The following is a 225,279-nucleotide window of genomic DNA, read 5'->3' as shown; positions in this document are numbered from 1 at the left end:
GGTTGCCCACCCAGGCCGCGGATCTTTGTCTTAAGTTCCGCCGCCCCCTCGTCGCATCTCGTGGCCGCCGTCTCAAAAACGGCCTTAAGCGCCGTGCTTCTGACGTTCTGCGCGCAGGTGCGAAATCCCTCCTCACCGTCTTTCGTCGTTTGAAGCAGAGCGTTCAACGTCGAGATTACCTCGTCCTTGTCGATGTCCATAAGAAACTCCTTGGCGTTTAGCGTGACTGGGAGCGCAGTTTCCCCGACCAGGCGGGGCTAAGAGCGGAGAAGTTGAAAGGTTCCCTTGCGCGTTTGCTTTTAAGGCGCGACCTACTAAGCTTGGCGCGCGCTCGCACCCGCTCAGCAAAAAAGCTCAGCGCACTGATTGCTGCTTGGCTACCATCGAGAGCGTCTCAAATAGCTTCGCCGCGTTCCCGCTCTCTTCTAGACAAACGCATCTCATCAATCGGTTGACGATCCTGACGGACAGCGGCTTGCGGCCCTCGACCAGACCGTGTCGTTAACGGCCCTTAGCGTAAGGCGGAAGCGCAGATATGAATCCGACCCGGCCGCAACCCTGGATGGTTGTCGCGGGACTTCTCAAAAGATTGATCAGGGCGATGCCGAAATCGCGTATTTGGAGAGATGCGTCGAAGGCCCCTCCGGCGTTGCAAATCCGAGTGGCGCGGAGCCATCGATGAAGCTGATCGAGCCGCCGTCTGGGACCGCGATGGGTCGCATCAACTCTATTCCACGCGTGGAAAGGGTGCTATGGATGCCGTGGATTCGTCAGGCAATTGTTTGAAGTAAGTCAGAGAGGAGGAACTCTGCCATGCCGCAAGCGAAACGCAATTTAAAGTTGAAGCGCCCAAGCAAGGTTGCATCTGTGCTCGGAATCGCGGGGGCGTCTTTGGCGGCGTCGGCCAGCGGGTCGGCAGCCGAGATGCCGCAGGTGAATATGGCGCCGTTTCAGGTCCTCAATTTCGGTGAGGAAGAGATTTCCGACGTCAGCCTCGCGACGTTCCACCTCTTTGACAAGGAACAACTCGGAGCGCAGTCAGGGATACAACTCGCTCGAGGCGGCTGCGGTTGCCACGGCGGCGGCTGTGGTGGACGCGGCTGCGGCGGACGTGGCTGCGGCGGCGGCTTTAGAGGCTGCGGCGGCTGCGGGCATGGCGGCTGCAGGGGTTGCGGCAGAGGCTGTGGCTTTGGAGGCTGCGGCGGTTGCGGCTGTGGCGGCGGATGGGGCTGGGGCGGCGGCTGCTGCTTGTCCTGGGGAGGGTGCTTCGTGTGCTGACTGGAGCGCCGTCCGATTGCATTGACGCAGGTCGAGAGAGCCAAGTTTGACCACGCTCGAGTCGGTGACGACGGCTTGTTCGCGCCGCCCCGGCGGTGCGCGCTTGAGGCGCATGCACGCGGATCGATTGGGCGGCGAACCTTATCGAGAGACTCCAGATTTAGAAATGCTAGTGCGCGAGTTGGATTGCGAAGCCCAGGCGAGCAGCGAATGCGTCTGGGGCCGGCGTCCGGAGCCGTGGCGAAGGTGCGCGTACTGACCTCATGACAGGTTATCAGGGAAACGACTTTATCCAGCAAAACAGCAAGGACGTTCCGCAGTTCGCGCCGAACTTCTCCGTCTATGTGCTGCCGCCTGATGTCGTGTGCCTCTATTCCGAGGACCGGAAGTTTTTGCTTCACGGCGAACTCTATTGTGCGCTCGCCGCCGCGATAGCGAAGGGTGGAAGGAGCTTTCAGGAGCTCGTTCGCGAGTTGGAGCATGAATTTCCGTCGGAGCAAATTCGCGAAGCCTTAACGCGGTTGCTCGATCGGCGTTATGTCATCCCGGCGTCGAGCTCTTCGAATGGCGCCGCGGCCGCTTATTGGGCGAGCCTTGGCCTGCCGCCGGAGATCGCGGAGAGAAATCTCCAGAAATGTCGTGTGCGCATCCAATCAATCGACGTGCAGGGGGCGACGGAACTCGGCGCCGCCCTAAGCGAGCTTGGCGTTCGCGTCGTCAAGCGCTCCGCCGATCTGACGGTCACCTTGGTGAACGATTATCTCGACCCGCGATTGGCCGAACTGAACCAGCACCATTTGGCGGACGGCGCCCCCTGGTTGCTCGTCCAACCCTCCGGCATTTTCCCGTTGGTGGGGCCGGTGTTCAGACCAGGCAAGGGCGCCTGCTGGAGCTGTCTTGACGAGCGGATGAAAAGGAACCGGGAGATCAAGGCGCTTCTCGACCGGAGAGAGGCCCGCTGCATCGCCGTTTCGCCGCTGGCCAAGGAGACGTTCGGACAGAGCGCCATCCATTTTGCGGCTGTTGAGATTGCGAAAGCGATCGCCAGCGATTTTCGCACGCAATTGAGCGATCACATCGTAAGCCTAGACCTGCTCGGCTCGACCATCGTGAAGCATTACGTCGCGGCGCGCCCGCAATGTCCGAGCTGTGGCCGCAAGAAGCTGCGTGATCCCCGCCGCGCGCCAGAGCCGATCGAGCTTGTCGCCGCCGACAAGCTGGTCATGACCAGCGGCGGATACCGCAGCGTTTCGCCGTCGGCCACGGTTGCGCGTTTCCGCAAGCATGTAAGTCCGCTCACCGGCGTCGTCTCGCGTCTCGAGCGGATCCAAGCCGACCTGCCCTTGAACACCAACTACCATGCCGCGCATAATTTTTCAGGGCGCCCCGAGACGGTCAATGAGCTCAGGGTGGGGCTCAGCAGCGGCAGCTTCGGGAAAGGCAGCACAGCCGAGCAAGGCGAAGCCAGCGCGCTCATGGAGGCGATCGAACGCTATTCCGGGATTTTTCAGGGCGACGAGATCAGAGCGAAGCGGCGGTTTACCGATTTCCCGAAAAATGAGGTCATTTCTCCGAACAAAGTGCTGCTGTTCAGCGAGGCGCAGCTGCGGCGGAGCCGCACTCCGACGTTCGGCCCGGACGATCTCGGAGCGACCCCCGCGTTATTCGATCGATCGGCCGAGATGGAATGGTCGCCGGTTTGGTCTCTGCGCGACAAACGCTTCAAATATCTTCCGACCAGCCTGTTGTATTTTTTTTACAGAGGTCCTGTCGCCTTTGCAGCGGATTCCAACGGTTGCGCGGCCGGCAACACGCTAGAGGAAGCAATCGTCCAGGGCTTCCTCGAGTTGGTGGAAAGGGATGCATACGCGATCTGGTGGTACAATCGATTGCAGCGGCCGGAATTAGACCTCGGCCGGTTCGACGATTCCTATATCCGCGATCTGCGAAAGCAGTTGGCCGAAACTGGCCGCCGGCTTTGGGTGCTCGACGTCACTAGCGATCTTGGGATTCCGACCTTTGTCGCGGTGACGCACTGGATGCAAGATGGGCGAGAAAATATTGAGTTCGGGTCCGGCGCGCACTTTGATGCGCGAATCGCTTTGTTGCGCGCGCTGACAGAACTAAATCAATTCCTGTCGCTCGGTCTGATGGGCGGCGGGACCGGGGAGAAATCGAGCCTTGATGGCGTCAATCCATTGCGCCTCGAGGACCATCGCTTCTTGACGCCGAGCGGGAATCCGTTGGTCCAAGCCGACTTCAGTTCGAAGTTCGGCAATCTCCACACGAGCGAGCAGGTGACCGCCTGCGTGGACCTCGCCAAGCAAGCGGGCCTCGATTTCCTCGTTCTCAATCAAACGCGCCCCGACATCGAGGTGCCGGTCGTCAGAGTGATCGTTCCGGGATTGCGGCATTTCTATCGCCGTTTCGCGCGTGGCCGGCTTTACGACGTTCCGGTAAAACTTGGATGGCGCGACCAGCCGCTCAAGGAAAACGAACTCAATCCGATTCACCCCCATACCTGAGGGCCATCCTGGCTTGCGCGCTCCCGGATCAAAGAGAGTGCGAAGGGCCGCGCAGGCAACCATTTCCGCCCGGATTGGTGGTCGCGTCAGGCTCGAAGCGCATGCGGATGGAGAAATCGTCGCGTATTTCGACGATTATTCGGTCAGTCTGGGAAGGTTCAGCGCCGGCGTCGCGGATCGCGTGGAAAAGCTGCGCGTGGGTTTGCCGCTCGCCTCATTTGCGTCCCGCCGGAAGATCGACAAAGAGATTGATCTATTGGTCCGGCGTTTGGCCGGACGCGGCCTATTGGAGTACCGCCTCGGAAATTCGCGCACTGGCGACGACGAGGCCATCATCGAACCGCAGATTCCCGATTATTGGCCGCGAACGCCACCGCTCAGCGACGAGGATTCTCTGGTCTTGTCGCGGTTCGCCTACATGCGACGGCGCGGCAACGAGATGATCCTGGAGTCGCCCCGCGCGGGCACGTTGTTCAAAATCTGCAATCCGAAGATTGCCGCCGCTGTGGCTATGCTCGCGGCCCCGCGGCAAATCAAACAGTTGCGTCGGGAGGACGGTTTTCCAGGGCTCGAACTTCTCGCCCTGCTCCTCGATTGCCAAATAGTTTTCAAGGTCGATGCTGCTGGCGGCGGACTTCGACCGGCCGAAGGCGACCACAACCTCGTTCTTTGGGACTTTCACGATCTTCTGTTCCACGCGCGCAGTACAGAGGGCCGGCACGCCAACCCGTTGGGCGGAGTTTATCCTCACGCCGGCTTCATTTCCCCGCTGCCGGCGGTGCGGCCTCGCTGGCCCGGAAAGAAGATCGATTTGCGCAAGTTTGCGGCCGCGCATCCCGAGACGATCTCCCCGGTAGCAAGGCTCCTACAGGAGCGTCACTCGACGCGCAGTTTCGATGATCGGCGGCCGATCACGCTCGCCGAGCTTTCGCAGTTTCTCCACGGCGCCGCGCGCGCCGCACCAAAATCGAACGCCAAGCTCGACCTAGACGACGGCGGTCACGCCGCGAGGCCTTATCCGTCGGCGGGAGCCGCCTACGAGCTCGAGCTCTATCTGGCGATCGACAAATGCGAGGGACTTGCGCGAGGCTTCTATCACTATGACGCCGGCGCTCACGCGTTGGCGCCGATCGGCGTTCCTGCGAGCGAGCTCGAAGCGCTGCTGGCGGGATCCCAATATGCCATGGGCGCGCCCGCTGCGCCGCAGATCTTGATCACGATCGCTGCGCGCTTTGGCCGGATTTCCTGGAAGTACAGTTCGATCGCATATTCACTTATTCTAAAGGATGTCGGCGTATTGACGCAAACGCTCTACCTGATGGCGACCGATATGGGACTCGGCGGATGTGCGATCGGGATCACGAACATCGACTTGTTCGCGAAGATGACCGGGATCGAATTCCACGTCGAGGGCCCGGTCGGTCAATTTGCGCTCGGTCGCGGCGCGAAGTTGGTAGCTCCCGATTAGGATCGGGACGGCCTCAAACCCGGCGGGACAGCAGCGGCCAGTCTAGATTCTCGAGTTTTATTCTCTACCGCCCCGCGCGTCCGAGGGATCGCGCGATGCGCTCGAAATAAAATATCCGATAGCTTTGCGGCGACGTCTGTCGAGCAGCCCGAATACGGCGCCCTGAGGGTCCATGCAATGGACGATCCAAGCGCCGCCTGGCGCCTCAATCGGGCCATAGAGAATTTCGCCGCCGCCGGCCTCCACGCGCTTCGTCGCCGCCTCGATGTCTGCGACGTTGAAATAGTACAGCCAGAAGGGAAACGGCAATGTCGGAGGCTTGGTGAACATGCCGCCGATTGTCTCCCCTGCGGCGGAGAATTGCTGATAGGTGCCCATCTCGCCGGCGTGGAAGTCCGATTTTTGCCAGCCAAACAGTTCGCTGTAGAAAGGGAACGCCTGCTCCCAGTTGGCGGCGAGCAACTCATGCCAGCCGACGCGCCCCGGCGCGTTCAGCTCGGCCGACTGCGCCTCGCCAGGCTTCAGCCCCTTGACCAATGCAAGCGCCGCCATCTGCGGATCAGCGACGACCGAAAAGCGGCTGATGTTGGGGACGTCCCTTGGCGGGACGCGCACTGCTCCGCCAAGCTGCTTGATCCGGTCGACGGCTGCGTCCACGTCCTCGACTGCGACATATCCAAGCCAACGCGACATCGCGCCCGTTTTCTTCGCGTCCTCCGGCAGGTCCATAACTCCAGTTACCGAAGCCTTACCGGCCGTGAACAGGGCATAGGCGGCGCCGGGCATCGACGCGTCCTGCGCCCTCCAACCCATGACCCTCGTGTAGAACGTCTTGGCGGCCGCCATGTCTGTCGTCATCAGCTCGTACCAGACGAAACGGCCGTGAGAATTGACCATGCCTATTTCTCCGTTCGAGCCTGCGAGAAAGCCGCGGCCCGCGCCGGTTTGCGCCGGCCCTTCGACGACGTGATGTTTGACGGACCGCGAAAGCGGCGCAGAGGCCGCATGCGCTTGATTGGCTGGGCGATCGACCGCCGAGGCCCGTCCTTTATTCCGAACGCCATACGAAAACTTAGCACGTACCGTTTTGATTCCATAAGGCGGATCGGTCGCGCAATTGCGAAATTTTGAGGGCCGTGCAAAAGCCTTTGCGAAGTCCGCAGCCCCCTTGAAAATTGATCCTCTGTTGCCCTCATAGGCCCATTCTGGCACACTCGCAGTAGTTTGTAGGGCTTGTTCAGTGCGCCTCTTTGACCATCGCGGATGGCCAAAACGCAAGCTGTGCCTTTCTCAGACAGCAGCTGTAGCCGCGCCGTTAATTCAGCTCCCTCTTCCCAGTTTTTGCCTTTAGCGAACCAAGCGAGAGCGCCATGTCCCACCACTTAGACTCACCGATAGCTCGGCAAGACGTCCGCCTCGACATCACGGATCTCTATGTTTTCCGCGGCGAAACGGGCACCGTGTTTGTGATCAACGTCTGTCACTCGATCGCCGGCGACATTCCGGCCCCTGGCTATCATCCGGAGGGCATGTACGAATTCAAGGTGGATCTCGACGGCGACGCCGTCGAAGACCTCACCTACCGCATCACCTTCGACGAACGCGACGCCGCCGGCAAGCAGCGCTTTGTGCTGCGTCGCATCGCAGGCGCCGAGGCTGTCGACCCCCCATGCGGCCGGCGCAGTCATCGCGCAGGGCGCCACCGGAGAGACGATCACTACGGCATCCGGTCTGCGCATCTGGGCCGGCAAAGCGGGCGATCCATTTTGGATCGAGCCCGACGTGCTGCATGCGGTCGGCCACGCGTTCCAGGATGGGGCCGTCGTCGATTTGACCGGCTGGAGCCCGGCGAAGGCGAAGAACCTGTTCGCCGGCCACACCGTATACTCGATCGTGCTGGAAGCGCCCGACCAGGAACTGCTCGCAACCGCAGGCGCCAACCGCCGCGTCGGCGTGTGGGCTGTCGCGACGCTCGCCACCGACGCCGGGGGATGGCGTTCGATCAACCGCGTCGGCCTGCCGATGATCCACCCGCTGTTCACTCAGTTCAACGAAGATCTCGGCAACCGCCTCAACGCCGGGCGGCCGGCCGATGATTTCGCGACATACGGCGACCTTGTCGCCAGGGCGATCGCCGGCGTCGTCAGCGCCAATGGAACCGCCCAGGATCCGCGAGCCTATGCGGAGAAAGTCGCGCATCGATTCTTCCCAAACATGCTCCCCTATACGATCGGCGCTCCGGCCGCGTTCGGCTTTACTGAGTGGAACGGCCGCTCCTTGACGGACAATGCGCCGGACGTGATGTTCACGATCGCCTCGAACACGCCCATCAGCCTCGGCATCGGCAAGGAGTCGGTGGCCCCGCCGCCGTCGAAGGTCTTCCCCTATGTTCCAGCCGCCCCCAAGGCAGCGGCCCAGCGCCCAGGCCAGGGCGATCAACCCATCGGACCATCATAAAGACCCCGGCTGAGGCTGCATAAGATAGCGGAGCCGAATGACCGACCGATGGTTTCAGGTTCATCGGGATCGAGCGCCAAGACAAGCTCGGGTTCGGAACCGTCGCCGAAGCGGTCGAGTTCGCTGCGACGGACCGCACGCCTTGCATATTCAGCGACGCAAAGGCGCAGGAGCTTGGCTTAGTCGGATGTGAAAATCTGTTCAGGATTCACGATGCTGTAGCAGTTGTGCGAAGAACGGCAGACTGCCGACCCGCTCGGGCCTGTCAGATGCCGGCGCCCAGATCGAAGAACTCGTTGGCGAGAGCATCGGCGCGGTATCCCTCCTCCCGCTCGCCGCGATCGGCCCGCGTCAGTTCGTCGACGAGGCGGGTGACTTGCGCAGCGATCTCGGGGACGGCGGTGACCTCCCACCATGTCGACCGCGTCAGTGGGCCAAGCGCATAGAGCCAGTTTGAGGCGCGGCCGCTGCGATCGACGACCGCACAATCGTCAGTCTCGATGCCGAGGCCGAGCGCATCGGGCTGGATGCGTCCGCCCTCCCGCAGATCGACGTAGAGCGGGATGCCGACATCTTCGAAATCGCTGCGCGGGCCGGTGCAGTTGATCACCCGGACGAAGTCCCTCCGGAAGCTTTTGGCCCCGCCGCGCGGCGCGATGGAGACGAAAGCGCGCTCGCCGGCATCGTGAAAGCCGCTCAGCCGCCCGGCTATGGCGGTAAGCTGGCCAGAGGCGATCATTTCGTCGAAGCAAGCCGCAATCCTGGGCGCCATCCGGTGGCGATGAGCGTCCCAAGGCGGGCGGAGATGGCGCAGGAACCGCGAACGCTGCTCCAGAGGCCAGGCGGACCAAATCCGGGCCACGGCGGGACGCACAGCATCCATAACGCGCTGCCACGGAACGCCCGCCGCCTCCGCCGCCCGAGCCTCGCGCCGCGCGGCGCGCAGGACCGAGATAGGCGTCGCCGCCGCTGCCTCATCCAGAAACGGCGCCCATTGACCGCCCGCCCTGTGCGCCTGCGGCAGACGCCCCCGGCGAGACAGCGCTAGGATTGCCCCAGAATGTCCGCGCGCCTTCAGGCTGAGCGCTGCATCGACCATGGTCAGCCCTGTTCCGATCAGCAGGACAGATGCATCGGTCGCGATGCCGTCCAGCGCCTTTGGCGCCCACAGATCGGCGACGAAAAGCGGCGTATCGTAGAACCAGTCGTCGCGCGACCTCGGCGCCTTGGGCGACAGGTTTCCGGTCGCCAGGATTACGCGGTCGGCGGCGATGCGCCTGCCGTCGGTAAGGAGGATCGAACGCCGCGGCCCTTCGCCCTCTGCGCCTCGTGTTTCGACGATGCGGACCGCCTCGCCGCGGACGCGCCGTACGCCCGGACCGCCGTTTTGCGCCGTCGCGGCCTGGAGGCGCTGCTTGAGATAGGTCCCAAATAGGGCGCGCGGCAGGAAGGCTTGGGCGATGTCGCCATTGGCTTCCGCTAGGGCGGGCGCGAGGTCCGGGGGATCGAGCGTTTCGAGCCAGTCGCAGAAGCTGGGCGTCAGCCCTACTTCCATCCGATTGGCTGGAGCGTTCAGCAAGTGGATCGGCTGGCATGCGCCATAGGCGAGCCCGGGTCCGGCCCTCTCCTCCATCTCGATCAGGGTCACCTCGGCCGAGGGATCGGCGGCGGCAAGCTTGATCGCGAATAGGCTGCCGCTGACTCCGCCGCCAATAACGGTCGTTCTCGACCGCTTCGCTTTGCCAACTTTTCCGTGCATCGGAAGTCCGTTCCCCGCCCGTTTGCGCGCGGTCGTCAATAGGCCAGAGAAGGCGAGGCAAGTCCATCACGCTGATAGCCGCATACGGCGGTTTGCGGTAACGCTGCAAGAGTCCTTAGCGATGCAGGATGATTGATGCGATGTCGCTCGAAGGGGGTGTTTCAACGTGGCGCTTGAGAAAAGGCTAGCACCCCGAGCTATAGGCCGGATGGCCCCCAGTTTCCTCGAAAACTTCCGCGCATTTTCGCCCCGAACAAAACACTGTGCTTTGGCGTGAACGATCATCGGCCAGTTCGGAAGTATACCACGCACGGCGCAGATTGCGGAGAAAGGTAAAGTCGGTTGCGCTGAACTACCTGAAAGCTGATCCATTACTCCAGCCGAGAGCAGCGGAGCATCTCGAATTACCGCAAATCGTAAAAAAGGCGGTGAAATCGCAGCCAAATCAACGCCAACGTCTCACCGCGTGGGACAGTGGCTCCCTGAGCAGGGGCATAATAAATGGCAAAAACATCAACAAAAACAATAAAAATTGCCCTCACCTTGGTTCTAAGAGGCGCATTGAGTTGTAAGGGTTATTTTGCGCGCCTCCCTCACCTCTGTTAGCCTCCCCTATGGTCGCAATCCTCTCTTTTTCATTCCGAGGAGCGTCAGGAAAGCGCTATCGCTACGCGCTGATTTCAGGCGTGAAGGCGGCCGCTCTTCGCCTTCGCCGAAATTTGGCGGCTCTGGATTGGCGAGCGGAAGGCGAGACGCTATCGGACGACACTTGGCGGCTGCTGCACGCGCACAACCGCCGTGGTAACGGGAGCGTCCGGCGCGACCGGTTGGCGCACCGTCGAAGCGGTGGGCGGCAGACTCTTGAGATACGCAGCGATCGCGTCAGCGTCTGTCTCTGTCAAGTTGGAATAGGAGCGCCAAGGCATGGCGGGCGCAAGTTCACGCCCGTCGGGTCGGAGCCCTTTCTGGATCGCATTGGCAATGTCCTTGATCGACCACGTTCCAAGCCCAGTTTTATCGTCCGGCGTGAGGTTTGGCGGCCAGAATGTGCCAAGTCCGTCCACCTGGTGACCAATCGAAGAACCAGCCAAAGGATGCCGCAAGTCTGGTTTGCCAATGAACGCTCCATCGGTGTGGCATGTCTGGCAGTCCATGATGGAAACGAGATACCGACCGCGATCGATGTCGCTCGCCGCGGCAAACGCAGTTTGCACGCAAGCTCCGGCGAGCGCCGCCGCAGCGACCAAGCCGACTATTGCCGCCCCGATAAAAACGGCATGCTTGCAGACGGAATTGGGAATCAAGAAAATCTCCTTGGCTGGTGAGTGTTTTTTACAGACGGGAACCCCCGCTCGCTTGGCACGGCGGGGGCAGTTCTCACTACCGGATCACGATCGTTGGGCCTTGGGAGTTTCATGCAACGACAAGGGGGTGGCGAAACGGTCCGGCTCCCCGCAGGCGAAAGCCTGCGATTTTTGACCAGACCGGAGGAGTGGAGTTCTTCGCCCTCCCGCCTGGCCAAGCGGCGCATATTAAACATGGGTGTTACCGCATGATTTCATTTCGGGAAAAAAGAAGACGCCGCAGCCAATGATTGGCGAATTCTTCCTGACACGGCTTGAAAGGGCTGCGCTGGATGCGCTTGGGCACCCGCACACGGTCCGAAATGCGGACCCGTCCCACATCGCCGGCACCGCGCGCGATAAGATTGGCGCAGCGGTTGTCGGACAAATGGAGTTGCTATGGTCGAGCACGATGTGATGATCGCCATGAAGGTTTCTATGTTGGAACAGCTAGTGAGAGACCTTTTGGTGACTCACTTTAATTCCACCGCGAATCCGATCGTCAAAGCGACGCGGTACGCAAAAACGAGAGGGCAGCTAAAGCTCGGAACACGGGTCGAACCCGACTTAGAACCCATCCGACAAGGTGTTTGGGATGAATTTTTAGGGTCCGTCGTTGCGGGGGTCCGGAATTCCCAAGTGGGGCTATGATGTCGTTTGCCTTGCTGAAATAGGCATAGGCGTCTGAAACGCTTTTTGCCACGGTAACACCTCCTTAGCCCGCCTCGTGCGGGCTTTTTCATGCGCCAGCCTTCCACTTTTTAAGATCAAGTATTGCTCTCTTCAGTTCTGATCGCTTCACGCTGAGGTTTACCCATCGACCGGCCCCACTACGTTGGCGCGCGACTATGCTTTTCCCCTCAATACGGAGGTCGAAATCGTTTCGGTGTTGGCGATCTGAGTAAATTTCGATTTTTTCGGACGGAGGGCGCTGACCAGAAATCGTCACCTTTGGGCTCAAGGCGCAGCAATACCATAAAAGAACCTCATTAGGGTCGTCTTGATTCAGTCCGTAGGTGAATTTACCTAGATCCTCAATGGTCTCTTCACAGGCGCGTTGCGCAGCTTTGAATAAGGGCGTCGCGCTTCGCTCGATCCACCAGGGTTTTGCCAAGTAATAGGCGATCCCAAGAACGCCAAATAACGATAGCGCAACGCCGAGATAGAACCCGGCAACCTGAATAGCTTCCGGAAATTTGCTCGAGAAGGCACTCAAAAGTGCGCCTCCCGCAGCAAGCGGGAACCCAATCCATAGCGGCTGCTTATCGAGCGATCCCATAAGGCCGAGCTTGCCAAGGATCTGGCGGGTTCGTCAAACCGTCCCATCGCGATCACCCCTCGTATCGACAGCAGCCAGAAATCGGCCAACCGGCTCCCGTTTGCATGCGTAGGATAGCAGCCGGCCGCCGCGGGGCACCGCTTCTTGCGATAGGTTTGCTTGCGGAAAGGATTGCCAGGCGCCTATTTCTTGCTTAACAACCATAGGTCGATCGCTTCACCCATCTTCCGATATCCCGCATCGTTCGGGTGTAGGTGATCTCCGCAGTCGTATGCTGCGGCGATGTGGTCAGGGCGCGCGGGGTCGCGGACGACGGCGTCGAAGTCAATGACGCCGTCCAAGACGCCGCTCTCGCGAATCCAACGATTAACAGCTTGACGCTTTACTTCGCCTTCCTTTGTGTAAAAGTCGGGATACACAGTATCGGCGTAAGGCGTTAGTGTAGCGCCGAAGACGCGGAGCCCGTGCTCGCGAGCGCGATCGGCGATCTGACGCATTCCGACTATGATGTCTTCCGCGGTCACAGACTGTTCAGGAAGATCAACACTGCCCGGATGGCCGATGTCGTTTATCGATTCCATAAGGATCACGCTGACAACGCCTGGCACCGACAAAACGTCGCGGTCAAAGCGGGCGACTGCTGCAGGGCCGAACTGCGCTTCCGGCAGATCATGCAATATACGGTTTCCGCCAATCCCGGCATTAACTACGGCAAGGGGCAGATGCGCGTCCACCAGCCGCTCTGACAACACATCCGGCCAACTACGATTGGCGTTGGGCGTCGAGCAGTAGCCATCGGTAATGGAATCGCCGAGCGCCACCACGGTCCCTGCGTCCGGGGCATCTACTTCGACGCTGCTGATGAACAAGGCTGCATTGCTAGCGATGGCGTTCGTCAACGTTGCCGCGGCGGTCTGGTCGCCCCAGGAACCATATGCGGTCGCTCGGCCAAGCGGATGCGTCGCGGATACACCTATAGCGCGCGGAACGAAAAGGCTAATCGAGAGGCGGTCGAGTGCCTTGGCGTCGAGCACCACCGGGTCGCTGAGCGCCGGAGCGCCCGCCGGCAAAGTCACGGACGCACGCCCACCGAAAGTCAACACGTGATCGGTTGCCGGATCGATACTGCCGGGCGCCTGACCAGGATGCGCAATATGGGCGGCTCCGATCACAAGCGGACCCGCGCCCATCTCATTGCTGAGCCGGATTCGCACGGCACGTCCGCCAAGCGATAGTCGCACGACTTGGCGTATGGTTTGGTTCGCGATTTCAGGACCATTCGGGAAAGCGGGGTCTGCGCCCCAACTACCTACCCAATGTGCTTGACCGGCTGTGACAGACTGCGCTTTGGCCGGACTTCCAACGATAGCCGCAATTACCAATGCTAATGATATACACGCAATTCCGCCTGCGCGCGCCTTGATAATCGCAATCGCAACCTGGCCGTCAAACACGTTCGACATAGAGTTTCCCTATTGGTGTAAGTGTCCCGCGCACCCCTATTGATAGCTCGCGGAGGCTATTGCGCTTCAACGGCCGATGGCCAACGAAAAGCTCAGGATTGTCGCGAAGGGAGAGAAAATGGATGTGGCTGGCAGTCACGTCCCTGGCTTTTGATAAGGAACCCCCGCTCGCCGGAGGTGAACGGCGGCGGGGGCAGTTCTCACTACCGGAACACGATCGTTGGGCCTCGAAGAAAGTTCTCATCAAGACTTCAAGGGGGTGGCGAAACGGCCCGGCTCCCGCGGGACGGAGACCCGCGATTTTTGACCAGACTGGAGCTCGACTGCTCCTCCAGCATAGTCGGTCAATACGTGTGGAACAGCGATGTTACGACGTGATTTCAACTTCGAAAAAAAAATCGCCACAGCCATCGATTGTCGGAAAATGGGGACGATTGATCACCGCTGCACGGTAAATTGTTGCGTTCTTGCATGCAGCCATCGTGCTCTTACTGGCGAGGCGGCGGACGAGTTTTCGCGAGCACGGACATCATGCTGTAACAAACTGCGTAAATTTTTCTCGCTCCTAACCAACCGTGCTTTTGGCAGGAAGGAGCGAGGCAGATAATGATGCTTCCGAAGAGCCACAAACTGGACGCCATAGGCCGATAATCATCCCATCTGAGCCACCAGGAGTAAAATTCTTTGTTTGAGGCAAAGCAAAATTTTCCTGCCACAAAAAAGAGAAGAGGTCGGCCGACAGGACGCGTGCGTCCCGAAACGAAAACACTTCGCATTGCTGTCGATACTCTCAAATCTATTGATAATTGGATTGCCGCCCAGCCTCATCCGAGGCCCACAAGGCCGGAAGCGGCGCGCGGGCTGATCGAAGCTGCGCTCCATTTTTTGGAGAAGGACCCCGGGTGAGAAGAGGTAGATCCTCAGGGCCCATCCGCGGCGAGGACTTGTCTTTCCCTTCACTCGATCTTCGCGGTCCACCTATGCCCGGTCGTCGTCGCTGTGACCGTAATCGCCTCGGTCGAGACCGGTCCCGTGCCCGTGCTATAAACCCCACAGGGGGCTAGCTCGATCGAGCCGCCTGCCGTCGTAGATGCAGCAGCCGTGAAGTTGATGAAGAGGCTCTCGGCCGTCGTGATATTTTGCGAAGCGGCTGTGCACGGATTCTCGATGAAGATCGTCATTCTAGCAGAGACCGACGCGACCAAAGTCTGAGAGGTGCCGCCCGTCGTTACCGCGCCGCTGCGATCCGTCAGCGTCTTCACGTTGGGGACGATAGTGACCGCAACAGCCTGAGCCAGCGGAGTTGCGCCACCCAGAGGCTGACTGATCGCGCCACCGCCGCCACCTCCTCCACCACCCGTGCAAGCGGCGCCGGTCTCGTCGATTACCGGAATGCCCTGACTACCCGGATTATAGATCGCCGGCAGAGAGTCGCATGAGGTGACAACGAACGCGCGCATTTGCGCATGAGCCGCAGCCGGCGCCAGCGCCAGCATCGCAAACAAAAGGACCTTGACCACCAATCTAGTCATTGCAGGCGTCCTCATTTTATGTGCGTCAGCAGCCAAGCGCCCACGCCGGACGCCAAACCCCCTCCAAGTCCACCCAGGAGCGAGTTTCGTATGTTCCGCGCGTCGGCGCCTTTGCGTTGGTTCTCGCTGGCTATGAGCTGATCGAGGTCCTCGCGCATATTCTCTACGGATTCAAAGCGATCGATGAGCGCTTCGAACTTCGCGACAAACCGCTCGAGATTGAGGGAAAGCTGGGCTAGCGGCTTAATCCCCTCTTCGAGATTTCTGATCCTGGCTTGGTTGTCCGATGTGAGTGCAACCATTTCTTTTTCCCACGTCCAGCGCTCGTTGAGCAGCCGGTGTTCACGATTTTCGCCTTCGTCCGCCATTTCGAATTATCCCCTGAAAGCCTTCCTCGGCGAACTTCTTAGGTGGTCACGAGACCTGCGGCCGCCGGCGGCGCGGCGATCGGCGCGGGCGATACAACGACAGGCGCGGGATTGCTCTCGACGCTCGCCTGATAGGCGCCAATCGTGCTGAGGGCCAACGCCTTCACCTCATCGGGAGTGATGCCCAACTTCGCGACAACGGGCCCGGCATTAGCGATCGCGGCGTTAGCGACCCGCGCCACCTGCGGCGACTCGACGTTGACGTTGATCGTCGAGAGCTTGTCGACGCCTTCGCCGACCATGCGATGCACTTCGTCCGCCATCGCCTTGCGCACGAGATCCATCTGCGAACTGGAGATCTGGATCTTGAGATATTTACGCGCGAGATTCCCCACGGCGCCGAGTCCCGCGAGGATCACGACCGCCGCGACGTCCTGGATGGCGGGCTTCAGAAATTCAACGACCGGCCCGATGCTTACGAGCGTGTTCATGTCAGCGTCTCCGTGGGATGGACGATGCTGCGCACATCCGCTTGGAGCATGAGCAGAACCGTAACAGGATCTATGGCGTGGTAGCGTTTGGCGAGCGGGATGGGCCACCAGCCGCAGTGACGAAGCGAGTCGGCGATCGAGGCCGAGCAGATCAGTTTACGCGGATCATGCAGGCCGCCGTTGAACGTCGCGAACCCCAGAATGGCCTTCATGTCGTATTGCCAGCCGATGCGATATTCGAGGAAGGCCACCCAATGGGCGTACATTTCCGGCGTCATTTGAGATCGACGAAGATTTGTAACGTGTCCTCTGGCGCGTAGTCGCCGGGAAGGCGTTGCACGCCGCCTTGGGTCAGCGCCGCGATGATCGTGCCATCGGCCATCACCGCTTCGACGTGGCTCACCGCGGCCATATTGTCGAAGCGGATCAAGCGCGAAAAAAAGTCATCCTTCGTTGTCACGAAGCGAATTCTTGCGGTGTTCGCGGGCGGAACGGGAACGATCAGCTCCTACTTGATCGGCGAAGCAGCGAGAGCCGCGAGCGAAGTTGCGCCCGTCAGGATCCCCGAGACGAGATCCTTCGCGGAGATGAGCTGGAAATTCGCGAGTGAGGAGCAACCGGCGACGATTGGCGAATTGGGCGACAGCGCGATTTCAAGATCCGTGATGATCTCGATATCCACGGCGAGGTGAATTTTCGGCATATCGCTAGCCACCGGGAGCGCCTGAACCTGCGCGACGAAGGCCTGAATTGGCGTCCAGCAAGCCGCCGTTATCGTATTTCCGGCGGCCTTGGCGACAGTCTGAGCCGCGGCCAAATCCGCGGCGGCGTCGCTCGTGACCCAAGCGCGAACCTTGTCGACCATTTGGTCAGGTGACTGGAGGCCGGTCTCGTTGAGGCCGAGCGGATCGAACGGCAGCGGGATCGGGAGCTTCGAAGTCGTCGCGGCGGCATCGCCATTCAAACCGAGCGGGTCGATCGGGAGCGGCAGCGGCAATTTTGCTTTCGAGGCGGCAAAGGAAGGCGACGCACAAACCAGAGCGGCGCAACAAATGGCGACAATCAAGCGAAATCCACGCATCGTTTTGGTTCCTTTCGTGAGGGGAAGAGCACGCGCGAGTCTCATGCGGCGACTCCCAAAAATTGCTCTCGCTCGGCTTCGCGGCGACCCTTCAACTCTGATGGGTGATCCCACATCAGGAAGGCATTCGCCGCGGCCTCTAAATTGCCGGCATTGATCATGTGGACGACGGTCGATCCGACGAAGCCATGCGCGCCGATGTTGAAGGCAAGCGAAACGCAAGCGTCGAACTGATCTTGGCTGATGCTAACGCGGATCGCCCGATTGACTGCGGCGATTTCCGGCGCGAGATCGGTATGGAGGATTCGCATTTCCTCGTCGGGAGTGATGGTCATCCCGGCATGAACCGATGGCGGACTCGCGCGGCCCGTATGGCCGACGCCGATGGTCCAAATCCCGCGGCTGTCGCGATAGGCCTTGAGTCGCGATCCTTCGCGACCGATGAGCGCTAGCAATCCCTTTTCGGAAATGTCCATTATCTCACCTTCGATATGAGCATCTCGCATCTCACATGTAGCGTTGGCATTGTGCGCTCCCATAAAGAGCCATCGTGCTCACTGCGAACGAGGCGTTGCCGACTAAGAAAAGCGTCGTGGCCGCAGAAACATTGAAAACCGCAGGCCCAAAGTTGACGCTCTCCGCCACATTGGCCGGGATCGCCGAAGAGCTCTCAGCCGCTCCGACGCTTCCAGCAGCAGCATTGGTCGCGGATGTCGTGGAAAGAGAGGCTAGGAGGCTTGATGTCGTCGTGGTTGCCGCTGGCTTTGTCCAAACCGTGCCGTTGCAAAGCCAGTTGCCGGGCGTCAGCGCGATGGAGCCGATGTTGATCGGTGTTCCGGAGGTCGGCTGTGACACAGCAGAAGAATTCGGGACCGAGAGCGACATGATCTCGCCCACGAGGCCGGCAGCCTGCGTAGCCGCGTCCCTCCTCGCCAGCGGAGGAATGTAGGTATTGCCGCCCGGCACGCCGCCGTCGCTCAGCTCCGTTGCAACAGAGGTAACGTTTTGTTTGGCGATCAAAACGCCGGAAGTGTTCGCGCCGATCGCGATACCGACTTCCAAGACAGCTAGATTGTTGGGGCCAATGCTTGAGCTCACCGGCGTGTCAGCGGCGCCCTGAATAAAGATACCGGCGCGGCTGGTAAAACCTGTCGCTTGCTGCCCGCTGCACGTATTGTCTTCTACATGGCTGACAGTCTGCACAACCGGGATAGACATCGCGACTTCATAGCAAGTCGGAAATGCCGAAGTAGGCGCGCCGGGGGCTCCAATCGAGGTGATGAAGTAGTAGTTATTGTTGATGTTAACGTGCTGGACATTGTTAACAAGCACGGCGTTTTGCGCTATGTCGCCTTCGCCCCCGGTCGCCAGAAAGAAGTCAGACGAACCATCTGCTGAACCGGCCATGTTTATGCCGACAAAGCACTCAACGCAGTCCTGGTTATAGACCCGAACGCCCTGCCAGCCGCCCGTTGCAACTGCTGGCGCAAGCACGCCGTTTTGAGCGAACAACGCAACCGGATGCTGGATTGTTATAGTGTTCGGAGAGTGCGTCCCGTCGATGACGATGTGGGTTGAATTAGGTAAAAATGGCGCAGTGCATCCGAGGTAGTATGGGTCTTTAATGACGACGTTAATTGCATCGTTAAGATAAATGCCATTTATGGCGCAGGCTGCTGGGCTCAACGGAACAACCTTGACATTGTCCAGAAGAACTAGTGGATTTACACCGCCGATAGACCCATTCGGATATTTTATATAAAGAGCTGCGGTGTGATCCACTCCTGTAACACTGGAAATAACCGCGTTCGGCTGTATCCGGACGTCCTTCATATAAATTGAAGAAAGGTTAGTGCTGTTGAAGAACAACATTGACTGCGAGTTGTTCTCGACAATTACGCACTTCTCGCCGGCGCCCTGCATGTAGACGTTGACATTGGCTGCGGTCACCAGCGAATTGACAACGAACGATCCGTTGCACGTAAACGGCAAGCCGTTGTTGGTCTGCCCCCTGAAAAGTGATCCTCCGTGAAGTATGGGCTTATGAGCCTGATGGAGGACTGCGCAATGCCGAGGAAAAGACACAAGGCGGAAGAGATCGTCGCGAAGCTACGGCAAGTCGAAGTGCTTAGCGCGCAAGGGCGACCGGTCGCGGAGGCGATCCGCTCGATAGGGGTGACGGAAGTTACATACTATCGATGGCGGTCGGAATACGGCGGCCTGAAGGGCGATCAGGTGAAGCGGCTGAAGGAGCTGGAGGCGGAGAATACGCGGCTCCGTCGAGCGGTGTCCGATTTGACGCTTGAGAAGCTGATCCTGAAAGAGGCTGCCTCGGGAAACTTCTGAGCTCCGCGCGTCGTCGCGCCTGCGTGGAGCATGTGATCGCCGAACATGGCGTTTCCGAGCGGTTCGCTTGCCGGGTTCTCGGTCAGCATCGCTCCACGCAGCGCAAGGTTCCGACCAAGCCCGATGACGAAGCGGCATTGATCGCCGACATCACGGCGCTCGCCATCCAGTACGGCCGCTATGGCTACCGCCGCATCACGGCGATGTTGTGGGAGCGAGGCTGGAAGGTCAACGTCAAACGGGTCGAGCGGATCTGGCGACGCGAGGGGCTGAAAGTTCCGGCCAGACAACCCAAGCGCGGGCGTCTCTGGCTCAATGACGGCTCGTGCGTCCGGCTGCGCCCGCAATGCCCCAACCACGTCTGGTCCTATGACTTCGTCGAGGACCGCACTCATGATGGCAGGAAATATCGCATGCTGAATATCATCGACGAATTTACCCGCGAATGCATCGCGATCAGGATTAACCGGAAGCTGAAGGCAGCGGACGTCATCGACGTTCTCTCGGACCTCTTCATCTGTAAGCGCCAAGCTGGACCCATATGGCGGAGCGTCTGACGAGCAGGTATTTATGCGGGAGCTGCAATAAATGCTGGTTTGAACTTCTATGTCTGCGCATAGGTCTAGGGATAGAAGCTTCCATATGATCGAGGTGCTTCCTGATCGTCTTGAGGGAGCACCGTCGCAGCTGCGGCGGCGATGGTCGGACGAGATCAAAGAACAGGCCGTAGCTGCATCTCTGGTGCCTGGAGCGAATGTCTCGGCGATCGCCCGAGGCATCGGCATCAGTCCCGCGCAGCTTTTTGATTGGCGGCGCATGGCCTTACGTAAGGGATCGGCCAGCCTGCCAGCGCCACCGGCGGATGCATCTCTTGAAGTCACGCAGCCCACGCCTTGCGTTATCGAAATTGTTGTCGGCGGCGTTGTCATCCGCGCGGATGCGACGGCCGACGAAACACATTTGCGGCGCGTGATCCGCGCGGTTCGTTCGGCATGATCCCATCGGGCGTCAAAGTGTTTCTGGCAAGTCACCCGATCGATTTTCGCAAGGGCGTAGACGGTTTGCTGTCCCTGGTCCGTGACAGCGGCAGCGATCCATTCGATGGCGCGCTTTACGTCTTCCGTGCAAAAAGGGCCGACAGAATCAAAATTGTATTTTGGGATGGATCCGGCGTTTGTCTTTATGCGAAACGTCTTGAGAAAGCGCAGTTTTGCTGGCCGAAGATCGGGCATAGCCGGATTCAACTCAACCAGGCTCAGTTAATGGCGCTGGTCGATGGGATGGACTGGAAACGCGTTCACGCGGTGGCAGTGAAACGGCCGGAGTTTGCTGGATAAAACGCCTGCGACAGAGTGAATCGGGCGTTTCAATAGGGCGGCAATCGCGGGCAAAATGTGCTCTTATGAGCCCCATGGTAGTGCCTGGCTCCAAGCTCCCCGACGACGTTGATGCGCTCAAGGCCATGGTGTTGGCCATGACTGAAAAAGCGGCTCGCGCGGAAGCTCTTGAAGCCGAAGTTGCCGATCTCAAAGCCTTGAATGCGAGCGCCGACGAACGCATCGCGCGACTGACCTCCATCCTCAAGGCATTGGAACGGGCAAGGTTCGGGCGCCGCTCCGAGAAGCTTGGCTCGAAAGCTCTTGATGACGAACAGAGTGCCTTCGTCTTCGACGAGATTGAAACGGGGATCGGAGCCATCCAGGCCGAACTCGACAAGCGGCCCAGTCCCGATAAGGCCAAACGAGCCGCACGTCCCCGCAAAGGTTTTGCCGCCCATCTCGAGCGGCTCGAAATCGTCATCGAACCGGACACTCTTCCCGAGAATGAAGGCAAACAGAAGATCCTGATCGGCGAAGATGTCTCCGAGCGGCTCGATGTCACGCCGGCCAAGTTCCGCGTCATCGTCACGCGCCGGCCTAAATACGCATTCAAGAATGAGGATGGTGTCATCCAGGCTCCAGCGCCGGCCCATATCATCGAGGGCGGCGTTCCGACGGAAGCTCTCCTGGCGCTTATTGCCGTTTCCAAATATGCCGATGGCCTGCCGCTTTACCGGCAAGAGGCCATCTACACGCGCGACAAGGTGGAACTCAATCGCGCCCTGATGGCCCAATGGATGGGCCGGCTCGGGTTTGAACTTGAGATCCTCTCTGAACACGTCCTCACCCGGATCAAACAGGCGGAAAGAATCTTCGCCGACGAAACGACCTTGCCGACCTTGGCGCCCGGTTCCGGCAGCACAAAGACAGCCTATCTCTGGGCCTATGCGAGAGACGATCGCCCCTTTGGCGGCAGCGGCCCGCCGATGGTTGCCTATCGCTTCGAAGATAGCCGGTCTGGCGATTGTGTCGCCCGTCATCTCGGTGGTTATAGGGGCATTCTGCAGGTCGACGGATATACGGCCTACAATCGCCTCGCGAGGCCAGACCGCGGCAATGACGCCGTCACGCTCGCGGGATGTTGGAGCCATGTCCGGAGACGATTTTACGAACTGCACGTCAATGGCAGCTCCGAGCTTGCCACGGCTACGATTGAACGCATGACCCATCTATGGGAGGTCGAGGAAAACGTCCGGGGCAAAGAGCCAGAAGTGCGCGCTGCGGCCCGGCAAGAAACTGCGGTGGCGATCGTCGCTGATCTGTTCAGGCTTTGGCAAGATGCGCTCCCACGTATCTCCGGCAAGTCTAAGCTCGCCGAGGCGATACGTTACGCCATCTCACGCCGGGCGACGCTCGAACGCTTCCTGAATGATGGCCGCATCGAGATCGACTCCAACATCGTAGAGCGTGCAATCCGGCCGCAAACAATCACACGAAAAAACTCACTCTTCGCCGGCAGCGATGGTGGAGGCCGTACTTGGGCATCCATAGCCACATTGCTGCAAACTGCAAAAATGAACGACATCGATCCTCAGGCCTGGCTCACCCAGACACTCGAGCGCGTCGCAAACGGCTGGCCCAATGCCGAAATCGATGCCCTCATGCCCTGGAAATACGCCGCCTGAACGGCCTCGGCTAAGCGCTTACCTTCATCTTGCGAGGGGTTCCGATCCACATTCGTTCCGACAACGGCCCGGAGTTCATCGCCAAGGCGTTGCGTGACTGGATTGCCGCCGTCGGCGCGAAGACCGCCTACATCATGCCGGGCAGTCCCTGGGAGAACGGCTATTGCGAGAGCTTCAACTCGAAGCTGCGCGACGAGCTTTTGAATGGTGAAATCTTCTACACTCTCAAGGAGGCGAAGGTCGTCATTGAGCGATGGCGACGCCACTACAACACCGTGCGCCCGCACTCATCGCTGGGCTACAAGCCGCCAGCCCCGGAGACCCTGCAATGGCCGGCTTCGCAATCCGGACCAGCTTCGCCGGCCACGCCAGCAATAGCGCCAGGGCCGACAATGCACTAACATTCAAACTGGATCACCCCATGGGGGCAGGCCAGTTCCGTTCATGTTGACGGTCGCGACTTCAGTGGTGGCGTTGAAGAGATTGGCGAACGAGGTTCGCGAAGCTTGGCCGCCATTGGCCCAGAGATGACCTGCCGGAAGCCTTAGGCCCGAATATTCGTAAACCTTGCCGACATCATCGAAGGCCGGATTGGAAACGAAGATCAAATTCTTTCCATCCGAAAAGACCTGCGAGATTCCAGTTGGCACGACAATGGTCGCGCCGCCAGCAGTCGCGGATTCCAGGGTGATATCGAAATCGCCCGTCGTCTGATTATTGATGATCCAAATGCCGCCGATCGCCGGAAAGGTGACCGGCACATTCGCCGTCAGAGCGCCGGTAAAAGCGATCTGCATGTTGTTGACCTGGGCCAAGGTCAACGTGACAGGAACGTTTGTGAGGGCTTGAATAAAAGTCCCGCTCAGAATTAAATCGAGCGTGGACGTATTACCGTTGACAGGCACGTCCCAGGTTCCAACGTCGGAACCGCGGGTCGGCAGGGCGAGGCCTCTATTTGGTGTTACGGGATCGACCACTCATCATGCCGATTCTCTCGCCCGAGTGAATCCAACGTGAGCCTTATACCAGATGAGGAGTCCCGTTGAACAGACTCCGCATCCGTCCGTATAGAATCCTTGCACACGAAATCATGAAGCGGCCCCTCAGGACCGCTCTTGTTTTTCAATTGCGATCACGCGACCCGCAAGTCTGGCGGAAGTTCTTGAGCCAATCTGGTCAGGCCTTTCGGCGTGATCCGAACTTGGGTCGTGATCTTTTCGGAGCCGTCCGATCGGTGAACGGTCGTCGTCTTGTGCTCGAGCAATCCGACCACGAGCTTGGATTGATAGGCGACGTCGTGATCCGTTCCGGGGCGCCGGTAAATCCAGCTGTGGTGACGTAAAAATTTGAATAGCTCGGTCGGGCGCACTTGTAGGGTCTTTGCCGAGTCTGTGATGCACAGCGAGCCGTCCGCTTCTGCGATGCGCTCAAGCGCGGCAATCTTCGGCGCCGCTGCGGCCTTATCGGCTTCCAAGGCCAGAACCTTTTCACTGTAGGTCAGCAAGAGGCCGCGCATCGCAGTCGGATCGTTCAAGACTTGGATTGGATCGATCGCCGGCCGGGCGCGAAGCTCCGCCTCCATCGCGTCGAACGCGTCTATATATGCCAGCTTCCATTTAAGCGCCTTTGCACCCGTGAAGCCCATGGCGATGACCGCAAACCCTTTTCGATCCATATCGTAGGATCTGTAGGTTTGACCGTTCTGAGCCTCAATATATGGGGTATGCGCAAAATTGCGCAGACCCAGGGTGGGTTCAGACGCGATCAGGTTGTCTATATCCCTCAGCACGTCGCGATGGTTCTTTGCAAAATAGGACGCGACGTCCCGGCTGTTGGCAAGAACGTCGCCGTTTTTGATCGCAACAACGGGCTGGCGCCCAGAGTTCATTTCGATTTCATCGTTCATGATCAGGCTACCCGGACGGCGTGCGGGGTCACGCGAATTTCGTGCAAGGCCGCGGCGATGGTAGTCAGAGCCTTCGTCAGGCTGAAATCCGGATGCTCGAAATCTACGATGCGCGGATATTTCACGATGTGCGCAGCAAAAGCCTCGACGCCGGCAATCGTGGTTGCGTTCGTTGCGAAGAGTCGTTTCTGCGCTTCGCCTTCGCGGGCGTAGATAACTTCGTAGGCTGCATCATCGGGGGAGCCTTCCGCTGCCTTTAAGTCAACGTTCGCTACCCTATGCGCTTCGATCAGCGCGAAGATCGGATCTGGCGACGGCGCCGCAACCGCAGCTAGAGCCGCGCCCGGCAGAAGCACGGCCGCTGGGGCGTAGCTCATAATCATACGACGGGACGGTCTATCCGTATGGATGCCGGATAGATCTCCGCATCTATCGGACGGTATGATATTATTTGTCTTAGCCATGGTTCGCCCTCATCTGGCGTTCTGGGGTTAGGGGGCGGCTAGTGCTGAAACACTTGACCGCTCCCGACATGATTTGTATAACCATTGGATATACATAATGTCAATCCACTGGCGATACAAAATAATGATCGAGAAGCGAAAAAAAACGTCAACTCTTGCGATCAGGGTCGAGCCAGATCTCAAAAGTGCAGCCGAAAAAGCCGCGTCTGACGACCATCGGTCTCTCACTCAGTTGATCGAGAAGCTTCTGACCGACTATCTTCGGTCTAAAGGGTACCTGAAATGATCTATCTTAATGCGCACCCGACTAGATGCGCGATCTTGTGAACTGATCGGATTGGGTAAAATCGATTGAACTGATCGGATTGGGTAAAATCGATCTCAAGGACCGCGTGAAATGACCGGCCCGCGCCGGTGCGCGTGTGCGATTGCGCATATCGGGCCAGGTGTGACGAAAGTGTCACTTGCCTTTAATGCGTGGCACGCATAACCATATTTAAAGCCCAATTAGTCTGTCTTAAGGCCATGGTAAGGCTTGCGGCAGACAATCCTAATCCTAGGACGCCCCTTAGGAACAACGACGCGCCGCTGCGCGTTCGTCCGTACATGAGGAGCAGGAGGCAGCAATGAACGCACTCCATAAGAGAAAAGATGACTCGGGCCATGAGAAGGACACAGGGCTGACCGTGGCTTGTGAGGAAACCGAATACGAAGACGACGTAACGCTGGAGGCTGTCCAGCTTCTGCGTGACCGTGCCGCGAAGGCAATTTCTGAAGGGTGCTGGACTGTAATAGACGGCTATGCACCCAAACAATCCTCCCTGGGTTGACCGACCTCCGGCGGCGTACGACATAGTCGCCGCATATTTCCCTGAAACAAAACCGAAGGACGAGCTACGGCTCCGTCCCTGCTTGGTCGCTAAGGTGCTCAAAAATGACGTCACAGGCGCGTTTGCCTGTGACGTTGCCTTTGGCACGAAACATTTGAAGATCACACAGCGCTTCCATCTCGACATTATCGTGCAGAACACGAGCGATATCGAGTTGGTAGGCTTGAAAATGGCGACGCGCTTCGATCTCGATAGTATCACGCGCCTTCCGTGGACTCCGGAGTTCTTCGGCTGTTGGGCCGGACGCGCTCACCCAAGGATCGGTGCACTTACGGAAGTCTATATCCGCGATTACGCATTCAAGATGCTGGCGCGCGGCTCCGTTTGAAAGCTATCGATTTTGGACGAGCGTCGGGTACGCCAGAAACGACCGAGCGAGCGTCGCCGCAGTTGTCTTGGCGGCCCGAAGGTATTTTTCTGAATCAATCTTGCAAAACGGCACATCTCCATGGACAGTCGGGCTTAGGCTCATCGCTCAAATCGACCTGCGCCTGGGGGAATTCCTATTTGCGTGCAATGATTTTGTTGGCGCTCGCGGGGGTCGTCCTCTGCGGTTGCGCAACTCGAATGTCTGACGACGAATCCTGTATTTCCTATGGTGCGGAGCCGGGTACGCAGGAATATTTCCAATGCAGGATGATGAAGGACCAGCAGCGGCAGGCCAATAATACAGCGCTCGCTGCGGCGATATTGAGTCGCCCGACGCCAGCACCATACGTGCTGCCGATGCCCCAAAGCCACTAATTCAGTAATTTTCAGAGCCTCAGCGCCCCGCGCGATGAGAGCGAAGGCTGGATGCATCAAGTTTTGGAGGATTAATTGAGGCACCTAGGCCGTGGTGACGAATTCGGCGTTTGGGGGATTCTCGCGAGGATCTTTCCATGATTCAAGGCTGATTTTTGGAGATCAGCCTTGATGATTCGGGATGTCGATGCGCTGCGAGACGATCAATGGGAGCGGCTTTGTGATCTTGTGCCAGGTGGAAGAGCCGGCCAGCGCGGGCCGCGCCGCGACAATCGACGCTTCGTCGACGCGCTGTTATGGATGGCCCGCTCGGGCGGCCGCTGGCGCGATCTGCCCGAACGCTTCGGCGACCATCAGGCGGTGAAACGCCGCTACTATCGCTGGATCGAGCGCGGCGCCTTGGACGGATTTCTTGAGGCATTCACCGCCGAGGCCGATCTCGAATGGCTGATGATCGACTCAACAATCGTGCGCGCCCATCAGCACGCGGCCGGCGCAAGGATCGCCAAAGGGGGGCGGATGCCCAAGGCCTGGGCCGCTCTCGCGGTGGTTTGAGCACCAAAATCCACGCCGCGACAGACGCGCTCGGCAACCCCGTTCGGCTCCTTCTCGGACCTGGGCAGCGCAACGACATCACAAAAGCGCACGCCCTGATCGAAGGCTTTGCGGCCGATGCGATCATCGCCGATAAAGGTTATGACGCCAATCACTTGCGCAAGGCTGTTCTTATGCGTGAGGCTGAGCCGGTGATCCCATCAAAATCCAATCGCCGCGCGCCGCTCCCCTACGACAAGGCGCTCTACAAGGAGCGCAATCTCGTCGAGCGTTTCTTCAATAAACTGAAGCAGTTCCGGCGCGTCGCAACCCGATACGACAAGCTCCTCGCAAACTACCGAGGCTTCGTATTGCTCGCCGCTATTGCTATCATGCTCAGGTAATTCGTCACTACTGCCTAGGCAAATTTGTCTTCATCTGCGCGCTATTCGCTCAAATAGACCGATGCTTTGCGTCATGCGACCTGGATAGTCTAATCGGCTACACGATCGTGGGATCCAAGACCATCGAAGCGTATATAGAAAACGGCAAGAAGACGGAGGATTTTGAAGGGTGCAATTATGACCGGATTCTGGTTTTTGATGATGGTACCGGGGTAAAATGCACCTCTTATGGATATCAATATGCTTATAGGCCGAAGGCATACATATGGATTAACGGCAGCAGTATTAAGTTATGCGTCGACAACGAATTATTCGACGTTGGGCCACTCCGTTAGGCGACCGATCTGGTGCGGGCTGTTTCACTCCTGTCTTGCGCCAGCGCCACCGCCAGCCACCGCATTTTGCCGCGCGCGCAACGCGATTAGCGCCGCGGGTCCGGTATCTAGCTTCCGGGGAACTTGCTCCAGAAGCGTCTTCGCAAATTCGGGATCAAGCGCGGCGCGGAGCCTAATTTCATTCATGCGAGTAAGCCCAGCGTTTCGAAAGCTTCCGTACATTTTCACGCCAAGAACCCCAAGGCCGCCTCCGAAAAGACCGCCGCCGACGCCAGCCGCCGCGTGCCCTACGGCGCCTGCCGCGAGGCCGCCAGCTTCTTCCAGCGCAAGCTCCGTCAGAACCGAATGTCCGCCCCCGGCGCGCAGCGCCGCGATGGCGTCGGGCGTCGTCGCGGACTGCCCGCGCAGTTTCGCGAGGTTGATGGATCGGGCGGCGCGCTGCTGGTCGGCCACGATCGCACTCAATTTCCCAATCTGCTGATCGGAGAGCCCAGCCGCTTTCAAGACGTCCACCTTGTCTCGGACGAATTTCTGAAAGGGCGCCTCTTTGAGCGCCATCGCGCCGGTCGATCCCGCTTCTCGCGTTGTCGTGAATTCGCGCTCCATCATCTCGTTGATGGCCTTGTGCAAAGCGTCCAGGGCGCCGATGCCCTTTGCCTCTTTGACGAGGTCGGCCATTTTGGACGTCGGATTCGTTCCGAAAAAGACGCCTTTGATGGTATCGAGGATATCGCTTGTGCCGTTGGCATTCACCAGCTTGCCGACGACGCCCTGCTCGTATTTGCTCATCACGTCGGCGCGGTCTTCTTGCGCCGCTTTGACGCCGGCCGTCGCCTTCCCTGTCGCCTCTTTCAGCGCCGCGGAGCGATTTGCCTCGGCCGCTTTCGCTGCCTCAGCGGTTTCCGAGACGGCGGCCGCGCGCTTGTCGAGGTCAGATAATTCTTTTGGGGAAAACCCGGAAGCCTGCAAAACATCGGCCTTTTGAGCCAGAAAATCGCGCATGGCGTTGACGCGCGGCGCCGAAGTTTCGGGCACGAACTTGTCGAGGAGATGCTCGACAACGGATTGCTTGATGCCGTTCAGCGCCGCTTCATTGCCGGAAGCCTTCGTGACCAGATCGCCCATCAGCTTTGCTCCGTCTTTTTGGCCGAGAATGCCGCCGACGGTCTGAACGATGTCGCCGGAGCTGTTGAGGCCAGCAACGCGCGCCGCCGCGGAGCGGTCGAACTCGTGCACGACGCTGAGCGAGGGCGTCCTCAACCGCGCGCTGAGCCGACCCTACCGTTTCGAATTTCGTTCGGACCTCGGGAGGCAATGCGGCGAGCGCCGTTTTATAGCTGTCCAGAAACCCGCTGATCTTCTTGACGTCGGGGACGCCGCCCGGAAACGCCTTTTCGTGGAGCATGAACGAGGCGAGATCCGACAGGACCGCCTTACCGCGCTCGGGGCCAGCCGCCTTGAGATAGGCCTTGACCGCATCGCCGCCCTTATCGCCGGCCGGAAAAATTTTCTTCGGCACCTCCGCGTCGGACAGTCGATATTCGGCGCCGCGCGGCTGCTTTTCGAGAATGTCCCCGATCGGGCTCTCGGCGAAGGTCTGTTTCTGATCGCGATAGGAGGCGTTGGCGGTTTTAAGGGCGTCTATTTTTCCGGGGGCGACGGGTTCGCCTCGAGGCGGCGTCGGTATTCCTTGATTGCCCTCAACTTGAGAAAATCCCCCTCTTCCTTGAACGTCTGTTCCGCCTGAGCCAGGAGTATAAAATGCCGGTCCTTCGGATGTTCCGATATCACCCGCTCTATATCCTGCAACATTTCGTCTAAGGTTTGCGGCACTAGAGACGTTCCACATCTGACGCAGGCGTTCGACCATCGCGTCCTCGGGTGCCATTGTACCCCTTTTGATGGCGATTTCATCCAGCGCCGCTTGGCTTTCGACGCCATGATCCATCGCGTCTTCAACTGCCCCGCGAAGCATGTTCAACCGGCGATAGGCTTGCGGGTTATCGCGCCGCGAGGCAGCCGCCTCATCGAGGATCGAAGATCGAAGATCTTTCAATCGGTTAAACTGGACGTGATCGCCGTAGCCGGCGGCGAGATCCATCAGGCGCTTTTCCTCGCCTTCCATCGGCCGATTCTCGGGGCTGATTCCCTCGCGGATCTCGCGGACGCGGCTGACGATCCCATTTGCCGGAACGGTCGCGGCGTCGGGGATTTTTGCGATATTGTAGAGTTCTTCGTCGGCCGCCTTACGATTTGAGAGCGCTTCGGCGACCGGGCCGCGCGCCGCCGCGCCGGCCTCGCCTACACTCTGCGCCGACGGCGAAGCTGACCGCCGGACAGCTTCCGCCTCGGACTCGGCATGATCTACCGCAGCCTGCGTCGCCCGATCGAGCGCATCGCGCACGCTGCGGAAATGCGTCGCGACGTCTTGGGGTGAGCCGACCGGCGCGGGATTCTTCAGAGCATCGGCCGCCGCCGCTTGCGTGCCCTGTGCTCGCGAAAGCTGAGCGCCCGTCACCGTGTCGACCAAATCCCTTTGCGCTTCGCCGGCGCGCTGCGCTTGGTCGACGCCGACTTGTGTCGCCTGATCCGCCGCCGCCGCCTGCTGTTTCAGGCCTTCAGCCAATTCCTGCGGATTGCCTTCAACCTGGACGCCGGCAAGATGACCGGCCCGCGCCGCCTGCTGTTCGGCCTCGCGCGAAATGAACGGCCCCTTGTTCTGGGTTCGCTGCACATCTTCCCATTGCGCAATGCCTTCGTTGCCGGTGCGCTGCGCGAGCGTTCCCTGCGAACCTGGAATAATGTCAGGATTTTCGTCGATGGCGCGGATCGCCACATCGCGGCCGCCCGCAACATTGGCGATCTCGCGGCCGACGGTCGTTTGAGCCGCCGCCTCGCGCCCCGCAGCACTCATGGGAGGGAGAGCGCGGCCCGCAGCTCGAGCTGCCTCGACCCCGGCGACGCCCGCCACCGGAAGCGCGCCAGCCGCCATGCCTCCTATCGTAGCAGCGAGGGGCTTGTATTGATCCGGAACAGCGTCGGCCGCCGCCTGTCCGCCGCCGCCCGCCAATCCGCCAATCGCGGCGTTTGTCGCATCGGCCGGACCGACCGCGGGCGCAACCACACGGGCGGCAGCAGCCGGAAGCGCCTCGGCGCCGATGGCGGGCATTACGGCGCCCGCGACGCCCGCCCCTACCCCGCGCGCGATTTTTTCAATTTCGTTGTTCGCCGGGATCTGGTCGGGGCTGGCGCCAACCTTGGCTCCTGGTCGCGAATCCATTCGGAACCGAGAAAGGGGTGCGCGGCCGTCGGAACGCCGAGCTTTTTCAGCACCCAATTCGTCAGATCGACGGGTGCGCCGAGAAGGCCGGAGACCGCTTCATTCGTGCCGGCCGCCGCATTGGTCGCCAGGGACAGCGGAGTGGCGAGATGCGTCGCACCGCTTTTCCCGTCGTTATCGTCAGCGAAGCCGAATTTATCGAACGGGTTGACGTTTATATCTGGATTTTTGGCGTTTGAATCTGGATTCGCAGCCAGGGGCACTTCGCGAACCGATACACCGGAGCCTGAGGAAGCGGGCGCCGACGATGGAGCCGGAGCCGCATCCGCATAGCCGAACTGATCAAAAGGATTTGCCGAGTCGTCCATTATTGCGTTCCAACCGACGAGAAATAGCGGGCAATGCCGGCGCCATATGTCTTGTCAAAGGCGGCGACCGTCTGCGGATCATTCGCGTGCTGTTGCAGATATTCGACCGCCGGAGCCGGGACGCGCGCGAGTTTTTGGACATCCTGAACGTATTGTCCGACCGGGTGAGCTTGATCAAAGGCGATCTCCGCTCCCAACGGGCTGCCGCCGCTCCTCGGATCGGACATGTATTGCTGCTGAAAGACATAAAAATCCTTCGAGCGCTGCAAGGCGGCATTGAGCGAAGCCGTGATGACGCGGGCGCCTTGCGGCGTATTCTCGACGCCGGGATTTAGCGTGATCGCTTGCTTGACGATATCGACCGCCTCACGCGAACCCAGCGTGCGCGACAGATCGAAGCCAAGACGCCCGGTGATTTTCTGAGCGCCTTCCGCCGCGCTGATTTTCTCCGGATCAAACGGAGGCGCGATGCCGAGCGCGGTGAATGCGGTGTTGATGCCTTTGGCGAGACCGATTCGCTCCGTGGCGCCATTGCCGGGCGCGAGCATGCCGCCGCCTGACTCCGGCAATTTCGCAAGATCGCTTTGCAATTGCTGCAGGTTTTGTTGGCCGACCTGCGCGGCCTGGAAACCTTCCCGCGCCGCTTTGACCTGATCGGCGCCCTGCGTTCCAAGGCCCTCTTGCAAAGACCTCTGCTGGACGGAGAGGCCGGGCATGACCATCGTCAACGGCGAGCCTTGCGGGGCGGCGGGTTGAGGCGCCACGACGCCAGGCGCCAAAGGGGCTGCAGGAGCCACAGGCGCAATGGGCGCCGCCGCGGGAGGCGCAGCGGCGGCCACGGGCGCGGGCGCCGCGGCTTGAGGCGGGGCTGCCAGTTGACCCGGAGAGGCCCCCGGCGACGAAGCGGCGAGCACCGGCGACGCGATCGGCGCAATCTGCGCTGGGGCAGGATTCGTACCGGGCGGCATCGTCATCGCCAGGCCTCCGGCCTGCGGCCCCGAAACGCTGAAATTGCCGCCGCCGGTTCGGTTGAATTGATTGATCCATTTCGACGCGAATTGGCCGGCCGTCATGTTCGGCGAGCCGCCGTTCGAAATGACCGCGCTCATGCCGACGATATCGGCCGCTCTGGCGTTCGGATTCGCGAGAAGAGCCGCCGCGCCCCCGGCGCCCTGCTGATGAGCGAGATAGAGTTCGGCGTCGGTTAGCGCCCGGCCCAGCGCACCGGTCAACGCTTTCTTGTTGTCGGCGGCCATGCGCTGCGCCGCATCGGCTGAGGCTTGAGGATCGAAGGGCGAGCCCTGGCCGTATTGCTGCCAAGACGACGGAATGAACTGCATGAGGCCGGCCGCCTTGCTGCCAGCATTCACCGCGTTTGGATTGCCGCCGCTTTCGATCTGAGCCACGCGCGCCAATCCGGCGGGCGAGAAACCATCCGCCGCTGTCGCCGCTCTGCCATAGATCGGCGCGGCCACTGGCGTAGCAGCCGGAGGTTGGGCGCCAACTGCAGGGCTGCCTGGCATCACCGCCGCGGACGTCGAGCCGCCGCCTGCTGCCGCCGCCGCTGCGGGCGTCATTGCGATTCCTTCGCCGGGGCTGACTTTCTCCGTAAGGTATTTCGCCTTTGCGGCGCCCTGGTTTTCTTCCGCGATACCCGACGTCGTGACAGAGCTCGCGCCGGCGGCCGCCCAACTTTTCGCGATTCCGACGTCAGGCTTGCCCCAATATTGCTGCGCCGTCAGATCGGAAATCAGTCCATGATCGCGCGCGCTCTGAACCTGTGCGTTCCAATTTTCGAGTGTCGGATCCGCGAGGAAGGCCTGGCCGTGCTGGCCCATGAGCTGAAGCACTTGGCCTTGATTATCGAGATTGAGCTTTCCAGTGTCCGCCTTGGTCTTCTGCGTCGTCGCTTCGGTGCCGAGAGCGGTAGCCGCGGTGCCGACAAGCGCCGGGCCGCCGGCCGCGACCGAAGCCGGATTATTCGGATCATAGCCGCGGATGGCGCCGATCTCGCGCTGCTGCGAGACGTTCTTCAACGCCTGATCGGCGTTCGCCGGATCGATCGCGGAGAGCCCGCTTTTTACGATCGCGTCTTCCGGATTGGCGCCGGAATTGAGCAGATCAAGATAGGTCTGGCGCGCGCCAAAGGCGGCGTTGGCCTGCCGCGCCTGAAGGGCGACCTCCTGAGTGCGAGCCCGCGCCAGTTCCGAATTGGCGAACGCCGTCAGCGGCGAGACGATGTCCGCCGAGGTCTGCGGCTTCACTTGCGCTGCAATCGACCAATCTGTGCCGTCGGCCATTAGATGCTCAGGCTCCCCAAGCTAAACCCGTTGCCCGATTGCGCGCCGCCCGATTGACCAAGGAGGCTCAAGTTCTGGGTGAGGTTTGAAACCGGATTTCCGCCGCCCGTGCCGCCGAACGAGCTCGCCGATCCAGAAGTGCCAAGGGCGCCGGTTCCAAGCGCGCCGAAAAGGCCAAGCGAGCTAAGCCCGCCAGACAGAGCATTGGCCGAGCCGACTGTACCTGAAGCAGCCGCGGTCCCCGCCCCTGTCTGGAGCCCCGCGAGCGAATTGGCGACTCCCGTATTTGCGCCAACCTGTTGGCCGGTTGCGGTCTGGCCGAGTCCCGCGAGCGACAAGAGCTGGTTGAAATAGTTTCCGAACTGCTGAGACGCGAGCCCCTGACCAAATTGCTGCGCCGCCTTCAATTGACCACCGCTGAGCAACTGGCCGCTCGCGGCCGCCGAGCGATCAAGCGCTTGCTCGCCCTGATCAAATGCAAATTGAAAGTTTGGCGTATTGGTGAAATTCGCCATCGCGGCGTTGATCGCCGATTGACCGCCAGCGCTGCCCGGCATGCTGACGCCGCCGATATTCGACGACGCGAAAGGAATGCCGAAGATATTCGAAAGCTGATCGACGGCGCCGACGCCCGCCTGCCGAAAAGGCGCCGTTTCCTTTGTTGTTTGCTGAAGAAGATTATTCTCCGTCTGTTGCGCGAGTTCAGACGCTTGGATCTGCTGTTGCGACGCCTGCTGCGCGGCGTTCGACCCGATCAGGGCGCTTCCGATCGATCCAAGCCCTCCAATCGCCGCTCCGACAGGCATCAGACGCTCCCTACCTGTTCGGGTTGAGAACGAGTGCACGCGACCCAAAACGAGTCGTCGGCGACGATCAGAATTGCCTCTTGGAAGTCGATGGCGACAGGATTGAGGGATACGATGCTCATCGGCTTGTACCTGGCCATCGATGCGAAGCGGTTATAAAAGACCGTCGCCTTTCCGACCTGGCCGCCCTTGATCATCTCGACCGCAATCCCGACGTTTCTATCGTGCAGATCGTCGTCATCATGCATCTCGATGACGGCGCCGAGGCGCTCGTATTCCGACTCGAGCCGATCGTGGAAGCCGCGTCCCACGGCCTCAAGGTCTGTCGCGCTGCGCATCCAATCTTGGATTTTCAGCGAATAGATCTCGGCCGGAATGGTGGCATGATCCATCACCCAGCCTCGCTTGAGGCGGCATTCAAGCACGCCGCCGATCGCCCGGGCGAGCGCGCGCGCGCCAAGGTTTCCTTCAGGAGCCCGCGTCCACAATTCGAGGGCATCCGTGCGGGTGAACATCCACCGGAGAGCCGCCTTCACCATAGCAAGCGTCTCAGCCCCGCGTGCGCTAGGCTCAGGACTCATTGATTGAGATAGAAGAGGACGGCGGCTGCGATGCAGATGGCGGAGAAGAAGGTGTGGGCGCATCGATCATAGCGGGTTGCGATGCGCCGCCAGTCCTTGAGCTTGGCGAACATGTTCTCGATTTTGTGACGCTGGCGGTAGAGCGTCTTGTCATAGGCAATGGGAAGCTTGCGGCTTCTGGTTGGCGGGATGCAGGGCTCGACGCCCCTGGCCTTCAGCGCGGCGCGGAACCAGTTGCTGTCGTAGCCCCTGTCGGCGATCAACATTGAAGCAGGCGGTAAAGCCTTGAGCATCAGCCGCGCGCCCTTGTGGTCGCTCATCTGGCCCTCCGAGAGCAACATGACGAGGGGCTTGCCGGCGCCGTCGCAAACGACGTGGAGCTTCGAGTTCAGTCCGCCTTTCGTGCGCCCGATACGGCGGGGAAGAGCCCCTTTTTGAGCAGGCTCACCGCTGTGCGATGCGCCTTCAGATGCGTGGCGTCGATCATGATGCGCTCGGGCTTTGGACCTTCGCCAGCGAGCGCGGCGAATATGCGGTCGAAGACGCCGAGCCGGCTCCAGCGGATGAAGCGATTGTAAAGCGTCTTGTGCGGCCCGTAATCCTTGGGCGCATCTTTCCATTGCAGGCCGTTGCGGATCACATAGACGATTCCGCTGACCACCCGACGGTCGTCAACCCGCGGAACGCCATGCGACAGAGGAAAATGCGGCGCAAGCCGCGCCATCTGCCGCTCGCCCAACAAAAACAAATCACTCATCCCAGCCTCCCCATGCGGAGACCAGGAATCACATCTCAGGCAAATTTAATAGGTCCTGAGCCTAGGCAAAGCCATCGTGTGTACTTCATAGATGGCGTTCTGCTGGTAGATAAAGAGAATGGCGCCGCGCGGCCCAAGCAGGCAGACATGACGGGGATCCGCGACGACTCCCGAGAGATCAATCGGCCCAACAATTGAACCATGGACCCAAGGATAGATGCTCGGATCGTTCGCCAGTTCGTTGATCCGGATGGCGTTGGTCGCGCGCTCAAGAATCATCATTTGGCCTGCCATCCCGTATTGCCCTCGCCGCTCTCTTTTACGAAGAACGTCGAGCCCGCGCCGCCGCTGGTGTTGACGTAAGTGCTGCCGGGCGGCGCTGTTATGACGCCTTCAGGGCTTCCGGCGCCGACGGTGTTGGAGACGCCGGTATTGCTGACGGGGATCTGCGTCGCGCCGCTCTCGAGCTGCGTCCCATTGATGCTCACCGCATAGCCTTGAAGAACGCGCATCGCGGACGGCGTCAGCCTGCCATTGGCGTCGGCAAAAGCGATTTGACCATTGGGGGGCGTCGCAATCAGATCGGCCATCAGATATCCGCCTTCTGTATTTCGGCGTGCGCGGCGATGATCGTCCGCCTCACGGGATCAGAGACGGTTAGGCGAAGCACCCACTGCCGCGCTTGTCCGAATCTGGTCCACCGAAGACGCGTCAGATATTCGCCGGCTTTCCCGAGGCTCTTCCATTTCTGGAGAGGACCGTAGGTAATTCCACCGTCTTTTGATGTTTCGAGAAATACTTGCGGGTTGGATCCCTGCCCGCTCGGGAGTCCAACTCCCGTTTGGCAATCAAGCTCGAAGCTCCAAAGGAACACGCGCTTGCGATCAGACTGGATCGGAGGCGAGATCAGCATGCCTAGAATCTGCGCCCCGTACTCAGTATAGACGTTCGACGACGGAATTCCAATCTGGTTGCCGAACGCGTCGCCGATCACGGTCGAATTATTGAAGACCTCGGAACAGTTTCCGCGCCAGCGACCAAGGCTCGCTGCATTCGTTGAGAACGAAATGCGCTCGTGCCAGAGGTTCGATTCGATATCGTAGACCCACGTCGCATTTGCGCTCGGAAAGGTCACGAATAGAAATTTGTGGCCCTCGAACGTGGCCTTGAACACGAAGCAGTCCGCAACGGTCTGATAATTTTGCCATTGCTGTTCGATCGCGGACGTCGAAATTCTTTTGGGCAACGGCAAATCGAGCCGATAGAAAATCCGGTCGTTGCCGAGAAAGAAGACCGAATTATCCTCCTTTATGGTCGACAGTGGACATGCGGCTCCGCGCTCTATCGTGGTGCCGTTGAACCGCTGAAAAGGGTCATTATTGTTACCGGAATCAAACCAGGTCTCGATCGTCCGCTGACCGATAATCAGCAGATTTTCTTGCTGGTTCACCGTTCCAAGCACGAAGTCCGAATCGACCTCGGCAGAGAAGAAATCCAGCGCATTAAATGTCGTGCCGTCGAAAAGCTGGGAAAAGAACACCTGATTGGTGCCGGCGCGGTCGAATAGAAAAAACCCGTCCATGAAAGGGACGGTGTTCGCGGGAAAGAAATTCGGGTCGTTGATGACCTGAAACACCATCGTCGTGGCGTTATAAATAAACCCGTTCATGCCGTTGACGATGCAGACCTGCGTTCCGTTGTCGGCCATGGAGACGAACGCGCCGCCGGCGATGCCTGTCCCCAGCAGCTTGGCGTCGCCGAGCGTGTTCACGGACCACAATTCATCCGCGCTCACGACATAGAGCACGTTATTCATCGCATGGAGCCCGCGGATCGGGCCATCGCCGACAGGAATCAATTGGGTCAGGCCGAACACGCCATAGACGACGATCGGCGATTTGACGTCGTCCGGCTCCTTTTCCGCGTAAAAATTCACAGTGCGCTGCGTCGACGCCTGCGGCGCCTTAAGCTGGTAGGAGTTTGTGGCGAACTGAACGTTCATCAGCGCGTGCTTTGGTCGAAATTGACGCCCGCGTAGATGCTTTCCGGCTCCTTATCGAAGCCAGTAACCCGGTCAAGACTCGCCGCCGCTCTTTGCGAAATTCGCCCCGCTGGCTCGGGCGTGTTGTATTCGACGAGCATTTGATCGGCGAGGTTCCAGGTCAGGCAATTCGTCCATTCCTGCGGAAAATCGGGCGTGTCGCGCGCGGCGTTGAAATCCTCGAGCTGGCGCATCCATGTGAATTTCATGATGAAGCGCGAGTCGAAAAGCTGCTGCCAAATCCAGATCACGCCGTCGTCAAGTTGCGGATCGTAGAACCATGCGTTCAGCGAGCCGGGAATGAATTTATTCGGCAGGTCGCGGAAATCGAGCCGGCTCATTTGGATCAGCGGCGTCTCGATCAGCGTAATGGTGTCGACGCGGCGTGCATCGAGAATGCGAAGCGGGCGCGGGAGCGGCGTCAAATAGGTGTAGACGACGTTATTTTGCCCGGCCGTGAAGGGCAGCGGATCCTTGAAAGTCAGCGCCACGATGCGCTGCCCGTTGAATAGGTCTGGATCTGAAAAGAGATCACTTACCGCGAACAGATCGTCGGATTGCTGCACCTCATCTACCGTCGTCCAGAAGAAAAATCCCGCGTCGAGGAAAAAGCCTATGTGCTCCCCGGCATGGACGCCGGCGGGAATGCTGAGGACCGCCGAGGTCGCGCCGATCGGCAACGCTGCGACGAGCTGAGAGCGCCGGGCGTGCGCCGTGAGATGATCAGTCGACCGAGGCCCGGCCAGATAGGAAATCTTCCGCGGCTCCGGGAAGAGATAACCTTCCTCCTCGGCCCAGAGATGCAACCCGATGGCATCCCACTCTTTCACCATGGCGTTGAGCGCCACTGCCCCAATCGGCAAACTCCTCGGCGTCAGGATGTTCGCCGGCCGCCCACGCGCCGACCTGGCGCCCTGCACGCAAGATGATCTGATCGCGGGTTTGGGTGAAGTTCGAAGTGCCGCTTCTCGTCATGGTGCAGCCCCAATCCGATAATTGAAGCCGTAGACGAAGGCCGAGGTATTTTCGTCAAACGAGTCGACCACGACTCGGAACCGGAGAAAGCGCGTCGCATAGACGGTGTTCGCTGCCTTCTGCCACGGGCCCCACATCACCGGAGCCGCCTGAAAAAGATTGGCGACCGCAAAGAGATCTGGATAGGAAAACAGGTCGAATGTCGTCAGGCCGAGCCCCAGCGAGATCTCGGCGTGGGCCCGAACATATGAATTATCGACTGAGGGGATCACGTTGGCGACGTTCGGGATCGAGAGCGTTCTCCGCGGCATTCCGACAACCGAAACGGAGATGAAGACTAGCGCGCGACGGACGGAGCCAAGATCAATCAGGCTCGGCGACGAGAGATAGGCCCCGGAGTCCGACAATCCCGCAGCGAGCATCAGCGTCTTATTCGGCGCGACCCCGGCGACAGTCAGCACATCGGATAGGACGCCAGGCCATCCCAACGCTTGCTGATCCGATTGGGTGATCAGATTCGGGACCGGGAAAGCTGGGCCGATGAATTGGAACGGAAAATGACGTGGCCGCGGCTCGGGGACTATTTGCGGGTCGGCGCGACCGCGAACGAAATCCTGCGGCTGGCGATTTTCGAAGCTTTCTTCGCGGACAATTATGTCGTTCCATTGCTTCCGCGTGCGACCGGCGCGGATTTTAAAGCCCGACCTGTCGCAAATACGGTACCAGTCACCTCCGACGAAATGGCGGTCATCTGCCAAAGTCAGATTCCCTTTATGAATTCCAAATCGATGGTGTAGCTCGACCCCGCCACCTGCCCGATAGTGGTCAGGTTGACGTTGCCGGTTGCTCCAGCGCCGCCGTTATTGGGCCAGCCGCCGGCGAATTCTTTGTGGAAATCGAGCAGATCGCTGCCGGGCGCGAGGATCAGAATTGGCGCGTCGACCGTCGCGTCCCAAAAAAGCTGAACCGACATCGCCTGAATGTTGTAGCGGACCCGCCGCAGCTTCAGATGGGCGCCTGGATTGGGCGTCAGATTGGCGACAATGACCTTCGGGACCAACACCTCGCCGGTCCCGTCCGACACATTGGTCAGCTTGAATTGGCAGTTTCGTGCGCCGTCATAGATTTGGGTCGAAACGACATCGGCCAAAGCGATACCCTCCCATCAGGCGGGCGTGACGCCGAACATGCCCTGAGACAGCGGCGTGGTCGCAATCAGCGCCAAGGCCAAATCGACCGACACCTGAAGGCGGTTTGTGCCGTTCGATGGCGTCTGTAGCGCATAAGTGCCGCGTACGTCGCCCGTGGTGCTCGTCGCCGGATTGGTCGTATCCGCCGCAGTGAAGCCGGTCGCTGAGGTGATCTGCACGCCGGGGTAATAAATCGTCGTGTAGAAAAAGCTGTTGATCTGCAGCGGGAATCCGTAAACATCCCCCTGCCCCGCGCTGACGTTCGCCCCCGAAAGAGCTCCCGCCGGCGTGATCGAGAAGATGAACTTGAACGACTTGTGGCCGCTCGCCGTGCCGGCATTGGCGCCGGTGATGAGTTCGGTCTGCGGGAAGCCGTAGAGATCGGCTCCCGAGACGAGGAAGGTCGCACCCGAGTCATTGCCAACCGACGCGATGCGAACATTTCGGGCGAGCGCCTTGGTCGGATCATACCAGCGCATGCGCGAATTGCCGGTCGAGGGCAAAGGCAATCCAATGCCGACGAGACCGGGAAGGCCGTCCAAGGCCAGCGAGCCGGCGGCGATCGTGTTTCCGGAACCGAAGACCAATTGCGGAGCCGACATCAGCGTCACGCCAGCGCCGCTTGCACCAACCAGCGTCAGAGGCACTCCCGCGCCGGGAACCTGCGCGGCGGCGATCGCCGTGGTGGTCAGAGCAGATGGGATCTGATCGATGACGACCGTTGGATTGACCCCATACCAGCCAACCGCGCCGGAGGTGGTGACATTATAGCCGACGCGGGGATCAATGATTCCCAATCCGCCGAAGTACATGCTCGGCCCGGCATCCGGATTATTCGGGGCCGCGGCGCCAAGAGTGTTTTTGCCGCCATAAACGAGGTGCGGCCCGGAAATCGCTGAAATGCCCATGGTCTTCGACCTTCAACTCGAGGGCGGCCCCGGAAACCGCCATGTGCCGGGCTTGTGGGAATTAGCTGGCGCCCGTGGACGCCAGATCGTTTTCAGACACCTGGCGTTCCGAAAATGGCGCGCCAGTCAGTCCAGAAGACCGAATAACGCTCGTAGCAGGCGGCCAACGCGTTCTTGGTGTTGAAGTCGTTGTCCTGATCGAAACTCACCGCCTCGCGCTCGAAATACTGCAAGCCGCGCGGGATATTGGTGCGGATGAACCACGCTGTCGCGGAGTTGAAATAGTGGTTCAGCTTAATGCCGCCGGGCAGCGCGCCGGTTGCCCTTATGACGTTGATCGCATTGTTTGAAGTGTCGTTCTGGAGGACAGACTTCACGATGCGATTTGCGTCATACCAAAGCTGCGTCGGGACATGCAGCGATTGCGGCAGGTTGGAGATTTTCAGGCCGCGCGAGTTCACGGTCTGCATGATCTGGATGATCATATCTTCGAGCGCGGTTTCGGAGAGATCCGCCGCCGTGGTCAGAAGATTACTCTGTAGACCCCCTACAGTCGGATGCGTGTTGTTGATCATCGAGACGCCGTCGCCGCCGGGCGCGCTGTTCAGGAAAGCGCGATTGTAGACGTTGGCGCAGATGTTCTCTTTGGTCTGGCGCATCGAGAAGGCGAGAGCCTGCGCGCGGCGCTTCGACACAACCTCGTAGAGATCGTCCCGCAGCTCTTCATAGGTCACGATAAAGCCCAGCGCATAGGCAATGTGCGTATAGCGGGAGACCGCGCCCTGCGTCTCGGTATCGTAAACGATCGAAGTGCCTTCGTTTTTCGTCGGCGCCAGCCCGAAGCCGGTGATTTCGACGTCTTCCTCGTAAGCCTTGTCGGAGGTCTGCTTGTCGAACAGATCGACAAATTCCTCGACATGCTCATCGTATGAGCGACCCCAGAACGCGTGAATCCCGGGCCAAAGCGCCTTAGGGTGTGCTCCAGTGGTAATGACGGCCATTCGAGCCTCCCCTTAGACGCCGGTTGTGCTGGTGAGAGCGTTCAGATTGATTCGGCAAAGCCACTTGGCGTTCTGGCCGACGGCGTTGTCAGCCTGCTCAAGGAGCCGAATGATTTTCATCTGAAGCGTGTTGGTGACGTTGAGCGTGCTCGAATTCAGCATCCAGCCGGAATAGCTGGTGATCATCGATCCGACGCCGGCGACGAGATTGACGTTGCGGCCGGGCGCGCCCTGAACCATCGCCCCGTTCTCCTGGACCTCGTAGAGAAGGTCAGGATCATCGGCGACGAGGATATAGCCTGCCGTGTTGGCGGGCATGAACGGCGGAAAATCGCGCGTCACCGCGACCTGGGGTTCGCCGCCTGGAATGCGGCCAAGCATGGCGCCGAGGATATTATTCGACGATCCCGCGGTCGCGAGCGTCACGCCGGGAATGCCCTCATTATCCGCCGAGTTGGTCAGATAGGTGAGAGGATCGCCGATGAAGATGTTGTTCGGGTTCGACGCCGGAATGAAGTAGATATTGCCGGCCCCGTTGAAGGGTTCGCCGGTCGTGCGCCGGTAGGGGATGAGCCCGCGCGGCACGTTCGCGTTCGCCATTGGATTCCTCCATAGGCCGAGTTTCGGGGAACGGCCGGGCCTAAAGAGGCTCAGCCATCAGCCGACGCGATTTGTCCGTGCACTCGCTGGGGGAAGCTCTGATGCTGGGAGCTTGTGGCGCTTCGTTTTTGTCAGCGTCGTTCGTTTTGGATTTTGATTTGTCGACCCTGCGACGATGCATAAAAGCGCTGCTGGGAATCTTCTGCTGCTTTTCCCGAGATCATCTCGCCACGGCGGATAGCTGTATCCGTCTCGTCGACGCGTTTTTGCGCATTTCGCATATCCTCATCATACCATTCCTGCGGTATTTCCATGAGGTAGCCGAACAACGGTCCACCGGCCTTTGCTGTGCCGACAACTCGCTTGATTGGGTTTCCGTCCTTCTTGACAAATGTATAACCGGCTTCTTGCGCAAGTTCAAGACGTCCATCTTCGTCATTGAATACATGACGATGATAATTTGGCCGAACCGGATACGAAAGCTTCTGAACAAAAGCGCCGAAGGGCTTACGCGTAGCCTTGCGCCGGGCCAGACCCTCGTCGCTATGGTCGTCATTGTCCGGGCGGATCAATGCGGCGATGTCTTCACCGGCGGCAGACTGCGTAGCCGCGCGGGCGAGCGCCGATGGTTCTTCTCCGTGCGTCGCAGCCGCCTCCCTCGCGGCGATCTCCGCATTTGACGGACGTCCAGGGCCGCGGCGTTCTTGAGAGGGTACGTCGGACATGATCACTCCTCATCCTTAAAGTAGACCGCGCAATAATCCTCGCGCGTGTAGGGCTTTTTGGTTTTTGGATCCGGCGGCAACGTTTTGACGTATTTGTCGCAAATTCTCTTCGCGTCCTCGGGCAAGTCCGCGTAGCCCTTCTTGCGCTTGGCGCCACGCTGCGCCGCGCCGCCTTCGCCCTCGGAAACCGCCGATGGCTGCGAGCGCCGGCTATTTTCGAAATGCTCGGGGAACATCTTGACGATTTTCGCCCTGACCTCCGCGAGATTTTCCTTCATCGAGAGGTTAGGCTTTTCTTTAGCCACCACCTTGTGAAGCGTCTCCGCGGTGGCGCCCATCTCGATATTGGCCGAATACCAAGGGTTATCGGCGAGCCACACATGGACATACGGGTCGATGGTCGGTTGGTTCTGGGCATCGGTTTTTTCGACCTTGACCGCTTCGCTGACCTTCTTCGCCTCTTTATTCAAGGCGTCGATTTCGGCCTGCGTCTGATTGAAAGTCTCGGTGTCCGCATGGGCAACGGCCACGGCGCGCTTCGCCTCGAGGTCTTTCATCGCCCGTTCATAGGCGCGCTGCTCGGACCTGGAATTGAATTCCAGCGTTTCCTTCAGGACGTCGCCAATTTCTTTAACCTGCTTTTGCAGGTTGCCGACGTCGCGGGCGTAACGCTCATCGAGCACGCGAAGGCGCTCTTGGGCCACAGGAAGCTGCTCGAGCCCATACCGCACGAATTCGTCGGCTGGCTTCCAGCGGTCTGGCGCGCCTTTGTATTCCTCTTTGGGCTTCCACCCCATGCGGCGGGCGGTATCCTCGACCGGAATAACGGTAGCGGCCTCGCCGGCGCCGTCATTGATGATTTCAGCAGTCTCGCTCATTAGCTGGCCTCCTTCCTTTCGATCGGGCGATCGGCGACCGCCGCGATGCACGTGTATTCCATGACTCGGTATCGCTGACCGTCGTCACCGGTGAAAACGGCCCCGGAGTAGCGCGCCATAAAGACGTGATCGCCGACCTGAGGCACATATCCGGTCCAAGGGCGCGTCTTATCGGCGTTCCATTTGAAAGCGCCGTCGCCGAGCCGGATGAGAATCCCGGTCTCGGCCGCAAGCTCATGGCGCTCGCGGATGTCCTCGGCTATGAAAACGCCACCCTGGGTCTGTTCTTTGACCTGGTCGCAGAGCACGAGAACCATCTCGCCAATGACGCGCATCCCGGAGGTATCCGTTCCGTCGAAATGGCCCGACGTATACTCAGCGACGTCATTCCTAAGAATTTTCGGCTGCACTGCTTTCTTCTCCCTCGTAAAATGACCGCAGCGATTCAAATTCCAGTTCGCTGGCATCTTTGGCGGCCAAGATGCGGCCGCGCCTTTCAAGCTGCGACGGCTCGACCAGCGCCCCGCCCTGCAAGAACACCGTCACCGTGTCGTGCGTCAGCGCATCGGCGTAATCCGCGAAATAGGCCAGCACGACCTTGGATACCGGATTGTGCTTCCACTGCTGGAAGTCCTCGGCGGTGATCCCTTTGATGACGACGGGTTTTTCTGCCAATGCTCTGCCCTACCCTGGAATGTCGCCGCCGCGCGCCGCGGCCAGGAATGAATTTGGACTCGCCGGTATAGCGCCCGCGGCAGGCCCGGCAGATTCGGGAGCCAATTGCTGCGGCGGCGCAAGGCGGGCCGGAGCCCCTCCGACAGGAGGCGTGGCCGCCGGCGCGCCATCCGGCCCCGGCTGCGCCTGTTCCGCGATCTGCGCCTGTCCCTGCGCCTGTGCGTCCATCATCAACCGGATAGCGTCGAGCTCGTGCTGCGCGTAAGCGACATGCATTCCGCCGACCAGCTCGTCGGCCGGCGCAAAGCTGAGAATGGCCGACGCCCGCGCCGCGAGCGCCTGCGCCCTCTTGAGCTCTGCGCTGGCTTGCGCCTCTGTTTGTTTGGATTCCGCGTCGGTTTGCTTCGTGTGAAGCTCCATCGCCTTCGCCAGAACGGCAGGATTGGGCGCCGGATTCGGATTGAACAGCGCGGGGATATCGTCGATGCCGGCGGCATCCAGCATGCGCATCCGGATCTCTTTGCCATTCATCATCGGATCGCTAGCGAACTGCATCAGGAAGCCGGCGCGCCCGAGCTTCTGCATGTCGGAGACCATAGACGGATCAGAAACCGGCTCGACGCCCGATCCCTTTTCATAGTCGGCGCGGGTGATCTGCCGCCAATTATCGCCGACCTTGTAAGAGGTCTCCTGATCCAGATAGATCCGGTTCAGGCGATATAGCATCCCGAGTTCGCCCTTCAGCGAGCGATAAACGCGCTTGTAGATCGAGGTGAAGACCTTCAGCCCTTGCTCGATCATAGCGAGGGTCGTGGTCGCCGGCGTATTTGGCTGCTGGTTCTCGCCGGTCAGCACATCCTTGACCGACGCGATTTCTTTGCCGGCCTCAATCAGCATGCCGAGAAGCTGGAAAAGCACTGGAGACGGCCCGGTGAACTGCAATTGGACGATATTGTCTCTAATTGCGGCTCCGGGTGAATTAACCTGCTTATATTCGCCAGGCTGGAAGCGCATGGAGCCCGAATTCATCGACAGCCCCTTGCCGATGAAGCCGCCCTGCGTATTTGCGAGGTGGCCAGCGTCGATCAGCATATTCAGCGTGGTGTTGATCGAGGAATTCAGCGGCAGAAGCAGCTGGCCGAAGCCCGTTCCGTAAATGCTGCCCTTAAATTCGAAATTGGGCAGAAATTGATAGGCCTGATAATAATGGATCGGCTCTATCTTCTGAATTTTGCCCTTGGTCCGGTTGTATTTAATCCCGTCCAAATCATAGCGGGCGACAATTCGCACGACCTTGGAGGAATCCTTGTGCACCGTGACGATATAGGGCTCGCGGAAACCGTCGCTGTCGAGGTCATACCAGCGATGCTGCTCTAGGAATTCGATCGGCGCGTCCACGTCGCCGTCGGCATTTGGCGCTGTCGGATAATCGATTTCGAGGAAAACCCCTGCCGCGACCTTTTCCTCAATTTCGTGAGGGTAAAACGCCATCTCCTCGGTAATTCTCGGCGTGCGTTCCAATGAGCGGGCTTGATAATTGATCACGAGGGACAAGGCCGAGACGTAGAGGGCAGCGTTGCGCCCCTTGTCCGAGTCGAAAAACACTTTTCGGAACGCCGTGCCCACGATCGGGAGAACATGCAGGAGCTTATCGGTTTCCGGCTCCCACTCGGTCTGTTCGTCGAGGAGTTGGTAGCTCATATGCTCGCCGATGCGAGTGGCCCGATCCTTTTTGGCGCCCGGCGGCACGACTCACACCGGGCCGCCAGTCTGCGGGTTCAGCGCGGTTTGGCCATTTTCTAGCATCGGCACGCCGTCATCAGATCCGATCACGCTGCCTTTGACGACATTGCTTCCGGCGACAATCGCGGGATAGGCGCGAGCGGCGAATTGGATGGCAGCCGTCGTGATGAGGGGATAAAGGACGTTGGAAGCCTTTGGCCAAGGATAGGTTTTCTCCTCGGCGATCTGGTTCGCAATCTTTTCGGCCTTTTCGGTCTTGGTGCGCCAATCCGAAAGCGTCGCCAGATCGATTTGATATTCCCGCGTAACGAGTTGCCCGATCCGGCTCAGGGTTTCGTCGTCAATTTCGGTGTCATCGGCAATATTGATCGCGAGAGCCCAGCGATGCAGCTTTGCGACGTGATCCTCGTCGGGGGTGTGAAGCGCGTCGCCCTCGTCGCCGTCTGAAATCGTGGTAAGCTGATTTGCCCCTGCGGCGCCGACTTCTTCCAAGGTCATTTCGCGCCAGCCTTCTTCGCTGATTTGGGCGGCTCGGGCTCAGCGACAGCAACGGCAACGACTCCCGGTGCCTCATCGATCACCAGCTTCGACCGGACGGTGCAGTGATCCGCGACAATCCGATGCGTGTTGCGGCGATCGGCGATCGTGACCTGAAACCATTCGATTTTCGGCGAATCCACCCACGTCAAATTTTTCTGGGGAAGTGCCGGGCCAAGCTCTTTTTCGACCGCTTCAAGCCATGCTGCGACCGCAAGTGATTCGTTTAGATACAGTGCGGGCATGTCGCCATCGATCAGCCGACCACCGCTGCAGACGATGAATCCATATTTGGCGTCGAGGTCGATTTTGACCGTCGCCCGAGCGCTGATTCGATCAATGGCTTCTTCAAGGGTCATCATGCGGCCCCGCCCGAAGGATCGATCGGCCGAAGCTCGATCCCATTCTCGATAACCTCGGCGCAGAGCTTGTGCGAAAGGACCGTCAGGATGGTGACGACTTCGCCGAGCTGCTTATAGGTCTCAACGGAGTGCATGCGGTCGCCCATGCCGTCGACACGGATTCCAATAGCGGCCCCGCCCACCCACTCGCCGCGCTCAGCCAATTCCAGGGCGTGGCGAAGCATGTCGACAAGCTCTGGATTGACGTTGCCGGTGGGCTGCGGCACGAGCACAGGGAATTGCTTGATCTCGGCCATGATCGGAGCCTTTGGCTTGGAACAAATGAATTCTTCGACTCTCCCGGTCTCACGGCACTTTCCGCCGCCGCACATCGCGCACATCTGCGGATAGGGCTTACCGGAGATTTTCAGAGCCAAATTGCATAGGGTCATAGCGCCGGGTAGTCCTTCGGGTCGTGCGGCTGCTGCATCACGAAGACTGGGTTGGTCGGCTTTTGTGAAAGTGGCAATGCTATGCTGTCGCCGGTCACCGGATTGGTCCATATAATGCGCTGCTCCTCGACGGGAAACGCATTGAGCCGCTCGACCTGCACGTCGCCGCCGCAACCGTCATGATGCGCGATGCAGAGGCTCACGGCTGCCTCGGCTGAAGCGCCAGCACACAGGCAGCCAAACGCGAAAATCCGACAATAGCCTTCGGCTGCGAAACGACCTGCCGACGGGAAAACGCTTCCTTCATTATCGACTCTATGCAGGACCCCGCTCGGCAGCAAAACTAGGCCTCCGAACCCACTCTCCTCTTCGTCTATCTCCAGAGGCTTATTGATATCCCCATGGTCCAACCAAGCATTGAAACAGGCGTCCAGACTGCATTTCCCAGCGAACGCAGCCAGCCAACCGTGACGAGAACGAAAGATTTTCCGCTGAGAGCCTACGCGCAAATCGCCATCATAAATTGCGGTGTCGGCGGCCATGACTCCATTTTTCACACAAATGATGGTCATGGTTCAGAACGCCTTCTTGCCCTTGTGGAACGCCGGCTTCTTGTTGCCTTTACCCGCGGCAGAGAACGCCAGCGCGCGGTCAATTAGCGGCTCGTTCGGAGGATTGGGGCGCTTTGACACCTCGGCGTCGCCGCCGGGCAGCGCGAGAGGAACGGAGCTTTCCACGATCGGCATCAGTGACTCCCACCAAGCATGACGCGCGGCGCCTGGCCGATGGCCTCCTGCATTTCCGCTGGGGGCCGCACCACGGCGCTCGGCGATTTCCACTCGCCGCACCAATCCGTCTCGTTGACGACCGGCCATGACGTCACATGCGCTATGACGGTCGGACGATTGCGTGGGCCGGGGGCTACCATCGGCAACACCGCTGGCGGCTGGCGATGGCAATGGAACATGGCCTGCGTCGTCTGCTTATACCCGCAGGTGGAGCAGGTATTCGGGCGGATAATCGCTGGCGGCATAACTGGCCTCTCTGTGATGTCGATTTTTTCGACCTACAAGTTGGTAAGGAAACTCGACTCAGCCTACTGCGCGGTGCGGGCGCCGGGGCGATGTTGAGCGAACGTCTCGGCAAGGAACGCGCGCTTGCGCTCGACCGGATTGTCCGAATGCTCGGCGGTCTTGATTTTGGCATCGGGTATTTTCTGTCCCATCGGCACATGAAGTTCGCGGTGCAGCGCGCCGGGGTGCTTGACCGCGCCAGACATCCATTTTTCAGCCATGATCAACTCCCCGCGTTGGAAAGAGCCTCTTGACCCGCCTTCGTCAGCCGCAGCGACCTGTCGGACCGGATCTCGTCGTAGACCTCGACAAGTTTGGCCGCTTCAACCGCGCGCAATTCGGTGCTGCGTCCGATCGCCGTTACGGTTCGCGCTTTCGGGTCGCCGGATTGCGCCGCCGCGATCTTCTTCAACACCGCCAGCTGCCCCGCAGGCAAAGCGCTCATCGCCGCTCTCGCGCTGCATCGGATTTTCGGAACGCCATCGCCGGCGCCTTGGCCGAAAACCGTTCGCACCAAGCATCTGGACTAATCCGCCCGGCCACGCCTTCGCAGCCATGCGGCGGCAGGAAATGACGGCAGACTGAACACGACTGCCGCCCTTTGGGATGGTCTTGATAGTGGGCCGAAGCCTTCGAAACCTTCATGCAAATTTACTTGGGGAAAGGTCCAGTTCCGAACGTAACGCCATGTGCGCCAGCATGCGGGCCGTGGTCTGCGTTCGACTGCGACCGAAACTTAGTGGGCGAATGCTTCACCGGCTTGCCCGCGCCGCGGTCATCATCGGCCATCGTGCGGCGATGCAGATCCGTAGAGGCTTCAGGGTTCTTTTTGCTCATGGATTCGAGGTTATCGCAGCCATAATTTCCACTCATGGGCATATCTCCGCCAGAGGCCATTTGCTTTCGCGGGCTCATGCCGCTTGCGCCGGCCAGATCATCTTTGGTCATATGATTCGCGTCCTCTAATAGCCGGTGACATCAGAGCGGCTAGTGTCAACGAAGAATTCGTCGCTGTCATCAGAGGGGCGCAGCTTCGGCGTTCGCAATCCCTCGCCAAATATGCGCGTGGCGACGTATTGCAGCGCGTCCATTGGGTGCGAATATTCGTTCTTATCCGGCTGATCCGCGAAGCGTTCCTTGCGGGTCTGCATGCGCCGATAGTTGTAACCGCCGAGAAAACCCTTGCGGAGCTTCTTGCAACGGGGGTGGAGTAGAAAACCGGGCTGGCCATTGCGGAGGATCGAGAGCGGCTTGCGGACCGACTCCAGACGGATCGCCAAAGTTTGCAGGCCCGGCTCGATCTCGAAGCCCTTGGCGCGCATGATATCGAAGCACGTCTTTTCGTCGGTCTGCGCGCGGCCGGCGCCAGCGGGGTCGCCGATGTCGATAAACTCCTCGTCGGAATAGTATTTGCCGCTATGCTCGAGCACTTCGTCCGAAAAGCGATCGATCCCCATATCGTCGGCGCAGAGCTCGTCGATGACGATAAATTGCCCCTTTGGCGTCATCTGGCTGAAGGTGCAGGCAGGAGTGAGCCCGAAATCCCAGCCTCGATAAATTGGCACGCCGGCGACGCTGACGACCTCCCTACAATGGATTTGGTCGGAATATTCAGTGAAGACCGGGCGGCCATCGATGACGAAGCCGTAGTCGCCGTGGACGTAGACTTTGACCCATTCCGGATCTTTGCCCTCAGCAAGCTTGACGTAATAATCGCGGCCGCCCGGCAAATTCGGGATATTCTCGGCCTCAGGCGACAGTCCGCTCGGCTGCTTGAAAATATCGGCAAAACCATCGGCGAGCTGCATTTCCTCGAAAAACTTAAACCATTTCGAATCGCTGTCCGGCGGGTTGGTATCCATGATGATGCCGAACCACGTGGGACCGCCATCAATCATCGGCGGGTAGCGGCGCACGCGGCCGCAGCGCTTCGATGATGGCCCACGGCACCTCGCGCGCCTCGTTGACCCAGGCGCCGGTCAACTCGAGCGATAGGAGGTTCGAGACCTGATCAGGGCGATCCAAAGCCCGAAACATGATCTCTATCGAGCAGTTCTCGAAGCCTGTGATGAGGTAATTGTGGTCCGATTTATTATACGTCCCGAAATGGATCGGGGGCAGCCATTGCAGGACGCTCTTGATCGTTGTGTCGGACAGCTGGGAATAGGTGTTGCGGATCACGCCCCAGCGGGAGCGCCGGATTCCATCGCGGCCCGGTTTCTGGGCGAGCGACCGCTTGATGATCTCTATAATGCAGCCGGAGGTCTTGCCCGAGCCGAAAGGCCCCATAAGCCCACGAATAAAGGCGTCGCTTTGAGCAAAGCGCTTGACCGTCGGCGCATTCTTGTAGCTGTACCGGATCTCCATCAGATGGCCGATCGAGCCTTCATACGCACGATGAGGCGATAAATGATCCGGGCGTCCTCCCAACGACAGCGCAGAATGCTCGCAATCACCTTTGTGGGCCCATGGCATGCCATAAATCAGTAGTCCGGATTCCTCATAGACATTGATGAAATAGATCACGGCTTGGCCCCTTCGCGCTTCGGCCTCACCTTGGCTCGGCTTCGAAGCCACTGCTTCAGCGGCGCCACCTTCAGGGCCGGCCGGCGCACCCTCAGAGAAGGGCGCCGAAATTGATCGAGCAATTGATTTTCGAACTTCGTTAACCCGCATTTCACGGCCTTGGCCCCCATACCTCCGACACATCATCTTCGTTGATCATGCTTCACCTTTCTCGGCTTTCTCAGCTGCCTTGCGCTCACGATAAGCTTTCTGGCGCTGCGCCGGCGTCTCGTGTTCCCGCGCTCGGCCGCCAGCGTTACGTTTGCTCGGCGCCGGCGTTACGTTTGCTTTGGGAGGTTTCGTAACGCTCTCGGCCTTTGTGAGCGTTTGCTTCGCCGCGTCGATGCGATCTGGCTCGCGGGCGATTGCGCCGGACGCAGCTCCCAATGGAGCAAACAGAGATCGCCGTCCTAGATTGGGGAACGGATCCACATACGCTTTGCGCTCAGCCATGGGGACTAGAATTGCGCGCGTCATCTCATCAGAGCAAGACTTTGGGGCACCGAAACTTTCAACTTCCCCAGGAAGACGTCAGCCCTCAATGATGAACTTCACGCCCACGGTGCAACCGTGCTCGAGTTCGACCTTATCGCCGTATTTCTTGGGTTTCAGTTTGGATGCCCGCCATTGGTAGGCAGCGAGTTTCACGCGATCAGCCCGCGCCGTCGCCGCCGTGCAATTGTCCGCTAACTCGAGAATTTTGTCGTCCATAAAATCGGCCTGTAACTCTCTCGCGCGCGCGTACTTGGCGGCGAAATCGTCATATCGCTCCAACCAACGCACTGGCATTCCCTCGTCGATACAGATTTGCCGGAGGCTTCTGCCATTTATCAGCTCCGCGCAGATATGCTCGACGATGGCTTCGGAATAAGTCGACGGGCGTCCAGCAGCGGAAACAGCCTTAGCCTTTGCGGGCAACGCTTTGGATCTGGCTTTTTTGCTGGGAGAGGGCTTGCGCGTCATGCCGCCACCGGTCGTTCTCGATTATTCGTGCGGGTAGGTGATTTGCAGATGATCGCACAATTGAGGGCGCACCGCGAGAGGCGGCCCATCCAACCGGCGCCGCGCCCGTTATCTTAATCGATCCACCAGTGCAAAACTGAAAAAACCGAACAGGCGCGGCGCCGATGATGCACCCACAGGCGTGATCCCATCAGGGCGCGGCGGTGACCCCCAACACCCCCCGACATCCGGATTGCTACGTCGGAAACCATTTTCTCTCAAATAGAAACGGTCCTGTCACAGTCGGTATTTTAAGCTCTAGCATCAAAAGGCCGTGTCTGGGTTGCCCGATGGCGTCGCTACACGAAGTGCCTCTGGAATAGACATGAGTGTTGATGACAATACAATTGCGTTTTCTTTCTTGGTGTCTTTCATTGTGCTCCTTTTAGGAACCAGCCGAAACAAGCGCTTTGCCTCGTGGGGAATCCCCATCTTTGGACTTGGTTGGTTGATCGTCTTCGTATGGTTGGGGATTCTGCAATGAGCGAGATGGTTGAGCGCGTTGCATGGGCGCTTTTCATCCAGGAATATCCTCTCGAAGGGGCGCATTTGCCGGACGAGAAGAATTTCGAGGCACTCGGTTTGGCAGAAGCATATCGGGACAGAGCGCGCGAGTTAATCGGATGCATGCGCGAGCCGAGCCGAGCGATGAGAGCGGCAATCCTTGATATCGACCATTCTGACAATTGGCTGGCTATTTGGCACGCCATGATAGACGCAGGGATCAAGTGATGCCAGAAACTCTTCAATTTATTGGGGGCGCGATCGGATTGACAGCTTTCACAACCCCGCCTGAGGGCGCCCGCGACTGATCCGATCTTCGCGTTATCCGAGGGTCCCCGACCCCGTCAGAAGTCCGCGAGCCTTTCACCTGTCCATATTGCCTCAAGCGTTGATCCGCCGAAAGCCAGAACGTCAAGGCCTGCGAAATCTTCAACAGCTTCTAGGGCGCGTCGCCATAATCTGTCGAAACATATCGTCCTATATTAAGAGAATAATTCAGATTTAATTTGCAGGGGAACCCCAATTCCTCGAACCGGGCCTTACGCTGGTAAAGAACCGCTTCGGTTTTTCGGTTTCCGCCGTCGAATATTTCGTGGCGATGAACCACGAATCCCTGGTCCACCATATTTTCCCAATTTTTGCTCCCCGAAATATCCTCCAACCCCGGCGCCGTGCCGCGGCGAGGCCCTTCCATTTTCGCCGGATGCGCCAATATCTGCCCGTGGCAATTGAGATCGTTGACGAAGGAATGAAACGCGATGAGGCAGCGGCCGATATATTCAGTTTCGCTCTCGCCCCTCTGGCGCGCGCCCTCCAACCGATTCCAGGGATCCACCTGAATAATTTTAACGCCGTGCCGAATTACAGCCACCTCGGCCATGCTAAGAAACCATTCCAGCGTCGGCTTTTGCTCGGGGTGCGCGACGAATAAATAATGCTCGTCAATCCAAGCGTCGGCGGCAATTATTTCGGCCTCGGCTAAATTTTTCTCAAGGCCGCCGCAATAAAACGTTCGAAGCCACCGGCGCAGATGCGGTTTTGGGCGTGTCTCGAACGATGCGACGCATATTTTGAGGCCATATTCCCGAACGACATTGAACCATATTTGCGCCCAAAGAGCGCTCTTGCCGTGGCCGGGGTGGCCGGTGACGACTGACAGTGTCCGCGGCGCCAGCATTACCTTGCTCTCCCATTCGGGGAAGCCTGGGCTCCATAGGGTCAGCGGCGCGGGCTCAGGGAGCTCCGACATCAGGTAAAGGCCGGCCACGGGCCAAGGCAAAGACCCCTCCTCAACCAAGCTCCTCACCGCGGCGGGGCCATCGGTGATCAGCATGTCGTTTGCGTCTTTGCAGCCCTCCGGCCAGTTGATGAAATGGAATCTGGCGGCACCGAGCAGCCGCACCATGTCGGCGCGGAGCGACAGACCGGGCCCATCGCTATCCCCGCACCAAACGAATTCCTTCGCCCGATTCAGACCAGCGCTCAGCGCCTCGTCGACGTATTCATATCCTTTCTGGGTTTCAGGCGCGTCGGCAGGGCGCTCTTTTGCGCCGTTCGGAACAGAGAGCACGGCGTCGGGCGAAACCCCTGCCTCCACCAGCGCAAGGACGTCCAACTCGCCCTCGACGATGTAGACGCGAGCGGGGGCCGCGGCGATCACGCGATCGATGTTCCAAAACGAAAGCTTGAACCCTTTGCCAGCGACGAAAGCCTTTTCGGGGATCGACCGCGATTTCCAGCCATCGGGATATCTGAAAAACAACCCTTCGCTTTTGCGCCCCAGTTCAGGGTAAAACGCTGTACCGGAGGCGACGCCGAGACGCTCCAAGGTCTCCCGGCTGAGGCGCCGCGTTTTGGCCCACGCCACCGCCTCGGTGGAAATCGTTGTCGAAGAATTCGCCGCCATCCCAGCCGCAGTGCCAACAGCTCCACTGGATGCCCTTCCCGTCGATCGAGACGGAGAGGCACGCGTCGTGTTTCTTTCGGCGGGTGGCGCTGCATTTCGGGCAGGTCGTTCGATGGTTTCCATGTCCTTGGCGCCTCAGAGAAATTCGGTGGTTTTGAAGGATTTCGGAGATTGTTTGCATTTGCGGTCACCAGGCGTCGCCGCGAGCTCGAAGCTCAGCTTTTCGTTCTGCCTCAGACTTGGCCTCAGGCGAGCCGCGGATTGTTGCGGCGACGTACTCGCGGGCATCGTGTTTGGTGGCCGCCGTCTCAAGGGCGGCCCTCGCAAGATTGACGTTGCCGGACTTGGCTTTCAGCAGTTTTGTGATCATGCCGCCGCCGCTCGGCCCGAGGATTTCTTTTCCTCGCCGGAATAGATCAGCCTCCTGGGTTGGCGCTGCAGCCATAGGCCTGTCGACGGCGACCAGAAGATCTTGAAAAATGCCGTCGCGAAGCGGCGGGCCGGCATCTTTCTTTCTTCCTTTATCTGGCTGTGAATCTGGTTGTGAAGAAAGATGCTAGGGCTTTTGCTTCCGTTTTGCTAAGATTTTGGTCTGGCAAAATAGTGGCTTTTGCTATTGTCGTCTCTTTTGTTTTCAGTGCTTTAACAGTTCCTCCACGAGATCCACATTCGGCGCGTGCATCGGATTTTCGCGCGGCCTTTTCCAGCTCGGAATCGATGCGTTTATGAGACCAATCGGCCCCAAAGAACGCTGCAATCGTCGGCTTCGCCTTCGCCCATTCGCGATCGGACATGCGCGCGATGCGGGCCAGAAAGCGATCTTCGATGGGAAGCTTTCCGCGCTGCCAATAATGCATGATAAGGTGCATGTAAGCGCCGCTCTCGGCCGCGCAGAGATGCTCGGTATCGGCAATATAAAGTGGCATCCAGGGAGGACTCATTTTCCGAGCACCTTCACTGTCGCCAGACCGGCGCGGATATCGGCTTCGTTGGCTTCTAGCCACGTCATCGTTTTCGCGGCGGCGCGCAACTGGTCGAGATGGAGCTCGAAGACGGATTCCGTCGCATAGCCGGCCTGGCGATGCCCGAGGCGGCCGAGGAGCTCGATCTGCCGATCCACGGCGGTCTTTTGGGCAGTTATTGAATGGCGCATGGGCGCGGGCGCTCGGCTCATGCGGCGGCCTCGCTAGATGTCGCCGATAGGAATTCTTCGGCCATTCCACGAAGCCACCGGCAGGCTTCTGCGCGGCTTTCAAATGGCTTGAGCCCGAGACTCGGACACAAAATCCGGCGCGCGGCAGCACACCAAGCAAGATATGGTAGGCTTTCACACGGAACCCGCCTATCGAGCGTTTCAATAATGCATGCGACGACCTTTCGGGCTCGCGCGTTTGTCACCCGCTCCCTCATTCCATCCCCTCGATGTCATCAGCGCCGAAATCGAGTTTACCCGCGTCGTTCATGACGATCTCCACCCCTTCAGAATGTAACGGGAACCGAAGCCTTGAACGGGCTCCACGACGAGCAAGCCATCAAGGCGTCATTGAAGCGGTCGAAGGCCTTGCCAGCCTCAACCCAATCTTCGGCCTTACTCGTGCTCTGGGCTCGGATTAGGTAAAGAGAATATTCCTGCAGAAGCTCGTCGGACACTTCGCGCCGGCGCTCTTCCTCGGCAGAGAATTCGGGCTTACCGGACATTGCGGCGCTCTCCAATCTCCTGGCGGATGGCGTCAACGGCCGCGGCGAACTCTGGATCGACAGCAATTCGTTGAACGATCTTTTCGACCGAGTGGCCGACGGTCGTATGATCCCGATTGAATTTCACGCCGATCTTCGTAAGCGAATATCTGAGTTCTTCGCGGCAGAGGAGCGTGGCAACCTGTCGGGCCAACACGACTTGAGCGCATTGAGATGGACCGGCAAGGTCAGACTCTGAAAGGCCATAGAAGCCGCTGACGGCATTCACCAAGTCTCTGAAGGGGGTGAAAACCTCGATCATGGATGTATCTGGGTTTTTTTCCTTCCAAACCCTCACCATCCGATCGGCCTCCGCAGCTTTCTCGGCGCGGCGAAGCTGCTCACGCTCCTCTTCGGCCGCCAAACGAGCGCGCTCTTTGGTCTCGGCGCGTTCGCGCTCCATGCGTTCAACGACATGACGTGGTGGAAAGAATTTCGCCCGCAACTCTCGCCGGCGCGCCACGATTTGTTCAAGCAGGCTTTCGCCCGATGAAGTCTCTTGGGGAAGCATCGTCATTTTGCGCCCTCCTCGATCGAGGACCGATTGACGCCCGTGAATATTTCGCTGAAGTTGATCATAGATTTACCGCCTCGTTCGGGAGGATGGTTGTCGAGAAAGCCGCTAGCGGTCCTGCGCTGGCGGCTTTCGTCCATCTAAAAGGTCAAGAACGCGACCGATAATCGACGCAGCGGAGCCATCGGAGACGCGTGTGATGGCGCCTTGCATGGTTTCGACAGGAACCCCAAACTGCAGGGCTATAGAAATCAGCACAGCGGCGTCGCGGGCGACTTCCGCCGATTCGCTGGTGGGACGAACGCAGCTGATGAAAACTTCCGCCAGGCGGCCGTCGTCATAGCGACCGATGCCTACTTCATAGAAAGGCGACCCGTTGACATCGAGGGTCACGAGTTCAGCGCGGCGACGCGCGGGAAGAGGCTCGCGGATCATTTTATGCGCCGTCATTGCGCATCTCCAGCGGGTGTGGTCGAAAGCCAATCCCAGGACGTGCCGCGAAAAGGCGTGGTCATGTCCCACACCAGCCAGACATAATCGGCGGTCCCGCCGCCGGCCTTATTGCCGGCTTCAAGGTAGGCTCCCGGCGGGCAGGACGGACGCGGGGTGACATCCATATGCGATCGGGTGGATTGTCGTTCCACAGCCCCGCCGCGCGCCCGGCGCCGCCAAGAAAGCGCAGATCGACAAAGACCGCGACCTTGCCGACGGCGATATCGAGCGCCTTGCGAATAAAGGCCTCCGCCAAAACCCCGCGGCCGAAAGGAGGATTCATGGCGATATTTTGGGCGAGCGGCTGACCAGCCCAGTTCAGGAAATCTTGCTCGCCGCGGAACCAGAATGCGCGATCGCCGCGCTGCTTAATATCGGTCCCCACGAGCTGGAACTGATATCCATTGGCCGAAGCAGCCCTGAGGATGTTGCCGCCGCCGCAAGCCGGATCCCAGATATGGCCTATGAACCGTTCGCAACGCAAAAGCGCGGCGGTGCAGATTTCTGGTTCGACATACCATTCATCTTCGCTGCGCTCCCAGACGTGGGCAGCTTTGGCGCGGGTTGCGATTTGGACGACTTCGGCCATCATGCGCACGCCTCATACATAACGAGAGGCGCCGGCGCTGCGCGGCCATACGTTCCGCAGCCGAATTCCCAAATACCGCACGCATCGGCCCTATCGGTGTCCTCGCACCCTATCGGCAGATAGCCGAGCAGCTTCGCCCGATGCAGAACCATGGCCTTATTCGCGGTCCGGTCTTCTGTCTTCTGACGGGATGATTTCATTACGCCGCGCTTGCTCGCCGGGTTCGCGGTCGACCGGCCACAGAAGAATTTTCTCCACGTCGTCACATCAGCGTCGACGTCATCGACGCCATAAAAGCCCGCGATGGCGATGACGGCGCCGTGGAGAAAATGCTGGGAAACAAAGGTTTTGGTGTTGCTGAACCCGTTGAATCGCGGAGGCAGCGGAGCCTCTCGCACGATCAATGACGGCTCGTAGGTCTTGATAAGGCGCCGAACGAACGCAGCTCCAGCGGCCGGAAGATCTTTCACCGGCGCGCCAGATTTGATCAGTTGGACGGAACCGGACTCGGGCATTGAGCCCGGCGCCCCATCCGCACTTTTCCGCCAAATCAAGAGCCAGGATGACCATTAGTGAAAATCACCTTGGGCTTGGTCGACATCCGCAAGGGGATCATCGCGCCGCATGAAACCGGGCCGCAGATCAGCGTCATCATCCTCCGCAGGCTTCTGCCTGATGGCCGAGAGATTGACCGCCTGCCCTTCGGCGTGGCCAGCCGTCCATTCGGAGATGAGCGTGCCCGTCAGATGGCGCGGAGGATTGCAGGATTCGCCGGCGAGACCGGCGCGCTTGCCATCGGCGCGTGTGCGCTCGTTAATCGGGGTGCGGTCCGTGGGAAACATGTCGTCCATGTGCCCGACCGGCAGACCGGACCAGCGCGCGACCATGATTTGAGACGCCATCGCTTCCTTGAGGCGGGCCTCGCCTTCGGGAGTTTTCAGCTCGAGGCCAAGCTTGATATTGTCGACCGCTCTCTTGCCCAGATCAGCGGTGGCAGCCTTGCAGACGTTCTTGAAATCAGCGTCGGACTTCTTCTTCGCCGCGAGCGCGGTCTCGTATTTTTTTGGTGTGTTGAAAATGGAGCGCCTGCTGTTGCTCATCAGTCAGCGGCTCGCCGCTGTTATGGCCGATGTCCGGCACCCGGGGCTCGCGCGCGGTCGCCTTCTTCGGAGACTTCGGCGCCGCGGCCGCTCCATTCTTCGATTTATTTTTAGATCCAACCGGTCTCGCCAATTTACTCTCCTCTGTCTTTATGCCGGATTCCGATCAATGGCTTCGATCTTCCACGGCGCCACCGCTCCGAGGAGCGTCATCAGGGCTACGACACCCCATTCGATGACTGCGCCACATAGATTGCGAGCGTAATAAATCATGAGGCCCTCGCGAATTCGCCGAAGTATTTGTTGGCGGCTATGATGTAAGCGAAATGCCTTTCTGCAGGGCAGTCGGATCGTCCCAGGTCATGTCTTCTGCCCCTGACCTGGATGACAGATCTCCACTTGCGGGTTTGCTTGCACCAAGTGACGCTTTTGACCCGGAACTGTTATCAGACCGCCTGCGCTGATTGGCACATTGTTGAGACCGCGTGGCTTCCCGAAGGTTAACCCATCGGTTGTTCGAAGGATCAGTGTCGCGATGGTCACATTCTGGATCAGGCCATTGGCCTGTCATCCAGAACCAAGCCAATTGATGCGATAGATATCGACGGCCTTCGACGCAGACGCTCCAATATCCCTTTTTTGTTGGACGCAAGCCCACGACGCCGCCTGCCGAAGCGCGACTACTAGTCGTTGTTTTGCGTGTGAAGAGACCGGTCTCAGGATCGTAATGAAGCAACTCGCGTAGGCGCTCAGCGGTCAACATCGTCGACATCTGATGGTTCATTCGCCAGAATCCTCATCCAAGGGGCGACCGACGCCGCCGATATATTCAGCAGTGCTGCGATCCGAAGCAGCCTTCGCGCTATAAAACTCCGTGTCCGCCAAAAACGAGGCGGTCGCGTAACGTTCGGTTGTTGCCGTAACGGCCCCATAGAGCTCAATGTCGAAGTCCCTCGTTCTAGCGAATGCGGCGGCCTCACGGTGGCGACGGCATTCAATTGCGTCGTGTGCCTTCTGCAATTTGGAATAAACCGCTGTGTCGATGCCTTTTGGTTTCCGATAGAGAAGAGTCCAAAGCGTCGAACGAGATACGCGTAGGCTGAATGCGAGGCGGACAAGCGCGTCGCCTCTATCTCCACGTCCGCGAGACTCGTGCTTCACGAGCTCCTCGGTCCATTGAGATGCTTCATCAACGAATGCTGCGCTACTCATGGTTTTTTGATCCACTTGCAAAATCTTTTGACGATCCATCAAAGCCTCCCGTGACACACTTCGCTTGTCACGGAAGGAGCTATTGAGAATGTCGATCGGTACGAAAAACGAACTCGGTACTCATTCTGAATTCGAAACCCTCGGCGTTGGAGCGCAGACGGTCGTCTCTGAACTTTCAAGCCGGATGGATGCCCGGCGTAAACTAGAAAAGTCTTTTCGAAACCTCACAGCGGCTTTGCTGGAAGGGAACCGAACATTAGAGAGGGTCTCGGCCGCACTCGGCGTCGACGTCGTTGTTAGCGGCCCCGAAAGGGGGAGACCTATCGCCGGACCGAATAAGAACGATGAGGACGGCAAGCAGGGCGAGAGCGAGCAAAGTGGAAATCATGCTGTGCCTCCGTTGCTTTGAGAGGGCTTTCCAAAAGAAAAGGCGGACGAGGGTCGTGGGGCGATCGCAACAGTCCGCAGGTGGGCGCGGGGAGGATCGCGCCAAAGGGTCAGAACGAGATGCCGGGTCATGTCCGGATCCTCTTTGTCCGCTTAGACCAGCGGTAGGCCGCGCGCAGCGGATACGCCGCAACGATGATCCCGATGAAAAGAACGTTGAGCAGGATCTCGACGCTATCCTCGACAGCCATAAGGACGTGTCTCGGTAGGACCGATGCCCTATCGCGGATGTCGGCTATGGGTTGACGGAGATCGAGCGCGAGGGTCACGCCGTCGCCCCCTCTGCCGGCCTGGATAAGCCGCGGGCGTTGTTGGCCGTGGCCATGAAAGAACGAATTCGCGAGGCGCTTTCCAGCGTGACAGATCCGCCGCGTCTCAATCGCGCTACTAGTTTTCCGTCGTTCACGGCTTTGCGGCCGAAGGTGCTTTCGGCCATCGCGCCCGAAGCGAGAAACCGGTTAATTTCGTCGAGGAGGCTCTGAGTATCGGTCATGCATGGACGATAATGGGTATTTGCCCATTATATCAAGAGGAAAGTTCCCATTCGACGATGGGAGGAAGAATGGGCAAAATCCCCCTTATGGATGAACGAGTCAGAAAACGATTTTGCGAATTTCACGAGGCCTCCGGCTTAAACATGAAGGAGGCCTCTGGGAAAGCATACTTGGGCGACACGTTCGTGCGTGACGTGATCAAGCGAGGCGGCGGCAAAATCGAGACTGTCACGGCCGTGGTGATGGCCGTTAATCCTAGATTCCTTGGTTATGTGATGAACGGCGCAGGCGAGAGACCGACACCGGAAAATTTTTGGTCGAAGGAGCCCGAATCGCTGCCAAACCATTCAGTCGCCGCTCTCCCGGCGCAAACAGATCGCGCTGCTGCGCGAGGGGATAGGGGTTTTATGATCAATGGAACTTTTCACAGGGAAGACGTACTGGCAATTCTTGAAGGGACGCTAGCTTTAATTCAAGCGGGCCAGCCTCGAGAGGTAGTATCGGCTGCGGCTGAATACGTTCTAACCATTGTTGAGCAAGAGCTCGAGCGCAGTCCAGATACTGACAGGACTGACAATATTCGCACTTTAACGTTTCAGACAAGTCAGATATTTTATCCGAAAGAAAAGAAATAACGCAATCAGCATTTACTGTCATTTGCGAACTCTTACATTTTACTATGTATTTAAACGTATTCCCGTCACGCATATTAAATAAAGAATTATTAATCTTCTGACTAGTATCAACCGCCAATATTTCATATGGGTTGATTAACGAAGTGACTTTTAGGCCAAAATGTGACTAGGTCCGAAAACTAAACAATTGCGCCTACAAACTATTCATTACTGCGCATCAGGGTTACACACCAGTGCCTGTCGTTGCCTACGTGCACGGGCAGCAAACTAAAGGGTGCGCCATGCTAGGGCTCGAGACCAACGTGCGCAGGATCATCGCGCGCCTGGAACGGGAGGGCTGGATCAATATTGCGGTCGCCGGCCACTATCGATTCGTGAACGGGGATTTCCCCGGCGTGATGATCGTTGTCCCGCGGAGGAAAGAACTTACAATTGGCGCGGCGCAATCCATTGCCGAAGCAGCGGAGTGGATTTAGGAGACTTCCATGGCTCATTATGTTGGGATTCTGGACGGAAGCGGCAATAATTGGGGTGTCCGCATCCCAGACGTCCCCGGCTGCGTCGGCGCCGGCAATACCCCCGACGAAGCCATCGCCAGCGTCACCAGCGCGCTTCGCGACGTCATGGCGCATAAGGCGAACGGATCTTTCGAGATCCCTACGGCTAGGTCCGTTGGCGACGTCCTTACGTCAATCGGGCTCACGCAGGGCGGAATGCCCGTTCTAATTCCACTGCTTCTCGAGAGCGGACGCCTCGTGAAGGTCAATCTGATGATCGACGCGGGTTTGCTTGAGACGATCGACCAGGAAGCGGCGAGGCGGAAGCTCAGCCGGTCCAAATTTATGGCGAGCGCCGCCAGGGACAAGATTGAAGCGCAGCGGTAGCGATCGCGGCGTTGGCGAGATACCGACAAATTAAAGGAACGGGGATTGGGTAATTGACTAAGCCTGCTATCGGCAATTGCATCAAATTGGAACCAGTGGGTACGGAATTTGTGGCCGCTCCAGACGGCCAGGTCGCGATACGGTTTTTTTTTCGCCGCCGAAGAATTTGGGCTCAAAGAAGGGCTGGCCATCGCCATCCACGTCGCGCCGGACGAAGCTCGGCGCATTGCTCGCGTCCTACTTGAACAGGCCGATTCCGCTGAAATAAACTCATCCCGCAAACATTGACCGCGGCTACACGAGCTGTCGGGGCCAGCGCGGCGGTGAGCGCGCCAGGCCACTCGCCCGTTAGGCGATCCCGTCCCTGGCTTTTGAAAAGGAACCCCCGCTCGCTGAGCCAACAGCGGCGGGGGCAGTTATCACTACCGGGACACGATCGTTGGGCCTTCTGCGGGTAGCAAGAAGGGGGTGGCGAAACGGCCCGGCTCCCGGGCGGGTGCAACCCCGCACTTTTTGACCCAGGTTAGAGCCCGATATTCCCTAACCCAGGCGTGAGTAGTATCGGAGCAGCAATGTTACCGTATGATCAAGCCGCGCATAAAGTGCGCTACAAATGCCAAGATGTCGGCACACGGTCCGAAAGCTGGACCCATCCCACATGGCCTGCACCGCGCGATAAGATGAGGCGCAGCGGTAGCGCTCGCGGCGTTGCTGTATATTTAACGTGCCATAAGCTACGATTGGATTGCTCGATGAATTGGGCTGCGAAGGATATGACGCTTATGTTATATTTTGCCTCGTCGGTGATATTGAGCTTGAAAAATAGCAGCCACGTGATATTTTGATCCCGATAGATTGGTATCACTCCGTTTGGTCTGATCTGGAGGCGTCGAATGAGATCCTGCGGGCTCGCTGTAAGGCGGGTTTGAGCCGCCTTCAATTGGCGCAGCCCGGAGCGTCTAGCGGACTCAGGATTGAAAAGGTCTCTAAAGATATTACAGAACTAAAGATTTCATGGAACAAACAAGAGTTTAGATTTTTATTTTTTTACCATGAAGGGAGAATTTGTATACTTCATTTCTTCCAAAAGAAGACCAAAAAAACTCCACCTAAGGAAATCGACTTAGCTATAGCAAGGGCGAAGGATATAAAGCTTGACCGAGCAACCATCCATAACGGTGATCACTGAGCTTGGGCTGCCGAAAGAATTGGAGAGTCGTAATTTTCGCAACCATTTTTTCCGTGCTGAGCGCGAAATTGACATCCCAGCGCAAATAAAAAATTTACGTAAACTGCGCAACATAAATCAAGCTAGCTTAGCCAAACTCGTTGGAACTAAACAATCTTCTATTTCTCGGCTCGAACGCTCCCTTGAAGCAAAATGGGAATTGGAAACACTGGTCAAACTGGCAGAAGCTCTTGACGCCCGACTCTCGGTGATCATCGAACCTTACGAAAATGTGATTGCTCGATACAAAAACGAGCAAAGAGCCAACTACGCATCTGCCACTACGGCGGGGGCGGAGATAGCCCAAAAAGTATCGCTGCGCTCTTTAGGCGCACGAACGGACGCTGGGTACCAAGCAGACAAAACGAGTGCGAGTAATGAATCTAGCAGCCATAGAGAACAGCCGGCTTATCTTTCTCACTCAGTTGACCCGGCCCGGCGGTCAGCTATATCTTCCTGACGCTGCCGTAAAGCTTGCTAATCGGTATTCTTTTGCGCGTGTTCCTTCACTGGATAAATTATCCGAACCCACGCAGACGTTCGGCATGGGAAAATTTATGAATGCCCAAATCGAGGACCTATCAATATATAATGATGGTATTATCATTAACTCCCGAAGTGATACCGATTTACTGGATGCATTTTTAAGCGACTTACTTGCGTGGAGCGACGCGGAGCTTGGTCTTGTACAATCTATAATTGCAAAGCCTGAAAAACATTATGAAAGTTCTTTAATTATAAAATCCGAAATTGATCTTCCTGCGGTTATCAAACCGGCACTCGCTGTGGTTGATCTTTTCAATAAAACTTGGAAAAACAAATTTCACGTCAAATACCGTCTGACTAGTTTTCATCTTGATTGCGATAAATTTGAAATATCATCAGACCGCAGAAAGCCTTATCCGTTTATCGTGGAAAGGCGTGTCGGATTTCCGTTTGAGGAAAATGTTTTCTATTCTGCTGCGCCTTTGCCTACCAAAGATCATTTGGATTTGTTGGTCCGCTTGGAAGAGTTGGCGCGCGTCGCCTGATTTTCTTCTTGGAGATTGAAACCATTTCTAAGACTCAGCCCGGCCCAGCGCCGGGCTTTTTCATGCGCCATGTAACAACTTGGTGGCGCTTCCGTAACATCGCACGAGTATGTTCCCAGGCAGGAGCGCAGCAATTCCGATTGGCTCCAAAGCCTAGGAAAGACTGCAATGGCCGGTGCCCTCCCCACCAAGAAGCTCCCTGTCGTAAAGATTATTTAGAGTGTTGAAGTCGAAGTAAACTGATTGGAGCGCTCATGACGCCAATCGAACATCTTCTTTTAATTTTTAATATGGTCGCCGCCGGGTGCGCCCCGATAAGCTTAATCATCACGAATAACTCCTTGAGAAAATGGGGTTGCAGAGTTTCGGCAGCTGCATTTGCTTTAATTGGAATCGGATTTGTCGCCTTCACACTAAACGACCCTGATCCGCAAAGAATAAAAATGAAGTGGGCAACTGGTATGTTTGCTCTCGCAGTGTGGCAATGGACTTTCAGCGCGCCATAAGATCGAGCCCGGACCCCATTCGCGACGTCGAGAGCGGGCACCCGCCTCCCGTTTGCATGCGTAGGATAGCAGCACGAATCGGCGCGCGCAAATAAAATGGGTTTCCTCCCATTTCTATGTTGACGAGATGGTAGTTTTCCCATAGTCTTTTCCCATCAACCCGATGGAGCGCCGACATGGCCAACGCATCCCCCGCAGTCGCTTTTTATGCCCCGCCCGCGTCCCCGATCGCGCCGACGCATATTGATCTCCGGCCGTTCGTTGCGCGCCAAGAAGCTAGGCAGTAGTGACGAATTACCTGAGCATGATAGCAATAGCGGCGAGCAATACGAAGCCTCGGTAGTTTGCGAGGAGCTTGTCGTATCGGGTTGCGACGCGCCGGAACTGCTTCAGTTTATTGAAGAAACGCTCGACGAGATTGCGCTCCTTGTAGAGCGCCTTGTCGTAGGGGAGCGGCGCGCGGCGATTGGATTTTGATGGGATCACCGGCTCAGCCTCACGCATAAGAACAGCCTTGCGCAAGTGATTGGCGTCATAACCTTTATCGGCGATGATCGCATCGGCCGCAAAGCCTTCGATCAGGGCGTGCGCTTTTGTGATGTCGTTGCGCTGCCCAGGTCCGAGAAGGAGCCGAACGGGGTTGCCGAGTGCGTCTGTCGCGGCGTGGATTTTGGTGCTCAAACCACCGCGAGAGCGGCCCAGGCCTTGGGCATCCGCCCCCCTTTGGCGATCCTTGCGCCGGCCGCGTGCTGATGGGCGCGCACGATTGTTGAGTCGATCATCAGCCATTCGAGATCGGCCTCGGCGGTGAATGCCTCAAGAAATCCGTCCAAGGCGCCGCGCTCGATCCAGCGATAGTAGCGGCGTTTCACCGCCTGATGGTCGCCGAAGCGTTCGGGCAGATCGCGCCAGCGGCCGCCCGAGCGGGCCATCCATAACAGCGCGTCGACGAAGCGTCGATTGTCGCAGCGCGGCCCGCGCTGGCCGGCTCTTCCGCCTGGCACAAGATCACAAAGCCGCTCCCATTGATCGTCTCGCAGCGCATCGACATCCCGAATCATCAAGGCTGATCTCCAAAAATCAGCCTTGAATCATGGAAAGATCCTCGCGAGAATCCCCCAAACGCCGAATTCGTCACCACGGCCTAGCGACGACGCTCTCGCCGATGCCGTGAAGAACATCAGGGCTCGCGCGATCAAGACAGCGCGCGAGATGATCAAGGCGCGGGCCTATCGCCTGCTCGCCAAACCTGCGGAGCTGGAAAACATCTGGCCGTCCCTCTGGCAGGCGTTTGAAGATTACAACAACCAGAAGGTGATCGCCGTCGGGAAAATGCTTCTCGACGAGGAGCGCGATAACGCTCGCCGGCACTTCGGCTTCGGCGGAGAGATCCATGCCGTCAACGCGCGCGCCGTGATCTTGATTGGCCGCGCCCGTCGTCTCGCCGCGCGGAGGGCCTGAACATGGCTCATACCATAATCGAAGACGTGATCGACGTTGCGATGTCGGAAAACGCCGTGTTCGGCGGCGTCCAGATCATCGCGAAGACCGTCGATCCAATTGATCGCTCTGAGCGTCTGGAAAGCGTCTCCATTCTTCTGACCAAATCCGCGCCGGATCGGCTCAAGCGAGCGCTGGCCAGCTTCAAGGCGATTATGGACGAAGGCGCACCGCAGAGCCGGCGCAAATCGCGATGGCGGCAGAATGAGGGCGCGCCAGACAAAGCCGTTACCGGACCAGTGGGAATACGTTGCCGGCACTGAACATCACGGTCCTTACGTCATAGACCATGCCGGCCGAACGATTTGCGATTGCTACGTGATGTCTCCTGACCCGGTCACAAATACGCCGAGACCTTATTGGTTCAACGAAGACGAGGCCGTGCCCAATGCCCGGCTTATTGCGGCCGCGCCGGAATTGCTCGAAGCGTTACGCGACATGCTCAGCATGTTGCGCGCCGCCCACTATAAACTCGGCGTGCAAGCGGACAGCAGCAAGCGCGTTCTTAAAGCCGTCGCCGCAATCAAAAAAGCGGAAGGACCGTCCGAATGAAAACCCTATCAGCCTTCGGAGGCGACCATGATCCGAATTATTTTAATCGCGAGCTTAGCCACGGCGAGCGCCCCGGCTATGCCACCGAAGAGTTCGAACTTTTTAGTTCCGGGCTCGACGAAGTTCGAGAAGTGGAATCCCCAGCCGCGCGCGAAGTGCGGGCGCAGTTGCGTTGGGTAAGGCGCCTGATGTGCGCCATCGCGATCGTCTGCATCGCGGCGTCTCTTTGGTCGAAGGTGATGTCATGAACGAGCAATCAGCCGGACGGCAAATCGCCGCGATCGACGATCGGCGCGGCGCCGTGGTTTCCGCGCCCGTGTCGGATGGAGATTCCCTTCTCGCCGTAATCAGCAAGGCCGCGCGCGATCCCTCCGTCAACGTCGATAAGATGGAGCGGCTCATGGCGATGTATGAGCGCGTCGAGGCCGCGCGGGCGAAAACCGCCTATTCCGCCGCTCTATCGGCCATGCAGCCTGACCTTCCGATTATCGAAGAGCGTGGCAAAATCACGATCCACAAAAAGGATAAGCCTGGCGAGATCCAGCAAGAAACGCCTTATGCGCGCTGGGACGACATCAATCAGGCAATCCGCCCGGTTCTCGGCAAGCACGGGTTTGCCATTTCTTTCCGCACGGGCCTCGCCAGCGACGGCAAGATCACCGTCACCGGCATTTTGAGTCACGCGGGAGGCCATCAGGAAGAGACCACGATGACGCTGCCGCACGATAGCACCGGCAGCAAGAACGCGGTTCAAGCCGTGGGGTCATCCACCAGCTATGGCAAACGATACGTCGCCATGGCGCTTTTGAACCTGAGCAGTACGCGCAGCGAGGACGATGACGGGCGCGCCGGTGGCGGCATGGTTTTCCTATCGAAAGATCAGATTACCGAAATCGACGCGCTGATAGATCGGGCCAAAATCGTCAACCGGGTGAAGCTTCTGAAATTCCTCAAGGCCGAAAGCTTTGAGCAGATTCCGGCCGGACGCTTCGATGAAATCATTCGCGTCATCAACGACACGTTGGCGGACGCCAACCGCAAAGCGAGGGGAGAATAATGAATCAGGAACTCGTCGCGATCCCGCCGCAGACCGTCTTCTCCGTTTTCACGACTGAGAACGCTATAGACCCTATCCTGGCGCGGGTCCGCAAGGAAATCGACGCTTTCGTCCCGGATATCAAGACGGCTCGGGGACGAAAGGATATCGCAGCCATCGCCTACAGCGTCGCGAGGTCGAAAACCTATCTGGACGATCTCGGCAAAAAACTCGCGGACGACCAAAAGGCCGTTCCGAAGAAGATCGATGCAGCGCGGAAGCATATCCGCGACACGTTGGATGCTTGGAAGGAGGAAGTCCGCAAGCCACTCACCGATTGGGAGACGGCAGAGGAGACGCGCGTAAAAAAACACACCGACGCGATCGCGGCTCTATCTTCGCCGTCACTCGAGGTCACGGCGGCCGAGTTGCGCCAGTTGATCCAAGCCTCAGACGCCGTCGAGATCACCCCGGCCAACTGCGAAGAATTTGAGCCGGAATATGCGCGCGCCAAGGACGCCAGTCTGCGCAGCTTACGCGCGGCGTTGGAGAAGCGTGAGAAATTTGAAGCCGAGCAGGCCGAACTTGCCGAGTTACGCAAGCTGGCGGCCGAGCGCGAGGCCAAAGATCGCGACGAAACGATCCGACGCGAGGCCGAAGCTAAGGCCGAGGAGCGAGCGACGGCTATCGCCAAGGCGGAACGAGAGAAGCTTGAAGCTGCGGCCAAGGCCGAGCGTGAAGCGGCCGAACGTCGGGAACTGCAATTAAAGCTGGACGCTGAGGCCGCCAACCGACGCGCCCTCGAAACCGAGCAGCGCTTGAAGCGGGAAGCCGCCGAGGCCGTCGATAGGGAGGCGAAAGAAGCTGCCCTTCGTGAAGCCAACCGAAACCATTGCGGACAAATAAACCGCGCCGCTGCGGCCGCCCTTGTCCAAGGCGGCCTCACTGAAGATCAGGCGCGTACTGTAATCGGGCTCATCGCTAAGAAGCTGATCCCCCACGTCACAATTTCCTACTGAGGCGACAAATGAAAATCATCGGAAACACTGCCGACGGCTACCTGATTGAGGCTACCGGGCGCGAGATCGCCAATGCCGCAGGGTACAGTTCTATGACGGCAATGCCTGGCCACAAGTTCAAGGATTCCTACGGGAGGGACGTGTATCTACCGATCGGATTGGTCGTCGAGCCTACGAAAGCTCACGCGTATATCCACAATCTTAAAATGGCCGAGGAGCGCGTCCGTCAATCCGAAGCGCACCTCCGCGCCCTTGCCGATCTCCTGAAGTCCGCTCTTCCGGCGACGGAAATCGCGACGGAGGAGATTTGACATGATGCAAATTTATGAGGACATCGAGCAGGGAACCGACGAATGGAGAAAAGTCCGTTCCGGCATCCCCACGGCCTCGGAATTCGCCTGCCTCATTATGAAAGGCAGGGACGGCGGCGAGAGCAAGACGCGCGCGAGCTACCTCCGGCGTCTGGCGGCCGAGGTCGTCACCGGGGAGCCGCTGGAGTCGTTCACCAACGGCGCTATGGAGCGCGGCAAGGTCATGGAGGCAGAGGCGCGTGACTATTACGCCATGCGCCGCGATTTAGACCCCAAGCGTGTCGGATTCATCCGTAGCGACAACAAAGGGTGCTCGCCGGATTCTTTGCTCGGCCGCGATGGAATGCTGGAAATCAAGACCCAGCGCGGCGATCTCTTGATCGATACAATCTTCAAGGGAGAGTTTCCCAGCGAGCATGTCGCGCAGACCCAGGGCTCGCTTTGGGTCGCCGAGCGCGAGTGGATCGACCTTCTGGTGTACTGGCCCCGCATGCCGGTCTTCATCAAGAGGGCCTATCGCGACGAGGCATATATCGCCCGGCTTCGCGCGGCCGTCGACGCCTTCAGCGCTGAACTGCACGAGACCGTCGAGAAAATCCGCGCCTGGGGAAAATGATGTCTGATATTGCGCTGCACTGGAAATGGGACGGCGAATCCATGTCGCCGATCGGCCCGCGCAACGCCGCCGAAGCAGACAAGCAATTCTGCATAGGCGAAACCTATAAGCTCGCCGTGGTCGAGAATGTCTCGCAGGCGTCGCGCGGCCATTATTTCGCCTCCCTCAAGGAAGTCTGGCGGAATTTGCCAGAGAACCGTGCTGAGCAATTTCCCACACCCGAGCATTTGCGCAAGTACGCCCTGATCAAATGCGGATACGCAGATTCTCGCCAATTTGTCGCCCGGACCGGCGCCGAGGCGCGCGAACTGCAGATGTTCGTACGCCCGAGCAATGACGAATACGCCCTGATCTTGGTGGATCGGTGCGTCGTGACGATCTGGACCGCCCAAAGCCAGAGCGAGCGCGCGATGGGCAAGAAAGCGTTCAACGAGTCCAAAAACGCGGTGCTCGATTATGCGCAATCCTTGATCGGCGTGACGCGCAAGGAGCTCGAAGAGAACGCCGGGCGAGCGGCATGATGCAGGATGTCGCCACCACAAAGCGCAAGCCGCTGACGAAAACCCAGCGCCGGACCATGTGGGAAACTCATGGCGGGATTTGCATAATCTGCAAATTACCGATCGACCCGCGAAAGGTTTGGATCGACGAGCACATTCGCGCGCTGGGTCTCGGTGGCACGAATGACCTATCGAACCGCGGCCCGGCCCATTTCGAATGTGCTGAAGTCAAGACCGCGATGCAGGACATGCCGGCGATCGTCAAAGCTAAACGCCAGAAGGATGCGCATCTCGGAATCAAAGATGAGACCCGCGCAAAGATCCCATCGCGCCGAGCCGAGCCAAAAGAGCGCCGTTTCGACCGTACCGCTCTGCCGCCGCGCGCCCTCTACCAAGACACGAAGGAAGCATCTTGATCTTCGCCAAATTGAATCTGGATCAAATTCACGCCTACGTCGAAAAGGGCTCGCTAGCGCTGCGCTATGATGGGGTGATTTTCGACTCCATTTCGCAGGCCTATCCGGCGCCAGTGCGACCGGAAGACCGGATCAAGGACGTGCTGTTCCCCGCGCGCGAGCCGGGGTGGCTGCTGCAAGAGATGGCGCGGCAATCCGCTTTGGTGCGCTCTGTTCTTCGTGGAGTCGTGTGATGGGCGCAGATGAGAAAGTCGATTGCGGATCGTGCTCGGCTTGCTGCCGCCGCGAACTGGTCGCCCTGGTCAAAGGTGATGATCCGTCCGCGTATCCCGAGGCCTACAGACTGGATAATCCTTTTCTGACCTAAACCCTTCCGAGCTACATCGGATGGGTTCTCCCGCATGGTGAAGACGGGGCCTGCGTCTATCTGAAAGACAGCAGGTGCTCGATTTACGCGCAACGGCCGGTCATGTGCCGAACATTTAGCTGCGTCGGATGGGTTGAGCGGATCCTCGCCACGACTACCCGAGCGGAGCGGCGGCGCGACAAAGCGCTAATCGACACGGATGTCTGGGCAGCCGGCCAGCAACGCAGGACCGCCTTTATCGCCGCCCGCCCTCTCGCGGCAAAGGAGAGCGCGTCGTGACCACCGCCCGAGACCAGGAGAAAACCAATTGAGCCAGAACCAGTTTTACGGATGGTATGACGACCCGTCGCAGGCTGTTGATCAACCCACCTACGATCCACCACACGTTGCTCCATGCCCTTTCTGCGGCTGTAAGCTGACCTCAGACGACATCCGAACGCACTCGATCATGTACATCGGCGGCTATGCCAACCGCAGCTATTACTACCGCACCCATCGGACGTGCGCCGAGAAGCACGGCAACCAGACCATGGACGGGTTCATCTTCGATATGATCAAGCGCAACGGGGATTGAGCCATGACCAATCACGCCCCCACCCCCACCAGCCCCATGCGCAGCGACTCGGCTTACGAAGCAGAGATCGCAGGGCTCAAGAATAGAGTGGATGTCCTTGATCAGGAAAACGCGCGTCTAAACGCACGTCTCGTCGCCGTGGAAAAGGAGCGTGACGTTTTAGCCAAGCGCTTCAATGGCCTCAATGCCATCATCTCAACCGCCTGCGCGGCTTCCGATGCGGTCGAAGCGGCGCGAGATAGGTTCACTAAGCGAGGCTATGCGTTTGCGTATGGGCGCTCTCCTCATCTTCGCCAAGACATAGCTGATGCCCTTACAGCGGCCAATCTTAAAGCGATCAGATCATCGAAGATGCGCAAGCGGCTCCGGACGCGGTGGAGGCGATGGAAAACGCGTTTTGGGAATGTGATGGAAATACTAGCGACAGCCTCAAGGCTGCGCTCACAGCAGCCAACATCAACATTGGAGCCGAGCGCGAGCGCGCCGAGAAGGCCGAGGCCGAGCGGGATACTGCAATTGAAGACGCTGCGAACTGGCGAGAGGCGCTTAGTGAAGCTGGCTGGGAACTCGCAGCCGCACAGACGCGCGCATGGATCGCGGGGCGCGATGCGGGCGTACAGTGGCATGATGCAATGGCCGAAACATCACCTAAGGGCGCCATCACGGGCATCGCCGACGCTCATATATTCGCGGCCGCAATGCTTCGGGGCTTACAGCCGCCCGCAGAGTTCGCCGCCGCGCCTAGCCCTGTGCCGCCACATAGTGGGCAGCCTCCGGTTGATGTGCGGAGGCTTGTGGCAACACCCGCTGTTTTGACCCTATGCGAGGGCTGCCCGCCTATTGGATATCAGACCGACGAAACGCGCTGCAAGCCGTGCCCGCGTCGGTCCGCAGAGTTTGCCGCAGCGTCCGAAAAACGTACACAAATTACTGACGGGCTTAAGCGCGGAGAAGTTCTGTCCTTCGTTGATGGCGTTCTTACGGTCAACATTTCCGGCTATGGCTCCAACAACGGAGACGGCTACCTTGGATTCCATGATGACAATCTATCTCACGAGGAAGACGGCATCCGAAGGGCAAAAATCCCAAATTCGGAACTTGTCGCCATCCGAGATTTTCTTAATCGTGTTCTTCCTCTCGCCGCGCCGGTTGACATAACACCGCCAATCGATCTCGGTTGGGGAGCCCCAACTACCGTCGCCATAAACTTCGGTTCCGACGGCGCGCAGGCTGAGCAGAAGGATTGAGCTATGCTTTTCAAAATAAGCCCTGATCTCGCCGTCAATTGTGCCCCATCTGGTAAATTCCATGGCTGGCTTTTCCGCAAACATCCTGACGGTCAATGGGTATCCGTGCAGGAATTGGAGGCGGTCAGCGACGCCGAAGCGTTCGGCCCAATGGCGGCGCTTCTCCCGCCGCGTGTCGGTAGCGCCAAGGCCGCGCCGGTCGAACAGAAGGATAGCGAATAATGCGCCCATATGACTGCGTCAGAAACGACGATATGCCCGCTCCAGACAAGATCGTTCTCTATTCCGATGGGATGTTTGGACCGGCGATGTTCCACTACGCGACGGAAGGCACTGATTGCGGCCTGATCGCGCGTGATCATGGTTTCGAAATCAAGGTCGTGCCGATGTACAGCGATCTTGGGGACGATCATCCTTTGATGAAGGCTTACTTCGAAGGGAGATCTTGAGCCTGTACTGAAAGCATGGCTTCCACAAATCAGGGAGGATAACGATTGGCGAGTGAAGGGTCTTCACGACACAGAGGACGGACCTGTAGCCGTATTCTTGCGAAAGATACCGAAGCTGATCGCTGCACTCGAAGCCGGCAAAGCCGCGCCGATCGAACCGGAGGATGCAAGGCCGTGAGCAACCCTTGGTTTTCAGTTTGCCTCCGGAATCCCGGTCATTGGGACATAGATGGCGAAGGCGGTCGCCACTTCCGTATCCGTGGCAGGCCTGGTGACGTGCTCGTCAACGATGAGCGGGATGGCGAGGAGTTTGGTGGTCGGAGTCGCCCTTGGCTCCACTTCCCTACGGTTGAAGCTGCGATGACGTGGATCGTCTTTCAATATTTGCGTCTCGATGCCGCGCCGGTCGATGGAGAGAGCAAGCCATGAGCGACGAATGGCGCGAAGGCTACGACGCGCACCTAGATGGTCTTGCCATAACCACAAACCCATATGACCGGGGAACGATAGCGCATGATGATTGGAGGTGTGGCTGGCTCACATCCAAAGACGAGGACAACCCCAATGGATGATTTACGCAAGCGCCTTGCGACAGCTCTTGGCAGGAGAATACCTTTCGTTCGTCCTGATTACGACCTTAATCTTAGACGCGATGTCGAGCTTGGACTTGCGGATGCGGCGCTTGCCATCATCGAACCCGAACTCGCCGCCATCCGCCAGAGCACGCTTGAGGCGGTGCGCGAGAAGGCTGGCTTATTCCATCGGAACGAAGCTGAAAGTCTGCGCAAGACAGCATCTAAAAATCCTCCCGGCGAGGGACGTCTTGCGCTCGTCTACAAGGCTGCGGAGCACATTGAATATGCCGAGGCTATCGAGAAATTGGAGCTAGGCGAATGAGCGACCGGGATGGCTGGATACGCTGGCTGCTGAACAATGATGAAGAGCCGAGTCAGCTTTACGAAGATTTGGCAGCAATCATGAAAGCCGATGCTGAAACCATCGCCGCCAAAGACGCCGAGCTGGCGTTGATGCGGGAGGCGCTGGAGACATACGAGGATGCGCTCAGCGAGGCCGAAGCGATTTTTGGTGGCGAATATGCGGACCATTACGGCCCGATGTTCGAACTTGCCATGAAGGCTCGAGATGCACGCGCCGCCCTTCAGGCGAGTAAGCCAGCCAACGAGAAAGGCCAAGCCTGAACCATGAGCCGCCGCCCCGCCCGGTTTACGCAAGCTGACATAGCCCGCGCGCTCCGTGCCATAGAGCAGACGGGCGCGCCGGTAGCTATTGTGATCGGAGAGGATGGAGAAATCCGCCTTGAGCCCTTCCGCGCGGAACCAAAGGGCAAAAAACGTCGATTTGTCGCCGAACCGGAAATCGTGCTTTGATCGAGATTATGCCGCGCCCGCGTTTCCCTTATCTGCACAAAGAAATATTTCGCCACGGCGTGGTGGAATGGTACGTGCGCAGGGGGAAAGGCAAGAGGACGCGGATCAACGGCGATTATGGATCGGCTCAGTTCAAGACCGAATATGACGAGGCGATACGCGGGGAGCAGCAAGCCAATAACGCGAAGGCTTCGTCGGAATCGCTTTCCTGGCTGATTGCCAGGTACCGGGATTCGTCGGCATGGGCAAAGCTTTCGCCGGCCACCCGACGTCAACGGGAGAATATTTTCCTCCACGTTATGAAGACGGGCGGAGATAAGCCATTTTCTGAAATTTCTCGCAAGACGATCGCAGCCGGCATAGATCGGCGCAAAGCGACACCGTTCCAGGCCGGGAATTTCCTCAAGGCCATGCGAGGTCTTTTCCAATGGGCGGTCAAATCCGACCACATGGAGATAGACCCGACGCAAGAGGTCGACGCTCCGGCCCCGCGGACAGAAGGCTTTCGTGTCTGGACCGAGGAAGAAATCGACCGATTCGAGGCGAGATGGCCGGTCGGCACCAGAGAGCGCCTTGCTTTGGCGATTTTGCTCTATACCGGCCTTCGGCGCGGCGACGCGGTGAAATTAGGACGTCAGCACGTGCGCGATGGCGTGGTCATGATCCGAACTGAGAAAACCGGGATTCAGATCGTCATCCCGGTTCTTCCAGAATTATCCAGTGTGCTCAGCGCGAGCAAAACTGGCGATCTCGCTTTCATCGCCACAGCGAGCGGCGCCCCAATGACAAAAGAATCGTTCGGCAACTGGTTCCGTGAAGCGTGCAACGCCGCCGGCGTTCCGGGCTCTGCGCACGGACTTAGGAAGGCTGGGGCGACTCGCGCCGCCAACAATGGGGCCGGCGTCAAGCAGCTCGAGGCCATTTATGGCTGGACGGACGGAAAAATGGCCGCTCTTTATACGCGGCAAGCGGATCGCGTTCGCCTGGCGCGAGAGGCGATTGGAATGCTGTCGCGGGACGAAAAAGAGAACACCTATTCCCGCACCAGCAATCCCGGTGCGGGTGAAAATCCAGAAAATAACGAAAGATCAATAGCTTATAAAAGCTATGGTGCCCAGGAGAGGACTCGAACCTCCACGGCTTTCACCACTGGTACCTGAAACCAGCGCGTCTACCAATTCCGCCACCAGGGCATCGCGTTCTGATACGTGGCCAGCTTGCTTCTTGTCAATCTCGCCTTCGCACAAATCGCTCTAACGCACCGCATAAGCTGCAATAACGCCTATTTCGGCTTGATGCATCCGCTAGCGCGCACCAGCTTCTCGTGTAGGCGAACTAAAAGCCTGCCGCAATCTCGCCACGATCGGCGCCGCGCCAAAAAACAGTTTTGGGGGGAAGTCATGACCAAGGGAAAGGGAGCCGTCCTGGCCGCAAGCTTGGCGCTTGGGGCGTTCATTGCACCCGCTGCAGTTGCGCAAAACGCTTCGCCGCCTCTAACCGCACAACGAGCCCATTCGATCGGCGTAAGCTTTTGTCTATCTCTATCCGCTTATTACGATGGACATTACGCGCAAGCAGCTCACCAATTCCGATGCGTTTGGGCGGGGCCCAATGAACGCGTTTCACAATATTCCCGCCTATCCGCCGGCTAGCGACACCACCGTCGTTCGAACCAATTATGATACGCTCTATTCGGTCGCCTATTTGGATCTAACCGCCGAGCCAATGATCGTCTCGGCCCCAGACACGGACGGCCGATATTATTTGCTGCCAATGCTCGACATGTGGACGGACGTGTTTGCGTCGCCGGGCTGGCGCACGACAGGCACGCTGGCGGCCCATTTTCTCGTCGCTCCGCCCGGCTGGAGACCGGACCTCAAGGATAGATTCATCGACGAGTTCAAACTGCCGAAAGACACTCAGCGAATCGACGCGCCGACGCCCTATGTCTGGATCATCGGGCGCGCCAAGACCGACGGGCCGGCGGATTATGACGCCGTACACAAGATTCAGGCTGGATATGCAATTACGCCGCTGACGCAATGGGGCAAAATCTGGTCGCCTCCTAAGCTGACGATCGATCCCAATGTCGACATGAAAACCTCGCCGCGGGCGCAGGTCGATGCAATGCCCATCGGCCGATTCCTCGCCTATGCGGCGGAGTTGATGAAGGCGCAGCCTCCGCACATTACCGACCAGCCGATCCTCGCCGAGATGAAAAAAATCGGCCTCGAGCCAGGCAAGTCTTTCGATATTGCGACTATCGATCCGCAAATCGCCGAGGCGCTCGATAGGGTTTCGGAAGATGCGCAAAAGCTCATGGATTTGAAGCTCGAAACCCTCGCTCGCGTCGCAAACGGCTGGTCGATGAATACCGACACCATGGGCGTCTATGGCAATTATTATCTAAAGCGCGCGATAGTTTCCCGCCTCGGCCTTGGCGCCAATCTGCCGGAAGATGCGATCTATCCGCTGAACCTGTTCGATAAAGCCGGCAATCCGCTCAGCGGGTTAAACAAATATACGATCCATTTCGAGAAGGCCGACTTGCCGCCGGTCAATGCGTTCTGGTCGATCACCCTCTACGACCCGGCCGGGAATGCCTATCCAAATAGCCTTGATCGACAAGCCGTCAGCTCCTGGATGCCATTCGCCTACAACGCCGACGGCTCCCTCGATCTCTATTTCCAGAACGAAAGCCCAGGCAGGGCGCATGAAGCCAATTGGCTGCCGGCGCCCAAGGGCGACTTCAATCTGACCATGCGGCTCTACGCCCCCAAAACCGCCGTTCTCGTCGGCAAGTGGAATCCGCCGCCTGTGGCGAAGATCGAAGCGAACTCCGCGCCGTTGCCGCAATAGACAATAATGCCTAACCAATGGCGCGTGGGATCGATGCGCCGTCGTCTTTATTTGGCGGAATTTCCGGGGCCGCCGGGACGCGCAAAATCTCATGAGGCGACGCCGCAGCGCCTCTATACAGACGCAACGCCGGCGCCTAAAACGGAACGGGTAGCTCTGCATCCGAGGCAGGAATATGGCGGACGAATTGGTGAAAACAGGCCGGCTTGTGACAGTGTTCGGCGGTTCCGGTTTTATCGGCCGGCATGTGGTTCGCGCGCTGGCGCAGCAAGGATGGCGGGTACGGGTCGCCTCTCGACGGCCTGATCTGGCCTTTCATCTCCAGCCTTTGGGCAAAGTGGGCCAGATCCATGCGGTTCAGGCTAATTTGCGCTACCCCGATTCGGTAGCGCACTCCATGCGCGACGCTGAAGCGGTCGTCAATCTGGTTGGTCTGCTGGCGGAGGCGGGCGCGCAAAAGTTCGAGGATGTGCATGCATCCGGCGCGCAGACTCTCGGCAAAGCCGCGAAAGAGGCGGGGGCCCGCACATTCGTGCAAATGTCCGCGATCGGCGCCGATCCGAACCACGCCGCAGCCTATGCGAAAACCAAGGCCGCGGGCGAGATTTTGGCGCAAGAGGCTTTTCCGGGGGCCATCATCATGCGGCCCTCGGTCGTCTTCGGTCCGGAAGACCGCTTCTTCAATCGCTTTGCGGCGATGGCGCGATTTATGCCCGCTTTGCCTCTGATCGGCGAAGGCAAGACCCTGCTTCAGCCGGTATTTGTCGGCGATGTCGCCAAAGCCGTCGCCCTCGCCGTCGATGGCAAGGCGAAAGCGGGAACAATCTATGAATTGGGCGGTCCGGAAATCGCGACCCTTCGCCGCGTTATGGAATTCGTGCTCAAAACTACCGAACGCAAGCGCCCTCTCATTCCGCTCAGCTTCGAGCAATCGAAGATCATCGGCGGGGTTGTGGAAACATTGGCCAAGCTTTCACTTGGGCTCCTGCCCGATATTTTGACCATCACCCGCGATCAGGTGGAGCTCTTGAAGACTGACAATGTGGTATCCGCCGCGGCCGTCGCCGAGGAAAGAACTTTGCGCGGCCTGGGCATCGCGCCCGAATCATTCGAGGCCTTCGTTCCGACCTATCTCTATCGTTACCGCGCGACCGGCCAATTCGCTGCTCGGAGAAACTAAACTACACGCGCCGCGACGGCGCTGACGCAAGTTTGGCCGGCTTCCGCATGATATCGCGGGCGATGCGCACCATGAACGCGGTTCCGAACAAGGGCGTCAGCAGATTGACGATCGGAACCGCCAGCATCGCCGCCATGACGAGGCCCGCAGTAAAAAGGCGAAGCTCGTTCGCCTTTCGCAAGCGGCGCGCCTCAGTCGCCGGGACATAGCGCATCGCCGCCAGCTCAAAATAGCCGCGGCCGAACAAATAGGCGTTGGCCCCGAAAAACGCGACGACGTTGACGCCGGGCGCCAGCAACAGCAGAAGCGCGATGAGATTGACGACGAGCGCCACCGCCGCAAACTCCACTGCGAGCCACGTCGCCTGACCGAGCTGCAAAGGTAGTCCCGGCGCCTCGTTCGGATCAAGCTCCCGCTCCACGTCTTCGGCCAATTCGTCAAAGAAGAAGCCTGCGACGAGGAAAGAGACCGGCGTGATGAGAAAGGCGAGGCCAATGAAAAGGCCAATGCCTCCAATGAAGGAGAGAATGGCTGTCAGCCACGGATAGGGCGCCGCAATCGGCAATGTGAGCGCTGCTACGACCAGCTTTTCAAGTCCGACCCAGACCAGCGCAAGCAGCGCCAGCGTCAAAGCCATCGTCTTGATAAGCACCGCGCGAAATTTTGGCGTAAAAATCTGGCGGACGGATGCTAATGCGGCTTCGATCATCGGAGTCCTTAAATTTTTAGGCGCATGACAAACGCCAAAACCGAAGCAGGCGCGCGTTGACGCCAGGAGGCTCAGCGCCCGTTGCGGAAAGCCCTGTCGATCTTGCTGTCGGTGTTATATTGGCTCAAGGCATAGACAGACCAGAGCGCGGCCGGAATCCAGCCGATCAGGGTCACTTGAAGGATAAGGCAGATAATCCCGGCGATGGGGCGGCCAATCGTGAAGAATTGCAGCCAAGGCAATAATATCGCGAGCACAAGACGCATGAATATCCCTTTGTTTCTTCGTCACGCCGAGCAGCTCTGACGTGACGACCCTTCTAGAAGATGCTCATGACGCTGTTTTCCGCAAGGCTTCCTTCGCGGAGATATCTGTTAGGCTTGCGTTATGACAGGGTTTTCTACGCCGGCCCATCTCGATCCAGCCTATCGCCGCGCCTTGCGCCTCGGCGCCGCGCTGAATCTCGCGATGTTGTTCATCGAGGGTGGGATCGGGTTTGCCGTCGGTTCGGCGGCGCTCCTCGCCGACGCCGCAGATTTTCTCGAGGACGCCTCCATCTATGGTCTGGCCGTAGTCGCGATTGGCTGGTCGCCTCGCTGGCGCGGTTGGGCGGCCGGCGCGCAAGGTTTCGCGATGGCCGGCGTCGGCGTCGCCGCTCTGGCGCAGATCGTGCGACGCCTGTTCGAGGGCGGCGCGCCGCCTTCCAGCGCCATTGCTGCTACGGCCCTGCTGGCGCTGGCGGTCAACGTCTTCTGCGCCTGGCAATTGGCGCGGTTTCGCGGCGGAGACGCATCCATGCGCTCGATTTGGCTTTCCACGCGCAATGACGCCATTCTCAATGCGCTGACCATTTTTGCGGCGGCGCTCATCGCCGCAACCGGCTCTGGATGGCCCGATATCGCCGCTGGCGCTCTCATTGCGGCGATCAATCTCTGGGCTGCGGCCGAGGTTCTCTGGAAGGCGCGGCGCGAGTTGGCGGCGGCCGCTCAGGTTGGCGCGGGTTGAAGCGGCGCGAAGCTTCATTTACCGTGATCGAATGCGACCTGCTTTCAGATCGAAAGCGGCGAGACCCGGATGGCCAGATCGGCCTTTGACCTTTCGAAAGCGAATGAATGACCCATCAAAGCGCACGCCCGTCACGGCATGATTGGACGCTGGACGAGATCGTCGCGATTCATGATCTGCCCCTGCTCGACCTGATTGCGCGGGCGAGCGCCGTCCATCGCGAATTTCACGATGTGAATGACGTGCAGAAAGCCAGCCTGCTCAGCATCAAGACCGGCGGATGCCCGGAAAACTGCGGCTATTGCCCGCAATCCGCGCATCACCGCGAAGTCCATCTCGACAAGGTCAATATGATGGAGACCGATGCCGTGCTCGCCGTCGCGGCGCGAGCCAAAGCAGCCGGAGCGGACCGTTTCTGCATGGGCGCAGCCTGGCGCAACGTGCGCGACGGCGCCGAATTCGACTCCGTTCTCGACATGGTGCGCGGGGTTCGCGCGCTCGGAATGGAAGCCTGCGTGACGCTCGGCATGTTGAACGAAGGTCAGGCAGGCCGCCTGAAACAGGCGGGGCTCACGGCCTATAATCACAATCTCGACACGGGCCCGGATTTTTACAAAAACATCGTAACGACGCGCAGCTATGATGATCGGCTGCAAACCTTGAAGGCCGTGCGCCGCGCCGGAATCGAAATGTGCTGCGGCGGCATCGTCGGCATGGGAGAAAGCGTCGCCGACCGCGCCGCCATGCTGCAAGTCCTCGCCGGCTTCGACCCGCATCCAGAAAGCGTGCCGATCAATGCGCTTGTTCCCGTCAAAGGGACGCCGCTCGGCGACCGCGAGCGGATCGATCCGCTCGATTTCGTGCGGATGATCGCGACGACGCGCATCGTTCTGCCAAGCGCGCGGGTTCGGCTCTCAGCCGGCCGCTCGACGCTAAATCGCGAGGCTCAGATTCTGTGCATGGTCGCGGGAGCTAATTCGATCTTTTATGGCGAGGCCCTGCTAACAACCGCCAACGTCACCGAAAACGAAGATGGCGCGCTCTTTGCTGCCCTCAAGGCCCATTCTAACGCGGGAGAGCCTGTGCTTGAGGGCTCGTCCCGACAATAAGCTCGCTTGTTGCGGCTGCCCTGTCGTGTTCTGAAAATAAGGGCTCGGCTTCCGAACCGGCCCTTACATTCCGCCCAAATGGTCCGCGACGGTAAAAATATCCTTGTCGCCGCGGCCGGAGATATTAACGACCAGCAGATGATCCTGCGGTTTTTGCGGCGCGATGTCCGCAACTTTGGCGAGCGCATGAGCTGGTTCGAGCGCTGGGATAATGCCCTCCAATTGGGCGCATAGCTGAAACGCCTTAAGCGCCTCGGCATCCGTCGCGGAGAGATAGGTCACGCGGCCGGATTCTTTCAGCCAGGAATGCTCCGGCCCGATGCCGGGATAGTCGAGGCCGGCCGAGATCGAATGGCCCTCCTCGATCTGCCCGTCGGCATCCATCAACAGATAGGTGCGGTTGCCGTGCAGGACGCCCGGCCGCCCGCCTGCGAGCGAGGCGGCGTGTTTCTTGTCGAGGCCAAAGCCAGCCGCCTCGACGCCATAGATCTCGACGTTTGGATCATCGAGAAATGGATGAAACAGGCCGATCGCATTGGAGCCGCCGCCGATGCAGGCGAACAGCGAGTCCGGCAATCTGCCTTCAGCGGCAAGCATCTGTTGCTTGGTTTCATCACCGATGATGCATTGGAAATCGCGGACCATGGCGGGATAGGGGTGCGGGCCGGCCGCGGTCCCAATGCAATAGAAGGTATTCGCGACATTGGTGACCCAATCGCGCAACGCCTCATTCATCGCGTCCTTGAGCGTCTTGGCCCCCGCTTCGACCGGGACGACCTTGGCGCCCAGCAATTTCATTCGGAAGACATTGGGCTTTTGCCGCTCGACATCGACAGCCCCCATGAAGACGACGCATTCGAGCCCGAATCTGGCGCAAGCGGTCGCCGTCGCGACGCCGTGCTGCCCCGCGCCGGTCTCGGCGATGATCCGCGTTTTGCCCATGCGGCGCGCAAGCAGGATCTGGCCGAGCACATTATTGATCTTATGCGCGCCGGTATGGTTCAGCTCCTCGCGCTTGAAATAGATCTTTGCCCCGCCCTTCGATCCGGACGCAGCTGCTTTCTGGCGCAAATGTTCGGTCATCCGCTCGGCGTAATAGAGCGGGCTCGGGCGCCCGACATAATGGGTCAGCAGACCATCGAGTTCCGCCTTAAAGGCGGGGTCCTTTTTGGCCGCCTCATAATGGCGCTCGAGATCGAGAATCAGCGGCATAAGGGTTTCGGCGACGAATCGACCGCCGAACAGGCCAAAATGGCCGCGCTCATCAGGTCCGCTGCGGTAGGAATTGGGTTTTTGGACGAACACGCGTCAGCCTTTATGTTGCCTGTGGTGGTCGCGGGCCGGCGCCGGCGTCGCCTGAAACCGCAAAAGCTGGCGCATGATTAGACGCTTCGCCGCGCTAAACCAAGTCCATTGCGTCGCTCGCCATTTTGCGCCGCCCGCGCCTCCTCGATGAACTGCGCGATTTTGGCCGAATCCTTCACGCCCGGCGCGCTCTCGACGCCGGAAGAGACATCAACCCCCGGCGCGCCGGTCAGGGCGAGCGCGCGCGCGACATTGGCGGCGTCGAGACCGCCGGCGAGCAGCCACGGTTTTTTCATCTCGAACCCTGCGAGCAAACTCCAGTCGAAACCTAATCCATTGCCGCCAGGACGCTCGGAGTTAGGCTTTGGCTTCGCATCGAGCAACAGCATATCGGCGATGGCGTCATAGCGCCGGATTTGAGCCAAGTCGGCGCTCTCGCCAATCGCAATCGCCTTGATGACCTTGAGCCCGAAGCTCGAGCGGATCGCAGCCACCCGCTCCGGCGTCTCCCCTCCGTGCAATTGAAGATACGAAGGTTCAAGCGCCCCGATGGCCGCCGCCAACGAGGCGTCATCGGCGTCGACGGTCAACAAAACCTTCGCCGCGCCGCCGCCGACGAGCGCGCTTAAGCTGGCCACCTGCTCCAGGGAGACATGCCTTGGACTTCTGTCGAAAAAGACAAAGCCGACCATGTCCGCGCCAACGTCGAGCGCGGCGCCGAGCGCCCCCGGAGTTGCGAGTCCGCAGATTTTAACGATGATGCTCATGGTCAGCCTAAAGCAGGAACGGATGCGTTCGCGATGCCGCAGCCGCGCAACTAACCGTTTGTGCGATTTCCGCTCGACGGCTGCAAGCCGAGCCGGGCGCGCTCCGCAGACAAACGTCTGAGTTCGGCTCTGGTTCTGCGCGCGTCGCGACGATTTTTCCCTTGTTCAATCCAGGTGGCGACGCCTCCAATGAAAACGCCAATCATCAAGGCCGCGAACAAGACGAGGAATAATGGAGCCTCGATCTGCGGACCCGACGCGCTGCTATCGGGGAAAGGATCAAAAAATATCGTCACCAGCTGGCGGTTAGCGAGAGCCGCCGCGCCTGCGACTACAATGATGGGGATGAGAAAGAGCAGCTTCAAGAATGTTTTCATTCAGGCCCGCCAGAAAGATTGAAATGCGCCTTGTTCGATCGAGGCCAGAAGCGGCTGCGGCCGGGCGTCAGTCGCCATAGCCATCGTTAAGGCGCTCGCGCATTTCCTTGCCCGTTTTGAAAAAGGGAACCGCCTTTTCATCGACCGAAACATGCGCGCCGGTTCTCGGATTGCGCCCAACCCTTGCATCCCGGTGCTTGACCGAAAAGGCCCCAAATCCGCGCAGTTCCACCCGATCGCCGCGCGCCAGCGCGTTGGTGATCTCATCAAGGATCGCGTTGACGATCTTCTCGACGTCACGCAAATAGAGATGCGGATTTCGATCGGCAATGCGCTGCACGAGCTCGGATTTGATCATTCGCCCCGCCCACGAAAGAAGCATCTGCTTCAAAAGAACTCTAAAGCATAATCCCGAACAGTTGCAATTCTTCGGATAAAATCATGCATTGAAACAAACATATAAACACAATGATCATGATCGATTCAACTTGTAGCGATCATATTCACGACCATGCCTGAAAAGTTGCAGACTTTCAGGATCCGATCGTTCGCTTTATCCAATGAAACGATATTGTCACTGATATGCAAAATCTTTAAAAAAGATCGCGCGTCAAATCAAATAGTTAGGGGCTCGATCAATTCTAGTGCGAACAACCGCGTCAGGGTTCGCCAAGCTCACTTTGAGCTGTCAATCTGCCAAATCGACACCAGACCGTCAAGCGCGCTCCCTTGTGTAAATTGGTCACCTTGTTCGAGCAAACGGCTCAATCCATCAAGATGAAGGAATTGGGCGCCGCGCGCCGCAAAGTTCAAAATCCCGAGCCGCTCGAGCGACCTCGACTGTTCCCAATCGCGGACCTTAAGGCCTTTGGGAACGGACTTTTCCTGCTCCAACCAAGCAATCGCCTCGCGTTCGCCGCCGAGACGATCGACGAGATGCAGATCAAGGCCCTGCCGGCCAGTGAACACCCGGCCGTCGTCCACAGCCTCGAGCTGCGGGTCGGTCAGGTCGCGACGTTGCTTCACCAGCGATTTGAACCACGCGAAACTATCATTGACGAGAGAAGCGAGCGCGGCCCGAGCTTCTGGCGTTGTCGGCTCGAAGCCATTTGGCGAGGCCTTCAGCGGCGCGGATTTGACGTCCTCCACCGTGACGCCGATCGTATCGAGCAATTTGGTGAAGTTTGGATATTCGACCAGAACGCCAATTGAGCCGACCAAAGAATTTCCTTGCGCGACGATCTGATCAGCCCCGAGAGCCGCGATATACCCACCGGAAGCAGCCAAATTGCCGACGACGGCGACCGTAGGCTTTTTCGCGGAAAGGCGGCGGATCGCATCGTAAAGCCGCTCAGCGCCCGAAGTCGTGCCGCCCGGGCTGTCGATCGAGACCAGAACCGCGGCGGCGTTCGACTTCTCGATTTTCGAGATCAGCTTCAGAGTCTCGCGATCGCCTGAAATAAAGCCTTCAATCGAGAGCCGCGCGATATGGGGCTCAAAGTCCAAAGGCTCGCCAGCGCCAAAGAGGCGCAAGCCGAGGATTAAAATCGCAAGCGCCGCGATGGCGAAAGCCGCGACCCGCCAGAACGACAACCGCCGCCGCAGAAGCCGGCGCTCAACGAGATAATCCGCAAAAAGAGGCGCCGCCATCCGCAATCCAAACGTTCGGTTGATCTATGCATCCGAAACGGACGCCTGATCGTGCAATAGGTCTCACAATGAAAACCGACAGGGTCTCCGCCCAACCGTTTTGGTCTTGCGCGGGGCGCTGTCCGATTGACCATTTCTCGTTTTCGCGATCGCGTTGGACCATTGAACCGAGGCTCTGCTATCGGCCAAACAGATGAAAGCGCTTGGTTTTTGTTTTACCGACTGGACCGCCCGGACGCAACAGCAATGAGCGCGCGGGAGCTCGATTGAAGGGCGCCGCCCGCACGGCGCTGTGGGGGCTCTGATCTTCGGCCCGCGTTCGCCGGAATTTAGGCGTTTCCGGAGTGAGTTTGATCTCGGGCGAGGCCATTCAAGCGATCGCGGGGCGATCGCCGGCAAGCAATGAGGTCTGAGCTCAGGAATTTTCCGCAGACGGCATCGTCTCCGCCATCCGGGCTGCGCAGGCGCGGAGAATCGCCTATAGTGGGTTTTGGCGCGGGGTTATCGGACGCAAGAGCGCGCAGGCGCCATTCTTTGTCGCCTAACGGCGGACGGGCATTCCATGGCCAGCACGATCACGGCGACCATAACCTTCATTCTCTCGAATTTCACTGTGACCTTCTTGGTCATCGGGCTAATCTTTTCAATCATCGCGATCGCTCGGTCGCCGAGACCCGTCAGCGGCGCCATGTTCATTGAGAAGCTGCTCTCATGGTTTATTTTCTTCTCAATTGGCGTCGGCTACTTCTACAATTTCATAGTGCACGTCTTTTTCGGGCGGATGGCGGCGGAATTCATCGGCTGGGCGGACAGCCCCTTCCAGTATGAAGTCGGCGTGGCCAGCCTTGGCTTTTCGGTGATCGGATTCCTCGCCGCGTTCAGAGGCTTCGACCTCCGCCTTGCGGCGGTGACCGGCTTCAGCATCTTCACGCTCGGCGCCGCGGCCGGCCACGTCCGTCAGATGGCGACCGCTCACGATTTCGCGCCCGGCAATGCAGGCGTGATCTTCTATACCGACCTCATCGTTCCGATGTTCGGGCTGTTGCTGCTGTGGTTGCAGCTAAGGTGGGGTCCGCCGCGCGGCCACACCATAACGGCGCTCAACAACGCGCGAGGAAATGACAGTCGGCGATATTAAACTTCCCGCCATAGCCCTATTCTGCTCTAGCTCGATTTGAACATGCGCCGCGGGCCGTTGGCGCCCAATTCCGCGAGGACGGTCTCCCCTGCAACCGCTTTGGAGCCGATCGTTACGAGCGACCGCGCGGCCCCTGGCAAATAGACATCGACGCGCGAGCCGAACCGGATCAAGCCGAGGCGGTCGCCCACCCCCACAATTTCGCCCTGGCGCACAAAACAGACGATGCGGCGCGCGATCAGCCCGGCGATCTGCACGACGCCGAAGCGGCCGCCGGCGGTATCGATCACAATTCCGTTGCGTTCATTGTCTTCGCTCGCCTTGTCGAGATCGGCGTTGAGAAAAATGCCCGGCTTATATGCGATCTTCGTCACTCGGCCGTTCACCGGCGCGCGATTGACGTGGCAGTCGAAGACCGACATGAAAACGGAAATGCGCTGCATCGGCTCGACGCCGAGGCCAAGTTCGGGCGGCGGTATGTAGTAGCCGACCGAGGATATGATGCCATCGGCGGGGGAGACCACCAGCCCATCGTCGAGCGGCGTTTGCCTTACGGGATCCCGGAAGAAATACGCGCACCACGCCGTCGCGATCCCGCCGATCCAGCCGAGCGGGCTATAAAACGAGCCAAGAATGAGAGCCGCGACAGCGAAAAAAGCGATAAAAATATAGCCCTCCGGATGGATGGGCGTGACCTGCCTGCGGATTGAATCGATGATCGACATGGAGCTTCCCGTTTCGCGCAATCTTGCGTTGCGCCCGCCTCGGCTGGATTTTCGCACATCGGAAGGCGAAATCAAAAAGCTCCTCGACTCAGCGAGACTATTTGGAGACTTTGCGCCATCCGATGGGACAGGCCGGCGCGACTTTGAGCGCCTGAACGGACGCTCAGACGCTCGCGGCATCCTTTTGGGATTGGCCTTGAGCGCCGCTATCCTCGCTCTCGTCCGCCTCAAGCAGTCCTTCGTCCGATTGCTCTTCGCCATCTGCGGGCTCGAACTTGATGGTGAGCCGACCGCCCTCCTCGAACGCGGCGCGGCGCAAAGTTTCTTCGGCGCGGCTGATTTCATATTGGCGACCCCACATGGCGGCATAGGGGCCGCCGCGCGCAAGCAACTCGTCATGCGAGCCGCGCTCAATGATCATGCCCTTGTCGAGCACGATGATCTCGTCGGCGTTGACGACAGTTGCGAGTCGATGCGCGATAACCAAAGTCGTGCGGCCTTTGGCGACGCGATCGAGAGCATTCTGGATCTCGCGCTCCGTAAACGAATCGAGTGCGGACGTCGCCTCATCGAGAATGAGAATCGGCGGCCCTTTCAAAATCGTGCGCGCTATCGCAACGCGTTGCTTTTCGCCGCCGGAAAGCTTCAGCCCGCGCTCTCCAACCTGCGCGTCATAGCCGCCCGGCGTCTGCTCAATGAATCGATCGATCTGCGCCGATCTCGCCGCATCCTTGACCTCCGCCTCGCTGGCGTCGAAGCGGCCATAGCGGATATTGTAGGCGACGGAGTCGTTGAACAGAACGGTATCCTGCGGAACAATGCCGATCGCGTCGCGCAACGATGTTTGCGTCACCATGGCGATGTCCTGTCCATCTATGCTGATGCGGCCGGACGAGGGCTCGTAAAAGCGGAAGATCAGACGCGCGATTGTGGATTTGCCCGCCCCCGAGGCCCCGACGATCGCCACCGTCTTGCCAGCAGGGATCTCAAACGTCACGCCCTTGAGAATTGGTCGCCGCGCATCATAGTGAAAGAAGACATTCTCGAAGCGGATCGCGCCTTTGGCCGCGACAAGCGGCTTTGCGCCCGGCCGATCTTCGACCTCCGGATTTTGCGCCATGATATCGAACATCATCTCGATATCGATCGTCGATTGTCTGAGGTCGCGGTAGACCATGCCCATGAAGTTCAGCGGTTGATAGAGCTGAATCATCATCGCATTGACCAACACGAAATCGCCGATCGTATTGGTGCCGTTCTTCACTCCGGCGATGCTCAACATCATCACGCCGGTCAGACCCAAAGTGAAAATAACCGCCTGCCCGGCATTGAGCCAAGCCAGCGAAGTATAGGTCTTGACGCTCATCCGCTCATAGCGCGCGATCGAGACGTCATAACGCTGTTTCTCGCGCTCCTCGGCGTTGAAATATTTCACCGTCTCGAAATTGAGCAGGCTGTCGATCGCCTTGGTGTTTGCGTCGGTGTCGCTTTCGTTCATGGCGCGGCGAATGCCGATCCGCCAATTGGTCGCTGTCAAAGTGAACGCCATATAGGCGGCGATCATCGTCGCCACCAAAGCGACGTAGCGCCAATCGAACTGGACGAAAAAGACGGCGAGGATCAGACAGAATTCAACGATTGTCGGGACCGCCGTCAACATCGTCGTGCGCACGATCGTCTCGATCGAATTGCGGCCGCGCTCGAGCACCCGGGTGAGGCCCCCGGTCTTCCGCTCAAGGTGGAAGCGCAGCGACAACAGATGCAGATGGGCGAAGACATCGCTCGCCAGACGCCGCACGGCGTGCATCGCGACATCGGCGAAAACGGCGTCGCGGACCTGCGTCAACAGCGCCATGGCGACGCGCAGAACGCCATATAGAAGCGTCAAGACGAGAGGCGTCGCAATGAACGCGGCGACAGGGACGCGCGCAGGATCGACGAGCGAGTCGGTCGCCCATTTGAATGAATAGGGAACCGCAATAGTGATCAGCTTCGCCGCGAGCAAAAGGGCGATGGAGGCGTAAATGCGCTTCTTCAGATCAGGGCGATCGGATGGCCAGATATAAGGCCACAACCGGCGCATCATCGCGCCGAATTGCGCTTTGACCGGAGGTTTGACGGCTCGCATTGAAGAATCAATAGGAAAACGGCGTGACATCTCACTCCATCGCTGGGAAAACTGACGCCGTTCAAGACGACTGGGAGAGGCGGCCTCAAGGGGCGCGGCTTCGCCTTATATAAGGGCGCGCCTGCCGAACGCATAGCCGGGTCGGGAGAATCCTCCCGCTCAAAACCAGGACTTCACCGAACCGTTACCGCTGTCGGCCATAAACGGCGGCCGTCATTCCTGAAGGATGCTTCTGCGTTCCTCAACGCCGCTAATCATGGTCTTTTGGCACGAGGATGACTTGTCCCGGATAGATTTTCTGCGGATCGCGCTCGAGCGATGGATTGGACCGGTAAAGCTGCGAATAGCTTCCCCCTTTCCCGAAGAATCGGCGGCTGATGCGCCAAAGATTGTCGCCGGGCTGGACCACCGTCATCGTAGCTGGCGCGGCGTTCTTTGCGCTCTCGGGAGCCGCCGCCTCCGCTGGCGCAAGGTCAACGGCGACGATGCTCGGCTGCGCCACCGGCTCTGGCTGGCTTAAAGTTTCGGGCGACGACGAGATCGGCGGCGCGGCGGCGTGAAGCTCCAGCGGCGCAGTTATGAGGTCGGGAGCCTCGATGAGCTCCGTTTTCTTTTCCGCCTCGGCCGGAGGCAAGAGCGGCCAAAACCCGCTGCCAATCAGCAGAAACAGCGCGCAGAGGAGGCCAAGCGGAAGCGCAATGGCTTTTTGGCGCGCCACAGACTAGCCCTCCCATCCCCAAAGCGGCGGCATTAGCAAAGCCGACCGATTCGCCTCGCTTAGTGCGTCAAATCGATTTTAGACCATCGCCGCTTCAAATTGAATCAACCATGCTTTCATTCAGAAATTGCGCGAGGTTTTCGCAATCATGCTTTAAAATTATTTGCGCGCGCCCAAAACGGAGCGAAATGCGCCGATTTCGAGCGCTCCTCTTGACCCATTATGGGCGACGGGTAACAACGAAGCCATGTCTTTTGAACACACAGACGTCGAGGAGGCCCCTCGCCGCATCCGAAATATTTGCGTCTATTGCGGCTCCGCCCAAGGCGAGGACCCCATTTATGAAGCGGCGGCGGCGAGCTTTGGCAAAATCATGGCGAAGGCCGGCATCGGGCTTATCTATGGCGGCGGATGCAACGGCCTCATGGGGGCGATCGCCCGCGCGGCGCACGCGGCCGGCGGCGAGGTCACCGGGATCATCCCGGACTTTTTGCTGCGCAAAGACAAGCCTCTGCCGGATATTCAAGAGTGCATCGTCGTCCCGGATATGCATACGCGCAAACGCCTGATGTTTGAGCGGGCCGACGCTTTTGTCGCGCTGCCGGGCGGCATCGGCACCTTGGAAGAGATGGTCGAGCAACTGACCTGGGTCCAGCTTGAGCGTCACACCAAACCGGTGGTGATCGCCGATATTGGCGGTTTTTGGCAGCCTTTGCTCAATCTTTTCGCCCATATGCGCGAGCGGCGCTTTATTCGGCCTTCATTCGAAATTCGCTACCTTGTAGCCGAGAAAATCGAAGATATTCTGCCGATGATCCAAGCTGCGGCGGCCGAGGCTGAGCTTTTGGGCGTCCGCAAAGAGACCGTAGATCCGCGATTGTAAAGCGTCTGACTTCATGGCTTGTTGACAGCGACGCCGCTTTGTGATCGCGAGACATTGTGACTTATGCCTATTTGATCTCCGATACGGCCATGAAGGCAGAAAACGCCGAGCGCCTGATCCCGCCGCCCGATCCATCGAAAGCGGCTCGTCGGCGATTCATCGGCATTCTGGCTGCATGTTTTCTCGCCCACGCCGTTCTGCTGGCGATTGTGTTGATAACGGAGACAACCAACCTCAGCCCGCCTGCGGAGGAAATCCCCGTCGAGCTCGTCACCGAGATTCCCGAGCCGAAGGTCGAGCCGCCGCCGCCTCCGCCGCCCCCGCCACAGCAGCAGCCGCAAAAGCAGCCGAAGCAAAAGATGGTGGAAGACGAGCAAATCGCCCGCGACGCGCCAAGGGACGCCAATAAGGAGACGATAGAACGCGAGGCGCCCAACAAAGAGACGCAGGCGCAGCGCGTTGCGCCGCCGACCGAACAGAGCGCGCAGACGCCGGCCCCGCCAAAACCACCGGAAACGACGCCTGACGCCGACATAAAGGCGCCGGAGGAAGAGGCGCCGGCAAAACTTGCCGACTCGAACCCGGACGCCGAGCCGCTCGACAAGGCCGCGCCGTCGCCGGACAAGAAGCCAACCGAAAAGAAAGCGCCGGTCGAGAGCAAGGCGCCGACGACGAAATCGAAAAAGACCAGCGTGGCGGATCAGTTGGCGGCTTTGTCCGCCGTGCCGGAGTATCGCCTCGGATCGGCCGCAAGGCCCTCGCCCGTCGGAGGCGGAACGGCCAAGACAAGTTATCTGTCTATTCTCTATGGCTTGATCATGCGCCAGATGCATTTCCCGCCCGGCCTCGAGGCGTCCCATCTACAGGCCGAAGGGATCGTCGCCTTCTACGTCGACGACCTTGGCAATCTGACGCATCAGGCGATTTACCACGCCAGCGGAAGCCCTTCCCTTGACGCCGCCGCGCTCAACGCGGTGCGCCGCGCGGCGCCCTTCCCCGCGCCTCCGCACGGCGAGCCGCACGCGATCTGGTTCCACTACGACACCAGATAGATCGCCTTTTTCTCCGCGCCGGATTTCAGCAGCTTGTAGGTGATGGCGTCGGTCAGCGCCTGGAACGAGGCGTCGATGATATTCGCCGAGACGCCGACCGTCGTCCAACATTCGCCGCTGGCGTCGCGAAATTCGATCAGCACGCGCGTCACCGCATCCGTGCCGCCCTGGAAAACGCGCACGCGATAATCGATGAGTTCGAGATCCTCGATAAAGCGCTGATAGCGGCCGAGGTCCTTGCGCAAGGCGAGATCGAGCGCATTGACCGGCCCCTTCCCTTCAGCGGCGGAGATCAAGACCTCGCCATCGACGCGCACCTTGACGATGGCCTCCGAAACCGAAACGAGATCGCCCTGCGCATTATGGCGCCGCTCGACATCGACGCGAAAACGCTCAACCTCGAAATAATTCGGGACCTCGCCCAGAACGCGCCGCGCCAGCAATTCAAATGAGGCTTCGGCTCCCTCGTAAGCATAGCCCAGCGCCTCTTTTTGCTTGACCTCTTCGAGAAGCCGCAACAGACGATCATCGTCTTTTTCGACGCGGACGCCGATCCGCTCCAGTTCGGCGAGAATATTGGATTTGCCGGCCTGATCCGACACCAGAAGGCGGCGCTTGTTGCCGACGGCCTCGGGCGCGACATGCTCATAAGTCTGCGGCTCTTTCATCACCGCCGAAGCGTGAATGCCCGCCTTGGTGGCGAAAGCCGAGGCCCCGACATAGGGCGCATGGTGGTTCGGCGCGCGATTGAGCAATTCATCCAGCGTATGGCTGACTTTCGTGAGCGTTGCGAGTTTCTCGAGCGGCACGCCGATCTCAAAAGCCTCCGCGTAAGCGGGCTTCAACAAAAGCGTCGGAATGATCGATGTGAGATTGGCGTTGCCGCAGCGCTCCCCGAGGCCGTTCAGCGTCCCTTGAATCTGCCGCACGCCGGCGCGCACCGCCGCCAGAGAATTGGCGACTGCGTTCTCCGTATCGTTATGCGCGTGAATGCCGAGATGATCGCCGGGCACATGCGCGCTCACCGCCGCGACGATGGGCTCGATCTCATGCGGCAGCGTGCCGCCATTGGTGTCGCATAGCACGATCCAGCGCGCACCCGCGGCATAGGCCGTGCGGGCGCAGGCCAGCGCATAATCGCGGTTGGCTTTGAACCCATCGAAGAAATGTTCGCAGTCGAGAATGACCTCGCGCTGATGCGACAAAGCCGCTTCGATCGATTTCGCGATCCCCTCGAGATTTTCCTCGAGCGTTGCGCCGAGCGCGACGCGAACGTGATAATCCCAGGTCTTGGCGACGAAGGTGATCGCATCGGCGTCGGCCTCGAACAAGTTCGCAAGACCCGGATCATTTTCGACGGACCGCCCCGCCCTCTTGATCATTCCGAAGGCGGCTAAACGGGCCTGATGCAAGGTCGGCTTTTTCGCGAAAAGCTCCGTGTCGGTCAGATTGGCGCCTGGATAGCCGCCCTCGATATAATCGAGGCCGAGCCCATCCAGCAAGGTCGCGATGTGGCGCTTGTCGGCGAGTGAAAAGTCAACGCCGGTGGTTTGCGCGCCATCGCGCAAAGTCGTGTCGAAGAGTGTGATGCGCTCTCTAGTCATTGCGACAGCTTCTTTTTCATCCGCGTATTGCCGATCCACACGTCATCGACGGCGATCGTATTGCGGCGTTCGGCGATATAGCCGCGTCGCTCGAATAGGGGTTTTGCGGTGTCGCTGGCGTCAACGACAAGGCTTTCGATCTTTCGCGCCGACGCGAGCTTTTCTATGGCCTCGCATAAAGCGCTGGCGACGCCGGTGCGCGCGACAGCCGGATGGATATAGAGTTGATCAATCAGGCCGCCGTCCGCGAGCACGATGAAGCCGACCGGCGCGCCGCCGATCAGCGCGATGATGCTCAAGCCATTCTTGAGCGTTTCGCCAAGCCCCTCTTCATCGTTGGCGGAATCGGCCCAGGCGCGGCGCTGCGCCTCGTCATAATCCTCAACGGTCAATTCCTCGATGGCCGCAAGCCGGATCTCGGCTAGCAGCGGCAAATCAGCGGCAAGATACGGCCGCAGCGAGGGCTTTGGGAAAGCGGCGGTGGCGTTCATCGCTTAACCTCCCAGCTCGTCGCGCCGCCCTTATTGTCTTTCAGCGCAATGCCCATTGCATCGAGTTCGTCGCGCAGACGATCGGACTCGGTCCAGTTTTTATTTTTGCGCGCATCTTCACGCGCGGCGATCAGAGCTTCAATTTCGGCCGAAGATAAGACCATCTCAGCGACGACTGTGTCCTGAGCGAGACTCTCAAGATCAACCCCAATCAACGCCAAGCCGCCAAGAAGAGCCCCCGGCCGTTTCGCCTTCAGGGCGTGCAACTCAGCGATCGCTCTTGGCGTATTGAGATCATCGGCCAAAGCCTCGATGAATTCGTCGCTCGCCATCTCGCGCAAAACGCCGTTGCAAGCTCTCCGCCATTCGATCAGAGTCTGCCTCGCCTCCTCCAAAGCCTTGACCGTAAAGTCGATCGGCTGGCGATAATGCGTGCGCAGCATGGCGAACCGCAAGACAGCGCCATCCCATGCGCGGCCGCCAAATTTCTCGCTTGCCCAAAGGTCCCGGATCGTCACGAAATTCCCGAGACTCTTGGACATCTTCTCGCCTTCGACCTGCAAATGGCCGTTGTGCATCCAGACATTGGCCATGACATCATGGCCAAAGGCGCAGCGGGTTTGCGCGACCTCGTTTTCGTGATGGGGAAACACCAGGTCGATGCCGCCGCCATGAATGTCGAACACCTCGCCAAGATACTCGCGGCTCATCGCGGAGCACTCGATATGCCAGCCCGGCCTGCCGCGGCCCCAGGGGCTTTGCCAGCCGGGTTCATTGGGTGACGAGGGCTTCCACAAAACGAAGTCCATTGGGCCGCGCTTATAGGGCGCGACCTCGACGCGCGCGCCGGCAATCATATCGTCCAACGGCCGCTTCGAGAGCTGGCCATAGTCGGGCATCGACGGAACATCGAACAGGACATGATTTTCCGCGACATAGGCGTTGCCATTGGCGATCAGCCTTTCGATGATCGCGATCATCCCGGGCACATGGTCCGTCGCGCGCGGCTCGACTGTCGGCGTCAAGCAGCCAAGCGCTGCGGCGTCCTCATGAAAGATGGCGGTCATCTCGTCGGTCAGAACCCGTATATCGACGCCTCGCTCCGCGGCGCGGGCGTTTATCTTGTCGTCGACATCAGTAATATTGCGGACATATGTCACATGCGTCTCGCCATAAACATGGCGCAGCACGCGAAACAGCAGGTCGAAGACGATCAGCATCCGGCCGTTGCCGATGTGAAGATGATCATAGACCGTCGGGCCGCAGGCATAGAGGCGCACGTTCGAGCGGTCGATCGGCTCAAAAACCTCTTTCCGGCGCGTCAGCGTATTATAGAGCCGCAACGACATACATTTCCCTCGAGCCTGCTGACTTCTTGAGCCTTGGCTGGCTTTGGGTGTCGAGATTGAACTCTTATGAGGACAAGACGGCTCCAGCCAGCGGCAAGGCTAGCCGATGCAAATTGCAATTACCGCAAAGGTGATGGTCCGGCCCATGCCGGTCAAGCGCGTCATGCCGTAAATATGCGCGCGAAAAGCCCGACGTCAAGCTTTTCGGCTTGCCGGCCGGTTAGTTTGCGGCGGTTAACGGATTTTTCAAGCGATTTCGACAGAATAGGCTCGCCATCTGAAGCCAAGCGCGAGAATTCCATGCCCGCCAACACGCTCAATGCGATCGTCCTCGATCAGCGCCGCAAAATCTTTCGCGCCGTGCTTTTTCTCATTGGCGGCATTCTGGCGGTTTTCGCGTTCGGCCTCTCGGCTAAAGCCGCCGGAACTCACATTCTGGTCATCCCGGCGGACGATGGCTATGGTTTTCAGGACTGCCTGACGACGAAATCGGCCTGCGGGCTCATCGTCGCGAACGCCTGGTGCGAGGCGCATGGGCTTAAAGCCTCAAGCGCTTTTGGCCGTGCGGAAGACATTCCTGCGACGCTTGGAGAAGGCCGGCCTACCGACCTCGCGCCCGGCGCATTCCTTGTCGCCTGCGGCAATAAGAACTGAAAGCGTCCGCACATCGCCAATTTTTCTGGATCAAGGGCGCACGCTTATGCGGCCGCCGCTGACTATCGATACATCCGATTTGATGCCGCATCACGCAAACTTTGTCGCCCGCGGGCGGATCTAACGCGGCGGCTTGCGCTTTCTCGCCATAATCCCGTTGGAGAAAGCCCGACGAGCTTGAAACTCGGCGCAAGATGGTCTTGGTAACACCACGAAAGCGTGACAAATCGACAAATCGGCGCAGTTGCCGAATCGACGCGGGCGGTTAAGGCTTCGGATTTCCTCCGCGATCACGGTGGCGCAAGAGGTGCGATAGGCTTTCATGACGCATGCATCCGGCTTTCGCGCCAACTTCCTACGACGGATCAATCACTTCCGCGCGGGCCTCGCCTCCGCGCTCGCGGCTTTGGCGCTCTCCTTTTCGCATGGCGCGGCTTTGGCGCAGGCCTATGATTGCGCCGGCTTGCAAGCCCAGATCAATGCGCTGGATCATGACGCGGGGTCCCGCTCGAACGCCTCGGCCGGGGCCATCCGGCAGCAGCGCGCCCAGCTCGACCGCGCCGTTGTCTACGCCCGCTCGCTCGGCTGCGACCGAGCCGATGTCGTCTACTCCGGCGGGGCGGGAGGGCGCTGTCCGGGCATCAATGCGCAAATTCAACAAATGCAGAGCAGTCTGGCGCAATTGCAGGCGGGAGGCGGCTCCGGCGACCGCGCGGCGGCGCGCGCAGATCTCGTTGCGCGCCTCAACGCCTATTGTCGCGGCCAGACTCAGGCGGCGCCTCGCCAGCGTGGTTTCTTCGAGACGCTGTTTGGCATTCAAATTCCGGGGCCAGCCCAAAATGCGGCGCCGGATCCCTCGCTAGTCCCCCCCGGAAATACGCAGGAAGGTGACGAGGAGGGCAAGGCTCACGGCGGCTCGCAGGCGGTCTGCGTGCGCACCTGTGACGGCGGATTTTTTCCGCTGAATATATCAGCGCATCATGCCGATCCCGATCAACTGACCAATTTGTGCCAGGCGCTTTGCCCCAACGCCACAGTCGCCGTCTATACGCGCGCGCCGAGCAACCAGATCGATACCGCCGTTTCGCTCGAAGGAGCACCTTACTCAGAGCTTCCCAACGCGCTAAAATTCCAGAAAACCTTCGATCCGGCCTGCACCTGTAAATCGCCGGGGCAATCCTGGGTCGAGGCCCTGAGCGGCGCCGACCGCGCGCTGGGGCAGGAGCGTAAAGGCGATATTCTGGTGACGCAGGAAAAATCGGCGGAGCTTTCGGCCCCGTCAGCGCCAAAAGCCGATAATCGAAGCCGCGTCAAACCCGGCGGGGATTTGATCCCGCCTCCCGCAGTTTCGACCGCCACCGCCACGGCCAAGGATCCGGCCAACGCCGCAGCCGCGCCGGCTGAAGCCGCTGGTCCGACTCAGGAAGTCGTCGGCCCAGATGGCGTCAAGCGGCGCGTTCGGATAGTCGGGCCATTGCTCTGATTCTGCCGATCAATGGCAAAAGCGCGGCCAGTTCAGGGCCGGTTTCGCGCCCCGTCAGGGCGAGGCGCAAAGGATGGAACAGCGCTCTGCCCTTGCGCCCGGTGCGCTCCTTCAGCACCTTGGTCCAAGCGCCCCAGGTGGTCTCGTCCCATGGCTCGTCGGGCAGCCCCGCGCGGGCGTGCGCGAGAAATTCTTCATTGAGATCAGCGTCTTCCGGAACAGCCTCGATCTCGCCTTCGACGACGCGCCACCACTCCACGACGTCAAGGAACGTCGTCAGATTGCCCCGGACGGCCAGCCAGAAGGGCTTGGCTTTGTAACCTGCGATATCGAGGACGGCGAGCCGTTCGCGCACCGCTTCAAAATCAAAACCGTGCAGCGTGCGGGCCGAGAGGCTCACGAGCTCGGCCGGATCAAATCGCGTCTGCGTCCGGGAAATCTGCTGCAAATCGACGCTGGCGACGAGTTCATCGAGAGAAGCGATCGGATGCAGCGCCACCGAGGAGCCGATCAGCACTGCGGCGGCCGCCACGGCGAGCGATTCGATGCCCTGATCGCGCAGACCGCCGATCGACAACGCGCCGGTGCGTTTCGACAGCCCTTCCCCGCTCAGCGAGGACAACAAATTGTGGTGCGCGAAATCCGGCGCGGAGCCCGGCCCAGCGAGCGCCTCGAACAGCTGAATTTGCACCGCCGTATTGGTGACATGATCCTCGCCCCGAATGATCAGGGTAATTTTCTGGTCGATGTCGTCAACGACCGAAGGCAGCGTATAAAGATAGCTGCCATCCTCGCGCGCAAGCACGGGGTCCGATAGGGAGGCCGAATCGATATGGCTGTCGCCTCGCACCAGATCGGTCCAGCGCACGACGATATGGTCAAGCTTGAACCGCCAATGCGGCCTGCGTCCTTCCGCCTCCAGCCGCGCCCGGTCCTCCGCCGAAAGCTCCAGCGCCGCCCGATCGTAAATCGGCGGCAGGCCCCGCGCCTGCTGGCGCTTGCGTTTGCGGTCGAGCTCGTCTGCGCTCTCATAGCATGGATACAGGCGCCCGGCGGCCCGCAGGCGCGCCGCGGCGGCGTGATAAAGCGGAAATCTCTGCGATTGGCGCAAAACCGCATTGGGGACAATGCCAAGCCAGGCAAGATCGACTTCGATCGCCTGAGCGAACTCTTCTTTCGATCTTTCCACATCAGTGTCATCGAAGCGAAGAATGAATTCGCCATGATGTTTTCTTGAATGAAGGAAATTTAACAGCGCCGTCCGTGCGTTGCCGATGTGAATGGCCCCAGTCGGCGAAGGCGCGAAGCGGACAATTGGATGCGACATCACTTTCCCTGATCTGGCGCCATGCGATAAAACTTCGAACGCGAGCGCGTTGAGGTTATAGAGCTTATTCACCGCCCCTCAAGGAAGGCTAGCTCGGGAGTGCGCGAATGGCGATGATTTATGCGGCGGCCTTCTTCTGTTTTGTTCTCACGGCCCTCAATCTCCTTGGTATCGGGATTGCGATGGTCCGGGCAAGGCCGCCGAAAAATTCCGTGCCTCCTCCGAACCCAGCTGCGGGAGTGAGCCTCGTCCGCCCGGTTTGCGGCCTCGACAATTTCTGCGAAGAGACCCTCGGATCGAGCTTTTTGCTCGACTATCCCGCCTACGAGGTGATTTTCTGCTGCGCCAGAGCGCATGACCCTGTCGTGCCGGTCGTGCAGCGCCTCATCGCCTCCAATCCCAAAATACCGGCCCGGCTGATTATCGGCGATGAAAAAGTCAGCCAGAACCCAAAGCTCAATAATTGCGTCAGGGGCTGGGACGCGGCGATCCATGACTGGATCATTCTCGCCGACGCCAACGTGTTGATGCCAAAGGATTATATCCAGCGTCTTCTGGCCAGCTGGGGTCCAACGACCGGGCTCGTCTGCTCGATGCCGCTCGGGTCTTGTCCGCAAAATCTCTGGGCTGAGCTCGAATGCGCCTTTCTCAACACCTTCGAGGCGCGCTGGCAATATGCCGGGGAGACGCTGAGCGGCGGCTTCGCCCAGGGCAAGAACATGCTCTGGCGGCGCGATGTCATGGAGGCCGGCGGCGGCATCCGGGCGCTTGGGGCCGAAATCGCCGAGGACGCCGCCTCGACGAAGCTGGTGCGCAAGCAAGGCCGAATCGTCAATCTGGTCGATAGCCCTTTCGAGCAGCCCCTCGGGCATCGCGGGCTCCGCGATGTCTGGATGCGGCAGGTGCGCTGGGCGCGGATGCGGCGCAAAACCTTCCCGCTGTTTTATGCGCCAGAAATTCTCGCGGGCGCCGCTCTGCCTTGCCTTGCCGCCGCCTATGCCGCCTTCATGATGGATTGGAGCGTTCCGGCCATCGTCCTCGCCGTCGCTCTGGCGTGGTATGTCCCTGAGGCTCTGCTGGCGCTAACGACGCGCTGGCATTTCTCCTGGCGCATGCCGCTATTGTTTGCGCTGCGCGATCTTATGCTCCCGGCGATGTATATCGACGCCTGGTTCGTCGATAATTTCGTCTGGCGCGGCAATGAAATGAGCGTGCGCGAGGAAGAGCCGAGCGTCGAGCAGGGGTAGTCTCGCCAAGCATCGGCGCTTCCGCGCGCCTCCGCTATGGCCGCTCGCCTCGCGAAAACCTGCGATCAAGCCATGTTGTCGGGAGCCATAAAATTGCGCCCGCTCGGCGCGCCTTTTCCTGGGACGGCGGCGGGCGAGCCGGGATCGCGGAACTTGTTCAGAATTGGATAGCGCCGGTCCCGGCCGAAATTCTTCTTGGTCACCTTCACGCCTGGGGCGGATTGGCGGCGCTTATATTCGGCCAGATAGAGCAGGCGCTCGATTTTCTTGACCGTTTCGAGGTCATGACCCGAAGCGACAAGATCGGAGATGCGCATTTCCTTTTCGACCAGCCCTTCGAGGATGGCGTCGAGCTCCTCATAGGGCGGCAGCGAATCCTGATCCTTCTGATTTTCGCGCAGTTCCGCAGATGGCGGCTTGACTAGAATATTCTTGGCGATGACCTCGCCGTCCGGCCCTAACGCGCCCTGCGGCTTCCAGCCGTTGCGCAATTCAGCGAGGCGGAAGACTTCCATCTTGTAGAGATCCTTGATGGGATTGAAGCCGCCGTTCATATCGCCATAGATAGTCGCATAGCCGACCGACATCTCGGACTTGTTTCCGGTCGTGACCAGCATGGAGCCGAATTTGTTCGAGACCGCCATCAAAAGCGCGCCGCGCACCCGGCTCTGGATATTTTCTTCCGTCAGGCCCGGCTGCGTCCCTTTGAAAATCGGATCCAGAACTTTCCCGACTCCATCGACGACGGGTTCAATCGGCAAAATATCATAGCGGAGGCCGAGCGCCCTCGCGCAGCTTTCCGCATCGGCGAGCGATTCATTCGAGGTGTAGCGATAGGGCAGCATGATGCAATGAACGCGATCGGCCCCGAGCGCATCGACCGCCATCGCGGCGCATAGCGCCGAGTCGATGCCGCCCGAGAGCCCCATTACGACGCCCGGAAATCCGTTCTTGTTGACGTAATCGCGAAGGCCGAGGACGCAGGCGGCGTAATCGGCGCGGTCGCCCTCCTCGATCGCGTTCTTTGGTCCCTCGACGCAGACGAACCCGTTCGGCCCGCGCTCCCACACCGTTTTGGCCACCATCGGCGCGAAGGCCGGAAGCTGGAAGGCGAGCGAGGCGTCGGCGTTGAGCCCAAACGAGGCACCGTCGAAAACAAGTTCGTCCTGGCCGCCATATTGGTTGAGATAGATCAGCGGCAGCTTGCTCTCAATGACGCGGCCGACCGCGACGGAGAGGCGCTCGTCGGATTTGCCGCGCCAATAAGGCGAGCCGTTCGGCACGAGAAGTATTTCCCCGCCCGTCTCCGCGATGCATTCGACCGGATCCGGCCCCCATATGTCCTCGCAGATGGGCACGCCGACGCGCACGCCTTTGAAAACGATCGGCCCCGGCATCGGTCCCGGCGCGAACACGCGTTTCTCATCGAAAACGCCATAATTCGGCAGATCGGCCTTGAAACGCAGCGCCTCGATGCGCCCCTTATCCAACAGCGCGTAGGCGTTGTAACTTTCGCCATCCTCGACAAAAGGAACCCCGACGAGGACCGCCGGGCCGCCATCTGCCGTCTCGGCCGCGATCTCTTCGCAGGCGCGGCGACAGGCTTCGAGAAAGGCCGGCTTCAAGATAAGATCTTCAGGCGGATAGCCTGAAATGAACAATTCCGAAAACATCACGAGGTCAGCCCCAAAGCTGGCCGCCTTTGCGCGGGCCTCGCGGATTCGCGCGAGATTCCCAGCAATGTCGCCAACCGTACATTCGATCTGGGCGAGACCTATGACGAGACGGTCGGTGGTCATTCGGCGGCGGCAGCCTCGGCCGCCCGACCGCGCACGATGCGCTCGGCCTTGAGAAGCTCGGCCACCAGGAAAGCAACTTCGATCGCCTGCTCGGCGTTCAGGCGCGGATCGCAATAGGTGTGGTAGCGATCATGCAGATCGGCGTCGGAGATCGCTCGCGCGCCGCCCGTGCATTCGGTCACGTTCTTGCCAGTCATTTCGAGATGCACGCCGCCGGCATAGGTGCCTTCGGCCTGATGCACGGCGAAGAACGTCCGTATCTCGCTCATGATCCTGTCGAAAGGCCGGGTTTTGTATCCCGACGTCGTCTTGATCGTATTGCCATGCATCGGATCGCACGACCACACAACGCGGCGCCCCTCTTTCTCCACCGCTCGAATGAGGCCCGGCAGATGGTCGCCCGCCTTCTCCGCGCCGAAGCGGCAGATCAAGGTCAATCGGCCGGGCTCATTGGCCGGATTGAGAATGTCGATCAGCCTCAGCAAATCATCGCCGCCGAGCGAGGGACCGCATTTGAGGCCGATAGGATTTTTCACGCCCCGCGCATATTCGATATGAGCGTGGTCGAGCTGGCGGGTGCGATCGCCGACCCAGATCATGTGTCCCGACGTTGCGTAATAATCGCCCGTGGTGGAATCGATCCGGGTCAGCGCCTGCTCAAAGCCAAGCAGCAGCGCCTCATGCGAGGTGTAGAAATCCGTCTGGCGCAATTCCTGATGCGATTCGGGGTCAAGCCCGATCGCGCGCATGAATCCCAGCGTCTCGGTGATGCGGTCGGCAAGCTCCTGATAGCGCGCGGACTGCGGGCTGTCCTTGATGAAGCTGAGCATCCAGCCATGCGCATTTTCGAGATTGGCGTAGCCGCCCGTAGCGAAAGCGCGAATGAGGTTCAAGGTCGCCGCGGCCTGCCGATAGGCCATCAGCTGGCGTTGCGGATCGGGGACGCGCCCTTTGGCCTCGAAGGCGATATCATTGACGATATCGCCGCGATAGCTCGGCAAGGATACGCCGCCGACCGTCTCTTTCCCATCCGAACGCGGCTTGGCGAATTGGCCTGCGATGCGGCCGACCTTGACCACCGGCAAGGCCGCGGCGAAGGTCGCGACTACGGACATCTGCAAAAAGACGCGGAAGAAATCGCGGATGTTATCGGCCGAGTGTTCGGCAAAGCTCTCGGCGCAGTCGCCCCCTTGCAAAAGGAAGGCCTCGCCGTCGGCGACTTTGCCCAACATGCGCTTCAGCTTCCGCGCTTCGCCAGCGAAGACGAGCGGCGGAAAACCGGCGAGTTGACGCTCGACCTCGGCCAGAGCGGCGGGATCGGCGTAACCGGGCGCTTGTTCGATTGGTTTGCCTCTCCAACTGGAAGGCGACCAGCAATCGACGGACATGACCTAAACTCCCTCGGCGGCGTGAAAACCTCCGCCATAAAACATCTATAATTTGATCGACCCAATTATTGGCGCGGTCAAATCGTGCTCTAGCAGGCTAAAACCCTTCGGCGCAAGTTATACCAGCGTCGCTTTCCGTCCTTCTCGCCCTAGGCCGTTGTGACGAATTCGGCGTTTGGGGGATTCTCGCGAGGATCTTTCCATGATTCAAGGCTGATTTTTGGAGATCAGCCTTGATGATTCGGGATGTCGATGCGCTGCGAGACGATCAATGGGAGCGGCTTTGTGATCTTGTGCCAGGCGGAAGAGCCGGCCAGCGCGGGCCGCGCTGCGACAATCGACGCTTCGTCGACGCGCTGTTATGGATGGCCCGCTCGGGCGGCCGCTGGCGCGATCTGCCCGAACGCTTCGGCGACCATCAGGCGGTGAAACGCCGCTACTATCGCTGGATCGAGCGCGGCGCCTTGGACGGATTTCTTGAGGCATTCACCGCCGAGGCCGATCTCGAATGGCTGATGATCGACTCAACAATCGTGCGCGCCCATCAGCACGCGGCCGGCGCAAGGATCGCCAAAGGGGGGCGGATGCCCAAGGCCTGGGCCGCTCTCGCGGTGGTTTGAGCACCAAAATCCACGCCGCGACAGACGCACTCGGCAACCCCGTTCGGCTCCTTCTCGGACCTGGGCAGCGCAACGACATCACAAAAGCGCACGCCCTGATCGAAGGCTTTGCGGCCGATGCGATCATCGCCGATAAAGGTTATGACGCCAATCACTTGCGCAAGGCTGTTCTTATGCGTGAGGCTGAGCCGGTGATCCCATCAAAATCCAATCGCCGCGCGCCGCTCCCCTACGACAAGGCGCTCTACAAGGAGCGCAATCTCGTCGAGCGTTTCTTCAATAAACTGAAGCAGTTCCGGCGCGTCGCAACCCGATACGACAAGCTCCTCGCAAACTACCGAGGCTTCGTATTGCTCGCCGCTATTGCTATCATGCTCAGGTAATTCGTCACTACTGCCTAGCTCAAAAGTGCGGTTACTAGAAATATGGGGAAGATGATCGTTTGCGCCAACTATGCCTTATGCGCCCTGGAGGCTTGCCTCTGGCGCCTCCGGACCGGCGGTCGCCCGCTCGTAGCGGGCGGTCCGCACGCGCATCGTCACCAGTTCTTCGGCGGAAGTCGGATGCACCGCGATCGTCGCGTCGAAATCCGCCTTTTTCGCGTGGAGCTTGATCGCAATAGCCAGAAGCTGAGCCATTTCACCGGCGTCGTCGCCTAGAATATGGACGCCCAAAACGACATCCGTGGCGCCGTCGACGACAATTTTCATGCAGATCCGCTCCGCCCGTCCCGAGAGAGACGCCTTCAGGGGCCGGAAGCTTGCCGAATAAACATCGACGCAATCATAGATGGCGCGCGCTTCGCTCTCGTTCAAACCGACCGTGCCGACCTCGGGCGTCGTAAAAACCGCCGTCGGAACGTTGACGTGCACGACCGTGGTCGGCTTTCCCCCGAACACGGTGTCGGCGAATGCATGACCCTCGCGAATGGCGACCGGTGTCAGCGCGATCCGATTGGTGACGTCGCCGACGGCATAGATCGAAGGGACATTGGATTGCGAGAATGCGTCGACCTTGACCGCGCCCTCGGCGTCAAGATGAACCCCTGCGTTTTCAAGCCCAAGGCCCACGGTATTCGGTCGCCGTCCGGTAGCGACCATTACCTGATCGACATCAACTTGCAGGCCCTTGCTCGAATGCCCTCTGAAACCATCGGCGGTCTTTTCGATATGCGTCAGCATCTCGTTGAAATGCAGGTCGACGCCAGCGTGTTTCAGCGCCTCCTGAACGCCGTTTCGCATGTCTTCATCAAAGCCGCGCAGCACATTTTCGCCGCGCGTCCCAAGGGTGACCTTGGTCCCAAGCCGGGCGAAGATGGAGGCGAACTCAACGGCAATATAGCCGCCGCCGATGATCAACATCCCCCTCGGCAAGGCCGGGAGATCGAACACCTCATTCGAGGTGATTGCATATTCGAGACCGGGAATGGCGGGCTCGAGGACCGGCGTCCCGCCGGTTGCGATTAGAATCGTGCGGGCGCTAATCCGGCGGCCGTCGGCGAGGAGGCGCACCGTATGAGCGTCCTCGAGCTCGGCGCGGCTGTCGATGATCGAGACGCCGGCCTTCTCGAGATTGGCCCGATATATTTCCGACAGCCGCGAGATTTCCGTTTCTTTTGCGGCGACGAGTTTGTTCCAGTCGAATGAAGGTTTGGCGAAGCTCCATCCGAAGCCGGCGGCGTCTTCAAAATCATCTTTGAAGCGGCTCGCGTAGACCATCAATTTCTTGGGCACGCAGCCGCGTATGACGCAGGTGCCGCCGAGCCGGAATTCCTCGGCGAGGGCTACTTTTGCGCCATAGCCGGCGGCGATGCGCGCGGCGCGCACGCCGCCCGAACCGCCGCCAATGACAAACAGATCAACATCGAAGTCAGCCATTCCCAACGCCTCCACGGACAAACCGATCATCAAGGCCTTTTGGAAGACTTTCCAGGCCGCGTCCAGCCCCGCTTCTGCTCCAAGCTGAAGCTACGCCGCCGACAATTTCCCGCCATTCCCATCTCCGACAGACAGGACGGATCGAGGCGACTTAAATGTCATGGCCTCTTTTTTTCATCTCTTCGCGCACGCGGGTCATCATGTCAGTCGAGACCTTGCCTTGCCAGCCTTGCATCGCCGTCACGATATCAGTCAACACCGCCGGTTGCGTCGCCACATATTGGCGCCCGGCGGGGCTGTCGAAGAAGGCGACAGCCGCTTTCAAATCCGCCTCGCTCAGCTGTTTGGCGAAAATCTGCGCGGCGATGTCATCCATTTCGTCGGCAAATTTGTCGAACTCGGGTTTGAGCTGGGCCAGCACGTCATTGAGATCGCGGATAAGCTCCGGCCGCGTCTGCGCCAGCGAGGAGCCGATCTGATCCATGAATTGCGGAATGACCACGCTGAAGGAACGCGACATCCCCGAGGCGACCACCAGGACGCGAGCCGCGGCTAAATGCGAGGGACTGGCCGGCTCCGGCATCGCCGCTCCAGCCGTCGTAGGCTCCGCAGAGGGTTGTTGCGCGATGGCGCTGGCGCCCGCCGTCAAGGAAGCGACCAGCGCACAACCAAAGGCGACGCGTCGTGCATATCTTTCAAAACTCGTGCGCAATTAAAATCCTCCTCGGCGATCTTTTCTCGAACGCCTTAAGCGCGCTGCACAAGCAATCATCCCGAAACGAGGCGCGCGTATCCGATGCAAAGGGTTTGTTTTGCCTGATGCCGATCAGTCCAACCGCCCGAAAACTTCAACGCCCTGCGTGCTGGCGCTAATCACCGCTCTGGCGACACCGATAAAAAGCCCATGCTCGACGACGCCTGGAATGGCGCAAAGGCGGAGCGCGAGCTGCTCGGGATCGGGAATGGCGTTGAAAAAGCAATCGACGATGTAATGCCCATTATCGCTGATGAAGGCGTCCCCAGCGGGCGTTTTTCGAAGCCGCACTTCGCCAGGACAGCCGCAAGCTTTGCCGCTCGCCAATATCATGCGCCGGGTCGCTTCGAGGCCAAATAGGTTCACTTCGACCGGCAGGGGAAATTTGCCGAGCGTCGCCACGAACTTCGAGGCGTCGGCGATGACGACCATGCGATGCGAGGCCATAGCGACGATCTTTTCCCGCAACAGCGCGCCGCCGCCGCCTTTGATGAGCCGCAACCGGGAATCGAATTCGTCGGCACCGTCGACCGTCAAATCAAGTTCCGGCGTCGCGTCGATGGTCGACAATGGAATTGAAAGCTCCTGCGCCTGCGCCTGCGTGCGCTCCGAAGTCGGCACGCAGATGACGTCCAAGCCCTCTGCCACGCGCGCGCCAAGCAATTCGACGAAATGCGCCGCCGTAGTCCCCGTGCCAAGGCCAAGCCGCATGCCCGGCTTCACCAGCTCCAAAGCTCTGGCTGCGGCAAGTCGTTTGGCGTCATCCGGACTCAAAGCGGGCATGAGGGTCTCATCCATTTCAGGCGAAGCGCCTGCGCCAGCGGGTTAGTCCCTCGCGAGCGGCCCCGTCAACCCTTGCGCGTCGCTTAGCCGGGATGGCCTCTCGATCGCATCGCGCGAAAAGTCACGCCCAAAATTGGGCGCCCAACAATTCATCGCGCCTGAGGGGTGCAGACCACGGCATCGTTCAGCACATAGCAAATCGACATCATGCCAGTGCGCAAATCGACGCGAAACACGCCGCCTTCCCGCTCGTGCCGCGAGGCGATCAGCGAATATTCGCTTTGCGACTGCGGACCGGCGCCTTCGCCCGGCGGATAGCAAAGGGTGACGCCGACAGAGCCTTCCTTCAACCCATATTGGCAGGCGCCGATCTCGCCCGTTGCGCGGTCAAGCCGATAAACGCGGTTGAGGTCCGTCTCGGGCGCGGCGAGAAATTCATAATTCGCGGCGACGGCGTTCTGCGCCGCGCCAAACAGCGCCAGTCCGGCCGCAAGACCGCGCGCGGCCGAGCCGGAAAAAGGCCGAGAAAGCCGAGAAAGCGGGCAAGAAAACGAGAACGCCAATAACCCCATCGTGTCAGCTCCTCGAGCCTTGATCTCATGCGCGGTTTCGTCGCGTTTCTATACTAAATCGCGTAAATATCGAGCGGGCAATGCGTCCGCTTCCGCCCGGGACGGGCAAAGCCTCGGCTTGCTTTTGAACGCCCCATCCTTGATGTTGCCGCGCGACGCCACCGGCTGCCAAGCAGGAGCCTATGACCCAAGATCTTTCGTCCCGTCCGCTGCTCGTTTTCGATCTCGATGGCACGCTCGCCGACACGGCGGCCGACCTCATCTCGACCCTCAACGCCATTCTCGTGCGCGAGGGTTTTGCCGCAATCTCTTTTCCCAACGCGCGCGCCATGGTCGGAGCGGGGGCGAAGGCTCTCGTTCAACGCGGCCTCAAAGCCAATGGGGTCGAGGCGAGCGAACAGCAGCTCGACGAGCTTTTCACCGATTATCTCGCGCACTACGAGGCTCATATCGCGGACGAGACGGTTTTATATCCTGGCGTCATCGCAGCGCTCGACCGTTTCGCGAAGGCTGGCTGGAGCTTTGCCGTCTGCACCAACAAGATCGAATATTCGTCGGTGCTGCTGCTGACCGCCCTCGGCGTCGCCGAGCGTTTCCAGGCGATCTGCGGCAAGGATACGTTTTCGGTCAGCAAGCCGGATGGCGAGGCGTTATTGCTGACGATCGCCAAGGCCGGGGGCGATCCTCGCCGCGCCATAATGGTCGGCGATTCGAGAACCGACATCGACGCCGCGCGTAACGCCAATGTCCCCGTCGTCGCGGTCAATTTCGGCTATACGGATCTGCCCGTCGAGACTTTTAACCCAGACCGGGTGATCGGCCATTTCGACGAATTGTGGGACGCGGTCCAGGGGCTCAGCGAGGTGTTTCACGTTGCTTGAGTAAAAGCGCCCGCCTTTCCATGCGTTGCGCAATATTTTGAACCAAGTTCAAGAGTTCAGCGTTGCGCTTCGTAAGCTCGGCGACCTTTTCGCCGGGGGATAGCCAGTGTTTTTGCGATCTGGCAGGAGGCGCCCATGAGCACGTTACTGATTATTATAATATTGATCCTGATATTCGGCGGCGGCGGCGGTTACTATGCGCACAGCCTATATGGCGGCGCTGGCCTCGGCGGCGTCCTCGGAACCGTTCTTATTATTTTATTGATCCTTTGGCTTCTCGGGGTCCTTCGTTAGATTGTTGTGACGCTCGGTCCCGGCAGGAAGCCCTTCCGGGATCATGCGGCTGCCAAGCTGATAAAACTTCAAGGCGTCGCGATCCTTGCGATAAACTCTCGCATCCCCGAGTTCCAACACGCTATCGCGCCGGATCATCGCTATGCATGACCTCGCGCCCGGGCGTACGGCCCGGCGCGAGGTCAACAAAACCCTACCGCGAGAATTTCTTGTACTTCATCCGGTGCGGAATGAGGCTGTCCTGGCCCAATCGGCGCTTCTTGTCCTCTTCGTAGTCTGCAAAGTTGCCTTCGAACCATTCGACATGGCTGTCGCCTTCATAGGCGAGGATATGGGTGGCGATGCGATCGAGGAAGAAGCGATCATGCGAGATGATCACAGCGCAACCGGCGAAATCCGCGAGCGCATCTTCAAGCGCGCGCAAGGTGTCGACGTCAAGATCATTGGTCGGCTCGTCGAGCAGCAACAAATTGGCCCCCGACTTCAGCATCTTGGCGAGATGCACGCGGTTGCGCTCGCCCCCTGATAGCTGGCCAACCTTCTTCTGCTGGTCGGGACCCTTGAAATTGAACGCGCCCGTATAGGCGCGTGAATTCATCTCGCGCTTGCCGAGGTAGATGATTTCATTGCCGTCGGAGATTTCCTCCCAGACGTTCTTCTTCGGGTCGAGGGCGTCGCGCGACTGATCGACATAGCCGAACTTGACCGAATCGCCGATCTCGATCGTCCCGGAATCGGGTTTCTCCTGGCCGGTGATCATGCGGAACAAAGTCGTCTTGCCGGCGCCATTGGGACCGATGACGCCGACGATGCCGCCCGGCGGCAATTTGAACGAGAGGTCATCGATCAGAAGCTTGTCGCCGAACGCTTTCGACAGATGGTTGAAATTGATGACATTATTGCCGAGCCGCTCGGCCACCGGGATGAGGATCTGTCCCGCCGCGGGCGCCCTATCGTTTTGCTTGGCGACGAGATCGTCATAGCGCTGGATGCGCGCTTTGGACTTGGCTTGCCGCGCCCTTGGGCTCGAGGCGATCCAACTCGCCTCAGACTCCAATTGGCGTTGGCGCGCTTCATCTTCGCGGCCTTCCTGCTGCAGGCGTTTTTGCTTCTGCTTCAGCCAGGACGAATAATTGCCCTCATAGGGAATGCCGCGGCCGCGATCGAGCTCGAGAATCCAACCCGTCACATTGTCGAGGAAATAGCGATCATGGGTGACGATCAGGATCGCGCCCGGATAGTTGCGGAGATGCCCCTCGAGCCAATTGACGGTTTCCGCGTCGAGATGGTTGGTCGGTTCGTCGAGCAGCAACAGCTCCGGCTGTTCGAGCAGCAATTTGCAGAGCGCAACGCGGCGGCGCTCGCCGCCCGATAGCTTGTCGACTTTCCAATCGTCCGGCGGACAGCCCATAGCGTCCATGGCGAGATCGACCTGCGCGTCGAGATCCCAGAGGCCGCGCGCCTCGATCTCGTCCTGCAATTTGGTCATCTCATCGGCGGTCTCGTCGGAGTAATTCATGGCGAGATCATTATAGCGATCGAGAATCGCCTTTTTCGACGCCACGCCGAGCATCACATTGCCGCGCACGTCGAGGCTGCTGTCGAGCGCCGGCTCTTGCGGCAAATAGCCGACCTTGGCGCCTTCGGCGACAAAACCTTCGCCGGTATATTCCTTGTCGATTCCGGCCATGATCTTCAAAAGCGTCGATTTACCGGCGCCGTTGACGCCGAGGACGCCGATTTTGGCGTCTGGGTAAAAGGAAAGGTTGACGTTTTCCAAAACCTTCTTTCCGGTGGAAAAGGTCTTGGTCAGGCCCTGCATGTGGTAAATGAACTGCCGCGCCATTGGGGCTCGCATCCGTTGTCTGAGAGTTGGGAATGTTGGAACGCTATGTAGACGGGCGCGGCTGGGCGGTCCAGACCGCTGTGAAAAACCTGCGCCGTGAACAAAGCGAAAGGCGCCGAAAAAGATTTGGGTGTTGTCTCCGTTATATTCGCCCGCCTACTTGCGCCTGAACGTCGGCAGGCCGAGAATTTCGCCAAGAGAACGGGCGTTGTCGGTCTAATTCTACAGCAAATCGCCTCAATAAGGATATGCGCCTTGCCTGATTTCGGATTGCGGAACCTTGGAACGATTATCCCTGGCGCAAGAGGAGCGGAGCCGATCGCTCCGACGCCGCCCGCCGCGCGCGCCGTGACCAAAGCGGTCGATTCGCCGGCCCCCGCCGCCTCGCGGCTGGACGCCGTCTTTGCGGCCGATGACGCCGGCGACGCCGATGCGCTGTCGTCAAATGCGCTTGGTCTTGACGCGCCGTTGAGCCTCCTCGCCGAACTTGCCGCCCATGGCCGCACGCAAACGCCGTTCGCCATCGGACTTCTTGGACCATCCGGGTCCGGCAAGAGCCTCGCTCTCAACAAGCTCGTTCGTTTGATCGAAACCTTGAGCGTCGCCGCGCGAGGAGCCGCTACGACGCCTTTTCTGACCAGCATTCTGACCCTGCGCGTCAATGCCGCCGACCTCGACGGGCATCCTGCCGAGGCGCTGGCCGGAGTCCTTTACGCGCGTCTCGCCAAAACCTTCCCTGCTCTGGCGCTCGAGGCGGCCCACGCCGCCCGCGATCCGGGCGTCGCCGCGCGCGAAGCCTTTGAGCGCCTCGACGCCGCGCGCCTGAAACTCGAGGCTGAGCGGCGATCTTTGGAGGAGGCGGACTCCCGCCGCGCGCGGCTGACCGACACCGTGCTCTATGAGACGCCGGGCTCGCAGGTCGATGCTTATGCGGCGAGGCGCCGAAATCGAATCAAGACCACTATGGCCCGGTTCGGCATTAGCGGCGATCCCATCCCGGGCTACAAAGACATGGTCCGCACCATCGCCGACAGCAGCGCCCCCGCCCGGCTGAATTTCGCTTTCGGCGCCTTTTGGGCGCTGAAAGGACAGATGAAACTCATCATCACCGCCATTCTTCTGGTCCTCGCCGGCATCGGGCTCGGCGCAGCCGTTGACGCGCAGGACGCATGGCTCGGTCTTTTGCGCCGGAACGAACAACTCGTCTCCGCCGCCAATTGGATCGGGGCGCATATGGATTGGCTCTTGAGCCTGCGCCAGCTGGCGTTTTTCGGCGCCGGGCTCGCGCTCGTCGTCAATGTTTGGCGGGCTTTGCGGCTGCTGCAGCTCGCATTTCGCGGCGCGAGCCTGCTGCGAAGCGATCTTTCCGATCGCCGGCGCGAGACGGACGGCAATTTTGGGCATCAGGCTCGCCGCGTGCAGGATCTTGCGGCGGAAGTCGATAATCTCAGCCGCCGCGCCACCGAGGCGGAACGGCGCGCAGGGGCCCTTCATTCGGCAAATCCGGCGCTTGCCGAGCCCTCGCCATTCACTGGCGATGTCGTCAGGCAACAGGCTCAGCGCTTCATCGCAGCAGTCGGCGCCTTGGTCCAGAGGCGGGGCCAGAGCAATGCGAAGACAAGCGAAGCGCCGCAGCGAATCATCATCGCGCTCGACAATCTTGACCTTGCGCCAACCTCTCGGGCGCGGGAAATTCTTATCCATGTCCGCAGCCTGCTCGGGCCGGGCTATGTAAGCCTGATCGCGGCCGATCCCGCCGCTTTCGGCGGCGATGCCTTCAGCCTCGACAAATGGATTCAGGTGCCGCTCCAGGTCGGCAAAATCGCCGCGCAGGATGGCTTTTCGGCGCAGGTTCGGAACATTCTGGGCAGCGCAACGTCAAAGCAGGCGCTCACCTTTAGCGAAGCCGGACGCTCAGCGCTCGACGAACCGCTGAGCGAGGCCGAAACCAATCTTCTCACGGCATTAGCCCCCCTTGCCGGGCGTTCGGCGCGCTCGGTCAAGCGTTTCGTCAATCTCTACCGGCTGCTGCGGGCGGAATGGCCGAACCAGCCGGAACAGCGCGGTGCGCTGGCCTTCATGCTGGCTCTGGACGCCGGCGGAACTCCCGAGGAAATCGCCGCTGTAGACGAAGCGCTCGCCGGCGCAGCGGAGGATGCCGAATTTGATTGGCAAAAGGGCGATTTCCGGGTCGCTCAGGCGCTGGGCGCCGCTGCAGGCGCGGGAGGACCGGTGACCGGCGGGGCTGCGCGGCGCGCCGCCGCGACCGTTCGGCTATTCTCCTTCAATTCGTGAACTACCGTCGAAGCCTCGGATCGACTTAAAATTCGGTCACAGCGTTTCGGCTGTCACCTTCAGAAGTCCATAGCTCCATATCGAGCTTAATAAGCCTGCTTTTTCTGCCGCCAGCGTGTTTGAGCCAACCGGACGACCTAAATACTGAAGAATGAACCGGGTTCAGATATATGATGCGTATTGAGCGAGGATTAGACTCGATCGTTTGTTTGATGTTGTCCAAAACCAGCTTCAATGTTTTGGCGCCGAAAGGGTTGAAGAAAAAGAACACGGTCCCGGCGCTATAATCCATATCCACCGCATCGCCACACCGCACCTCGATCGGCGACAAGCGGCGCTTTAAATTGCGCGCGTTTGCCTGCGCCTTTTCAGCAAAGACAGGAGATAATTCAACTCCAACCACTTTCAACAGGCGCCTTCGCGCGACATAACACAGCGCTCTTCCATCTCCGCATCCGACATCGAAGAACACGTCATCATGCCTGAAGACAATTCGGCCGAGGAACCAGAACACAAGAAGATAACTGACGGGTTGGTTTTGTAAGGCGTCATCAAATTTACCGACGCTTTCGGATTGCGGACCGACATTCGCGGTTGCATCAATTTCTGGGATAGTAACAATGCCCCAGCGCCAGTCGATAAAACGATCCAGAGCAAGCCGCAGCTTGCTCCTGTAATGGCGTAAATTCGGTAAGCTCAAAATAGACATTTTTGCGCTCTCTTGCCAAAGGCCAGTAGCATAGCTTCATGCCCACAGCGGGCGATGGGCGGAGGTTATCAAGCGACGCGCGCTCTGGCTCTTTCAAAAATCGAGGCGGGGATCTTTCGAAGTTTGGTCCACCCACGAGAAGCAAGGGCTCCGAACAATGAAAATTCGGCAAGACGACCACGCGCGGAAAGGAAGATAATGCGCGTCTTGTGAGACGATTTTTGATTTGCCCAAATCGCTTTATAGTCGCCATCCAGTGGCCGGAAATCAAAATCAAGCTTGTTTGCATGCGCCCACTTCACAAGGAACTCCACCAGCAGGGTTCCAACCGAATATAAGCGGAATGCTTCGTCGTAGGTTGTAAAGAAGCCTTCCACGCATGACTTGCTGACCAGGCTCACCGCGGCCGCGACTGGCACGCCGTCCACCTTCACGAATGAGACAAGTGGAACGGTCGATAAATCTGTTCGATCGGCGAGCGCGATGAAGAAATCCTTTAACCGATCGTCTTTTAGATACTGCGTATTGAATCCGTGAGACTGAGACCATTGCCGTTTGTGCGCAAACAGCCAAGTCAAAACCGCATTCGCATCCTCGACCGTAGCGGACCATCCGATCTCAATGCGCCCCAGCGCGCTTAGTCGCTTGAAATCGCGGCGTAAGTTGCGGCGAAGCGATCGCGGAAGCGTAGCGAAAAAATCCTCCCATTGGCTGATCCCGCGCAGCGCCACGGCGTACCCCGGAAGCGCGCCCAGCGTCTTCGGCAACAATGAGAGCGTCCACGACTGCGGAGCCGCATCGAGCGCTTCCTGCAATGCGCTACCGTCTCGAACCGAGACAACTTCCAGAATGTCCGCATGTGCTTTCAGCGCTGCGCCAAGGGTCGTCGTAACAAGCGCTCTATCCGCTGCGTTTCTGACGAGCGGGCCGCCATATTCTTCGCCACTGCCGCACGTCAAGCCCGTTGCAATTCGCAGCAGGCCTTTGCGATGAATCGCAAGCGGCCAGATCGCCATCAAACCCTGGTCGCCGTGGACCATCGCCACATCAACGGAGCTTTTCTCGGAAAAAATACGCGACGCCGCCAGTTCGCAATACTCATATGTCGCGCATTGGAAATAATCTTCGGCGATGGCGGCGAGCTTTTCCCAATCGTGACGCAGGGTCGCGAACGCCTCCAAATCACCGATGGTTTTAACCTCGCACCGGAAGCCGCTTTTAATTGTCGGTCTCATGTCATCGACCCTGTACGCCACAGTAAGCGTGGACGATTTCACAGACACGGATACGCACGCGGACGCCGAATCGACGCCCGTTTGCTCTAATAATGTTAAGTCGTAGCTTAATCGGAAGCGTCAAATGCGACGACATATATATTATGAATATTCTCAATTCGCAAATTGCGACTTCGTTTCGTCGACGTCGGATTCGAGCGTTGGCAAAAGCTTTGCAATACAGCAATCGACTTTCACTGTCGTCGGCCTATCTTCTTCCGGCGTTCTGCTTGCGTCATGAACGCCAGCGCCGTCGCGAGGCGGCGACGAACGATCGAGATCGCATCGCAAAGCCTCGCGCAACGGCGCAGCACGGCGAACGGCGAACATGGTTGGGGGGCAATCATGTTCCGTGTTTGTCGCATACTTACTGGAAGGTTCTCACAGCGCTTTCGATCGCTTTCCAAACGCCCCAAAGAACGGGAATGCCCACCAACGCCCAGGCGAATCCCGCGACCGCATCGGACTCGCCGCAGCCGATCTGAACCGAGCTGGCACCTGGACCAACCTTGGTGGCCTGCGCCACCTTCGCCGATACATCCTTCATCAGCCATTTCTTATGAACCGGCCGGATCAATGCATTGCAAATGAACCCGACGGCGAGAAAACCCGCGAGGATATAAAGGGTGCGATCGTAGACGAGCGCGCGATCGACTCCAGCCGCGATCTGCCTGTCGCGAATTTGGCCGACGACAATTGGTCCAACGATGCCGGCCGTCGACCAAGCCGTCAACAACCGGCCGTGGATGGCGCCGACAAAGCGCGTGCCGAAGACATCCGCGAGATACGCGGGGACAGTTGCAAAGCCGCCGCCGTACATCGACAGAATGATGCAGAAGGCTGAGACGAAAAGCACCTTCGAACCTAGATGCGCGAAATTGGGGGCCGAGGCGTAAAGAAGGATGCCAAGACCAAAAAAGATGAAATAAGTGACCTTGCGCCCGATTTTATCGGATGTGGAGGCCCAGAAGAACCGGCCCGCGATATTGAACAAGGACAACAGGCCGACGAACCCGGCGGCGATCGACGCGACCATCGCCTTGTGCGCGGCGTCTAGCGCCGAAAAACCGACGTCCGGCTGACCGACCAATTTGCCGCCGAAAATCTCCTGCAACATCGGCGAGGCCATGGACAGAACGCCGATCCCGGCCGACACGTTGAGGCAGAGCACCGCCCAGATCAGCCAGAACTGCGGCGTCTTATGCGCGTCGGCGAGGTCCACATTGCCGCTGGTCACAAGGGCGCTCTTATGCGCCGACGGAGCCCAGCCCTGCGGCAGCCAGTCTTTGGGGGGAACGCGATAGCCGAACGCGCCGATGAGCATCACAATCAAATAGATGACGCCCATCACCAGAAGCGTCCGCCAGACGCCGACGTCGGTCGACGTTTTGAAATGATTCATCAGCAGACTGGCGAGCGGCGAACCGATCAGAGCGCCGCCGCCGAAACCCATGATGGCCATGCCGGTCGCCATGCCGCGCTTGTCGGGGAACCATTTGATCAAGGTCGACACCGGCGAAATGTAGCCAAGACCCAGACCTATGCCGCCGATGACGCCAATGCCGAGCCAAAGCAGCCACAGCTGGTGCAGATAGACGCCCAGGGAACCAAGCAAAAAGCCGCCGGACCAGCAGAGCGCGGAAACCATGCCGGCTTTGCGCGGCCCGGCGCGCTCGAGCCAACCGCCGAATAAAGCGGCGGAGAGCCCGAGGAAGACGATGCCGCATTCGAAGACAACGAGAAGATCGCTGACTTGCCAATCGCAGGTGCGCGTGAACAAGGCGCTGAATACGGACATATCCGGGCACGAAGCGGATTTATCGAGACCGATGGCGCGCGACAGCGGCAACCAGAACACGCTCAACCCGTACGCCATGCCGATGCATAAATGAATGGCGAGCGCCGCGGGCGGCACAAGCCATCGATTGAAGCCGGGCTTTGCGACGGTATATTCGCGGGAAAGAAAGCCGGGCTTAACCGCGCCGGCTCCCTTCGGATCCAACGTTGAGATCACTGCATCCTCCCTTATAAATTCGCGTCGTTACGCGGTCGATGCGCCAGCAAAGCGCTCGATTTCTGCTTATGCTATAATAGTCGCCTAGACTGGCACAACCGGCGTCTTCGTCTGCGCCAGTTTTTGAAGCGTCGCCACGTCGATGTTGAGGTGCGCAGACACGAGTTCATGCGGCACATTGTTCATCCATGAGGCCAGCGAAATATCGGCATATTGAGGCGTTGTGAAAACCTCCAAAAAGCGGAGCGTATCCTTGCCGATATTCTGAACGTAGTGACCAATCGATTGCGGCACATAGCCAACATCGCTCGGGTGGAACTCCACCGTATTGTTTCTTCCTTCGCCGTGGAAGACGCCCATGCGGGCCGTGCCGCTGATGTAATACTGCCATTCGTCCGAGAGCGGATGCCAATGCAATTCGCGTAAACCGCCTGGCGCGAGCTCCACCAGAGCCGCCGACATTGTGGTGGCCGGGAAGTTATTCACATCGGCGATGCGGACCGATCCCCCGGCCGACTGGAAAACCGGCTTCTGGTCTCCAAGCGGAAAGGCGTAAGAGTTCGGCACGACAGGCTGCTTGCTCTGCGCAAGATCGTCCGCCAAGCTGCCCGGCACCGGCGCGTTGAAGATCCAGAGGTCTTTCCGCTCGATCTTATCGAAGGTCGAGGCGGCGACGCCAAAGTTCTTGGCGAGCACCTCTTTCGGCGTGTGATTGAACCAATCGGTGATGAGGAAAGTGCTGTCCTCGGAGAAATTGCCGTCGTTGAAGACGAGGATGAATTCGCAGCCGTCAGGACCCAGCCCCTGGATCGAATGGGGCACGCCGCCCGGGAAGAACCACAGATCGCCTTCCTTGACGTCGGCGACGAATCTTTGGGCGCCTGAATCGACGGCGGTTATCCGCCCGACGCCATAGGTCACAAAGGCCCACTCCGCCGGCACATGCCAGTGCAGTTCACGCACTGCGCCCACGGGAAGGCGCATGTTGACGCCGGCCATATTTTTCGAAATCGGGAAATTCCGGACCGTGACCTCGCGCGCCCAGCCGGCGTCGGTATGGCGGTTATGGACGGCGGAAAACGAGTGTCTCAAAGTGCCAAGATTGCCATGATCGGTCGGAAGCCCTTGCCAATCATAAGGATTGATTGCCTCCTGGGCCGGATCGTGCGGGCCTGGATCGCTTTCGGCGGCGGCTGAATAGCTCTCCGCCGAAGCGAAACTAGCCTGCGCCGCAGCAGCCACAAGACCGCCGGCAGCGCTGGTCGCAAGGAGCTTGCGCCGCGAATATAAAGCCATTTTAATCTCCATACATATTTTTCATTAGAGGTTTTGGCTGTAACGCTGGCACTATGGCGGTTGTCTATCTATCACTGAACTAGGTTGATGGCGATAAGTGCTATGGCTTCTGCCGATAACCCCTTGCTTGATCCGGTCTGTTTGCGAACCTTCCTCGTCATCGCGGAAGGAGCCAGCTTTTCGGAAGCGAGCCGTCGGCTCGGCCTTGGCCAGCCGACTGTCAGCGAACACGTCCGCAAGCTCGAGAAAATAGTCGGCCATCGCCTATTCGTGCGCGACACGCATTCCGTCAGCATGACTTTGGAAGGCGAAGCGATGGTCGAATTCGCCCGCTCCATTCTGGAAACCAATGAGAGAGCCCAGCGCCATTTCGCCGGAACGAAACTGCGCGGGCGCCTGCGCTTTGGCGCCTCCGAAGATCTTGTCGCGTCCTGGCTGCCGGAGATCTTGAGAAACTTCGTGCAGAACCATCCCTTGGTCGACCTTGAGTTCACTGTTGCGCTCAGCAACATATTGATCAATCGATTTGACGTTGGCGAACTCGACCTCGTGTTGTGCAAGCGCTGGCCGGGAGAAGATCGCGGCGATCTTCTTTGGCGGGACAGTCTCGTCTGGGTTGGAGCCGATAAGACGCCCGCGACGCAAGAACAGGTTCAGTTGATTCTTTATCCGCCGCCGAGCATCACGCGCTTCATGGCCTTGGCGGCGCTCGAACGCGTCGGCGCGCCGTGGCGCATCGCCTGCACCAGCGGCAGTCTCAGCGGTCTTGTCGCGGCGACTCAGGCCGGATTGGGATTCATGGCGCATTCGAGGAAGCTGATCCCCGCGGGGCTGGTCGAGCGCCCGCCGCTCAAAGGCATGCCGACCTTGGGCGAGCTTGAATTCGTTATTTTACGCGCGCGTAGAAACTCGCAGGCGCCGGTGGCCGAGTTGAGCGCCGCAATTCGGGCGAAGGGGGAGAAGTTCTAGAGCCGCAGACAGTTGAGCCTATCGCACAAGGTCATAAGCAATGAAGGCGACCTTATCCCCCGGCGCGACTTTCGTGACATCCTCCGGCAACTCAACGAAGCCATGCGTGCGCGTCAGCGAGGTCAAAACCGCCGCCCCTTCGACGCTATATTTTTTTGCAATGATTGCGCCGGATGCATCGGCCGCCAAAGCGACGCGGATATATTCGCGCCGGCCGGTTTTCTTTTTGTATGCGAACCCAGAGATCACCGGAAGCGCCTGCGCGGGCTCAAACAAAGCGCCCGACAGAGCAGCGATGAGCGGGCGCACCACATAAGCGAAAGTCACAAACACCGCGACCGGATTGCCTGGCAGCCCGACAAAAGGCGCGCCTTCAATCACCCCCATCGCAACAGGACGACCCGGCTTGATGGCGAGCCGCCAGAACACCATCGACCCATTGTCCGCAATCGCCGCCTTGACGTGATCTTCCTCGCCGGTTGAAACGCCGCCGGAGGTCAGCACAAGATCATGCGTTCGCGCCGCCGCGCGCAGCGCCTCTCCGATCGCATTGGCGTTATCGCTGAGAATGCCAAGATCGGTCACTTCCACGCCCTGGCGGCGCAGCAAACCATGCAGCATGAAACGATTGGCGTCATAGGTCGCGCCCGCGCGCAAAGGCTCCCCCGGCGCAACGATTTCGTCGCCGGTGGAGAAAATGGCGACCTTTAATCTGCGCCGCACCAGCAACCCGCCAACGCCGAGTCCGGCGGCAAGGCCAACATCTTCGGGTCGCAGACGCCGGCCGCGCAGGAGCGCCGCCTCGCCAACATGAATGTCTTCCCCACGCAAACGGCGATTGTCTCCCCGCGAAAGGCCGGCAGGCAAAGCCACGGACCCATCCGCGAGGCAGCGACAATCTTCCTGCATGAACACCGTATCCATGCCCTGCGGCATGGCCGCCCCGGTGAAAATGCGCACGGCTACGCCCGCGACATCGCCGAGGCCGAGAGGATGACCCGCGGCGGCCCTGCCCGCAACGCGAAGGGTTGTTTCGCCCTGCGGCGCAAGATCTTCGAACCGGACCGCATAGCCATCGACAGCGGAATTATCGAAGGCCGGCAGATCGATTGGCGAGATGAGATCTTGCGCTAAAATGCGCCCATCGGCTTCGGCGAGAGAAACCATCTCGTCGCCATCGACGCTGGACACGCGAGCAAACAGCAGGGCGACCACAGCGTCGACCGGCATCGGCGCCTTGGCCGCTGAAAAACTATCTTTGCCGAGTTGAGCCATAACGATGGCTATCCCCAATAAGAGCCTGATCGCCCCAAGAAATTGCGACCGCGGCGCTCAGCGCAGCGGTCCGTTTACACAGGCGCCTGAAGCGATCAAAGATGCATTCACGGCGCGCAAGTAGCCGCGCCAAGCACCACCTCTTTCAAGGCTGACAGATCCGTGGTCGGGAACGGTTGCTTTCCGTCGCCGGCGGGTTGCACGCAGTTATATTTTAGAAGGTAGGCCATCACCGATGCGTATTCATCAGGTTTAAGCGTTCCCGGCGCCGTCAGGGGCATGCTCTGCACCACGACAGTGCGCAACTCCGAGGCGTTGAGATGCGAATGGCCGAAACTGGGGCCGGTCAAGGCCGGGGCGGAGATGCCTTGCAGACCGGCCCCGTGGCACGCCGCGCATTCCCTGGCGTAAACCGCGGCCCCCTGTGCGACCTGCTGCGGGGTGTACGGCGCGGAGCCGCTGGACCTTGACGGCGCTTCGGATTCCCGGCCGACGCCATTCGGCGCCTCCGCGAGCGCGACTTGGCCGGTTGCGTCGTTGCTAATGGCCGGCGTAGAGCCCAGCCCATAGGTGAGGACGCGGCTGCCGCCCGAAGCGGGAAGGTTCGGCGTCTGCTGGTTGCCCGCTTTGCCGACGACGACAGTCAGATATTCATTGCCGTTGAAGCTGTAAGCCGAGATTGGAGCGACAATCGCCGAACCGGCGGCGGCCTTCCAATATTGCTGGCCCGTCGCCGCATCAAAAGCATAGAGATTGCCGCCGACGTCGCTGGTGAAGGCCAAGCCCGTCGAGGTCACGAGAACGCCGCCTTGCGCCGGATACGGCAGGGGCTGACGCCAGCGCAGCTTGCCGGTATCGACGTCAATCGCGCTGACGACCCCAGTGGCGTTCTGTCGTTTTGGCAGCGCGCCGCCTAGATAGGTCTGACCGGCAATATATTGCGGAGTCTCGGTCGTGATCTTGTACACGGCGCATTCTTCCGTGCTCGGCACCAGGAAGACGTTGCTGGCGGGACCATAAGCGCCGCTGTTCCACTCAATGCCGCCGCCATGATTGGGGCATGCCGAATTTCCTTCCATGGTCGGCGCCGTATCGAGGCCTTCCTGCTTGTCTACGGCAAGACGATGCACAACCTCGCCGCTTTGGCGGTCGAGGATGACGAAGTTGCCGGCTTTGTCTCCGATCGCGACCAGCGACCGCATTTTTTTATCGACGCGGCCTTCGAACAACACTGGAATCATCGCGGGATCGCTGTCATGCGTGTCGTTATGCATGACCTGGTAGTACCATTTCATTTTCGGCTGTTTGCCCGAAATATCCAGCGCGACCAACGAATTGGTATAGAGATTCTCGCCTTCGCGTCCCGTCATGACCAAGTCCGGTCCGGGATTGCCGGGCGTAACGAACAAGGTGTCGCTATCCTGGTCGACAGCCAAGCCGTTCCATACGGCGCCGCCGCCGTGCTTCCAGGAGTCGCCCGGCCATGTTTCATGACCCGGCTCGCCGGGGCCAGGAATGGATTGCCAATCCCATAGGCGCGCGCCGTCTTTGACGCTGAAGGCGCTAACCAAGCCAATATTGCCGTTGTCGCCGCCGCCGGTCCCAACGATGATCCGGTCCTTGTAGACATAGGCCGCCATCGAATAAAAACTGTTGCTGGTGTCGCGGCAGCCCTGCACGCTCCAAACTTTTTTGCCGGTTTCCGCGTCAAGGGCCAGAATCTGACAGTCTTGGGTGGCGATGAACACCTTGCCGTCGGCGAGGCCCACGCCGCGATTGACGGCGTACAACAGCACATAAGCGGGGTTATAGGCTGCTTGCCAAAGGAGTTTACCGGTCGCCGCGTCGAGCGCGAGCACGCCGTCATGCGGCGTCGAGACGTACATCTTGCCATTCCAGATAATCGGCGCCGCTTCCTGCTCCCCTTCGGCGACATTGGTGCTCCAAGCCAGACGCAGGCCACCGGCATTGGTTTTGTCGATTTGTTTAAGCGTCGTGTAGCGGTTGCCCGCATGGGTCTTGGCGGGCAGAACCCAATTATTGTCGTCTTGCCCTGCTCGCAGCAGAGTTTCCGCAGTCGGCGCATCCGCGGCAAACCCAGGCGCAATTGCCGCCATAAGGCTTATCGACATGCAGGCGGCCAGTCCTGGTAAAGATTTGTGGAGCTTCCACGATCGATTTTGCATGTCACGTTTCCTATGCCGGCATAGTTCAAGCGGATCGAAATAAGCTTACGGCCGCGCGGCTTCTTTGAGCAGTTCGATGGTTTCCGTCAAAGGCGCGGCGAGATCTTGAACGAGATCAGCGACGGCGTTCGCATCGTCGAGATGGGCATGCCGCAGATGCGGCGGCGTGACCTCGCCATCGCTGACCAGCGCCTTAATGCTTTGATCATCGGGATAAAGCAACGGCTTTGCGTTGGCCGTACGATTGATCTCGATCTTGAGATGCGCGTCGCGCTTATAGCCTTCGACGAGTACGAGATCGACAGGGCTCATCCGCGCGAGAAGCTCGGCAAGGTTCGGCTCCGCCGCCCCACGCAGCTCATGCATCAAAGCCCAGCGATTGGCCGAGACGACAAGCACTTCGCTCGCCCCCGCCTCGCGATGCAAATAGGAATCTTTGCCTGGCTTGTCGACATCGAACGCATGATGCGCATGTTTCAGCGTGGAGACCGAAAGGCCGCGCGCGCGGAGAACCGGAATCAATTTGACGATCAAAGTGGTTTTGCCAGCCCCACTCCAACCGGCGAAGCCTATTACGCGCATGATTGAACGCCTCGTTGGTCAATGTCGAGAGCCAGAACAAAGCCGACCGCGCGCAAGCCTCGCGCGACATCCGCGCCGCGCAAATCGGCGCGCACGCAACGCAATATACGACCTCCTCGACGCGCATCAACGTCGGCGCAACCTCGCCGCAGAAGGGGGCGAGCGCGGACAATGCTTTCGCAAGCGGCGTCAAACGGCCGCAACCGTCAAAGTTCCGCCTCGACCGGTCAATTTCGCTCAAATTCTGCGCTCCCTCTGGAACCTCGCGCCCACATCAGCTAGGCTGAGCTCGACGCTTATAGCCGATCACTTTATAGAATCGCGCGCATGACGCTTGACTCGATTTCGACGCTTCTTGATCTGCGCGGCCTGAAATGCCCTCTACCGGCGCTGCGGACCCGCAAGGCTTTGCGCAAGCTTGAGCTGGGCGGCCTTCTCATCGTCGAATGCACCGATCCGCTGGCCTCCATCGATATCCCCCACCTGTTGCAGCAGACCGGCGATCACCTTGAGCGTCAGGAAAGCCTCGACGGCGTCGTCCAGTTTTACATCAGGCGGGCGCAGTCGTGAGCGGACGCTATCCGCATGCTCCCAAAACCCTGGCCGCACTGGTCTTTGCGCCGGGCGAACCCGCCAATCGCATCATCGAAGACTTCGCAAAAGATCAACAGCGGCGCGGCCATTGCATCGGCGGCGCGATCCAGATCACCGACGAGGCGGATGATTGCAATTGCCGGGAGGCTCAGGTCCTTGATGTCGAAACTGGACGGCGCATCACGATTTTGCAGGATCTCGGGCGTCATTCGCAATCCTGCCGGATCGACACCGCCGCCATCGCCGAGGTCGGCCATTTGCTCGCCGGAGCCATTGCGCGATCGCCGGAGCTTTTGTTCATCAACAGGTTCGGCAAGCTCGAAGCCGACGGCAGGGGCGTCTTGGCGGAAATCGGCTCGGCCGCCGCCGCTGGCATCCCGACTCTGGTCAGCGTCAGCATCCGCTTTCTCGATCAATGGCGACAATTCACCATGGGTCTTGACGAAGAACTCGCCTGCTCCAGCTCAGCTTTGGATCAATGGTGGAGCGACATCAAAGCTCTCCGCGCGCTTGTCGTTTGAGCGGGTGACCTCAATGACATCTGATGCCGCGCGGGTCGAAGAAATCGATGACATCGATATTGCGGTCGAGTCCAGGGATTGGCGTTTTGCGATCGATGAGACGGCCGCCATCGATCGCCATTGGGACAAGCTCGCCGCGAAGAACCCGCATCTCTTCAATGGCCGCGTCTTTCTCAACTTCGAGAGGCGCGTCGAGATTGACGGCGGCCGGCGCGTTCTGCGCGGCGCGGCGTCCGAAGTCGAATACAAGACCTTTCTCGCCTGGCGCGATTTCGGCTTCCCTGACGCCGAGGTCCGCAATTGCTTCGCCATGGCGGCGCTGATGTCCGCCGACGGCGCTTTCATGCTTGGCCAAATGAGCGATCTCACCGCCAATGCCGGCCGGATCTATTTCCCCGCAGGAACGCCGGACCGCGACGATGTCAAGGACGGCAAGCTCGATCTCGAGGGCAGCGTTCTGCGCGAACTGCGGGAGGAAACCGGCATCCGCGCCGATGAAGTGACCCTCGCGCCAGGCTGGAGCGTCGTTTTTGAAGGTCCGCGCATCGCCTGCATGAAAATCACCCGCTCGAATCTCGCCGCCGCCGAGATTGAGGCGCGTTTCAAGGCTTTTATAGCGCCGCAAAGCACGCCCGAACTCGTCGCGCTGCACGCTGTCTTTTCAACCCGTGACCTCGACGAAGAGCGGATGCCGGCTTTCACGCTGCGCTATTTGCGCCGCGCTTTAGCTCAGGCGTGGTAGCCGTGCTTCACCTTGGTAGCGCGAATAATGCTCATCGCCTCGCTGTCGCGTCCGCCGGCGCAGGCGTCCGCCGCGCGCATCAAATCGGCCTCGATTTGATCATAGACTGACTGATTGACGTTGCCCGTGCTGACATCGGACGTAAGAACCGTCTGGTAACGATTGAGATTATCGCTGCAGGCGGCGTTCGCGGGCAAGGGCGGCCAATTGGGCTGAGCCGGCCCGGCAGGAGCTGACGGGATCGCCGCGACCGGCGCGCCAGACGAAGCGTTGCAGCCGCCGATCGCGAGAGTCGCGCCGAGCATCGCCATCGACAGATATATCCGGGGCATTCTGAACTCCGCTGGAGAAGCGCAACGCCCCAATCTCATTTGCCGCCTCTTCCTGTCAAGCCCCGGATCGTTTTGCGGCAGCTCCAAAAAAGCGATCATGGCCTCGCATCATAGAGCCAATCGAAGCGGGCGAGCATCCGTTCGCCGCCGAGCGCGCGCAGACCGATATCGCGCGCAAGGGCGGCCGGACCGGACAGATGATAGATCTCGCCCTGCCGTCGCGACTGCTGCTGCACCCGGCTCGACCGCCGAAGCCGCATCGCCTCATAGGTTTTTAGCGCACGCGGAATGTCCTGATCGCTCGCGAGGGCGCGGCCCAAAGCGTCGGCGTCCTCTATCGCCTGGGCAGCCCCCTGCGCCAAAAAAGGCAGCATCGGATGCGCGGCGTCGCCAAGAAGCGCGACTCGCCCCATTGTCCACGCTTCGAGCGGATCGCGATCGAACAGCGGCCATTTGCGCCAGTCGTCCGCAGCGGCGAGCAGCGCGCGCGCGGTTTTATCCCAGCCAGAAAATCGCGCCTCGAGAAAAGCCGGATCGCCCGGACTCGACCAGCCCTTTTCCGCGCCAGAATCGCCAAGCTCATCCTCGACGATCGCAACCGCATTGACGATCGTCTGGCCGCGCAACGGATAATGCACAAGATGGGCTTTGCGCCCGAGCCAAACGGAGGTCTCCGGCCGCAGCATATCGGGGGCGACGCGGCTCGCTGCGATAAGACTGCGCCACGCGGTGCGCTTCGAGAATCGCAACGCGTCTGCAGCGCTCCCGAGCAATTTTGCGCGCACGATGGAGCGCCACCCGTCGGCGCCGACCAGGCAATCGCCGGCCGCCTCCATTCGGATCAACCCGCGTCTCAACGCCACCGCGACGCCATCGCCGCCGGCGGCAAAGCCCGCAACTGCGACGCCAGTGTGAATTGCGATCGCGTCATGCTGTGCGATCGTGTCAAGGAGAGCCTGCTGGAGATCGGCGCGGTGAACCAGAAGATAGGGCGCGCGCCAGCGCTTTTCGGCGTCATCGAGTTGCATCAGACTGAGCGTCGCGCCATCGCGCGCGCGCCGAATCTTGATCGCGCGGGGCGCGAGGCTGGACGGGATCAAGCGCTCGATGACATCGAGGTCACGCAGAATCGCGCTGGCGTTGGGCGAAAGCTGAAGACCGGCTCCAGCCTCTTCAAGCGCGCTTGCCTGATCAAAGACGCTGACCAGCCAGCCGCCGCGCGCAAGACACAGGGCGGCGCATAGACCGCCGATTCCCGCCCCGGCGATCAGCGCATGGGGACGGCTCATCGGCCCCAGCGCGACGGCTCAGACTTTGTCGAGAGCGGTCTCTGGATCGAAAGCGCATTCGGCCGGAATGCAGCCTCCATGCAAATCCGCGTCATAGACGTAGAGGGTCGAGCAATAGGGGCAGATAGCTTCATTGGCATCGCCCATGTCGATGAAAATATGTGGATGATCGAACGGCGGCAATGCGCCGACGCACATGAATTCCTTCGCCCCTACGCGGACTCGCGGAACCCCCGGTTGATTGTGAAAGTGCGGTACGCCATGTGCGGCCATGTCTTGTCCCAACTCTACAAAGCGCGCGGAGCATAGGCGCGCGAGCGCGGTTTGGGTAGCCCCCTGGACGTCGGTTTTGGACCATCATCGTAACCTCCAGACGGCTCGACCTGGCGATAGATTATCCGACAGCGAAATCCCCGCCCTCAGCGCTTCAATTCCGCGCCGTCAATGGTTGCGAGCTCTTCGCTATTCGATTCGATGAGCAACTCATCCAGTATTTGATCAAGAGCCGTCCGAAAGTTCGCGTCGAGGTATTTTTCCATAACCTTTTGGCGACCGCGCTCCCCCATCTCCGCCGCCGCCTGACGTTGAGACAACAACAGATAGAGGCGCTCCACGAGCGCCGCCTCTTCGTCGGGATCGACGACGAATCCGTCAACGCCGTCAGCGACGATTTCGCTCGAGGCGCCAATCGAACTGCAAATGACCGGCAATCCATGCTGCCACGCTTCGAGATAGACGATCCCGAAACCTTCCTTGTTCGATGGCATGGCGAAGACCGACGCGCGCTCATAGGCCGCGAGCAACTCCGCGTCATCGACCCGACCGTAAAACCTGACGACGTCGTCGACGCCAAGATCTTTTGCAAGCTTTTTCAACTCCGGCAACAGCGAGCCGTCGCCGATAATGTCGTATCTGACGTCCGGCAGTTTTTGTCTCAACACGGCGACAGCGCGAACCATTTTATCGACGTTTTTCTCCCGCTCGCTCTCGGCGAGCCGCGTCACGGTCAGGATCGTCGAAAGCGACCGCTGGTTTGAGCTCGGCGAAACAGTGAGGGGATCGACCGCATTGGGCAGAAGCCGGAATTTCGTCAAGGGAACGTCGAATTCACGGGCCATCACGTCGACCGTGAACTGGCTAACGGCAGCGATCCGCGTCAGAGAACTGACGAACCGCGTCTCATAGAAGCGCTTTTTCCTGCGAATATTCCAGACTTCGTCTCCGTGAACGAAGAGGAGTATAGGCAGTTTGGGGCGCATAATCCTGACCAGAACTGCAAGAGGGAGCAGATTGATGTGGCAGAGGATAAAAATATTAGCCTTGGTCAGCCCTTCCCAGCCGGCTCTTAGGTAAAAGCAGATTTTACACTTGGGGGCCGTAATTTCGAGCCCTTGTATCGTTGGAAGCTGCGCGTTCTGGTCGCCTCGCACAATGGCTAGCGGCGAATGCTTCCCAATCGCGCGCCGCGCAAGGTTTTGAAAAACCCGGCGATTGAAATTCTGTATTCCACCTATTCTTGAATAGGTTTCCAATGCGCAAACGACAATGCGCCCGGGCCTTTGCGTTAAATGTGACAACATTCACTGAACGCCAATGTAAAGATCGTCGCAATGCCGCATCGAATTGTAAAGACTTGCCGCAACGCGGCATGGAATTCAAATTGAAATGAAGGCAACCATAAGAAGCGGACGACGATTAAATAACCCAAGGTTGATTTAATATAGTAAATATATACTTCCTTTAAAAACCATGAAACATCTGTTTCTGTCAACCTAGAAGAATGTAGACTGAGATCTGATGAAATCTGACCATTTAACAAGAATGAGCGGATCCCGAATATCAGAGACGCGACCCCAGACGGGTGAAACGTCTGGGCAGCTAAGACCTTGCGGTTTTGAAGCTGAAAGGCAGCGTAAATGCTGACGTCACAGTAATTAATTTAATTTCTATCGTTCTATATAAGTTAAATTATTTTTAATATAACAAGATGCAGCCAACTTATTTTTTGGATCTTCTTGACCGACCGCAAAGTCGATCATAAGAAATGAGCGTATGGTACCAAATAGAGAGCGCGAAACCCGTTAGCTTGCGGGGCGCTATGCTTTTGCGGCAGCCTCTATTATCTTGGACAAAAGCTTCTCGTTGAAGTCGCCATTCTTGTGCACACGAGAAAGTCCAGCGGCCGCTATCTGCTTGATGCGCTCAGGCTGCCCAAGCAACGAAAGACAGAGGTCAGCGCACTCCTCTGCGTCTTCGAAAAATACCGCCTCCTCGCCGTCCTTATACATTTCGAGATGGTCCGTCGTCCGCTCGGCGCAAAAAAGCGTCCCTATCGCGGGAATTTCAAAGCTTCTCGTAGTATGAAGATCTTCATTGCCCTTGGACAGGAGTCCGACCGCAATGGAGGCTCCCCTAACAGCTTTGACGTAATCATCGCCATCTAGGTTGCCAAGAACAATATGCCGCCGCAGCCTTTCGTACTCCGGAGCCTTGTTCCAGCGAGATCCATAGATTCTCAACGGCACGTCCCTTTCAATGAGCCGCAGCATGAATGGGCCGCGCTCAGGCATCCAGGTGCCGACGAAAGCAACATCAGAAGTAAACCGCGCGCGATCCTGCTCGCTTAGTTCGATTGGTCTATGGACAGCTTCGTCCGCCGCCTCTCTCACAAGCAGCACATGTCGCGCCCCAGCCCGCCGGGCGCCTTCCGCGCTAGTTATTCTGTGGGTCGCCACCAAGTCATAATTCGGCAAGGCTTTCAGAAACAAACGCCATTTTTGCCTGTCCCGCGCGACATAGGGATTGTCCTGATTATAGTTTACAACGACTTTGCCGATTTTTTTCAGCGCTATTATTGTTGCTCCATCAAGGAGCTCTCCGTGATCCACTAGAACAAAATCGAAATTCGCGCCTTTCACCCTAGACAAAACATAACGCCTGATGAGCCAAGCAAAACCAAACGCCCCCGTTCTGTAAATCCAGTAGTGGAACAGCCTTGCTGGAAAGCGCGTCGCCGGGATGGCAAGATATGGGTCAACTACAGTCACTTCATGGCCAAGCCTTCTGAGGGCTAAAATCCTCTGGATTGCAGTTCCTTCTTCCGGGCCAAGATATAATATCTTCATCAGTGTCACCAGCTGTCTTTTACTTTCGGCGATTTTTGATACATCTGCGCCACAACTATAATCAACATTGCCCCATTTATAACAAGCAAAGGCGAGACAACCCCCGTCAACCCATAAGGCGAAGCAAGAAAATAGCTACAGATCACTGCAACAAAAGCGAGGGCGCCGTAAGCATGAGCGGTCACGACGTGACGATTGATTGCGGCAAGCGGAATGAAAATCGTCGTCCATAGCATTTCGAAAATGACGGATAGCAGCAACAGACCGAAAAATGGTTGTTCGATATACACTTTCCTTTTCGTCCAAATGGACAATATCCAGCCTCCGAGGACGGAAAGGCCGATAAAATAAACCACGGAAATCGCGAGCGCGGCCAAAAAATGCAAGACTATAAGTCGTCTATAAAGAGCAATATTGCCCAGCCCGAACAGTCTCGAATATTCCGGCATGATCGCGGCCCCCACCGTATTCGTCGCCGTCGTGCCAAGCCTTGCCAGCGTGCGGCAGGTTGAGAAAATCACAACGTCTACCGGCCTTGCCGCCAGTCCAAGGACGATGACTGGTCCGCTAATCGCCAAGGCTTGCGCAACCGTCTGCGACATAAAGCTGATGGAAGGATGAAACAGCCGGTTCACCTCGGCCCTGGAGGCGTGCGACCAGCCGAGGCGTAGCCAGGGCGAGATCCTGCGCAACCACAGAAAAACAATGGCGAGAAACACAAGGCTTTTGACGAGGGTCAAGGCGGCGACAACGACGATGCCTCCCCCGAGAAATACCGTCGCGGCAGTCAGCAGGCCGCCGCAAAGCCTTGCGGTTGCGCTCACGGCCACTTCGGCGGCAGGTCGCCCCGCAGCACGGAGGCCCCCCGAAAAAAGCAGGAAATACTGGTAGAGGACGACGTCAGCGCACAGTAGAAAAAGGACAAGTTTCGCCTGCGTCTCGGATGCGTCGCCGAGTTCGAAAAACGACCCTAGCCTGATACTGAGAAGCGCTAGAGCGGCGAGACAAATAACGCCGCCTGCGACGAGGTTCAGGAGCATGAAAACGCTTTGGTAAGTGACTACCGCGCCTCCGCTGTCACCCTTCGCCACCTTAATCGTCATTTCATTCTTGGCGCTCAGCGTGAAGCCGAAGTCGCTAAACGTCAGATAAGTCGGGATCGCCGACAACAATAGCCAGACGCCGTAGCGCTCCGCGCCCCACGCGTGCAAAAAAATTGGCACAAGCGCGATCTGGACGCCAAGATTGATGACCTGATTGTAAATTTGGGCGCTGAAGGTAAAGCCGACGCGCCGAAGTGAACCTGGTGACGCCATTGGACAGCCCGATTCTGCTAGAGCGTGACGGCAGTGTTCGTGCGGCGGCTGTCTAGCGTCAAACGGCGAGCGACTTCCTCACTGGCCTCAACGAGGTCGCGACAAACCGGCGCCGCTACCGAGCGGGCATAATCCGCGTCCAAGCGCCCGTGTCCTGTGGTGACGAGAATGCCGGCGGCGCCGACTGCCGCCGCGAGATCTATGTCAGACCTTTTGTCGCCAATCACAAAGGAGCGCATCGGGTCGAGATCAAGGTCGCGAACCGCCGCATCGATCATGCCAGGCAACGGCTTGCGACACCTGCAGTCATCGTCGGGCGCATGCGGACACCTATACCATCCGGCAATCGCAATGCCCTCCTGAGCCAGCAGGTCTTTGAGGCGCTGTTCCACCGCGTCCGCCTGCTCAACTGAAAAATAGCCGCGCCCGATGCCGGACTGGTTGGAGACCACGACAAAAGGCAGGCCATGCCGGGACATGGCGCGAAGTCCCTCCGCGGCGCCATCAAGGAGGACAACCTGGTCCGGATCGGAAGGGTAGTTCTTCTCAACGATGATAGTTCCATCCCGATCAAGGAAGATTGCTGGAGACGACATGCGAATCCCTTGGACTTGGACCTGGAGCGCCGCCCAAAAGAAAGCGCCGCTTTTTGGATGAGATCATGCGTTGAGATCAAGCCAGCGTCATATTTGAAAAACTATGACCTTTTCAGAAAGGCCTTCAAAGCGAATAAACAACAAATCTATTTAAGAAAGAAACATTCGCATTCTAAAGTTTGCTGTTCACGTCGGCCAACGCTGGCAAAGCCTCGCGGACGGCCGCGGCCATGTCATCGACGCCTATAGTCGCTATCCCTTCCATATGATGGATAATTCTGTGCCCGGAACCGTAGGGGTGCCAAGTGCGCGGCGGATTCTGGTCGCCAAACGGCGCCACGCAGACAATTCCGCAAGCGGCGGCAAGGTGCATCGGACCCGAATTATGGCCGATAAAAAGGCTGGCTTCTGCGAGCGCGGCCGCGCTTTCGCGAGGCATAAGGCGTCCACAAGCGTTGACCACCGCGCTAGGCCAGCCTTTCGTGATTTCCGACACGCAGGAGCTCTCCTCGGCTGCGCCGACGACAAAAAGCCCATATGCGCCATGGGTGCTGGCGAGTTCGACGAAGAGACGTCGCCAATTGTCCTGACCCCAATGGTTCTCGACGACTTTGCCGCCCATATTGATCGCAATGAAAGGCCGTGCATTGAAGGGAGCGATGGCCTTACCGCCGGCTTCCCGTTCTTGACCGGTCAGCCGCAAATCCCAATTAGAGCGGCGCTCGAGATCAATGGGTCCCAATGCTGCGAGGCCACGGACCAAACGCTGGCATTCATATTCGAAAAGTCCCGTCGCGGGGTCGATCAGGTCGTCCTGTTCATCTTTCCACGTTGGAGCGCCGATGATTTGTTTGAAGCCGCAGAGACGCAAAAACACAAGGTCGCGATAAGTTTTGAGGCGCTTTCGAGGCGGCGCAAGGTAAACGAGGGTCGACGCCTTCAGCCTCTTCAGACGCCTCGCCAAATCCCACAAATGCCTGACTGATCGCAGTTGGACAGGGTAATCAATGATGCCTTCAATAAGGCCCGACCCGCGCAAGATGGTCTCAAGTGGGGCCGCCTTTGACGAAACAGGACTGTTCGTCAGCACATATCGCTCGGCATTCGGGAAAACTTCCGCCACTTTATGGAAACAAGGCAGAGCGACGACCGTGTCGCCAAGGCTTCCGAGCCGATAGATCACGATGCGTTCCGAGGGCTCTTTTCCGGAGCGCATCGGCATCGGGCGAGTAAATTGCGTCGCTTCATGGCCTTTGCCGCTGGCTGAAGCCTCCTCGGCGTCATTGGCGGTTTTGAAGGTCCGGCGCTGCCAGACGGCTCCCAATTGATCGGTCAACCTGGAAAGCGACTTCTGAAGCCGACTCCAATGAGCAGATAAATCAAAGTCGGTCATGTTGCTTGCGCTAAACTCCGGCAAAGACCGCCCGGCTGAATTGGGCGTTCACCCGCTAAAAGCCCAACTAAGGCGAAGCGACGGGACGCAGTTGCAGACTTTGCCCGTCATAAACAATTGATTTCGTTGATGATCGTTGCGCCGCTTTTAGATCGACTATTTGGCGTCTTGAGGGAGCGTCCACCAAGCCTCCTCTTTTTGACATCGCCAAACACAGGTTGTTTCCATCAGGCTTACAAAGTTCCGCCATTTGGTTCTCAACTCTATGTGGCGACGTGACTTGCTTATAACATTGAAGGCCCTGGAAGGAAAGCGCAGCTCTTAGACTCTAACCACGACATTTTCGATCTTGATCTCGCGTCGTCATATTTTCTTTAAACGAATTTTTCTCTATTTGGCTCGAAATTCGTCATTAATTCTTCAGCGGTAGGAACCCGTCAGCATAAGATGCGAGACATAGTCCGCTACCCCGGATTCTAATGAATGAAAAGTTAAATCGTAACCCGCGCTCCAGAGCTTGTTCATGTCCGCTTGAGTGAAATACTGATATCAATCACTAATATTGACCGGAACATCAATATATCCTATATTCACTTTCTTTCCCACGGCGGCTCCGATCGCGAAGACAAGGTCTAGGCAGTAGTGACGAATTACCTGAGCATGATAGCAATAGCGGCGAGCAATACGAAGCCTCGGTAGTTTGCGAGGAGCTTGTCGTATCGGGTTGCGACGCGCCGGAACTGCTTCAGTTTATTGAAGAAACGCTCGACGAGATTGCGCTCCTTGTAGAGCGCCTTGTCGTAGGGGAGCGGCGCGCGGCGATTGGATTTTGATGGGATCACCGGCTCAGCCTCACGCATAAGAACAGCCTTGCGCAAGTGATTGGCGTCATAACCTTTATCGGCGATGATCGCATCGGCCGCAAAGCCTTCGATCAGGGCGTGCGCTTTTGTGATGTCGTTGCGCTGCCCAGGTCCGAGAAGGAGCCGAACGGGGTTGCCGAGTGCGTCTGTCGCGGCGTGGATTTTGGTGCTCAAACCACCGCGAGAGCGGCCCAGGCCTTGGGCATCCGCCCCCCTTTGGCGATCCTTGCGCCGGCCGCGTGCTGATGGGCGCGCACGATTGTTGAGTCGATCATCAGCCATTCGAGATCGGCCTCGGCGGTGAATGCCTCAAGAAATCCGTCCAAGGCGCCGCGCTCGATCCAGCGATAGTAGCGGCGTTTCACCGCCTGATGGTCGCCGAAGCGTTCGGGCAGATCGCGCCAGCGGCCGCCCGAGCGGGCCATCCATAACAGCGCGTCGACGAAGCGTCGATTGTCGCAGCGCGGCCCGCGCTGGCCGGCTCTTCCGCCTGGCACAAGATCACAAAGCCGCTCCCATTGATCGTCTCGCAGCGCATCGACATCCCGAATCATCAAGGCTGATCTCCAAAAATCAGCCTTGAATCATGGAAAGATCCTCGCGAGAATCCCCCAAACGCCGAATTCGTCACAACGGCCTAGGAGCGGACGAGCCTTGCCCGTTCCGAGATTGAATAGGCCGGAAACGCCTGGATGTGCAAAAAGTCACATCGGCGACGCAATCAGCGACATGCGCGAAGTCGCGCATTTGTTCACCGTCGCGATAGTCGTCGTGATGCGATCTGAATAATGAAATCCGTTCGCCCGCCGCGATCGTCGCAGTTACATCCTACAAGGCCGAGCTCCCGCCAGCCTGACCTTTCCCGCAATCGGCCCTATTTCAAACCGGCGGCTGAACGCGCCGATTGGTCACGCCTCGGCCAGCAGCTTTTCGACGAAAGCGCCGATCCCCTCTTTCTGGCGCGCAGCGCGGCGGCGCTCAGCTGTCAGAATCGCGTAAAGGTCGTTGAAGGTGCTCTGCAGGTCGCCATTCACCAAGACATAATCATATTGAGTCCAGCGGCGAATTTCGTTCCGCGCATTGTCCAGTCTCTTGGCGATGACATCCGGCGGATCTTCGGCGCGACGCTCAAGGCGCGCGCGCAATTCCTTCATCGACGGCGGAAGGATGAAAATCGTCACAACGTCGTCGGCGGTCTTCTGCTTGACCTGTTGCGTGCCCTGGTAATCAATGTCGAACAGCACATCGCGGCCCTGCGCCAGGACTTTTTCAACCGGCTCGCGCGGGGTGCCGTACCAATTGCCATGCACCTCCGCCCATTCCAGCAGATCGCCAGCGTCGCGCAGCGCCTCGAACTGTTTCTTTTCGATGAACGTATAATGGATGCCGTCGACCTCGCTCGACCGACGCGGCCGCGTCGTCACCGAAATCGACAATGTGAGATCGAGTTCCTTGGTCTGCAGCAGCATGCGGGTCAGCGTTGTCTTGCCGGCGCCGGAAGGCGACGACAGGATCAGCATCAGGCCCCTCCTGCCAAGGCCTGGCTCGTTGTGGGGCGGTAATCCCCGCCGGGTCACGTCTCGTTCCAAAAACGGCGCTCCGTGAGATCATGATCTGGCTGCATGGCGCTACTCGATATTCTGAATCTGCTCGCGAAACTGCTCTATTTCCGCGCGCAATTCGAGGCCAATGGCGGTCAAACTCGCGTCATTCGATTTGGCGCAGAGCGTATTGGCCTCCCGCCCAAGTTCTTGCGCCAGAAAGTCCAGCCTGCGGCCGATCGCCCCGCCGGACGCCAGCAAGTCCCGCGCAGCTTTGACGTGCGCCGCCAACCGATCCAGCTCCTCCCGGACGTCGGCCTTGGCGGCCAGCATCAAGGCTTCCTGATGCAGCCGGTTTGGATCGAAATGCGCATTATCGGCAAGCGCCGCGATTGATTGCGCGAGGCGCGCCTTGATCGCCTCAGGCTTGCGCGCCGGGCAAGCCTCGGCCGCCTCGGTCAGCGCCGCGATATTGTGCAGCCGGGCGCGCAGCACGAAAGCCAGCGCCTCGCCCTCGCTCCGCCGCATCGCGAGCAACGCCTCGAGCGCCGCGTCGAGATCCCGGAGGGCACCGACATGCGCCTCCGCCGCCTCGGCTTCGCCTTCGGTTGCATCGGCGACCTCGATCACCCCCCGAATAGAAAGAAGACCGTCAAGACTCGCGGGCTTGAGCCCGTCAGGGAGATCGATCGCCCCTACCGCCGCGACGAGCTTGCTCAATAGCTCCTGATTGATGCGGATTTCCGGGCTCATGGCCGCTCTCTGCGCGGATAGAGTGGCATAAACCGTTCCACGCGCCAGCTTTTCGATGACCCGCCGCCGCGCCTCCGGTTCTATCGCATCGAAGGCGGCCGGCAGCCGAAGCCGCGCATCAAGGCCTTTGGCGTTGACGGATTTGAGCTCCCAGGCCCAGCTATAGACGCCGGCGCCTCCCGCGACCCGGGCGAAGCCGGTCATGCTGGCGATTGTCATCAAATGGACTTTTGGAAGCTGGAGGAACTTGGAATCTGAAGCGATCGATTGCGTAGCATAAATCCGCTCAGGATCGCGCTCAAGTTGAGTTGGCGCCGATAGCGGCTGAGGAAAACTCACTGTTTCGGGAAATCGAGCCCCATCTCGCGGTAGCGTTCGGGATCGTCGGCCCAATTCTCGCGCACTTTGACGAAGAGAAACAGATGCACTTTCTGTTCGGTCGCCTCCATGATGTCCTTGCGCGCCTCCATGCCGATCGCCTTGATCGTGCGGCCGCCTTCGCCGATGACAATTTTCTTGTGACCCTCGCGCATGACGTAAATGGTCTGCTCGATCCGCGCCGATCCATCGGGCATGTCTTTCCACTGTTCCGTCTCGACAGTGGATTGGTAAGGCAATTCATCGTGCAGGCGCTCAAAGATCTTTTCGCGCGTAATTTCCGCGGCGAGCGAGCGCAACGGCGCGTCGGAAATCTGATCCTCCGGATAGAGCCAGGGTCCTGGCCGCATCAGGGCGCCAAGCTGCTGCCGGAGTTTCGGCACGCCATGGCCGCGCAGAGCCGAGATCATGAACGTGTCCGCGAAAGACAATTCGGCGTTGAGCTTGGCGGCGAGCTCGAGAAGTTTTGGCGGCTCCACCGTATCGATCTTGTTGAGGACGAGAATCTTGACGCCGCCGACTTGCGGCAGTCGCGCCAGAATCGCCTCCACCTCATCATCGACGCCTCTGCGCGCATCAACCAGCAAGGCGACGGCATCGGCATCCCCCGCCCCGCCCCATGCTGAGGTCACCATGGCGCGGTCGAGCCTGCGCTTCGGCGCAAAAATCCCCGGCGTATCGACGAAAATGATTTGGGCCGCGCCCTCAATCGCGATGCCGCGCACCAGGGTGCGGGTGGTCTGCACCTTGCGCGAAACGATCGAGACTTTGGCCCCGACGAGTTGATTGATGAGCGTCGATTTTCCGGCATTGGGCGCGCCGATCAGGGCGACAAAGCCGCAGCTTGTTTCAACCGGCTCGCCAGCATCATTATCTACGTTCACGCTACGCCCTTTTGGTCGCCTTGATCGATGATTTTCTCGCGCGCCATAAAACCGGCTGCGGCGGCCTGTTCGGCGAGCCGCTTGGCGAACCCTTTAGCTTCGGCCCGGGGATAGCCCGGCACTTCAACGCAAATGGTGAATTCCGGCGCGTGATCTGGACCTGAGCGCCCGATCTCGCGGTAGAGCGGCGGCGCCAGCCCCCGCGCCTGCGCCCATTCCTGCAAAGCGGTCTTCGGATCGCGCAACGGCCGGCGCGGCGAGCGCATGCGCGGCTCGAACGCAGCCTTGACGACGCTTCTTGCGGCCTCATAGCCGGCGTCGAGGAAAACCGCGCCGATGATCGACTCGCAAAGATCGCCAAGGATCGCCGTCTTCACGGCCTGCGTCTGCTTTTCGCTTTCGCCGAGCCGGGCGAAAGCCTGCGCGCCCCATTCGAACGCAACTTCCGCGCAACTCTCTTTGCGCACAAGATCGGCGAGGCGGCGCGAAAGCTCCCCCTCGTCGGCCTTCGGAAAGGCCTCATACAGCATTTCGGCGATGACGAGGCCGAGCACGCGGTCGCCGAGAAATTCCAGCCTTTGATAGGTCTCATGTTTGCCGACTGTTGCGGCGCTCACATGAGTCAGCGCCGCGGCGACAAGGCTGCCGTCCGCAAAGACATGCCCAATGCGGGCTTCGAGCGCGCTTAAGTCTGGCTTTAGCCGAGTCATCTATTTTACGGGTTTCAGCATCCGGTCCCAACGCACCGTCCAGGGCCACTCCCAGAACGCCCAGGCCGGCTCGCCCTTGCCGACTGAGAAGAAGATCAATTCCGCCCGGCCGACCAGATTCGCGATCGGCACGAAGCCGACGCCGCCCTGATCGGGCGAAACCCGGCTGTCAGTGGAATTGTCGCGATTATCGCCCATCATGAAATAATTTCCAGGGGGCACCTCGTAGACTTGCGTATTGTCGTTGAAGCCGCTGTCGCCCTGGATTTCTATGATCGTATGCTTGACCCCGCCGGGCAAGGTTTCTTCATAGGTCGGAACATCCGTTTCGCGACCATAGAAATCCTCGGTATGAGCCTTCGCAATCGGCTCGCGCTCGACGATTTCGCCGTTGATGTATAGGCGGCCTTCCTTCATCTGCACCTTGTCGCCGGGAAGGCCGATCACGCGCTTGATGTAATCCGTCTGACCGTCGCGCGGCAGTTTGAACACCACGACGTCGCCGCGCTTTGGCGGCGAGGACAGAATGCGGCCGTTAAAAAGGTCCGGGCTGAAGGGAAACGAATGCTTCGAATAGCCATAGGCGTATTTCGAGACGAACAGATAATCGCCGATCAGAAGCGTCGGAATCATCGATCCGGATGGAATGTTGAACGGCTGAAACAGGAAGGTGCGAATAACGAGCGCGATCAGCAGGGCCTGGACGATGACTTTCACAGTCTCGCCGAGGCCGCCTTCCTTGGCGCGCTGCTTAGCATCAACGCCTTTCCTGTCTAACCGCACTGGTTCTGTCATCTCGTATCTTCTCTCTAGAGCAATTTCATGCGCATGCGACGCCGGTTCGCCTGCAACTGCGGCAAAATGAACGGGTAATGCGTTTTCGACGATGCGATTGATCGCAAAAAAGGGTCCGGGACTGCAGCCGCTTGAGCCGGAAGTTTCGCTCATTACCATGCGGCGAAACTGCGGTATAGGGCGCCTAAGGCATGATCTCGGAAAGTTGCAGACTTTTCGAGCCGCGCCGCCCTGTGAAATAAGCAGACAGGGAGCATAATCGCTTAGAATAAAGCGATTATTCTCGATTAACCGAACGTCGCACGCTCACGCCTCGAAAATCCCCGAATCCGTCCCTAGCAGGACGGCATCCGGATCTTCGAGCGCCTCAATGATTACTTGCGCTTGCGCTAAAGGATATTCGTCGGTCAGCGTCAGATGGATGACCGCTCGACAGGCCCGCGGGGTCAGGATTGCAAGCCGCGCCGCAGCGCCGCCGGTCAAGACCAAGGTCGGTTGGCCGGACGCCAAATTGACGACCCCCATCTCGCGCCAGGCGACGCCGAAGCGCAGCCCAGTGCCCAGCGCCTTGGCGCAAGCCTCCTTCGCCGCGAAGCGCTTGGCGTAGGATGCGGCGCGCGACGCCTGGCCATCCGATTTCTGGCGCTCGACCTCGGTGAAAACGCGCCGCGTGAAGCGCTCGCCAAAGCGCGCCAGGGAATCTTCAATGCGGCGGATATCGCAAAGATCGTTGCCAAAACCGATGATCATTCAGAGACATCCGCCCGATCTGAAAGGGAGGCCGCAATTCAAACCGCGAGCGCCCGGCCCGCGTCCATCGCCGCCCGCATTTTTGCAATCGCCGGTCCAAGACCAACAAAGATCGCTTCGGCGATGAGATAATGGCCGATGTTCAATTCGACAATTTCCGGCACGGCCGAGATCGTTTCCGCGCTTGAAAAATCAAGGCCGTGGCCGGCGTGGCATTCGATCCCGAGATCCTTGGCCAGCGCAGCCGCAGCTCTGATCCGCCCAAACTCGCGCTCTGCGTTCGCCGCCTCGCCATGCGCAAGCGCGTCGCACCAGGAGCCGGTATGCAATTCAACCACGGGCGCACCGATGGAGCGCGCCGCCTTTACGGCATCGGGTCCGGGCTCGATGAACAGCGAGACCCGCACCCCGGCCTTGGCCAACTCCGCCGCGACGATTTTCAAATGATCATGGCCGCCCATGACGTCGAGGCCGCCTTCGGTGGTGCGCTCGCTGCGTTTTTCCGGCACGAGGCAGCAGGCGTGCGGCCGCGTATCGATCGCAATAGCGACCATTTCATCGGTCGCCGCCATCTCGAAGTTGAGCGGCTTTGAGATCTTTTGCTTCAGCCGGGCCATATCATCATCGCGAATATGCCGGCGATCCTCGCGGAGATGCGCCGTGATGCCGTCGGCCCCAGCCTCAATCGCCAGCAGCGCGGCGCGGACGGGATCGGGAAAGCCGCCGCCCCGCGCGTTGCGCAGGGTTGCGACGTGATCGACATTAACGCCAAGGCGCAGGCGACGCGCGGCCATTATCCGTTCACCCGTTCGACCTTGCTGACCACAGGCCGGGACCGTAAATTTGAAATGATGGCGTTCAGATGCTTCAAATCATTGACCTCAATGTCGATGGTCATTTCGCGAAAGTCGGCGGAAAGGGGTCTGAAGACGATGTTGTCGATGTTGGCGGCATGATCGCCGATCACTGTCGAGATCATCCCCAAGGCCCCCGGTTCGTTGATCGCCGTTATGACGATCCGCGCCGGAAAAAAATTATGCCTTCCCTCTTCGATGTCCCAGCGGACGTCAAGCCAACGTTCGGGCTGTTCGTCGAAGGCGGTGAGATCTGGGGACTGGATCGGATAGATCGTAATGCCCTCCCCCGGAGTCAGAATGCCGACGATGCGGTCGCCCGGCACGGCGCCGCCGTTGGGCGCGAACCGCACTGGCAGATCTCCCTGCAGGCCGCGGATCGGAATTGAATTGCGCTTTTGCTCCTCGCTCCCTTCGCCGGGAATCTTGAATACGAGGCTCGCCCCCTTTTTCATGCCGAACCAGCCCGCCTCGCCCCTCGGACGGGCCGGGACCGTCGTCTTACGCTCCTCCATGAACTCCGGATAGACCGCCTTCACCACATCGCCGGAGAACATTTCGCCGCGGCCGACGGCGGCGAGAACATCCTCGACATTGGCGCGAGCAAGACGGGGCAGTACGGCTTTAAGCTTCTCTTCCGCGTAGGGTTTCCCGGCCCGCTCGAAGGCGCGCGTCACAATCTGCCGCCCTAGACCGGCATATTGCGCCCGCACGGCGTCGCGGGTCGCCCGCCGGATCGCCGAACGCGCCTTGCCAGTAATTACCAGGGTCTCCCAAACGGCTGGCGGCGTCTGCCCCTCGGCCCGAGCGATCTCGACTTCATCGCCATTCTGCAATTCCGACAGCAAGGGCGCGTGCAGGCCATTGATTTTGGCCCCGACGGCGGAATTGCCGACATCCGTGTGCACCGCATAGGCGAAATCGATCGGCGTCGCGCCGCGAGGCAAAGCGATCAACCGACCCTTGGGGGTAAAGCAAAAAACCTGATCATGAAACAGCTCAAGCTTAGTGTGCTCCAGAAACTCCTCGGGGGTATCGCCCTCGGCGAGAAGCGCAATCGTCCGGCGCAGCCATTGATAGGCGCGGCTCTCATTGGTCAAGGTTTCACGATTGGCGACGCGCCCATCTTTATAAAGCGCATGGGCGGCGATGCCGTTGCTGGCGATGTCCTGCATCGCCGCCGTTCGCACCTGGAGCTCGGCCCGCTGGCGCCCCGGACCCACCACAGTCGTATGGATCGATTGATAGTCGTTCTGCTTTGGCGTCGAGATATAATCCTTAAAGCGGCCCGGCACGACCGCCCATTTGGTATGCACGACCCCAACCACGCGATAGCAATCCTCGACGCTTGGAACCACCACCCTAAAACCGAAGATGTCGGATAGCTGCTCAAAAGCGATCGATTTGCGCTCCATCTTGCGCCAAACCGAGTAAGGCCGCTTTTGGCGCCCCTCGACATTGGCCTCGATGCCGCGCTCGGCGAATTCATCCGCCAGCTCTTTCTCAATCGTCGCGATGATCTTGCCATTCTTCTGACGCAGGCCCTCAAGCCGCGTCTCGATCATCGCATAGGCGTCCGGCATCAGATGCCGGAAGGCCAGATCCTCCAATTCGTCGCGCATCCTCTGCATGCCCATACGGCCGGCCAGGGGTGCGTAAATGTCCAACGTCTCCTCGGCGATTCTCGCCCGTTTGTCCGGGGCGACGAAATGCAGCGTGCGCATGTTGTGCAGCCGATCGGCGAGCTTGACCAGAAGCACGCGGACGTCCTCGGCGATCGCCAGCAGCAGTTTGCGGAAGTTCTCGGCATGCGCCGCGCGTTTGGAGACGAGGTCCAGCCTCTTGAGTTTGGTCAGCCCATCGACCAAACGACCGATATCGGAACCGAAAATCCGGTCGATTTCCTCCCGCGTCGAATCAGTGTCCTCAATCGTGTCGTGCAGGACGGCGGCGACTATGGTCGCGTCGTCGAGCTTCATGTCTGTGAGGATCGCGGCGACTTCGAGAGGATGCGAAAAATAGGGGTCGCCAGAGGCGCGCTTCTGCGCGCCGTGCGCCTTCATCGCATAGACATACGCCCGATTGAGCAGCACTTCGTCGGCTTGCGGATTATAGCGCCGCACACGGTCGACGAGTTCATATTGCCGCATCATGGTTTAGATCGATCCGCCGCCTGAAGCCACCTCTAGGAGCATGCGCCGCCCCGCAAAATCGGCGCCGCCTGCCCTAATGGGGTCCCGGATCAATCAAGGTCCGCAGCGGCTCCGCTTTCCAAATGGGCAAATCCGCGGAATGCGACGTCAAAGCACAGTTTTTCTTAGAGCATTTCTTGGCTTCGACGGAAACATCAAACTGCGGCGTCAAGTTTTTGTTTTGACGCCATGTCCGCCCGAGGCGCGATGGCCGCCCGCCACCGGCGGCAAGGCGAACCAATAGAGTCGCCGGACCATCGCCCGGCGCTTATCCCTTACCCCGACCGCGGCTGAAGCGCCGCGCCGCATGGCGATGATCCCGGCGCGTTCGCCAACTTTAGCGCGGGATCAGGCGCAAAAACAACGGGTTGCAAGGCGCAATCGCGTCAAATAGAAACGATTGCGCTTAATCGCCCTCGTCTTCGGTTTCAGCCGGAGGCACCAGCCCCTCGAGGCCGCGCAGGAGATCCTCTTCGGTCATGCGATCGAATTGGATGTCCATGCCGCCGCCGGAAAGGGACTCTTCGGGCCCTGAAGCCAGCGCCGGAACGGCTTCGGCTTCGGGCTCGTCCACTTCGACGTGCTTCTGCAAAGACTGGATGAAGTCTTCCTTTAGATCTTCCGGCGCCTGAGTGGCGTCGGCGATCTCGCGCAGAGCGATAACCGGGTTCTTGTCATTATCGCGTTCGACAGTGATTTGGCCGCCGGACGCGATCAAGCGCGCCCGATGACTGGCGATGAGAACCAGTTCAAAACGATTTTCAACTTTATCGACGCAATCTTCAACGGTGACGCGGGCCATAGAGCGCTCGTTCCTTGTTCAAAAGATCTAATCTCGGATTATGCTGACTTATCCTTTAATTAGCCTCGCTGGCAAGCTCAAAGGCGGGCTTAGCGCCATTTTACGTTTGTAACGATACTTCGCTCACTTTTGACGCGATTTTGTCGTTTTCATAAGCGACATTTACCTGAATTCTTGAATTCGAGACTGTGACATGGAATTAGATTCCAACTGCAAGCCTCGACAAAATATTGATAGGGGTTAGCCGGCGACGGGCAACTATTGCCGGCTATGAGGAAAACGGAGTTTCAACAAGTGACTGTTAGCAAGATGATTTAACAGACGAGCCTGTAATTAAGGTTGGCTGTTAGTGATGACCTTAATTGTCACTTTTTATTACACTTTGTTGGAACTCTTCACGCGGCGGCGGGTTGTTTACATCAGGCCAAATTAGGTGGCGCCGGACGCGTACGGCGTTTAATTGGGTTTTATCTGCTCAGGAGTTCTATGTTCTTGCTCCTATCCTAGCGGAAATCATATGTCGAAAGAGCAGAAACAATGTTTCTAAAGAGATATATATATGGCTGACCAAGAGCGAATTGGCCTCTTCATTGACGGCGCGAACCTGTACGCGACTGCAAAGTCTTTAGGTTTTGATATTGATTACAAGCGTCTTCTGAAGGAATTCCAAAGCCGCGGCAAGCTGATAAGGGCGTATTATTATACTGCGCTTGTCGAGGATCAGGAGTATTCGTCAATTCGACCGCTCGTCGATTGGCTCGACTATAATGGCTATGCGGTTGTCACCAAGCCAACAAAAGAATTCGTGGATTCGCTCGGCCGGCGCAAGGTCAAGGGAAACATGGATATCGAGCTTGCGGTTGACGCGATGGAAATGGCGGAACATCTCGACCATATGGTTCTCTTTTCCGGCGATGGCGACTTTCGGTCGCTGGTCGAAGCGGTGCAACGCAAAGGCGTTCGGGTTTCGGTCGTGTCCACAAACACGACGCAGCCAGCGATGGTCGCGGATGAGCTCCGCCGTCAAGCCGATGAATTTATCGACATTATTCACCTCGCTGCAAAAATCGGCCGCGATTCTGGCGAACGCACGGAGCGCCCGCAAAAGATCCAAGACCGGCGGCCCGCGCCGGCCGGCCATTTCGATCCTGAATTGACTGACGACCACCTGGATTGAGCCAAACAGCGATTGCGGCGGGCGAGGAAGCTCGGGAGAGCCGGCGCGATCCTGATTTCGCGTGTCAGCTCTGCCCGCGTCTTGCTGCCTTTCGCGAGGCTAACCGAATCGCCGAGCCTGCATGGCGCAATGCGCCGGTCCCGACCTTCGGATCAGACCAAGCCGCTGTCCTCATCGTCGGGCTAGCGCCTGGCCTCCGCGGCGCTAACAGAACCGGCCGCCCCTTTACGGGCGATTATGCCGGTGATCTGCTTTATACGACGCTGATCGAATTCGGCTTCGCCGAAGGAATTTATCAGGCCCGCGCGGACGATGGCCTGTGCCTCAAAGGCTGCGCCATCACCAATGCGGTCCGCTGCGTCCCGCCGCAGAACAAGCCGACGCCGCAGGAAATAACCACCTGTCGCACATTTCTCGGCGCGACGATCGAAACCGCAGGACAGCTTTCCGCCATCGTCGCATTGGGCCGGATAGCGCATGATTCCGTTGTCCGCGCCTTTGGCGGCAAACTATCGGCATTTCCGTTCGCCCATGGGGCCGAACACGCCTTGCCTCCGCGAGGGAATCGGCCGCGAAGGGATGGAAAGCCGATCAATCTTTTCGACAGCTATCATTGCTCTCGCTACAACACGAACACTGGCGTTTTGACGCCGCAGATGTTTCGCGATGTCTTCGCCGCATTGCGGCGGCGGCTTGACCAGTCGGCCTGATCGCAAACGCGGCGATGGATCAGGCGGCCTTCTCGACAATCCGCTCCGACGCGGCCTTCGGCTCCGCCGGCGCTCCGGCCCATTCCGAATGAGCCGGAATCTGTTCGCCCTTCATGACCAGGGTTAGCGGCCCAAGCCGGGCGTAATCGGACACCTCAGTATCATAAAGAACCGTCGAACCCGCGCCGATGGTGACGCCCTTGCCGACAAAAACCTTGCCGACCTTCATCACGCGATCCTCATAAAGATGCGTCTGCAAAGCGCAAAGCGCGTTGAGAGAGGCAAAATCCCCGACCGTCACGCAGTCGAACTCGGTGATGTCGGTCATGTCCATATAGACGCCCTTGCCGAACCTAGTGCCGAACAGGCGCATCAGCCAGGGAAGAAAGGGCGTGCCGCGCAGATGATCGAGCAGGACCTTCCCCGCCATGCCCCAGTAGATCACGGCGACCGCCTCAGTGCGCATCGCCCACCATGACCACATCGGTTTAACCATCGGCTCATAACGCCCCATCGTAAGCCATTTCAGGACGATAACAACGACCGTCAGGGCGACGCAGATCATGACCGAGGACAATATGAACAGCACGGCGACATCGAAATATTCGCCGTCAAGGACGCTTTTGCTGAACCATTCCACCGCCCAAGTGCCGAAGGTGATGAACAGCATGGTCGGCATCGAAATCGTCACGGCCTCAAAGCAGGCGCGCGCGAATTTCTTCCAAGCCGGCGCTTCATAGGTCCAATTGGCGCCGCCCGCGTCGAATTTCTGCCGCACCGGCAATTTGATCGGGGGCGAGCCAAACCAGGTGTCGCCCTCATGCATCAGATGATTCGCCGGCGGCTTTGACTTGATGCCGATCAGGGCGTTGGCGGGGATATCGGCGCCGGTCGGAACGACGGCGCTATTGCCGACGAAGACGCGCGGGCCCGTCTTAACTCGCTTGAGCGTCATCCAGCCGTTGCGAACTTCTTCATCGCCTAGAACGACTTCATCGGCGATGAAATTCTTCTCGCCGATCTCGACCAGATCGTAACGTCCGGACAGATTCGTCGAAATCTCGGCGTCCTTGCCGATCTTGGCGCCCATCAGCCGATACCAGGTGCGCATATAAACGGTCGCGTAAAGCGATGACAGCGTCTCGAGCGTGATCTCGGTGGCGAGCGTCACCGCCCATTTGCGCAAATAGAACCAGGAATGAACCGAATAGACCCCCTCGCGCACGCGCGGCAAGATCACCCATCTGCAGACGGCGATGAAGCCTACGGTGACGAGAACCATTACGAACGCAGTCGGCCAGGCCATGACCGGTATCGAGGCCATGTACAGCGTGCGATCGACATCGGCGACGCCGATCACGTCGTCGATCTTGTCGAATACCCAAAAGGCCGGAAAAATCGGCAGCAGGCCAAGCGGCGGTATGGCCAGAAGCAGCGCCAGATAAACAATTCCCATGCCGAATTTGCGGGCTCCGGACGCAACCGAGGGAGCGTCAAGCTCGGCGCGATCGACCATGCCGACCTTGCGCGCCGGCGAGCCGTCCCAGACTTCCCACGCCCCGAGGCGGCTTCCCGCCCCAATCGCCGTAAGGTCGCCCATTTCGGCTCCGCGCCCGATGACGACATCTTCCTCGATGACGCAAGAGGAGCCGATATAGGCCTCGGCGCCGATGTCGATCGAGCCGATGACGAGTTCATTGCCTTCGACGCGAGCGTTGGCCAGATTGGCGATCGAACCAATGCTGGCCCCAGCGCCAATCGAAATCAGATCGATTGCGCCTGCATCGACCTCGCCGATGATCGCGTCTTTGCCGATTTTCGCTCCCAGCGCGGCGAGATAAAACCGCATGAAGGGCGAACCCTGGAACCATTTGATATGGACCAAGCCGATGAAGCGCCTAACCAGCCACCAGCGAAAATAATAGACGCCCCATAAGGGATAGCGGCCAGGTTTGGTGCGTCCGATGATCAGCCATTTCGCGCCGATGACGATGGCGACCGTCGCGATGTTGATGAACATATAGACGCCGATGAGCGAGATGATTTCCTCGCCGATGCTCGCGTCCGCGCCGGTCAGCAGCATGTAGCTGACGAAAACGCCGAGCCATTGGGCGGTCACGAGCCCGAGGATGATCGGCAGGGCCGCCGCCTGGGCAAGCCCGCAAAAGAAGCGTCGCAACAGGGGCGGCGGCGTAAAGGACAGATCCTCGACCTCCGCCATGTGGGCCCATTTCCGGTCAAGGAGTTCGCCAATGGCCCGCAGCGAGCGCGCGCCGTAGACATCCTGCAAGGTGATGCGCGCCAGCGCCGGCGTCTGCCGGACGAGCGAGATAAACCGCGCCGCCAACAGGGAGTGTCCGCCAAGATCGGTAAAAAAATCCGCGTCGAAAGGAATCGGCTGCGGCGGCAAAACAGCCTTGGCCGCGGCGAGCAAGCTCGCTTCGGTCGGCGTGCGGGGGTCTTCTTGTTCTTCGACGGGATCGCTGGCGGAGAGAGCGAGGAGTTTCAAGCTCTTGCGATCGACTTTGCCGGACGACAATTTGGGCAAGCTTTCGATCGTCTCGAAACGCGATGGAAGCATATAGGCCGGCAAATGCGCGCGAAGGCCATTGCGCATTGCGCGGGTCTCGATCGCCGCTCCCGCCGTTGGAACGATGAAGGCGACGAGCTGCTCGATCCCGTCGTCCGTGCGCAATATGACGGCGGCGTTGGCGACGCCCGGCAGATCGCCAAGCTTTGATTCGATCTCGCCGAGTTCAACGCGAAAGCCGCGCACCTTGACCTGATCATCGATCCGGCCGCGAAACAGCAGGTCGCCGTTAGCGTCGATCGCCACCGCGTCGCCGGAACGGTAGAGCGTCGGGTCACTCGCTTGGCCCGCAACGCCGGCGGAGAGGAACGGATTGGCGATAAATTTCTCGGCGCTCAGTTCCTCACGGCGCAAATAGCCTGCGGTGACGCCGGGACCGCCGATGAGCAGTTCGCCTTCGACGCCTGACTCAACGAGATTGAGCCGATCATCGGCGACATAACAGGAGTAATTCGGAATCGGCCGCCCGATGGTGACCGGGGCTCCGGGCGTTACTTCCGCGACTGTCGCGACGACTGTCGCCTCCGTCGGACCATAGGAATTGAAGATCTTGCGCGAGGGCTTGCACCAGCGGTTGGCGATCGCCGGCGGGCAGGCCTCGCCGCCAAGAATGATCACGCGCAGAGTGGCGACATCGCGCGGCAGCAGCGCGAGCAAAGTCGGCACCGTGTCGAGCACGCTGACGCGATTGGCCTCCATGATTTCGGGCAGTTTCTCGGCCTCCCCCAAGATATCCGCGGTCGCGACGAAAAGCGTCGCGCCGACCAGATAGGGGAGCCAGATTTCCTCCATCGAGAGGTCGAAGGCGACCGACGCGCCCTGGAAAACGACGTCGCTGGCGCAGAGGCCGTACACTTCATTGGCGGAGCGCAGATAATGGCAAATATTGCGCCCGGAAATTACGATGCCTTTGGGCGTTCCGGTCGAGCCCGAGGTGTAGATGAGATAGGCCGCGCTTTGCGGCGTCGCGCCGAGCGCGCGGACGTCGATTTTGGTTGTGTCCGACGCATCGATGAGATCGTGAGCAGCCCAGATCGAACAGGGGGCGGCGCCTTCGAGCTTTCGGGCGAAATCATCCGAAACCACGATGCCTTTGGCTTCGGCGTCGCTGAGACACACTGCGATGCGCTCAACCGGGGCATCGCCATCGAAAGGCAGCCAGGCGGCTCCCGTTTTGGCGATGGCGATCTGGGCGATCAGGAGGTCATGGCCCCGCGCCATCCAGAGGCCCGCGACATCGCCGGGGCGCAGACCTTTGCGAATGAGACCCCGCGCAATCGCCTCCGCCTTGGCGTCGACATCTGCGTAGGTAAAGCTGCCCTCGCGCGTCACCATCGCGACGGCGTCTGGATTCGCTGCGACGGCGGCGGCAAAAATTTCGCAGAGCAATTCGTCGCGAATCAGCTCCGGCTGGCGAAGACCGCGCAAAATGGCGCTTGGACCGCGCCCCGAATCGGAACTCGGGCCTTCCGTCTGAAAAGCCGCTGCGGTCGCCAAATCACGCGACATGTCTAATCCCGTTTGAGTTATCGCGCTCGGACTCGCTCATATGGCATGGAAATCTATAAAATTTCCTGGCTTTGGATTGTACGCATTGTTTCATGCGAAGCGTTTCGTTCGGCCCCGAAGGCCCCCAAGTCCAATGAAAACGGTCGGGAGCCGCCCGAGAGGGCCTGTTCGATTGCAAGCCGATCAACCGGACGAAGCGCTGGCTCGAGTTTCGGCTTTTCCATCGTCTAGCCTATGAACCTAGCTTGAATGGAGGATGAACGCCAAGCGTGAAGAGACATGCCCCGCCGGCTTTTCATAGGACCGGCTAGTCTTTCCCAAGCGCCGCTATGTCGGGCGCCGCCGGATTTTTCATGCCGACGACATGATAGCCGGCATCGACATGGAGGATTTCGCCAGTGATGCCGCGCGCCATTGGCGACAATAGAAAGACGGCGCTTTCGCCGACTTCCTGGATTGTCACCGAGCGGCGCAGCGGCGCGTTATATTCGTTCCATTTCAGGATGTAGCGGAAATCGCCGATCCCCGAAGCCGCGAGCGTCTTGATCGGACCCGCCGAAATCGCATTGATCCTGATATTCTGCGCGCCGAGATCGGCGGCGAGGTAGCGCACGCTGGCCTCAAGCGCGGCCTTGGCGACGCCCATCACATTATAATGCGGCATCCATTTTTCTGCGCCGTAATAGGTCAGGGTTAGCATCGAGCCGCCCTTGCGCATCAGTTTTTCGGCGCGTTGCGCCACCGCCGTGAACGAATAACAGGAAATCAACAGCGAATTGCTGAAATTTTCCGCCGTGGTATCGACATAGCGGCCCGTCAATTGATCCTTGTCGGAGAAAGCCACGCAATGGACGACGAAATCGAGGGAGCCCCAAATGCGCTCCACCTCGGCGAACACCGCGTCGAGACTTGCGGATTCGGTCACGTCGCAATGGCCAAGAACCTTGCCGTCGACCTCCAGCGCCAGGGGTCGCACTCTCTTTTCCAGCGATTCGCCCTGAAAAGTAAAGGCAAGTTCGGCGCCCGCTTCATGGGCCGCTTTGGCGATGCCCCAGGCGATTGACCGATTATTCGCGAGCCCCATGACAAGGCCGCGTTTACCAGCGAGGATTCCAGAAGTCTTCAGGCGAGGCGTCATGGTTTCCGGTTGCGTCATTCTCGATCCGGATCAGAAAAAAGAGGGATGCGATCGATTGGAACGGCCGCTGCATCAGCCGCGTTTAAGGACTCTGCGGACTTAACGCAAGTTATGCGGACAAGGAAGGCGCAAAAAGGGGACTCTGCAGGCGGTAAAATTTTGCTTCTCCCGTAGGCAGGAAGCCCGGCGCGCACTAATATATTTTTTTGGGGAGGTGGCCGCACGATCGGCCGGGAAGCGCTGACGACGGAGCGCGAAAGTGAGTTTGCGAGAGGATTTGGATTTGCGTGGATCGCGGCTTCGCCGTTACGCCCGCGCGCTTGTCGCTTCCCACCCCGGCGCCAGCGACGCCGCTGACGATCTCGTCCGCGCGGCCCTACTCCGCGCGCCGGAGCTTGAGCCTGTCGGCACGACTTCAGACCCCGACGCGGATGTTTATTCTCTGCTGATCGAGATGCATCGCGATTTGCTGCGGGGACCAAGTTTCCGCGCGCCGAGCCGGGGCTCGAGCGCTTTGGCGGATGGGAGCCTGCGCGCGCGGACCTTGCACTCCCCCGAGAAAATCCCGAACCTTCTTTCGCCCCGCGATAAGCTTTCCTGCGCGCTCTGCGGACTTAAGCTTGAGGAGAAAGAGGCCTTTTTGCTGATCGCTTTGGAAGGATTTACTTATGCGCAGGCGGCACGAATCCTTAAAGTTTCGCGTCCTATCCTGATCGCGCGCCTGTCCCGCGCGCGGGAGCGCATGAGTCAGGCTCTGCAAGAATCAGCCCCAGGGCGTAAAGCCAAAGCGCGTCCCCCCCATTTGCGGCTGGTCAAATAGAAAGTCCGTCGGCGTGAGCGGCACCGTGCCCCCCGTTAGCGATGAAGAGCTGCACGGCTTCGTCGATGGCGAAATCGAGGGAGAGCGCCGCGCGGCCATCGCCGACTTTCTCGCCTCCTCGCCAGTTGACGCCGCGCGGGTCGAGAGTTGGCGGCGCCAAAACGAAATCATCCGCGCCGCTTTCGCGCGGGTCGAAGGCGAACCCGCCCTGTCCTTCGCCTCGCTCCCTCCGCCCGCGGCGAAAAACATCTTGGCGAGCCGGCTTTTGTCGGGCGGCGAGGAACAGAGTCAAAACGATGCTGCCCGAACCAAGATTTGGGCCTCCGCTGTCGTTAAATTCTGGCGCGATCGTCGGCAGGCGCGCTGGCTCATCGGCGCTTTCGCCGGCGGAATGATCGCCGCGACTCTCGGCGCATGGATTTTTTTCGATCGCTCCCACCTGCCGACCGCTGGCGCTCTGGACACGGCTGCCCCTGCCGCCGACGATATTTTCGTCCAGCGCACGCAATCGGCTCTTCTAGCATTCGCGCCGCAAAAGCCTGCGAATGCGGCGGGGATCGCGCCGCTAAGCCGCCAGCCAAGTCAGGCCGCGCTGGTCGTGCCAAATCTTTCAGCGGCCGGCCTGACGCTGGTCGGCGTCCGCGTCGCGCCCGGTCCCGCCGGCGGCATGTTCTGTTTTTTCTACGCCAAGAACGATGATTCCCCGGTCGGCCTCTGCGCCGAGCGCGATGAAGGGAGTGGCGCACCCGGCTTCCACGCGGCCGGGCGCGCTTCGTCCAGCTCCCCCGCCAGCTCCGCTGCGATCGTTTGGCGGCAAAACAACGCCAAATATGCCCTCGCCGGCGCGCTCCCCGAGGCGGAACTGCGCAATTTGGCCGCGCGGATCAATGCCGAAGTCGAAGCTTTCGACAAGCGATAGAGCCTGAAACAGTCGGATAGAGCCCGATCGCTGAAAATCAGGTGAGGCTATTGATTCTGCCAGGCCGCCAATGCGTCATTCAACGCGCGCTGCCCGGGCGGGCCTTTCTCAAAGGTCAGCTTCGCGATTTTGCCATTGCTCAGAAGCATCGGCACATCGATCCATTCCCGCGACTTTATAAGATCGAGATTGGCCGCCTCGGCGGTTCCCCGGCTCAAGCCGACAAGAAAGGAATTCTCCGTTATCGGAACCGGAACGCCGACGAGGCCGTCTCCTGTGGCGCTGTCTTCGCGCCGCATCTGCGGCACGCTGATCTGCTGGACATTGCCCAAGGGGCCGCCTTGGGGCTCAGTGAATTGCAGTTTCATCGTATGCGAGGCCGGCAAAGTGCTGTCGAAGTTCTTTTGGAACGTCATCTCCGCCCGCAATTGTTCCTCGGGAATGTCGATCTCGGCGTGAACCGCAGTGCTCAGCGGCTCGCCCGGCCCATTGCTAACATTATCGACCTTCCAGACGACTGCCCCAAGATAAGTCTTCACCTTGGATTGCTCTTCCGGCGCTTCGACGAGGAGTGCCGCGCGGCGCGAGACGGCGGCCGGCGGCTCAGCCGGGGGCGCCGCGCTCTTCGCTGCTTGATCGTCGGAGACGCCTGCGCTTTCAGAGGTCGCCGAAGCCGCCGTCCCCTCTGGCTCCGCTCCAACGCCGCCGATGCGATCCACAATCTTTCCGTTCACGGCGGCGTCGGGAGCTATGATCGGCGTGGCGGCTTTCTGGCGCAGATCCTCGGGCCGATCCCGCAACTCAAAGGCCGCAACCGCGACGAAAAGGACGAGGAGGCCGACGACGAAGCCGACGATCCAGAGCCGTTTAGGCGCCGCGCGATCTCGCGCCGGGCGCGGGGCGAAAGGACGTTGCGCATCGAGGCGCGTCCCGGCTGCCTGACCAAAATTTTGCCGGCTCGCCGCATTCGCCATTTCAGTGGCCGCTTCGTCAGCGTCCGTTGTTGTTGTCAGAAGCGTCGGGGGGCGCTCTTCGGCGACAGGCTCGCGAACATTTGAATCAGAGTCACCCGAGCTGCGCTCTCGGAAGCGCAATTCTGGAGAAACGGGTATTTCGCCGCTTGATGCCGGCGCGACTGGACTCTCCGCAGGTTTCTCTGGCGCCGGCGCTTCATAGGGACGCGACGACGGCGACACGCGAAGGGTCGGAGACGGCGGAATCCCCGGCGTCCTCTCGCGCTGCACCTTGAAGAACTGAGGCGGACGCGCCGGCGGCGAGGCTGCTGCGCCAACTCGTCTGCGTATGTTGGCGGCGGCGGGATTGGGGACGGCTGATTCGGCGACGGGAGTCCCGGCCGCGGGCGCTCCCTGCGGCGTCTGCGCCGGCGGCTCATCGCTCGCAACGGGCGCGACCGAACGAATTTCAGGCGGAGGCTCGGGAGCGTCGGCGGCCTTCCGAGTTGGCTCAACCTTGCTGGCAGGCCCCGGGGGCGGCTCAGGCGCGACGACTTGTTCGGTTTGGGCTTCGGGCGGGGGCGCCAATTCGGCTTCAAGGCGCGCGACCGCAACCTCTAAAGCCCCGCTTTCACGCTCGACATCCGCTTCCGGGACGGGCGGCTCGAGACGACGCAGCTGCCCGAGCAGCGCATTGCGAGCGCGATCATAGATCGCCCGACGCGTGTCCGGCGTTGAGTTCGGCAGGCCCGCGACAGCCTTGGCGAGCAGCGGATAATAGTCAGCCATTCCGCGTTCAGACCATTCCAGGGATCATCCGTCAATCCCGCAACATGCTTATATCATTAGGGTGTCTACCCGTCCGCGGCTTCGCCGCCACGGCGCCCCGGCCTCAGTCCCGGAAAGGCGACCTCAGTCCCGGAAAGGATTGTGCACGAGGATAGTATCGGCGCGCTCTGGACTCGTCGAGAGCAGCGCCACCGGCGCCTCGATCAGCTCCTCGATTCGGCGCACATATTTGATCGCCTGCGCCGGAAGCTGCGCCCAGGAGCGCGCTCCGGCGGTTGTGCCCTCCCAGCCCTCGATCGTCTCGTAGATCGGCTCGACTCGCGCCTGCGCCGCCTGACTCGCCGGAAACCGGTTAATGCGCTGACCATCAAGATGATAGCCAACGCAAACCTTGATTTCCGCAAAGCCGTCGAGAATGTCGAGCTTCGTCAGCGCGATCCCGTCGATTCCCGAGGTCTTTACGGCTTGCCGCACGAGAACCGCATCAAACCAGCCGCAACGCCTGCGCCTCCCGGTATTGGTTCCAAATTCATGGCCCCTGTCGCCCATTCGCTGGCCTGTCTCATCGTTGAGCTCAGTCGGAAAGGGTCCACCGCCTACGCGCGTCGTATAGGCTTTGGCGATGCCGAGCACATAGCCGATCGCCTTTGGGCCAAGGCCCGATCCGGTCGCGGCGTTGGCGGCGACCGTGTTGGAAGAGGTGACGAAAGGATAGGTGCCGTGATCGATATCAAGGAGAGCGCCCTGCGCGCCCTCAAATAAAATGCGCTTGCCCTCGCGCCGAGCGCGCTCAAGCAGATCCCATGTCGCATCCATGAAGGGCAGAACCTTGGGCGCGACCGCGGCGAGTTCGGCGCGGATCGAGGCGGCGGTGATCGGCTCAAGCCCAAGGCCGCGCCGGAGCGGATCGTGATGGGCGAGGAGGCGGCCGATCTTTTCGTCCAGCGACTGCGGTTCGGCGAGGTCCATCAGCCGAATTGCGCGGCGGCCGACTTTATCCTCATAGGCTGGACCAATGCCGCGCTTGGTGGTGCCTATCTTGAGGCCTTCGTTGCTGGAGGATTCACGATGGGCGTCGAGTTCGCGGTGGAGCGCCAGAATCAGCGTGACATTGTCGGCGATCTTCAAATTGTCCGGAGAAACCGTCACGCCCTGCGCCGCAAGCTTGGCGATTTCCTCGACGAGATGGTGCGGATCGAGCACGACGCCATTGCCGATGATCGAAAGCTTGCCGGGGCGGACGATGCCGGAGGGAAGCAGCGCCAATTTATAGACCTGATTGCCGATGACCAGCGTATGACCTGCATTATGGCCGCCCTGGAAGCGCACCACGATGTCGGCCTCGAGCGACAGCCAGTCGACGATCTTGCCTTTGCCCTCGTCGCCCCACTGAGCGCCGACCACCACCACATTCGCCATGGATCTGTTTCGCTCCAAGCTTCGCCGGATCGAATTTGACCCGAGCGCGCATTGCAAAAAATAAGCCCGGCGCATGCGCCGGGGCGCATTCAGCGGTACACAATCGCGCCGCATGAGTAAAGCTTCCGCCGCCCGGTCTTGTAACAACGAGGCGAGTGGAGTATAGGGCGGGTTCTCCAGTCATGACCGACGAGTTATGAGCCTCGATTGCGCTCTCGGCGACGTTTTTGACCGGCCTTGGTTGAGCCTCCCTGGCCGAAGGTGTTTTGAAGGAATTTGCCGATGAAAGCCGATATTCATCCCCAATATCATCTGATTAAGATCGTCATGACTGACGGGACGGAGTTTTTGACCCGCTCCACCTATGGCGCCGAGGGAGACACGATGCACCTCGACATCGATCCCAAAACTCATCCGGCATGGACCGGCGGTTCGCAGCAATTGCTCGACCGCGGCGGACGGCTTTCGCGCTTCAATTCGCGTTTCGCCGGACTGTCTTTCGGCAAAAAATAAGCGGGTCAGGCGCGTTCGCAGCGATGGCCGCCGGGCGCCGCCGCGTGTCTCATTCCCGACGATGCATTTGGCGCGGCTGATTGACGCCCGCGCCGAATGGCCGACGTTGTTCGTCGCATGCGATCAATCCGCAGAGATTGATCGGGCGGCATGATCGAGAGGCCGGCCCAAAAATCTTCCATTGGCGGCGGAACCACTGAATGCGAAAAAGCCCGGCTCTGCGTCGGGCTTGCTTCGATGCATGGCTGGCGTCGCCGCTCGGGTTTGCGCCGACGCCAACGTTCTTATTATTTGATCTCCCACGTCGTGTTATGCGGAATGTCCATCGCGGTGTAGCCGCCCGCTCCGGCCAAGGCAGGCATTACAATACAGGCAAACGGCTCCCGGCCGGTGATTCCCTTGTACTTGCCGGTGCCCCCCGTGATGATATGGGTGCCGCAATCCATTTTTGGGTCGGACTTATCGACATCGCGCGTATCAAAGGTCGAGAAAATCTTGTCGCCGTCGCTATCGGCCAGCACGCATGCGCCGTCGATGTATTTCTTGTCCCCAGAAGCAACGTTCAGCGCAGTGCAATGCGCCGACATTTTGTCGAGCATCTTCTCTCCCTTCAAGTTTTCGGTGGTTCCAACCGCCTCCAGCTGTGTGGCCGTCCCGAGGTCGGGGACGTCGATGCTCATCACCGGTCGAAAAATGAAGTGCGTCACGTAGGGGGTAGTCCCCTTCTTTTCCATCGGGGCCGCTGCGGCGACGCCCGGGGCGAAGGCTATGAGCGCCCCCGAGACAAGCGCTGTCTTAACGAGAGTTATCGCTGCGGCGGGAGCCGCGATTCTGCTTGGATTCATGGGTTTCATCGGTTCCTCCTTGGATCGAGCCGCGGCGTTGCGCCTATGCTCTGACCCGCCGCGGACCTGACGACGACCGGCTCGCGCTTGAGATGCGATATGCGCCGGCATTTTCTTGCTTACTTCGGCTCGCTGCTCGACGCTCGAGGATCAACCTTTGCGTCGCGCTCAGGCGCTGAAGACGAAGCGCGTTCCGGTGTAGGAGCGCAGCACCTTGCCCGGCATCTCGACTTTGGCGATGTCGAAGAATGCGTCGCCTGTGCAATGCATCGGGATGATGTAATCCGGGTCGATCGCCTTCAGGGCAGCGACCGTCTCGCGCACATAGTCCTCTTTTTGCGGCGCCAGGTGGAAGCCGCCGATGATCGCATGGACCTTGTTTTCGCCTGAGACCGTCTGGGCCTGTTTCACGACATTCACTACGCCGCGATGGCTGCATGAGGTGAGGATGATCAGCCCGCGCCCCCTTAGATTATACGCAGTCGCGATCTCGTGGCGGAACTGATCGGAAATCACGGTCAGGGTCCGCTCGTCCTGCGGGAGTTTGTCGGCATAGCAACCGACGCCGTCCGTGACCCCGATTGTCATTGCGGTCGGGGCCAGCACCTTCTCGAAGCTGCCAAGCTCGACTTGACCGGTGGTGAAGCCGTGACCCGCGACAAGGCTGGCGCCTTCTGCATAGGTGACGGCGAGTTTGGCCTGCTCCAACGCCCTTCTATCGAGCGCTCCAAAATTGCCCTTGGTCGGCGGCGCTTTCCATTCTCGCGAGCAGAAGCATTCCTCGCCGCCAAGATAGAGCGGCAGATTCGCCCTGAGCTTGGCCCCGTGCGCCTTGAGGAACCCGACGAGCCCTCCGAAGTGATCGTAATGGCCGTGGCTCAGAATCAGCGCGTCAAGGGCGGCCGGATCGAGCCGCAACAGCTCCAGATTGTTGTTGAGCGCTTCCGGCGTATAGCCGAAATCGATGAGGACGCGCCGCGCCTCGGGTCCGCGGAGAGATTCGACGTGGAGCGACAATCCAAATTCGCTCACAAGCGCCCGCGCCGGCGGCAGATCCGAGAGCATAAAGCCGGAGCGCTGGATCTCGACGTCGCCGATCGTCAAATTGGGAGCGACTGCGAGCATGTAACTGTCGGTCACTACCGTGACCGAGACTTTGTCGACTGTGGGCGCGGGAGATTCGAGGCCGACCGCCCGAGCCGGTCGACCCCCGGCTAGCAATGAGGCGACGAGCGTCGCAAATGCGGCCGCGCCGCCGCCGCAGATCACGTCGCGCCGGTCGAACGCACCATTGGGTCGAAAAGCCGCCATTGCAATCCTCCCCTGCGCGCCACCCTGCTAGTGGATTGGCTTGGGGCGATCGGCCAGTGATGGCGATGCCTGAATGTGACGAATACGCCCCGTCTAAAACCAAGCCTATGCCCGTCGCGACCGACCGTCAATCAATGCCGGTCGAATACTGCAACATTGGGATTAAAGCCAAGACTGATAAGCCGCTAGCAGAAGGTTGCGGCGATGCAGACGGCTGCGGAAGATTGGTGGCGAGGCGGTCGTAAGGGCAGCGACGCGTCGCAAGTCTTTGAGGCCGCGGAACATGCGCTTGATGGCGTTCCTGTCGCGGGGTAGAGGCTTGGCGAGAATCCGCTACGCTCACCGCCTCCGCGGGGATATACTGCCCCGTCGGAAACGCCAAAACGGTCCGACGCGAGGCCCGACGCTCTCTTTTGGGGAGATTAGTCACATGAAACGGGAGAACTTAATCAATCGGAAGCACTTCATCGTCGGCATCCTGACCGCCGGATGCTTCATCACAACTGCGACGCTGACGCCCAGCGTCGGCAACGCTCAGGCGGACAACGTTAAGGCCTCGATTGGCGCTTTGAAAGCCAAGACCGCAAAATTGGGGGCGCCCAAGATTGAAGGGAAAGATCCTGTTGCGGGCAAGGATGTCCCTGCCCTGTATTTCGGCGCGACCAGGATGAACAACTCCTTCGATGTGGTCGATGCGGTCGTTAAGGAAAACGGCGGAACGGCCACGCTCTTTGTGAAAGCCGGCGACGAATACGTGCGCGTCGCGACGAACGTGAAGAAGGACGACGGTTCGCGCGCGGTCGGAACGATCCTGGACCCGAATGGCCCGGCGATCGCGATGATCAAGAAGGGCGAAGCCTACTACGGAGAGGCGCCCATCCTGGGCAAGCCTTACGTCACGGGCTGCGAACCGATCAAGGACGCATCGGGTAACGTCATCGGCATTTACTATGCCGGCTATTTGAAGTAGCCGGACGAAGACTCATAACCAATAGCTGATGGTGCGGCGACGCAGACGGCTCTGAGGAAATTTGTGGCGAGGCGGTCGTAGCGGTCGGAGGCTCGATGGCGTTCCTGTCGCGGTAGAGGAGGGCCGAGAAGCAGTTTTTCCAGCGCCGATTGGCGGTAGGATGTTCGGCATAGCGCCTAACGCCTCGACCTGTCGGCGAATGGCGTCGCTGTCACCGCCATTGTCGGCATGCCGGATGTCACGTCGAAACCGAATTCGCCTCGCCGAAAGCAGCCCGCAACAACGCGATCTGATTTTCCACAGGGCTCGGCTTCGAAGCCGCGTTTTCCCGCGCTGCCGGACGGTAGATCAGCGCGTCGAAATGGCGAATGCGCGCCTGAACGCGAAGCGACATCTCAACGAGTTCACAGAGACGCGGCGGCAATTCCGAAAGCAAATCGTCGGCGGAGACGGCGTCCTGCCGCGACAGATGAATCCGTCGTTTTTCGCTCGAGGCTTCCGCGCGGGTCAATTCGCCTTCGTTGACGGCGCGCTGAAGCAAAAGCCAGGACGCAATTTGCATCAGCCGCGTCGTCAAACGCATGCTTTCGACGGCATAGCCAAGCGCCGCCGGACGCGCCAGAACGCTCGCCTCCTGACGGCCAGCGCCATCAAGATAGGCGGCTGCGGCCCCCACAAGGTCCATGCCTTCCTTGAACAAAGCCAGGAACTGCTCGGACGCGGCCAGCTTCTCGCCGAACGACACCGCCCCATCAGCCTTGAAAATTGACGTTTGCAACATCGCGCCTTTATCCAGATCCGTTCGCTTCAACTTTTGAGATATAGCGCCATTCGCGCCGCCGTGGGGTTTCACCTTTCATTAGGCTTAACGCGGGCTTGCGGAAGCAGCGTTCGCCTGAGCAGGGCGCAGCTTCGCGTAGGTTTGGTCCGCTAAATTGACGTCAGAATGAGCATCGGGTTTCCAAGCAGACCCGAACAACGCGCCCTGTCTCCTCAGCAGGGTGGGCAGCCAAGGACGATCATGACGCCAACTACATCGCGACCGATGGTTTTCATCGCCACTCCCTGTTTTGGCGGTCTCGTTTCCCAGCATTACATGCAATCGATCCTCGGCCTGATGCAGTTTGCCGGACCAGCCGGATTTGACGCGGCGCTCGCCCTTCTCGGGCATGACTCCCTCATCACGCGCAGCCGCAATACGCTGGTGACGCAGTTTTTGCACACGCCGGCGGCGACCCATCTTCTGTTCATCGACGCCGACATCAGTTTCGAGGCGGAGCAGGTTTTTCACATGCTCGCCTTCAACCAGGATTTCGTCGCCGGCGTCTATCCTCTAAAAGTGATCGACTGGAGCAGCGCGGCGATCAAGCGCGCCGCCATGACGGACGAGAGCTTTCAAAGCGCGCCGTTGCTCTATGTCGGCACCCTTTGTGCGGGCGAGCAGTTGGAGCGCGACGGGCGGTTCGCTACCGGGGTTTATTGCGGCGGCGGCTTCATGTTGCTGAAACGCCGGGTCATCGAGCGCATGACCGCGGCCTATCCGGAAACCCGGTACAATAATGTGCACGCCTATTCCAACGCCGCGCAAGGAGCCGACAATTACGCTTTGTTCGATTGCATGATCGACAGGCAAACCAACGCCTATGTCAGCGAGGATTTCGGCTTCTGCCAGAGATGGCGGGACATTGGCGGCAAAATCTGGCTCGATACGGCGGGCAGGCTCACCCACACCGGCGCCTATAATTTTCAGGGCGACCCTCAACAGCGCTATCTGACCGCATCAAGCCCCGCGCGAACGCCGAGCGAGGCGTTTTGTTGACTTGGCTCCCCAGCGCGATTAGCTAATTCTTGCGCGCCGGCCCGTCGAGCAGCAAGAGTTTCTGCATGAAAATTCTCGTCCCCGTGAAACGGGTGGTCGACTATAATGTCAAGATTCGCGTAAAACCCGATGGCTCCGGCATCGATCTCGCCAATGTTAAAATGGCGATGAACCCTTTTGATGAAATCGCCGTTGAGGAAGCTCTTCGCCTCCGTGAGGCCGGCAAAGCGAGCGAAGTCATCGTCGTCTCGATCGGCCCGGCGCAGGCTGTCGAAACCATCAGATCGGCCCTGGCCATGGGCGCCGACCGCGGCATTCTCATTAAGGCCGAGCAGCCGGTCGAACCCCTTGCTGTCGCCAAGCTGCTGAAAGGCGTCGCCGACGCCGAACAGCCAGGGCTCGTCATCCTCGGCAAGCAGGCGATCGACGATGATTGCAATCAGACCGGCCAGATGCTCGCCGCTCTGCTCGGCTGGGGCCAGGGAACCTGCGCCTCAAAGGTCGTCCTCGGCGACGGCGGCGTCGAGGTGACGCGCGAAGTTGACGCCGGCGCCCAAACGGTCGCGCTCAGGCTGCCGGCAATCGTCACCACTGACCTGCGGCTGAATGAACCGCGCTATGCCTCGCTTCCGAATATCATGAAAGCCAAAAAGAAGACGATCGAGGAAAAAACGCCAGGCGATTTTGGCGTCGATATCGCGCCCCGTTTGAAAATCTTGAGGACCGTCGAACCGCCAGTCCGCAAGGCCGGCGTCAAGGTCGGCTCGGCCGCTGAACTCGTCGCAAAACTCAAAGACGAAGCGGGAGTGCTACGGTGAGCGTCCTGATTCTCGCCGACATTCAGAACGGCAAACTCAGTGAGGCGACCGCCAAGACGCTAACGGCGGCCAAGTTTCTCGGCGAACCGACGCATATTCTTGTTGCTGGCCAAAATATCGGCGACGCTGCGGCGGCCGCCGCAAGGCTCGACGGCGTTGAAAAGGTGCTGGCCGCCGACGATGCGATCTACGCGCATCAATTGGCCGAGCCCCTGGCCGCGCTTATCGCGGCGCTGGCGGGCGGTTATTCGGCGATCCTCTCGGCTTCAACTTCAACGGCCAAGAATGCGATGCCGCGGGTAGCCGCTCTGCTCGACGTGATGCAGATTTCCGAAATCACCAAGGTCGTGGCCCCCGATGTGTTCGAGCGGCCGATCTACGCTGGCAATGCAATCCAGACCGTCCAGTCGAGCGACGCCAAGAAAATCATCACCGTGCGGACAGCCGCTTTCGGGGCGACGGGAGAGGGCGGTGCATCGGCGCCCATAGAGACGATCGCAGCCGTCGCCGTCCCAGAGGTTTCCCGTTTCAAAGATGAGTCCGTCGTCAAATCCGACCGGCCCGAGCTGTCCTCCGCCAAAATCATTATTTCCGGCGGACGCGGCATGCAGAGCGCGGACAATTTTAGCCTGTTGATCCAACCGGTGGCCGATAAGCTCGGCGCGGCGATGGGGGCTTCGCGCGCAGCGGTCGACGCCGGCTACGCGCCAAATGATTGGCAGGTCGGCCAGACCGGCAAGATCGTCGCGCCCGATCTCTATATCGCGGTCGGCATTTCCGGCGCGATCCAGCATCTCGCAGGCATGAAGGACTCGAAAGTCATCGTCGCAATCAATAAGGATGAGGAAGCGCCAATTTTCGAAATAGCCGATTATGGTCTCGTCGGCGATCTCTTTGCGGTTTTGCCGGCGCTGAATGAGGCGCTCGCCAAGCTCGGACGTTAGATCGAGATCCGGTTCTCCGGCGCAATGAATCGGCATACGGGCGTAGCCAAACAAGGGCGAAGGCCCCGCCGCCCGAGTGGATATCATTTGAGCCTTGGTCTAGAAGTCTAATTCGGTCTAAAGCGTAATTTGCGAAAGGGGTCGCAAAGTCCACGGATGAGACTTCGCGACCAAGACCAGATAAAAAGGCGTGATTGGTTCAATTTGAACTGCTCATGCTTTAAAAGTCAGATCGGCGCCTGTCGGCGCGCCCGCATCAGCTCAAGGTGGCGCGCGGGGAGCCGAGCCGGTAAATATCTAATGCCGCGTCCGCTTTCGCGTCTTTCGGACTCGGGCGGAGATCGTGCATGATTTCGGTTATGGACAGATGAAATGAGCATTAACAAAATCGGGGTGATCGGGGCCGGACAAATGGGTACGGGGATCGCCCAGGTCTGCGCACTCGCCGGCATAGACATCGCGCTCAACGATCTTTCGGACGACCGCATCGCTGCAGGTCTTGCCATTGTCGCGTCGAACCTCGCGCGCCAGGTCGAGCGCCAGCAAATCGAGCCATCGGCGCGCGAGGCGGCCCTTACCCGGATCAAATCGGCGTCCAGCTATGAAGCCTTGGCCGATTGCGACTTGATTATCGAAGCAGCCTCCGAAAACGAGGACGTCAAGCGCAAAATCTTCAGCAAGCTTTGCCCTTCGCTCGGGCCCGAGACGATGCTCGCGACCAACACGTCCTCGATTTCAATCACGCGACTCGCCTCGGTGACCGACCGGCCCGAGCGGTTTATCGGAATTCATTTCATGAATCCGGTGCCGCGCATGCAGCTCGTCGAGGTTATCCGCGGCATCGTGACTGAGAATGCGACGTTCGAGGCCGCCAAAGAGCTAATTCTGCGTTTGGGCAAGACTTTCACGGTCTCGGAGGATTTTCCCGCCTTCATCGTCAATCGCATCCTGCTGCCAATGATCAACGAGGCGATATATACGCTGTACGAGGGGGTGGGTTCAGTCGAGGCCATCGATACGGCAATGCGGCTTGGCGCCAACCATCCGATGGGACCGCTGCAACTCGCCGATTTTATTGGCCTCGACATTGTATTATCGGTCATGCAGGTCCTGCACGAGGGCTTAGCCGATTCGAAATATCGCCCCTGTCCCCTGCTCGTAAAATATGTTGAAGCGGGCTGGCTGGGGCGCAAGACGCAGCGCGGATTTTACGATTATCGCAGCGGAACGCCGATTCCGACCAGATGATCGCACAATGAATTGAAGGATCGCCCCTAGACTCGCTGTTGCTTTGCATTCATATCGCCGTCATCAAGCGTGGATATTTCCCGGATAGTTGCCTTGCTAGAGAGCCGAATCGGATTTGTCGTGTTAGCATAGAACCGCTGATGCGGAGATGCTGTTGAGGAGAGGCGCCGGAGTTGACGGTCCATTTCCAAACCACTTCGCCGGAAGCTTGTCCGGCACTTGTGCTCAACGCCGACTTCAGGCCATTGAGCTACTATCCGCTTTCGCTTTGGTCATGGCAGGACGCAATCAAAGCAGTATTTCTGGACCGCGTAAATATCGTCTCCAATTATGACAAAGCAGTTCGAAGCCCAAGTTTCGAAATGCAGCTTCCCTCAGTAGTTTCGCTAAAAACTTACATAAAACCCTCCCGACATCCCGCATTTACACGGTTCAATGTCTTCCTTCGGGATCGTTTCAGCTGCCAATACTGCAGCTCTCGCCATGATTTGACCTTCGATCATGTGACTCCCCGCTCCAAGGGCGGGATGACGACTTGGGAAAATGTCGTCGCGGCCTGCTCCACCTGCAATCTACGCAAGAGCGACCGGCTTCCGGGCGAAGCGCGCATGTGGCCTGCACACAAGCCTTACCAGCCAACAGTCAACGATCTGCACCAGAATGGTCGGATGTTTCCGCCCAACTATTTGCACGAAAGCTGGATGGACTATCTCTATTGGGATTCCGTGTTGGAGCCGTAAGAATCCTGCAAGCTTTTCTGGGCGATCGATCGAGCTATTGTTTCGATTACGGGGCGGCGAAGCTGCGCAGCCCGCGCTTCTATGGCCAAAGGGCGCTAGACGGTTTCACGCGCCGTTCGACAATTCCTCCGCCAATCTGCGCATAAAGGCGATGCCCGCCTCGATCTGAGAGATTTCGATGAATTCGTCGGGCTGATGCGCCTGATCGATCGAGCCGGGACCGCAGACAATCGTCGGAACGTCGGCGGCTTGGAACTGGCCGGCTTCGGTCGCAAAAGGCACGCTGATCGTGCGATTGGAATGGGCGAGTTTCAGCGCCAATGTCTCGGCGGAAGAGCCAGGCTCGGGCCGAAGGCCCGGCACTTCGATTTCGGAAAATGTCTCGATGAATGCGTCCTTGGCGTAGCGGGTAAGCTTCGGGCCGGCGACGCGCGCGATATAATCCTCAAGATGCGTCAGCGCCAGATTTTGCGCGACGCCCGGCAGGCTTCGGAACTCCCAATGAAAAGCGCATTGCTTGGCCAGAATATTACGCGCCGTGCCGCCGCGGATGACGCCAACGTGGATCGTCGAAGCCGGCGGATCAAACCGGCCCGATGGGTCGCCCTGCGCCGCGAGTTGGTCGCCGAAACGATATAATTCGGTGACGAGGTCGCAGGCGCTCTCAATCGCGCTGGCCCCCAGCGAGGCTTTTGACGAATGCGCCTCATGGCCATGCACGACGGTGCGATAGGTGACGATCGCCTTATGCGCGTCCGCAACCTGCATCAGGGTCGGCTCGCCGACAAGCACCGCTCCAGGGCGCGGCAAATTGACGCCAAAGCGCGCGATGGCGTCAAGCGGCCCGCGGCAAGTTGTTTCCTCGTCGTAGCTCAAAAGAATGTGGATCGGGCGGGACAGGCGCGCTTTCTGAAATTCCGGAATCATCGCGAGGCAGATGGCGTCGAAGCCCTTCATGTCGCAAGCGCCGCGCCCAAACAGGCGTCCGCTCTCCCGGCGCAATCGAAAAGGATTGCTGGTCCAGGACTGCCCTTCGACGGGGACGACATCGGTGTGGCCCGAGAGAACCACGCCGCCATCGATTTTCGGGCCAATGCTGGCGAAAAGCGCCGCCTTGTCGCCGGCTTCATTGGGGATTTTGACGTAATCGACGCCGCAATCCTCAAAATAGCTCTCGACCGCCCCGACCAGGGCGAGATTGGATTTCGAGCTTTCCGTGTCGAAAGCGACGAGGCGCTCAAGCATATCGAGCGTTGCGTCGAGCCTCGCGTCGAAGCCATTGCCGATCGAGGACATCAGAAGACCGCTCCCCACTTAACGAATCTGGCGCCGGCGAGGCTGCCCCGCCGCCAGCCGCTCAATTGACAAAGCGATGCGAGAATGGCGAATCCAGCGAAAACGCCGGAATCTCCACCTCAAAGACCTCGCCCCGCTCATTCACCATGCGATAAGCTCCGCTCATAATTCCGGACGGCGTCGTCAAATCCGAGCCTGACGTATAACGGAACGTCTCGCCCGGCTTCAAAATCGGCTGTTCGCCGACGACGCCAGCGCCCTGCACTTCTTTGAGCTTGCCATTGCCGTCGGTGATTTTCCAATGCCGCGCGGTGAGCTGCACGGTCAGATCGCCCTGGTTGGCGATCTCCACCGTATAGGCCCAGAAAAACGTCGCTTCTTCGGCGTCGGATCGTTCGGGAACGAATTCGGGCAGAACGGTAATTTGAATATCGTGGGTTACGGCGCTGTACATGATCGCGATCTGACATAACGGGCCGGGCGCGGGCTTACCCTAAGTTTAACACAACCTCGTCCGCAGGAAAACGCGGGCGCGAGACGGAGCCAGGTCACTCCGCCGCCAGCCCTTGCCGGTCGAGCACAGCGAGCGCCGTTGAAAGATCGTCCAAAAGGTCCTCGACGTCTTCGAGGCCAACCGAAAGCCGCAGAAGCCCCTCGTTGACGCCCAAGGCGGCGCGGGCCTGCGGCGCCAGCCGTTGATGCGTCGTCGTCGCCGGATGGGTGATCAGGCTTTTGGCGTCGCCGAGATTGCTGGAGATTTTGATCAGCTCCAGCCGGTTGGCGAAAGCAAACGCGGCGGCCTTGCCCCCGGTGATGTCGAAACTGACCAACGTGCCGCCGCCGGACATCTGGCGCTTGACGATCTCGGCTTGGGGATGGTCGGCGCGGCCAGGATAAATCACCCGGCTGACCTGCGGCTGATCACTGAGAAAGTCGGCGATCCGCGCCGCGCTCTCCATCTGTTGCCTCACTCGCAAAGGCAAGGTTTCGAGCGATTTCAACAGCACCCATGCGTTGAAGGGCGACAGCGCCGGTCCGGTCTGGCGCAGAAATGTCTGAAGATCCTTCTCGACGAACTCGCGGCTGCCGAGAATGACGCCGCCAAGACAGCGGCCGCCCCCATCGATATGCTTGGTCGCCGAATAGACGACGCAATCAGCTCCCAGCGCCAGGGGCTTTTGCAAAATCGGCGTCGCGAACACATTGTCGACGATGAGCAGCGCGCCGTATTCGTGACCGATCGCGGCGATCGCCTCAATATCATAAACATCGAGGCAGGGGTTGGTCGGACTTTCGAGGAACAGGATTTTGGTCTCGGGCCGCATCGCCGCCCGCCATTCATCGAGATTGGCTCCATCGACGAGAGTTGAGGCGACTCCGAACCGCGGCAGCAACTCTTCCGCAACATAGCGGCATGCGCCAAACAGCGCCCGCGCGGCGACGACATGATCGCCGGCCTTGACCTGCGACATCAGCGCGGCGGTCACCGCGGCCATGCCGCTCGCCGTCCCGCGCGCCGCCTCAGCCCCCTCGAGCAGCGCCATCCGCTCCTCGAACATGGCCACGGTCGGGTTGCCGTAACGCGAATAGATGAAACCGCCGGGGTCCTCGCCCTTGAAACGCGCTTCGCAGGCCTCCATCGTGTCGTAGACGTAGCCCTGGGTGAGGTAGAGAGCCTCGGAGGTCTCGCCAAACTGCGAGCGGGTGGTGCCGCCGTGGACGAGCTGCGTCGCCGCGCGCAAGGTTTTAGGATCGCGCTTTTGCCTCGGATTGCTCATCTTGCCTCCTTGTACCGATCCTTGGTTGATTAACCCCCTATTTCTTATATCTCAAGCAACTTAAGCTCATTGCCGCCGGTCCGTCCGAGGCGCCCTCTCACCTCGATGCGTTTTTCCATGCAATCGCGTTCTCCCAAATTGGACCAAGACGACTTCGGCCCGAAGTCCGGCCTGCTGTCGCGCCAGAAAATCGAGCTGATGGTGCGCCGGGGCATGATTTTGCATCAGGAAGAGCTGGAAGGCAGCCAGTTTCAGCCGGCTAGCCTCGATTTGCGTCTTGGGCCGCGCGCCTACCGCGTCCGGGCGAGCTTTCTTCCCGGCAAGGACCGCAGCGTCAAAGATCAGCTGCGGACACTGATCGAGAACGACGCGGGAATCAGCCTTGAGGAAGCCGGCGCCGTGCTCGAGCGCGGCTGCGTCTACGTGATCCCGCTGCTCGAGCATCTGCGGCTGCCCGACGGCATCTCAGCTTTGGCGAACCCCAAGAGCTCGACCGGCCGCCTCGATATTTTCACCCGCCTGATCACCGATCATTCCGAAGTGTTTGACCGGGTTTCCCGCGGCTATGAGGGACCGCTCTACGCCGAAGTCTCGCCGCGCAGCTTCAGCGTAAGAGTGCGCAAAGGCGCCAAGCTCAACCAGATCCGCTTCCGGCTGCTGAACGCGCAGCAGTTGGAGCAAACGGATTTCGGCATCGACGACAACGAAATGCGCGAGCATCACGCGGAAAGCCCGCTCGTCGATGGCGAGTTGAATTTGCGCAACGGGCTGGTTCTGCGCGTCGCCCTCAATGCAGAGGCGCTCGGGCAGGTGATCGGCTACCGGGCGCAAAAGCATGCCGACATTCTGGATATCGACCGCGTCGGCGCTTATCGCATGGATGATTATTGGGACAAGGTTTTCGCTCGCAAAGACAACAGGCTGATTCTCGATCCGGGCGAATTTTATATTCTGGCCTCACAGGAACGCTTGCACATCCCGCGTGATCTCGCAGCCGAAATGGTGCCGATCGACCCGGCGATGGGTGAGTTTCGCGTCCATTACGCCGGCTTTTTCGATCCGGGCTTTGGCGCGGCGCCGGACAATCGCCCAGGCGCCCGCGCCGTGCTCGAGGTGCGCAGCCACGAAGTGCCGTTTATTCTGGAGGATGGGCAAATCATCGGCCGCCTCGTCTACGAGAAAATGGCCGAGCCGCCCCAGGTGCTCTACGGCGAAGGCGATGCTTCGAATTATCAAGGCCAAGGACTGAAGCTGTCGAAGCATTTCGTGGTGGGCTAATGGGCGCCTCGTCGCGCTGTGAGGCGGCCCCAGTTGAGCTGATGCGGCAGTTGCGCTAGAGAGCGGCTGCGAAGAAGCCGGCTCGCGTCAGCATTTGCCGGATATCGCAGAGCGCCTCGTCGTCATGGCCTGGGCGAGCAAGGCTTGCATGGGGGAAGACCAGCATGGCCAATCGGAAAGAACGGCGCGCGGCGGCTAAACAGGGCGCGGCCGCGCAAAATTCTACGCCTCCTGACGCAAATCCTGGTCCTTCGCCGCGCGCGGCCCAATTGTTTCGCACCGCCTTTGAACGCCAGCGCGCTGGGCGGATCCCCGAGGCCGTAAAGCTTTACAGGCAGATTCTGGAAGTCGAGCCGAACCACCTCGACAGCCTCTATCATCTCGGCGCGCTCGCCTGCCAGTCCGGCGAGAACGAGATCGCGGTCAATTTGCTCGCCAAGGCCGCCGCGCTGAATGAAGGGATTGCGAGCATCCATAGCCAATTGGGCCTCGCCCTCGGGCGTCTTGGAAGGCTGGAGGAAGCCGTCGCCAGCCATCAGCGCGCGCTCGAGCTCGAGCCGATGTCCGCCGCATCTCATGGTGCCCTTGGCAACGCGCTGATGGAAAACGGCAAGGCGGAAGAGGCCGCGGCCTGTTACCGCCGGGTGCTGATTTTGGAGCCAAACCACGCCGGGGCGCACTACAGCCTCGCACTGGCGCTTCAGGCTCGGGGGCGCCTCGACAATGCGGCGTCATCTTATCGCCAAGCCTTGGCGGCCCAGCCGGATTTCTCGGCCGCGCGCTATAACCTTGGCTTTATCCTGCAATCCCAACGCAAGCTCAACGATGCGGCGACCGCCTTCGAAGGCGTGCTCGCCGTCCAATCGGATTTGGCGCAAGCTCATGTAAGCTTGGGCAACGTCCGACACCTTCAAGGCCAGCTTGACGCGGCGGCGGCGTCTTTCGAGCAAGCGATCGCGCTCAGGCCGGACTATGCCGAAGCGCATATGAACCTCGGCAACGTCCGCAAGGATCAGGGCCCCCTCGGCGAGGCGGCGGCGCACCACGAGAAGGCGCTCGCACTAAGGCCGGATTTCGCCGAGGCGCATACGAACCTCGCCATCGTTCTTCAGATTCAGGGCCGCCTCGATGAAGCAATTGCGCATCTGGAGCGAGCCCTCTCTCTGAGACCCGACCTTGCCGACGCGCGAAGCAAGCTTTTGCTCTATCTCAATTATCGTTCGGACCTGTCGATGGAGGCATTGTTCAGCGAACATCGCCGCTGGGACGAATTCCACGGCCGCCAAGCGGGGCAAGCCGCATCTTTCCCCGTGCGCGACCCCGATCCCGATCGGCGCTTGCGGATCGGTTACGTTTCGGGCGACTTCCATACCCACCCGGTCGGCTATTTCCTGACCAAAGTGTTGGAGTCGCACAACAAGTCCGCCTTTGAGACGTTCTGCTACTCCAATGGCGACGCCAATGATGACGCGACCGCCCGGTTGCGCGCCGCCGCCGACCATTGGCGCAGCATTGCAAGGCTGTCCGACGCGGATGCGGCGACCCTGATCAGCCGGGATGGCGTCGACATTCTGGTTGACCTCTCGGGACACACGGGAGCAAACCGGCTCGCCATGTTCGCGGGGCGCGTCGCGCCGCTGCAGGTTTCCTGGTTGGGCTATGTCGCCACCACCGGCCTCGCCTCGATCGACTATTTGTTGATGGACCCCAGCACCGCCCCTGCCGGCGCGGAGCGCTGGTGCAGCGAGGCGTTGGTGAGATTGCCGCACGGACGGCTCTGCTACGCGGCGCCCGACTACGCGCCGACCCCAGTCCCGCCACCATCGCTGAAGGGCGAGCCGTTTACATTCGGCAGCTTCAACAATATCGCCAAGATCGGTCCCGAGGTCGTCACGCTGTGGTCAGCGGTGCTCCGGGCCGCGCCGCAATCGCGTCTGCTCCTCAAATGGGCGTCGCTTGCCGATGAAACCGCGCGGCGAAGGCTTAGCGACGCTTTCCTGGCAGAAGGCATCGACCTTGAGCGGGTGGAGCTTCGCGGGTTTTCGCCGCACAAAGAAATGCTGGCCGAGTATGGCGAGATCGATGTCGCGCTGGATCCGTTTCCCTTCTGCGGCGCGCTGACCACCTGCGAGGCGCTTTGGATGGGGGTTCCGGTCGTGACCTTGCCGCAAGAGCGGCCGGCTTCGCGCCAAACGCTCTCGTTCCTCGATGTGCTTGGGCTCAGCGAGTTGGCGGCTTCTTCGAGCGCCGAATATATAGCCATCGCTGCGGCCCTCGCCGCCGATCCCGAGCGCCTGACAAATCTGCGCGCCTCGCTTCGCACCCGGATGGCCGCTTTTCCCTTATGCGACGGAGCGGTTTTCACCGGCGCGCTCGAGGCCGCCTATCGCGAGATGTGGCGCCGCAAATGCGCCGGAGAATCCGCCGCCGCGTTCGATGTCCCGCGGCAAATCGAAGCGTCGAATGATCGGGCCCCAAGCTGATCTATCGACGCCGTCGCCGATGAATGAATCCCGGAGAACGCGTTCGATCCTCATTTGTCCAACTCGCGTTTGGACGATATTCTATGAATTGCGTCTGTCGGAAGCTTGGCTCAAGTCAAAAAGCATCCGCCTCCAGACCCAAATCCAAGAACATCAGGGGGCCTTCGCGCATGGTGAAACAGCCGAGATTTTCTGTAAGCGTCCCGACCGAAGAGTATCACCACGTATCGCAGTGGCTGCATTGGCTCACTGCGCTTCTGGTCTTCGCAATCCTGCCCATCGCCTGGGTCATGACGTCGATGGCGGATGACAACCCTTGGGTCCGCACTCTATTCATGATCCACAAATCGCTCGGCGTGACGATTTTCGTATTGGTGGCTTTCCGCATCTTCTGGCGCGCCTTGAATCCCCCGCCGCCCTTGCCCTGGAGCCTTGAGCCTTGGGAGTCGATCCTGGCCAAGGTCAGCCACGTTCTGCTCTATTTGATTCTTTTGGCCATGCCGATCAGCGGCTATATTCTGTCCTCCGCCAGCGACCATCCGGTGAATTTCTTCAACCTGTTCAAGCTTCCGCTTCTTCCCGAAGACAAGCCATTGGCGAAGGTTGCTCAAAACGTCCATCTGGCCTTGCAATGGGCGGTCTATGCGCTCGTCGGCTTGCATATCCTTGCAACCAGCTGGCACATTTTCGTGCGGCGGGACGGCGTGCTGAACCGGATGCTGCCAAAGCAAATCAACGCGGAATGACCGCCTCGACTGATCAGCCGAAATAATCCTCAAGCAGCGTCGCGTAAATCTCGGTCAAAGCTTCGATGTCTTTGATCGAGGCATGTTCATCGACCATATGCATGGTTGCGCCGACAAGGCCGAATTCGACCACCGGGCAATAGGCTCGAATGAATCGCGCATCCGAGGTCCCGCCGCTTGTCGAAAGGACCGGCGTGCGCCCAAGCCGTTTCCGCACTGCGCCCGCAACGAGATCCGTAAAGCGGTTGGGCGGCGTCAGGAAAGCCAGCGCGTTGCAGGGCTCGAAGCTGAGCTTATAATCGACGCCCTGCCCGGCCGCATCCAACCGCGCGCGCAACTCGGCCGCAAGCGCGTCGGGCGTCCAGAGATCATTGAACCTGATGTTGAATTTTGCGCGCGCTTGCGCCGGAATGACGTTGAATGCCGGGTTGCCGACATCGACGCTCACAACCTCGAGGTTCGAAGCGTCGAAATGGGCGGTTCCAGAATCGAGCGGCGCGCGAAAAACCTCAAGAAGCCGCATTAACTGCGGGATCGGATTTATCGCCCGCTGCGGGTAGGCGACATGGCCCTGACGGCCCTGCGCGATCAATGTTCCGTTCAAGGAGCCTCGCCGGCCGATCTTGATCATATCGCCGAGCGCCTCGGGATTGGTCGGCTCGCCAAGAATGCAGTGATCGAAACGCTCGCCGCGCTCATGCGCCCAGCGCAGCAGCTTCGCCGTGCCGTTGACGGCCGGGCCTTCCTCATCGCCCGTGATGAGAAAGCCGATCGAGCCTTTTTCCGTCCCGTGGCGCGCGATGAAGGCGCAGGCGGCGGCGGCGAAAGCCGCAACGCCGCCTTTCATATCGACGACGCCGCGGCCAAAGATCGCCGCATCGGCGATCTCGGCGCTGAACGGATCGAAACGCCAGTTGGCGGCGTCCCCAACCGGCACGACATCCGTGTGGCCGGCGAAAAGAAGATAGGGCGCGCCGGTCCCGACGCGGGCATAGAGATTATCGATGTCGGGCGTTCCGGGCTCCGAGAAAACCACCCGGTGCGTCGCAAAGCCGGCCCGGCGCAGCGCCGCTTCCAGCACGCCGAGCGCGCCGCCCTCCTGCGGCGTCACGGACGGGCATTGCACCAAGGCCCGACACAGATCGATCGCTGCGGCTGACATATTCGGCAAAATTTGACGATCCATCTTGTGCGATTTTGCTTTTGCGATTTTGCGGCCGCCAGCCACAGGGTTTGCGGGAAATTCCGGCGATCAGCGACGCCATCGCCAAATCAGCGCGAAAAGGTTAGCTTCGTGAACGTTCTCGCATGGGATTCTCTATGGCGCAAAATCCAACCCTCGACTTCGCGCTTGGATCCGAGATCGATATGCTGCGCGATGCGGTCCGCGCCTTCGCCGATGCGAAAATTGCCCCGCGCGCGGCGGAGATCGACCGCAGCGATGCGTTTCCGCAAGACCTATGGCCGCATATGGGCGCGCTCGGGCTGCTCGGGATCACCGTCGAGGAGGAACATGGCGGCGCTGGCCTTGGCTATCTCGCGCATTGCGTCGTCATGGAGGAGATCAGCCGGGCTTCAGCTTCAGTCGGGCTGTCCTATGGCGCGCATTCCAATCTCTGCGTCAATCAGATCCGTCGCCATGGAAGCGAAGCGCAAAAACGCCGCTACCTGCCAAAATTGATCTCCGGCGAACATGTCGGGGCGCTCGCCATGTCCGAGGCCAATTCTGGCTCGGACGTCTTGTCGATGCGCCTGCGCGCCGACAAAAAGGGCGATCGCTTCATTCTCAACGGCGCCAAATTGTGGATCACCAATGGTCATTACGCCTCGACGCTAGTGGTCTACGCCAAGACCGATCCGGCCTCCGGCGGACGCGGGATCACGGCCTTTCTGATCGAGAAGGAGTTCAAAGGGTTTCACGCCGCGCAAAAACTCGACAAGCTCGGCATGCGCGGATCCCCAACCTCCGAACTCGTTTTCGAAGATTGCGAAGTTCCGCAGGAGAATGCGCTGGGAGGGGTCAATCAGGGCGTCGGCGTGCTGATGTCCGGCCTTGACTATGAACGCGCGGTGCTGGCCGGAGGGCCAATCGGGATTATGCAAGCCTGTCTCGACATTTGCCTACCATATGCGCGTGAGCGCAAACAATTCGGCCGGGCGATCGGCGAGTTCGAACTGGTTCAGGGCAAGCTCGCCGATATGTATGCCCGCCTCAGCGCCTGCCGCGCCTATGTCTATGCAGTGGCCCGCGCGTGCGACGGGGGCCGGCCCGCGCGCAAGGACGCGGCCGGAGCCCTGTTGTTTGCGGCGGAGGCCGCGACGCAATCGGCGCTCGACGCGATCCAACTGCTCGGCGGCAATGGCTATATCAACGACTATCCGACCGGGCGTCTGCTCCGCGACGCAAAGCTCTATGAAATCGGCGCGGGCACGAGCGAAATCCGGCGAATGCTGATCGGCCGTGAATTATTTGACGGGAATTGAGCCCATATGAGCGCCCTCAAATCCCAGGCTGAACCGCGCAGCGCGCGTTTTGCGGCCAACGCAAAGGCGATGCAAGGCCTCGTCGACGATCTGCGGGCGAAGGTTGAGATCATACGTCAGGGCGGCGGCCCAAAAGCGCGGGAAAGACACATCCTGCGCGGCAAGCTGTTGCCGCGCGATCGGATCGGCGTCCTGCTCGATAAGGGGGCGCCATTTCTGGAGTTCTCGCAATTTGCTGCTTACGAAGTCTATGCGGAAACCATCGCCGCCGCGGGAGTCGTCGCCGGCATCGGGCGCATCCGCGGTCAGGAATGCGTCGTCATCGCCAATGACGCAACCGTCAAGGGCGGGACCTACTACCCTTTGAGCGTAAAAAAGCATCTGCGCGCGCAGGAGATCGCACGCGAAAACAATCTTCCATGCCTTTACCTCGTTGATAGCGGCGGCGCCAATCTGCCAAACCAGGACGAGGTGTTTCCCGATCGCGATCATTTCGGTCGGATCTTTTTCAATCAGGCGCGGATGTCCGCCGCCGGCATTCCGCAGATCGCCGTCGTGATGGGAAGCTGCACCGCCGGCGGCGCCTATGTCCCGGCGATGAGCGATGAGGCGATCATCGTGCGCGGGCAAGGGACTATTTTTCTGGCCGGCCCCCCGCTCGTCAAAGCGGCCACCGGCGAGATCGTTTCCGCGGAAGATCTTGGCGGCGCAGAGGTTCACTCCCGCAAGTCAGGCGTCACGGACCATTACGCCTCGAGCGACGCCGAGGCGCTCGAAATCGCGCGAACGATCGTCGGCAATCTCAACAGGCGCAAACTGCCCGATATCGCCTTGGAGACGCCAGCCGAGCCGCTCTACGATCCAAAAGACATTTACGGCATCGTCGAAGCCGATCCGCGCAAATCCTATGATGTGCATGAGATCATCGCGCGCATCGTCGATGGCAGCGTCTTCGACTCGTTCAAGGCGCTTTACGGAACGACTTTGGTCTGCGGCTTTGCGCATATTTTCGGCTATCCCGTCGGCATTCTCGCCAACAACGGGATCTTGTTTTCGGAGTCGGCTCTGAAGGGCGCTCACTTCGTCGAGCTTTGCGCGCAGCGGAAAATTCCGTTGGTCTTCCTGCAAAATGTCGCCGGCTTCATGGTCGGCCAGAAATATGAGGCGCAAGGCATCGCCAAGGACGGCGCCAAGCTCGTCACCGCCGTCGCCTGCGCCAATGTGCCTAAATTTACGATCGTCGTCGGCGGCAGTTTCGGCGCCGGCAATTACGGCATGTGCGGGCGCGCCTTCGGACCGCGGTTCCTCTGGATGTGGCCGAACGCGCGCATTGGAGTGATGGGCGGCGAACAAGCCGCCAACGTCCTGGCCAATGTCAGGCGCGATAATCTTGGCGCGGGAGACGTCTGGACCTCCGAAGAAGAGGAAGCCTTCAAAGCGCCGATCCGCGAAAAATTCGAACGCGAGGCGCATCCCTATTACGCCAGCGCCCGGCTTTGGGATGATGGCGTCATCGATCCGGCCGAGACCCGCATGGTGTTAGGCCTTTCGATCTCGGCCGCGCTCAACGCTCCGATCGAAGAGACGCGGTTCGGCGTCTTCCGCATGTAAGGCGCCGGAGGCATTGATGTTCGCCAAAATCCTGATCGCCAATCGCGGCGAAATCGCCTGCCGCATCATTCGGACCGCGCAGCGGCTTGGCGTTGCGACCACTGCGGTCTATTCCGAGGCCGACCGCGCCTCGCTGCATGTCGCGCTCGCCGATGAGGCGATTTTGATTGGCCCCGCCGCCGCCCGCGAAAGCTACCTCGCCGGGGATAGGATCATCGCGGCGGCGTTGCACGCCGGGGCCGAGGCGGTGCATCCGGGTTACGGGTTTCTGTCCGAGAACGCGGGCTTCGCCGAGGCCTGCGCTGCGGCTGGTTTGGTCTTTATTGGGCCGCCGGCCGCGGCGATCCGTGCGATGGGCGACAAATCCCGCGCCAAGGCGCTGATGGGCGAGGCCGGGGTTCCGCTGATTCCCGGCTATCACGGCGAGGACCAGACGCTTTCGCGGCTTACCGCCGAGGCCGACGCAATCGGCTATCCGGTATTGCTGAAACCTTCGGGGGGCGGGGGCGGCAAAGGCATGAAAATCGTCGCGAGCGGCGCCGATTTCGTCGCTCAACTCGCCAGCGCCAAGCGGGAGGCGATGGCTGCTTTTGGCGACGACCGCATGCTGCTCGAGAGATATTTGCGCCCCGCGCGGCATGTCGAGGTTCAGATCTTCGCCGACGCTCGAGGCGCCTGCGTTCATCTCTTCGATCGCGATTGCTCAATTCAGCGCCGGCATCAGAAAATCATCGAAGAGGCTCCCGCCCCGGAGCTTTCCGGGGAGCTTCGCCAGGCCATGCGCGAGGCGGCGCTGCGCGGGACTCGCGCGGCATCCTACGTCGGCGCGGGCACCATCGAATTTCTCGTGTCGCCCAAGGATGGGGCTTTTTATTTACTGGAGATGAACGCGCGCCTGCAAGTCGAGCATCCGGTCACCGAAATGATCACCGGCCTTGATCTCGTCGAATGGCAATTGCGGGCTGCGGCTGGCGAAGGATTGCCGCTGGCGCAGGAGCAAATCGTCGCCAGAGGCCATGCCATCGAGGCGCGGCTATACGCCGAGGATCCGGCCAGGGATTTTGTCCCCCAAAGCGGGCGCCTCGAATGCCTCGATTTTCCCAAGGCGGGACGGCATGTGCGCATTGATTCCGGTTGCAAGGCCGGAGATGAGATCTTGGTCCATTATGATCCGATGATCGCCAAACTGATCGTCTGGGACGAGGATCGCTCCAAAACCATTTTGCGCCTACGCCATGCGCTCAGCGATATGCGCGTCGCCGGCCTTGCGACCAACCTTGGCTTTCTGACAGCCATCGCGAGCAGCGAGTCGTTTGCGCAGGCCGCCCCGGATGCCGGTTTTATAGAGCGGCATCGCGCGGCGCTTCTGGCCCCAGCGCCGGCCGCCTCAGCCCAGATTCTCGCCCTTGCCGTGATCGGCCTTCTGCGCGAGTGCGCCCGCGCCGTGGAAAAAGCGGCGGCGCGCTCGGGTGATCCTTGGAGCCCTTGGAACCGGCAAGACGCCTGGCGGCTGAACGAGGCCGCTGAGGAAACGTGTGTTTTGCGAGAAACTACAGCGCGGGGTGCTGAAAATCGCGTGATCCAGATTACTTACCTGGGCGAGGGCTGGCGACTTACGACGCTGGACAGCGTTTTTCTCCGCGCAACCGGCGCTCTCGCGGAAGATGGAGTTCTATCGTTCGATCTCGACGGCTGGAAATCGTCGGCGCGTTGGATTCGCGCTGATGGGAAGATCGTCATATGCATGAAGGGGCAGCCTTGCCATTGCTTCGCTCTGGCTGATCGCGGCGACGACGCGGCGACGAGCGAGGAGCCGCGGAGGGATTTGACCTCTCCCATGCCGGGACGGATCGTCGCATTTCTGGTGGAGCCCGGCACCATAGTCGAAGCGAACCAACCGGTTCTGGTTGTCGAAGCAATGAAAATGGAGCATCTGCTGCGGGCCCCGAGCTCGGGGATTGTCCGAGCCTTTAAATTTGCGCTCGGCGATCAAGTCGCGGAGGGAGCCAAGCTGGTCAGTTTCGAGGCCGATGCGGGGTAGCGACGTAATATTAGCGGATGCTTCGGGGCCGGAGCTTCGACGGAATGGAATCGATGCGAAAACTTATAGGCGGAAAACTTCACGGCATCCGCGTTACGGAATCGAACCTCGATTATCACGGCTCGATCACGCTTGATCCGGCGCATTGCGAGGCTGCGGGAATATTTCCCCTCGAATTCGTCGAAGTCTGGAACAAGAATTCCGGCGCGCGGATTTCGACCTACGTTATTTTGGGCGAGCGCGGCTCCCGCTGCTGCATCCTCAACGGCGCGGCGGCGCGCACCTGTCAGCCCGGCGACGAACTGATCATTTGCAGCTCCGTCTACCTGGAGGTCGCCGCCGTCACTGATCTCAGTCCCGTTGTGCTGACCTTTGACGAGGCAAATAACGTCATCGAGCGCTTGCGTTATTCAGTGACGAAGGATGAAAGCGGGGGCTACCAATTCGCCATTCTGGACGAGTCCGGTTCAAAGCTTCCGACGCCGCTGAAATCCAGCTCGCGCCGGAAGCGGGCGAGCTGAGGCTAGGGGCCTTCGCAAAAATCTCCCCCATTTTCAGCGCGGGTTAGATAAATCGTCGGGATTTCGCCCGGTTTGCAGTAAGAAAAACGATCTCAAACTTGACACTCCTTGAGCTGCTCTCCTATATATCGGACACTGTGTTCGCCATACCGAACGATCGGCTAGATTTTGACCAGTGTCTTGGCAATTAAGACGGCAGGCCTTCGCGAAGTCGACGCGCCACATAGTCTCGTCGCGCATTTCGGCGCCGATCGTCCGCTGCAGATGGACGCGGGCGTTTTCCTAAGCCCTTTGACGATCGCCTACCAGACCTATGGCGTCCTCAACGCCGACAAGTCCAACGCGATTCTAGTCTGCCATGCCCTGACCGGCGATCAGCACGTCGCCAATGAACATCCAGTCACCGGCAAGCCCGGCTGGTGGGAAACCATGGTTGGACCTGGCCGGCCGATCGACACGGATCGCTATTTCGTCATCTCCTCCAATGTCGTCGGCGGCTGCATGGGCACGACCGGGCCGGCTTCGCTTAACCCGGCGACGGGGCGCCCCTTTGGGCTCGATCTGCCGATCGTCACGATCCGCGACATGGTGCGGGCGCAAACCATGCTCATCGATCATCTCGGCATCGATATGCTGTTTTGCGTCGTCGGCGGCTCGATGGGCGGCATGCAAGTTCTGCAATGGGTGGCGAGCTTTCCCGACCGCATCTTCTCCGCCATGCCGATCGCCACCGCGGCGAAGCATTCCTCGCAAAATATCGCCTTCCACGAGGTCGGCCGGCAGGCTGTGATGGCCGACCCGGATTGGCGCATGGGGCGTTATCTTGAGGCTGGCATCATCCCGACCAAAGGGCTCGCCGTCGCCCGCATGGCGGCTCACATCACCTATTTGTCGGACGAAGCCTTGCAGAGCAAGTTTGGCCGCAAATTGCAAGATCGCGCGGCGCCCGCATTTTCGTTCGATGCCGAGTTCCAGATCGAGAATTATCTGCGTTATCAGGGCTCGAGTTTCGTCGATCGGTTTGACGCCAACTCCTACCTCTACGTGACGCGAGCCTGCGATTATTTCGATCTCGCCGCCGATTACAACGGTTCGCTGGCGCACGCCTTCCAAGGCGTGAAGACGCGGTTTTGCGTCGTATCGTTCAACTCGGATTGGCTCTATCCAACAGCCGCCTCGCGCGCGATCGTCCATGCGCTCAACGCTGGCGGCGCCTCGGTTTCATTCGTCGATATCGAGACGGATCGCGGCCATGACGCGTTCTTGCTCAACATCCCCGACTTCATCGCGACCTCGCGCGGCTTTCTCGATTCCGCCGCGCGCGCAAGGGGCTTGCCTCCCGCCAAACCGCAGGCGAAGCCTTGAACGAGGCGCCTCTTCTCGGCCAGAGGTCGGCCGCAGGGAAATCGACGGCGCGCGTAGACCTTGTTCTCGTCGCCGCGATGGTCGAGCCCAACAGCCGCGTTCTCGACGTCGGCTGCGGCGATGGGGCGCTGCTGCGGCTGCTGGCCGAAGAAAAGGGAGTTGACGCGCGCGGCATCGAACTGTCGCAGCGCGGCGTCAATGATTGCGTCGCCAAAGGCCTTTCGGTCATTCAGGGCGACGCAGACACCGACCTCGCGGCCTATCCCGACAACTCTTTCGACTATGTCATATTGTCGCAAACGCTGCAGGCGACCCGGCAGCCGCGCCAAGTGCTCGAACATATGCTGCGGATCGGCCATCGCGCGATCGTCTCTTTTCCGAATTTCGGCCATTGGCGGATCAGGGCGCAGATCGCCATCGGCGGCCATATGCCCCTGACGGAGAATCTATCCTCGGTCTGGTACGAGACGCCTAACATTCATTTTTGCACGATTCAGGATTTCACCGACCTCGTGAAGGCGATCGACGCCCGCATCGAGCGCGGCGTCGCGCTCGATCGTTTCGGCAAGCCCCTCGCCTACAGCGCTCCCTGGATCTGGAATCTATTCGGCGAACAGGGCGTCTTCCGCCTGACGCGGAAGCTCTAGGGGCCCGATAAGCGCTAAACTTTATGCGCGGCCTTTGCCCGCTCGATCGACTCTACGACGATCTTCCGCGCCGCTTCGGCATCGTCCCAGCGCTCGATCTTGACCCATTTATTCGGTTCGAGATCTTTGTAATGGGCAAAGAAGTGCTCGATCTGCTGCAGCGTGATCTCCGGCAGATCAGTGTAATTCTCAACCTTCGCGTAGCGTTTGGTCAGTTTCATCGAAGGGACCGCCAAGATCTTCTCATCCTGACCGGCTTCGTCCTTCATTATCAGTACGCCGACGACCTTACAGCTCATCACCGCGCCAGGAATGATCGCGCGCGTATTAGCGATAATAACGTCGCAGGGATCGCCGTCCTCGGACAAAGTATGCGGGATAAAGCCGTAATTACCCGGATAGCGCATCGATGTGTAAAGAAAGCGATCGACAAACAGGGCGCCCGCTTCCTTGTTCAACTCATATTTGATGGGCTCGCCGCCAATCGGCACCTCGATCACGACGTTAACGTCCCAGGGCGGATTAGCGCCGATCGAAATTGCGTCAAGACGCATAGTAAACTCCCGAATTTTCTGAATGGTCCAACGCGGGCGCTGATGGCGCTGAGCGGGTCCGGATTGGGTTTTGGCTTGGTGGCGGAGAAGGTCTTTGCCGCGGTTTCGTCTTTTAGCGATTTCGGGGCGAGGCGCTTGGTCATAGAGCACGATCGTTCCAAACGGAACCTGAATCTGCTCTTTATCTCCTTGTTTCAACGCACGATCGTCTCCAAAAAGCCCTGCACCTTCTTGGGATCATGCTCTAACGCCGCTTCCCTCCGCCCATTTCTGTGAGCGGTCGGTAAAAACAAACGCCAACCAAGTCATTTCACGACGCGGTGATCATGCTCCAAGAGCAAGCCGCCTTCAAGTCTGACAGGGCAACTAAAGCTGCGCCATATTGACCGGGGGCGTCCACCACTGAAGCCAACCCGCTAGCCAAAGGCGAAGGCGTGGCGCGCCCGCGTTTCTGAGCCGAAGCGCTCATTGGCTTGGCGCACGTTCAACCCGCCAAGCCGCGTATAGAATTGCACGGCGCGTTCATTATCAGCCAAGGCCCAAACTAGAAACGACGGATAACCGTGCTCGGCAAGGTCCTTTTGCGCCAGTTCGAACAGACGCTTGCCGAATCCAAGGCCTTGAAATTCCGGCGCCACGTAAAGTTCGAAAATCTCTCCGCCATAGCGCAGCGATGGGACGCGGTTGCGCCCATAGCTCGCATAGCCGCCGATCGTTTCATCGAAATCGAGAACGAGGAGGCGCGACCCTCGCATGATCGCCGAATGCCACCAACGCGGCCCGCGCCGCGCAATCATTCGTTCCAGCTCTCGGCCGGGAATAATGCCGCGATAGGCATCCCGCCAAGCGGCGTCGTGCACATCGGCGATGCCCTGGGCGTCTCCTTCGCGCGCATTTCGAATGGTGATGACTGCCTCGATCATGCACCAATGTTAAAACCGCTTGCCCTGATCCCGCAAGAAACTTCTTGGGGCGCTTTCGCAATTGTTGCGGCGGGACGTCCCGAATAAATCTCGCCGCGCCGGCAAAGCGCGATCTCAGCCGCTGCGCGCGGCGGCCATCGCATCGCCTTCTGTTTCAGGCTGGCGCGGCGGCGCGTCCATTGTCGGCGCGGCGGGCCGCTGCGTCCGGTATATGCCCTTAACCAGAACGACGAAAGCGATGATGGCGCAACCGACTAGCGTCACCCACCAGATCTGGACTGTCGCAACGCCAAGAAAAGAAAGCGTCAGAATCGCGACCAGTCCCGCGAGCACGGAAGGCGCCGCAATATCGGGTATCCGGCCGACGAGCATAAAAACGCGCGCCGTCAGGACCGAAAAGGCGATGGCTCCAACAAGACCGAGATCATACCAAAGCACGAACAACAGGCTTCGCGGCGTCAAGTCCGGGAGATAGCCAAGACTGAGGCCGCGATTGGCCATGTCAAAACCATGCCCCGTAACAAGACGCGGCCATTGCGAGGTGATGAGATCCTTCCAGATCAGCATCGACTCCGACGCCGGTCCCGGCTGAAGCCCGGTTAAGCTAAAGATGGCCCCATAGACCAGCGGAAGCGCAGGCGCGAGCAGGATTAAAGCCGCGAAAATCAGCCCCAAAAGGCGCGCCGGCCTGCCTGGTTCCGACATCGCAATCGCAAAGGTGAAGGCGCCCGCCCCCATCGCGGCGAGGCCGATTTGGGCGAAACCGACCAACGCCACGGCGGCGGCGAGCACGGCGAGGCCAGCGGCCAGCATCCAGTGTTCGCGCAAGGCGAGGGCCCCGAGCGCTGGCCAAACGAGGACGATTAACGTAATCACCGTGCGCTCGAACAGCGTTTCATCGAACTCGGAGGCCCCCCAAAACCACGCCGGGCCTTTGAGCGCCAGAACGAGCGTCGCAATGGCGCATAGGGCGAGGCCCACGGGCAGCAGGTAAAGGTCGATCGTTTTGGTTTTGTCCGGCAAGTAGGCGGCGACGAGCGCGACGAGAAAGGTCGTTCCGACAATTTGCGCGAACCGTTGCGACGCCTCCGGCAAGAACGGCGTCCAAAGCAGAGAAAGACCGGCCCAGAAGGTTAAAAACAGCGCCGTCGCCCCGGCGGGCGAGGAAAGAGCCGCGCGCAAATGGCGCGAACCATGCTCCGGCGCGCCGACCACAGCGCCAATAAGGATCAAAATTGCGCCAATGGGCATCAGCACATAGATCGCCCCGCGCAATATCACTCCGGCGCAAGGCAACGCGATCATCAGAATCGCCAAGCCGAGCCGAATCAGCAGTTTCGCGGCGTCGGCCGCGGGCGTGTCGGTAGGTCGAGAGGCGACGAACATGGCGACCGCTTGATCAAAAAAGACGCAGAATGACTCCGCTCGGATCGCTACCTTAACGCCCAAAATGTTCTAGCGCTGTGGATATTATGCAACAGCTCTGGGTGGAATCGCGAAGAACGAGCGAAGGCGCTGCCTTTTTTCCCAAGTTTCAGCCGCGGGGAAGCCTGATCCTTCCAGTTCGAGTCGATCATGCCCCTTTTCTGGGGCGGGACGGCGGACTGCAAGCAGATCAAATCAATAAGACGGAATCATCTCATCGGAGATCGCGCGGACGCCGGGGATATCCTCGGCGAGCGCCAGCAGCGCCTTATGTTCTTGCGGCGACCCGATGAGGCCCCAAAGATGCACGACGCCGTCCGAGACGACGATATTGCGCTCGCCAAAATCGGTCCAGGACTGATCGGCGAGCCGAGCGAGGATCGTCGCTCGGATGCCGCGATCGGTGGCGGGATCTTTGGCGGCCACGGAGGGCGTCGAGGCCAGAGCCTGAATGAGATTGGCGCGGCTAACGATTCCGACCAGTTTGCCGTCTTTCAAAATCGGGACCCGCTTAATGCGGTTTTTCTCCAAAATATTGGCGATTTCAGACAAAGGCGTGTCCTCGCCAGCGGAAATGACCCGATCGGACATGACTTCAGCCACCCGACGGCCATGCGATTTAGCGTAATCGAGGGCGAGCGCGCTGGCCGGCGTCACCGCCTCCGTCCACCACGAGATGCGTTTCACCGTGCCGTCTTCTTCGCGATGCAGCAAATCGGCTTCGCTGAGAATGCCAATGACGCGCCGGTCGACGTCAACCACCGGCAAGGCGCTGACGTCATGATCGACGAGTAGCCGAACCGCAGTCGAGATTTCGTCGTCCGGACCAATCGTGACGATGTCGCGGACCATTACATCGCGGGCGTTCATCTTTTGTCCTTTGGTTCAAAAGGAAAAGCCGGCCGTTGCGCTCCACTCCAGACCCCGGCGAAACTCGGCAGCCAAAAAACCGCAACGGATTAAGCTGGCAGTGTAGCTCGCAGAATGTGACGTCCTTATTTCATTGCTGCAATTGCATTTGCTAGCGCGGCGATTGTCCTAACCGCACTTGACGCCGGAACGCGAAGCGAGCCCAGTAGCTGTCGTCAACTTTTCAGGAGATCTGCATTTGAAAACCGATATGGCGCTTGTCGTAGGCTTCTTCGCCGTCCTCTCCATGCCGCTCGCGGCGCAAGCTCAGGGTGTTGTAAACGGCGCGGAACAGGGCGCGGCAACCGGACACCGGGCGGCGGGCCCGGTTGGCGGCGTCGTGGGGGGAGCAGTCGGCGGAGTCGTGGGCGGCGTCGCCGGCGGCGTCAAAGGCGTGCTCGGCATTCCGCAGTCGCATAACAGAAGGTGGCATCGCCACCACCACCATCATCATCACGCCTACTGACGGGCAAGGGCGTGCGTTGGCGCGGGAGTTTCCCGCGCCAACGCAGCCGCGATGGCTTTAGAGCGCCGGCGCTTCAAGCTGAACCGACCATTCTTTCTATCTGCTTGTTTAACCGGCGATTCTCGCGAAACGGCCGGGGGCATGCGCTAACCGGCGAACCTATAGCCGATCGCCGGCTCGGTTTGGATGATGCGCGGGTTGGCGGCGTCGGGCTCGATCTTGGCGCGCAACTGCCCGATGAAAACGCGCAAATATTGGGTGTCCTCCACATGCGCCGGACCCCAGACGGAGCCGAGCAATTGACGATGCGTCACCACCCGCCCCGCGTGCCGGACCAGGATGGAGAGAAGATCATATTCAGTTGGCGTCAGACGCACCGGCTCGCCGTTTTTGGTGACGATCCGCTTGGCGGTGTCGACAATGAGGCCATCGGTCTCGACCCTTAAGGTTTCGCCCGCGCCATCCGCCTTATGACGAAGCGCAGCGCGTATGCGGGCGATCAGTTCGCCGATGCCGAAGGGTTTCTCGACATAGTCATCGGCTCCAAGATCCAGCGCCGCAATCTTTTCGGTCTCGCGATCACGCGCCGACAATACAATGATCGGAACGGTCGACCACGCCCGCACCTCTCTGATAATGTCCTTCCCCTCCATATCCGGCAGACCCAGATCGAGAATCACCACATCGGGAGCCGAGATGGAAATTTGCTTAAGCGCCTCGGCGCCGGTGGCGGCGGTCAGAACCTCGTAACCTGCGGCTTTCAGCGCGGGTTTTAGAAATCTTTGAATCTGCGGTTCGTCGTCGACGATCAGAATGCGGTCATCGCTCACGAAGGCCTCCTCTCGCCAACATTGGCGTCAGCCGCCGGCAAACGGATCACCATCCGCGTTCCGCGTTTACGCAAAGCGGGGCTCTCGGCTTTGATCGTCCCTCCCATCGCTTCGATGAAACCCCGGCATATCGACAGTCCAAGCCCGGTCCCAGCCGACCGCCCATCGACTCTGCCACGGCGATAGAATTTGTCGAAGATGCGCTCCAGGTCGCCGGGCGGGATACCCTTCCCCTGATCGGTGACGCTGATCACAACTTCGTCTCCTTCGCGGCGGGCGAAAATATTGGTCGGCGTGTCGACGCCGCCATATTTGCTGGCGTTGTCGATCAGATTGAACAAAACCTGTCCGAGCAGCGCGCCGTCGGCGCGCACCAACGGCAGCGACGGCGAGAGGCTAATCTCGATCACTCGATCAGGAAAGGTTTTTCGACCTCGCTCGACAGCCGCCCGGATCACATCCGAGACATCGACCCAGTCACGCCGGGCGTTCAAAGCGCCAGCCTCCAGCCGCGTCATATCGAGCAGATTGGAGACGAAGCGCGACAATCGCGCCGCTTCCTCTTCGATCGAGATCAGAAGATCGTCGCGACTCGCGGAACTCATGCGGTCGCCAAGCTGGCGCAGGCTGGTGACTGCGCCGGTAATCGAGGCGAGCGGCGTGCGAAGGTCATGCGAAAGCGAGGACAACAGCGCCGAACTGAGCTTTTCGCTTTGCTCGAGCGCCGCCGTTTTCGCGCTCTCGCGGGTCAGCAACGCCCGATCGACGGCGATCGCCGTCTGATCGAGCAGCGCCGCCAGCACCCTCTCCTCGCCCGAATCGAGCGGCGGGGCCGCGTCCCGTTGCTCAAAACCGCAGACGCCGATCACGCCGCGCGGCGTCACGAGGGGGCGAAACTGAAACTTGAGCTTCGGCAAGGTCCCGCTGCCATGTCCAGCGATTTCGCCTTTCTCGAACGCCCAGCGCGCCGCTGTCATGCTGCTGGTTTCGAGGATTGTGTCCGGCGGCCAGCTCACCTTGGTCTGCAGCTCGCCGTCTTCGGGCAAGAGGAGGACCACGGCGGCGTTCAAGGCCGCGCGCAGATGATAGGTGGCGGCCCATAAAACATCGTCCAGCTTCGCGGCCCCGGAAAGTTTTCGAGAGAATTCATACAGAGCTTGCGTGCTGGCGGCGCGCTTCTTGGCGGTTTCGGCCTGATCGCGCACGCGTCCGGCGAGGCCGCCGGCAAGGACCGCCACAATCAAAAAGACCAATAGCGCAAATAATTCATGCGGCTCCGCCACCGTGAAGGAGTAGATCGGCTCGATGAAGAAAAAATTATAGGCAAAGAAGGAAATGACCGCTGCGCCAATGCCGAACCAGCGGCCGAAATTCACAGCGCAAAACAGCACCGCCATTATGAACAGCATCGAGAGATTGGGTAATTTGATTACCGACTGCAGCGCGAGGCCGATAAGAACCGAGCATCCGACCGCGCCAACCGCGGCGAACGCGGGGGCGACCGAAATCCGTATCTTCGGCGGATGCCAGTGCGAGGCCCCGCTCGCCGATGAGTCCCGATCGCTGAGAATATGGACGCCGATGTCGTCCGATTGCCGCATGATCGCTTCGCTGAGCGAATTGCCGCGCAACCGCGACCACCAGCCCGCGTGCGATCGGCCGAGCACGATCTGCGTCACGTTCTCCCGCCGGGCGAGGCGAAGAATTTCGGCGGCGAAGTCTGAAGCCGTTACGCGCAAGGTCTCGGCCCCAAGCCGCTCCGCCAAACGCAAGGTTTCATCGACGCAAGCCGGTCTGTCGCTTTGTTTAGGCTCGTCGCCCGCGCGCTCGACATGCAGCACCGTCCAGGGCGCGTTCAACCCCGTGGCGAGCCGGCTCGCGGTCCGCACGAGTTTTTCTGACGACGTATTAGGACCGACGCAGACAAGAAGACGCTCCGCCGTCGCCCATGGTCCTTCAATGACGTTCTGGCGCAGATAGTCGACCATCTGGTCATCGACGCGGTCCGCCGTCCGGCGCAACGCCAGCTCGCGCAGCGCCGTGAGCGTCGCCGGTTTGAAGAAGCCGTCCATCGCCCGCCGCGCGTTTCCGGGCAAATAGACTTTGCCTTCCTTCAATCGCTGGATCAGATCGGCGGGGGTAATGTCGACGACGATGACTTCGTCGGCGTTCTTCAGGACGCTATCCGGCACGTTCTCGCGGACGGAGACGCCGGTGATCTGGGAGACGACGTCGGACAGGCCTTCGAGATGCTGGACGTTCATCGCCGTCCAGACATCGATTCCAGCGCCGATCAGCTCCTCGACGTCCTGATATCGCTTGGGGTGCCGACTCTCAGGCGCGTTCGTATGCGCGAGTTCATCGACGACGATGATCTGCGGCTTGCGTTGCAGCGCGGCGTCAATATCGAATTCCTCGAGATCGCGCCCGCGATAGTTGACGACGCGGCGAGGCAAAACCTCAAGACCATCCAGCAAAGCGGCGGTCTCGGCGCGGTCATGGGTTTCGACAAGGCCGATGACGATATCGACCCCATCCGCCTTGAGACCGCGCGCGCGCGACAACATTGTATAGCTCTTGCCGACCCCGGGAGCAGCCCCGAGGAAGACCGTCAGTTTGCCCCGCTCCTCCTTGCTCGCGAGCGCTAGCAGCGCGTCTGGATCGGGGCGCTTGTCGGGATCCGAACGTTGCTTGTCAACTTTGCGATCGGAGCCCGCCATGCCAGATCCAAGACCTTATTTTAGGGGAGCAACCTCATCGAGGGCCAGATTAAGCGCAAGCACATTGACTCGCGGCTCGCCCAGGATGCCGAACAAGCGTCCCTCGGTTTCCTTGGCGACCAGCGAGCTGATTTGCTCTTCCGGCACGTTACGCGCCTTGGCGACGCGCGCAACCTGCTCCTGTGCGAAAGTCGGCGAAATATCGGGATCAAGCCCAGAACCCGATGTGGTGACCGCATCAGCGGGAATAGGTCCTTCAAAGCGGTCCTTGCGCATCGCCTCGACGTCGCCCTTGACGCGTTCGAGCAGCTTGGCGGAGGTCGGTCCGAGGTTTGATCCCGACGAATTGGCGGCGTTGTAGGGAGAGTCGATCGTCTTCGAATCGTCAGCTGGATCCGGCGCGCTCGTCGCCGACAGACGCCCGTGGAAATAGTGATCGGAGGTGAAATTCTGCCCGATCAAGCGGGAGCCGACGACGACGCCGCCTCTCATGACAAGGCTGCCATTGGCGGTCCCGGGAAGGGCGACCGCCGCGAATTCAGTGAGGGCCAAAGGATAGGCGAGCCCGGTCAGAACCGTGAACAGGATCAAGAGAACCAGGGCCGGGCGTATATGAGTCAACATCTTGTTTCTCCTTGAAGCATGAACGCCTGAAGTTGAGGCGATCGTGCTCCCCATCAATTTGTTTCAATGCATGATCCTCTCCGAAAAGTCTGCAACTTCTCGGGATCATGCTCTAAGCCAGATGCAGCGCCGCGACGACCAGATCGATGGCCTTGATCCCGATGAAGGGCACAATGAGGCCGCCGAGCCCATAGACCAGAAGGTTCCGCTGCAGCAGCGCGGCGGCCCCGACCGGCCGATAGGCGACGCCCTTCAAAGCCAGCGGTATCAATGCGACGATGATCAGAGCATTAAAGATCACCGCCGAAAGAATCGCCGATTGCGGCGAGGCGAGATGCATGATGTTCAGCGCGCCGAGTTCCGGATAGGTCGCGATAAACAAAGCCGGGATGATGGCGAAGTATTTCGCGACGTCATTGGCGATCGAGAAGGTCGTCAAGGATCCGCGAGTCATCAGCAATTGTTTGCCAATGCCGACAATCTCGATGAGCTTGGTCGGGTTCGAATCGAGATCAACCATGTTGCCGGCCTCGCGGGCGGCTTGGGTGCCGGACTGCATGGTGACGCCGACATCGGCTTGAGCCAACGCGGGGGCGTCATTGGTTCCGTCGCCGCACATGGCGATCAAGCGGCCGCCCTTCTGCTCCTTGCGGATATAGGAGAGCTTGTCTTCCGGCGTCGCCTCCGCGATGAAATCATCGACCCCAGCTTCCGAAGCGATGGCTGCGGCGGTGACGGGATTGTCGCCGGTCACCATCACTGTCTTGATGCCCATGGCGCGCATCTCGGCGAAGCGCTCCTTGATGCCCGGCTTCACCACGTCCTTGAGATGGACGACGCCGAGCAACACGCCATTTTCAGCAACGCCGAGCGGAGTTCCGCCGGACCGCGCGATCTTGTCGACGGCCTGCCGGAAGAAAGACGGCGCCGCTTCGGCGGTGGTTCCCGCAAACCTCAAAATCGCATCGACGGCGCCTTTGCGAATTGAGCTGCCGTCGAAATCAATGCCGGATAGCCGGGATTCCGCCGAGAACGGGATGGTCTTCACGGATTGACCGGCAAGACTTGGCTCAACGGCGCCGAATTCCGACTTGGCGAGCGCCACGATCGAGCGACCTTCCGGCGTCTCATCGGCGAGGCTGGCGAGCAGGACGGCTTTGGCCAGACGACCCTCGCCGATTCCGGGGATGGCGAGAAACTCCGTCGCCATGCGGTTGCCGAACGTGATCGTGCCGGTCTTGTCGAGCAGCAGCGTATCGACGTCGCCGGCCGCCTCAACGGCGCGGCCGGAGGTGGCGATGACGTTGAAGCGAATCAGTCGGTCCATTCCGGCGATGCCGATCGCCGAGAGCAGGCCGCCGATCGTGGTCGGGATCAAGGTTACGAGCAGCGCCACCAACACAACGATCGAGAGCGCGGTGTTCGAGTAATTGGCGAGTCCCCAGAGCGTGACGACCGCGATCAGGAAGATCAGCGTCAAGCCCGACAACAGAATCGAAAGAGCCAATTCATTCGGGGTCTTCTGCCGTTCGGCGCCTTCAACCAGCGCGATCATCCTGTCGATGAAGCTCGAGCCGGGTTCGGTCGTAATCCTCACCTTGATCCAGTCCGAGAGCACCATCGTACCGCCGGTCACGGCCGAGCGGTCGCCGCCCGACTCGCGGATGACGGGCGCTGACTCGCCGGTGATCGCGCTCTCGTTGACCGAGGCGACGCCTTCAATGATTTCGCCATCGCCGGGGATCAGATCGCCCGCCTCGACGATGACGATGTCGCCGACCTTGAGGCCCGTCGCCGGAATTGTGACGAAGGGATGGTTTGGCGCATTCGCCGCCGGCAGTCGCTTGGCGACGAGATCGGTTTTGGCCCGCTTAAGGCTCTCGGCCTGAGCCTTGCCGCGGCCTTCGGCCAAGGCTTCAGCGAAGGTCGAGAACAAGACAGTGAACCACAGCCAAGCGGCGATCTGGCCGGAAAAAGCCTGACCTTCGGCGTGCGTGACGAGATCCCTCAGCCAAAGCACTGTGACCAGCGCGGCCACGACTTCGGTGACGAAGATTACCGGATTGCGGAGAAGATGACGCGGATTGAGCTTGAGAAATGCGTCCCCGATCGCCGCGAGGATGATCGCGGGATTGAACAAGGACGTCGCTTGAGCGTGCGAGGACATTGAAGTCAACTCCTAAAAGGTTTTGCCTGCGAGCATCAAGAAATGCTCGACGATTGGCCCAAGCGCCAAAGCGGGGAAGAATTGCAGACCGCCGATGATTAGGATCACGCCAATGAGCAGGCCGACGAAAAGAGGCTTGTCAGTCGGGAAAGTGCCCGCCGAGACTGGAACCTTCGTCTTCAGCGCCAGCGACCCGGCGATCGCCATCACTGGCACGACATAGCCGAACCGGCCGGCCATCATTGCAATGCCAAGGGTTGTGTTGAACCAGGGCGTGTTAGCGCTGAGGCCAGCGAAGGCCGATCCATTATTGCCGGTTCCCGACGAATAGGCGTAGAGGATTTCGGTCAGGCCGTGCGGGCCGGCATTGGCGAGGCTGGCGAGCGCGACCGGCAGCATCGCCGCCACGGCGGTGAACCCCAGAATCGCAAGCGGTAGGATCAAGACCGCGAGCATCGCGAATTTCATCTCGCGCGTCTCGATCTTCTTGCCCAAGAACTCAGGGGTGCGGCCAACCATGAGGCCGGCCACGAAGACCGCCAATATGGCGAAAACCAACATGCCATAAAGCCCCGAGCCGACGCCGCCCGGCAGAACTTCGCCGAGCTGAATCAGAAACAGGGGAACCATCCCGCCGAGCGGCGTCAGGGAAGCATGCATCGCATTGACCGCGCCGCAGGAAAGGCCCGTCGTCACGGCGACAAACAGCGCCGTCATGGCCTGCCCGAAGCGCATTTCCTTGCCTTCGAGATTGCCGGCCGAGGGATCGACTCCGAGCGCCGTCAGGATCGGATTGCCGCTCGTTTCGGCGAAATAGACGGCCGCGACGCCAACGACGAGCAGGATGCCCATGGCGGCGAGCAATGCTTTGCCTTGACGGATCTGACCCACCATTTGGCCGAAGGCGTAGACCAGCGCCGACGCGATCGCGAGCATGCTGAGGATCTGCAGGAAATTGGCGAGCGCGTTGGGGTTCTCATAAGGATGGGCGGAGTTGACGTTGAGGAAGCCGCCGCCGTTGGTGCCGAGCTGCTTGATCGCTTCCTGGCCGGCCATCGGCCCCATCGATAGGGTCTGCTTGGCTCCTTCGAGCGTCGTGGCGTCGACCGTTCCGGTCAAGGTCTGCGGCACGCCAAGCGCGATGAAGGCGATGGCGACGATGATCGAGAGAGGCAGCAACACATAAAGCGTCGTGCGGCTCAGATCGACCCAGAAATTGCCTAAGGTCGCGACCCCTGAACGAGCAAAAGCGCGGGTGATCGCCAGCGCCATCGCGATGCCTGTCGCGGCGGAGAGGAAATTATGCACCGCGAGCCCAACCATCTGGCTGAAGTTGCTCATGGTCGTCTCGCCGCCATAGGACTGCCAGTTGGTGTTGGACACGAAGCTCACCGCCGTATTGAAGGCGAGATCCGGGGCGACGTTCGAGAAGCCTTGCGGATTAAAGGGCAGCCAAGCCTGCAGCCGCAGAATCGCATAGAGCGAAACGAACCCGAAAGCGCTGAAGACCAGCATCGCCAGGGTATAGCTGAGCCAACCTTGCTCCTTGGATGGATCGACGCCGGCGGCTGCGTAAAAGCCGCGCTCGACAGGACCAAGAACAGGCGTCAGGAAGGTTTTCTCACCCGAAAAAACCCTGGCCATGTATGAGCCAAGCGGCTTTATCGTCAGAATCAAGACTGCGGCGAGGAGGGCTATTTGAAGCCAGCCGTTGAGGGACATGCGAAATCTCCAGTAAACACGGCGGTCCCTTGCGACGCTTTGCGTCGAAAGGCCGGAACATGGACAAACTCAGAAGCGTTCCGGATGCAGAAGCGTGAAAACGAGATAGACGCCGAGCGCGAGAGCGACGACGAGGCCGATGATCGGCTCAATCATGGCGGCTCTCCTCAGATGCGGTTTAGCGCGCGGGCGTAGTAGCCCAACACGGCGATAAGGCCGAGGCCAAGCGCAAGAAATAGAACATCTAACACGGAACTCTCCATATGTTTGAATTTGGCCGCATCATTGCGCCTAAACGCGTCAGGGTTCGATCCGTAAGAGAGGCGGCCGCTGTAAAGGCTCCATAAAGATTGCGGCCAGCGGAGACATTGTTTTTTTTCTTCCCGTCTGCCTGGGCATTTAAGCGTCTCAGGATAGGGAGTCGACTCCAAAAAATGCTTCCTGCAAGCGTCAGCGTATGCTCGACGATTGGCCCAAGCGCCAAAGCGGTGATGAGCAATTGCAAACCGCCAATGATCAGTATCGCGTTGAGGAACCCGCCGACAGAAGGAGGCCTGTCGGTCTGCGCAAAAACCCGTTGGTTCGATTCAAAAGCAAGAGCAGCCGACATAAGCATGTCGCAAAGGCCTTGGCCTAATGATCGGGATCTCGCCACGCCGCGGCCGGCGCGGCGACCTTAACCTCTTCGCTTAAGAGCGATGGCTCGACGGTTCGATGAGCGTCGCCGGCGCGCTTGCGGGAGAGGCCGGCGCATGATCAACTGATGTCCGGTTCCCTCGATGACGCTCTTCGGAATGTTCGGTTCAGTCATATTCCCGCATTTCGCGATGATCGCGGGCGTGTTGATGAGCCTGCTCATCGCGCCGCGATTGCTGCGTCAGCGCCGCTCCGCGCCCAGCACGACGGCGTGGCTGATGGCCATCGCGCTGGTCCCTTGGCTCGGCATCCCGGCCTATCTCGTATTCGGCAACCGCAAGCTGGGAAGCGCCCTTATGCTCAAGCGTCCGATCGGCTCGGACCTTGGCGCGGCGAGTGATTTACCGGCTGGCCCGGCGGGCGCCGACCAGCTGCTGCAGAGCTACGGTCTGCCCCCGGCTCTGCCTGGCAATCGCTTTCGCCTCTGCGCCGACGGCGTCGAAATTTACCGCAGCTTTATGGATGTGATCGACGGCGCGCAGACGCGCATCCACATGGCGAGTTTTATTCTGCATCCGGACGCCGTCGGCCTCGCCATTGTGGAGGCGTTGGCGCGCCGCGCCCGCGAGGGGCTCGAGGTGCGCCTCCTGCTCGATGGAGTTGGGTCGTATCATACGTCCCCGCGGGCGCTGGATCCGCTGATCCGGGCTGGGGGCGAGACCGCTTTTTTTCTTCCCGTCCGCTTGGCGCATTTCACCCGCACCAATTTGCGCAATCATCGTAAAATGCTCATCGCCGACGACAAAAGAGCAGTCGCGGGCGGGGCCAATGTCGCATGCGAATATATGGGCCCAATGCCCGACCCTGCGCGCTGGCGCGATCTCTCGTTTTTGCTCGAGGGGCCAGCCGCACGCCAATACGCCGCGCTGTTCGCCGCCGACTGGGAATTCGTCACCGGCAAGTCAGTCAGCCTGCTCACCGAGAAGGCGCATCCTGCAGGCGAGACCGTCGTGCAGATCGCCCCTTCTGGACCCGACGTATCCGGCGATCCGGTCTATGCGGCGATTGTCTCGAGCGTGTTCGCGGCCCGGCGGCGGCTATGGATCGTGACGCCCTACTTCATTCCTCCTAGCGCTCTCGCGGAGGCGCTCATCCTCGCCGCCCATCGCGGCGTCGACGTTCGGATCTATGTGCCAGATCCCTCAAACCACAGGCTCGCCGATCTCGCCCGCGGCCAGCCGCTGCGCGATGCCGCGGCGGCTGGCGTGAGGGTTGTGCGCTTCGTCGGCGGCATGGTGCATGCTAAAATCGTGGTGATCGACGATGAGCTTGCAATGGTCGGCTCGGTCAATATCGACCCGCGCAGCCTGTTCCTCAATTTCGAGGCGAACGCCATCGTCTATGGCGCGGAAAGCGTTGGCGCAGTGGTCGGCTGGATCGAGGGGATAAAGGACAAGTCGGAAGAAGGCGTCCCGCCTGTCTCCGCCTTGCGCGACACGCTCGAGGGCGTCGCGCGCATTCTAGATCCGCTGCTATAACTTCGCGGATCCGCCGCTCATCTCGGCCGCCACGCTGGCGGCAAGCCCGTCACATCAATTGGGGTAGGGCCTTCCCAGCGGGCCTGGATCATCATCCGGGGCTCCTGCGCTGCCGTAATAGCCTGCGAAGAAGGGCGAGCCATAGCCATCGACGGGATTGAAAATTCCATGATGATGCGTAAGGCCGTAGCCTTCGCCACCGGGGAACAGATAGTCGTAGCCGGTCGCGTCGGCAGCTATCGCACTATGTATCGCCTCAGAGGATTCTATGGCTTGACGCTGCCGAGCGCGCCATGCCCCGACGCGATAATGCCAAGGCAGAGGATAAAAGCCCAGTCCCCCGTCTTTATCGCCGACAAGGGCGACAAAGCCAGTGGAATGCCGGTTAGCCGTTAACCGCGTGCGCATGCCCCCGCGCGTATGGTTGGCGCCAATGAGCGGGTCGTGGGCTCCGATATGCTTCGACTCTGCGGCGGCAGGCGCCGATGCGCCGCCTGCAAACGCCAGAGCCGCAGCGAACGCCACAGCCGATATCCTCTCACGAAAGCGCATTTCCCTGATCTCCAAACACTCGACGAACCGCAAATCCGCGCTCTCTTATACCGGCTAACGCCCATAGACCGCCGCGGTTCCGCCGGCAGCTCAGAGGAGCGGCTTCATTGTTTCGTCAATTTGTGGCGAGTCAATCTTTAAACGCCGCCTGTCGCGGTTCGAGTTAACATCAAGCCTCTGCAAGCAAGCCGCTCAGCGGCGGGGTGGCATTGATCGCGCTCCATCATGCCGGCCCAAATGGCTTTATACGAATACGACGCGTTCGATCGATCATCCTGCGATCAATGCCGCCGAGACGGCCTTAGACCATTGGGCATGATCTTTTGTGTATTGTTGCGAAAATCGGGAAGGTGTTTCCCGCGGGCCGCCATTCTTTTGTTCCGACGCCATCTCGACTGAACAGCAATCATAGTAATTACAAACCTTTCCTGCAGGCGGGACTTCATTTTTGATGCCAGATCGATGACGAGCGCGCGGGTTTCCATCGAAGCCCCTCGCGGGTTTGTACGGGGAGGATTGCAGCGGCTGCTCGATCATGGCGATGGGGCGCGCCGCCCCTTTGATGATTTTAGCCACGGACCGGATTGTATAACGGCATGGCGCAGTTTAAGGTCAAAAAGGCGTGATGTAACAGGCGGGCGACTGTTTCATTGCCGAACGGGCGGCTGAATAGCGAAGCGGGCGATTCCAAGCTGCGCGTCCGCTTCAAAATGCCCGTTGCAAGAAATTTGTTTATATAGAACAAATGCTGCGTCCAAGGTGGATGGCGCTGCGCTGGAGATAAACCTCGCAGTCGACAAACAAGAAAATCGGGAGAGACTTAATGGATCTAAAAGTATTGGCCGTGGCGATGGTGGTCGCCGCCGGCGCCGCCCAGACCCCTGCCCCGGCGGAGGCGCCAAATCCTGCGCCGGCCCCTGGCCAGTCGGAAGTCATGTCCAAGCTGAAGGACATGCACTCAGCCGGCACTTCGCTGGAGATGGAAACCGTGCCGCAAGGCGGCGCCAAGGCTGATGAGCTGCGGGCCAATCTCAAGCACATCAAGCTGCCTGAAGGCTTCAAGATTGACCTCTACGCGATAGTGCCCGACGCGCGGCACATGGCGGTGGCGAATAATGAATCCATCGTGTTCGTTGGAACGCGCAAGACGAAGGTGTGGACGGTCAGCGACCGCACGCATTCGCGCGTGGCCGACGAAGTGAAGATCTTTGCGCCAGCCCTGCAGTTCAAGATCCCGAACGGCGTGTGCATGAGCAAGGACGGCATCCTCTATGTGGCCGAGTTGAGCCGCGTCATCGCCTTCCCCGCCGCAGAATTCTTCTATGAATCGCCGGACGTCGCCGTGCAGGTCGTGACCGATGCGCTGATCCCGAAGACCGAGGAAAGCTACAACCACATCGCCCGCGTTTGCCGCATCGGGCCGGATAACAAGCTTTATGTCACAGTCGGCCAGCCGTATAACGTGCCGCCGAAAGAAAAGCTGCCGCTGTACAACGAGCAGGGAATTGGCGGCATCGTCCGCATGGACCGCGACGGCTCCAACCGCGAAGTGTTCGCTCGCGGCGTGCGCAACTCAGTCGGCATGGCTTTCAATCCGAAGAATAACGAGCTCTGGTTCACCGATAACCAGGTCGACGGAATGGGCGACGATATCCCTCCGGGCGAACTCAATCGCGCGCAGACGATTGGACTGAACTTCGGCTTCCCCTGGTACGGCGGCGGCCACGTCCGGACCGTCGAATTCAAGGACGATACGCCGCCGAGCAATGTCGTGTTCCCCGAGGTGGAGATGCCGGCGCATGCCGCTGACCTCGGCATGATGTTCTACGCCGGCAAGATGTTCCCCGAGAAATATCGCGGCGCCATTTTCAGCGCCGAGCACGGTTCGTGGAACCGCACCACGCCGATCGGAGCGCGCGTGATGGTCACCTATCTGAAGTCGGATGGCTCCGCCGATCACAGCGAACCCTTCGCCGAAGGCTGGCTGAATGATGAGACCGGCGAATACAGCGGCCGTCCCGTGGACGTGGCGATGTTGAAGGACGGCAGCCTGTTGGTCAGCGATGACTACTCGGGGGCCATCTATCGCATCAGCTACGGCAAGTAAGGCGGGGCTTGTGAAGCAACGGAAGATGATCGCAGCGGGTGGGGCGATAGCCCTGCTCGCCGCAACCTTGGCGCTCGGCGCGCCTGCTCTCGGGCAGCCTGCGGCCGCGACGCAGGATGATGCGCCAGCCGGCGATCCACTGGCTGGGCGTAAGCTGGCGCGGTCGTGCGCGGCCTGCCATGGCATCAATGGCATCGCCAACACGCCGGATGCAGCCAATCTTGCCGGGCAGAACTCTAATTATATTGCCCGGCAATTGCTCGCCTTCCGCAGCGGCGAGCGCAAGAACGACACGATGTCGATCATGGCCGCGTCGTTGACCGACGCTCAGATTGCCGATGTGGCCGCCTATTTTGGCCAGATCCAGATCCAGGTGACCAAAGTTCCCGGACAGTGACTTTCCGCTTCGCCATCGCCCTGAAGATAGCTGGCGGCGGCATGTTGAGCGCGAATAAACTGCAAACGCACAAGCGCCTCCGGACCCCGGGGGCGCTTTTTTTCATAGCGCGGGCAGCGAGTCTCGCCCTTCGATGTCTGCGGCAAGGCAGCCCAACCTTCCCCGCGGCGGCTGCGCGAATAGTGAGCCGCATGAGCGTCTGGCTCAATGCGTCACACGCTCTCGCATGTGGAGGTAGTTTTCGCGAGCAGGTCATGAGGATTGTTCGGCGACCATCGTTCGGTCTGCGTCAACTGGACACAATCGCTGTCTATCATACGTTCCCGACCAGTTGGGACCTGTCCAAGAACATAATCTAATGTTGAAATGCAGATGCCTGATCGGCCAGTATCCGGTATACGAGATGGCCGTATCGAATACCCACTCGGAGGCTCTCGTGGCTAAGTGGACTTTTGTAGGATTTCTTCTCCTTTTTGCCGGCGCGGCCCAGGCGCAATCCTCGGCCCCGCCGTTGGAACAACCGCAACGCCAATTGTTGTCGTGTTCCGGCTTCAAATATAACGCGGATGGTTCGTGGACCGCCGTCAAGCCGATGATTATCGGCACGGCGACCGTGAACCCTGGCGATTCGATTCGGCCGGGCGCGGCAACGGGAGGAATCGATCTGGCTGCAAAATTGACCGCCAACTGCCCGCACTATCCCGGACTGGAGTGAATCAAAACCCGCCCCGGGGCAAGTGTGGTTCCCTCGATAAGCCAAACCGAAAAAGAATTAACGTCGGGCGAAGCACCGGCGCGAATCGCAAGGACCCAACAAAAATGGCGCGCGGGACCGAACGGAAGCTGGTGCGCTTTCCCTAAACGCGGCTGATCGAATTGGAACGGCGGTTAATGCAGCGTTTCGCTCGTTTGAAATAACGCCAAATGATTTTCAGCGGCGTCGATATACGAGAGGACCCATTCAAATTCCTGGAGAGCAAGTAGATCTAGATATTCGCTTGAGTCCGGAGCAATCTGGCCCGTGTCATACAAGTATTGCAATTCGTCAAGTTTGGCGAAAATCCTTTCGCGGAGATTTGAGGGTGAAGACATGTATCGCTCCGCGAGCCTATAGATGAAAGGTGTCGAAAATAGAATACCAAGTATCAATTTTCGATTTTATTTATAGTTCGTTCCGCGCAAACCGATCTGACTACAACCTATTGTTGTTTAGTCGATTTCGGATATGAAATGGCGGTCTATTGCGATTTAGCAGTAGAACGGGGCTATTATACATAGCCCGTTTGGGTAAAACATTCCCAGGAAATGTCTCGTTTGGGCGGAATCATAGGCCGCGCGGGGAGCCCCCCACCGCGGCGGTCCAAATTGGAGCGCCTGCCCACCACGACATTCGTCGCGATTCTCGCGCCAGCCGGCGGCGCCCGCATCCTTCTTAAAGCTTGCGCTTTTCGCCGGCGATCATGCCCGCGCTATGAATGCGAGCAGGCGATATCGCAGCGCAACCGTCCGCATTCAACCTCTCTCGGGCGACGACAAACCTTCGCTGCGCCGAGCGCTCCGATGCCAGGAATAGACGATGCCAACCCCGATCAGAGCGACCACCACGCCCAGAACAACGACGATGGCGGATTGTTGCAGCCAGGCGATGCCCGGCACTGCGAGCGCCATCGCGACGCCGATGAAGCAGATCTGCCAAGATAAAATCGTAATGCCGGCGGTGACCGTGCCGAGCGCCAGCAACAGCAAAACGGTAAGGCCGGTCGCCTCCGGATTCAGCAATCTCTGAACGCTGGGCAAAAGCGCTAGGTTCATGGCGATTAAAAACGACAGCCAATGCAGGGCTTGGGTCACAATGAGACGCAAACGGGCGCGCCTGTCGCCGGACTCGGCCCAGGCTGTCGAGACGACGGCGATCCCGATGACGAGCGCCATGAATTCCCAGTAGCCGACGAGCGGATGCCTCGAGACGCTCGTATAGGCGATGCCGATCAGCGTCAGACATAGCACAACGAGATAGGGAAGCTCCCTCAACCAGAAGCTGGCCTTGGGCGAGGGCGTAACCCTGCCGCGAAGATCATCCGCTAAAGCGTGTTCGCTCATGACAATCCATTCGTTGCATCCAGCATCGAGGAAAGAGCCGGACCGCCGGTCGCTTTTCAGCCTGATCTACAAATGGAGCATAGCGCAACACGGCTAAAAAGCCACGACCCACGCAAGAAAATCGGTTGCGAGCAGGCGGCGACAAGGCACAGGCAGTCTAATCCTGCGCTTCGACTTACGGGCCCTCAGGCGCGCGCCCCGACAAAAGCGCCGCGACCCAGCGAGCGGAGGGATATTGCTCGCAGAGCGTGAGCGCGGCGATGGCGATCGGAACGCCGATAAAGGTGCCGGGCAATCCCCATAGGAAACCCCAGAAAACCACCGAGAACACTACGACAAAGGGCGAAATAGCAAGGGTCTTGCCGGTGAACAAAGGCTCGAGATAGCTGCCGATCAGCAGTTGAACCACTGTCAAGGTCACGAGGACGAGGAGCGCCATCTCCCAGGATCCGAATTGGACGAAAGCAAACAGCGTCGGCAATACGGTCGCTATGAGCGGACCAATGAACGGGATGTAGTTGAGCGCGAATGTAATGACGCCCCATGCCGCGGCAAGATCAAGACCTACGACAGCCGCCAAACCCCAAACCACGACGCCGGTCAAAATGCTGGCGATGGTCCGGACCAGCATATATTGCCGAAATTTCTTGGCGATCTTCTCGCCGGCGAGCAATAGCCTAGAGCTATTGGCCTTATCGCCCAAGCGTTCGAGATTCTGCCGGAATTCGTCCGCCTCGCCGAGTCCCATCGCCATGAAAATAAAGATGAGGAGCGCGAACCCGATAAGACTATTGATCGTCGCAGCGACCGTCCGAAAAGCGCCGAGCAGCCACACGACGTTGAACCGCTCGCTGGCGAGAGTGACGATGAAAATATCGTGATCCTCAAGCCATTTGACCGCCGAAACATAAAAGCCTTGAAAACGGACGATGTTCTGAGGAATCCATTGTGCGATCTGACTGGCTCCCCAAGCAACCATTGAGGTAAGCTTGACGATGACGACCAAAGTCACAAGAACGGTAATTAGAAGAGCCAACCCACGCGGCATTCGAGTCTGAAGCTCTTTCTGCAGCGGCCAAACGATGGCGATAGCGAACAGAGCGAATGCGACGGACTCAAAAACGACGTCGGCGAAGCGAAGCGCCGCCACAACAAGAAATATTATGACGAGGACGGAGGCGGTGCGGCCGACGCTATTGTTCATAATTCTCGTAACCCCGTGCGGCGACGATGCGCATCTACTGCGTAACCGCCCGCGACGCGAATCATGGCGCCAAATTGTGACAGACGCCAGAACTCTCGATTTGGCGCCGCCGCCGAGACGGTTCGCAGAAACGCGGGGTGGCGTTCTTAGGCGAACTCACAGTTGATGAATCCGCGCAAGGCGAGGCTGTTGGTCAGGCGCTCATGGCGGCGGAAACAGATTTGACCCCACAGCGTAGCCATCCGCGCTGCATTGCGAGATCAGCCGGCACATCGGCGGGCGCGCAAACGATTGAGCAAGGCGGCGCGCCCTACCCAATGGCGCACCGACACGTCGATCTCCCCAGGATAGGCGGCCGCCGATTTTTCTGCGAAATCTGATGCGCGATGATCGACGACCGCGCCGAGGCGCAATTTCTGAAGCCGCCGCGGCGATGAAGGCTGGCATGCCAAACGCGCTGAGCCCTATTGTGGACCGAGGCCAGAGCTAGGTCGATCTTGCGCCGGCGGGCTCGAACGTAGCGAGGCGTCAAAGGCTGCTCGGCCTCCTATTGTGGATGTCTCCAGCAGGTCACAGCGCTTTTTTCAGATCGCTGGCGATCCTAAACGTGATCCCTTTGCTTGCTTTAATTTTGATGGATTCGCCCGTGGCCGGATTGCGCCCTTTTCGAGCCGCGCGCTTCTTGACCTGAAAAATTCCAAGCCCGCTGACGCGGACCTTGGCGCCCTTCTTCACTTGCTTCGCGATGACCGCGACCATGTCATCGAATAATTCATCGACCTTCTGTTTCGGCAGCTCATGCGTTTCGGCGAGCTGGACGCCGATTTGCTTAAGCGTGATTGTTGCTTGCGCCGCTTGAGCGCGCGGGGCGGCGGCTGGTTTGACCGCTTTGGCCTTCACGGTTTTGGCGCTCGCGGTCTTCGCAGCGCTCGCGGGTTTCTTCGCAACCATTGATCAACTCCTTTGGTTAGCATTGATGTTTATTGATTAGAGAATGAGATCGTTAGAATCCCACAATCAATGCCGTGTCAATAACCCAACGAGTGTCGGTCGCCCGCCACGCCAGCATGAGTTGGCGGCGAAAGCCCGCCGCCACGGCAACAAGCTCAAAAAAACGTGCATTCTTTCAATGCTGGCATCAAGGGCGATGGCATTGAACGCATGTGGCTTCTGCGCGCGCCGGCCTATGAATTATAGGCGTCAGCCCAAAGGCGACGCCTGATTTGCATCAAGGAAGCGGCTGACTGCCGCGAATGAAACGAACTGTGATAAGGCTCACGACCGCCCCCAAAAGAGCGACCGATCTTTTGCGGACCCGCGCCGGATTGGCGATCGTCTTCGTCGGGTGATTCGGCCGGAGGCCAAGCTCGGCGCCAGCGTTTAGGCTCCGTCAGACTGAAGGTAGCGCCGCGTCCGCGCTGCGACGTTATTGCCTCAACCATCGTTTCGTCCTGTTGACGCGAAAAGACTCTCCACGGGGTCGCCGCTGTCCGAAACAGTCAAGACGCGACGGTGGAAACCGATTCGGTCGGCCGGAAGCAGCGGCGTAACCCCCGATTATTTTCGATCGCCGGTCTCGGCTGGCTCCTCGACGCGCTCAAACTTCGATTGCTGCGGAAAGCAACCTCCAGCAACACCCCTCCTGGTACTCGCAGGAATAGCCGACGCTCGCCGATTTCCGGCAGTTCCGTGGGCAAGTAAGGGATAGACAGGCGCTCGAGCTTGGCGCGGAAGGCGTCGTAGTCGTCGCGCAGGAAGGCGACGTGGTCGATGCGTTCGGCCGCCGCAGCTGCGTCGCTCGCGCCCTCACGCGCCGGAATCAGGTGCACAAGCGGCTCAGCTCCCTCGTACAGCCAATGTCCGGGAAACGGAAAATCTGGACGGAAGCCGTCCCGCAGGTCAAAGACCTGTTCGAAGAACGCGCGCGTCGCCGCCATATTGCGCGTACTGAGGGTGACGTGGTCCAGGATCATGGCTGCCCTTTCACGCGGCTGCGCCGCCATTGAGGCTGATGGTCGATTTCCGGCGGCAGCAAGATTGCACATGATTTATGTCCGATGGCCAGCGGGCGAGCGCGGCGGGGCCTATGAACTGAGGCTGGAACGAGGGCCGGCAGCTTTGCAGGCGCCAGCCGCGACTGCCACTCGTCGAGGCGCACAAGATTTCCGCCGTCGCCCGTTCCGGACACTAAACTGTTGGTCGAAGAATGGACCAGCGTTATCATCGCAACGCTACCTGTCTTCGCTCTTTCCACGAGATGAGCTATGCAACGCACAACCGCTTCAAGCGCATGGCCCGAACTGCCCTATCCGGCATGTAAAGAGACTCACGCGACGCTTCATCTTTGGACCCAGATTGTCGGAAAAATCCGATTGTCTCAGGAGCCCTGGCTCAATCACTCCTGGCATACCACGCTCTACGTTACGACGCGCGGACTGACCACCTCAACGATGCCTTATGGCGACCGCGCCTTCACGATCGATTTCGATTTTATCGACCACCTGCTGTTCATCGAAACGAGCGACGAACAACGGTGGCGAATGCCCCTCCGCGCTGAGCCGGTCAAAGACTTTTACGCCGCGATCATGGCGGCGTTGGCGGATTTGGGATTTCCGGTCGTCATAGACGAGACGCCAAATGAATTGCCGGATCCAATTCGCTTCAGCGAAGACCGGATTCATGCTTCTTATGATCCCGAATGCGCTCACCGCTTCTGGAGGGCGCTCCTCCAAATCGATCGCGCGTTCAAGCTCTTTCGCACCGGCTTTATCGGCAAGTGCAGTCCCGTACATTTTTTCTGGGGCAGTTTTGACCTCGCGGTGACGCGCTTTTCTGGCCGCCGCGCGCCGCTGCATCCTGGCGGCGTTCCTCATCTCCCCGATGCCGTTGTGCGGGAGGCCTACTCCCATGAAGTGAGCAGCGCCGGCTTTTGGCCTGGCGGCGGCGCCATCGACTATCCAGCTTTCTATTCTTACACTTATCCTGCTCCTTCGGGATTCAAATCGGCCGCAGTCCGCCCAGCATCTGCATTTTTCAGCGAAGAACTACAGGAGTTCATTCTTCCCTATGACGCCGTGCGAACGGCCGAGGCGCCGGAGGCGGCGCTGCTTGAATTCCTGCAAAGCACTTACGAGGCGGCGGCCAATGCGGCCAATTGGGACCGCAGCGCCTTTGAACGACCGTTAGGACAAAGAGACCGGCCGCCAATCATCTCATGAAATGCTTCGGGAGGCGTTTGGCCCGCATGATCGACTTCAATGCGATGCGCGCGGCGGCCCCGTCGATATGCGCTCGTCCGCTGTCGCCTTAATAAAGCGCCATTGTGCCGCACCGATCGCGCCTTCCGAGCGGCACGCGGCTGGCATAAGCAAGACCAGAGCCCGCGCAGCGACATCCGAATTGACGCGATAGTCTGAGGGTTCCATGCCGACGCAAACTGCTTGGCATTTTAACAGCAAGCGAATTCGCCAGAGACGGAAACGCTTAAAGCAGGAGCACGCACATGGATCTCGGATTGAAAGGGCTGCGCGCCGTCGTGACCGGCGGCACCAAGGGCATCGGACGCGCAATCGTCGACACATTGGCCCGCGAAGGCGTCGATGTCGCCTTTTGCGCTCGCAACGCCAAAGAGATCGCCGTGGCGCAGGGCGCGGTCCGCGCCTTGAATGTGCGGGCCTTCGGAACCGCCGTCGACGTCGCCGACGCGGCCGCCCTCAAAGCCTGGGTAAGCGAAGCCGCGGCGGCGCTCGGTGGCATCGACATCGTCGTGGCCAATGTCAGCGCCCTGGCGATTGGACCCGACGAGGACAATTGGAGGCGCGGCTTTGAGATCGATCTGATGGGTTGCGTCCGGATGGTCGACGCCGCCCTGCCCTTTCTTGCGCAGAGCAAGGCGGCCTCGATCATCAGCATCTCCAGCGTGTCGGCTCGCGAGATCGATTTCGCAGCCGGCCCTTATGGAGCCTTCAAAGCGGCGCTGATCCACTACACTCAGGGACTCGCCAATCAGCTGGCGTCGAAATCGATCCGCGCGAACAGCGTGTCGCCGGGCAACACCTATTTCGAAGGCGGCGTCTGGAACCAGATCAAGGACGGCAATCCGGAACTTTACAAGACGGCGCTCGCCCTCAATCCAACCGGCCGCATGGGAACCCCGCAGGAAATGGCCAATGCGGCGGTGTTTCTGGCAAGTCCCGCCGCAAGTTTCATCACCGGCGCCAATCTTGTGGTTGACGGCGCGCTGACGCGCGGCGTCAAACTTTGATCGGAAGAAACGGCTCCGCATCCTGACGCGATCGACGAGGCCGTTTTCTGACCTCTTCGAAGACTTCGCGAGGAATTGGGCCTCCCAAAGAATCGTTTTCGAGCGCCAGCTCCGCGATCGCGGCGTGAAGCGATCGCAAATCGACGACTGGCGCGGCAGGTTCAGGACCCGCCCCGGCTCCAAAATATCGGCCTGCCGCAGTTGCGCTTTCCGCGCCGTAAGGAGTGGATGATTGACGACAACCGTCTCTTCGAAGAGGCAATTCGGCTTTGTTCAAATGAGAGCGGCGAGTGAGCATAAATTAAGAGAATCCAGCAACGCCGACAAATTTGGAGCGTCAAGCAAATAGTATAGTGCACTCGGCGCAAGCGCCCCTGCTATCGAACAGCAGCTCGTCATCAACGGTCAGAATATCACATTAACGGTCAGAATATCACATTATCGCGAGGGTGCGCCGCCCTCGCTATACCCGCTACCTGAGACGGTTTGTCCAATCGCTGCGGCGTCGCAAGCGCGGTAGATAATATTTCGACGCGTGGGAACCAGCGGCAATAGATAGATCGACCGCTAGACGACCATATGCGCCGAGTTATTACTTCCGGTCGCTGACCGCGACCGGCGCAAGCCTTGCCTCGTCAATATCATGCGGCTCATGCCGGTTATCTGCATCGCCTAATTAATCATACTTTTACGTGGACGATATGACTTTCAACTTCGGCTCATTGATGGTTACTCGCGCGAAAAGACCTTCGGCAACCTCGGAGAACCGCGCACGCGGCGTCATGTCGCACCCTCGCTTGTTCTGGCGCCGAATGCGGCGTGCGGCCTCGTTCATGGCGCTGTTTGCGACAGCGCCGCTGCTCGGCGGTTGCCAGATGGCTCTGATGGATCCGAAAGGTCCAATCGGTGCCGAAGAGAAATCGATTATCCTCCTGGCTACCTGGCTGATGCTCATTGTCGTCGTGCCGGTGATCGTGATGACGATCGCCTTCGCCTGGCGATATCGCGCCTCCAACGCCAAGGCCGCATTCACGCCCGATTGGGAGCACTCGAATCTGATTGAGGCGGTCGTCTGGCTCGTACCGTGTCTGATCATCGCGGCCCTGGCGACCGTCACCTGGACGTCGACGCACAAACTGGACCCGTATGAGCGCATCGTCTCGAGCACGAAGACCATTGAAGTCGAGGTCGTCTCGCTCGATTGGAAATGGCTGTTCATTTATCCCGACTTGAAAATCGCCAGCGTCAACGAACTCGCCTTCCCAGTCGACGCGCCAGTACATTTCCGGCTCACATCGGCGTCGGTAATGAACTCCTTCTTTATTCCCCAGCTAGGCAGCCAGATCTACACCATGCCTGGAATGGAAACTAAACTCAGCCTGCTCGCGAACGAGACCGGCGAATATGACGGCATGTCCGCGAATTATAGCGGCGGCGGGTTTTCCGACATGAAGTTCGCAGCCCGCGCGATGACCGAAGGCGAATTCGAGGATTGGGTCAAGAACGTTCGCGCCTCGCAGAACAAACTGACGAAGTCGGCCTATCGGGAGCTCGCGCTGCCGAGCGAAAAGACGCCGGTAGCCTATTACGGCGACGTAGAGCTCTCCCTTTATCATGACGCATTGAACAAGTGCTCGGACGGCGCGCTCTGCAGAGATGACGCGATGAAGTTCGCTATGGCGAAAGACGCATCGGGCGGCGATCCCGCGCTGTGCACCGCCGCCGCACCAAGGGGTTTGTAAAGATGTTTGGCAACCTTTCGATGGCGGCTGTTCCAATGGAGCAGCCTATCGTCATGGGGACGATCGGAGGCATCCTTGTCGCCGCCGCCGTGATCCTGGGCTTGATCACATATTTCGGCAAGTGGCGCTATTTGTGGTCGCAATGGTTGACTTCAGTCGATCACAAAAATATCGGCGTCATGTATATCATACTGGCGCTGGTGATGTTGCTGCGCGGCTTCTCCGACGCCATACTGATGCGCACGCAGCAGGCGCTCGCCTCCAGCGGCGGGGCCGGCTATCTGCCGCCTGAGCATTACGACCAGATCTTCACCGCCCATGGCGTCATCATGATCTTCTTCATGGCGATGCCTTTCGTCATCGGCTTGATGAACCTTGCCGTGCCTCTACAGATCGGGGCGCGGGACGTTGCCTTTCCCTACCTCAATTCGCTGAGCTTTTGGCTGACCGCCGCCGGCGCGCTCCTATTGAACGTGTCATTGGGAGTTGGCGAGTTCGCTCGCACGGGCTGGCTCGCCTACCCGCCGCTGTCGGAGCTTGAGTTCGGACCGGGCGTCGGGGTCGACTATTATTTGTGGAGTCTTCAGATCTCCGGCGTCGGAACATTGTTGGCCGGCGTCAATATGATCACGACGATCCTAAAGATGCGCGCTCCCGGCATGACGCTCATGCGGATGCCGATTTTCACGTGGACGTCGCTGTGCACCAACATGCTGATCGTCGCTGCGTTTCCGATCCTGACGGCGACGCTGGCCATGCTGTGTCTCGATCGCTACCTCGGCATGCATTTCTTCACGAATGAGGCCGGCGGCAATCCGATGATGTACGTGAACCTCATCTGGGCCTGGGGACATCCGGAAGTCTATATCCTGATCCTGCCCTGCTTTGGCATATTTTCCGAAGTGATCTCGACGTTCTCGAGCAAGCGCCTGTTCGGATACACCTCGATGGTTTACGCGACCATCTGCATCACCGTGCTGTCGTTCCTGGTGTGGCTACATCACTTCTTCACGATGGGATCTGGAGCCGACGTGAACGCCTTCTTTGGCATCACGACCATGATCATCTCGATCCCCACCGGCGCGAAGATTTTCAACTGGCTCTTTACAATGTATCGCGGCCGCGTGCGCTTCTCGACGCCTGTCCTCTGGACGATCGGCTTCATGATCACCTTTACCGTCGGAGGGATGACGGGAGTGCTGATGGCCGTGCCTCCTGCTGACTTCGTGCTTCACAACAGCCTGTTCCTGGTCGCCCATTTCCACAATGTGATCATCGGCGGCGTCGTGTTCGGCTGCATGGCCGGCTTCACCTACTGGTTCCCGAAGGCCTTCGGCTTCAGGCTGGACGAACGGCTCGGCAAGGTTTCGTTCTGGTGCTGGCTGGTGGGCTTCTATCTGGCGTTCATGCCTCTCTACATCCTCGGATTGATGGGCATGACGAGACGCATGAACCATGTCGACAACCCTGTCTGGCATATCTACCTGATCATCGCGATGATCGGCGTCGGCGTCATACTCTGCGGCATCGTCGCCCAACTCGCACAGATCTTTGTCAGCGTCCGTAACCGGGAAGCGCTGCGGGATCTGACCGGCGATCCGTGGAACGGTCGCACTCTGGAGTGGGCCGTGGCGTCTCCGCCGCCCTTCTACAATTTTGCACGGACGCCGATCATCACGGGAAGAGACAGTTTTTGGGAGATGAAGGAAAAGGGCCTCGCCCATCGCCAGCTTCCGGCCTATCGGCAAATCCATATGCCGCGCAATACAGGCGCCGGCTTCATCATCAGCGGGTTCGCCGCGGCTCTCGGTTTTGCTCTCGTTTGGCACATCTGGTGGATGGCTATCGGGTCCGCCGCTGCAGCGCTCGCCGTGGTCATCGCGCATTCGTTCAATGAGAACCGCGACTATTACGTACCGTCTGAGGAAGTTGCTCAGACCGAAGGCAAATATTTCAACCAATTACCATCGCAGGCCTGAGATGACCGTTCATAGCCGTCCACTCCCCGCCGAATCCCTTTTCGTCGCCGACGCCATAGATGCGCACGAGGAGCATCATGACGATGGATCCACGACCACCCTTGGGTTTTGGATCTATCTGATGAGCGACTGCATCTTGTTCGCGGCGCTGTTTGCGAGCTTTTCCGTGCTGCGAGGCCAGACTGCCGGCGGCCCAAGCGGCAAGGAGATTTTCAGCCTCCCCTATGTCCTTGTCGAGACCTCCTGCCTTCTTGTCTCGAGCTTTACATACGGCATGGCGATGCTCGCCGCGGAGCAGCGTCAGCAGGCCTTGGTGCTGCGCTGGCTCGGCCTGACGCTTCTTCTCGGCCTCGCTTTTATGGGCCTCGAGCTGCACGAGTTCTCCCAATTGATTGGCGATGGCGCTGGTCCTGACCGATCCGCTTTTCTGTCGGCCTTTTTCACGCTTGTCGGCACGCATGGCCTTCATGTGACTTCCGGCATGATCTGGATGGTCGTGCTGATTGCGCATGTCTTGCGCCGCGGCCTGACCGACGCCAACCGAACCCGTCTGATGTGCCTCAGCCTATTCTGGCACTTCCTCGATATCGTTTGGATCGGCGTCTTCACCGTCGTCTATCTCATGGGAGTGGCCTGATGAACGTCTCATATACTCCCTCAGCTCCCCCGCCAGCGCACGGGGCGCATCCCGCCGAGGGCGCAGGGCACGGCAGCGTCCGTTCTTATGTGACCGGCTTCGTTTTGTCGGTAATTCTGACCGTTATTCCTTTCGGACTGGTCATGTCGGGTCTTGTCCCGACCGCGACGGCCATCTCAATTTGCGTCGCTTTCGCCGTCGCGCAGATCCTGGTGCACCTTGTCTATTTCCTCCACATGAATGGCTCATCGAGCCAATCTTGGAACAACGCCGCCTTTGTCTTCACCGTGCTGATTGTGGCGATACTGGTCGTAGGTTCGCTTTGGGTGATGAACCACCTCGACACTCATATGATGCCGGGAATGATGCCGTCCGATTGAGCAAAACGGCTGGGCTTTAGGTGGAACTGCGGAGGACGCGGGGGTCGGAATCAGCATCGAAATGCAATGAAGTCGGCCCCTCGCCATCATGAGGCCTTAAGGTGGCCCCATTCTTGCTTGATGACTATCGGAGCTGAATTTTGCTTCGGGCCGGAAGCACCCGTCGCGGCGATTCCTCCTCCTGCTTCCTAACTTAAGCCAGGCCAGCGCGCCTGGCTTTCTTTTTGGCGCTTTGGCCATCGGTAGGTTGGCTCGCCGGTCATCAGCATCGATATGTGGGCGGCCCGTCGGAGGGTCCAACTACGCCATTTGGGGGAGTGCGCAGATTATTTCGGAATGGTCCGCGAACTTCTCCAGCAGCAGGGCGCCGCCCGCTGTTGAATCCTACGGCGGCATCGCCACATCAACGCGTAAACTGCGCGGCCCCCAAGAAGAAAAAGCTGGCTGTGATCAATCCAAGTCCAAGACGCTGAGCGATGCGCCGCCGTTTGATTCGAGACGTTATGCGACTGAGCGTGCGCGTATCCAGATAAGCGCCGATCTGCTCGTATGCAGAGGATCCTTGATACAATGCAAGGGCGCCAAGCATCCCGAGGCCGGCGGACATTAAATTAATTGCTTTGGCTATCGTCATGCTACCCGACCCTTTCTTGAAGCTGGATGCCTAATTGTCTAATGCGCCCCATTTATGATCTTTCGATCCGTGATCGGCGTCATCTCCGCTTGCAAAGGCATCCGTTGCCGAGGCCCTTGGCGCAGCGAGCGCACGATGATTTTACAACCCGCGCGGCCTTCAAGGGCGAATAGCGAAAAGAGACCTCAGTCGAAGCTCAGCCCGAATCGCCGCCATTGATGAATTCAATCCCGGCTGCGAGCAGCATGGAATCGCCGCGCTACTACTCGATTGCACCGCAGAAAAAATGCGTTACCAATGCAATAAATTGAGCCGCAGCTTTCCCATCGATATTTCGGCGTCCCCACACACGCAGCCTCGCCGACAAATCAAGATCGCGCATCGCGCGCCGCAGCGATGAAGGGTTTTGACTTCGGGTCTTGTCGCTGGAAATTAATAATTAATCTCTAATCTCTGGCCCGGATCGCTTTACAGCACCCAATGGCATGCCCCACCATGCCTTAATGCAATGCCTGCGGCGAGTACGCCCATGTCGAAGAAACGAATAGAGCGCGACGACGGCTGTGGATTTGGGGCTGGACCTACGTCCGACGCTCAGCGGATTTGCGCAGGCATTCTTGCATCCGTGGCGTGGTTTGGCCTCGTCATCGAAATCGTTTTCAGCATCCAGGACGCTGTGGCGGAAAACGCTTCGATTGCGACCTACCTCGTCAATCAATTCAGTCGTTTCTCGATCCAAACCACCACGTTGGTCGCGCTCGTCGGAACTCTCGCGTTCCTACGGCCGCAGCCCGCGTCTTTTATTTTGCGGCCAAGCGTTCAAGCGGCGCTGGTCGTTTATGTTGTGGTCGTCGGCGTCGTTTTTGAGGTATTGCTTCAATCGGACTCACAGGGAATAGAATTCGTCGACCGAATTTTACACGGGGCGATTCCGGTTCTCTACCTATCATATTGGCTGATATTCGCGCCCAAAGGCACGCTCTCGTGGGTCGATCCGGCGCTATGGCTAATTTATCCGCTGCTCTTTTTTGTCTATACGATGATGCGGGGCATGATCTTCGGCATTTACCTTCAGCACGTCAGCGAAGTCATCAAACAGGGCTACCGTGAGACGTTCCTCCACACGCTCGTTTTCTTCGCCGCGTTTCTTGCGGTCGGTCTTATCCTTGTTTCGGTTGATCAAGCGCTGGCCGAGCGGCGAAACCGCTGCCCGTGCGGTTAAGGCAGAACGGTTCAATCCCGAAGAACCTCCGCGCAACTTCCCTTGATGTCGCCGATTGAAATCGGACCACCCCCGCGCGTTTGTGCTCAGGCGGCCTGCTCCGCGAGACGGCTCATCTCTTGCCTGATAAGCGCCTGGTAAGGTCCTTCCACCTGCATGAGGCATTCAGGGTCGCCGTCTTGCACAATTTTCCCTTGCCGTAGCACAATAATCCGATCAAAATTTCGCAAGGTCGACAGGCGGTGGGCGATCGCAATGACCGTTCGACCATGCATGAGACGCGCGAGCGCCTCGCGGATCGCCTCTTCGGCTTCGCTGTCGAGAGCCGACGTCGCCTCGTCAAGCAGCAGGATCGGCGAGTTCTTCAAGAAGGCGCGGGCGATCGCCACGCGTTGACGCTGGCCGCCGGACAGCTTCGCGCCCCTATCGCCGACCATGGTGTCAAGACCCGCCGGCAGATTCTGAATGAATGGACCGCATCGCGCGGCGATCGCCGCTTCCCACACCTCGTCATCGGTCGCGTCCGGGCGTCCGTAACGAATGTTCTCCATCAGCGAACGATTAAACAGGGCCGTATCCTGCGGCACAATGGCGATGGCGTCGCCAAGGCTCGCCTGGGTGATTCTGGAAATGTCCTGTCCATCGACCACTATGCGACCGCTTTGCAAATCGTAGAATCGTTGCAGCAGCGCGATGAGGGTCGACTTGCCTCCGCCCGACGGACCGACGAGCCCAACCCGCTGACCCGGTTCCACATCAAGGCTGAAATTATCGAAAACTTGCTTCCCTTCCGGATAGCGGAAACTGATGTTCTCGAATAGGACGCGCGCGCCGCCGGCCGGCGCGAGAGCGGCCGCTTGGGGATGGTCCCGCAGCTCATGCGGAGACAACAGCGTGGCGAGCGCTTCGGAGAGGCGCGCCATATGCTGGGTGACGTCAACGAGGGCGACGGCGAGATCGCGCGTGGCGCTGAGCACCGACATTCCGAGCGTACAGACGAGAATGACATCGCCGGCGGTCGCTGCGTTCTGTTGCCAGAGCCGGATCGCCCAGGCCAGCAGGCCGAGCATCAACAGCACGGTTACGAGGCCATGCATCAACCGGAGTTTTTCTAGATAAAGAAGGCTGCGCCTGCGAGCCTTCACCTCTTGACCGACCGTAGCGTTGAAGCGGCGATACTCGCGCATAACGCCGCCGAAGGCTTTCACCAAAGCGATATTGCCGATGACGTCGACCATCTCGCCATCAACCGCTGCGGCCTTATCGGCGAAATCATGGTGCAGCGGCTTCCCGGCGGCGGCGATGCGGAAAATCGCCACCACGACGGCGCCGGAAACGATGGCCAAGGAAGCCGCCATGGGCAAGCTCACCATCGACAGAAAGGCGATCGCCCCAACGGTCGCCACGCAGGGCGGCAACACATTCCAAACGAACATATTTTCTATGGTGAAGACCGCATTCGACGTGGCCGTGATGCGGCTCGTCAGCACGCCGGGCATTCGTTTGGCGAAATAGTTGGGCGCGTGGCCGGTCAAGTGCCCGAAGAGGTCGGCGCGCACATCGCCGGTTACCTGCACGAACGTATAGGCCGCAATCCAGCTCGCCACGCGCCAAAGCAGATTGTCGGCTGCGATGAAAAACACCAGGAGGCAAAAGGCCGCCCATGGGCTGCCGTTCTGCGGCCCCGCCGTCAGCGCATCGACCAGAGATTTGACGCCATATTGGGTGCTGACCGAGAAGCCGACGGCTCCCACCACCGCCACAACAATGGCGGCGTGAGGCACGCGGCGCGCCCCGATATAGCGCCGGAAAAACGCCAAAGGTCGATTTGCGTATTGAGTGAGCTTATCCATTGACTGCAAAGTTGTGGATTGGAAATGGGAGTAAAGTTTGGCGGGCGCCGGGCCTCTCTGCGAACTGGCCGGCGCTATGCGTCTTTTGTAAAAAAAAGCTCTGGATCATTCGGCGCGCCCATTTGACCTGGCGGCTATTCAACGAACGCAGAGAAGGAGCGTTCCGTCGTCGAGAAGCGCCTTGGTCTAAATTTTACCCGAAAACGTTGCGACAGCTTGGCCAACGCTCACGCCAAGGAGTTGCAAGGTTTGCGAATAGCACAGATTTCCCCACTGACTGAAGCAGTCCCCCCCAAACTTTATGGCGGCACCGAACGCGTCATTTCGTGGCTGACCGAGGAGCTTGTCGGCCTCGGACACGACGTCACGCTCTTCGCCAGCGGAGATTCCGTAACGACCGCGCGCCTCGAGCCGATGTGGCCAAGAGCGCTTCGGCTCGACGGCTCGGTGCGCGACCCCAACGCTCTTCACATGATGATGGTGGAAGAAGTCTGCCGGCGCGCGAAGGATTTCGATCTGCTGCATTTCCACCTCGACTATTATCCCTTTTCCGTGATGTCGCGGCAGGCGATCCCATTTGTAACGACCTTGCATGGCCGTCTCGATCTGCCGGAACATCAACCGGTATTCTCCACATTCTCGTCAATTCCGTTGGTGTCGATCTCCAACTCACAGCGGCGTCCCGTGCCAAACGCAAAGTGGATCGGCACGGTTCATCACGGATTGCCGGAGAACCTACTGACGCCGGAGCAGACAAAACCCTCCTACCTCGCATTTCTTGGCCGTATTTCACCTGAGAAAGCGGTTGATCGCGCCATTCGCATTGCTGAACGTTGCGGCCTTCCGCTCAAAATTGCGGCAAAAGTCGATGGCGCCGACCAAGATTATTTTGACGAAAAGATCCTGCCCCTCTTGAGCAAGCCTCATGTTGATTTCATCGGCGAAATCACCGACGCGCAAAAGTCTGAGTTCCTCAGCGGCGCGCTTGCATTGATCGTGCCGATCGATTGGCCGGAGCCATTCGGCTTGGTCATGATCGAGGCGATGGCTTGCGGGACGCCAGTGATCGCGTTTAATCGCGGGTCCGTCCCCGAAATCATCGAGGATGGCTTGACGGGCTTCATCGTCGAAGACGAGACAAGCGCGGTCGGAGCCATACGCCAGTTGCCGCGGTTGTCTCGCGCCGCCATCAGAAAGCGCTTCGAGGAGCGGTTCACCGCGCGTCGCATGGCCGAGCAATATCTGAGCGTGTATCGTGGTTTGATGGATGCGGCTTCGCTGCGGCCGAAGATCGTCTCCGCCTAATCGGGCAGCGCTTTGTCATTCGCGTCCGGGCGCGTTTCCGGCATTGCGAGCAAGACCAACGCAAATCCGGCGGCGGCGAGCCCGGCCATGGTCGCGAAAGCTACATAGCTGCCGAAATGGTCGCTAAGGTAGCCAACGAGGGTGGTGCTGATTGCGGCCCCAATTCCGACGGCGCAGCCGATGACGCCCTGCGCCAGATTGAAGTGACCGGTGTTGCGCGAGACATCGGCGAGCGTGAGAGGGACCATCACGGCGAGCACAGCGGCTGAAATGCCATCGAGAAGCTGCACGATCACCAGCAGATAGGGGTCAATCACCACCGCGAACAAAACGCCGCGAACCGCCAACGCGCCAAAGCCAAGAATGAGAAGCGGCCGCCTCCCCCATTGCTGCGCCTTGCGCCCGACCCAGGGCGACAGAATAGCGACGATAAACTGAGGCACGACAATGGCGGTGGCGACGAGAGCCGTCGCCAGCTCGCTGGAGCGCAACGTCACCATGCTTGCCGCCAGCGGCAGCATCGCCGCATTGGCGAGTTGGAACAAGATCATGCATGCGGCGAAGATTCGGAGCGCGCGGTTTTCAAAGAGGCTGCGCAGGCCGGGCGCGATTTTGGAGCGCGGAGCATCGCCGTGAACTCTGCCCGGATCGATTTCGCTTGGCCTTATCTGAAAAAGCGCGATCAGGGCGGGCGCGGCCATAGCGGCTGCAACAAAAAAAAACCGCGCGGTTCGACAGATAATAGCCGCATGCGCCCATCCCGACTGCAGCAAGGCCGGTGCCAACCGACGCAAAGGAGGCGTTGCGGCCCAGGCGCTCGCCGATCGCCTCCCGTCCGACGAGACCTAGGCTGATCGCCGCCATTGCGGGGCCGAGCACGCAGCTTGCGCCGGCTTGCGCGATTCGGGAGGCGAGGACGATAACGAAGATTGGCCATGCCGCGAGGGCGAATGCGCTGCCGCCAATGGCGATGAGCGCCAAGGCGGCGATCTTGCGCGTCGAGCGGGCGGCGTCGACAAGCGCTCCACCTGGGATTTGACCAGCCAAGCCGACGAGGCTTCCGATCGTCAAGACGAGGCCGATATCGACCTGCGTCCATTTCTGTGCGGTCAGATAAACGGCGACGAAGGCCCCAAAGCCCGTTTGCACGTCGGCGACGAAGAACACAAACCAGTCGAGACCGCGCTGGCTAGCGCGGGAGGGCGCAGCGCGCGGACGCCCACCGGGTTGGTTTCCCCGCGGAGCGCTGTCCTTGCCATAGGCGCCCTTCGCATTGGTTCTCCGGTCCGCCATATGACTCCATGAGAATGCCGCTTTGATTGACAAGTTATTTGGGGACCGGAGGTTCCTCGGGCGGGGGGCTGATTGCGGCGGGGGCGACTGCAGGAGCAGCGACAGGAGCGGGAGCGGCGACCTGCGCGGCGGCCGGCCGGCCAACTATCACGACAGGATCGCCCGGCTTGAAGATGGGAGCGACCCGCAGCTGATTGCGGCTCAGATCCATGATGACATTGTCCATTTTGCCGTTGGAGGGGAAACGGATCATGCCCCAGTCAACCGCAATCTTGCGCGTGCCAACCCCAAGAAAACCGCCGAAGTCGATGATCACGGCGCGCGCTTGACCTGTGCGGTCAACGATTACATCCACGATCCGCCCCATGTCCTCGCCGGTGAGGCTAAGCACGTTCTTGCCGAGAATGCTGTCCAACTGCTGTCCGTCAACTACGGTTGCAGGCGTGCCTTGCTTTTCTTTGTCCTTTTCGTCGGTCGCGGCTGGCGCGGCGGCGGGATTGTTCGCCGATGGCGTTGGAGGGGGCGCCGGAGCGGTTTGAGGTTCGGGCGGAGGAACGGGTTGGGAGGGCGCAGGCTGGGGCTCGGCTTGCGCCGGTTGAGCGGGAGCCGTCTGCGCAACGCTGCCCGCCGCAGCGAGGGCAACGTCCTGAAACGCCAGAATGGGCGTCACTAGGGTGAGTGCGGACACCGCTCCTGCACATAAGCGGCTGAATATGCTGCATCGTAGCGTCTGCGCATTGAACTTAGGCATGACTTTCAGACCTTTTGCGCTGATCGCCGCCATCAGCATCGTTCTCAAAACGGCAGAGTGGATGGCGATCTCCCTCGAATTGCGAGGCCTCCCGCCAATCGTCTGCGCCGGTGATGGCGACATTGCGACCTTTCAATGTCGCCATCATCTGCATTAACTGGCTCTGCTCTGGCCCAGCGCTGAGCATTAGACGGGCGCGAGCAGCCCGGCCTTTTCGATGAACGACACCACAACGTCGAGGCCATGGCCGGTTTTGAGATTGGTGAACACAAATGGGCGGGCGCCGCGCTGGATCTTTGCGTCGCGCTCCATGACCTCTAGGGAAGCGCCCACATGGGGCGCCAAATCAATCTTGTTAATGATCAACAGATCGGATTTGGTAATGCCCGGACCGCCCTTGCGCGGAATTTTGTCGCCCGCCGCGACATCAATGACATAAAGAGTTAGATCCGAGAGTTCGGGACTGAAGGTCGCGGCGAGATTATCGCCGCCGCTTTCGACGATGATGATTTCGAGGTCGTTGAAGCGCGTCTGCAGTTCATCGACCGCCGCAAGATTGATGGACGCATCCTCGCGTATGGCGGTGTGCGGACACCCCCCGGTTTCAACCGCCAATATGCGCGCCTCTTCAAGCGCGTCGTGACGCACCAGGAACTCCGCATCCTCTTTGGTGTAAATATCGTTGGTCACCACCCCAATGCTGCGCTTATCGCGCATCGCCTCACAAAGACTGCGGACCAATGCCGTTTTGCCCGAGCCGACCGGGCCGCCTATGCCAATTCTCAACGCACCGCGCGCCATGCTTCACCTCACGAACGAAACAGCCTGCTGTATTGTTTTTCATGCCATGCGCTCGCCATCGCCATGCCGATGGCCGCGTTGCCGACATCATCATCAACAAGCAGCTCGGCATGAGCCGCGCTGCGCTCGATGACGTCAACCGCATTGATCATAATGCGCTGCCCCGATGTTTGGCCGAGCGGGACGAGACGCATCGCGGCGCCGGCCTGACCCTCAATGACGCTCCACATCAATCCCCGAAGAGCTTGCGCCGAAGGAATCCGCCAGTAATCTGCCGCGAGGGCGAAGGCCGCGGGATAGGTAAGATTGCGATCCGCGTAATCCCTCGCAGATGCGACCTCGACATCGCGCAGCAGGCGCTGCAAGGCTGCCCCCATCCGCTGATCCTCGAGCTGCAACTCGCGGCTTTCGCGGCTGGCCCAGAGCCATCTATCGTTGCGCAGGAAGGCGTCTTGATCACCGACCTCGAGAGCGGACATCATCCGCCTGAATATGGCCCCGTCGAGCGCTACGAACGCATGTTCCAGCGCTCCGTGAATCCATAATTGCGCGCTGCGTTCATCCGTCACCCAGCCGCGTTCGATGGCGGTTTCCAAACCTCGCGAATATGAAAAAGCCCCCACCGGCAAACTGGGACTGACCAACCGAAGAAGGTGCAGGGGCGCTGCGCCGGCCCCGATCATCTCCGCCACCCGATCGACGCCTCGCCGTCACTCATGGTCATGCGGATGATGATGGGCGTGCGCCCCATGCGAGTGGCTGTGGCCGTGACCATCGGAATGGCCGTGGCCGCCGCCATAGGCGCCCGGCTCCGGCTCGAATGGCGCCATTTCCGCCGCGACCTCGAGGCCCAACTGCCTGACCATATCATCGAGCACATGGTCGCGCTGGTAACGCAGGAAACCATCGCCGACCTGCAGGGGCACATGGCGATTTCCCAAATGATAGGCGCCTCGCATCAAGGACAAGATATCTCTGGACCGCACCGTGGAGACGGCCTCAGCCGCGGCGCGAACTTCAACGATGGACCCGTTGCTCGCCCGCAGAAGATCGCCGCTGCGCAGAATGCGACCGCGCTCGAGCACGACCGCAGCTTCCGCCCCGCTGTCCAGAATCGCGCGCATTCGGCTCTTCTTTCTAAGCTCGAAAGGAAGCGTCATGCTTTCGTCCGCTATCTCCCCGGAAGAGGCGTATTCTTCAATTTCCAACATATCCTGCGAGCCCACATCAGACAGACTTGGCGACGAAAGGCAGACTTGCGCGGCGAAATATTCGGCGTGAGCTAATTTCGCCCCGGCCCCTGAGAGCGTAGACCGGTTGCCGGGCGATTACAACGGATCGCGGCGCTTTGACGACGGGGGCTTCATGATGAATAATGCGTTCATCATGACAAAAAGGGGGGCGCACGATGGTTGCTGGGACGTTCCCGCGGGCTGGCATGATTGATGAATATTCATGCCCCTCGTGGGTCATGAAGCAGGTTTCCCGCCATGTAATGAGCGTCGCGAGCGAGCGGACGGTTGCCTCGCCCCGCTCGCCGGCGCCGATTTGCCCGCCGCCGTCGCTCTGACGCGAGAGAGATGACCCAGATTAGCATCACATGAAGCCGCCCGCATTGACAGAATCCCCAGCCTTCGATGTCGGGTCGGCAACCGCGCTCCAGCGTTCGCTTGGCGACGCCCATTCGCATCGCTGGAGGGCCGAGTTGGAGCTGTGGTTTGAATATGTCGATCGGCGCACCCGCCTGATGCGCCGCCGTCATTTCGGCCCCCTTGTGGTGCAGAGCCCCTTTTACCCGGAGCAGGACGGGACGTGTCATGTATATGTGCTGCATCCTCCTGGCGGCGTCGCCGGGGGCGATGAGCTGCATCTGACGTTTCATTTGGGCGGCGAAGCCCGATCCGTGCTGACGACGCCCGGCGCCACGAAGTTTTATCGCAGCGCGACCGGAAAGGGTTTGCAACGCTGCGTCATCGATGTGGCCGCAGGGGCAATATGCGAGTATTTGCCCCAGGAGACGATTGTCTTCGACGGCGCCACCGCGGAGATCGATACGCGCGTGGCGTTGGAGGAAGGCGCAACTTTCGTCGGTTGGGATTTCATCTGCCTTGGTCGCCCAGCCGCGAACGAGCGCTTCACCACCGGTTCTATCACGCAGCGCGTCGAAATAGTGCAAGCGGGCAAACCGATCTGGTTCGAGCGACTTCACCTGCGCGCAGGCTCGCCCCTGCAGGATGCAGCCTACGGGCTTGGCGGCCAACCCGTGTTCGGCGCTATGGTCTACGCGGGTCCGCTGAAAGGCGGGCTGGCGGACCTTGTATTGGACGCGGTGGGTCAGGCAGGAGACAGGGTCTTCTCGGTCAGCCAGCTTGATCAAGCTGTGGTCTGTCGTTACCTCGGGCGGCATGCCGAAGAGGGGAAGCAGCTTTTCGCCCGGGCCTGGGACTCGCTGCGAACCGCTCTTCAATTAAAGCCTGCCTGCCTTCCGCGGATTTGGGCGACATAAGAATTATTAATCTGGGAGCCGGTTATGGAACTTTTACCGCGCGAGAAAGACAAACTTTTGCTTTTCACTGCGGCGCTGCTGGCCGAACGCCGAATGCAGCGCGGGGTGAAACTGAACTACCCGGAGACTGTCGCCTTCATATCCGCCGCGATTATGGAAGGCGCGCGCGACGGGAAGACCGTCGCCGAACTCATGGCTTATGGCGCCACCCTTTTGACTCGCGGCGATGTGATGGAAGGGATTCCTGAAATGATCCATGACATCCAAGTGGAGGCGACATTCCCCGACGGCACAAAACTCGTCACCGTGCACAACCCCATACCTTGAGAGCGCGCAATGATTCCAGGCGAATTTCTTATAGAGGACGGCGTCCTCGAGTTGAACGCCGGCAGGCAGGTGCGCGACGTGACGGTTGCGAACTCGGGCGACCGGCCCATACAGGTCGGCTCTCATTTTCATTTCTACGAAACCAATGCGGCGTTGGTGTTCGACCGCGAAATATCGAGGGGATTCCGACTGAATATTCCCGCGGGAACGGCGGTGCGCTTCGAGCCCGGACAAGAGCGCCACGTCGAACTCGTGGCGTTGGCCGGCGAACGCGCCGTATATGGTTTCAATGCAAAGATCATGGGCAAACTGGAGGGCTAGAAATGGCGACGATTACGCGACGGGCGTATGCCGATCTTTACGGCCCAACCATCGGCGACCGCATTCGCCTTGCCGATACCGGACTACTGATCGAAATCGAGGAAGACCGCGCGACATATGGCGATGAAGTGACGTTCGGCGGCGGAAAGGTTATCCGCGACGGCATGGGACAAAGCCAGCGATCCGCCGCCGAAGTGGTTGATGTCGTCATCACAAACGTCATCATTCTCGATCATTGGGGCATTGTGAAAGCCGATGTCGGCATCAAGGATGGCCGCATCGCCGGCATCGGCAAATCCGGCAATCCCGACACGCAGCCAAACGTCAACATTATCATCGGGCCTGGCACGGATGTGATTGCTGGCGAAGGCAAGATCCTGACGGCCGGCGCCATAGACTCGCACATCCATTTCATCTGCCCGCAACTGGCGGAGGAGGCGCTCGCGAGCGGCACAACCACCTTGATCGGCGGCGGAACCGGACCATCAGTCGGAACGCTTGCGACGACGGTAACGCCAGGACCCTGGAATATTCATCGCATGCTCGAGGCCATCGATGATTTGCCGATCAATGTGGGGCTGCTCGGCAAGGGCAATGCGAGCCTGCCCGAGCCCCTGCATGAACAGATCCGCGCCGGGGCCATGGGGCTGAAACTCCATGAAGATTGGGGCACAACGCCAGCGGCCATCGACAACTGCCTGTCCGTCGCGGATGAGGAAGACATTCAGGTCGCCATCCACACCGATACGCTCAACGAAAGCGGATTCGTCAAGGACACGTTCGCGGCCATGAAGGGCCGCGCCATCCACAGCTTCCATACGGAAGGGGCCGGCGGCGGTCACGCCCCGGATATCATCACCGCGTGCGGCGAGCAAAACATCCTGCCGTCATCCACCAATCCGACGCGCCCCTATACAATCAACACCATCGACGAGCATTTGGACATGCTCATGGTATGCCACCATCTGAGCCCGCAAATTCCCGAGGATGTCGCCTTCGCGGAGTCGCGCATCCGCAAGGAAACGATCGCGGCGGAGGATATTCTTCACGACCTTGGCGCCTTCAGCATGATGTCGTCCGACTCCCAAGCGATGGGGCGCATCGGAGAAACGACATTGCGGTGCTGGCAGACCGCTCACAAGATGAAGCTGCAGCGCGGGCCATTGCCCGAGGACAGCGAGCGCAACGATAATTTTCGCGCCAAGCGCTACGTCGCCAAATACACCATCAACCCGGCCATCACTCATGGCATAGCCCATGAAATCGGCTCGATCGAGGTCGGCAAGCGCGCGGACTTGGTGCTTTGGAAGCCGGCGTTCTTCGGCGTCAAACCTTCGCTTGTCCTTATCGGCGGCATGATCGCCATGGCGCCCATGGGCGATCCGAACGCTTCGATCTCGACGCCGCAGCCGGTGCACTATCGAAGCATGTTCGGCTCGCTCGGCCGCGCCCGCGCCAGCACCGGGGTGACGTTCGTCTCAAAGGCCGCGCTTGATGACGGCATAGGCGACAAACTCCGGCTCCAGAAATCGCTGGCGGCTGTTCGCAACACAAGGTCCGTTCAAAAGAAGGATATGATCC

Annotated in this window: 237 protein-coding genes, 1 tRNA gene and 10 pseudogenes (2 of these 248 cut by a window edge); 97 read left to right on the top strand and 151 right to left on the bottom strand. The window is 59.6% G+C overall.

Going from position 1 to position 225,279, the window contains the following annotated elements:
• Window positions 1–200, bottom strand: partial view of a PA2169 family four-helix-bundle protein gene (locus tag WDN46_10590; protein ID MEJ0093863.1) — the 5' portion only. Its footprint begins 169 nt before the window's first position; 200 of the gene's 369 nt are visible here — the first part of the coding sequence; the start codon lies at window positions 198–200; the stop codon falls past the left edge of the window.
• 393 nt (window positions 201–593) lie between these two features.
• Entirely contained in the window at window positions 594–722 is a 129-nt protein-coding gene (locus tag WDN46_10585; GenBank protein ID MEJ0093862.1) for a hypothetical protein, read from the bottom strand.
• Between the two features lie 290 nt (window positions 723–1,012).
• Here WDN46_10585 and WDN46_10580 point away from each other — a divergent pair, with 290 nt between their 5' ends.
• From WDN46_10580 to WDN46_10570, 3 genes are all read left to right on the top strand, one after another.
• On the top strand, window positions 1,013–1,303 hold the full coding sequence (locus WDN46_10580) for a hypothetical protein (GenBank protein MEJ0093861.1): 291 nt from the start codon (window positions 1,013–1,015) through the stop codon (window positions 1,301–1,303).
• 238 nt (window positions 1,304–1,541) lie between these two features.
• Complete coding sequence (locus WDN46_10575) at window positions 1,542–3,803, top strand: TOMM precursor leader peptide-binding protein (protein MEJ0093860.1); 2,262 nt, start codon at window positions 1,542–1,544, stop codon at window positions 3,801–3,803.
• 37 nt (window positions 3,804–3,840) lie between these two features.
• Window positions 3,841–5,271: a SagB family peptide dehydrogenase gene (locus WDN46_10570; protein MEJ0093859.1), complete on the top strand. Its 1,431-nt coding sequence runs from the start codon at window positions 3,841–3,843 to the stop codon at window positions 5,269–5,271.
• Window positions 5,272–5,328: 57 nt separating this feature from the next.
• Here WDN46_10570 and WDN46_10565 read toward each other — a convergent pair whose 3' ends face one another.
• Entirely contained in the window at window positions 5,329–6,168 is an 840-nt protein-coding gene (locus WDN46_10565; GenBank protein MEJ0093858.1) for a VOC family protein, read from the bottom strand.
• 491 nt (window positions 6,169–6,659) lie between these two features.
• Window positions 6,660–7,010, bottom strand: a complete 351-nt coding sequence (locus WDN46_10560) for a hypothetical protein (protein ID MEJ0093857.1) — start codon at window positions 7,008–7,010, stop codon at window positions 6,660–6,662.
• Here WDN46_10560 and WDN46_10555 point away from each other — a divergent pair.
• Complete coding sequence (locus WDN46_10555; GenBank protein MEJ0093856.1) at window positions 6,898–7,728, top strand: DUF4331 family protein; 831 nt, start codon at window positions 6,898–6,900, stop codon at window positions 7,726–7,728. The genes WDN46_10560 and WDN46_10555 overlap by 113 nt on opposite strands.
• 265 nt (window positions 7,729–7,993) lie before the next feature.
• On the opposite strand, the gene WDN46_10550 is transcribed toward WDN46_10555, so the two are convergent.
• The 12 genes from WDN46_10550 to WDN46_10495 form a co-directional block, all read right to left on the bottom strand.
• Window positions 7,994–9,487, bottom strand: coding sequence for an FAD/NAD(P)-binding protein (locus tag WDN46_10550; GenBank protein ID MEJ0093855.1), 1,494 nt, complete (start codon window positions 9,485–9,487; stop codon window positions 7,994–7,996).
• A 755-nt stretch (window positions 9,488–10,242) separates the two neighbouring features.
• Window positions 10,243–10,791, bottom strand: a complete 549-nt coding sequence (locus WDN46_10545; protein ID MEJ0093854.1) for a cytochrome c — start codon at window positions 10,789–10,791, stop codon at window positions 10,243–10,245.
• A 778-nt stretch (window positions 10,792–11,569) separates the two neighbouring features.
• Window positions 11,570–12,109: a hypothetical protein gene (locus WDN46_10540; GenBank protein ID MEJ0093853.1), complete on the bottom strand. Its 540-nt coding sequence runs from the start codon at window positions 12,107–12,109 to the stop codon at window positions 11,570–11,572.
• Between the two features lie 182 nt (window positions 12,110–12,291).
• On the bottom strand, window positions 12,292–13,350 hold the full coding sequence (locus tag WDN46_10535; protein MEJ0093852.1) for an SGNH/GDSL hydrolase family protein: 1,059 nt from the start codon (window positions 13,348–13,350) through the stop codon (window positions 12,292–12,294).
• A 1,178-nt stretch (window positions 13,351–14,528) separates the two neighbouring features.
• Window positions 14,529–15,104, bottom strand: a complete 576-nt coding sequence (locus WDN46_10530; protein MEJ0093851.1) for a hypothetical protein — start codon at window positions 15,102–15,104, stop codon at window positions 14,529–14,531.
• Between the two features lie 11 nt (window positions 15,105–15,115).
• Entirely contained in the window at window positions 15,116–15,472 is a 357-nt protein-coding gene (locus WDN46_10525; GenBank protein ID MEJ0093850.1) for a hypothetical protein, read from the bottom strand.
• Window positions 15,473–15,510: 38 nt separating this feature from the next.
• Window positions 15,511–15,963, bottom strand: coding sequence for a hypothetical protein (locus tag WDN46_10520; GenBank protein ID MEJ0093849.1), 453 nt, complete (start codon window positions 15,961–15,963; stop codon window positions 15,511–15,513).
• On the bottom strand, window positions 15,960–16,241 hold the full coding sequence (locus tag WDN46_10515) for a hypothetical protein (protein MEJ0093848.1): 282 nt from the start codon (window positions 16,239–16,241) through the stop codon (window positions 15,960–15,962). Before WDN46_10515 ends, WDN46_10520 begins: the two co-directional genes overlap by 4 nt.
• The gene (locus WDN46_10510) at window positions 16,238–16,423 is read right to left on the bottom strand and encodes a hypothetical protein (GenBank protein MEJ0093847.1); all 186 of its coding nucleotides are present in this window, start codon (window positions 16,421–16,423) and stop codon (window positions 16,238–16,240) included. Before WDN46_10510 ends, WDN46_10515 begins: the two co-directional genes overlap by 4 nt.
• A gap of 48 nt (window positions 16,424–16,471) precedes the next feature.
• Window positions 16,472–17,089 (bottom strand): hypothetical protein, encoded by a 618-nt coding sequence (locus WDN46_10505; GenBank protein ID MEJ0093846.1) that lies wholly within the window; start codon window positions 17,087–17,089, stop codon window positions 16,472–16,474.
• A complete protein-coding gene (locus WDN46_10500; GenBank protein MEJ0093845.1) occupies window positions 17,086–17,520 on the bottom strand; it encodes a lysozyme in 435 nt (144 codons plus the stop codon). The genes WDN46_10505 and WDN46_10500 overlap by 4 nt, the downstream gene beginning before the upstream one ends.
• Window positions 17,521–17,551: 31 nt before the next feature.
• Entirely contained in the window at window positions 17,552–18,994 is a 1,443-nt protein-coding gene (locus tag WDN46_10495; protein MEJ0093844.1) for a hypothetical protein, read from the bottom strand.
• Between the two features lie 117 nt (window positions 18,995–19,111).
• On the opposite strand from WDN46_10495, the pseudogene WDN46_10490 reads away from it, so the two are divergent.
• From WDN46_10490 to WDN46_10470, 5 genes and pseudogenes are all read left to right on the top strand, one after another.
• Window positions 19,112–19,914, top strand: a pseudogene (locus tag WDN46_10490) (IS3 family transposase).
• A 118-nt stretch (window positions 19,915–20,032) separates the two neighbouring features.
• On the top strand, window positions 20,033–20,386 hold the full coding sequence (locus tag WDN46_10485; protein MEJ0093843.1) for a transposase: 354 nt from the start codon (window positions 20,033–20,035) through the stop codon (window positions 20,384–20,386).
• A complete protein-coding gene (gene tnpB / locus WDN46_10480; GenBank protein MEJ0093842.1) occupies window positions 20,383–20,727 on the top strand; it encodes an IS66 family insertion sequence element accessory protein TnpB in 345 nt (114 codons plus the stop codon). The genes WDN46_10485 and tnpB overlap by 4 nt, the downstream gene beginning before the upstream one ends.
• A 74-nt stretch (window positions 20,728–20,801) precedes the next feature.
• Entirely contained in the window at window positions 20,802–22,394 is a 1,593-nt protein-coding gene (locus tag WDN46_10475; GenBank protein MEJ0093841.1) for an IS66 family transposase, read from the top strand.
• A gap of 23 nt (window positions 22,395–22,417) precedes the next feature.
• Window positions 22,418–22,795, top strand: a pseudogene (locus WDN46_10470) (integrase core domain-containing protein).
• A 3-nt stretch (window positions 22,796–22,798) separates the two neighbouring features.
• Here WDN46_10470 and WDN46_10465 read toward each other — a convergent pair.
• The 3 genes from WDN46_10465 to WDN46_10455 form a co-directional block, all read right to left on the bottom strand.
• On the bottom strand, window positions 22,799–23,299 hold the full coding sequence (locus WDN46_10465) for a hypothetical protein (protein MEJ0093840.1): 501 nt from the start codon (window positions 23,297–23,299) through the stop codon (window positions 22,799–22,801).
• A gap of 227 nt (window positions 23,300–23,526) precedes the next feature.
• Window positions 23,527–24,300 (bottom strand): phage regulatory protein/antirepressor Ant, encoded by a 774-nt coding sequence (locus WDN46_10460; GenBank protein MEJ0093839.1) that lies wholly within the window; start codon window positions 24,298–24,300, stop codon window positions 23,527–23,529.
• A 2-nt stretch (window positions 24,301–24,302) separates the two neighbouring features.
• Window positions 24,303–24,677, bottom strand: a complete 375-nt coding sequence (locus WDN46_10455; GenBank protein ID MEJ0093838.1) for a hypothetical protein — start codon at window positions 24,675–24,677, stop codon at window positions 24,303–24,305.
• Between the two features lie 713 nt (window positions 24,678–25,390).
• Here WDN46_10455 and WDN46_10450 point away from each other — a divergent pair.
• The 4 genes and pseudogenes from WDN46_10450 (at window position 25,391) to WDN46_10435 (ending at window position 27,336) form a co-directional block, all read left to right on the top strand.
• A complete protein-coding gene (locus tag WDN46_10450) occupies window positions 25,391–25,594 on the top strand; it encodes a hypothetical protein (GenBank protein MEJ0093837.1) in 204 nt (67 codons plus the stop codon).
• Window positions 25,595–25,748: 154 nt separating this feature from the next.
• Complete coding sequence (locus WDN46_10445) at window positions 25,749–25,982, top strand: hypothetical protein (GenBank protein ID MEJ0093836.1); 234 nt, start codon at window positions 25,749–25,751, stop codon at window positions 25,980–25,982.
• A gap of 239 nt (window positions 25,983–26,221) precedes the next feature.
• Window positions 26,222–26,398, top strand: a complete 177-nt coding sequence (locus WDN46_10440; protein ID MEJ0093835.1) for a hypothetical protein — start codon at window positions 26,222–26,224, stop codon at window positions 26,396–26,398.
• Window positions 26,399–26,569: 171 nt separating this feature from the next.
• Window positions 26,570–27,336 (top strand): annotated as a pseudogene (locus WDN46_10435) (IS5 family transposase).
• 359 nt (window positions 27,337–27,695) lie between these two features.
• On the opposite strand, the gene WDN46_10430 reads toward WDN46_10435, so the two are convergent.
• The 34 genes and pseudogenes from WDN46_10430 to WDN46_10265 all read right to left on the bottom strand — a co-directional run bounded on the left by WDN46_10430 (window position 27,696) and on the right by WDN46_10265 (window position 52,430).
• Window positions 27,696–28,796 carry a hypothetical protein gene (locus WDN46_10430; GenBank protein ID MEJ0093834.1) on the bottom strand — a complete coding sequence of 367 codons (1,101 nt, stop codon included), beginning with the start codon at window positions 28,794–28,796 and terminating at the stop codon, window positions 27,696–27,698.
• The gene (locus WDN46_10425; protein ID MEJ0093833.1) at window positions 28,762–30,840 is read right to left on the bottom strand and encodes a hypothetical protein; all 2,079 of its coding nucleotides are present in this window, start codon (window positions 30,838–30,840) and stop codon (window positions 28,762–28,764) included. Before WDN46_10425 ends, WDN46_10430 begins: the two co-directional genes overlap by 35 nt.
• 23 nt (window positions 30,841–30,863) lie before the next feature.
• Window positions 30,864–31,319, bottom strand: a complete 456-nt coding sequence (locus WDN46_10420) for a hypothetical protein (GenBank protein ID MEJ0093832.1) — start codon at window positions 31,317–31,319, stop codon at window positions 30,864–30,866.
• A complete protein-coding gene (locus tag WDN46_10415) occupies window positions 31,319–33,619 on the bottom strand; it encodes a transglycosylase SLT domain-containing protein (protein MEJ0093831.1) in 2,301 nt (766 codons plus the stop codon). The genes WDN46_10420 and WDN46_10415 overlap by 1 nt, the downstream gene beginning before the upstream one ends.
• Entirely contained in the window at window positions 33,619–34,425 is an 807-nt protein-coding gene (locus WDN46_10410; GenBank protein MEJ0093830.1) for a hypothetical protein, read from the bottom strand. The genes WDN46_10415 and WDN46_10410 overlap by 1 nt, the downstream gene beginning before the upstream one ends.
• Complete coding sequence (locus WDN46_10405; GenBank protein ID MEJ0093829.1) at window positions 34,425–35,006, bottom strand: hypothetical protein; 582 nt, start codon at window positions 35,004–35,006, stop codon at window positions 34,425–34,427. Before WDN46_10405 ends, WDN46_10410 begins: the two co-directional genes overlap by 1 nt.
• The gene (locus WDN46_10400) at window positions 35,003–35,626 is read right to left on the bottom strand and encodes an IS5 family transposase (protein MEJ0093828.1); all 624 of its coding nucleotides are present in this window, start codon (window positions 35,624–35,626) and stop codon (window positions 35,003–35,005) included. The genes WDN46_10405 and WDN46_10400 overlap by 4 nt, the downstream gene beginning before the upstream one ends.
• Window positions 35,593–35,730: pseudogene (locus tag WDN46_10395) on the bottom strand (transposase). Before WDN46_10395 ends, WDN46_10400 begins: the two are co-directional and overlap by 34 nt.
• 78 nt (window positions 35,731–35,808) lie before the next feature.
• Window positions 35,809–36,045, bottom strand: a complete 237-nt coding sequence (locus WDN46_10390; GenBank protein MEJ0093827.1) for a hypothetical protein — start codon at window positions 36,043–36,045, stop codon at window positions 35,809–35,811.
• Window positions 36,042–36,353: a hypothetical protein gene (locus WDN46_10385; protein MEJ0093826.1), complete on the bottom strand. Its 312-nt coding sequence runs from the start codon at window positions 36,351–36,353 to the stop codon at window positions 36,042–36,044. Before WDN46_10385 ends, WDN46_10390 begins: the two co-directional genes overlap by 4 nt.
• Complete coding sequence (locus WDN46_10380) at window positions 36,353–37,765, bottom strand: packaged DNA stabilization protein (protein ID MEJ0093825.1); 1,413 nt, start codon at window positions 37,763–37,765, stop codon at window positions 36,353–36,355. Before WDN46_10380 ends, WDN46_10385 begins: the two co-directional genes overlap by 1 nt.
• Window positions 37,765–38,652 carry a hypothetical protein gene (locus WDN46_10375; GenBank protein MEJ0093824.1) on the bottom strand — a complete coding sequence of 296 codons (888 nt, stop codon included), beginning with the start codon at window positions 38,650–38,652 and terminating at the stop codon, window positions 37,765–37,767. Before WDN46_10375 ends, WDN46_10380 begins: the two co-directional genes overlap by 1 nt.
• Window positions 38,653–38,775: 123 nt before the next feature.
• On the bottom strand, window positions 38,776–39,537 hold the full coding sequence (locus WDN46_10370; GenBank protein MEJ0093823.1) for a hypothetical protein: 762 nt from the start codon (window positions 39,535–39,537) through the stop codon (window positions 38,776–38,778).
• Between the two features lie 2 nt (window positions 39,538–39,539).
• Entirely contained in the window at window positions 39,540–39,929 is a 390-nt protein-coding gene (locus WDN46_10365; GenBank protein ID MEJ0093822.1) for a hypothetical protein, read from the bottom strand.
• Window positions 39,930–39,944: 15 nt separating this feature from the next.
• On the bottom strand, window positions 39,945–40,877 hold the full coding sequence (locus WDN46_10360; GenBank protein ID MEJ0093821.1) for a hypothetical protein: 933 nt from the start codon (window positions 40,875–40,877) through the stop codon (window positions 39,945–39,947).
• Window positions 40,878–40,969: 92 nt separating this feature from the next.
• Entirely contained in the window at window positions 40,970–41,878 is a 909-nt protein-coding gene (locus WDN46_10355; GenBank protein MEJ0093820.1) for a hypothetical protein, read from the bottom strand.
• Between the two features lie 12 nt (window positions 41,879–41,890).
• Window positions 41,891–42,478: a hypothetical protein gene (locus tag WDN46_10350; GenBank protein MEJ0093819.1), complete on the bottom strand. Its 588-nt coding sequence runs from the start codon at window positions 42,476–42,478 to the stop codon at window positions 41,891–41,893.
• Between the two features lie 131 nt (window positions 42,479–42,609).
• Window positions 42,610–43,050 (bottom strand): hypothetical protein, encoded by a 441-nt coding sequence (locus tag WDN46_10345; protein ID MEJ0093818.1) that lies wholly within the window; start codon window positions 43,048–43,050, stop codon window positions 42,610–42,612.
• A 155-nt stretch (window positions 43,051–43,205) separates the two neighbouring features.
• Entirely contained in the window at window positions 43,206–44,081 is an 876-nt protein-coding gene (locus WDN46_10340; protein MEJ0093817.1) for a hypothetical protein, read from the bottom strand.
• Window positions 44,081–44,491, bottom strand: a complete 411-nt coding sequence (locus WDN46_10335; GenBank protein ID MEJ0093816.1) for a hypothetical protein — start codon at window positions 44,489–44,491, stop codon at window positions 44,081–44,083. Before WDN46_10335 ends, WDN46_10340 begins: the two co-directional genes overlap by 1 nt.
• A complete protein-coding gene (locus tag WDN46_10330) occupies window positions 44,472–44,756 on the bottom strand; it encodes a hypothetical protein (protein ID MEJ0093815.1) in 285 nt (94 codons plus the stop codon). The genes WDN46_10335 and WDN46_10330 overlap by 20 nt, the downstream gene beginning before the upstream one ends.
• A gap of 9 nt (window positions 44,757–44,765) precedes the next feature.
• Window positions 44,766–46,457 carry a hypothetical protein gene (locus WDN46_10325; protein MEJ0093814.1) on the bottom strand — a complete coding sequence of 564 codons (1,692 nt, stop codon included), beginning with the start codon at window positions 46,455–46,457 and terminating at the stop codon, window positions 44,766–44,768.
• 51 nt (window positions 46,458–46,508) lie between these two features.
• Window positions 46,509–46,997: a hypothetical protein gene (locus WDN46_10320; GenBank protein ID MEJ0093813.1), complete on the bottom strand. Its 489-nt coding sequence runs from the start codon at window positions 46,995–46,997 to the stop codon at window positions 46,509–46,511.
• Entirely contained in the window at window positions 46,994–47,398 is a 405-nt protein-coding gene (locus tag WDN46_10315) for a hypothetical protein (GenBank protein MEJ0093812.1), read from the bottom strand. Before WDN46_10315 ends, WDN46_10320 begins: the two co-directional genes overlap by 4 nt.
• Entirely contained in the window at window positions 47,395–47,694 is a 300-nt protein-coding gene (locus WDN46_10310; GenBank protein ID MEJ0093811.1) for a hypothetical protein, read from the bottom strand. The genes WDN46_10315 and WDN46_10310 overlap by 4 nt, the downstream gene beginning before the upstream one ends.
• A 131-nt stretch (window positions 47,695–47,825) precedes the next feature.
• A complete protein-coding gene (locus tag WDN46_10305; protein ID MEJ0093810.1) occupies window positions 47,826–48,032 on the bottom strand; it encodes a hypothetical protein in 207 nt (68 codons plus the stop codon).
• Between the two features lie 372 nt (window positions 48,033–48,404).
• Window positions 48,405–48,575 carry a hypothetical protein gene (locus WDN46_10300; protein MEJ0093809.1) on the bottom strand — a complete coding sequence of 57 codons (171 nt, stop codon included), beginning with the start codon at window positions 48,573–48,575 and terminating at the stop codon, window positions 48,405–48,407.
• A complete protein-coding gene (locus WDN46_10295; protein MEJ0093808.1) occupies window positions 48,575–48,862 on the bottom strand; it encodes a hypothetical protein in 288 nt (95 codons plus the stop codon). Before WDN46_10295 ends, WDN46_10300 begins: the two co-directional genes overlap by 1 nt.
• Window positions 48,863–48,925: 63 nt before the next feature.
• Window positions 48,926–49,123, bottom strand: a complete 198-nt coding sequence (locus tag WDN46_10290; protein MEJ0093807.1) for a hypothetical protein — start codon at window positions 49,121–49,123, stop codon at window positions 48,926–48,928.
• Window positions 49,124–49,125: 2 nt separating this feature from the next.
• Window positions 49,126–49,347, bottom strand: coding sequence for a hypothetical protein (locus WDN46_10285; GenBank protein MEJ0093806.1), 222 nt, complete (start codon window positions 49,345–49,347; stop codon window positions 49,126–49,128).
• A gap of 206 nt (window positions 49,348–49,553) precedes the next feature.
• Window positions 49,554–49,850: a hypothetical protein gene (locus WDN46_10280; GenBank protein MEJ0093805.1), complete on the bottom strand. Its 297-nt coding sequence runs from the start codon at window positions 49,848–49,850 to the stop codon at window positions 49,554–49,556.
• Between the two features lie 14 nt (window positions 49,851–49,864).
• Complete coding sequence (locus tag WDN46_10275) at window positions 49,865–50,764, bottom strand: hypothetical protein (GenBank protein ID MEJ0093804.1); 900 nt, start codon at window positions 50,762–50,764, stop codon at window positions 49,865–49,867.
• Between the two features lie 28 nt (window positions 50,765–50,792).
• Window positions 50,793–51,428, bottom strand: coding sequence for a hypothetical protein (locus tag WDN46_10270; protein ID MEJ0093803.1), 636 nt, complete (start codon window positions 51,426–51,428; stop codon window positions 50,793–50,795).
• Between the two features lie 570 nt (window positions 51,429–51,998).
• Window positions 51,999–52,430 carry a hypothetical protein gene (locus WDN46_10265; protein ID MEJ0093802.1) on the bottom strand — a complete coding sequence of 144 codons (432 nt, stop codon included), beginning with the start codon at window positions 52,428–52,430 and terminating at the stop codon, window positions 51,999–52,001.
• 483 nt (window positions 52,431–52,913) lie between these two features.
• Here WDN46_10265 and WDN46_10260 point away from each other — a divergent pair, with 483 nt between their 5' ends.
• On the top strand, window positions 52,914–53,201 hold the full coding sequence (locus WDN46_10260) for a hypothetical protein (GenBank protein ID MEJ0093801.1): 288 nt from the start codon (window positions 52,914–52,916) through the stop codon (window positions 53,199–53,201).
• A 211-nt stretch (window positions 53,202–53,412) separates the two neighbouring features.
• Here WDN46_10260 and WDN46_10255 read toward each other — a convergent pair whose 3' ends face one another.
• The 12 genes from WDN46_10255 to WDN46_10200 form a co-directional block, all read right to left on the bottom strand.
• Window positions 53,413–54,879 carry a toprim domain-containing protein gene (locus WDN46_10255; GenBank protein ID MEJ0093800.1) on the bottom strand — a complete coding sequence of 489 codons (1,467 nt, stop codon included), beginning with the start codon at window positions 54,877–54,879 and terminating at the stop codon, window positions 53,413–53,415.
• 187 nt (window positions 54,880–55,066) lie between these two features.
• Entirely contained in the window at window positions 55,067–55,324 is a 258-nt protein-coding gene (locus WDN46_10250) for a hypothetical protein (protein MEJ0093799.1), read from the bottom strand.
• Between the two features lie 76 nt (window positions 55,325–55,400).
• Window positions 55,401–55,820 carry a DUF1376 domain-containing protein gene (locus WDN46_10245; GenBank protein ID MEJ0093798.1) on the bottom strand — a complete coding sequence of 140 codons (420 nt, stop codon included), beginning with the start codon at window positions 55,818–55,820 and terminating at the stop codon, window positions 55,401–55,403.
• Window positions 55,817–55,999 (bottom strand): hypothetical protein, encoded by a 183-nt coding sequence (locus tag WDN46_10240; protein MEJ0093797.1) that lies wholly within the window; start codon window positions 55,997–55,999, stop codon window positions 55,817–55,819. The genes WDN46_10245 and WDN46_10240 overlap by 4 nt, the downstream gene beginning before the upstream one ends.
• A gap of 359 nt (window positions 56,000–56,358) precedes the next feature.
• Window positions 56,359–56,577: a hypothetical protein gene (locus WDN46_10235; protein ID MEJ0093796.1), complete on the bottom strand. Its 219-nt coding sequence runs from the start codon at window positions 56,575–56,577 to the stop codon at window positions 56,359–56,361.
• Window positions 56,567–57,133, bottom strand: coding sequence for a helix-turn-helix domain-containing protein (locus WDN46_10230; GenBank protein MEJ0093795.1), 567 nt, complete (start codon window positions 57,131–57,133; stop codon window positions 56,567–56,569). Before WDN46_10230 ends, WDN46_10235 begins: the two co-directional genes overlap by 11 nt.
• Window positions 57,134–57,238: 105 nt before the next feature.
• On the bottom strand, window positions 57,239–57,580 hold the full coding sequence (locus WDN46_10225; GenBank protein ID MEJ0093794.1) for a hypothetical protein: 342 nt from the start codon (window positions 57,578–57,580) through the stop codon (window positions 57,239–57,241).
• A gap of 61 nt (window positions 57,581–57,641) precedes the next feature.
• Window positions 57,642–58,214: a hypothetical protein gene (locus WDN46_10220; GenBank protein MEJ0093793.1), complete on the bottom strand. Its 573-nt coding sequence runs from the start codon at window positions 58,212–58,214 to the stop codon at window positions 57,642–57,644.
• Complete coding sequence (locus WDN46_10215) at window positions 58,211–58,726, bottom strand: hypothetical protein (GenBank protein MEJ0093792.1); 516 nt, start codon at window positions 58,724–58,726, stop codon at window positions 58,211–58,213. The genes WDN46_10220 and WDN46_10215 overlap by 4 nt, the downstream gene beginning before the upstream one ends.
• A 54-nt stretch (window positions 58,727–58,780) precedes the next feature.
• Entirely contained in the window at window positions 58,781–59,311 is a 531-nt protein-coding gene (locus WDN46_10210) for a hypothetical protein (GenBank protein ID MEJ0093791.1), read from the bottom strand.
• 150 nt (window positions 59,312–59,461) lie between these two features.
• Window positions 59,462–59,584, bottom strand: coding sequence for a hypothetical protein (locus tag WDN46_10205; GenBank protein MEJ0093790.1), 123 nt, complete (start codon window positions 59,582–59,584; stop codon window positions 59,462–59,464).
• A gap of 507 nt (window positions 59,585–60,091) precedes the next feature.
• Window positions 60,092–60,562, bottom strand: coding sequence for a hypothetical protein (locus WDN46_10200; GenBank protein ID MEJ0093789.1), 471 nt, complete (start codon window positions 60,560–60,562; stop codon window positions 60,092–60,094).
• 49 nt (window positions 60,563–60,611) lie between these two features.
• On the opposite strand from WDN46_10200, the gene WDN46_10195 reads away from it, so the two are divergent.
• Window positions 60,612–60,932 (top strand): hypothetical protein, encoded by a 321-nt coding sequence (locus tag WDN46_10195; GenBank protein ID MEJ0093788.1) that lies wholly within the window; start codon window positions 60,612–60,614, stop codon window positions 60,930–60,932.
• Window positions 60,933–61,038: 106 nt separating this feature from the next.
• Here WDN46_10195 and WDN46_10190 read toward each other — a convergent pair whose 3' ends face one another.
• A complete protein-coding gene (locus tag WDN46_10190) occupies window positions 61,039–61,239 on the bottom strand; it encodes a hypothetical protein (GenBank protein ID MEJ0093787.1) in 201 nt (66 codons plus the stop codon).
• Window positions 61,236–61,463, bottom strand: a complete 228-nt coding sequence (locus WDN46_10185; GenBank protein ID MEJ0093786.1) for a hypothetical protein — start codon at window positions 61,461–61,463, stop codon at window positions 61,236–61,238. Before WDN46_10185 ends, WDN46_10190 begins: the two co-directional genes overlap by 4 nt.
• A gap of 69 nt (window positions 61,464–61,532) precedes the next feature.
• Here WDN46_10185 and WDN46_10180 point away from each other — a divergent pair, with 69 nt between their 5' ends.
• From WDN46_10180 to WDN46_10155, 6 genes are all read left to right on the top strand, one after another.
• The gene (locus WDN46_10180) at window positions 61,533–62,099 is read left to right on the top strand and encodes a hypothetical protein (GenBank protein ID MEJ0093785.1); all 567 of its coding nucleotides are present in this window, start codon (window positions 61,533–61,535) and stop codon (window positions 62,097–62,099) included.
• Between the two features lie 281 nt (window positions 62,100–62,380).
• Window positions 62,381–62,575, top strand: a complete 195-nt coding sequence (locus tag WDN46_10175; protein ID MEJ0093784.1) for a type II toxin-antitoxin system HicA family toxin — start codon at window positions 62,381–62,383, stop codon at window positions 62,573–62,575.
• Window positions 62,576–62,584: 9 nt separating this feature from the next.
• Window positions 62,585–62,983 (top strand): type II toxin-antitoxin system HicB family antitoxin, encoded by a 399-nt coding sequence (locus tag WDN46_10170; GenBank protein MEJ0093783.1) that lies wholly within the window; start codon window positions 62,585–62,587, stop codon window positions 62,981–62,983.
• Window positions 62,984–64,137: 1,154 nt separating this feature from the next.
• Complete coding sequence (locus WDN46_10165) at window positions 64,138–64,671, top strand: helix-turn-helix transcriptional regulator (protein ID MEJ0093782.1); 534 nt, start codon at window positions 64,138–64,140, stop codon at window positions 64,669–64,671.
• Window positions 64,637–65,242, top strand: coding sequence for a hypothetical protein (locus WDN46_10160; protein ID MEJ0093781.1), 606 nt, complete (start codon window positions 64,637–64,639; stop codon window positions 65,240–65,242). The genes WDN46_10165 and WDN46_10160 overlap by 35 nt, the downstream gene beginning before the upstream one ends.
• Before the next feature lie 254 nt (window positions 65,243–65,496).
• The gene (locus tag WDN46_10155) at window positions 65,497–65,748 is read left to right on the top strand and encodes a hypothetical protein (GenBank protein ID MEJ0093780.1); all 252 of its coding nucleotides are present in this window, start codon (window positions 65,497–65,499) and stop codon (window positions 65,746–65,748) included.
• A 294-nt stretch (window positions 65,749–66,042) separates the two neighbouring features.
• Here WDN46_10155 and WDN46_10150 read toward each other — a convergent pair.
• Window positions 66,043–66,809 (bottom strand): annotated as a pseudogene (locus WDN46_10150) (IS5 family transposase).
• A gap of 151 nt (window positions 66,810–66,960) precedes the next feature.
• On the opposite strand from WDN46_10150, the gene WDN46_10145 reads away from it, so the two are divergent.
• From WDN46_10145 to WDN46_10075, 15 genes are all read left to right on the top strand, one after another.
• Window positions 66,961–67,209: a hypothetical protein gene (locus WDN46_10145; GenBank protein MEJ0093779.1), complete on the top strand. Its 249-nt coding sequence runs from the start codon at window positions 66,961–66,963 to the stop codon at window positions 67,207–67,209.
• A 2-nt stretch (window positions 67,210–67,211) separates the two neighbouring features.
• A complete protein-coding gene (locus WDN46_10140; protein MEJ0093778.1) occupies window positions 67,212–67,511 on the top strand; it encodes a hypothetical protein in 300 nt (99 codons plus the stop codon).
• 58 nt (window positions 67,512–67,569) lie between these two features.
• Window positions 67,570–67,800 carry a hypothetical protein gene (locus tag WDN46_10135; protein MEJ0093777.1) on the top strand — a complete coding sequence of 77 codons (231 nt, stop codon included), beginning with the start codon at window positions 67,570–67,572 and terminating at the stop codon, window positions 67,798–67,800.
• The gene (locus tag WDN46_10130) at window positions 67,797–68,048 is read left to right on the top strand and encodes a hypothetical protein (protein MEJ0093776.1); all 252 of its coding nucleotides are present in this window, start codon (window positions 67,797–67,799) and stop codon (window positions 68,046–68,048) included. The genes WDN46_10135 and WDN46_10130 overlap by 4 nt, the downstream gene beginning before the upstream one ends.
• Window positions 68,045–68,857 carry an ERF family protein gene (locus WDN46_10125; protein ID MEJ0093775.1) on the top strand — a complete coding sequence of 271 codons (813 nt, stop codon included), beginning with the start codon at window positions 68,045–68,047 and terminating at the stop codon, window positions 68,855–68,857. Before WDN46_10130 ends, WDN46_10125 begins: the two co-directional genes overlap by 4 nt.
• Complete coding sequence (locus WDN46_10120) at window positions 68,857–69,855, top strand: hypothetical protein (GenBank protein MEJ0093774.1); 999 nt, start codon at window positions 68,857–68,859, stop codon at window positions 69,853–69,855. The genes WDN46_10125 and WDN46_10120 overlap by 1 nt, the downstream gene beginning before the upstream one ends.
• 8 nt (window positions 69,856–69,863) lie before the next feature.
• Entirely contained in the window at window positions 69,864–70,166 is a 303-nt protein-coding gene (locus WDN46_10115) for a hypothetical protein (protein ID MEJ0093773.1), read from the top strand.
• 1 nt (window position 70,167) lies between these two features.
• Entirely contained in the window at window positions 70,168–70,782 is a 615-nt protein-coding gene (locus WDN46_10110; GenBank protein ID MEJ0093772.1) for a lambda exonuclease family protein, read from the top strand.
• A complete protein-coding gene (locus WDN46_10105; GenBank protein MEJ0093771.1) occupies window positions 70,779–71,303 on the top strand; it encodes a hypothetical protein in 525 nt (174 codons plus the stop codon). The genes WDN46_10110 and WDN46_10105 overlap by 4 nt, the downstream gene beginning before the upstream one ends.
• Entirely contained in the window at window positions 71,300–71,698 is a 399-nt protein-coding gene (locus WDN46_10100) for an HNH endonuclease signature motif containing protein (GenBank protein MEJ0093770.1), read from the top strand. Before WDN46_10105 ends, WDN46_10100 begins: the two co-directional genes overlap by 4 nt.
• A gap of 11 nt (window positions 71,699–71,709) precedes the next feature.
• Window positions 71,710–71,931 (top strand): hypothetical protein, encoded by a 222-nt coding sequence (locus WDN46_10095; GenBank protein ID MEJ0093769.1) that lies wholly within the window; start codon window positions 71,710–71,712, stop codon window positions 71,929–71,931.
• Between the two features lie 441 nt (window positions 71,932–72,372).
• Window positions 72,373–72,639, top strand: a complete 267-nt coding sequence (locus WDN46_10090) for a hypothetical protein (GenBank protein ID MEJ0093768.1) — start codon at window positions 72,373–72,375, stop codon at window positions 72,637–72,639.
• A gap of 383 nt (window positions 72,640–73,022) precedes the next feature.
• Window positions 73,023–73,886: a hypothetical protein gene (locus tag WDN46_10085; protein MEJ0093767.1), complete on the top strand. Its 864-nt coding sequence runs from the start codon at window positions 73,023–73,025 to the stop codon at window positions 73,884–73,886.
• Window positions 73,887–73,889: 3 nt separating this feature from the next.
• On the top strand, window positions 73,890–74,108 hold the full coding sequence (locus WDN46_10080; protein MEJ0093766.1) for a hypothetical protein: 219 nt from the start codon (window positions 73,890–73,892) through the stop codon (window positions 74,106–74,108).
• Window positions 74,108–74,335, top strand: a complete 228-nt coding sequence (locus WDN46_10075; protein MEJ0093765.1) for a hypothetical protein — start codon at window positions 74,108–74,110, stop codon at window positions 74,333–74,335. The genes WDN46_10080 and WDN46_10075 overlap by 1 nt, the downstream gene beginning before the upstream one ends.
• A 192-nt stretch (window positions 74,336–74,527) precedes the next feature.
• On the opposite strand, the gene WDN46_10070 is transcribed toward WDN46_10075, so the two are convergent.
• Window positions 74,528–74,716, bottom strand: a complete 189-nt coding sequence (locus WDN46_10070; protein MEJ0093764.1) for a hypothetical protein — start codon at window positions 74,714–74,716, stop codon at window positions 74,528–74,530.
• A gap of 183 nt (window positions 74,717–74,899) precedes the next feature.
• On the opposite strand from WDN46_10070, the gene WDN46_10065 reads away from it, so the two are divergent.
• The 3 genes and pseudogenes from WDN46_10065 (at window position 74,900) to WDN46_10055 (ending at window position 76,637) form a co-directional block, all read left to right on the top strand.
• A complete protein-coding gene (locus tag WDN46_10065; GenBank protein MEJ0093763.1) occupies window positions 74,900–75,232 on the top strand; it encodes a hypothetical protein in 333 nt (110 codons plus the stop codon).
• Window positions 75,229–75,534 (top strand): hypothetical protein, encoded by a 306-nt coding sequence (locus WDN46_10060; GenBank protein ID MEJ0093762.1) that lies wholly within the window; start codon window positions 75,229–75,231, stop codon window positions 75,532–75,534. Before WDN46_10065 ends, WDN46_10060 begins: the two co-directional genes overlap by 4 nt.
• A 197-nt stretch (window positions 75,535–75,731) precedes the next feature.
• A pseudogene (locus WDN46_10055) lies at window positions 75,732–76,637 on the top strand (site-specific integrase).
• Window positions 76,638–76,831: 194 nt separating this feature from the next.
• On the opposite strand, the gene WDN46_10050 reads toward WDN46_10055, so the two are convergent.
• Window positions 76,832–76,916 (bottom strand) — tRNA-Leu (locus WDN46_10050).
• A gap of 418 nt (window positions 76,917–77,334) precedes the next feature.
• Here WDN46_10050 and WDN46_10045 point away from each other — a divergent pair.
• A complete protein-coding gene (locus tag WDN46_10045; GenBank protein ID MEJ0093761.1) occupies window positions 77,335–78,582 on the top strand; it encodes a DUF1254 domain-containing protein in 1,248 nt (415 codons plus the stop codon).
• A 175-nt stretch (window positions 78,583–78,757) separates the two neighbouring features.
• Window positions 78,758–79,762, top strand: a complete 1,005-nt coding sequence (locus WDN46_10040) for a complex I NDUFA9 subunit family protein (protein MEJ0093760.1) — start codon at window positions 78,758–78,760, stop codon at window positions 79,760–79,762.
• Window position 79,763: 1 nt separating this feature from the next.
• Here the strand turns inward: WDN46_10040 and WDN46_10035 are convergent, their stop codons facing one another.
• Window positions 79,764–80,471 carry a sulfate transporter family protein gene (locus WDN46_10035; GenBank protein MEJ0093759.1) on the bottom strand — a complete coding sequence of 236 codons (708 nt, stop codon included), beginning with the start codon at window positions 80,469–80,471 and terminating at the stop codon, window positions 79,764–79,766.
• A gap of 71 nt (window positions 80,472–80,542) precedes the next feature.
• A complete protein-coding gene (locus WDN46_10030; protein MEJ0093758.1) occupies window positions 80,543–80,737 on the bottom strand; it encodes a YqaE/Pmp3 family membrane protein in 195 nt (64 codons plus the stop codon).
• Between the two features lie 121 nt (window positions 80,738–80,858).
• Here WDN46_10030 and WDN46_10025 point away from each other — a divergent pair, with 121 nt between their 5' ends.
• Together WDN46_10025 and bioB are read left to right on the top strand one after the other, a co-directional pair.
• Window positions 80,859–81,476, top strand: a complete 618-nt coding sequence (locus WDN46_10025) for a cation transporter (protein ID MEJ0093757.1) — start codon at window positions 80,859–80,861, stop codon at window positions 81,474–81,476.
• 107 nt (window positions 81,477–81,583) lie between these two features.
• Complete coding sequence (gene bioB / locus WDN46_10020) at window positions 81,584–82,585, top strand: biotin synthase BioB (GenBank protein MEJ0093756.1); 1,002 nt, start codon at window positions 81,584–81,586, stop codon at window positions 82,583–82,585.
• A gap of 63 nt (window positions 82,586–82,648) precedes the next feature.
• On the opposite strand, the gene trpB is transcribed toward bioB, so the two are convergent.
• The 5 genes from trpB to sppA all read right to left on the bottom strand — a co-directional run bounded on the left by trpB (window position 82,649) and on the right by sppA (window position 86,684).
• Window positions 82,649–83,890 carry a tryptophan synthase subunit beta gene (gene trpB / locus WDN46_10015; protein ID MEJ0093755.1) on the bottom strand — a complete coding sequence of 414 codons (1,242 nt, stop codon included), beginning with the start codon at window positions 83,888–83,890 and terminating at the stop codon, window positions 82,649–82,651.
• A 77-nt stretch (window positions 83,891–83,967) separates the two neighbouring features.
• The gene (locus WDN46_10010; GenBank protein MEJ0093754.1) at window positions 83,968–84,657 is read right to left on the bottom strand and encodes a phosphoribosylanthranilate isomerase; all 690 of its coding nucleotides are present in this window, start codon (window positions 84,655–84,657) and stop codon (window positions 83,968–83,970) included.
• 50 nt (window positions 84,658–84,707) lie between these two features.
• Window positions 84,708–85,034, bottom strand: a complete 327-nt coding sequence (locus tag WDN46_10005) for a LapA family protein (protein MEJ0093753.1) — start codon at window positions 85,032–85,034, stop codon at window positions 84,708–84,710.
• A gap of 67 nt (window positions 85,035–85,101) precedes the next feature.
• Window positions 85,102–85,392: an integration host factor subunit beta gene (locus WDN46_10000; GenBank protein MEJ0093752.1), complete on the bottom strand. Its 291-nt coding sequence runs from the start codon at window positions 85,390–85,392 to the stop codon at window positions 85,102–85,104.
• 317 nt (window positions 85,393–85,709) lie between these two features.
• On the bottom strand, window positions 85,710–86,684 hold the full coding sequence (gene sppA, locus WDN46_09995) for a signal peptide peptidase SppA (protein MEJ0093751.1): 975 nt from the start codon (window positions 86,682–86,684) through the stop codon (window positions 85,710–85,712).
• Between the two features lie 562 nt (window positions 86,685–87,246).
• Here sppA and WDN46_09990 point away from each other — a divergent pair.
• Window positions 87,247–87,822, top strand: coding sequence for a DUF6790 family protein (locus WDN46_09990; protein ID MEJ0093750.1), 576 nt, complete (start codon window positions 87,247–87,249; stop codon window positions 87,820–87,822).
• 26 nt (window positions 87,823–87,848) lie between these two features.
• Here WDN46_09990 and WDN46_09985 read toward each other — a convergent pair whose 3' ends face one another.
• The 3 genes from WDN46_09985 to WDN46_09975 form a co-directional block, all read right to left on the bottom strand.
• On the bottom strand, window positions 87,849–88,727 hold the full coding sequence (locus WDN46_09985) for a phosphatidylserine decarboxylase (protein MEJ0093749.1): 879 nt from the start codon (window positions 88,725–88,727) through the stop codon (window positions 87,849–87,851).
• On the bottom strand, window positions 88,711–90,675 hold the full coding sequence (locus WDN46_09980) for an ABC transporter ATP-binding protein/permease (GenBank protein ID MEJ0093748.1): 1,965 nt from the start codon (window positions 90,673–90,675) through the stop codon (window positions 88,711–88,713). The genes WDN46_09985 and WDN46_09980 overlap by 17 nt, the downstream gene beginning before the upstream one ends.
• A 250-nt stretch (window positions 90,676–90,925) precedes the next feature.
• The gene (locus tag WDN46_09975; protein ID MEJ0093747.1) at window positions 90,926–91,393 is read right to left on the bottom strand and encodes a LysM peptidoglycan-binding domain-containing protein; all 468 of its coding nucleotides are present in this window, start codon (window positions 91,391–91,393) and stop codon (window positions 90,926–90,928) included.
• 247 nt (window positions 91,394–91,640) lie between these two features.
• Between WDN46_09975 and WDN46_09970 the strand changes: the two genes are divergently transcribed.
• Window positions 91,641–92,276 carry a TIGR00730 family Rossman fold protein gene (locus tag WDN46_09970; protein MEJ0093746.1) on the top strand — a complete coding sequence of 212 codons (636 nt, stop codon included), beginning with the start codon at window positions 91,641–91,643 and terminating at the stop codon, window positions 92,274–92,276.
• Window positions 92,277–92,332: 56 nt separating this feature from the next.
• Complete coding sequence (locus tag WDN46_09965) at window positions 92,333–93,328, top strand: energy transducer TonB (protein ID MEJ0093745.1); 996 nt, start codon at window positions 92,333–92,335, stop codon at window positions 93,326–93,328.
• On the opposite strand, the gene cimA is transcribed toward WDN46_09965, so the two are convergent.
• The 3 genes from cimA to cysS are packed head-to-tail and all read right to left on the bottom strand — an operon-like array spanning window position 93,313 to window position 96,772.
• Window positions 93,313–94,932, bottom strand: coding sequence for a citramalate synthase (cimA, locus tag WDN46_09960; protein ID MEJ0093744.1), 1,620 nt, complete (start codon window positions 94,930–94,932; stop codon window positions 93,313–93,315). The two genes, WDN46_09965 and cimA, sit on opposite strands and share 16 nt — an antisense overlap.
• Entirely contained in the window at window positions 94,929–95,423 is a 495-nt protein-coding gene (locus WDN46_09955) for a GNAT family N-acetyltransferase (GenBank protein ID MEJ0093743.1), read from the bottom strand. The genes cimA and WDN46_09955 overlap by 4 nt, the downstream gene beginning before the upstream one ends.
• Window positions 95,420–96,772 carry a cysteine--tRNA ligase gene (gene cysS / locus WDN46_09950; protein ID MEJ0093742.1) on the bottom strand — a complete coding sequence of 451 codons (1,353 nt, stop codon included), beginning with the start codon at window positions 96,770–96,772 and terminating at the stop codon, window positions 95,420–95,422. Before cysS ends, WDN46_09955 begins: the two co-directional genes overlap by 4 nt.
• 300 nt (window positions 96,773–97,072) lie before the next feature.
• Between cysS and WDN46_09945 the strand changes: the two genes are divergently transcribed.
• Entirely contained in the window at window positions 97,073–97,426 is a 354-nt protein-coding gene (locus tag WDN46_09945) for a hypothetical protein (protein ID MEJ0093741.1), read from the top strand.
• Window positions 97,427–97,748: 322 nt separating this feature from the next.
• On the top strand, window positions 97,749–98,909 hold the full coding sequence (locus WDN46_09940) for a DUF2865 domain-containing protein (protein ID MEJ0093740.1): 1,161 nt from the start codon (window positions 97,749–97,751) through the stop codon (window positions 98,907–98,909).
• Here the strand turns inward: WDN46_09940 and gltX are convergent.
• A complete protein-coding gene (gltX, locus tag WDN46_09935; GenBank protein ID MEJ0093739.1) occupies window positions 98,872–100,236 on the bottom strand; it encodes a glutamate--tRNA ligase in 1,365 nt (454 codons plus the stop codon). The genes WDN46_09940 and gltX overlap by 38 nt on opposite strands.
• Window positions 100,237–100,343: 107 nt before the next feature.
• Here gltX and WDN46_09930 point away from each other — a divergent pair, with 107 nt between their 5' ends.
• Window positions 100,344–101,483 (top strand): ceramide glucosyltransferase, encoded by a 1,140-nt coding sequence (locus tag WDN46_09930; protein MEJ0093738.1) that lies wholly within the window; start codon window positions 100,344–100,346, stop codon window positions 101,481–101,483.
• A gap of 65 nt (window positions 101,484–101,548) precedes the next feature.
• Here the strand turns inward: WDN46_09930 and WDN46_09925 are convergent, their stop codons facing one another.
• Both WDN46_09925 and WDN46_09920 read right to left on the bottom strand, forming a co-directional pair.
• The gene (locus WDN46_09925) at window positions 101,549–103,282 is read right to left on the bottom strand and encodes an NAD+ synthase (GenBank protein ID MEJ0093737.1); all 1,734 of its coding nucleotides are present in this window, start codon (window positions 103,280–103,282) and stop codon (window positions 101,549–101,551) included.
• Complete coding sequence (locus WDN46_09920; protein ID MEJ0093736.1) at window positions 103,279–104,670, bottom strand: 3-deoxy-7-phosphoheptulonate synthase class II; 1,392 nt, start codon at window positions 104,668–104,670, stop codon at window positions 103,279–103,281. The genes WDN46_09925 and WDN46_09920 overlap by 4 nt, the downstream gene beginning before the upstream one ends.
• A 236-nt stretch (window positions 104,671–104,906) precedes the next feature.
• Here WDN46_09920 and WDN46_09915 point away from each other — a divergent pair.
• Window positions 104,907–105,673, top strand: a pseudogene (locus WDN46_09915) (IS5 family transposase).
• 75 nt (window positions 105,674–105,748) lie between these two features.
• On the opposite strand, the gene gor reads toward WDN46_09915, so the two are convergent.
• The 4 genes from gor to WDN46_09895 all read right to left on the bottom strand — a co-directional run bounded on the left by gor (window position 105,749) and on the right by WDN46_09895 (window position 109,276).
• Complete coding sequence (gene gor / locus WDN46_09910) at window positions 105,749–107,167, bottom strand: glutathione-disulfide reductase (protein ID MEJ0093735.1); 1,419 nt, start codon at window positions 107,165–107,167, stop codon at window positions 105,749–105,751.
• Window positions 107,168–107,318: 151 nt separating this feature from the next.
• Complete coding sequence (locus tag WDN46_09905) at window positions 107,319–107,879, bottom strand: DUF2059 domain-containing protein (GenBank protein MEJ0093734.1); 561 nt, start codon at window positions 107,877–107,879, stop codon at window positions 107,319–107,321.
• Between the two features lie 114 nt (window positions 107,880–107,993).
• Window positions 107,994–108,704, bottom strand: coding sequence for a ribose-5-phosphate isomerase RpiA (rpiA, locus tag WDN46_09900; protein ID MEJ0093733.1), 711 nt, complete (start codon window positions 108,702–108,704; stop codon window positions 107,994–107,996).
• A 149-nt stretch (window positions 108,705–108,853) separates the two neighbouring features.
• Complete coding sequence (locus WDN46_09895) at window positions 108,854–109,276, bottom strand: hypothetical protein (GenBank protein MEJ0093732.1); 423 nt, start codon at window positions 109,274–109,276, stop codon at window positions 108,854–108,856.
• Between the two features lie 182 nt (window positions 109,277–109,458).
• Here WDN46_09895 and WDN46_09890 point away from each other — a divergent pair, with 182 nt between their 5' ends.
• Together WDN46_09890 and WDN46_09885 are read left to right on the top strand one after the other, a co-directional pair.
• On the top strand, window positions 109,459–110,157 hold the full coding sequence (locus WDN46_09890) for an HAD-IA family hydrolase (GenBank protein MEJ0093731.1): 699 nt from the start codon (window positions 109,459–109,461) through the stop codon (window positions 110,155–110,157).
• Between the two features lie 135 nt (window positions 110,158–110,292).
• Window positions 110,293–110,451: a DUF3309 domain-containing protein gene (locus WDN46_09885; protein MEJ0093730.1), complete on the top strand. Its 159-nt coding sequence runs from the start codon at window positions 110,293–110,295 to the stop codon at window positions 110,449–110,451.
• Window positions 110,452–110,644: 193 nt separating this feature from the next.
• Here the strand turns inward: WDN46_09885 and ettA are convergent, their stop codons facing one another.
• Entirely contained in the window at window positions 110,645–112,297 is a 1,653-nt protein-coding gene (ettA, locus tag WDN46_09880) for an energy-dependent translational throttle protein EttA (GenBank protein ID MEJ0093729.1), read from the bottom strand.
• A 255-nt stretch (window positions 112,298–112,552) separates the two neighbouring features.
• On the opposite strand from ettA, the gene WDN46_09875 reads away from it, so the two are divergent.
• Window positions 112,553–114,592: a hypothetical protein gene (locus tag WDN46_09875; GenBank protein ID MEJ0093728.1), complete on the top strand. Its 2,040-nt coding sequence runs from the start codon at window positions 112,553–112,555 to the stop codon at window positions 114,590–114,592.
• A 25-nt stretch (window positions 114,593–114,617) separates the two neighbouring features.
• On the opposite strand, the gene WDN46_09870 is transcribed toward WDN46_09875, so the two are convergent.
• Window positions 114,618–115,301 carry a methyltransferase domain-containing protein gene (locus tag WDN46_09870; GenBank protein ID MEJ0093727.1) on the bottom strand — a complete coding sequence of 228 codons (684 nt, stop codon included), beginning with the start codon at window positions 115,299–115,301 and terminating at the stop codon, window positions 114,618–114,620.
• 68 nt (window positions 115,302–115,369) lie between these two features.
• Window positions 115,370–116,116 (bottom strand): GNAT family N-acetyltransferase, encoded by a 747-nt coding sequence (locus tag WDN46_09865; protein ID MEJ0093726.1) that lies wholly within the window; start codon window positions 116,114–116,116, stop codon window positions 115,370–115,372.
• 42 nt (window positions 116,117–116,158) lie between these two features.
• Here WDN46_09865 and WDN46_09860 point away from each other — a divergent pair, with 42 nt between their 5' ends.
• On the top strand, window positions 116,159–116,626 hold the full coding sequence (locus tag WDN46_09860) for a hypothetical protein (protein MEJ0093725.1): 468 nt from the start codon (window positions 116,159–116,161) through the stop codon (window positions 116,624–116,626).
• Window positions 116,627–116,942: 316 nt separating this feature from the next.
• On the opposite strand, the gene WDN46_09855 is transcribed toward WDN46_09860, so the two are convergent.
• Together WDN46_09855 and WDN46_09850 are read right to left on the bottom strand one after the other, a co-directional pair.
• Entirely contained in the window at window positions 116,943–118,589 is a 1,647-nt protein-coding gene (locus WDN46_09855; GenBank protein MEJ0093724.1) for an OFA family MFS transporter, read from the bottom strand.
• 84 nt (window positions 118,590–118,673) lie between these two features.
• Window positions 118,674–119,885, bottom strand: coding sequence for a cupin domain-containing protein (locus tag WDN46_09850; protein ID MEJ0093723.1), 1,212 nt, complete (start codon window positions 119,883–119,885; stop codon window positions 118,674–118,676).
• Between the two features lie 102 nt (window positions 119,886–119,987).
• Between WDN46_09850 and WDN46_09845 the strand changes: the two genes are divergently transcribed.
• Entirely contained in the window at window positions 119,988–120,854 is an 867-nt protein-coding gene (locus WDN46_09845) for a LysR family transcriptional regulator (GenBank protein MEJ0093722.1), read from the top strand.
• Between the two features lie 18 nt (window positions 120,855–120,872).
• Here the strand turns inward: WDN46_09845 and glp are convergent, their stop codons facing one another.
• The 3 genes from glp to mobB form a co-directional block, all read right to left on the bottom strand.
• Window positions 120,873–122,129, bottom strand: a complete 1,257-nt coding sequence (glp, locus tag WDN46_09840) for a gephyrin-like molybdotransferase Glp (protein ID MEJ0093721.1) — start codon at window positions 122,127–122,129, stop codon at window positions 120,873–120,875.
• Between the two features lie 107 nt (window positions 122,130–122,236).
• Window positions 122,237–124,315, bottom strand: coding sequence for a PQQ-binding-like beta-propeller repeat protein (locus WDN46_09835; protein MEJ0093720.1), 2,079 nt, complete (start codon window positions 124,313–124,315; stop codon window positions 122,237–122,239).
• A 45-nt stretch (window positions 124,316–124,360) separates the two neighbouring features.
• Window positions 124,361–124,897, bottom strand: a complete 537-nt coding sequence (mobB, locus tag WDN46_09830) for a molybdopterin-guanine dinucleotide biosynthesis protein B (protein ID MEJ0093719.1) — start codon at window positions 124,895–124,897, stop codon at window positions 124,361–124,363.
• Window positions 124,898–124,899: 2 nt separating this feature from the next.
• On the opposite strand from mobB, the gene WDN46_09825 reads away from it, so the two are divergent.
• Genes WDN46_09825 through WDN46_09810 form a run of 4 tightly spaced genes read left to right on the top strand, consistent with a single transcriptional unit; the run spans window position 124,900 to window position 126,754 of the window.
• Window positions 124,900–125,184 (top strand): hypothetical protein, encoded by a 285-nt coding sequence (locus tag WDN46_09825; protein MEJ0093718.1) that lies wholly within the window; start codon window positions 124,900–124,902, stop codon window positions 125,182–125,184.
• Window positions 125,185–125,224: 40 nt separating this feature from the next.
• Window positions 125,225–125,467, top strand: a complete 243-nt coding sequence (locus tag WDN46_09820; protein ID MEJ0093717.1) for a sulfurtransferase TusA family protein — start codon at window positions 125,225–125,227, stop codon at window positions 125,465–125,467.
• A complete protein-coding gene (locus tag WDN46_09815; protein MEJ0093716.1) occupies window positions 125,464–126,012 on the top strand; it encodes a DUF2478 domain-containing protein in 549 nt (182 codons plus the stop codon). Before WDN46_09820 ends, WDN46_09815 begins: the two co-directional genes overlap by 4 nt.
• A gap of 13 nt (window positions 126,013–126,025) precedes the next feature.
• Window positions 126,026–126,754, top strand: a complete 729-nt coding sequence (locus WDN46_09810) for an NUDIX hydrolase (protein MEJ0093715.1) — start codon at window positions 126,026–126,028, stop codon at window positions 126,752–126,754.
• Here WDN46_09810 and WDN46_09805 read toward each other — a convergent pair.
• The 19 genes and pseudogenes from WDN46_09805 to rpoZ form a co-directional block, all read right to left on the bottom strand.
• Complete coding sequence (locus WDN46_09805; protein MEJ0093714.1) at window positions 126,742–127,086, bottom strand: hypothetical protein; 345 nt, start codon at window positions 127,084–127,086, stop codon at window positions 126,742–126,744. The two genes, WDN46_09810 and WDN46_09805, sit on opposite strands and share 13 nt — an antisense overlap.
• A gap of 95 nt (window positions 127,087–127,181) precedes the next feature.
• Entirely contained in the window at window positions 127,182–128,375 is a 1,194-nt protein-coding gene (locus WDN46_09800; GenBank protein MEJ0093713.1) for an FAD-dependent monooxygenase, read from the bottom strand.
• 18 nt (window positions 128,376–128,393) lie between these two features.
• Window positions 128,394–128,648 (bottom strand): zinc-finger domain-containing protein, encoded by a 255-nt coding sequence (locus WDN46_09795; protein MEJ0093712.1) that lies wholly within the window; start codon window positions 128,646–128,648, stop codon window positions 128,394–128,396.
• Window positions 128,649–128,794: 146 nt separating this feature from the next.
• A complete protein-coding gene (locus WDN46_09790; protein MEJ0093711.1) occupies window positions 128,795–129,907 on the bottom strand; it encodes a glycosyltransferase family 4 protein in 1,113 nt (370 codons plus the stop codon).
• A gap of 564 nt (window positions 129,908–130,471) precedes the next feature.
• A complete protein-coding gene (locus tag WDN46_09785) occupies window positions 130,472–131,500 on the bottom strand; it encodes a glycosyltransferase (protein MEJ0093710.1) in 1,029 nt (342 codons plus the stop codon).
• Window positions 131,501–131,505: 5 nt separating this feature from the next.
• Window positions 131,506–132,816: a hypothetical protein gene (locus WDN46_09780; GenBank protein ID MEJ0093709.1), complete on the bottom strand. Its 1,311-nt coding sequence runs from the start codon at window positions 132,814–132,816 to the stop codon at window positions 131,506–131,508.
• 17 nt (window positions 132,817–132,833) lie between these two features.
• Window positions 132,834–133,412, bottom strand: a complete 579-nt coding sequence (locus WDN46_09775; GenBank protein ID MEJ0093708.1) for an HAD family hydrolase — start codon at window positions 133,410–133,412, stop codon at window positions 132,834–132,836.
• A 172-nt stretch (window positions 133,413–133,584) separates the two neighbouring features.
• Window positions 133,585–134,805, bottom strand: coding sequence for a glycosyltransferase family 9 protein (locus WDN46_09770; protein MEJ0093707.1), 1,221 nt, complete (start codon window positions 134,803–134,805; stop codon window positions 133,585–133,587).
• 650 nt (window positions 134,806–135,455) lie between these two features.
• Window positions 135,456–136,222: pseudogene (locus tag WDN46_09765) on the bottom strand (IS5 family transposase).
• 354 nt (window positions 136,223–136,576) lie between these two features.
• Window positions 136,577–137,188, bottom strand: coding sequence for a guanylate kinase (gmk, locus tag WDN46_09760; protein ID MEJ0093706.1), 612 nt, complete (start codon window positions 137,186–137,188; stop codon window positions 136,577–136,579).
• A gap of 108 nt (window positions 137,189–137,296) precedes the next feature.
• Window positions 137,297–138,181: a YicC/YloC family endoribonuclease gene (locus tag WDN46_09755; GenBank protein MEJ0093705.1), complete on the bottom strand. Its 885-nt coding sequence runs from the start codon at window positions 138,179–138,181 to the stop codon at window positions 137,297–137,299.
• Between the two features lie 116 nt (window positions 138,182–138,297).
• Window positions 138,298–139,224, bottom strand: coding sequence for a GTPase Era (era, locus tag WDN46_09750; protein MEJ0093704.1), 927 nt, complete (start codon window positions 139,222–139,224; stop codon window positions 138,298–138,300).
• Window positions 139,221–139,934, bottom strand: a complete 714-nt coding sequence (gene rnc, locus WDN46_09745; protein ID MEJ0093703.1) for a ribonuclease III — start codon at window positions 139,932–139,934, stop codon at window positions 139,221–139,223. The genes era and rnc overlap by 4 nt, the downstream gene beginning before the upstream one ends.
• Window positions 139,935–140,729: a signal peptidase I gene (gene lepB, locus WDN46_09740; protein MEJ0093702.1), complete on the bottom strand. Its 795-nt coding sequence runs from the start codon at window positions 140,727–140,729 to the stop codon at window positions 139,935–139,937. It lies immediately after the preceding gene.
• A gap of 306 nt (window positions 140,730–141,035) precedes the next feature.
• Entirely contained in the window at window positions 141,036–141,479 is a 444-nt protein-coding gene (gene acpS / locus WDN46_09735) for a holo-ACP synthase (protein MEJ0093701.1), read from the bottom strand.
• A gap of 38 nt (window positions 141,480–141,517) precedes the next feature.
• Window positions 141,518–142,273: a pyridoxine 5'-phosphate synthase gene (locus tag WDN46_09730; protein MEJ0093700.1), complete on the bottom strand. Its 756-nt coding sequence runs from the start codon at window positions 142,271–142,273 to the stop codon at window positions 141,518–141,520.
• Window positions 142,273–144,486: a bifunctional (p)ppGpp synthetase/guanosine-3',5'-bis(diphosphate) 3'-pyrophosphohydrolase gene (locus tag WDN46_09725; GenBank protein MEJ0093699.1), complete on the bottom strand. Its 2,214-nt coding sequence runs from the start codon at window positions 144,484–144,486 to the stop codon at window positions 142,273–142,275. Before WDN46_09725 ends, WDN46_09730 begins: the two co-directional genes overlap by 1 nt.
• Before the next feature lie 207 nt (window positions 144,487–144,693).
• Window positions 144,694–144,834 (bottom strand): hypothetical protein, encoded by a 141-nt coding sequence (locus WDN46_09720; GenBank protein ID MEJ0093698.1) that lies wholly within the window; start codon window positions 144,832–144,834, stop codon window positions 144,694–144,696.
• A gap of 97 nt (window positions 144,835–144,931) precedes the next feature.
• Window positions 144,932–145,327 carry a DNA-directed RNA polymerase subunit omega gene (gene rpoZ / locus WDN46_09715; protein MEJ0093697.1) on the bottom strand — a complete coding sequence of 132 codons (396 nt, stop codon included), beginning with the start codon at window positions 145,325–145,327 and terminating at the stop codon, window positions 144,932–144,934.
• A 559-nt stretch (window positions 145,328–145,886) separates the two neighbouring features.
• Here rpoZ and WDN46_09710 point away from each other — a divergent pair.
• The gene (locus WDN46_09710) at window positions 145,887–146,504 is read left to right on the top strand and encodes an NYN domain-containing protein (GenBank protein ID MEJ0093696.1); all 618 of its coding nucleotides are present in this window, start codon (window positions 145,887–145,889) and stop codon (window positions 146,502–146,504) included.
• Entirely contained in the window at window positions 146,501–147,214 is a 714-nt protein-coding gene (locus WDN46_09705; protein ID MEJ0093695.1) for a uracil-DNA glycosylase, read from the top strand. The genes WDN46_09710 and WDN46_09705 overlap by 4 nt, the downstream gene beginning before the upstream one ends.
• Before the next feature lie 19 nt (window positions 147,215–147,233).
• On the opposite strand, the gene WDN46_09700 is transcribed toward WDN46_09705, so the two are convergent.
• On the bottom strand, window positions 147,234–151,313 hold the full coding sequence (locus WDN46_09700; protein ID MEJ0093694.1) for a Pls/PosA family non-ribosomal peptide synthetase: 4,080 nt from the start codon (window positions 151,311–151,313) through the stop codon (window positions 147,234–147,236).
• A gap of 307 nt (window positions 151,314–151,620) precedes the next feature.
• Window positions 151,621–152,469, bottom strand: a complete 849-nt coding sequence (gene fabI, locus WDN46_09695; protein ID MEJ0093693.1) for an enoyl-ACP reductase FabI — start codon at window positions 152,467–152,469, stop codon at window positions 151,621–151,623.
• 241 nt (window positions 152,470–152,710) lie between these two features.
• On the opposite strand from fabI, the gene WDN46_09690 reads away from it, so the two are divergent.
• Window positions 152,711–153,271: a sigma factor-like helix-turn-helix DNA-binding protein gene (locus WDN46_09690; protein ID MEJ0093692.1), complete on the top strand. Its 561-nt coding sequence runs from the start codon at window positions 152,711–152,713 to the stop codon at window positions 153,269–153,271.
• Between the two features lie 13 nt (window positions 153,272–153,284).
• The gene (locus WDN46_09685; protein ID MEJ0093691.1) at window positions 153,285–154,190 is read left to right on the top strand and encodes a hypothetical protein; all 906 of its coding nucleotides are present in this window, start codon (window positions 153,285–153,287) and stop codon (window positions 154,188–154,190) included.
• Window positions 154,191–154,237: 47 nt separating this feature from the next.
• Here WDN46_09685 and WDN46_09680 read toward each other — a convergent pair whose 3' ends face one another.
• Window positions 154,238–155,932: a hypothetical protein gene (locus WDN46_09680; GenBank protein MEJ0093690.1), complete on the bottom strand. Its 1,695-nt coding sequence runs from the start codon at window positions 155,930–155,932 to the stop codon at window positions 154,238–154,240.
• Window positions 155,933–156,055: 123 nt separating this feature from the next.
• Window positions 156,056–157,351, bottom strand: coding sequence for an adenylosuccinate synthase (locus WDN46_09675; protein MEJ0093689.1), 1,296 nt, complete (start codon window positions 157,349–157,351; stop codon window positions 156,056–156,058).
• Between the two features lie 282 nt (window positions 157,352–157,633).
• On the opposite strand from WDN46_09675, the gene rpmE reads away from it, so the two are divergent.
• The gene (rpmE, locus tag WDN46_09670; protein ID MEJ0093688.1) at window positions 157,634–157,864 is read left to right on the top strand and encodes a 50S ribosomal protein L31; all 231 of its coding nucleotides are present in this window, start codon (window positions 157,634–157,636) and stop codon (window positions 157,862–157,864) included.
• Between the two features lie 287 nt (window positions 157,865–158,151).
• Here the strand turns inward: rpmE and WDN46_09665 are convergent, their stop codons facing one another.
• Entirely contained in the window at window positions 158,152–158,718 is a 567-nt protein-coding gene (locus WDN46_09665; protein MEJ0093687.1) for a hypothetical protein, read from the bottom strand.
• 159 nt (window positions 158,719–158,877) lie between these two features.
• The gene (locus WDN46_09660; protein MEJ0093686.1) at window positions 158,878–160,020 is read right to left on the bottom strand and encodes an MBL fold metallo-hydrolase; all 1,143 of its coding nucleotides are present in this window, start codon (window positions 160,018–160,020) and stop codon (window positions 158,878–158,880) included.
• 430 nt (window positions 160,021–160,450) lie between these two features.
• Between WDN46_09660 and WDN46_09655 the strand changes: the two genes are divergently transcribed.
• Window positions 160,451–160,990 (top strand): Cache 3/Cache 2 fusion domain-containing protein, encoded by a 540-nt coding sequence (locus WDN46_09655; GenBank protein ID MEJ0093685.1) that lies wholly within the window; start codon window positions 160,451–160,453, stop codon window positions 160,988–160,990.
• Between the two features lie 12 nt (window positions 160,991–161,002).
• Here WDN46_09655 and WDN46_09650 read toward each other — a convergent pair.
• Both WDN46_09650 and WDN46_09645 read right to left on the bottom strand, forming a co-directional pair.
• Window positions 161,003–161,218, bottom strand: a pseudogene (locus WDN46_09650) (IS5/IS1182 family transposase).
• Between the two features lie 10 nt (window positions 161,219–161,228).
• Entirely contained in the window at window positions 161,229–161,771 is a 543-nt protein-coding gene (locus tag WDN46_09645) for a DUF1465 family protein (protein MEJ0093684.1), read from the bottom strand.
• Window positions 161,772–162,011: 240 nt separating this feature from the next.
• Between WDN46_09645 and WDN46_09640 the strand changes: the two genes are divergently transcribed.
• The 5 genes from WDN46_09640 to WDN46_09620 all read left to right on the top strand — a co-directional run bounded on the left by WDN46_09640 (window position 162,012) and on the right by WDN46_09620 (window position 166,559).
• Window positions 162,012–162,809: a hypothetical protein gene (locus WDN46_09640; GenBank protein MEJ0093683.1), complete on the top strand. Its 798-nt coding sequence runs from the start codon at window positions 162,012–162,014 to the stop codon at window positions 162,807–162,809.
• 65 nt (window positions 162,810–162,874) lie between these two features.
• Entirely contained in the window at window positions 162,875–163,627 is a 753-nt protein-coding gene (locus tag WDN46_09635) for an electron transfer flavoprotein subunit beta/FixA family protein (GenBank protein ID MEJ0093682.1), read from the top strand.
• Window positions 163,624–164,571, top strand: a complete 948-nt coding sequence (locus WDN46_09630) for an electron transfer flavoprotein subunit alpha/FixB family protein (GenBank protein ID MEJ0093681.1) — start codon at window positions 163,624–163,626, stop codon at window positions 164,569–164,571. The genes WDN46_09635 and WDN46_09630 overlap by 4 nt, the downstream gene beginning before the upstream one ends.
• Window positions 164,572–164,943: 372 nt before the next feature.
• On the top strand, window positions 164,944–165,819 hold the full coding sequence (locus tag WDN46_09625; protein ID MEJ0093680.1) for a 3-hydroxybutyryl-CoA dehydrogenase: 876 nt from the start codon (window positions 164,944–164,946) through the stop codon (window positions 165,817–165,819).
• A gap of 173 nt (window positions 165,820–165,992) precedes the next feature.
• The gene (locus tag WDN46_09620; GenBank protein ID MEJ0093679.1) at window positions 165,993–166,559 is read left to right on the top strand and encodes an HNH endonuclease; all 567 of its coding nucleotides are present in this window, start codon (window positions 165,993–165,995) and stop codon (window positions 166,557–166,559) included.
• A 105-nt stretch (window positions 166,560–166,664) separates the two neighbouring features.
• On the opposite strand, the gene argE is transcribed toward WDN46_09620, so the two are convergent.
• The 3 genes from argE to WDN46_09605 form a co-directional block, all read right to left on the bottom strand.
• Window positions 166,665–167,855 (bottom strand): acetylornithine deacetylase, encoded by a 1,191-nt coding sequence (argE, locus tag WDN46_09615; protein MEJ0093678.1) that lies wholly within the window; start codon window positions 167,853–167,855, stop codon window positions 166,665–166,667.
• 61 nt (window positions 167,856–167,916) lie between these two features.
• Complete coding sequence (apaG, locus tag WDN46_09610) at window positions 167,917–168,309, bottom strand: Co2+/Mg2+ efflux protein ApaG (GenBank protein ID MEJ0093677.1); 393 nt, start codon at window positions 168,307–168,309, stop codon at window positions 167,917–167,919.
• Window positions 168,310–168,403: 94 nt separating this feature from the next.
• Complete coding sequence (locus tag WDN46_09605) at window positions 168,404–169,633, bottom strand: O-succinylhomoserine sulfhydrylase (GenBank protein ID MEJ0093676.1); 1,230 nt, start codon at window positions 169,631–169,633, stop codon at window positions 168,404–168,406.
• Between the two features lie 117 nt (window positions 169,634–169,750).
• On the opposite strand from WDN46_09605, the gene WDN46_09600 reads away from it, so the two are divergent.
• The 3 genes from WDN46_09600 to WDN46_09590 all read left to right on the top strand — a co-directional run bounded on the left by WDN46_09600 (window position 169,751) and on the right by WDN46_09590 (window position 174,140).
• Window positions 169,751–170,911, top strand: a complete 1,161-nt coding sequence (locus tag WDN46_09600; protein ID MEJ0093675.1) for a 2'-deoxycytidine 5'-triphosphate deaminase — start codon at window positions 169,751–169,753, stop codon at window positions 170,909–170,911.
• Window positions 170,912–171,075: 164 nt separating this feature from the next.
• Window positions 171,076–173,394: a tetratricopeptide repeat protein gene (locus tag WDN46_09595; GenBank protein ID MEJ0093674.1), complete on the top strand. Its 2,319-nt coding sequence runs from the start codon at window positions 171,076–171,078 to the stop codon at window positions 173,392–173,394.
• Window positions 173,395–173,564: 170 nt separating this feature from the next.
• Complete coding sequence (locus tag WDN46_09590; protein MEJ0093673.1) at window positions 173,565–174,140, top strand: cytochrome b; 576 nt, start codon at window positions 173,565–173,567, stop codon at window positions 174,138–174,140.
• A 13-nt stretch (window positions 174,141–174,153) separates the two neighbouring features.
• Here WDN46_09590 and dapE read toward each other — a convergent pair whose 3' ends face one another.
• Window positions 174,154–175,326: a succinyl-diaminopimelate desuccinylase gene (gene dapE, locus WDN46_09585; protein MEJ0093672.1), complete on the bottom strand. Its 1,173-nt coding sequence runs from the start codon at window positions 175,324–175,326 to the stop codon at window positions 174,154–174,156.
• A gap of 122 nt (window positions 175,327–175,448) precedes the next feature.
• Here dapE and WDN46_09580 point away from each other — a divergent pair, with 122 nt between their 5' ends.
• The 6 genes from WDN46_09580 to metW all read left to right on the top strand — a co-directional run bounded on the left by WDN46_09580 (window position 175,449) and on the right by metW (window position 182,809).
• Window positions 175,449–176,624, top strand: coding sequence for an isovaleryl-CoA dehydrogenase (locus WDN46_09580; GenBank protein ID MEJ0093671.1), 1,176 nt, complete (start codon window positions 175,449–175,451; stop codon window positions 176,622–176,624).
• Window positions 176,625–176,630: 6 nt separating this feature from the next.
• Window positions 176,631–178,235: a carboxyl transferase domain-containing protein gene (locus tag WDN46_09575; GenBank protein ID MEJ0093670.1), complete on the top strand. Its 1,605-nt coding sequence runs from the start codon at window positions 176,631–176,633 to the stop codon at window positions 178,233–178,235.
• Between the two features lie 16 nt (window positions 178,236–178,251).
• Window positions 178,252–180,276 (top strand): biotin carboxylase N-terminal domain-containing protein, encoded by a 2,025-nt coding sequence (locus WDN46_09570; GenBank protein MEJ0093669.1) that lies wholly within the window; start codon window positions 178,252–178,254, stop codon window positions 180,274–180,276.
• A gap of 53 nt (window positions 180,277–180,329) precedes the next feature.
• Window positions 180,330–180,797, top strand: a complete 468-nt coding sequence (gene panD / locus WDN46_09565) for an aspartate 1-decarboxylase (GenBank protein MEJ0093668.1) — start codon at window positions 180,330–180,332, stop codon at window positions 180,795–180,797.
• Window positions 180,798–180,977: 180 nt separating this feature from the next.
• A complete protein-coding gene (locus WDN46_09560; GenBank protein ID MEJ0093667.1) occupies window positions 180,978–182,162 on the top strand; it encodes a homoserine O-acetyltransferase in 1,185 nt (394 codons plus the stop codon).
• Complete coding sequence (gene metW / locus WDN46_09555) at window positions 182,159–182,809, top strand: methionine biosynthesis protein MetW (GenBank protein ID MEJ0093666.1); 651 nt, start codon at window positions 182,159–182,161, stop codon at window positions 182,807–182,809. The genes WDN46_09560 and metW overlap by 4 nt, the downstream gene beginning before the upstream one ends.
• Window positions 182,810–182,823: 14 nt before the next feature.
• Here metW and ppa read toward each other — a convergent pair whose 3' ends face one another.
• The 4 genes from ppa to WDN46_09535 form a co-directional block, all read right to left on the bottom strand.
• Window positions 182,824–183,363 carry an inorganic diphosphatase gene (gene ppa / locus WDN46_09550; protein MEJ0093665.1) on the bottom strand — a complete coding sequence of 180 codons (540 nt, stop codon included), beginning with the start codon at window positions 183,361–183,363 and terminating at the stop codon, window positions 182,824–182,826.
• A 416-nt stretch (window positions 183,364–183,779) separates the two neighbouring features.
• Entirely contained in the window at window positions 183,780–184,286 is a 507-nt protein-coding gene (locus WDN46_09545; GenBank protein ID MEJ0093664.1) for a GNAT family N-acetyltransferase, read from the bottom strand.
• Between the two features lie 114 nt (window positions 184,287–184,400).
• Window positions 184,401–185,672 (bottom strand): hypothetical protein, encoded by a 1,272-nt coding sequence (locus WDN46_09540; GenBank protein MEJ0093663.1) that lies wholly within the window; start codon window positions 185,670–185,672, stop codon window positions 184,401–184,403.
• A 234-nt stretch (window positions 185,673–185,906) separates the two neighbouring features.
• Window positions 185,907–186,581, bottom strand: coding sequence for a CBS domain-containing protein (locus WDN46_09535; protein MEJ0093662.1), 675 nt, complete (start codon window positions 186,579–186,581; stop codon window positions 185,907–185,909).
• Between the two features lie 250 nt (window positions 186,582–186,831).
• On the opposite strand from WDN46_09535, the gene WDN46_09530 reads away from it, so the two are divergent.
• Window positions 186,832–187,086 carry a hypothetical protein gene (locus WDN46_09530; GenBank protein MEJ0093661.1) on the top strand — a complete coding sequence of 85 codons (255 nt, stop codon included), beginning with the start codon at window positions 186,832–186,834 and terminating at the stop codon, window positions 187,084–187,086.
• A gap of 146 nt (window positions 187,087–187,232) precedes the next feature.
• On the opposite strand, the gene WDN46_09525 is transcribed toward WDN46_09530, so the two are convergent.
• The 6 genes from WDN46_09525 to WDN46_09500 all read right to left on the bottom strand — a co-directional run bounded on the left by WDN46_09525 (window position 187,233) and on the right by WDN46_09500 (window position 195,759).
• Window positions 187,233–187,916, bottom strand: a complete 684-nt coding sequence (locus WDN46_09525; protein ID MEJ0093660.1) for a response regulator — start codon at window positions 187,914–187,916, stop codon at window positions 187,233–187,235.
• The gene (locus WDN46_09520; protein MEJ0093659.1) at window positions 187,913–190,636 is read right to left on the bottom strand and encodes a sensor histidine kinase KdpD; all 2,724 of its coding nucleotides are present in this window, start codon (window positions 190,634–190,636) and stop codon (window positions 187,913–187,915) included. Before WDN46_09520 ends, WDN46_09525 begins: the two co-directional genes overlap by 4 nt.
• A gap of 15 nt (window positions 190,637–190,651) precedes the next feature.
• Complete coding sequence (gene kdpC / locus WDN46_09515) at window positions 190,652–191,260, bottom strand: potassium-transporting ATPase subunit KdpC (protein MEJ0093658.1); 609 nt, start codon at window positions 191,258–191,260, stop codon at window positions 190,652–190,654.
• Window positions 191,261–191,372: 112 nt separating this feature from the next.
• Window positions 191,373–193,427, bottom strand: a complete 2,055-nt coding sequence (kdpB, locus tag WDN46_09510) for a potassium-transporting ATPase subunit KdpB (protein ID MEJ0093657.1) — start codon at window positions 193,425–193,427, stop codon at window positions 191,373–191,375.
• 12 nt (window positions 193,428–193,439) lie between these two features.
• Window positions 193,440–195,149, bottom strand: a complete 1,710-nt coding sequence (gene kdpA, locus WDN46_09505; GenBank protein MEJ0093656.1) for a potassium-transporting ATPase subunit KdpA — start codon at window positions 195,147–195,149, stop codon at window positions 193,440–193,442.
• 244 nt (window positions 195,150–195,393) lie between these two features.
• The gene (locus WDN46_09500) at window positions 195,394–195,759 is read right to left on the bottom strand and encodes a hypothetical protein (protein ID MEJ0093655.1); all 366 of its coding nucleotides are present in this window, start codon (window positions 195,757–195,759) and stop codon (window positions 195,394–195,396) included.
• A 169-nt stretch (window positions 195,760–195,928) separates the two neighbouring features.
• On the opposite strand from WDN46_09500, the gene WDN46_09495 reads away from it, so the two are divergent.
• Window positions 195,929–197,323, top strand: coding sequence for a phospholipase D-like domain-containing protein (locus tag WDN46_09495; protein MEJ0093654.1), 1,395 nt, complete (start codon window positions 195,929–195,931; stop codon window positions 197,321–197,323).
• Between the two features lie 54 nt (window positions 197,324–197,377).
• On the opposite strand, the gene WDN46_09490 is transcribed toward WDN46_09495, so the two are convergent.
• Entirely contained in the window at window positions 197,378–197,875 is a 498-nt protein-coding gene (locus WDN46_09490; GenBank protein MEJ0093653.1) for a hypothetical protein, read from the bottom strand.
• Between the two features lie 270 nt (window positions 197,876–198,145).
• Complete coding sequence (locus tag WDN46_09485; GenBank protein ID MEJ0093652.1) at window positions 198,146–198,451, bottom strand: hypothetical protein; 306 nt, start codon at window positions 198,449–198,451, stop codon at window positions 198,146–198,148.
• A gap of 247 nt (window positions 198,452–198,698) precedes the next feature.
• Here WDN46_09485 and WDN46_09480 point away from each other — a divergent pair, with 247 nt between their 5' ends.
• The 3 genes from WDN46_09480 (at window position 198,699) to WDN46_09470 (ending at window position 201,094) form a co-directional block, all read left to right on the top strand.
• Entirely contained in the window at window positions 198,699–199,982 is a 1,284-nt protein-coding gene (locus tag WDN46_09480) for a PQQ-dependent sugar dehydrogenase (protein ID MEJ0093651.1), read from the top strand.
• 10 nt (window positions 199,983–199,992) lie between these two features.
• Window positions 199,993–200,379 carry a c-type cytochrome gene (locus WDN46_09475; protein MEJ0093650.1) on the top strand — a complete coding sequence of 129 codons (387 nt, stop codon included), beginning with the start codon at window positions 199,993–199,995 and terminating at the stop codon, window positions 200,377–200,379.
• A 358-nt stretch (window positions 200,380–200,737) separates the two neighbouring features.
• A complete protein-coding gene (locus WDN46_09470) occupies window positions 200,738–201,094 on the top strand; it encodes a hypothetical protein (GenBank protein MEJ0093649.1) in 357 nt (118 codons plus the stop codon).
• A gap of 797 nt (window positions 201,095–201,891) precedes the next feature.
• On the opposite strand, the gene WDN46_09465 is transcribed toward WDN46_09470, so the two are convergent.
• From WDN46_09465 to WDN46_09450, 4 genes are all read right to left on the bottom strand, one after another.
• Entirely contained in the window at window positions 201,892–202,479 is a 588-nt protein-coding gene (locus WDN46_09465) for a hypothetical protein (GenBank protein MEJ0093648.1), read from the bottom strand.
• Between the two features lie 175 nt (window positions 202,480–202,654).
• Window positions 202,655–203,683, bottom strand: coding sequence for an AI-2E family transporter (locus WDN46_09460; protein ID MEJ0093647.1), 1,029 nt, complete (start codon window positions 203,681–203,683; stop codon window positions 202,655–202,657).
• Between the two features lie 570 nt (window positions 203,684–204,253).
• A complete protein-coding gene (locus WDN46_09455; GenBank protein ID MEJ0093646.1) occupies window positions 204,254–204,634 on the bottom strand; it encodes an HU family DNA-binding protein in 381 nt (126 codons plus the stop codon).
• 548 nt (window positions 204,635–205,182) lie between these two features.
• The gene (locus tag WDN46_09450; protein ID MEJ0093645.1) at window positions 205,183–205,686 is read right to left on the bottom strand and encodes a VOC family protein; all 504 of its coding nucleotides are present in this window, start codon (window positions 205,684–205,686) and stop codon (window positions 205,183–205,185) included.
• 261 nt (window positions 205,687–205,947) lie between these two features.
• Between WDN46_09450 and WDN46_09445 the strand changes: the two genes are divergently transcribed.
• The 7 genes from WDN46_09445 to WDN46_09415 all read left to right on the top strand — a co-directional run bounded on the left by WDN46_09445 (window position 205,948) and on the right by WDN46_09415 (window position 214,541).
• Window positions 205,948–206,901: a DUF5996 family protein gene (locus tag WDN46_09445; protein MEJ0093644.1), complete on the top strand. Its 954-nt coding sequence runs from the start codon at window positions 205,948–205,950 to the stop codon at window positions 206,899–206,901.
• Window positions 206,902–207,185: 284 nt separating this feature from the next.
• The gene (locus WDN46_09440) at window positions 207,186–207,947 is read left to right on the top strand and encodes an SDR family oxidoreductase (protein ID MEJ0093643.1); all 762 of its coding nucleotides are present in this window, start codon (window positions 207,186–207,188) and stop codon (window positions 207,945–207,947) included.
• An 812-nt stretch (window positions 207,948–208,759) separates the two neighbouring features.
• Window positions 208,760–209,689 carry a ubiquinol oxidase subunit II gene (gene cyoA / locus WDN46_09435; GenBank protein MEJ0093642.1) on the top strand — a complete coding sequence of 310 codons (930 nt, stop codon included), beginning with the start codon at window positions 208,760–208,762 and terminating at the stop codon, window positions 209,687–209,689.
• A 2-nt stretch (window positions 209,690–209,691) separates the two neighbouring features.
• Window positions 209,692–211,668, top strand: a complete 1,977-nt coding sequence (cyoB, locus tag WDN46_09430) for a cytochrome o ubiquinol oxidase subunit I (protein MEJ0093641.1) — start codon at window positions 209,692–209,694, stop codon at window positions 211,666–211,668.
• 1 nt (window position 211,669) lies between these two features.
• Window positions 211,670–212,305, top strand: a complete 636-nt coding sequence (gene cyoC / locus WDN46_09425; GenBank protein MEJ0093640.1) for a cytochrome o ubiquinol oxidase subunit III — start codon at window positions 211,670–211,672, stop codon at window positions 212,303–212,305.
• Window positions 212,305–212,685: a cytochrome o ubiquinol oxidase subunit IV gene (gene cyoD, locus WDN46_09420; protein ID MEJ0093639.1), complete on the top strand. Its 381-nt coding sequence runs from the start codon at window positions 212,305–212,307 to the stop codon at window positions 212,683–212,685. The genes cyoC and cyoD overlap by 1 nt, the downstream gene beginning before the upstream one ends.
• Before the next feature lie 1,163 nt (window positions 212,686–213,848).
• Window positions 213,849–214,541 (top strand): Pr6Pr family membrane protein, encoded by a 693-nt coding sequence (locus tag WDN46_09415; protein MEJ0093638.1) that lies wholly within the window; start codon window positions 213,849–213,851, stop codon window positions 214,539–214,541.
• An 86-nt stretch (window positions 214,542–214,627) separates the two neighbouring features.
• Here WDN46_09415 and WDN46_09410 read toward each other — a convergent pair whose 3' ends face one another.
• Window positions 214,628–216,394, bottom strand: coding sequence for an ABC transporter ATP-binding protein (locus WDN46_09410; protein MEJ0093637.1), 1,767 nt, complete (start codon window positions 216,392–216,394; stop codon window positions 214,628–214,630).
• Between the two features lie 249 nt (window positions 216,395–216,643).
• On the opposite strand from WDN46_09410, the gene WDN46_09405 reads away from it, so the two are divergent.
• Window positions 216,644–217,699 (top strand): glycosyltransferase family 4 protein, encoded by a 1,056-nt coding sequence (locus WDN46_09405; GenBank protein ID MEJ0093636.1) that lies wholly within the window; start codon window positions 216,644–216,646, stop codon window positions 217,697–217,699.
• On the opposite strand, the pseudogene WDN46_09400 reads toward WDN46_09405, so the two are convergent.
• Window positions 217,696–218,992, bottom strand: a pseudogene (locus WDN46_09400) (MFS transporter). The gene WDN46_09405 and the pseudogene WDN46_09400 sit on opposite strands and share 4 nt — an antisense overlap.
• A 34-nt stretch (window positions 218,993–219,026) precedes the next feature.
• A complete protein-coding gene (locus WDN46_09395) occupies window positions 219,027–219,680 on the bottom strand; it encodes a PRC-barrel domain-containing protein (protein ID MEJ0093635.1) in 654 nt (217 codons plus the stop codon).
• Window positions 219,681–219,741: 61 nt separating this feature from the next.
• Between WDN46_09395 and WDN46_09390 the strand changes: the two genes are divergently transcribed.
• Window positions 219,742–219,900, top strand: coding sequence for a hypothetical protein (locus WDN46_09390; GenBank protein MEJ0093634.1), 159 nt, complete (start codon window positions 219,742–219,744; stop codon window positions 219,898–219,900).
• Window positions 219,901–219,929: 29 nt separating this feature from the next.
• On the opposite strand, the gene ureG is transcribed toward WDN46_09390, so the two are convergent.
• Genes ureG through ureE form a run of 3 tightly spaced genes read right to left on the bottom strand, consistent with a single transcriptional unit; the run spans window position 219,930 to window position 221,755 of the window.
• Window positions 219,930–220,544 (bottom strand): urease accessory protein UreG, encoded by a 615-nt coding sequence (ureG, locus tag WDN46_09385; GenBank protein ID MEJ0093633.1) that lies wholly within the window; start codon window positions 220,542–220,544, stop codon window positions 219,930–219,932.
• Between the two features lie 8 nt (window positions 220,545–220,552).
• Complete coding sequence (locus WDN46_09380; GenBank protein MEJ0093632.1) at window positions 220,553–221,227, bottom strand: urease accessory protein UreF; 675 nt, start codon at window positions 221,225–221,227, stop codon at window positions 220,553–220,555.
• A 27-nt stretch (window positions 221,228–221,254) separates the two neighbouring features.
• Window positions 221,255–221,755, bottom strand: coding sequence for an urease accessory protein UreE (gene ureE, locus WDN46_09375; protein ID MEJ0093631.1), 501 nt, complete (start codon window positions 221,753–221,755; stop codon window positions 221,255–221,257).
• Window positions 221,756–222,159: 404 nt separating this feature from the next.
• Here ureE and WDN46_09370 point away from each other — a divergent pair, with 404 nt between their 5' ends.
• The 4 genes in view from WDN46_09370 to ureC are tightly spaced (at most 24 nt apart) and all read left to right on the top strand, a layout consistent with a single transcriptional unit that may run on beyond the window.
• The gene (locus tag WDN46_09370) at window positions 222,160–223,050 is read left to right on the top strand and encodes an urease accessory protein UreD (GenBank protein MEJ0093630.1); all 891 of its coding nucleotides are present in this window, start codon (window positions 222,160–222,162) and stop codon (window positions 223,048–223,050) included.
• Window positions 223,051–223,074: 24 nt separating this feature from the next.
• On the top strand, window positions 223,075–223,377 hold the full coding sequence (gene ureA / locus WDN46_09365) for an urease subunit gamma (protein ID MEJ0093629.1): 303 nt from the start codon (window positions 223,075–223,077) through the stop codon (window positions 223,375–223,377).
• A gap of 9 nt (window positions 223,378–223,386) precedes the next feature.
• On the top strand, window positions 223,387–223,698 hold the full coding sequence (locus WDN46_09360; protein ID MEJ0093628.1) for an urease subunit beta: 312 nt from the start codon (window positions 223,387–223,389) through the stop codon (window positions 223,696–223,698).
• Window positions 223,699–223,700: 2 nt separating this feature from the next.
• Window positions 223,701–225,279, top strand: the 5' portion of a protein-coding gene (ureC, locus tag WDN46_09355) for an urease subunit alpha (GenBank protein ID MEJ0093627.1). It continues 125 nt past the right edge of the window; only the first 1,579 of its 1,704 coding nucleotides appear in the window; its start codon is at window positions 223,701–223,703; the stop codon falls past the right edge of the window.

Source organism: Methylocella sp., assembly GCA_037200525.1.
Lineage (GTDB): Bacteria > Pseudomonadota > Alphaproteobacteria > Rhizobiales > Beijerinckiaceae > Methylocapsa.
Note: the sequence above shows the minus strand (reverse complement) of the source record. Positions and strands in the feature narration are given on the sequence as shown.

Coding starts and splice junctions, on each gene's coding strand:
- WDN46_10585 (MEJ0093862.1), bottom strand. CDS start 722: ATGCGACCCATCGCGGTCCCAGACGGCGGCTCGATCAGCTTCATCGAT.
- WDN46_10575 (MEJ0093860.1), top strand. CDS start 1,542: ATGACAGGTTATCAGGGAAACGACTTTATCCAGCAAAACAGCAAGGAC.
- WDN46_10565 (MEJ0093858.1), bottom strand. CDS start 6,168: ATGGTCAATTCTCACGGCCGTTTCGTCTGGTACGAGCTGATGACGACA.
- WDN46_10560 (MEJ0093857.1), bottom strand. CDS start 7,010: ATGCGCAGACCGGATGCCGTAGTGATCGTCTCTCCGGTGGCGCCCTGC.
- WDN46_10550 (MEJ0093855.1), bottom strand. CDS start 9,487: ATGCACGGAAAAGTTGGCAAAGCGAAGCGGTCGAGAACGACCGTTATT.
- WDN46_10540 (MEJ0093853.1), bottom strand. CDS start 12,109: ATGGGATCGCTCGATAAGCAGCCGCTATGGATTGGGTTCCCGCTTGCT.
- WDN46_10530 (MEJ0093851.1), bottom strand. CDS start 15,104: ATGACTAGATTGGTGGTCAAGGTCCTTTTGTTTGCGATGCTGGCGCTG.
- WDN46_10525 (MEJ0093850.1), bottom strand. CDS start 15,472: ATGGCGGACGAAGGCGAAAATCGTGAACACCGGCTGCTCAACGAGCGC.
- WDN46_10520 (MEJ0093849.1), bottom strand. CDS start 15,963: ATGAACACGCTCGTAAGCATCGGGCCGGTCGTTGAATTTCTGAAGCCC.
- WDN46_10515 (MEJ0093848.1), bottom strand. CDS start 16,241: ATGACGCCGGAAATGTACGCCCATTGGGTGGCCTTCCTCGAATATCGC.
- WDN46_10505 (MEJ0093846.1), bottom strand. CDS start 17,089: ATGAGACTCGCGCGTGCTCTTCCCCTCACGAAAGGAACCAAAACGATG.
- WDN46_10500 (MEJ0093845.1), bottom strand. CDS start 17,520: ATGGACATTTCCGAAAAGGGATTGCTAGCGCTCATCGGTCGCGAAGGA.
- WDN46_10485 (MEJ0093843.1), top strand. CDS start 20,033: ATGATCGAGGTGCTTCCTGATCGTCTTGAGGGAGCACCGTCGCAGCTG.
- tnpB (MEJ0093842.1), top strand. CDS start 20,383: ATGATCCCATCGGGCGTCAAAGTGTTTCTGGCAAGTCACCCGATCGAT.
- WDN46_10475 (MEJ0093841.1), top strand. CDS start 20,802: ATGGTAGTGCCTGGCTCCAAGCTCCCCGACGACGTTGATGCGCTCAAG.
- WDN46_10460 (MEJ0093839.1), bottom strand. CDS start 24,300: ATGAACGATGAAATCGAAATGAACTCTGGGCGCCAGCCCGTTGTTGCG.
- WDN46_10455 (MEJ0093838.1), bottom strand. CDS start 24,677: ATGAGCTACGCCCCAGCGGCCGTGCTTCTGCCGGGCGCGGCTCTAGCT.
- WDN46_10450 (MEJ0093837.1), top strand. CDS start 25,391: ATGAACGCACTCCATAAGAGAAAAGATGACTCGGGCCATGAGAAGGAC.
- WDN46_10440 (MEJ0093835.1), top strand. CDS start 26,222: ATGTCTGACGACGAATCCTGTATTTCCTATGGTGCGGAGCCGGGTACG.
- WDN46_10430 (MEJ0093834.1), bottom strand. CDS start 28,796: ATGGGCGATCTGGTCACGAAGGCTTCCGGCAATGAAGCGGCGCTGAAC.
- WDN46_10425 (MEJ0093833.1), bottom strand. CDS start 30,840: ATGCCCGCCATCGGCGCCGAGGCGCTTCCGGCTGCTGCCGCCCGTGTG.
- WDN46_10420 (MEJ0093832.1), bottom strand. CDS start 31,319: ATGGACGACTCGGCAAATCCTTTTGATCAGTTCGGCTATGCGGATGCG.
- WDN46_10415 (MEJ0093831.1), bottom strand. CDS start 33,619: ATGGCCGACGGCACAGATTGGTCGATTGCAGCGCAAGTGAAGCCGCAG.
- WDN46_10410 (MEJ0093830.1), bottom strand. CDS start 34,425: ATGCCTGTCGGAGCGGCGATTGGAGGGCTTGGATCGATCGGAAGCGCC.
- WDN46_10405 (MEJ0093829.1), bottom strand. CDS start 35,006: ATGAGTCCTGAGCCTAGCGCACGCGGGGCTGAGACGCTTGCTATGGTG.
- WDN46_10400 (MEJ0093828.1), bottom strand. CDS start 35,626: ATGGAAAGATGCGCCCAAGGATTACGGGCCGCACAAGACGCTTTACAA.
- WDN46_10390 (MEJ0093827.1), bottom strand. CDS start 36,045: ATGATGATTCTTGAGCGCGCGACCAACGCCATCCGGATCAACGAACTG.
- WDN46_10385 (MEJ0093826.1), bottom strand. CDS start 36,353: ATGGCCGATCTGATTGCGACGCCCCCCAATGGTCAAATCGCTTTTGCC.
- WDN46_10380 (MEJ0093825.1), bottom strand. CDS start 37,765: ATGAACGTTCAGTTCGCCACAAACTCCTACCAGCTTAAGGCGCCGCAG.
- WDN46_10360 (MEJ0093821.1), bottom strand. CDS start 40,877: ATGGGCATTTCAGCGATTTCCGGGCCGCACCTCGTTTATGGCGGCAAA.
- WDN46_10355 (MEJ0093820.1), bottom strand. CDS start 41,878: ATGGCCGTCATTACCACTGGAGCACACCCTAAGGCGCTTTGGCCCGGG.
- WDN46_10350 (MEJ0093819.1), bottom strand. CDS start 42,478: ATGGCGAACGCGAACGTGCCGCGCGGGCTCATCCCCTACCGGCGCACG.
- WDN46_10340 (MEJ0093817.1), bottom strand. CDS start 44,081: ATGAGCGAGACTGCTGAAATCATCAATGACGGCGCCGGCGAGGCCGCT.
- WDN46_10325 (MEJ0093814.1), bottom strand. CDS start 46,457: ATGAGCTACCAACTCCTCGACGAACAGACCGAGTGGGAGCCGGAAACC.
- WDN46_10320 (MEJ0093813.1), bottom strand. CDS start 46,997: ATGACCTTGGAAGAAGTCGGCGCCGCAGGGGCAAATCAGCTTACCACG.
- WDN46_10315 (MEJ0093812.1), bottom strand. CDS start 47,398: ATGATGACCCTTGAAGAAGCCATTGATCGAATCAGCGCTCGGGCGACG.
- WDN46_10310 (MEJ0093811.1), bottom strand. CDS start 47,694: ATGGCCGAGATCAAGCAATTCCCTGTGCTCGTGCCGCAGCCCACCGGC.
- WDN46_10300 (MEJ0093809.1), bottom strand. CDS start 48,575: ATGCCGATCGTGGAAAGCTCCGTTCCTCTCGCGCTGCCCGGCGGCGAC.
- WDN46_10295 (MEJ0093808.1), bottom strand. CDS start 48,862: ATGCCGCCAGCGATTATCCGCCCGAATACCTGCTCCACCTGCGGGTAT.
- WDN46_10290 (MEJ0093807.1), bottom strand. CDS start 49,123: ATGGCTGAAAAATGGATGTCTGGCGCGGTCAAGCACCCCGGCGCGCTG.
- WDN46_10285 (MEJ0093806.1), bottom strand. CDS start 49,347: ATGAGCGCTTTGCCTGCGGGGCAGCTGGCGGTGTTGAAGAAGATCGCG.
- WDN46_10280 (MEJ0093805.1), bottom strand. CDS start 49,850: ATGACCAAAGATGATCTGGCCGGCGCAAGCGGCATGAGCCCGCGAAAG.
- WDN46_10275 (MEJ0093804.1), bottom strand. CDS start 50,764: ATGGATACCAACCCGCCGGACAGCGATTCGAAATGGTTTAAGTTTTTC.
- WDN46_10265 (MEJ0093802.1), bottom strand. CDS start 52,430: ATGACGCGCAAGCCCTCTCCCAGCAAAAAAGCCAGATCCAAAGCGTTG.
- WDN46_10255 (MEJ0093800.1), bottom strand. CDS start 54,879: ATGGCGGCGAATTCTTCGACAACGATTTCCACCGAGGCGGTGGCGTGG.
- WDN46_10250 (MEJ0093799.1), bottom strand. CDS start 55,324: ATGGCTGCAGCGCCAACCCAGGAGGCTGATCTATTCCGGCGAGGAAAA.
- WDN46_10245 (MEJ0093798.1), bottom strand. CDS start 55,820: ATGAGTCCTCCCTGGATGCCACTTTATATTGCCGATACCGAGCATCTC.
- WDN46_10235 (MEJ0093796.1), bottom strand. CDS start 56,577: ATGTCCGGTAAGCCCGAATTCTCTGCCGAGGAAGAGCGCCGGCGCGAA.
- WDN46_10230 (MEJ0093795.1), bottom strand. CDS start 57,133: ATGACGATGCTTCCCCAAGAGACTTCATCGGGCGAAAGCCTGCTTGAA.
- WDN46_10225 (MEJ0093794.1), bottom strand. CDS start 57,580: ATGACGGCGCATAAAATGATCCGCGAGCCTCTTCCCGCGCGTCGCCGC.
- WDN46_10220 (MEJ0093793.1), bottom strand. CDS start 58,214: ATGATGGCCGAAGTCGTCCAAATCGCAACCCGCGCCAAAGCTGCCCAC.
- WDN46_10215 (MEJ0093792.1), bottom strand. CDS start 58,726: ATGCCCGAGTCCGGTTCCGTCCAACTGATCAAATCTGGCGCGCCGGTG.
- WDN46_10210 (MEJ0093791.1), bottom strand. CDS start 59,311: ATGAGCAACAGCAGGCGCTCCATTTTCAACACACCAAAAAAATACGAG.
- WDN46_10205 (MEJ0093790.1), bottom strand. CDS start 59,584: ATGATTTATTACGCTCGCAATCTATGTGGCGCAGTCATCGAATGGGGT.
- WDN46_10200 (MEJ0093789.1), bottom strand. CDS start 60,562: ATGGATCGTCAAAAGATTTTGCAAGTGGATCAAAAAACCATGAGTAGC.
- WDN46_10195 (MEJ0093788.1), top strand. CDS start 60,612: ATGTCGATCGGTACGAAAAACGAACTCGGTACTCATTCTGAATTCGAA.
- WDN46_10185 (MEJ0093786.1), bottom strand. CDS start 61,463: ATGACCGATACTCAGAGCCTCCTCGACGAAATTAACCGGTTTCTCGCT.
- WDN46_10180 (MEJ0093785.1), top strand. CDS start 61,533: ATGGGCAAAATCCCCCTTATGGATGAACGAGTCAGAAAACGATTTTGC.
- WDN46_10175 (MEJ0093784.1), top strand. CDS start 62,381: ATGCTAGGGCTCGAGACCAACGTGCGCAGGATCATCGCGCGCCTGGAA.
- WDN46_10170 (MEJ0093783.1), top strand. CDS start 62,585: ATGGCTCATTATGTTGGGATTCTGGACGGAAGCGGCAATAATTGGGGT.
- WDN46_10155 (MEJ0093780.1), top strand. CDS start 65,497: ATGACGCCAATCGAACATCTTCTTTTAATTTTTAATATGGTCGCCGCC.
- WDN46_10145 (MEJ0093779.1), top strand. CDS start 66,961: ATGATCAAGGCGCGGGCCTATCGCCTGCTCGCCAAACCTGCGGAGCTG.
- WDN46_10140 (MEJ0093778.1), top strand. CDS start 67,212: ATGGCTCATACCATAATCGAAGACGTGATCGACGTTGCGATGTCGGAA.
- WDN46_10135 (MEJ0093777.1), top strand. CDS start 67,570: ATGTCTCCTGACCCGGTCACAAATACGCCGAGACCTTATTGGTTCAAC.
- WDN46_10130 (MEJ0093776.1), top strand. CDS start 67,797: ATGAAAACCCTATCAGCCTTCGGAGGCGACCATGATCCGAATTATTTT.
- WDN46_10125 (MEJ0093775.1), top strand. CDS start 68,045: ATGAACGAGCAATCAGCCGGACGGCAAATCGCCGCGATCGACGATCGG.
- WDN46_10120 (MEJ0093774.1), top strand. CDS start 68,857: ATGAATCAGGAACTCGTCGCGATCCCGCCGCAGACCGTCTTCTCCGTT.
- WDN46_10115 (MEJ0093773.1), top strand. CDS start 69,864: ATGAAAATCATCGGAAACACTGCCGACGGCTACCTGATTGAGGCTACC.
- WDN46_10110 (MEJ0093772.1), top strand. CDS start 70,168: ATGATGCAAATTTATGAGGACATCGAGCAGGGAACCGACGAATGGAGA.
- WDN46_10105 (MEJ0093771.1), top strand. CDS start 70,779: ATGATGTCTGATATTGCGCTGCACTGGAAATGGGACGGCGAATCCATG.
- WDN46_10100 (MEJ0093770.1), top strand. CDS start 71,300: ATGATGCAGGATGTCGCCACCACAAAGCGCAAGCCGCTGACGAAAACC.
- WDN46_10085 (MEJ0093767.1), top strand. CDS start 73,023: ATGGAAAACGCGTTTTGGGAATGTGATGGAAATACTAGCGACAGCCTC.
- WDN46_10080 (MEJ0093766.1), top strand. CDS start 73,890: ATGCTTTTCAAAATAAGCCCTGATCTCGCCGTCAATTGTGCCCCATCT.
- WDN46_10075 (MEJ0093765.1), top strand. CDS start 74,108: ATGCGCCCATATGACTGCGTCAGAAACGACGATATGCCCGCTCCAGAC.
- WDN46_10065 (MEJ0093763.1), top strand. CDS start 74,900: ATGGATGATTTACGCAAGCGCCTTGCGACAGCTCTTGGCAGGAGAATA.
- WDN46_10060 (MEJ0093762.1), top strand. CDS start 75,229: ATGAGCGACCGGGATGGCTGGATACGCTGGCTGCTGAACAATGATGAA.
- WDN46_10045 (MEJ0093761.1), top strand. CDS start 77,335: ATGAACGCGTTTCACAATATTCCCGCCTATCCGCCGGCTAGCGACACC.
- WDN46_10040 (MEJ0093760.1), top strand. CDS start 78,758: ATGGCGGACGAATTGGTGAAAACAGGCCGGCTTGTGACAGTGTTCGGC.
- WDN46_10035 (MEJ0093759.1), bottom strand. CDS start 80,471: ATGATCGAAGCCGCATTAGCATCCGTCCGCCAGATTTTTACGCCAAAA.
- WDN46_10030 (MEJ0093758.1), bottom strand. CDS start 80,737: ATGCGTCTTGTGCTCGCGATATTATTGCCTTGGCTGCAATTCTTCACG.
- WDN46_10025 (MEJ0093757.1), top strand. CDS start 80,859: ATGACAGGGTTTTCTACGCCGGCCCATCTCGATCCAGCCTATCGCCGC.
- bioB (MEJ0093756.1), top strand. CDS start 81,584: ATGACCCATCAAAGCGCACGCCCGTCACGGCATGATTGGACGCTGGAC.
- WDN46_10010 (MEJ0093754.1), bottom strand. CDS start 84,657: ATGAGCATCATCGTTAAAATCTGCGGACTCGCAACTCCGGGGGCGCTC.
- WDN46_10005 (MEJ0093753.1), bottom strand. CDS start 85,034: ATGAAAACATTCTTGAAGCTGCTCTTTCTCATCCCCATCATTGTAGTC.
- WDN46_10000 (MEJ0093752.1), bottom strand. CDS start 85,392: ATGATCAAATCCGAGCTCGTGCAGCGCATTGCCGATCGAAATCCGCAT.
- sppA (MEJ0093751.1), bottom strand. CDS start 86,684: ATGGCGGCGCCTCTTTTTGCGGATTATCTCGTTGAGCGCCGGCTTCTG.
- WDN46_09990 (MEJ0093750.1), top strand. CDS start 87,247: ATGGCCAGCACGATCACGGCGACCATAACCTTCATTCTCTCGAATTTC.
- WDN46_09985 (MEJ0093749.1), bottom strand. CDS start 88,727: ATGCCGCGAGCGTCTGAGCGTCCGTTCAGGCGCTCAAAGTCGCGCCGG.
- WDN46_09980 (MEJ0093748.1), bottom strand. CDS start 90,675: ATGCGAGCCGTCAAACCTCCGGTCAAAGCGCAATTCGGCGCGATGATG.
- WDN46_09970 (MEJ0093746.1), top strand. CDS start 91,641: ATGTCTTTTGAACACACAGACGTCGAGGAGGCCCCTCGCCGCATCCGA.
- cimA (MEJ0093744.1), bottom strand. CDS start 94,932: ATGACTAGAGAGCGCATCACACTCTTCGACACGACTTTGCGCGATGGC.
- WDN46_09955 (MEJ0093743.1), bottom strand. CDS start 95,423: ATGAACGCCACCGCCGCTTTCCCAAAGCCCTCGCTGCGGCCGTATCTT.
- cysS (MEJ0093742.1), bottom strand. CDS start 96,772: ATGTCGTTGCGGCTCTATAATACGCTGACGCGCCGGAAAGAGGTTTTT.
- WDN46_09945 (MEJ0093741.1), top strand. CDS start 97,073: ATGCCCGCCAACACGCTCAATGCGATCGTCCTCGATCAGCGCCGCAAA.
- WDN46_09940 (MEJ0093740.1), top strand. CDS start 97,749: ATGACGCATGCATCCGGCTTTCGCGCCAACTTCCTACGACGGATCAAT.
- gltX (MEJ0093739.1), bottom strand. CDS start 100,236: ATGTCGCATCCAATTGTCCGCTTCGCGCCTTCGCCGACTGGGGCCATT.
- WDN46_09930 (MEJ0093738.1), top strand. CDS start 100,344: ATGGCGATGATTTATGCGGCGGCCTTCTTCTGTTTTGTTCTCACGGCC.
- WDN46_09925 (MEJ0093737.1), bottom strand. CDS start 103,282: ATGACCACCGACCGTCTCGTCATAGGTCTCGCCCAGATCGAATGTACG.
- WDN46_09920 (MEJ0093736.1), bottom strand. CDS start 104,670: ATGTCCGTCGATTGCTGGTCGCCTTCCAGTTGGAGAGGCAAACCAATC.
- gor (MEJ0093735.1), bottom strand. CDS start 107,167: ATGGCTGACTTCGATGTTGATCTGTTTGTCATTGGCGGCGGTTCGGGC.
- rpiA (MEJ0093733.1), bottom strand. CDS start 108,704: ATGCCCGCTTTGAGTCCGGATGACGCCAAACGACTTGCCGCAGCCAGA.
- WDN46_09895 (MEJ0093732.1), bottom strand. CDS start 109,276: ATGGGGTTATTGGCGTTCTCGTTTTCTTGCCCGCTTTCTCGGCTTTCT.
- WDN46_09890 (MEJ0093731.1), top strand. CDS start 109,459: ATGACCCAAGATCTTTCGTCCCGTCCGCTGCTCGTTTTCGATCTCGAT.
- WDN46_09885 (MEJ0093730.1), top strand. CDS start 110,293: ATGAGCACGTTACTGATTATTATAATATTGATCCTGATATTCGGCGGC.
- ettA (MEJ0093729.1), bottom strand. CDS start 112,297: ATGGCGCGGCAGTTCATTTACCACATGCAGGGCCTGACCAAGACCTTT.
- WDN46_09870 (MEJ0093727.1), bottom strand. CDS start 115,301: ATGTCTATTTTGAGCTTACCGAATTTACGCCATTACAGGAGCAAGCTG.
- WDN46_09860 (MEJ0093725.1), top strand. CDS start 116,159: ATGTGCTTTCAGCGCTGCGCCAAGGGTCGTCGTAACAAGCGCTCTATC.
- WDN46_09850 (MEJ0093723.1), bottom strand. CDS start 119,885: ATGGCTTTATATTCGCGGCGCAAGCTCCTTGCGACCAGCGCTGCCGGC.
- WDN46_09845 (MEJ0093722.1), top strand. CDS start 119,988: ATGGCTTCTGCCGATAACCCCTTGCTTGATCCGGTCTGTTTGCGAACC.
- glp (MEJ0093721.1), bottom strand. CDS start 122,129: ATGGCTCAACTCGGCAAAGATAGTTTTTCAGCGGCCAAGGCGCCGATG.
- WDN46_09835 (MEJ0093720.1), bottom strand. CDS start 124,315: ATGCAAAATCGATCGTGGAAGCTCCACAAATCTTTACCAGGACTGGCC.
- mobB (MEJ0093719.1), bottom strand. CDS start 124,897: ATGCGCGTAATAGGCTTCGCCGGTTGGAGTGGGGCTGGCAAAACCACT.
- WDN46_09820 (MEJ0093717.1), top strand. CDS start 125,225: ATGACGCTTGACTCGATTTCGACGCTTCTTGATCTGCGCGGCCTGAAA.
- WDN46_09810 (MEJ0093715.1), top strand. CDS start 126,026: ATGACATCTGATGCCGCGCGGGTCGAAGAAATCGATGACATCGATATT.
- WDN46_09805 (MEJ0093714.1), bottom strand. CDS start 127,086: ATGCCCCGGATATATCTGTCGATGGCGATGCTCGGCGCGACTCTCGCG.
- WDN46_09800 (MEJ0093713.1), bottom strand. CDS start 128,375: ATGAGCCGTCCCCATGCGCTGATCGCCGGGGCGGGAATCGGCGGTCTA.
- WDN46_09795 (MEJ0093712.1), bottom strand. CDS start 128,648: ATGGCCGCACATGGCGTACCGCACTTTCACAATCAACCGGGGGTTCCG.
- WDN46_09785 (MEJ0093710.1), bottom strand. CDS start 131,500: ATGAAGATATTATATCTTGGCCCGGAAGAAGGAACTGCAATCCAGAGG.
- WDN46_09780 (MEJ0093709.1), bottom strand. CDS start 132,816: ATGGCGTCACCAGGTTCACTTCGGCGCGTCGGCTTTACCTTCAGCGCC.
- WDN46_09775 (MEJ0093708.1), bottom strand. CDS start 133,412: ATGTCGTCTCCAGCAATCTTCCTTGATCGGGATGGAACTATCATCGTT.
- WDN46_09770 (MEJ0093707.1), bottom strand. CDS start 134,805: ATGACCGACTTTGATTTATCTGCTCATTGGAGTCGGCTTCAGAAGTCG.
- gmk (MEJ0093706.1), bottom strand. CDS start 137,188: ATGCTGATCCTGTCGTCGCCTTCCGGCGCCGGCAAGACAACGCTGACC.
- WDN46_09755 (MEJ0093705.1), bottom strand. CDS start 138,181: ATGACAATCGCCAGCATGACCGGCTTCGCCCGGGTCGCGGGAGGCGCC.
- rnc (MEJ0093703.1), bottom strand. CDS start 139,934: ATGACTCGGCTAAAGCCAGACTTAAGCGCGCTCGAAGCCCGCATTGGG.
- lepB (MEJ0093702.1), bottom strand. CDS start 140,729: ATGACAGAACCAGTGCGGTTAGACAGGAAAGGCGTTGATGCTAAGCAG.
- acpS (MEJ0093701.1), bottom strand. CDS start 141,479: ATGATCATCGGTTTTGGCAACGATCTTTGCGATATCCGCCGCATTGAA.
- WDN46_09730 (MEJ0093700.1), bottom strand. CDS start 142,273: ATGGCCGCGCGTCGCCTGCGCCTTGGCGTTAATGTCGATCACGTCGCA.
- WDN46_09725 (MEJ0093699.1), bottom strand. CDS start 144,486: ATGATGCGGCAATATGAACTCGTCGACCGTGTGCGGCGCTATAATCCG.
- WDN46_09720 (MEJ0093698.1), bottom strand. CDS start 144,834: ATGCGGCGCGGCGCTTCAGCCGCGGTCGGGGTAAGGGATAAGCGCCGG.
- rpoZ (MEJ0093697.1), bottom strand. CDS start 145,327: ATGGCCCGCGTCACCGTTGAAGATTGCGTCGATAAAGTTGAAAATCGT.
- WDN46_09710 (MEJ0093696.1), top strand. CDS start 145,887: ATGGCTGACCAAGAGCGAATTGGCCTCTTCATTGACGGCGCGAACCTG.
- WDN46_09700 (MEJ0093694.1), bottom strand. CDS start 151,313: ATGTCGCGTGATTTGGCGACCGCAGCGGCTTTTCAGACGGAAGGCCCG.
- fabI (MEJ0093693.1), bottom strand. CDS start 152,469: ATGACGCAACCGGAAACCATGACGCCTCGCCTGAAGACTTCTGGAATC.
- WDN46_09680 (MEJ0093690.1), bottom strand. CDS start 155,932: ATGGCTGACTATTATCCGCTGCTCGCCAAGGCTGTCGCGGGCCTGCCG.
- WDN46_09675 (MEJ0093689.1), bottom strand. CDS start 157,351: ATGGCGAATGTGGTGGTGGTCGGCGCTCAGTGGGGCGACGAGGGCAAA.
- rpmE (MEJ0093688.1), top strand. CDS start 157,634: ATGAAAGCCGATATTCATCCCCAATATCATCTGATTAAGATCGTCATG.
- WDN46_09665 (MEJ0093687.1), bottom strand. CDS start 158,718: ATGAAACCCATGAATCCAAGCAGAATCGCGGCTCCCGCCGCAGCGATA.
- WDN46_09660 (MEJ0093686.1), bottom strand. CDS start 160,020: ATGGCGGCTTTTCGACCCAATGGTGCGTTCGACCGGCGCGACGTGATC.
- WDN46_09655 (MEJ0093685.1), top strand. CDS start 160,451: ATGAAACGGGAGAACTTAATCAATCGGAAGCACTTCATCGTCGGCATC.
- WDN46_09645 (MEJ0093684.1), bottom strand. CDS start 161,771: ATGTTGCAAACGTCAATTTTCAAGGCTGATGGGGCGGTGTCGTTCGGC.
- WDN46_09640 (MEJ0093683.1), top strand. CDS start 162,012: ATGACGCCAACTACATCGCGACCGATGGTTTTCATCGCCACTCCCTGT.
- WDN46_09635 (MEJ0093682.1), top strand. CDS start 162,875: ATGAAAATTCTCGTCCCCGTGAAACGGGTGGTCGACTATAATGTCAAG.
- WDN46_09625 (MEJ0093680.1), top strand. CDS start 164,944: ATGAGCATTAACAAAATCGGGGTGATCGGGGCCGGACAAATGGGTACG.
- argE (MEJ0093678.1), bottom strand. CDS start 167,855: ATGTCCTCGATCGGCAATGGCTTCGACGCGAGGCTCGACGCAACGCTC.
- apaG (MEJ0093677.1), bottom strand. CDS start 168,309: ATGTACAGCGCCGTAACCCACGATATTCAAATTACCGTTCTGCCCGAA.
- WDN46_09605 (MEJ0093676.1), bottom strand. CDS start 169,633: ATGAGCAATCCGAGGCAAAAGCGCGATCCTAAAACCTTGCGCGCGGCG.
- WDN46_09600 (MEJ0093675.1), top strand. CDS start 169,751: ATGCAATCGCGTTCTCCCAAATTGGACCAAGACGACTTCGGCCCGAAG.
- WDN46_09595 (MEJ0093674.1), top strand. CDS start 171,076: ATGGCCAATCGGAAAGAACGGCGCGCGGCGGCTAAACAGGGCGCGGCC.
- WDN46_09590 (MEJ0093673.1), top strand. CDS start 173,565: ATGGTGAAACAGCCGAGATTTTCTGTAAGCGTCCCGACCGAAGAGTAT.
- dapE (MEJ0093672.1), bottom strand. CDS start 175,326: ATGGATCGTCAAATTTTGCCGAATATGTCAGCCGCAGCGATCGATCTG.
- WDN46_09580 (MEJ0093671.1), top strand. CDS start 175,449: ATGGGATTCTCTATGGCGCAAAATCCAACCCTCGACTTCGCGCTTGGA.
- WDN46_09575 (MEJ0093670.1), top strand. CDS start 176,631: ATGAGCGCCCTCAAATCCCAGGCTGAACCGCGCAGCGCGCGTTTTGCG.
- WDN46_09570 (MEJ0093669.1), top strand. CDS start 178,252: ATGTTCGCCAAAATCCTGATCGCCAATCGCGGCGAAATCGCCTGCCGC.
- panD (MEJ0093668.1), top strand. CDS start 180,330: ATGCGAAAACTTATAGGCGGAAAACTTCACGGCATCCGCGTTACGGAA.
- ppa (MEJ0093665.1), bottom strand. CDS start 183,363: ATGCGTCTTGACGCAATTTCGATCGGCGCTAATCCGCCCTGGGACGTT.
- WDN46_09545 (MEJ0093664.1), bottom strand. CDS start 184,286: ATGATCGAGGCAGTCATCACCATTCGAAATGCGCGCGAAGGAGACGCC.
- WDN46_09540 (MEJ0093663.1), bottom strand. CDS start 185,672: ATGTTCGTCGCCTCTCGACCTACCGACACGCCCGCGGCCGACGCCGCG.
- WDN46_09535 (MEJ0093662.1), bottom strand. CDS start 186,581: ATGAACGCCCGCGATGTAATGGTCCGCGACATCGTCACGATTGGTCCG.
- WDN46_09530 (MEJ0093661.1), top strand. CDS start 186,832: ATGGCGCTTGTCGTAGGCTTCTTCGCCGTCCTCTCCATGCCGCTCGCG.
- WDN46_09520 (MEJ0093659.1), bottom strand. CDS start 190,636: ATGGCGGGCTCCGATCGCAAAGTTGACAAGCAACGTTCGGATCCCGAC.
- kdpC (MEJ0093658.1), bottom strand. CDS start 191,260: ATGTTGACTCATATACGCCCGGCCCTGGTTCTCTTGATCCTGTTCACG.
- kdpB (MEJ0093657.1), bottom strand. CDS start 193,427: ATGTCCTCGCACGCTCAAGCGACGTCCTTGTTCAATCCCGCGATCATC.
- kdpA (MEJ0093656.1), bottom strand. CDS start 195,149: ATGTCCCTCAACGGCTGGCTTCAAATAGCCCTCCTCGCCGCAGTCTTG.
- WDN46_09500 (MEJ0093655.1), bottom strand. CDS start 195,759: ATGTCGGCTGCTCTTGCTTTTGAATCGAACCAACGGGTTTTTGCGCAG.
- WDN46_09495 (MEJ0093654.1), top strand. CDS start 195,929: ATGACGCTCTTCGGAATGTTCGGTTCAGTCATATTCCCGCATTTCGCG.
- WDN46_09490 (MEJ0093653.1), bottom strand. CDS start 197,875: ATGCGCTTTCGTGAGAGGATATCGGCTGTGGCGTTCGCTGCGGCTCTG.
- WDN46_09480 (MEJ0093651.1), top strand. CDS start 198,699: ATGGATCTAAAAGTATTGGCCGTGGCGATGGTGGTCGCCGCCGGCGCC.
- WDN46_09470 (MEJ0093649.1), top strand. CDS start 200,738: ATGTTGAAATGCAGATGCCTGATCGGCCAGTATCCGGTATACGAGATG.
- WDN46_09465 (MEJ0093648.1), bottom strand. CDS start 202,479: ATGAGCGAACACGCTTTAGCGGATGATCTTCGCGGCAGGGTTACGCCC.
- WDN46_09460 (MEJ0093647.1), bottom strand. CDS start 203,683: ATGAACAATAGCGTCGGCCGCACCGCCTCCGTCCTCGTCATAATATTT.
- WDN46_09455 (MEJ0093646.1), bottom strand. CDS start 204,634: ATGGTTGCGAAGAAACCCGCGAGCGCTGCGAAGACCGCGAGCGCCAAA.
- WDN46_09450 (MEJ0093645.1), bottom strand. CDS start 205,686: ATGGCGGCGCAGCCGCGTGAAAGGGCAGCCATGATCCTGGACCACGTC.
- WDN46_09445 (MEJ0093644.1), top strand. CDS start 205,948: ATGCAACGCACAACCGCTTCAAGCGCATGGCCCGAACTGCCCTATCCG.
- WDN46_09440 (MEJ0093643.1), top strand. CDS start 207,186: ATGGATCTCGGATTGAAAGGGCTGCGCGCCGTCGTGACCGGCGGCACC.
- cyoA (MEJ0093642.1), top strand. CDS start 208,760: ATGCGGCGTGCGGCCTCGTTCATGGCGCTGTTTGCGACAGCGCCGCTG.
- cyoB (MEJ0093641.1), top strand. CDS start 209,692: ATGTTTGGCAACCTTTCGATGGCGGCTGTTCCAATGGAGCAGCCTATC.
- cyoC (MEJ0093640.1), top strand. CDS start 211,670: ATGACCGTTCATAGCCGTCCACTCCCCGCCGAATCCCTTTTCGTCGCC.
- cyoD (MEJ0093639.1), top strand. CDS start 212,305: ATGAACGTCTCATATACTCCCTCAGCTCCCCCGCCAGCGCACGGGGCG.
- WDN46_09415 (MEJ0093638.1), top strand. CDS start 213,849: ATGTCGAAGAAACGAATAGAGCGCGACGACGGCTGTGGATTTGGGGCT.
- WDN46_09410 (MEJ0093637.1), bottom strand. CDS start 216,394: ATGGATAAGCTCACTCAATACGCAAATCGACCTTTGGCGTTTTTCCGG.
- WDN46_09390 (MEJ0093634.1), top strand. CDS start 219,742: ATGACTTTCAGACCTTTTGCGCTGATCGCCGCCATCAGCATCGTTCTC.
- ureG (MEJ0093633.1), bottom strand. CDS start 220,544: ATGGCGCGCGGTGCGTTGAGAATTGGCATAGGCGGCCCGGTCGGCTCG.
- WDN46_09380 (MEJ0093632.1), bottom strand. CDS start 221,227: ATGATCGGGGCCGGCGCAGCGCCCCTGCACCTTCTTCGGTTGGTCAGT.
- ureE (MEJ0093631.1), bottom strand. CDS start 221,755: ATGTTGGAAATTGAAGAATACGCCTCTTCCGGGGAGATAGCGGACGAA.
- ureA (MEJ0093629.1), top strand. CDS start 223,075: ATGGAACTTTTACCGCGCGAGAAAGACAAACTTTTGCTTTTCACTGCG.
- WDN46_09360 (MEJ0093628.1), top strand. CDS start 223,387: ATGATTCCAGGCGAATTTCTTATAGAGGACGGCGTCCTCGAGTTGAAC.